This window comes from Pseudokineococcus lusitanus (assembly GCF_003751265.1).
In the GTDB taxonomy this organism is placed as follows: domain Bacteria; phylum Actinomycetota; class Actinomycetes; order Actinomycetales; family Quadrisphaeraceae; genus Pseudokineococcus; species Pseudokineococcus lusitanus.
Window position 1 is genome coordinate 1 of sequence record NZ_RJKN01000007.1, and the last position, 223,524, is coordinate 223,524.

Below are 223,524 nucleotides of genomic sequence, written 5' to 3' on the forward strand. Positions count from 1 at the left end.
CACACCGGGCCGTGCAATGGCCCCGCGCTCAACGTGTCGCTGCCCACGCTGCTCGGCCTCGACGACGAACAGGCGTGGCTCGCCGGCCACGGCGCCGTCCCCGCCGACGTCGCCCGCGAGCTCCTCGCCGCCGGCCACTCCTACCGCCGGATCCTCGCCGACCGCTGGACCGGGAAGGTCCTCGGCGTCGACGGCCACCTCCACCACCTCGACACCGGCAAGACCCGCACGACGACGCCGTCGTCGGCCGGCACCGACGCGACGACCTGGACCACCCAGACCACCCGGAGCACCGGTCTGCCCATCCCCGGCGTCACCGACGACGGTCCGGCGGCTGCACCGCCCACCACCGCTCCACCGACCATCCCGCCTGCTCCGGTGCCTGACGCAGACCCGGTCTCCGACGTGGTCCCCTACCCGCCCGGTGACCAAAGGACCGGCATGCCACCCGCGCCCCCACCGACACCCAGCACGCGACAGGTGCCAGCCGGCCTCGCCGACAAGCTCACCCGCATCGCCGATGCCGTTACGCCCGACGCCGTCACGCCCGGCACCACCACGCCCGGCGCCACCACACCCGGCGCCACCACGCCCGGCGCCACCACGCCCGGCGCCACCACGCCCGGCACGGACGCGCCCGGCACCACCGCGCCTCCCTGGGCCCGGACAGGAGCTGACGCGTCCGACGCGGCGACGCCGCCCTCGTCGACCTGCCCTCTCGCCGGCCTACCCACCGACTACGTCCCGACCGCCGAGCAGTCCCGCTACATCCGCGCCGCCCTGCCCGAGTGCACCCACCCCGGCTGCACCCAGCCCTCGGTCCGCTGCGACCTCGACCACCAGGTCCCCCACAGCGCCGGCGGACCGACCTGCGAGTGCAACCTCCGACCCCGCTGCCGCAAGCACCACCAGTGCCGCACGCACTACGACTGGCAGGTCGAGGCCATCACCGACGACCCGACCGACCCGTACGGCCTCGGCACCCGGTGGACCTCACCGCTCGGGCTCGTCCACGACGACCCCGCACCGCCCTTCCTGCCCAGACCCATCACCAGTCGCGACGGCGACGGCACGCCGCTGCCCGCCGGCTGGGGCGACCTCGGTGAGTCCCTCGACTGCCACTACCCGAGCGTCGACATGGCCTGGCCCGGCGCCCTCGCCCTCGAGACCGCCGCCACCGCGACCGACCATCGCCGCGCAGCCCCGCCGGCCCCGCCGGCGCCGCCCACCGACGAGGACGGCCCCCCGCCCTTCTGATCCGGAGGGGGCGACGGTGGGTGGCCGCGCCCTCCGACCGGCCGCCGTAGGGGAGCGGGCCGGTCCGTCGCCGTCGGTGGGGACCCGGCCGGGCGACGACTGCGGCGTACGACCCGGCGTCGCGCACCCGCTCGTGCGTCCTCGACGCCGAGGCGTCGCGCACCCGCCCGTCCGCCGTCACCCCCACCCGGCGTCCTCACCCGCCGTCGCGTCGACATCCCGAACCTGACCCGGACCCGGACCCGGACCCGGACCCGGACCCGGACCCGGACCCGGACCCCGACCCCGACCGCGACCCCGACCGCGACCCCGACCGCGACCCGGACCCCGCCCGCACCCGCCGTCGCTGCCCCGTCCGGGGGACCTCGGACGGACGCCGGACGGCCTCCTCGCCGCCCGTCGTGAAGGTGCCGGAGGCACGCGCCGACGGAGAGGACGTGAGAGGTCTCCCCGTGGCGCCCGAGGCGCGTCGTCCGCTGCTCGCCGCCCTGCTCGTGGCCGCGGCGACGCTGCTGTGGGCGCTCCTGCCGACCGGGGAGCATGCGAGCCCCGAGGCCGGGGCGGGGAGCCATCCGCACCCCCCGACCACGGCGCCGTCCCTCGGCGCCGTCCAGCTCGTCGGCGGCTTCCTCGACTTCACGCCGCCCGCCCGGCCGTCCGGCGTCACCGTCACGACGAAGGACAGCGCCCTCGAGGTGAGCTGGACCGCCAACACCGAGAGCGACATGCGCGACTACCGCGTCTACGTCGACGGCACTCTCACGGCGACGGTCCTCAAGGGCACGACGACGACCCTCGTCACCGGCCTCGTCAACGACCGCCGCTACGCCATCACGGTCAGCGCGCGCGACACCCGCCTCAACGAGTCGACGAAGTCGCCGCCCGTCAACGGCACGCCCCGCGACCTCACGCCGCCGGCGGTGCCGACCGGGCTCATGGCGGCCCGCGGGGACGGCCGCGTCGACCTCACGTGGGAGCCCGGCGCCGACGCGGACCTGCAGACCGTGCGCGTCCTGCGCGACGGCGCCCGCGTCGCCGACCTCCCGGCGGGCACCACCCGGTGGACGGACACGGGCGTCGTCAACGACCGGACGTACGCCTACTCGCTCATGGCCCTCGACCGGGTCGGCAACGCCTCCCTCGCGTCCGCCGAGGTGCACGCCACCCCCACCGACCTCACCCCGCCCGCCGTGCCCACCGGGCTGCGCGGCACCGCCGGCGACGCCAGCGCGTCGCTGACGTGGGACCGCGGCACCGACGCCGACCTCGCGACCGTCCGGGTGCTGCAGGACGGCGTCGTCGTCGCCCAGCTCCCGGCGGGCACGACGTCGTGGACGGGCCGCGGCCTCCAGGCCGGCCGCGACTACGCCTTCCGCCTCCAGGCGGTCGACGGCCACGGCAACGCCTCCGCCACGACGGCCGCGGTGGTGGTCCGCCCGGTCGACCTCACCGCCCCGGACGCGCCGGTGGGCGTGCGCGCCGTCGCTGGCGACACCTGGGTCGACGTCTCGTGGGACGCCGTCGCGGCGACCGACGTCGCCCGGTACGAGGTCCGTGGGCCGGGCGGCCGCGTCGTCACCGTCACGGCCCCGACGACCCGCGGCAGGGTCACCGGCCTGCCCAACGACGTGGAGGCGACGTTCACCGTCGTCGCCGTCGACGGCGCGGGCAACGTGTCCGCGTCGAGCGCCGTCGTGCGGGCCACGCCCACCGACACGACCCCGCCGGCCGTCCCCACGGGCCTGCGCGGGTACGCCCGCGACGCCGGCGCGGCGCTGACGTGGGACCCCGGCACCGACGCCGACCTCGCGTCGGTGCGGGTGCTGCAGGACGGTGTCGTCGTCGCGCAGCTGCCGGCCGGGACGACGTCGTGGGAGACCCGCGGGCTCGTCGTCGGCCGTTCGTACGCCTTCCGGCTCGTCGCCGTGGACGGGCACGGCAACGCCTCGGCGGCCTCGGCGCCGGTCATGGTCGTCCCCGTCGACCTCACGCCGCCGGCCGTGCCGACCGGCCTCGCCGCGGAGCGCGGCGACACCCGGGTCGACCTCACGTGGGCCCCCGGCACCGACGCCGACCTCGACCGCGTGCGGGTCCTGCGCGACGGCCTGCCCGTCGCCGAGCTGCCCGCGGGCACGACCCGCTGGACCGACACCGGCGTCGTCAACGACCGCACCTACTCCTACGCCCTCGTGGCCCTCGACGGTGCCGGCAACAGCTCGGCGGCCTCGCCGGCCGTCCGGGCGACGCCGACCGACCTCACGGCGCCCGGGGTCCCCACGGGCCTGCGCGGCACCGCGGTCGACGGCGGCGCGACCCTCACCTGGGACGCCGGGACGGACCCGGACCTCGCCGCCGTGCGCGTCCTGCGGGACGGCGTCGCCGTCGCCGAGGTCCCGGCCGGGACGACGACCTGGACGACGACGGGCCTCGAGGCCGGTCGCCCCTACGCCTTCCGCCTCGTGGCCGTCGACGGCCACGGCAACGCCTCCGCGCCCTCGGCGCCCGTCACGGTCGTCCCCGTCGACCTCACCGCCCCCGGCGCCCCCACGGGCGTCCGCGCGGTCGCCGGCGACGGTGTCGTGGACGTCTCGTGGGACGCGGCCGGCCCCGACGTGGTCGCGCACGAGGTCCGCACCGCCGACGGCACCGTCGTCGCCGTCGTGCCCGCCCCGCGCCGCGCCACCCGGGTCTCGGGCCTCCCGAACGACGTGGAGGTCACGTACGTCGTCGTGGCGCTCGACGCCGCGGGCAACGTCTCGGGGCCGTCCTCCCCGGTCAGCGCCACGCCGCGCGACCTCACCGCGCCCGACGTCGTGACCGGCGTCGTCGCGACGCCGGTCGACCGCGGCCTCGACGTCCGGTGGGCGCCCGTCACGGCCGAGGACGTGGCCTCCTACCGCGTCCTCCTCGACGGCGCCGTCGTCGGCGAGGTGCCCGCGTCGTCGTCGGGGCTGCAGCTCTCCGGCCTCGAGCCCGGGGAGCCGCACGAGGTCGTCGTCGTCGCGGTGGACCGGGCCGGCAACGAGTCGGCGGCGTCCTCGCCCGTCGTCGCGGCGGCCGTCGACGCGCCGCCGTCCGCGCCCACGGGCGTCACCGCGGAGCCGCGGCCCGAGGCCCTGCGGGTGACGTGGACGTCGGCGCCGGAGGCGGACGTCGTCGCGCACCGGGTCACCGTGGACGGTGTCGTCCGCGCGGTCGTGCCGGCGGGCACCTCGGAGGCGGTCGTCACCGGGCTGACCGCCGGCGTCGAGGTCGTCGTCGTCGTCGAGGCCGTGGACGGCGCGGGCTGGGCCACGGCCGCCGCGGCCGTGCGCGCCGTGCCGGGTGCCGTGCTGCCGACGCCCTTCTCGTCCGGCGTCCCGCCGCTGGCGGGGACGGGGACGGCCACGGGTGCCGGCCTCGCGGCCAGCCGCAGCGGACGCTGGGTCGTCGTCAGCACGGCGGCGTCGCTCGAGCCCTCGGACACCAACACGGCCGTCGAGCTGTACGTCGTCGACCGCCGCGCCGGCACGTCGCGCCGGGTCGCGCCGCTGCCGGCGTCGGTGCGCGGCGCCACGAGCGACGCGACCAACACGAGCGCCGTCGCCCTCTCCGAGGACGGCCGCTACCTCGTCCTGTCCACGACGGCGAAGCTGCTGCCCGCCGACACGAACACGCTCCTCGACGTCTACCGTCTCGACCTGCGAGCCCCGGCGGGGACGCCGGGCGGCGGGTGGGACCTCGTCAGCGTGCCGGTCTCCGGGACGGTGCAGCCGAAGGTCGCCGGCGCGATGGTGCCCACCGGGGCGTCGGTCTTCGCCAAGAGCCCCGGCGTGGCCGTCAGCGCCGACGGCCGCCGGGTCGCCTTCCTCACGCCGCGGGCCGACATGGTCGACGGCGACCGGAACGGCGCGCCCGACGTCGTCGTCAAGGACATGGTCACCGGGCTCGTGGAGCGGGCCTCCGCGCTCGCGGGCGGCGTCGAGACGCCGCTGCGCGCCACCGGCCCGGCCCTGGAGATGACGCCCGACGGCCGCTACGTGCTCTTCCCCGCCCAGGCGGCCGGCAAGCCCCTCGTCGCGGTGCGGAAGGACATGCTGACCGGCGAGCTGCGCGTCGTGTCGACGATGCCGACGACCGGCGGCGCGTCGCGCGAGGTCGCCGTCTTCCGCGACACCGGCGACCTGGCGATCTCCGACGACGGCCGCTACGTCGCCTTCTCCTCGGCGGCCAAGCCGACCGCCCCGGCCTCGAGCTGGACGACGGGCCTGGCGTACCGGGTCGACACCGTCACGGGGGCCCTGCGCCCGCTCGGCTCCGGCCAGACGGCGTCGTGGGAGCACCAGCTCGGGCTCGACCCGACCGGCCGCTACGCGTTCTTCTCGACGGCGGCGGCGCTGCTGCCGGCGGACACCAACCGCCGGACCGACCACTACCGCCGCGACCTCGGGACGGGCGAGCTCCTGCTCGTCACCTCGCGGGCCGACGGCTCCGTCGCCCCGTCGCCGGCGGGCACGATCACGCCGGCGGAGTACGGCTCGGTGCTCGTGCTGTCGGCGGACCGGGTCCTCGTGGGGTCCGTCCTGCCGATGGTGGCCGGCGACGCCAACAAGAAGCTCGACGTCTACGGGCGCGACCTCGCCCTCGGCGTGGCCGGGTCGGTCCTCGGCTGACCACCGGGCCGACCGCGGTGCCCACCACGGGCCGGCCTCCTCCCGACCCACGGGGGGCGGGAGGAGGCGGCCGCGGCGTCAGGGCGTCAGGGCGTCGGGGCGTCAGGGCGTCAGGGCGTCGGGTCGCCGCCGGTGACGGACAGCGTCGCGCCGGTCGTGTAGCTCGACTCGGCGCAGGCGAGGTGCACGTAGGCGCCGGCGATCTCGGCGGGCTGCCCGGCGCGGCCGAGCGGGGCCTGCGCGCCGAACTCGGGACGCGCCTCGGGCGGCTGGCCGCCGGAGACCTGCAGCGCCGTCCAGAAGGGCCCCGGGGCCACGACGTTGACGCGGATGCCCTTCGGCGCGAGCTGCTGCGCCAGCGCCTTGGAGTAGGTGTTGATGGCCGACTTCGTCGTCGCGTAGTCGAGGAGGTTCGGCGACGGCGTGTACGCCTGGACCGACGACGTCGTGATGATGCTGGCGCCCGGCTGCATGTGCGGCACGGCGGCCTTCGTGACCCAGAAGAGCGCGTAGACGTTGGTCCTGAACGTCTGGTCGAACTGCTCCGTCGTCAGCTCGGCGATGTCCTCCACCGCCGTCTGCTTGCCGGCGTTGACGACGAGGACGTCGACGCGGCCGAAGGCGTCGACGGTCTTCTGCACGAGGTCGAGGTTCGCCTGCTCCTGCGACAGGTCGCCCGGCACGGCGAGCGCGCGGCGGCCGGCCTGCTCGACGAGGGCGACGACCTCCTGGGCGTCGGCCTCCTCGCTGGGCAGGTAGGACAGCACGACGTCGGCGCCCTCGCGGGCGAAGGCGATCGCCGCGGCCCGGCCGATGCCCGAGTCGGCGCCGGTCACGACGGCGACGCGGTCGGGCAGGCGGTTCGCGCCGACGTAGGTGTCCTCGCCGTGGTCGGGCTTGGGGTCCATCTCCTGCGCCAGGCCGGGGGCGCTCTGGTCCTGCGGCGGCTGCTCCGGCTGGGGGTAGGCCGTGACGGGGTTGCGAGGCGTGTTCTGGGTGACCGTGCCGGTGTCGTCGCTCATGCCTCCACCCTGCGGGCGAGGGTGCGCGGGGGCGACCCGGGAGCCGAGGAGCGGGGCGCGGTCGGGGCGTCAGGACCAGGCGGCCCAGCCGAGCAGGCCGGGCAGGGCCCCGACCGCGACGGCGAGCAGGAGGCCGGTGAGGCCGCCGCGCCGCCGGCGCCGGGCACGGGGGAGGGGCGGGAGCGGGCCCGACAGGAGGAGCGCGGCGACGGCGCCGACCGGCGGGACCATCAGCAGGAGCCAGCCCCAGCCCCAGCCGTTCAACCGCCACGTGTACGGGCTGCCGAGGAGGGACGCCACGGCGCCGACCCAGACGAGGAGGAGCGGCACGGCGAGCCATCGCGGACCCTCGAAGGAGCCCACCCCGCTCCACGACGTCGGCAGCGGCCCGCGCGTGACCTGGACCCCGGCGCCGGCGAGGCCGAGGTCGGCCGCGACGTCGCCCACGACGACCGCGTCGCCGACGACGACGGCGTCAGGGGCCGGCGCGTCCGTCCCCGGCGCCAGCACGGTCACCTCCGCGGCGCGCAGCAGCAGCCCGTCCCGCCAGCGGACCTCCTGGGTGCGGAAGCCCTGGTCGCCCTCGGCGACGGGCTCGCCGAGCACCTCGACCGCGGTGACCCGCCCGGCGGTCACGTCTCCCCGCAGGCGGTCGAAGGAGCCGGGGACCGCGGCGAGCGCCAGCACGGTCGGGACCAGCGCCACGACCACGACCAGCAGCACCACCCGCACCCGCCACCACCAGCGGGTCCGCGACAGCGTCCCCAGCCGCCGCCGTCGGGTCCTCGTGCCGTCGCGTCCCCCGCTCATCGCCCGACCGTACGGGCGGCACCCCAGCGGTGGCGGCAGGACGGCCGACCACCACGGCACGGCAGGATGGCCGCGTGGCGACGACGACGAGCACCCCCGCCGGGCACGACGCCGTGGGCGGTGGTCGGCCCCGCCTGGTCGCGTCGGACCTCGACGGCACCCTGCTCGGGCCGGGCGGCGTCGCCTCGCCCCGGACGCTGGCGATGATCGCGGCGTGCCGGGCCGCCGGCGTCCACGTCGTCTTCGTCACCGGCCGTCCCGTCGTGTGGCTGGACCCGGTGGCCGAGCAGACCGGCCACACGGGCGCCGCCATCTGCGCCAACGGCGCCCTCGTCTACGACGCCGGCCGCCGCGAGGTGCTCTCCGCGACGACGGTCGCGCCCGCCGACGTCCTCGAGGCGGCCGCCCGGCTGCGGCGCCGCCTCGACGGCATCACCGTCGCCCTCGAGACGTTGGAGGGCTTCCGCAAGGAGCCCGACTACGTCGCCCGCTACGACTGGGGCCGCGACCGTGACCGCGGCGACCTCGCCACGCTGCTCGACCCCGACCCGGGCGTCGTGAAGATGCTCGTGCGGCGGGAGACCGGGACGGTCGAGGAGCTGCTGGCCGTGGCCCGCGAGGAGCTCGAGGGGCTCGTGCACCCGACGCACTCCGGGCCGGAGAGCCCCATGGTCGAGATCAGCGCCCTCGGCGTCAGCAAGGCCGCGGCGCTCGCCGCGCACGCGGCCTCGCTGGGCGTCGCGCAGGAGGACGTCGTCGCCTTCGGCGACATGCCCAACGACGTCGAGATGCTCCGCTGGGCCGGTCGCGGCTTCGCCATGACGGGCGGGCACCCCGAGGCCGTCGCGGCCGCGGACGCCGCCGCCCCGCCGAGCGCCGAGGACGGCGTCGCCCAGGTGGTCGAGGCGCTGCTCGCGCGCTGAGGGCGCCGGCAGGGACGGCGCCGGACGACCGGACCGCAGGGCCGGTGGCGTCGCGCCCCGGGCCTCGTCGCCGGTCGGCGGCTCGGGCCTCCGCGGAGGCGACCTCGGTCCTGCACGGGGTCGGCTCAGCGCCAGTGGTCCGGTCGCTCGTGGACGGCCGGGACGGTGGTGCGGGCGTCCCCGCGGGCCGCGGCGAGCTGGGGCCGGGTCAGGAAGAGGGCGGCCGCCAGGCGCGCGCCGCGGACGTCGGCGCCGCGGAGGTCCGCCCCGAGGAGATCGGCACGGTCGAGGTCCGCCCCGCGCAGGTCGGCGCCGACGAGCAGGGCGCCCCGCAGATCTGCCCCGCGCATGTCGGCGCCCGTCAGGTCGGCCCCGGCGAGGTCGGCGTACGGGCCGGTCCCGCGGGGCGGGCGCCCACGGGGGACCCCGCCGCGCACCGCCGCGCTCACCCGCCCGAGCAGCGGGCCGACCCGACGGCGGAGCCCGTCGACGTCGACGGCCGTCAGGCGCTCGACCGGCAGGTCGAGCAGGGCCCGGACGCGGTCGCGCTCGGCCCTGACCTCGGCCGCCAGCCCGCCCGTGGCGGGGTCGCCGGAGGTGTCGGAGGTGTCGGAGGCGTCGGCGGTGACGAGCGCGGCGCACTCCTCGAGGTGGTGGAGCACCTCCATGACCGCCCGGGCGGGGTCCAGGGCGGCGTGCAGCGTCCGGCGCTGGGCCGAGGAGGGGACGACGTCGGCACCCCCGAGGGTGAGGGCGACGACGTGCTGCCCGGCGCCGAAGCAGTCGAAGACCGCGCAGCCGGGGAAGCCGCTGCGTCGCAGCCGGTCGTGGATGCCGCAGCGGTGGTCCGCGCCGAGGTTCGGGCACGGCGTGCCCGCCGGCTTGGTGAGCGCGAAGTCCGCGGAGGCCACGAAGGCAGGCGCGACGCAGCACAGCCCCACGCAGCGCGAGCAGTCCGCCCGCAGCGCCGTCCGTGCGTCCACCGGTCCTCCTCCGCCCCGGACGCCGACGCTACGGAAGCTCGCCGACCCGGAGGCCGGCGGGTCAGCCGGCCGGCGGTGGCTCGGCCAGCCACCGGCGGACCTCGGCGAAGGCCGCCGACCGGTCCTCGTGCGCGCTCGCCAGGGCGTCGACCGCCCCCGCCACCGCGGCCGCGTCGTCGGGGCCGGCTGCCTCGCGGACCGCGTCCACGGCCGCGGCCTCCGGCGGGACGGGCGCCCAGGAGCGCGGTCGGCCCGGGGGGTCCACCAGCTCGACCTCGATCTCGACGTGGCCACCCGGCTCCTGGTCGAGGAGCCGGTCGAGGACCGAGCCCACGTCGTGCCAGAGGTCGGGCAGCGGCTCCCTGCGGGACGCGCGGGCGAGGGCGTCCTCCACCCAGCCGCGGTCGGCCACCTCGGCGAGCTCGCAGGTCAGACGAGCCGCACGGACGGCGACCGCGCGCTGCCGCGTGGGTGCCAGGGCGGCGAGGAGCCGCGCCAGCTCCGCGTCGGCGTCGGCCAGCTGGTCCGCCCGCTGCCCCACGGCCGGCCAGGTCGTCGCCGAGACCGTGGCCGCGGCCTCGACCTGCCACCCGACGGGCGCAGCCGCCTGCGCCAGCAGCGCGGCGTGGATCTCGGCCGCCCTCACCTCCTCTGCGTTCCGGGGGCGAGGCGGCCCGGGCGGCGGCGTCTCGGCGGCGACGTCGTGCCAGTACGCCGCCTGCTCGCTGCCCTGCCGGAGGATGTCGTCAGGTGCGGGCGGGGCGGGCCATACCTGCAGCAGGTAGCGGTCGGGTGCCGGCTCACCGTCGAGCCGCGTGTCCTGCCGGTGGCCGGCGTCCATCCCCACCGCCGACCAGCGCGCCCGGCAGCTGCCGAGGGGCAGGCCCGTCACCGCCGCGCCCCCGTCGAACCCGACGAGGGCGTACTCGTCGTCGGCCACGTCGAACGACACCTCGACGACGTCCTCCCACCGGTCGTCGAGCACCGGGGCGCCGTCGTGGCGCTCGACGCGGACGGGCACGTCACCCGTGTGCAGCCCGGTCTTCATGACCAGGTGGTGGGGGAAGCGGGCGCCGCACACGCCGTTCGACTGCCCTCCGCGCGCGGCGAGGAGGTCCTCCAGGACGCGGTCGTCGCGGTCGCCGCGCTCGAGGACGAGGAAGCCGTAGTGGACGTGGATGTCGCCGTCGAAGAGGACCTGACCCGTCGGGCTGCTCACCCGGCCATCGTCACCGGCGGCCGCCCGCCCCGCGGGCACGACGGCGCGTCGTCACCCGGACGGTCCGCGCTCCGGCAGCCTCCTCCCGTGGAGCGCACGCGGGTCGGCAGCGGGGCCGGGTGGGAGGAGGCCGTCGGGTACTCCCGGGCGGTGCGGGTGGGCCCGTGGGTGAGCGTCGCCGGGACGACGGCCGCGCTCCCCGGCGGCGGCGTCGTCGGGCCGGGGGACCCCGGCGAGCAGGCCCGGGAGGCGCTGCGACGCATCGCGGCCGCGCTGGAGCAGGTGGGCGCCGGGCTGGGCGACGTCGTCCGCACGCGGGTCTACGTCACCGACGTCGACCGCTGGGAGGAGGTCGGGCGCGCCCACCGCGAGGTGCTCGGCGAGGTGCGTCCCGCCTGCACCCTCGTCGAGGTCTCGCGGCTCGTGGCGCCGGAGCTGCTCGTCGAGGTCGAGGCGGACGCGGTGGTGGGCTGACCCGGGCCGCCGGCCCCGGGGGCCGGTGCGCTCACCCCTCGTGCGCCGCCCGCACCTCGGCGGCCAGCGCGACCAGCTCGTCGAGCACCAGCCGGACGAGCGGGCGCTCCGCCTTGTCCGCGCGCACGAGGGCCTCGACGAGCCGGCCGGCGCGGACGCCGCGCAGCGGCACGAGCCGCACCCCCGGGTGGTGGCCGCACGTGTACCGCGGCAGCAGCGAGAGGCCGTGGCCCGCGGCGACGAGGGCGAGGACGACGTGGAAGTCGTTGACGCGGTGGGTCACCCGGGGCGGTCCGTCCGCCCCGGCGACGGCGTGGAGGACCGCGGCCACGGGGAAGCCCTCGCGCACGCCCACCCACGGCTCGCCGACGACGTCGGCGGGCGTCACCGCCTCGCGGTCGGCGAGGGGGTGGTCCAGCGGGACCGCCACGTCCAGCGGCTCCCGCAGGAGCGGCGTCGTCAGCACCTCGGCGGGGCGGGCCGTCCAGGCCGGCACCCCCTCGGGACGGTGCGCGACGACGACGTCGAGCCGGTCGGTGAGCGGGGCGAAGGCGTCGAGGGCGACGTCCTCGTCGGAGCAGCGGACCTCGACGCCGGGCCGACCGGCCAGGCGCGTGAGCAGCCCGGGCAGCAGGAGCTCGCCGCCGCTGGCGAAGGCGGACACGTGGACGACGCCGGTGGGGCTCGCGAGAGCGCCGGCGGCGGCGGCGCGGGCCCGCTCCAGGGCCGCCGCGACGTCGACGGCGGCGTCCGCGAGCGCCTCGCCGGCCGCCGTGAGGCGCAGGCGCCGGCCCTCGCGCTCGGTGAGCGGGGTGCCGGCGGCGCGGGCGAGCGCCGCCAGCCGCTGGGAGACCGCAGAGGGGCTGACGTGGAGGACGGCGGCCGCCCGCGTCACCCCGCCCTGGCTGCGCACCGCGGCGAGCGCGGCCAACGCCTCGACGTCCATGCGCGGCAGCCTGCCAGCGGGACGGGTCGACCGTGAAGCCCTGCTGAACGGTCGGTGCCGAGATGGTCGATGGACCGCACGGTCGGCGCCCGCCAGGCTCGGGACGTGCCTCCCCGCGACCGCGCCCTCGCCTGCCTCGTGGCGGTGCTCTGGGGCGTCAACTTCCCGGCCACCGAGCTGGCCCTCGCCCAGTTCCCGCCGCTCCTCCTCGTGGCCCTGCGCTTCGCCCTCGTCGCCGTGCCGACCGTCCTCCTCGTGCCGCGGCCGCAGGTGCCGGTGCGCTGGCTGGTCGGCTACGGCGTGGGCTTCGGGGTCCTGCAGTTCCTCTTCCTCTACACGGCGATGGACGTCGGCATGCCGCCCGGCCTCGCGTCGCTCGTCCTGCAGTCCTCGGCCCCCTTCACCGTCCTGCTCGGGGCGCTCCTCCTGCGCGAGCGGCTGACGCCGCGCCGCGCCGTCGGGGTCGGCGTCGCGGTGGCGGGCCTCGCCGGCATCGCCGTCCACCGGGCGGCCGACGACGGGGGCGCGCCCGTGGCCGCCGTGCTGCTGACCCTCGCCGGCGGGCTCGGCTGGGCCCTCGGCAACCTGTCGAGCCGGCTCGCCGCCCCGCCGCGTCCGCTGCACCTCGTGCTGTGGATGAGCGTCGTACCGCCGGTCCCCATGGCCGCCGCGTCGCTGCTCGTCGAGGGGCCCGACCGCGTGGTCACGGCGCTCACGACGGCGACGGCGTCGTCGACGGGCCTGCTGGCCCTCCTCGGGCTGGCGTACGTCGTGCTGCTCGCGACCCTCGTCGGGTCGGGCCTGTGGACCGCTCTCCTGGCGCGGCACCCGTCGGGCGTCGTGGCGCCGTTCTCGATGCTCGTGCCCGTCGCGGGGATCTCCTCGTCCTGGCTCCTCCTCGGGGACCGCACGCCGCTCGTCGAGGTGGTGCTGGGGGGCCTGGTCGTCGCGGGCGTCCTCGTGGGGAGCACCACACCGCGGGCGGGCGGGCACCGGTGGCGGCGGGGCCCCCGCGGTGCTGCCATGGAGGTCTGGCCAAGCCCCCGCCGGGTTCGTCGCGCCGACCGGCACCGCGACGTCCTACCCGCCCGCCGGACGCGAGAGGAGCACGTCATGGCCACGACCCAGCCCAGGCCGCCGCTCAAGGAGAGGGCGCTGTCCGCCCTCACCTTCTTCTACGGCCCGGCCGACGTCCGCGACCTCCCGGCGGACAAGCCGACGACGACCGGTCGCCCCGGCGAGGACGTCGGCGACGGCTACCGCCGGCACGGCGAGCAGGGCCGCCAGTACGTCACGCGCGAGCAGCAGGCCGCCGACGACCGCGGCTGACCGCCGCACCACCCGCAGCAGCCCGGCCGCCCCCCGCGGGGGCCGCCGGGCTGCTGCGCGTCCGGGCGGCCGGGCCTGGCCGGGCCGCTCAGCCCTCGAGCCCGGGCCGGTCAGCCCTCGAGCCCGGCCGCCCGCAGCAGCAGCCCCTTGACGTCGGTGGCGTGGACCGCGTCCACCCCCGCGAGCAGCGCGGCGTCGCTGCACACCAGCAGCGGACCGTCGACGCGCGAGGCCGGCGAGCCGTCCGGCACCCGCCCGTGCGACCCGCGCACCGGCGACGGGTCCAGCGGCACGGTGCGCATGGCGTAGCGCAGCCCGACCTTCTTGCGGACGAGGTTGAGGCCCGCCTTCAGCTTCGCCGTCGGGTCCGCCGGGTCGAAGAACAGCTCGGCGGGGTCGTAGCCCGGCTTGCGGTGGATCTCGACGCCCCGCGCGTAGTCGGGCGCCCGCTCGTCGTCCAGCCAGTAGTAGTAGGTGAACCAGGCGTCCGGCTCCGCGACGAGGACGAGCTCGCCGGCCCGCTCGTGGTCGAGCCCGTGGGCCCGCTTGCCCTCCTCGTCGAGGACCGCGTCGACGCCCGCGAGGCCCGCCAGCAGCCGTCGCACCGCCGGGACGTCGGCCTCCTCGCGCACGTAGACGTGCGCCACCTGGTGGTCCGCCACGGCGAACGCCCGCGAGGTCCACGGGTCGAGGTACTCCATCCCCGCCTGCGTGTAGACCTCGAGCAGCCCGGCCTCGCGGAGCACCCGGTTGACGTCGACCGGCCGGGAGGCGCGCGTGATGCCGTACTCCGACAGCGCGACGACGGCGGTCCCGCTCGCCTCGGCGTCGTCGAGCAGCGGCGCGAGGGCCCGGTCCAGCTCCAGGGCCGCCGCGCGCGCCTGGCGCGAGTCCGGCCCGAAGCGCTGCAGGTCGTAGTCGAGGTGCGGCAGGTAGGCCATCGTGAGGTCGGCGCCCGGCAGCAGCCGGCGCGTGGCCCCGATGATCCACTCGCTGGAGCGGATCGACGCCGTCGGCCCCCAGTACTGGAAGAGGGGGAACTCCCCGAGCGCCCCCACGAGCTCGTCGTGGAGCGCCGGCGGGCGCACGTAGGCGTCGGGGCTCTTGCGGCCGTCCGCGTGGTAGATCGGCCGCGGCGTCACCGTGACGTCGGTCGACATGCCCATCGCGTACCACCAGCAGACGTTGACGGTCCGGAAGTCCGGCACCTGCTGCTTGGCGGCCTCCCACACCGGCTCCGCCTGCACGAGGCGGTTGTGCTGGCGCCAGAGGAAGACCTCGCCGAGGTCGCGGAAGTACCAGCCGTTGCCGACGACGCCGTGCTCGGCGGGCATCGCCCCGGTGAGGAAGGTCGCCTGGACGCTGCACGTGACGGCGGGCAGGACGGTGTCCACCGGCGCGGAGGCTCCCGAGGCGGCCACCCGGCCGAGGCGCGGCATGTCCTCCAGCGCCCGCGGGGTCAGCCCGACGACGTCGAGGAGCAGGACGGGGCGGCGGCTCACGCGCCCGCCCCCGTCCCGACCGGGCTGCCCGCCAGCCGGTCCCGGGTCCACGCCAGCTCCGCGGCGATGCCGCCCGCGAGGTCGGCGGCCGCGGTGCCGGTGCCGCCGGAGCGCTCCCGGTGCGCGGCGGGCAGGACGGACCACGTGTAGGTCTCGACCTCGACGACGTCGACCCGCACCGCGGGCGGGGCGTCGCGCACGAGGTCGTGCAGGGCGGTGGTGAGCGGTGCGGTCACGGGGCGCACGGGTCCTTCCCAGTCGGCGTGCAGCGGTGCGTGGACGTGGCAGCGCCACGGGCCGCGGCGGGGCAGCCCGCCGTCGGCGTGGTCGCGCAGGGCGCGGGGCAGGTCGTCGGCCGTCGCGAGGGCGCCGTCGGCGCCCCGCTCGCGGACCTGGTGGAGGAAGCGCGGCTCGTCGAAGACGGCCAGCGCGGCGCGGTCGGCGTCGTCGGCCGGGTCGTCGAGGTGCAGCGCCGCGGAGGCCTGCAGCTTGACGACGGGGACCGCGGGGACGGCGTCGGGCCCGGTGCCCGCCGTGAGCCGCCCGACGACGCCGTCGAGGTCGTCGAAGCCGACGGCGCTGTGGCACGTGTCGAGGCAGACGCCGACGAGGGCGGCGTCGTCGGCGGTCGGCGGCGCGTCGTCCGGCCCGCCGGCGAGGAGGGTCGGCAGCGCGTCGGGGCCGGCGAGGGCGTCGTCGAGGACCTCCCACACGCAGCCGGGCTCCGGCTCGAGGCCCACGCGGACGCGCCGGCCGGTCGTGCGGGCCACCTCGCCCAGCCCCGTGGCCAGCGCGCGGAGCGCCCGCCCGGCGGCCGCACGGCGGGCGTCGTCCCACGGGCGGTACCAGGCGAGGGGCAGCGTGCTCACGGCGCCGCCGTCGACGTCGTCCGGCAGGAGCGCCGCGAGGACCCGGGCGCACGCGAGGGTGTGCTCGAGGCGGGCGGGCTCGGTCCAGTCGGGGGAGTAGACGGCGTGCTTGACCACCGGCGCGTGGAAGTCGCCGTAGGGGAACGCGTTCAGCGTGACGACCTCGAGCCCGAGGCGGTCGAGCTCGGCCCGCAGCCGCCGCACCGGGCCGCCCGCCGGGGCACCGTCGGCGAGGTCGGCGTCGAGGACCGCGGCCGCGCCGGCGGGGAACCACAGGCCCACGCCGAGCCGCTCGCCGTCCGCGGGCAGCCCGAGGCGCTCCGCGACCGGGACGGCGACGGTGCGGAGCTGCTCCACGATGCCGTCGAGCGCCGTGGCCGGGTGGACGTTGGTGCAGTAGGCGACGTGGACCGTGCTGCCGTCGGGACGGGCGACCCTCACGGCCGGGGGCTGCGGGGGCCGCGCAGCACGGAGCTGCCCTCGAACTCGGCCCCCAGCTCGGTGCGGACGTCGTCGAGGAGCAGACGGCCGCTGCGGCCGAAGAACTCGACGGGGTTGCGCCACAGGACGCGGTCGACGTCGTCCTCGGAGAAGCCCGCGACGAGCATCGCCTCGCCGACCTTCCGGGTCTTCAGCGGGTCGCTGCGGCCCCAGTCGGCGGCGGAGTTGACGAGCACCCGCTCCGGGCCGCGCTCGAGGAGGATCCGCACCATCCGGTGCTCGTCCATCTTCGTCTCGGGGTAGACGGAGAAGCCCATCCAGCAGCCGGCCGCGTCGACGTCCGCGAGGGTCGTCTCGTTGAGGTGGTCGACGACGACGGCGTCCGCGGCGATCCCCGAGGCCTCGACGAGCTCGAGCGTGCGCCGGGTGCCCGCCGCCTTGTCGCGGTGGGGGGTGTGGACCATGGCGGGCAGCCCGTGCTCGACGGCCATCGCCAGCTGGCGCGCGAAGGCGTCCTCCTCCGCGGCCGTCATCGAGTCGAAGCCGATCTCGCCGACGGCCACGACGCCGTCCTTCTCGAGGTAGCGCGGCAGCTCGTCGAGGACGGGCGTGCAGCGGGGGTCGTTGGCCTCCTTGGGGTTCAGCGCGATCGTGCAGTGGTGCGCCACGCCGAACTGCGAGGCGCGGAAGCGCTCCCAGCCCAGCAGCCCGTCGAAGTAGTCGAGGAAGGAGCCGACGTTCGTGCGCGGCTGGCCGAGCCAGAAGGCCGGCTCGACGAGCGCGGCGACGCCGGCGGCGGCCATCGCCTCGTAGTCGTCGGTCGTGCGCGACGTCATGTGGATGTGCGGGTCGAAGATCCTCATCAGCGGGCCTCCTCGGCGGCGGTGGGGTGGGCGGGGGGCGCGACGCCGAGCAGCGCGCGGGCGGCGGCCGCGGCGGCGAGCCGGTCCGGGGCGCCGTGCTGGGCGGCGTCGTCGAGGCCGGCCTGCGCCAGCGCGGGCGAGCCGGCGGGCAGGACGGCCGGCACGTCGACGGGCACGGGCCGCCCGGCGGCGACGCGCTCGGCGACGTAGCGGGCCGCCATCTCGGCGAGGCGCTCGTCCGCACGGTCGGCGAGCCGGTGGACGCAGGACAGCGGCACGCCGACGAAGAGGCACTTGAGCACCGCCTGGCGCCACACCTCGTCGTCCAGCACGTCGGCGCACGGGCCGACGGCGGCGGCGACGAGCCGGGTGTCGTTGGCGCGCAGCGCGTCCTCGACGAGCGCGGCGGGGACGGCGCCGCCGGGCAGCGCGGCGGCCGACCGCAGGAGGCCGCGGCGCTCCGTGGCGTCGGCGCGCTCGTGGAGCGAGGGGACCCCGGTGGTGCCGACCCGGCCCGCCGTGACGGCGTCGGTGACGAGCAGGGCGCGGGCGAGGTCGTCGACCGTCCCGAGCAGGCCCTCGGGGCCCAGCGGGTCCGCGCCGGGGACGAGCGGGCCGCGGCCCACCGACCGACCGACGGCGGGCAGCAGCACGTCGACGGGGGTGCCGGCGTCGGCCCGGTCGAGCAGCCGCTGCCACCGCGCGCGGACGTCGCCCGCGCCGTCGCCCGCCCCGGAGCCGTCACCGAGCCGCGCGGCCAGCGCCCGCCGCCAGGCGTCGGCGCCGTCTCCGGGCTCGGCCCAGCGGGCCAGCGACCAGCCGTGGGCGTCGTCGGGCCTGGTGCTGCTCACGGGGTGGCCTCCACGGGGTCTCGGGGGATGGCGGTGGTCGCGAGGGCCGCCGCGAGGGCCGCGGCGAGGGCGTCCCGGCTGCGGCGGGCGACGACGGGCGCGGCGTGGCCGTGCCGGGGGAGCTCGACGGCGGCCAGGCCGGTGTACCCGACCTCGACGAGGGCGGCGAGCACGTCCGGCAGGTCCACCTCGCCCTCGCCGAAGGGCAGGTGCTCGTGGACGCCGGGGCGCATGTCGTCGAGCTGGACGTTGGCCAGCGCCCCGGGGGCCAGCGCGTGCGCGCGGCGGACGGTGGCGCCGGGGCTGCGCGGCTCGTTGGCGACGGCGTGGCCGACGTCCAGCGTGAGGCCCAGCCCCGCAGGGCGTCCCAGGGCGTCGAGGACGGCGAGGGCGTCGTCGAGGACGGCCACGTGGTGGCCGGGCTCGGGCTCGAGGGCCAGCCGGACGCCGGCCTCCTCGGCGACGGGGACGAGCTCGGCGAGGGAGCGCAGCAGCCGGTCGGTGCCCTCCTCGGGGGTCGAGCCCGCCGGCAGCGGCCCGCTCCAGAAGGAGACGACCGGGGCGCCGAGCGCGGCGGCGGCCAGCACGGCGCGGTGCAGGAGGTCGACCCGGGCCTCGCGGCCGGGCTCGGAGTCGGTGCCGTCCGGCCCGACGAGCACGGGCCAGTGCTTGCGCCACGGGTCGAGGACGTAGCGGCCGCCGGTCTCGACGACGGCCACGAGGTCGCGGGCGCGGAGCTCGTCGCCCACCGCCGCGGCGCGGCGTCGCAGGTCGTCGGTGCTGCCCGACGGGTCGAGGTGGTGGTGGTCGAGCGTGAGGCCGACGCCGCCGTAGCCCAGCCCCGCGACGAGGTCGAGCGCCTCGGGCAGCCGGTGGTCGGCCAGGCCGTTGGTGCCGTAGCCGACGACGAAGGGGGTCGCCGGCAGGGCGGGGGCCGCGGCGGGTGCGCTCACGTGGCGGAGCCCCAGCGGCGCAGGGCCTTGCCGCCCGCGCCGAGGGCGAGGACGCCGGCGGCCGTGACCGGCTGCCGCAGACCGGCGAGCAGCGAGGCCTGGAGCGTGACGAGGGCCTTGAGGCCCGCGACGGTCGCCGACCGGGCGTCGCCCCCGGAGCCGGTGCCGGCGGCGGCCTGCACGGGCACGAGCCGCGCGACGTGCGCGGCGGAGGCGGCGACGCCGAGCGCCGCGCCGGCCACGGCGGACGTCCGGCCGGTGCCCCGCCGGACGGCGCCGACGGCGGCGGCCACGCCCGCGGCGGCGGAGGCGACGCCGGCGGCGGCCGACACCGCGGCGGCCCGCCGGGCGGTCGCGGGCGACGCGCCGTGGACCTCGCCCCGGGCGAGGTCGGTGACGGCGAGCGTGTGCAGCCCGACCGACAGCGCCGGCAGCGCCGCCGGGCGGAGCGCGGCGCCGAGGGGGAGGCCCGGTGCGGCCGCCGTCGCCCCGAGGACGACGTCGAGCAGCCGCGTGACGGCCATGCTGGCCGGCGCGAGCGGGCTGCTCTTGCCGACGAGGTCGTAGGTCCAGACGCCCGCGGCGAGGAGCGCGGCGCACCCGGCGGACCGGCGACCGCCGGTGAGGCCCGCGACGCCGACCCCCGCCGCGGTGAGCCCGGCCGCGGCGGCGAGCGCGGCCCGCGGGTCCACGCGGCCGCTGGGCAGCGGCCGCTCGGGCCGCTCGACGGCGTCGAGCTCCCGGTCGGCCCAGTCGTTGAGCACCATCCCGCCCCAGTAGAGGCAGACGGACGCGAGCGGCGTCGCGGCGGCGCGGGCCGCGGCGCCGCGGCCTCCGGGCCCGCCGGCGGCGGCGAGGCCCACGAGGGCGTCGCCGGGCACGGAGACGACGGCGGGCAGCCGGACGAGCTCGGCCCACTCGCGCCACGTGCCGAGCCCGCCGGCGGGCACGGTGCTCATCGGCGGCCGAGCTCCTCGGCGAGACCGAGGAGGGCGCGCCACTGCTCGCCCAGCGCGTGCTCGTCGCTGCCGGAGGGGTTCTTGAAGAAGAAGCCCAGCTCCGTCACCGCGCCGGTGCGGCCGGCCTCGGCGGCGGCCGCGACGAGGCGGACGAGGTCGAGCACGAGCGGCGCCGCGAGGGCCGAGTCGCACCCGGCCCACGTGAACTGCAGCGTCATCCGCGTCCCGAGGAAGCCCGTGAAGCCGATGTGGTCCCAGGCCGTCTTCCAGTCGCCGAAGTCCGGCACGTTGTCGATGTGCAGGGGGCCCGGGACGGGCCGCCCGACCATCGCCGCGAGGCCGGCGGCCTTCGTCGCGGTCTTGCTGCGCACCGCCTCGGGGTCGGCGAGGGTCTGCCCGTCGCCGCCGCCGAGGAGGTTGAAGGAGGCCCACGAGTCCACGTGCAGCGCCCGCTGGACGAACATCGGCGCGAGGACCGACTTCATCAGGGTCTCGCCCGTCTTGCCGTCGCTGCCCGCCCAGGTCGCGCCGGCGCGGCGGCCCTGCTCGGCCACGGCCGGCAGGTCGACGCCGGGGCTCGGGGTGAAGGCGACGAAGGAGGCGCCGACCTCGAAGGCGGCCCAGGCGTACGTCGCCGAGAGGGGCAGCGGCGAGCGGCCGGCCTCCCACGCGGAGCGGACCGACTCCGGCGTCGCGAGGTCCGCGGCCAGGGTCTCGTCCGACGGGTCGAGGGGCGGCTGCGTGCTCGAGACGTCGACGACGACGAGCCGGGCGAGGTCGTGGCGGCGGACGAAGTCGCGCAGGTCGCGGACGAGCGCGTCGACGACGGCGGCCTGGCCCCCCTCGCCCACGGTGGCGGCGGTGGCGGGAACGAGGACCTCCGCGTCCGCGGCGTCGAGCGCGTCGCCGAGGGCGTCGACGAGCTCGCGCGGCACGACGCGCTGGCTCGCGAGGAGCTCGGCGCGCTTGCGGTAGGGGACCTCCGAGAGGTCGTGCCCGCCGGTGACGAGGTCGTCGAGGCCGACGAGGTGCGCGCCCTCGAGCGCGGGCAGCTCGGTGACCATGCCGGTGGGCCCGGCCAGGCGGGCGCGCAGGGCGTGCGCGCCGAGCAGGGCGGTGGTGGCCACCGACCCCTTGGCGCCCACGAACCAGACGCCCACCCCTCCCGTGCCGCCGGCGGTCCCGGTCGTGAGGTCGCTGTCGTCCGTCATCGGTGATCGCTCCCAGCGGTCGTCGTGCGTGGTGTGCGTGGCGTGGGCCCGGGGCCCCGACGCGGGGGGACGGGGGTCCGGGGTGCCGGGCCGGCGCCCGAGGTCCGGCGCCGCAGGTGGCGCCGCGACGTCGCGACGGCGTCGTCCCGACAGGCCGCCCGAGGGCGGTCACGAGTTCTGTCTAGCACCCGGCACATGTGCTCCACCAGGCAGGTGAGCCGCCGGACCGTCCGCCGCGGGCGGGGGTCCGACGGCGGGTCAGGCCGCCGTCGCGCGGCGCCCGGACGGCGAGCCCTGCGGCAGCCAGCGGCGCAGCTGCTCCCGCCCGAAGAGCTCGTCGAGGACCATCGCGGCGGCGCCGGCGAGGCCGGGGTCGTCGCCCGCGGCGGCGCTCTCCACGCGGAGGTCGCGCGTCGCCAGCGGCAGCGAGCGCTGGTAGACGCCCTGCCGCACCGAGGCGAGCAGCAGGTCGGAGCCGGCGCCGAGCCGCCCGCCGAGGACGAGCAGGCCCGGGTCGAAGAAGTTGACGAGCGTGGCGAGGACCTGGCCGACGAGGTGCCCCGAGGCCTGGACCATCTCGACGCTCGTGCGGTCGCCCTCCTGGGCGGCGCGCACGACCTCCTCCACGCCGAGCCCGCCCGGCGCCGCCGCGGCGAGCCGGGCCAGCGCCGGGCTCGTGCCGTCGGCGGCCATCTCGGCCGCCCGGCGGACGAGGGCGGCCCCGCCCGCGACCGCCTCGAGGCAGCCGGTGTTGCCGCAGCGGCAGACGACGTCGGCGCCCCCCGGTGCCTCGACGTGCCCGATGTCGCCGGCGCAGCCGTGCGCGCCGCGCAGCAGCCGCCCGCGGGCGACGAGGCCGGCGCCGATGCCGGTGCCGACCTTGACGAAGAGCATGTCCTCGGGCTGGTCCGGGCGGTCGCCGAGCGGCGCGCGGCCCTGGCGGGCGTGCCGCCGGGCGACGACCTCGCCGAGCGCCATGAGGTTCACGTCGTTGTCGACCCACGTGGGGGCGTCCCACCGCTCGGACAGGCGGGCGCGGACGTCGGCGTCGTCCCAGCCGGGCATGATCGGCGGCCGGTTGGGCCGGCCGGAGAGGAACTCCACCGGCCCGGGCAGCCCGACGCCGACGCCCCAGACGGGGACGGGGCCGCGCTCGGCCGCCAGGCCGTCGAGCAGCCGGGCGAAGAGCTCGTCGACGCGGTCGAGGACGGGCCCCGGTCCGTCGGCGATGCTCGCGGGCTCGTCGAGCGAGGCCAGCAGCGTCCCGGCCAGGTCGGTGACGCCCACGGTGAGGCGGCTGGCGCCGAGCGGGGCGACGAGGACGACGCCGGCGTCGTGCCGCAGCGCGAGCTCGCGGGGGGCGCGGCCGCCGCTGGACGGGGCCGTGCCGTGCTCGTCGAGGACGCCCAGCTCGAGCAGCCGGGCGACGCGGCCGGCGACGACGCTGCGGCCGAGGCCGGAGGCGCGGACGACCTCGGGGCGGGTGCGGGCGACGCCCCGGCGGACGAGGTCGAGGACGGCGACGAGGCCGTCGACGAGGTCGTCGGGGAGGTCGGCCGGGCCGACCGGGCCGACCGGTCCCTCGGCGCGCGGGGGGATCGTCGGCACCGTCGCGGGGGCCGTGCCGGCGTCCGGCGTCGCTGCCGGACGCGCACGGGTCGGTGCGGTCATGGGGACGGACAGTAGTCGGCTGACTTCTGCTGTCCAGACGTTGACTTCTGCACGCCGACGGCATTAGATCGTCGGTGACGGGCGGCCATCAGGCCGTACGAGCACTGAAGCACTGTCACGACGCGGTGACCAGACCTCTCGCCGAACATCTCGGCAGCGATCGGTCACCGCACCCGGCACGACGACGCGCCGGGCGTCACGGGGCGTCACCGACGACACGGACCGCGTCTCCCACGACGCGACCGACAGCCACACGAGGGGGTGTGATGCGGGACGAGCTGCTCCGCATGACCGGGATCGTCAAGCACTTCCCCGGCGCCAAGGCCCTGGACGGCGTGGACCTCGTGGTCCGTGCCGGCGAGGTGCACTGCGTGCTCGGCCAGAACGGCGCCGGCAAGTCGACGCTCATCAAGGTCCTCGCGGGGGCGCACGCGCCCACCGCCGGCGAGATCACCTGGCAGGGGCAGCCGCTCACGCTGGCCAACCCTGTCGCGGCCATCAAGGCCGGCATCGCGACGATGTACCAGGAGCTCGACGTCGTCGACGGCCTCACGGTGGCCGACAACATCTACCTGGGCCACGAGATGTCGACGGCCGGGGTGACGAAGCGGCGCGAGGTCGAGCGGCACACGAAGGAGCTGCTCGCGCGCCTCGGCCACAGCGAGATCAAGCCGGGCACCGAGGTCGGCTCCCTCTCGGCGGCGGGCAAGCAGATCGTCAGCATGGCCCGCGCCCTCTCGCACGACGCGAAGCTCATCATCATGGACGAGCCGTCCGCGGTGCTGGACTCCGAGGAGGTCGACAACCTCTTCCGCACCGTCCGCGACCTCACCGCGGCGGGCGTCGGCATCGTCTACATCTCCCACCGCCTCGAGGAGATCCGCGAGATCGGCGACCGGATCACGGTCATCAAGGACGGCCGCTCCGTCGCCACCGACCTCGCCGTGGCCGACGTCCCCACCCCCGAGCTCATCCGGCTCATGACCGGCCGCACCGTCGAGGGCTTCCCCCAGCGCCCGGCCCTGCCGGCCGACGCCGCGGAGCTGCTCGTCGTCGACGGGCTCGCCGCGGACGGCGTCTTCGAGGACGTCTCCTTCACCGTCCGCGCCGGCGAGGTCGTCGGCCTCGCGGGGCTCGTGGGCGCCGGCCGCTCGGAGATCCTCGAGACGGTCTACGGCGCGCGGAAGGCGACCGCCGGCAGCGTGCGCGTGGGTGACAAGAAGCTGCGCGCCGGGTCCGTCGCCGCCGCGGTCGGCGCGGGCGTCGGTCTGGCGCCCGAGGAGCGCAAGAGCCAGGGCCTGCTCCTCGGCGAGCCGATCTACCGCAACATCACGCTGACGTCCTTCGCCCGCTTCGCCAAGGGCGGCCTGCTCGACGAGAAGGCCGAGCGGGCCGCGGCCACCGAGCAGATCAAGGCCATGGAGCTGCGGCCGGCCGACCCGGACCGGGTCATCGGCACGCTGTCGGGCGGCAACCAGCAGAAGGCGATGCTCGCCCGCTGGCTCGTCCACGGCTGCCGCGTCCTGCTCCTCGACGAGCCCACCCGCGGCGTCGACGTCGGCGCCCGGGCCGAGATCTACGCCCTCATCAACCAGCTGGCCGCCTCCGGCGCGGCCGTCGTCGTGGTCTCCAGCGAGATCCCCGAGGTCCTCGGGCTCGCCGACCGCGTGCTGGTCATCTCCGACGGGCGGGTCGTCCACACCGGCCCCGCCGACCAGATCGACGAGCACGGGGTCCTCGACCTCGTCATGGAAGGACGCGCGGCATGAGCCAGAACACGCCCGACCTGGCGACGGCGGGGTCCGTCCCGCCGGACGACAAGAACGGCGGGAGCCCGACGCCGCTGGAGCGCCGCGGTGCGACGCCGGGCGCCGGTCCCATGCCCCCGGGGGCCGAGGGCAACGCGGTGACCCGCCTCCTGGGCAGCGACACCGGGCGCACGCTCGGTCTCGTGGCCGTGCTCGTGCTCATCGTCGTCGCCGGCATCGCGACGGCGGGCGGCCAGTTCGCCAGCGTGCCGACCCTCATCACGATCCTCAACCTGGCCGCGGTCATCGGCGTCGTCAGCATCGGCATGACCTTCGTCATCACCGGTGGCGGGATCGACCTGTCGGTCGGCTCGCTCGTGGGGCTGTCCTCCATCTGGGCCTCCACGGTGGCCACGCAGACCATCGCGGCCAACAGCCACTGGTCCGTCATGGTCTTCACGGCGGTCGCCGTCGGCGCGGTGGCCGGTCTCGTGACCGGGGCGGTCATCGCCTACGGCAAGGTCGTCGCCTTCATCGCGACGCTCGCCATGCTCATCGCGGCCCGGGGCCTCGCCGAGCTGATCGCCCAGAACCGCACGCAGATCGTCACGGTCGACGGCTACTCCGACGCCCTGACGGGTCGGGTGCTCGGCGTCCCGGTGCTCGTGTGGATCTTCGCGCTGGTCTCCCTCGCCGGCTGGTTCCTCCTCAACCGGACGACCTTCGGCCGCCGCACCATCGCGGTCGGTGGTAACCCCGAGGCCGCGCGCCTCGCCGGCATCAAGGTGCAGCGGCACACGATGTACCTCTACGCCCTCTCGGGCGTCTGCTCCGGGCTCGGCGGCGCCATGATCCTGGCGCGCGTCAACTCCGGCTCGTCGACGAACGGCACCCTCTACGAGCTCGACGCCATCGCGGCCGTCGTCATCGGCGGCACCCTCCTCGCCGGTGGCCGCGGCACGATCATGGGCACCGTCCTCGGCGTCCTCATCTTCGCGACGCTGACCAACGTCTTCGTCCAGAACAACCTGTCGATCTCCACGCAGTCCATCGCCAAGGGCGCCATCATCGTCGTGGCCGTCCTCCTGCAGCAGCGCCTCGCGGCGCGCCGGACACCCCGCAAGGCCGGGTAGTGGCCCCGACCCTCCCGCCCTTGCCCGGGGCTCCTGACCAGACCTCCCCCCACGACCGCCCGACCATCTCAACGAGGAGAACCATGTCCACCACCACGACCCGCCGCCGCCCCTGGATGCTCGCGGCGAGCTCGCTGGCCGTCGGCTCGCTCCTGCTCACCGGCTGCGTCTCCAACGAGCCGGCGGGCACGACCGACGACGCGGCCGGCGAGGCCGTCCAGGCGGCGACCGCCAACAACGAGCCCGGTGACACGGTCACCATCGGCTTCACGGCGCCGGCCGCCGACCACGGCTGGATGTCGGCCATCACGCGGGCCGCCCAGGACCGCGCCGAGCAGTTCGAGGACGTCGACCTGCAGGTCGCCGAGGGCACCAACGACGTCAACCTGCAGATCGCCGCCGTCGAGACCTTCATCAACAACGGCGTCGACGCCATCGTCATCCTCCCCTTCGACGGCGCCGCCCTCACCGACGTGGCCACGCAGGCCATGGAGCAGGGCATCACGGTCATCAACGTCGACCGCGAGTTCACCTCCCCCTTCGCCGCCCGCGCCACGGTGCTCGGCGACAACTACGGCATGGGCGTCTCGGCCGGCACGTACATGTGCGAGCAGCTGGGCGACAACCCCGACGCCGTCATCGCCGAGATCGCCGGCATCGACTCCCTCCCGCTGACGCAGGACCGCAGCCAGGGCTTCGCCGACGCGCTGGCCGACTGCGGTCTCGAGGTCAGCAACCGCGTCGCCGCGGACTTCACCGTCCAGGGCGGCCAGACGCAGGCGGCCAACCTCCTCTCGGCCGCCCCGCAGATCGACGCCATCTGGAACCACGACGACGACCAGGGCGTCGGCGTCCTCGCGGCCATCGAGCAGGCCGGGCGCGACGAGTTCTTCATGGTCGGCGGCGCCGGCTCCGCCAACGTCATGCGCGAGATCCAGGAGGGCGACTCCGTCCTCCAGGCCACCGTCGTCTACCCGTCCACGCAGGCGGCCGACGGCGTCAGCCTGGCCCGCCTCGTCGAGCAGGAGAAGGACATGGACGACCTGGTCTCCAGCCAGGTCCCGCGCCAGGTCCAGCTCTTCGCGCCCGTCGTGACGGCCGACAACGTGGACCAGTACCTGGACACCGCGTTCGAGTCCTGACGACCCCCGGCGGCGGTGCGGGCACGCAGGTGCCCGCGCCGCCGCCCGTCGCGTCCCCGGCCCGCCCCGCGGGCGGCCCGGCGGCGCACAGGTGAGGAGCACCAGACATGGCAGACAGCACGGCGAAGCAGGGGGCGCCCGCCCTCGGCGTGGCGATGGTGGGCTACTCCTTCATGGGGGCCGCCCACTCCCAGGCGTGGTCGGTGGCGCCGCGGTTCTTCGACCTCCCGCTCCACCCGCGGATGCTCGTGGTGGCCGGCCGGCAGGCCGGCCCGGTCGAGGCCGCGGCCCGCAGGCTCGGCTGGGAGGGGAGCACGACCGACTGGCGGTCGCTGCTGGAGCGTGACGACGTCGACCTCGTCGACGTCTGCACCCCGGGCGACACGCACGCCGAGATCGCGGTCGCGGCGCTCGAGGCCGGCAAGCACGTCCTCTGCGAGAAGCCGCTGGCCAACTCGGTCGCGGAGGCGCAGGTCATGGTCGACGCCGCCGAGAAGGCGGCCGTGGCCGGCGTCCGCGCGACGGTGGGCTTCACGTACCGGCGCGTGCCGGCGATCGCGCTGGCGCGCCAGCTCGTCGCCGAGGGCCGGGTCGGCACCGTCCGCCACGTGCGGGCCCAGTACCTCCAGGACTGGATCGCCGACGAGCAGGCGCCGATGTCCTGGCGCCTGGAGAAGGAGAAGGCCGGCTCGGGGGCGCTGGGGGACATCGGCGCCCACGTCGTCGACCTCGCCCAGCACGTCACGGGCGAGCTGCTCACGGGCGTCTCCGGCCTCCTGCGGACCTTCGTCGAGGAGCGCCCGCTCCCCGGCGCGGGCGGCGGGGCGCTCGGCGGCACCGCCGGCGAGGGCACCGGCGTCGTCACGGTCGACGACGCCGCGGTCTTCAGCGGCCGGCTGTCCGGGGGCGGGCTCGCGACCTTCGAGGCGACCCGCTTCGCCTGGGGCCGCAAGAACGCCATCCGGCTGGAGATCAACGGGTCGAAGGGCTCGCTGGCCTTCGACTTCGAGGACATGAACGTCCTGCACTACTACGACGCCACCGAGGACGCCCGGGTCGCCGGCTTCCGGCGCATCTACGTCACCGAGCCCGAGCACCCCTACGTGGGCGCCTGGTGGCCGGCCGGGCACGGCCTCGGCTACGAGCACGGCTTCGTCCACCAGGTCGTCGACCTCGTCGGCGCCCTGGCCGCGCAGGAGGACCCGGCGCCGACCTTCGCGGACGGCCTCCAGGTCCAGAAGGTGCTCGCGGCGGTCGAGCGCTCCTCTGCGGAAGGCTGTGCCTGGCAGCAGCTCTGAGGTGAACCGGACGGACGGCCCGTCCCGTGACAAGCGTCACGGGACGGGCCGTCCCGACGTTCTCGACACTTTTGCCGCTCATCGTGCTAAAAACGGTCGACCCCCCGGAGACCACGGCGGGGCAGCAGCACCCGCACGACCGTGACGCGACGACGCGTCACCGGCACGCCGCCGCGAGGCGGCCCGCGAGGACGGACGATCGACGATGATCCCTGGTGTCCCCCTGTCCCCACCACGACCACCCGGTCGACGCCGGCGGCGGCGCAGCGCCCTCGCCGTCGCCCTCGGCCTCGCCGTCCCGGCGTCCCTGCTGGCGGGCGTGCCCGCGGCCGTGGCCGCGCCGGCCCCCGCCCCGGTGAGCGCCGCCGCGGCGCCCGCCCCGGCCCCCGAGGCCGCGCCGGGGGAGGCCCCCGGCACGACCTCCGAGGCCCTCGTCGGCGACAGCCTCCTGGCCCCGCCCGCCACGGGCGAGGGCCGCTTCGACGTCCTCGTCTTCTCGAAGACCGCGGCCTTCCGCCACGGCAGCATCGAGGAGGGCGTCGCCGCCATCGAGCTCCTCGGCGAGGAGAACGACTTCGGCGTCACGGCGACCGAGGACTCCTCCGTCTTCACCGCCGAGGGCCTGGCGCCCTACGACGCCGTCGTGTGGCTGTCGACCACCGGTGACGTCCTCGACGACGCGCAGCAGGCGGCGTTCGAGGAGTACATCAAGGGCGGCGGCGGGTACGCGGGCATCCACGCGGCCTCGGACACCGAGTACGAGTGGGAGTTCTACGGCGACCTCGTGGGCGCCTACTTCTCCTCGCACCCGGCCAACCAGACGGCCGACGTCCTCGTCGAGGACCCGGTGCACCCGTCGACGGCGGACCTGCCGACGACGTGGACCCGGTACGACGAGTGGTACAACTTCCGGTCCAACCCCCGCGGCGACGTCCACGTCCTCGCCTCGCTCGACGAGACCTCCTACAACGCGGGTGGTGGCGCCATGGGCGACGACCACCCCATCGCCTGGTGCCAGGACGTCGAGGCCGGCCGCAGCTGGTACACGGCCATGGGCCACACCGAGGAGTCCTTCGTCGAGCCCGAGTTCCTCGACCACCTGCTCGGGGGCCTCGAGACCGCCGCGGGCGCGGTCGGCAGCGAGTGCGGCGCGACGTCGGACGAGAGCTTCTCCGAGGTCGCCCTCGACGAGAACACCTCCAACCCGATGGAGCTCGAGGTGGCCGACGACGGCCGCGTCTTCTACATCGAGCGCAACGGCCAGCTGCGCGTCATCGAGACGGGCGGCGCCGTCCGCACCGCCCTCGACCTCGACGTGACGACGGTCCAGGAGTTCGGCCTGCTGGGCATCACGCTCGACCCGCAGTTCGCCGACAACGGCTTCGTCTACCTCTACTGGTCGCCCGAGGGCGAGGACGCCGACCGCGTCTCCCGCTTCACGGTGACCGGCAGCACAGCGGACCCGGCCAGCGAGGTCGTCGTCCTCGAGGTGCCCGTCCAGCGCGACCAGTGCTGCCACGCCGGCGGCGCGCTCGAGTTCGACACGCAGGGCAACCTCTACATCGCCACGGGCGACAACACGAACCCGTTCGAGTCCCAGGGCTACACGCCCGTCGACGAGCGCGCGGGCCGCGCGGCCTTCGACGCCCAGCGGACCTCGGGCAACACGAACAGCCTCAGCGGCAAGGTGCTGCGCATCACGCCGCAGCCCGACGGCAGCTACCTCGTGCCGGACGGCAACCTCTTCGCCGAGGGCACCGAGAAGACCCGTCCCGAGATCTTCGGCATGGGCTTCCGCAATCCGTTCCGCATCGGGATCGACCCCGTCACCGACAAGCTCATGGTGGCGGACTACGGCCCCGACGCCGGCGCGACGAGCCCGACCCGTGGCCCCGACGGCCGGGTCGAGTGGCAGATCCTCAACGCGCCGGGCAACTACGGCTGGCCGTACTGCCACGGCGCCAACACCCCGTACGTCGACTGGGACTTCGCCAGCAACACCGGCAAGGGCCTCTACGACTGCGACGCGCCCGTCAACGACTCGCCCAACAACACCGGCCTCACCGAGCTGCCGCCGTCGATCCCGGCGCAGATCTGGTACGGCCGCGAGGCGACGTCCACCTACCCGGGCATCGGCACCGGCGGCGCGCCCATGGCGGGCCCGGCCTACGTCTACGACGCCGAGCTCGACTCCTCCGTCAAGTGGCCCGAGTACTTCTCGGACAAGGCGCTGCTCGGCGAGTGGAACACCGGCCAGATGTACACGGTGCAGCTGGACGACGAGCGCTCGCAGCCGCTCAAGGTCAACGAGCTCCTGCCGCGCGGCCAGATCATCAAGCCGATGGCCTGGGACTGGGGCCCCGACGGCGCGCTCTACGTCATCGACTGGGGCTCGGGCTTCGGCGGCAACAACGCCGACTCCGGCGTCTACCGCATCGAGTACGCCGACACGGGCGCCCCGGTGGCGCGCGCGACGGCCGACGTGACGAGCGGCCCCGTGCCGCTGGTCGTCCAGTTCTCCTCCGAGGGCACGACCGACCCCGACGGCACCGAGCTCACGTACGCGTGGGACCTCGACGGCGACGGGTCGACCGACTCGACCGAGGCGAACCCGACCTGGACCTACACCGAGCCGGGCGCGTACCAGGCCCTGCTCACGGTGACCAACGCCGCCGGCCGCTCGGCCACCGCCGCCGTCAACGTCGCGGCCGGCAACACGCGGCCGACGGTCGAGATCACCGGGCCGCCCGAGGGCGGCTTCACCGAGTTCGGCGACACCGTCGGCTACTCGGTCGAGGTCACCGACCCCGAGGACGACGCCGCCGGCGTCGACACCTGCGCCGGCGTCCTCGTCAAGCCCGCCCTGGGCCACAACGACCACGGGCACCCGGGCGAGCAGGTCCGCGGCTGCACGGGCGAGTTCACCGCGACGATCGACGACAGCCACGGCCCCGAGGCCGACGTCTTCGTCATCGTCGAGGCGGACTACACGGATGCGGGTGGCGGTGAGGGCACTGCCGGCGCCCCCGCCCTGACCGGCACCGACCTCATCACGCTCCAGCCCAAGACCAAGCAGGCGGAGTACTTCGAGGAGAGCGGCCGCGTCGCGGACGCCAACGGCGCCGGGGACCCGGGCGTCACCCGCGAGGCCACGTCCGACGTGGCCGGCGGCTTCCAGAACCTCGGCTACATCGAGGACGGCGACTACGTCGGGTACTCCCCGGTCAACCTCCAGGGCATCGACGGGCTCTCCGTCCGGGCGGCCAGCCCGGGCGAGGGCGGTCTCGTCGAGGTCCGCTGGGACGCGCCGGACGGCGACCTGCTGGGCACGATCGACGTGAGCGGCACCGGTGACTGGCAGCGCTACGGCGACTTCCGCACCGACCTCGCCGACGTGCCCGAGGGCACCGGGACGCTCTACCTCGTCTTCCGCTCGCGCACGGGCGGCGGCGAGAGCCTCTTCAACCTCAACTGGTTCCAGGCCGAGGGCAAGGGCGTCAGCGCCAACAGCGCCCCGACCCTGGGCGCGGTGACGGCGACGCCGTCGAGCGGCCCGGCGCCGCTCGAGGTCACCCTGTCCGCCGAGGTCTCCGACCTCGACGGCGACGAGGTCACGGGCAGCTGGACCACCGGCATCCCGGGCGACGCCCCCCGCGAGGGCCTCACGACGCAGGCCACGTACACGGAGGTGGGCGACTACACGGCCACCTTCCGCGCCACGGACAGCCGCGGTGCCTTCCGCACCACGACCGTCCGGATCACGGTCGACCCCGTGCGGCCCGCGCCGTGCGCCGACGGCCGCGACGACGAGTTCGACGGGACCGAGCTCAGCACCTGCCGCTGGGAGGTGCTGCGCCCCGAGCCCGAGGCCCTGACGGTCGCGGACGGGAAGGTCACGGTGCTCACCGGCAACGGGGACATCTACACGACCCCGAACGCCGCGAGCACGACGAACTTCCTCCTGCAGCCGGCGCCGAACGGCGACTGGTCGGTCACGACGAAGATGGACACGTCCGCCCTCGTCGAGCAGTACCAGCAGGGCGGGCTCATCGCCTACCTCGACGACGACAACTACGTGAAGCTCGACCACGTCGTCACGAGCGGCCGGGGCGCGGCGACGGTCGCGTCGTCGGTCGAGCTCCGCTCGGAGATCGGCTCCGTCATCCAGAACCCGCAGCCGAGCTCGGGGCAGATCGCCCCGGGCGACGTCTGGCTGCGGATGTCCCTCTCGGGCACCACCTTCACGGGCGAGTGGTCGACGGACGGCGTGACCTGGCAGGGCGGCACCTCCGCCCAGGTCGAGAACGCGGCCATCGCGCGGGCGGCGGACCTCAAGGTCGGCCTCTTCACCCTGGGCACCTCGCAGGCCGCCCGGGTGCCGGTGTCCTTCGACTCCTTCACCGCGGTGACGGACGAGGAGCCCCCCGCGGGCGAGGACACCACCGCGCCTACCGTCGAGGTCGCCCTCGACCCGGCCGAGCCCTCGGGCGAGGCCGGCTGGTACAGCGGCCCGGTGACCGTCACGGCCACCGCGGACGACGGCGAGGGCAGCGGTGTCGCCTCCGTCGAGTACCAGGTCGTGCCGGCCGCGCAGGCCGGCACGTGGGACGAGGACGCCACGGTCACCTACGAGGCGCCCGTGACGATCTCCGAGGACGGCGACTGGGCCCTGCACGTCCGGGCCACCGACGAGGCCGGCAACACGTCCGCCCCCGTCGTCGTGCCCTTCAAGATCGACGCCACGGCGCCGACCGCCACGCTCGGCGGCGCCGAGGACGGCGCGACCTACGGCTCCTCGGAGGTGCTGCCCCTGGTCGTCACGGCCGAGGACGCCACCTCGGGCGTCGCGTCGACGGGCGTGCTGCTCGACGGCGCGCCGGTGGACGTCGCCGACGGCCTCGGCCTCTGGACGCTGGAGCCGGGCGAGCACACGCTCACGGCGACGGCGACCGACGTCGCGGGCAACGTCACGGAGGTGAGCGTCACCGTCACGGTGGAGGTGACGACCGCGGACGTCACGGCCGTCGTCGGGATCCTCGAGGGCGACGAGCTGCTGGACGGCCGCACGGCCGACCGGGCGCTCGCCACCCTCGAGCGGGTCGAGCGCTTCGAGGCGCGCGGCCAGGTGCGGCAGGCGGTCCAGCAGCTCGAGACGCTGGAGCGCTCGCTCACCCGCACCACCCCGGCCGGCGAGGGGCGCGACGTGCTCCTCGACCAGGTCGTCTGGCTCGCCGAGGCCCTGCAGGCCCCGGCGGCGGCCCCCTCGGGCCGCCGGTGAGCAAGGGCACCAGCAGCAGCCGGGCGGCCGCCACCTCGCGTGGCGGCCGTCCGGCCGGTGCACCCGCCACCTCCCCGGCCCGGGCCCCGCGCCCGGGCCGGGGGGTGGTGGCGGGCCTGGCCGGCGGCGGTCTCGCCGTCGGCCTCGTCGTCGGCCTGCTCCTCGGCCCGGCGCTCGGCGGTGCCCTGGGCGCCGGCGCCGACGGGGCTGCGGGAGCCGCGCCGGTGCCGGCGTCCACGGGGACCGCCGAGAGCGGGTCCGCGAGCACGGACGGCGCGGGCACGGACGGCGCGGAGGGCGGCGACGACCTCGCCGCCCGCGTCGAGGCGCGGGCGGCCGAGCTCCGCGAGGAGTCCGCGGCTCGCGACGCCGAGGCCTTCGCCGTCCTCGTCGACGACGTCCAGGTGGTCGCCGAGGCCGTGACCCCGGTCGTCGAGGCCGCCGGCGCCCACGCCGAGCCGGGCGCGCCCGCGCCGACGCCCGCGGAGGCGCGGGAGTGGGGCGCCGCGGTCGAGGCCGCGGGCGCCGAGCTCTCCGACCTCGGCAGCGCCGGCACGGACGTCAACCTCGTCCGCACGTCCGTCGAGGCCTCGCTGCAGCAGCTGACCACGGCGACCGACGCGCTGGCGCAGGCCGCCGACCGGGCGGCGGCGGGGGAGGACCCCGCCGGCCCGCTGAGGACGGGCGTGGGCACGCTGCGTGCCGCCGTCCTCACGTGGTCGGTGGGCGCCACCCAGCTCGACGCGGTGAGCGTCGAGCGCGGCCTCGGCCACCTCCACGTCTACCTGCCCGGCGTGGCCGGGAGCGGCGCCATCACGGCCGACGAGGCCGAGGAGGGCGAGCTGGCGCACGACCACGCGGGCGACGACGCCCACGACCACGAGGGCGACGACGCCCACGACGACCACGACGAGGGGACCGCCCCGTGACCGCCTCCGCCCCCACCCGCCGCCCGGCGAGGGCGCTCGTCGTCCTCCTCGGCGTCCTCGCGGTGCTGCTCGGCGGTGCCATGCCCGCCTCGGCGCACGGCGGGCCGATCGACGTCGACGTGGCCGACGACGGCACGGGCGCCCTCACCCTCGTGGCCACCTGGCGCGAGGACGGGCACATGGTCGGGCCCGAGGTCGACTTCACCGGGACCGCGACGGGTCCCGACGGCCGCGTCGTCGAGGGCATCGACTTCGCGCTCCAGGCCGAGGGCGAGGGCTTCCGCGTCTCCACGACCCAGCTGGCGGCCGGCGACTGGGAGGTCGCGCTGCAGGCCGCCGGCGGGAGCGACCAGAGCTGGGACGTCCCCGTCACCTCGGGCGGGCCGCCCGAGCCGACGGCCTCGCCGACCCCGGCCGCCGCCGCGACGGCGACCCCGTCGCCGGGGGCCCCCACGGTCACCGACGAGACGACCCTCCGGGCCACCCGGACCGCCGAGCCCGCCGAGCCCGCCGCGGCCACCACCGACGGCACGTCCGCCGGCCCCGGTGCCGGCGTCGTCGCCCTCGTGGGCGGCATCGTGGTCATCGGCGTCGTGGCCCTGCTCCTCGTCCGCGCGCGCCGCCGCCGCACCCCCTGACCGCACCACCCGCACGACCCCCCGACGACCCCGACGACCGGAGGACCCCATGCCCCGCCCCATCACCCTCTTCACCGGCCAGTGGGCCGACCTGCCCCTCGAGGAGGTCGCGCGCCTGGCGTCGGGCTGGGGGTACGACGGCCTCGAGCTCGCCTGCTGGGGCGACCACCTCGACCCGTGGCGCTGGGACGACGAGGCCTACGTCCAGGGCCGCCTCGACCTGCTCGAGCGGCACGGGCTGAAGCTCTACGCCATCTCGAACCACCTCAAGGGCCAGGCGGTCTGCGACGACCCCATCGACCAGCGCCACCGCGACATGCTCCCCGACGTCGTCTGGGGCGACGGCGACCCGGAGGGCGTGCGGCAGCGGGCGGCCGAGGAGATGAAGAACACGGCACGGCTCGCGTCGCGGCTCGGCGTGAAGACCGTCGTCGGCTTCACCGGCTCGAGCATCTGGAAGTACGTGGCGATGTTCCCGCCGGCCACGGCGGAGATGGTCGACGCGGGCTACCAGGACTTCGCCGACCGCTGGAACCCGATCCTCGACGTCTTCGACGAGGAGGGGGTCCGCTTCGCCCACGAGGTGCACCCGAGCGAGATCGCCTACGACTACTGGACGACCGTCCGGACCCTCGAGGCCATCGGCCACCGCGAGGCCTTCGGCCTCAACTGGGACCCCAGCCACTTCGTGTGGCAGGACCTCGACCCCGTCGGTTTCCTGTGGGACTTCCGCGAGCGGATCTACCACGTGGACTGCAAGGACGCGAAGAAGAACATGACCAACGGCCGCAACGGCCGGATGGGCAGCCACCTGCCCTGGGCCGACGGCCGGCGCGGCTGGGACTTCGTCTCGACCGGCCACGGCGACGTGCCGTGGGAGGCGTCCTTCCGGATGCTCAACCAGATCGGTTACGAGGGCCCCATCAGCATCGAGTGGGAGGACGCCGGCATGGACCGCCTCGTCGGCGCGCCGGAGGCGCTGGAGATGGTCCGCCGGCTCGCTTTCGACCCGCCGGCCGCCGCCTTCGACGCGGCTTTCTCGACCCGCTGACCCGGCGGCGCCGTCCGGCGCCGCACCCGTGACGACGACCCCCGCACCGCCCGGTGCGGGGGTCGTCGTGCGTCAGCGGCCGGGGGGGTCCTCCGGCGCCCACTCGGTGCCGACCGGCGCGTAGAGCGTCCGCTGGACGCGGCCGACGGTCCGGCCGACGGCACGGGCCTGGCCGGAGGCGACGAGGCGGCGCAGCAGCGCCGCGGCGGCCTGCCACCGGGGCGCGACATGGGGCACGAGGGCGGCGGCCGTCACGGGGCCACGGGCCATCGTCGTGAGGCGGGCCAGCGCGTCGAGCGCCCGCTGGTCGGAGGCGGTGAGAGGGACCCGCGGGCGGGCGGTGACGTCCACCTGCGCCCCGGGGGACGGGTCGGTCCCGGGCAGCGCCGCCCAGGCCCCGTCGCTCACCCAGCCGGCCGCGACGAGCTCGCCGTCGGCCAGCTCCTCCAGCGCGGCGAGCGTCACCGCGACGGGCGGCGGGTGTTCGTCCGGCGCGGCACGCCGCACCGCCAGCTCGGAGCGGTAGGCCCCCCGGCCTCCCGCGTCCACGACCTCGAGCAGTGCCCGGTAGCCGTCCCGCTCCAGCACCAGGCGTGCGTGACCACCCATCGACGCCCCCGTCGCCGTCCCGCCGTCGGCCCCTCCGACGTGCGTGCCGTAGACCACTTTGATACCGCAGGCACGCACCCGGCGCACGACTTATGTCGAGGTCGGACGAAACTCGGGTGCGGTGAGAGTCGGTCCGCCGCGGGCCTGCTCGTCCACCGGCGTGGCGTCGGCGGTGTCAGCGCGGGGCGGTCCCGAGGTGCTCCCGGGCCGTGGCCACCGCGCGGGAGGCCGCACGGGCGCGGTCGAGGGCGACGTCGAGCGCGCCCGCCCGGGCGCTGACCCGGGCCATCGTCGCCGCCTCCGAGGCGGTGGCCGCGGCGGTGCCGGCGCGCGAGAGCCGGCGGTGGAGCTCGTCGGGCAGCCCCTGCTCCGCCGCGGCGGCCGGCGGGACGCGGGGGACGTCGAGGCCCGCGCTGGGCGCGACCGCCTGGGCGCGGACGCAGAGGACCTCCACCGTGCCGAGGAGGTCGACGAGGTCGGCGGCCACCGCCTCGAGCGCCGGGACGAGGCCGTCCCGGGCTCCCGGGGCGTCGTCGGCGACGACGCCGTCGAGCACCTGGTGGAACCGGTCGACGGACCGGTGGACCCGGTCGTGCGCTCGCCGCCAGACCCCCTCGCCGAGCGCGTCGGCGAGGGCGCGCTCCGCCCGACGGCGCCCCCGCCCCGGGACGACGCGGTCGGCGAGCCGGCCGAGCGCGCCGCCGCGGCCGCCCACGCTCAGAGGTACTGGCCGGTGCCCGGCTGGCCGGGCAGGCCCGGGGCGCCGGGATGGGGCCGGTCGCCCGGCTGCCCGGGCTGCCCGGGACGTCCCTGGCCCGCCGGGGCCTGGCCGCCCTGGCCTCCGGGCAGCGCCCGGCGCATCTGCTCGAGCTGCGCCCGCGCGGCCATCTGCTGGGCGAAGACCGCCGTCTGGATGCCGTGGAAGAGCCCCTCGAGCCAGCCGACGAGCTGGGCCTGCGCCACCCGGAGCTCGGCGTCGCTCGGCGCCTCGTCCGGGTCGAAGGGCAGCGCGATCCGCCGCAGCTCCTCGACGAGGTCGGGCGCCAGCCCTTCCTCGAGCTCGGCGACGGACCGGCGGTGCACCTCGGCGAGCCGGGCGCGGCCGCGCTCGTCGAGCGGGGCGCTGCGGACCTCGTCGAGCAGCTGCTTGACCATGCTGCCGATCCGCATGACCTTGTCGGGCCGCTCCACCTGCTCGGCGGGGTTGGGGGCGTCGCCCCCCGCCACGCCCATGCCCTGCTGGGTCATGACGACGACGGCCTGCTGCGGCTGCTGCCCCTCCGCCGCGTGCCCGCCCTGCTGGTGGCCGTCCTGCGGCTGCTGGCTCATGGGTCTCCCTGCGCTGTGCCGGTGCGGTGGTGGTGCCGGTGCGGTGGTGGTGCTGCGGCGGGTGGGTGCGTGGCTCACCGGCCGGTGAGCAGCAGCACCTTGCCGATGTGCGAGGACTCCTCGAGCGAGGCGTGCGCGCGCGCGACGTCGTCGAGCGGCACCCGGTCGTGGACGACCGGGCGGACGCGGCCGTCGGCCACGAGCGGCCAGACCTGCTCGCGGACGGCGGCGACGACGGCGGCCTTCTCGGCGCGCGGCCGCGCGCGCAGCGACGCGGCGAGCACCGTCCCGCGCCGGGCGAGGAGGCGCCCGAGGTCCAGCTCGCCGCGGGTGCCGCCCTGCATCCCGATGACGACGAGGCGGCCGCCGGTCGCGAGGACGTCGACGTTGCGCCCGAGGTAGGGCCCGCCGACGACGTCGAGCACGACGTCCGCGCCGTGCCCGTCGGTGCCCGTGCGGACCGCCTCGACGAAGTCCTCCGTGGAGTAGTCGACGAGCAGCTCGGCGCCGAGGTCGCGGCACGCGTCGAGCTTGCGGCGGCTGCCGGCCGTCACCGCGACGCGGGCGCCGCGGGCCACGGCGAGCTGGACGGCGAAGGTGCCGATCCCGCTGCCGCCGCCGTGCACGAGCAACCACTCGCCCGCGCGGAGCCCGCCGGACCCGCCGGAGGCGCCCGGGGCGGCGAAGACGGTCGAGACGACGGTGCAGGCGACCTCGGGCAGCGCGGCGGCGTCGACGAGGTCGACGCCGTCCGGCACCGGCAGCAGCTGGCCGGCCGGGACGACGACGCGCTCGGCGTAGCCGCCGCCCGCCAGGAGGGCGCAGACCTCGTCGCCGACGGCCCACCCGGTGACGCCCTCGCCGAGCTCCGCGACGCGCCCCGAGCACTCGAGCCCGAGCACCTCGCTCTCGCCGGGCGGCGGCGGGTAGTGCCCGCGCCGCTGCATCAGGTCGGCCCGGTTGACGCCGGCGGCGACGACCTCGACGACGACCTCGCCCGGCCCCGGCCGGGGGTCGGGCACCTCGCCGACGCCGAGGACCTCGGGGCCGCCTGGCTCGCGGACGGTGGCTGCGCGCACCTCGTCACCCTCGCACGGGGGTCCGACGGGGACGACCGGACGGCGACGACCTCCCCGCCGTCGGGCCCGGCCCCCTACCGTCGCGCGCGTGCCCGACGACGACCCGCAGCCCCCCGCCGACGCCCCCGCCGAGGCCCCCGACGACGCCCCCGACGACGCCCCCGACAACGCCCCGGGGGGCGCGCTGGGCGTCGACGACGTCCTCCACCACGCGAGCCTGCTGCCCGGCGTCGTCGTCGAGACGGCGGCCGAGGGCAGCGACGCCCCCGCGGCGGCGTGGGGCGACTCCTTCGTCACGTACGACCCGGACGGCACGGCCGACCGCAGCCGCTGGCAGCCCTTCGCCACGGTCGTCACCTCCGACTACCCGGGCTTCGACGAGTCGTCGCGGCTCGACCGCCCGGGCGTCTTCCGGGTGAACCTCGGGGTGGGTCGTGAGCTGTTCGCGGAGCTCCTCGGGTACCCGCCCGCGGCGGCCGCGGAGCACGCGGGCGAGGTCGACCCGGCGACGTCCGACGTCTGGCTGCCGCACCCCGCGTACGCCGCGCAGGGCTGGGTCGCCGTCGTCCGCCCGGGGGCGCGGACGGGCGAGCGGCTGCGCCGGCTGCTCGAGCAGACGCACGCCCGCGCCGCCGCGCGGTACCGGCGGGGCTGACGCCGGGAGGGCGGCCGGGGCGCGGGCGCCCCACCTGCGGCGTTGCCGGTGCTCGCGGCACCGGGTCTACCGTCGCGGACCGTGACCGCACCCGCCGACGCCCCCGGGACCACCGATCGCTCCTTCGTCGGCCACCCACGCGGGCTCGCGACGCTGTCCGGCCTCGAGGTCTGGGAGCGCTTCTCCTTCCTCGGGATGCAGGCGATCCTCGTCCTCTACTTCGTGGCGTCGGACGCGGACGGCGGCCTGGACCTGCCGGAGGGCCAGGCCGCCTCGGTCGGGGCGGCGTACGGCGTCCTCGTGTACCTCGTGTCCGTCGGCGGCGGGTGGATGGCGGACCGCGTCCTCGGGTCCTACCGCTGCGTCCTGGCCGGCGGCGTCCTCATCGCGGCCGGGCACTACGTCATGGCCGTCCCCGCCGACGCCGCCACGTGGCTCGGCCTCGTCCTCATCAGCGTCGGGACCGGCCTGCTCAAGCCCAACGTCTCGGCGATGGTCGGGGCGCTCTACGCGACCGCCGACGAGCGGCGGGACGCCGGCTTCTCGATCTACTACGCCGCCATCAACCTCGGCGCCTTCCTCGGCCCGCTCGTCACCGGGGCCCTCGGCGAGGGGGTCGGCTGGCACTGGGGCTTCTCCGCCGCGGCCGTCGGCATGACGCTCGGCCTCGTCCAGTACGTGCGCGGGCGCCGCCACCTGCCGGGCCACGGCGCCGGCCCCCGCCACCCGCTGCCGCCCGCCGCCCTGCGACGCACGGTGCTGGTGCTCGTCGGCGCGCTCGTCGCCCTCGTGGTCGTCGTCGCGGTGCTCGCCGCCGCGGGGGCGCTGGGCGTCGGCGGCGTCGTCGACGCGCTGACGGTCGTGGCCGTGGCGGCGCCGCTGGCCTACGCCGCGGTCCTCGCCCGCAGCCGCCGCGTCACCGCCGAGGAGCGCGGGCGGCTGCGGCCCTTCGCCGTGCTGTGGCTGGCGTCGGTGGCCTTCAACACCGTGCTCTTCCAGGCGTACACGGTGCTCATCCTCCTCGGCAGCCGCGACGTCGACCGCGGCGTCGGCGGGTGGGACTTCCCGGCCAGCTGGTTCTCGTCCGCCCTCGGGCTCGGCGAGGTCCTCGTGGCGCCGCTCGTGGCGGGCCTCTGGCTGCGGCTCGGCCCCCGGCAGCCGCACGCCTCGGTCAAGATCGCGACGGGGGTCGTCCTCGGCGGGCTGTCGTACCTGCTCCTCGTGCCGGCCCTGGCCGGTGACGCGGGCGAGGGTGCCCGGATCGCGCTGTGGACGATGCTCCTCGCGCTGCTGCTCCTCGGCACCGGCGACGTCCTGCTCCAGACGACAGGCCTGTCCGCGACGAGCAAGCTCGCGCCGGCCGCCTTCTCCAGCCAGGGCATGGCGCTGTGGTTCCTGTCCATCGCGGCCGCCAACGCCGTCGCCGCCCAGACGGTGCAGCTCTTCGGCGTGGTGCCGGACGCGGCCTACCTCGGCGTGACGGGGGGCGTGGCGGTCGTCGTCGGCGCCGTCGTCCTCCTGCTCCGGCCGTGGCTGGCCCGGACCATGCACCCCGTGCACTGACCCGCCCCGCGACCTCCGAGGAGCCCCCGTGCGCACCGCGACCGACCTTCCCCACGCCACCCGCGCCGACGACGTCCGCATCCCCGTCGGCGGCGGCGTCGAGCTGTACGCGCGGGTCTGGCGCCCGGTCGACGGCCCGCCGGTGCCGGCGCTCCTGGAGTACCTGCCGTACCGCCTCACCGACTGGACGTCGCCCCGCGACGCCCAGCGGCACCCCTGGTACGCCGGGCACGGCTACGCCTCGGTGCGGGTGGACGTCCGCGGGCACGGCTGCTCCGACGGCCGGGTCACCGACGAGTACTCCGAGGAGGAGACGGCGGACGGCGTCGCCGTCGTCGAGTGGCTGGCCGAGCAGCCGTGGTGCGACGGATCGGTGGGGATGTTCGGCATCTCGTGGGGCGGCTTCAACGGGCTGCAGGTGGCGGCCCGCGCGCCCGAGGCGCTGCGCGCCGTCGTCACCGTGTGCTCGGCGGACGACCGCTACGACAACGACGTCCACTACAAGGGCGGCTCGGTCCTCGCCGTGGACATGCACGCCTGGGCGGCGACGATGCTCGCCTTCGCGGCGCGCCCGCCGGACCCCGAGCACGTCGGCCCGGTCTGGCGCGAGCGGTGGCTGGACCGGCTCGAGCACCTCGAGCCCTTCGTCCACACGTGGCTGGACCACCAGGTCCGCGACGACTACTGGCGCCACGGGTCCGTCTGCGAGGACTACGGCGCGATCACCGCGCCCGTCCTCGCCGTCGGCGGGTGGGCCGACCCCTACCGCGACACGGTGCTGCGCCTCGTCGAGCACCTGGACGCCCCGGTCCGCGGCCTCCTCGGCCCGTGGTCGCACCAGTACCCCGACCGCGGGCTGCCGCCCGGCCCGGCCATCGGCTTCCTCCAGGAGACGCTCCGCTGGTGGGACCACTGGCTCAAGGGGGTCGACCGCGGCGTCGAGGACGACCCGGCCCTGCGGGCGTGGGTGAGCGAGTCCGTGCCGCCCGCGACGACCTACGACGTGCGGCCCGGCCGCTGGGTGGCCGCGGGGTCCTGGCCGACGCCCGACGTCGTCGCCCGGCCCTGGCCCCTGGGCGCCGTCGACGACCCGGCCGTCGAGGCCGCCCCGGTCGCCGGCGGCGAGCCGGCCCCCGGCCCGCGGCTGCGCACGACGGCGCCCGCCGACGGCGGCGTCCTCGTCGCGTCGCCGCAGCGCACGGGCGTCGACGCCGGCCGCTACTTCCCCTTCGGCGGGCCGGCGGACCTGCCGCCGGACCAGCGCGAGGAGGACGGCCGCTCCGTCTGCTTCGACGCGCTCCTCGACGAGCGGGTCGAGGTGCTCGGCCGGGCGCGGGTGCGGCTGCGCCTCGCCTGCGACGCGCCCCGCGGCCAGGTGGTCGCCCGGCTCTGCGACGTCGGGCCCGACGGCGCGTCGACGCTCGTCACCCGCGGCGTGCTCAACCTCTCCTCCCGGCACGGCCGGGACCGCGTCGTGCCCATGGAGCCGGGCGTGGCCGAGGACGTCGAGGTCGAGATGGACGCCGTGGGCCACGCCTTCCCGCCCGGGCACCGCCTGCGGGTGGCGCTCTCCTCGGCGTACTGGCCGTGGGTGTGGCCCCAGGCGGGGTCCGGCGCGCTGCGCGTCGACCCGGCGGGCAGCGCGCTGCTCCTCCCCGAGCGCGACCCGGCGGCCGACGCCGCCCACGCCCCCGTCACCTTCGAGGAGCCGGAGCAGACCCCGGCGCTCGCGGTCGTGCAGGGGACGAGCGGGCCGGAGCGCCCGGACCGCAGGGTCGAGCGGCAGCAGCCGGGCGACCGCTGGGTGGTCGAGGTCGACCCGCGCTACGGCGGGACGCGCACCTTCCCGGACGGGCTCGAGATGACCGAGGAGGCGCTGGAGCGCTACGAGGTCGCGGAGGGCGACCCGCTCTCCGCGCGCACCCGCTCCGACTGGCGGGTGCGGCTGCGCCGCCCGGCCACGGGGTGGGACGTCGAGGTCGTCACACGCTCGGAGATCCGCTGCGACGCCGAGGCCTTCACCACGACGGACCGCCTCGAGGCGCGCGAGGGCGGCGAGGTGGTCCACGCCCGCACGTGGGAGCGACGCATCCCGCGCACCGCGGGCTGAGCCCGCACGGGCTCAGCCGTCGAGCAGCCCGGCGTCGCGGGCGAGCACCGCCAGCTGCACGCGGCCCTCGAGGTCCAGCCGCGTCAGCAGGCGCGAGACGTGCGCCTTGACGGTCGCGGGGGAGAGGAAGAGCTCGGCACCGACCTCGGCGTTGGACAGGCCCCGCCCGACGCCGGCCACGACGTCGCGCTCGCGCGGGGACAGCCCGGCGACGACGGCCCGGGCACGGTCGTCGCCCGTCTCGCGGACGGCCCGGGCGATGAGCAGCCGGGTCACGGACGGCGAGAGGACCGGCGTGCCCGTCACGGCCGTCCGCAGGGCCTCGACGATGAGGGCGGGCGGGGTGTCCTTGAGGAGGAAGCCCGCCGCGCCCGCGCGCAGGGCCCGCAGGACGTGGTCGTCGGCGTCGAAGGTCGTCAGCACGACGACCGCCGGGCGGTGGGCGTCCCGCGGGCCACGGCCGAGGAGCTCCTCGGTGGCGGCGAGCCCGTCGGTGCCGGGCATGCGGATGTCCATGAGGACGACGTCCGGCTCCAGCGCGCGGGCGGCCGTGACCGCCTCCGCGCCGTCGGCGGCCTCGCCGACCACCTCGACGTCCTCGGCGCCGCCCAGGACCATCCGCAGGGCGGAGCGGACGAGGGCGTCGTCGTCGACGAGCAGCACGCGCAGGCTCACGCGGACGACCCTCCCAGCGCCGCCGCCGCGCCGCTGCCGGGGGCCGTGGCCGGCAGGTGGACGGCGAGACGGAAGCCGCCGTCGGCGGTGGCGCCGTGCTCGGCGCGGCCGCCCAGCAGGGCGGCCCGCTCGGCCACGCCGAGGAGCCCGCTGCCCGGGCCGTCCAGCGTCCTCGCGGGCGGGCCGCCGGGCGTGGGCGGCGGACGGTCGTTGCGCACCTCGACCTCGACGGCACCCCCGTCCCCGGGCACCACGCGGACCTCGACCACGACCGGGGCGCCCGGCGCGTGGCGGCGCGCGTTGGTGAGCCCCTCCTGGACCACCCGGTACGCCGCCCGGCCCGGGCCCGCGGGCACCGCGGCGAGGTCGCCGTCGACGACGAGGCGGACCGGGGTGCCGGTGGCGCGCGCGGCCTCGTCGGCGAGACCGGCGACGTCCGCGAGCGCCGGCTGCGGGCGCAGGCCGGGGGCGTCCGGGTCGCCGGCCTCGTCACGGCCGTCACGGCCGTCGGGGTCGTCGGAGGAGACGGCCCGCAGGACGCCGAGGACGTCGCGCAGCTCCTGCAGCGCCTGGTGGGCGCCCTCGCGGACGACGCCGGCGGCCTGCGCCACCTCGCCGCCGACGTCCCCGGCCCGGTACTCCAGCGCCCCCGCGTGCAGCGCGAGGACCGAGAGGCGGTGCGCCAGCACGTCGTGCATCTCGCGGGCGATCCGGGCGCGCTCCCGCTCCCGCGCCTGCTCGGCGTGGCGGGCGCGGTCGGCCTCGGCCCGCTCGGCGCGCTCGCGGGCCTCGACGAGCAGCTGGCGGCGGGCACCGACGTAGAGGCCTACGCCGGCCGTGGCCCCGAGGAGGAGCACCGCTGCCGTCACGAGGACGGAGGCGCTCTCGAGCCAGGCCCGCCACGAGCCGGCGTCCACCCGGAGGGCCAGCGCGGCCGTGTACCCGAGGAGGAGCAGGCCCGCGGCCAGCGCCGTCCGCCGCCAGCTGCTGCGGACGGCGACGGCGAGCAGCGCCACGAGCGCGGCCACCTGGACCGGCTGACCCGTGAGCAGGAGGAGCGCCGTCCCGGCCGTCACGAGCAGCGGCGCCCTGCGCCGCAGGAGCAGCAGCACGACGACCCCGGCCGCGGTGACCAGGCGGGGGGCGACCTCGTCGTCGGGCTCGATGCCGAGGGAGAAGGTCATCGACAGCACGGGGAGGCCCACGACGACGACCTCGCGGAGCACGCGCCGCCACCGCGGCAGGTCGGCGGCCGGGTCGGCCGTCGCGACGGGGGTGGCCGTCGGCGCGGCGGGCGTCGAGGGGGGCATGCCGCGACGGTAGGGCGGGCCGCGGCGCGCCCGCTGCGGCCGGGAGGCTGCGCCCCCGGTCCGGTCGGCCCCGCCGCCGGTCCGGTCGGACCGCCCGGCCGGGGACCCGGACCGACGCTCGTCCGGGCGGCCCGCGGCCGGCGCGGTCCGGCCCGCACGACCGGTGCCGACGGCCCGGCCGTCGTCGCCCCTCGGCCGACGACGCGGTCCGGGGCGGCGGCAGAGCGTCGGCGACATGAGCGAGACCGCCGCTGCCGCAGCCCCTCCTGCCCCGTCCGGCCGTCACCCGCGGCCCGCCTCCGTCGCCTCGCGCCCCACGTGCCCGGCCCCCGGCGCCGTGCGCCGTCGGGCGGCCGCGCTCACGGGCGCGCTCGCCGCGCTCGGGTCGCTGGCGACGCTGTGGGCGGCCCGCCTGCAGGTCACGGGCGAGGGGGTCTACGTCAGCCAGCTCGGCGCGGACGGGATGCCCACCGCGCCCGCCTTCAACGCCGCCCTGCTCGTCCTCGCCGCCGGGGGTGCGCTCGTCGGGTGGGCCCTGCGCGGCCACCGGGCGCGCGTCCGGGTGCTGGGGGCGTGGTCGACCGGCACGACGCTCCTCGTCGCGGGCCTCGCCTTCGCCGTCGCCTCGCAGGTCACGTGCACCGCCGGCTGCCCGGTCCCGCTGACGCCCGGCGCGGGCGCGCAGGACCTCGGTCACACGACGGCCGCCGTCGTCGGCTTCGGCGCGGCGGCCTGGGCGATGCTGCAGGTGGGGTGGTCGGGCTCCGCGCGCTCCCTGCGCCTCGTCTCGCGCGGGGCCGCGGCGGTGGTGGCGGGCGCCGCGGCGGCGGGCGGGCTGCTGTCCGTCGCCGGCCTCGGCACGGACGTCGGGGCCGGCCTCGAGCACCTGGCGACGACGGTGGCCGTCCTGTGGCTGGCCGTGCTCGCCGGGCACGCCGCCGTGCGCCGGACGAGCCCCATGCCCTGACGCCGGCTCAGCCGGGCGCGTCGTCGAGCAGCGCCCGCGCCCGCTCCAGGGCGGCGGGGTCGTCGACGTCGAGGGCGGTCCGGGCGTCCACCGGCACCGTCACGACGCGGCGCGCCCCGGCCAGGAGGGCCCGCGCGGGACCGTCGACGAGCGCCGCGGGGTCGAGCGCGGCGAGGAGCGGCGCGGCGACGGCGAGCAGGAGGTGCTGGCGGCGCCCGTCGGGCCCCTCGGCGACGGCGGCGTCGGCCCCCGCGAGGGCCGCGAGCAGCCGGGGGACCGCCGCGCCCGCCCACGGCGCGTCGCCCGGGACCACGGCGACCGCCCCGACGCCCGGGGTCCCGGCCAGGTGCCGTGCCCCGGCGAGGACGCCGGCGGCGGGCCCGCTCCCGGCGGGCTCCTCCTGCACGACGGCGACGCCCGCGGGCAGGGCGTCCGCGCGCCCGGGCGGGCCGACGACGACGACCACCGCGCCCGGCACGGCCGCGAGCACCCCGTCGACGGTGCGGCGGAGCACCTCCCGGCCGCCGAGGTCCGCGGCCAGCTTGTCGGCGCCGAAGCGGCGCGACCCGCCGCCCGCGAGGACGACGACGCCCGGCCCCGCTCCCTCGCCGTCCACGGCGGCACCCTCCCCGACGACGACGGGCGCCGCCCCACGAGGGGGAGCGGCGCCCGTGGTCACGGCCGTGCGGGGTGGTGCGAGGGATCAGTCCGGGACGTAGTCGAACGTGTCCGGGTTCGGGCCCGTGCGGCCCTCCTCGCCCTTGTCGAGGGCGGTGATGCGGCGGATGTCCTCGTCCGTGAGGCCGACGTCGAAGATGTCGGCGTTGGCCCGCACGCGCTCCGGCGTCACGGACTTGGGGAAGATGATGTCGCCGCGGGCGATGTGCCACGCGAGCGTCACCTGCGCCGTGCTCTTGCCGACGCGCTCCGCGATCTCCACGAGCGTCGGGTCGTCGAGCACCTTGCCCTGGGCGATGGGCGACCAGGCCTCGGTGGCGATGCCGTGCTCCGAGCCGTAGGCGCGGACCGTCTCGTTGGTGAAGTACGGGTGCACCTCGACCTGGTTGACGGCCGGGACGGTGCCGGTCTCGGCCGCGAGGCGGTCGAGGTGGGCCGGCTGGAAGTTCGAGACGCCGATCGAGGTGGCGCGGCCGTCGGCCTTGAGCTCCTCGAGGACCTTCCACGTGGAGACGAAGTCGCCGTCGTAGAGGGTCGGGAGCGGCCAGTGGATGAGGAAGAGGTCGACGTGCGAGCCGATCTTCTCGATCGTCTCGTCGAAGGCCCTCCGGGCGTCGTCGGGACGGTGGAAGCCGTTGTTGAGCTTGCTCGTGACGTAGACGTCCGCGCGGTCCAGGCCGGACGAACGGAGGGCGGCGCCCACGCCGGCCTCGTTCTGGTACATCTCCGCCGTGTCGATGTGCCGGTAGCCGGCCTCGAACGCGGTGAGCACGGCCTGCTCGGTCTCCGCGGGGTCGATCTGGAAGACCCCGAAGCCGAGCTGGGGGATCGTCGTGCCGTCGTTGAGGGTGATCGTGGGGATGGCCACGGGTGCTCCTTCGTCTCGTCCGTCGGGAGGCGCGTCGCGGGCCTTCCCGGCCGTCCTGCGACCGGGGGCCACGCTCGTCGCGCCGTCAGGAGCGTCCAGCACATCGGCGCGCCCGGCCATTCCGAGCGGGGGTGCCCCCGCCCAGCGTCTCGGCCCTCGACCGCCGGACGTCCACGGATGCGTCCCACCATGCAAGACGACTGGCCCGACCGGAAGCGTGCGGGGCCGTCGGTGCGTTGTGCTGCCCCGGACGACGCCGCGGCGCTCACCCCGTGGGTGGACGGGCGTCGGCACGCGACCGTCCACGGACCGAAGGAGAGCACCAGGTGCCCATCTACGACGACGTCACCCAGCTGGTGGGGCGCACGCCCCTCGTGCGGCTCAACCGCATCACCGACGGGGCGGGCGCCACGGTGGTCGCCAAGCTCGAGTTCTACAACCCGTCGAGCAGCGTGAAGGACCGCATCGGCGTGGCCATGGTCGACGCCGCCGAGCGCTCGGGGCAGCTGAAGCCGGGCGGTCGCATCGTCGAGGCGACGAGCGGCAACACCGGCATCGCCCTCGCCATGACCGGTGCCGCCCGTGGCTACAAGGTCACCCTCGCGATGCCCGAGACGATGTCGAAGGAGCGCCGCGCCCTGCTGCGCGCCTACGGCGCGGAGCTCGTCCTCACCCCGGGCAGCGAGGGCATGCGCGGGGCCGTCAGCAAGGCCGAGGAGATCGGCGCCCAGGACGGCGCGGTGCTCGTCCGGCAGTTCGCCAACGAGGCCAACCCGCAGATCCACCGGACGACGACGGCCGAGGAGATCTGGGAGGACACCGACGGGGCGGTCGACGTCGTCGTCGCGGGCATCGGCACCGGCGGCACGATCACCGGCATCGGCCAGGTGCTCAAGGAGCGCAAGCCCGGCCTGCGCGTCGTCGGCGTCGAGCCGGCGGAGTCCCCGATCCTCAACGGCGGCAAGCCCGGCCCGCACAAGATCCAGGGCATCGGCGCCAACTTCGTCCCCGAGATCCTCGACACCGAGGTCTACGACGAGGTGATCGACGTCGACGCCGAGACCTCGGTCACGTGGGCCCGGCGCGCCGCCTCCGAGGAGGGCATCCTCGCGGGCATCTCCTCGGGCTCCGCGCTGTACGCGGCCGTGCAGGTCGCCCGCCGCCCCGAGATGGACGGCAAGACGGTCGTCGTCGTCGTCCCGTCCTTCGGCGAGCGGTACCTGTCGACCATCCTCTACAGCGACCTGATGGAGTGACCGGCCCCGTGACGAGCACCTGGGCCGGACGTCGGCGCCGCTCCACCGCCGCCGGCGTCCAGCCCAGCCCGGTCCCGCCGGCGCACCCGGCGGCCGACGCGGACCTCACGTGGCGCGAGCGGCTGCGGGAGGACCTCGACACGGCGGCGCGCCGCGACCCCGCGGCGCGCAGCCGCGCCGAGCTGGTCCTCGCCTACCCGGGCCTGCACGCCGTGTGGGTCCACCGGTTCAGCCACCGCCTGTGGCGGCGGGGCGGGCGGCTGCCCGCGCGGGTGGTGTCGCACCTGGCCCGCGCGGCCACCGGCGTGGAGATCCACCCGGGCGCGACCATCGGCCGGCGCTTCTTCGTCGACCACGGCATGGGCGTCGTCATCGGCGAGACGGCCGTCGTCGGCGACGACGTGATGATGTACCACGGCGTCACGCTGGGCGGCCGCAGCCTCCAGGGCGGCAAGCGCCACCCCACCGTGGGCGACGGCGTCACCTTCGGCGCGGGCGCCCGCGTCCTCGGCGCCGTGAGCATCGGCGCGGGCGCGCAGGTGGGGGCCAACGCCGTCGTCGTGCGCGACGTGCCGGCGGGCGCCGTCGTCGTCGGCGTGCCCGGACGGGTCGTCGAGCGGGCCCCGGCCGCGGCGGCCGAGGACGACGTCGACCCGGCCATCTGGATCTGACCCACCTCCGCCGGCCCACGGGGCCGGGGACGGCAGCGGCCGCGCCCCCCGAGGGGACGCGGCCGCTGCGGCGTGCGGGGCGGTCGGCTGCCGGTCAGCCCGCCGCGCCGAGCACGTGCTCGACGACGAGCTGGTCGAGCAGGACCTGGCCGCCGTGGCGCGCGCCCGCGGCGTCGGCGTCGTAGTCCTCGAAGGCGGTCCGGTCGGCCTTGATGTCGGCCAGCGTCTCGCCCTCGGACAGCGTGGGCTGCGAGAGCTCGAGGACGCCGGCCTCCTCGAGGGCCTTCTGCACGCGCGGGTCGGCGCGGAACGCCAGCGCGCGCTCCTTGAGGAGCAGGTAGGTGGCCATGTTGGCCTCGGCCGAGGTCCACACGCCGGCCGTGCCCTCGGAGCGCAGCGGCTTGTAGTCGAAGTGGCGCGGGCCCTGGTAGCGGGGGCCGCCGCCCGGGAAGCCGTTCTCCAGCAGGTCGACCGTCGAGAAGGCGCTCAGCAGGTCGCCGTGGCCGAACACAAGGTCCTGGTCGAACTTGGGCCCGTGCTGGCCGTTGAGGTCGATGTGGAAGAGCTTGTCCGCGGCCAGCGCCTGGGCGATGCCGTGGGTGAAGTTGAGGTTGGACATCTGCTCGTGGCCGACCTCGGGGTTCACGCCGACGAGGTGCGGGTGCTCGAGGGTGTGCGTGAAGGCGATGGCGTGGCCGACCGTCGGCAGGAGGATGTCGCCGCGGGGCTCGTTCGGCTTCGGCTCGATGGCGATCCGCATGTCCCAGCCCTGCTCGACGATGTGCGTCGTCAGGAGGTCCACGACCTCCTTGTAGCGGGCGAGGGCGGCGTTGACGTCCTTGGCGACGTCGACCTCGCTGCCCTCGCGGCCGCCCCACATGACGAAGGTCTTGGCGCCGAGCTCGGCACCGAGCTCGAGCTGGCGCAGGGCCTTGCGGAGGGCGAACCGCCGCACGCCGCGGTCGTTGGCCGTGAAGCCGCCCTCCTTGAACACGGGGTGGCTGAAGAGGTTGGTCGTGACCATCGGCACCTGGAGGCCGGTCTCGTCCAGCGCCTTGCGGAGCTTGTCGAGGATCCGGTCCCGCTCGGCGGCGTCGCGCAGGCCCGTCTCGAAGGGGACGACGTCGTCGTCGTGGAAGGTGATGCCGTAGGCGCCCAGGTCCGAGAGGCGGTGCACGGCCTCGGCGGTGTCGAGCACGTCGCGCGTCGCGCCGCCGAAGGGGTCGACGCCCTGCCATCCGACGGTCCAGAGGCCGAAGGAGAACTGGTCGTCGCGGGTGGGCTGGGGGGCCATGAGGAGCTCCTCGTCGTCGAGCGGGCTTTCGTCCAGTGGCTGAACATAATCGGCGGTGCGACCTCGGTCAACGCCCGGCACGTCGTGCACCCACGGGCGCGCGGCGTGGGAGCCTCCCGCCCGTGGACATCACGCGCCAGGTCGACCTGCGGGAGCGCAACAGCGCCGCGCTCCTGGCCCGGGTCGCCGCCGCCGTCGATCCTCCCTCACGGGCGGCGCTGTCGGCGGCGACGGGCCTCACCCGCACGACCGTCTCGACCCTCGTCGACCAGATGGTCGGCGCCCGGCTCCTCGAGGAGACGGCGCCGCGCGTCGTGGCGCGAGGGCGTCCGGCGCAACGGCTCCGGCTCTCGGGCCGCCGGGTGGCCGGTCTCGGCGTCGAGGTCGGCGTGCGGCACCTGGCCGCGGGCGTGCGCGACCTCTCCGGGGCCACCCGCGTGCTGCGCGTGCGCCCGGGCGACCAGCGCGACGCCCCGCCGGCCGAGGTCCTCGGGCGCGCGGCCGACCTGGCCGACGAGGCGCTCGCGGAGGCGGCCGACCTGGGCCTCGAGGTCGTCGGCGCCGCCTGGGGGCTGCCCGGGCTCGTCGACGCGGCCGCCGGGCGCGTCCGCCTGGCCCCCAACCTCGGGTGGCGCGACGTCGACGTCGCCGCCCCCCTGCGGTCGCGGGGCGCCGGCGTCGGGCTGCTGCCCACGGGCTGGGAGAACGAGGCGGCGCTGGCCACGCTGGCCGAGGCGTGGGCGCCCGGCCGCACCGGCGGGCCGAGCACGGGCTTCCTCCTCGTCACCGGCGAGGTGGGCATCGGGGCCGGCGTGCTCGTGGGCGGCCAGCTCCTGCGCGGCGAGCACGGCTGGGGCGGCGAGCTCGGCCACGTGACCGTCGACCCGGCCGGTCCCGTCTGCGGGTGCGGCGCGACGGGCTGCCTCGAGGTCTTCGCCGGGCAGGACCCGCTCCTGGCCGCCGCCGGGCTCGACCCGGACGGCACCACCGCGGCCGAGGGCGGTGGGGTCGGCGCGGTGCTGGCCTCCGCCGCGGCCCGGGGGGAGCGGCGCGTCCTCCACGCCCTGCGCGACGCGGGGCGGGCCCTCGGCGTCGCCGCGTCGTCGGCGGTCAACGTCCTCGACGTCGGCGCCGTCGTGCTCGGCGGCGTCTACGCGCCGCTCGCGCCGTGGCTCGCGCCCGTCGTCGCGGAGGAGCTCGGCCGCCGCGTCCTGCGGGCGCGGCTGGCGCCCGTGGAGGTGCGCGCCGCGCGGCTGGGGGCGGACGCCGTCGTGCTCGGCGGGGCGGCCCGCGTGCTCCAGGAGGTCCTCGAGCGCCCGGGGCCGCTGCTGGCGCCGGTGGCCTGAGGGGGAGCCGTGGCGGACGACGGGACGACGGGCGGCGCGACCGGCGGGGACGGCGCACCGGCCCGCAGGGCGGCGTCGCGGCGGCGGCCCGAGCAGCCGGTGCTCGTCGTGGCCGACGCCGCCGCCTGGCGCGCGTGGCTCGACGAGCACGAGGGCACCTCGGACGGCGTCTGGCTGACGCTCGCGCGCAAGGACGCCGTGGACGCCGGGCGCGGCCCGACGACCCTGCGGTACGCCGCCGCGCTCGACGAGGCCCTCTGCAGCGGCTGGGTGGACGGCCAGGCGCGGGGCGGCGACGCCGACACCTACGGCCAGCGCTTCACGCCGCGGCGGGCACGCAGCCTGTGGTCGGCGCGCAACGTCACCTACGTGGCGCGCCTGCGGGACGAGGGGCGGATGCGCCCGCGCGGCGAGGCGGAGGTGACGCGGGCGCAGGCCGACGGCCGGTGGGACCGGGCCTACGCCGGCCCGGCCACCATGGCGGTGCCGGACGACCTGCGGGCGGCGCTCGACGCCGAGCCCGCGCTCGCGGACGCCTTCGCGGCGCTCGGCGGCCAGGACCGCTACGCCGCCTGCCACCGCGTCGTCACGGCGACGACGCCGGCCGTCCGGGCCCGGCGGGTGGCCGCGGTGCTCGACGGGCTGCGGGCCGGCACGTCGGACGGTGCGTGACGCGCCGCAGGCCCGCCCCCGGGGGGACGGGCCTGCGGCGAGCGGCGGGGGTCGTCAGCCGTCGAGGCGAGGTCTCCCTCAGCCGTCGAGGCGACGGCTCCCTCAGCCGTTCAGGCGACGGCTCACCGTGAGGGCGCGGGTGACCATGTGGTCGAGCGCGCCGTTGGTGACGTCGTCGACCGGCTGGTCGTTGCCGCCGCCGGTGACGTGGCCGACGCCGTAGGGGTTGCCGTCGACGAACTTCGAGCCGTCGGTGTAGCCGGGGCTCACGACGATGCCGCCGAAGTGGTGGATGGTCGTGTAGAGCGAGAGGAGCACGGCCTCCTGGCCGCCGTGGAGGGTCTGCGAGGCGGTGAAGCCCGCGTAGACCTTGTCCGCGAGCTGGCCCTGCGCCCACTGCGCGCCGAGGCTGTCGATGAAGACCTTGAGGCGGCCGGCCACGTTGCCGTAGCGCGACGGGGTGCCGAAGAGCACGACGTCGGCCCACACGACGTCGTCGGCGGTGGGCTGCTGGGGGCGCTCGTCCGAGCCGGGCTGGCCCTGCGCGTCCTCGCGGCCGACGGCCAGGAGGCGGACCTCGGCGCCCTGCGCCTCGGCGGTGGCGGCCAGGCGCCGGGCCATCGTGTCGATGGTGCCGGTGACGGAGTAGTAGATGATCGCGACCTTGGTCGCGGGGGCGTCGGCCATGGCTGCCTCCGGGGCGTCGAGGGCGGAAGTTGAGGGTTGTACTACCTCACTGTACGCGACGGCGGCGACGCCCGCGCGTCCTGCGCCCGGTCGTGCGCGAGACGTCCTCCGGACGGGCCGCGCCGACGTCGCCCGGCGTCGGGGCGGCGTCGCGGCGGCGGCTGAGCGCCACGCCCGCGCTCGCGGCGCTGACGAGCGCGAGCGCGACGACCTCCGTGGGGGCGAGGAGCTGCCCGAGCACGACGAGGCCGGCCAGGGCGGCGGCCAGCGGCTGCAGGCTCATGAGGACGGCGTAGACGCGCGTGGGCAGGCGGCGCAGGGCGGCGAGGTCGGCGCCGTAGGGGACGACGGACGACAGCAGCGCGACCGCGAGGACGGCGAGGAGGAGGCCCGGCCGCTCGACGACCCCGAGCGCGCCCCCGACGCCGAAGGGCGCCACGAGCACCGCGCCCACGAGGAGGGAGACGGCGAGCCCGCCGGTGCCCGGCACGAGCCGGCCGACCCGGGCGCTCGCGAGGATGTAGCCCGCCCAGCAGGCCCCGGCCGCGGCGGCGAGCACGAGGCCGAGGACGTCGAGGCCCTCGCCTGCGCCGGCGTCGCCGAGGGCCCGCGCGCCGAGGAGGACGACGCCCGCGAGGGCGAGCCCCGACCAGAGGACGTCCTGCGCCCGCCGCGCCTGCACGACCGACAGGACGAGCGGGCCGAGCAGCTCGACGGACACGGCGACGCCGAGCGGCAGCCGGTCGAGCGAGAGGTAGAAGAGGCCGTTCATCCCGGCCATCGCGAGGCCGAGGAGCGCGCACCCGCCCAGCGCGCCCGCCGACCAGCGGTGCACGGCCGGCCGCAGGACGGCGGCGAGCAGCAGGCCCGCCAGCAGCAGCCGCAGGAGCACGGTGCCCGGCGCGCCGAGGACGGGGAACAGCGTGCTCGCGACGGCGCTGCCGGTCTGGACGCTCCCGATGGACACCGCCATGAGCAGCGGGGCGGGCACCCGGTCGACAGGGCCGGGGGCGGGCGTCGTCGTCGCGCCCGGCGGGGAGGTCACGCGTGCTTCCTACCCCGCCGGCAGGCGCGACGTCGGACACGTCCGCGGGATGGCGTCACGGCGGACGTGGCTGTCGACGTCGGCTCCCGGAAGCCTTCCCGACGTCGCCCCGGGAGCCTCTGGGCGTCGACGTCGCTGCCGACGTCGTCGGGCGGAAGATCGTCAGGTCGACGTCGCTGCCGAGGTCGGGGAACGAGCGCCCCGGGGCCCGACTTCGCTGCCGACGTCGTCCCAGGGAGGACCCGGAAGCCGACTTCGGCAGCGAAGTGGGGAAGGGGTGGCGTGTCCCCGGTGGGTCAGGTGCGGGGGGCGGGGTCCCCGCCGTCGCCGTCGTCCGACGTCCCGTCGTCCGCCCGGTCCGCGGTCGGGTCCGGCGCCCCGACCGCGGGGCCGGGGTCCGGCGCCCAGGGGCGGTCGCGGTCGTCGCCGGACTCGTCGAGCCCGCGGAGGTAGGCCTCGAGGTCGGCGGCGAGCTCCTCGCCGTCGGGCATCTCGTCGTCGGGCAGCGACGGCGTCGCGAGGCCGGGGCCCTCGAGGGCGCGGCCGGCGAGGACGGCGTCGTAGGTGCGCTCCATCGCCGTGACGGCGGTGCGGGTGTCCTCGTCCGCCGCGACCTGGCGGTCGACCTCCTCGAGGACGGTCGCGCCCGCGGCCTGGAGGTCCGCCGTCGGCAGGGCGAGGTCGGCGGTCTCGGCGAGGGCGTCGAGGAGCGCGACCGCGGCCGGCGGGAACTCCGCCTGCGCGAGGTAGTGCGGCACGTGGGCGGTGAAGCCGACGGACGGCACGCCCGCCTGGCCGAAGCGCTGCTCGAGGAGCGCGCCGACGTGGCCCGGCACCTCGACCTCGCCGATCCAGCGCGGCCGGCCCGCGATGAGCGAGCGGTCCGACGCGTGCGGCGAGAGCCCGACGGGACGGGTGTGCGGCGAGGCCCACGGGATGCCGTGGAGGCCGACGGCCATGCGGACGTCGAAGCGCTCGGCGAGCAGGCGGACGGCCGCGGCGAAGCGCTCCCACTGCAGGTCGGGCTCCGGCCCGGTGAGGAGCAGGAAGGGCGCGCCCCGCTCGTCGCGGACGGCGTGCAGGAGGATCTCCGGCATCGCGACGGCGTCGAAGCGGTCGCTGCGGAAGGTCATGCGCGGCCGGCGGTCGCGGTAGTCCACGAGCTGGTCGGCGTCGATGCGCGCCACGACCTCGTTCTCCAGCCCGGACAGCAGGGCGCCGGTGGCGAGGGTGCCGGCCTGGCCGGCGTCGACGAAGCCGCGCAGCGCGTGCACGAGCACGGGTCGCTCGCCGGGGGTGAGGTCGGAGGTCTCGTAGACCTCCACGAGGTCGAGGGGATCGAGCATGCCCGCTGCAACACCGCGTCGGCCCCGGAGCATCCCGGCCCTCCCGCGGCCCGCCCCGCGCCCCGTCGCCGACCCCTCGGCCGGCCCCGTCCTCGGGCACGATGCGCGGATGGACGACGACGCCGCCGGCCGCCCGAGCACGCCCGACGCGGGCCCGGAGGTGCCGCACCTGCCCGCCCGCCGGGTGACGTCCCCGCTCGCCCACCACGGCGAGGGGCCCGTCTGGGACACCGCCGAGGCGACGCTGCGGTGGGTCGACATGCTCCGCGGCGACCTCCTGTCGTGGACGCCCCCGCCCGGGTGGGCGGGCGAGGAGGTCGCCGACGGCGCGGTGCGCCGCGACCACCTCGGCGACGTCCTCGCCGTCGTCCGCCCGCGCCGGGACGGCGGGCTCGTCGTGGCGCTCGAGCGCTGCCTGGCCCTCCTCGGCCCCGGCGACCTCGGCGCGGTGCCGCCCCGGCGGCTGCCCGAGGTCTGGTCCGACCCCGGCGTCCGCTTCAACGAGGGCGGCTGCGACCCACACGGCCGCTTCTTCGTCGGCTCCATGGCCTACGACCAGCGGCGGGGCGCGGCCTCGCTCTACCGCCTCGACCCGGACCTGTCCGTCCACGTCGTGCTCGAGGGCCTCACCATCTCCAACGGCCTCGGCTGGACCCCGGACGGGTCGGCGGCCTGGTACCACGACACGCAGACGCAGTCCCTCGACCGCCTCGTCCTCGACGACGCCGGGGAGGTCGTCTCGCGCACGCCCGTCCGGGAGACGCCCGACGAGCGCGGCGGCCCCGACGGGCTCGCCGTCGACGCGGAGGGCTGCGTGTGGGCCGCGCTCTTCGGCGGCTCGGCCCTCCACCGCATCTCGCCCGACGGCGAGCTGCTCGCCGTCGTCGACGTCGGCGCCCGGCAGGTGACGGCGTGCGCCTTCGGCGGGCCGGACCTCGCCGACCTCTTCGTCACGACGTCGGCGGACGGCCTCGACGAGGGGGAGGACCCGGCCGCGGGCGCCCTCTTCCACCTCCGGCCGGGCGTGCGCGGGCTCCCGCTGACGCCCTTCGCGGGCTGACCGCCGGCGCCGCCCCGGGCCGGCCCGGGACGGCGCGGGCAGGCGCCCGTCGTCGTCGCCCGTAGACTGGACGGGACGGCCGCAGGGTCGGCCCCCTCCCGCCCGCCGCCGCGCGGTCGGTCTCGACGGGGGGCCGAGGTCCCGGCCGGCGGGCGGCGACGTCGCCCGCAGCTCTTCTCGCAGCCGCCTCGGGCGCACCTCGGTGCGGACGGCGGCGGCCGCCGACCTGAGAGGCCGGGTGGCCGGATGACCGTCCTGATCGGCGCCCACGCCGTCGCCGCGCTCGTCGCGCCCACGCTCGTCCGGCTCCTGGGCCGTCGGGCCTTCCTCCTGCTGGCGCTCGTGCCGCTGGCGTCCTGCGCCTGGCTCGTCGCGCAGCTGCCGACCGTCCAGGCGGGCGGCGACCGGGTCGAGACCGTCGCCTGGGCGCCGCTGCTGCAGCTCGAGCTGGCCTTCCGGGTGGACGGCCTCGCGCTCGTCCTCGGGCTGCTCGTCGCCGGCGTCGGGGCCCTCGTCCTCGCCTACTGCGCGGCCTACTTCGACGACGGCGAGACGGGCCTCGGCCGCTTCGCCGGCGTCCTCGTGGCCTTCGCGGGCGCGATGCTCGCGCTCGTCCTCGCCGACGACCTGCTCCTGCTCTACGTCATGTGGGAGCTGACGACGGTCTTCTCCTACCTGCTCATCGGGCACCTCACCGAGCAGCGCAGCAGCCGCCTCGCCGCCATGCGCGCGCTCGTCGTGACGACCTTCGGCGGCCTGGCGATGCTCGTCGGGCTCGTCCTGCTCGGTGAGGCCGCGGGCACCTACCGGCTGTCCGAGCTCGTCGCCGCGCCGCCCGCTCCCAGCGGCGTGGTGACGGCCGGCCTCGTGCTCGTGCTCGTCGGCGCGCTGTCGAAGTCCGCGATCTGGCCGTTCTCGCTGTGGCTGCCGAGCGCCATGGCCGCGCCGACGCCGGTCAGCGCCTACCTCCACGCCGCGGCGATGGTGAAGGCCGGCGTCTACCTGCTGGCCCGCCTCGCGCCCGGCTTCGCCGACGTCCCCGTCTGGCGGCCGCTCGTCCTCACCCTCGGCGTCGTGACGATGCTCGTCGGCGGGTACCGGGCGCTGCGGCAGCACGACCTCAAGCTGCTCCTCGCCTACGGCACCGTCAGCCAGCTGGGCTTCATGACCGTGGTCGTGGGCCTCGGCGGCCCCGACGGCGCGCTCGCCGGCCTGGCGCTCGTCTGCGCCCACGCCCTCTTCAAGTCGACGCTCTTCCTCACGGTCGGCGCGATCGACCACGCCACCGGCACCCGCGACCTGCGGCGGCTCTCCGGGCTGCCGCGGCAGATGCCCGTGCTGACGGCCGCGGCCGTCCTCGCGGCCCTGTCGATGGCGGGGGTCACGCCGATGGCGGGCTTCGCCGCCAAGGAGTCGGCGTTCGACGCGCTGCTGCACGGCGGGTCGTCGCTCGCGACGGCCGCGCTCGTCGGCGTCGTGCTCGGCTCCTGCCTCACGGCCGGGTACACGGCGCGCTTCCTCTGGGGCGCCTTCGCCGCCAAGGGCCGGCAGCCCACCCCGGTGCACGCGCCGGGGCCCCTGCTGACCGGCGTGCCCGTCGTCCTCGCGGTGTCCGGCCTCGTGCTCGGCCTCGCCGGGCCGGCCTGGCAGCGCGTCCTGGAGCCGTACGTCCTCACGGTCGGCGAGCCCGAGGTGTACCTGCGTCCCTGGTACGGGCTGACGGCGTCCTTCGGCCTCTCGCTGCTCACCCTGGCCGTCGGCGCGCTGCTCTTCCTCGGGCGGCGCCGGGTCGTGCGGGCGCAGGCCCTGGCGCCGGTGCTCGTCGACACCGAGCGCGGCTACGGCCGCCTCGTCCGGCTCGTCGAGCGCCTCGCCGTCGAGGCGACGGGTGCCACGCAGCGCGGCTCCCTGCCCGCCTACCTCGCCGTGATCTTCGTCGTCCTCGTCGTCGGGCCCGGGACCGCCGCGGTCCTCGCCGGCCCGTGGGACGCCCCGGTCCGGCTGTGGGACACCCCCGCGCAGCTGGCCGCGGGCGTCGTCGTGGCCGTCGCCGCCGTGGCCACCGTCCGGGCCCGCCGCCGCCTCAAGGCGGCCGTGCTCCTCGGCGTCACGGGGTACGGCGTCGCGCTGCTCTTCCTCCTCCACGGCGCGCCCGACCTCGCGCTGACGCAGGTGCTCGTGGAGACGGTGAGCCTCGTCGTCTTCGTGCTCGTCCTGCGCCGGCTGCCGCTCTACTTCTCCGACCGGCCGCTGCGCCGCAGCCGGTTCCTGCGCGCCGGCCTCGCCGTGGCGGTGGGCGGCGTCGTCAGCCTCCTGGCGCTCGTGGCCGTGGCCGCGCGGACCGCCACGCCGATCTCCACGGTCTTCCCGGAGCAGGCCTACGACTTCGGCGGCGGCCGGAACGTCGTCAACGTCATCCTCGTCGACATCCGCGCGTGGGACACCGTCGGCGAGCTGTCGGTGCTCCTCGTCGCCGCCACCGGCGTCGCGAGCCTCGTCTTCCTCGGCCGCCGGTTCGGCCACCTCGACGTCAGCGCCGAGGCGGAGGAGGAGGCGGCCCGGCTGGCCTCGGCCGACCGCGGCCCCGGCGGCACCACCGGCAGCGTCGACGCCGCGGACGCCGCCCCGGCGAGCACCGCGGCCGGCGCCGACGGCCACCTCGGGGACGCCCCCGCCGAGGAGGTCCGCCCGGCCGGGCGGTGGCAGGGCCCGCCGGAGCTGCCCGCCGAGCGCCGCTCGGTCATCTTCGAGACGGTCACGCGGCTCACCTTCCACACCGTCGTGCTCTTCTCGCTCTACCTCGTCTTCGCCGGCCACAACCAGCCGGGCGGCGGCTTCGCCGGCGGGCTCGTCGCGGGCCTCGCCCTCATGGTCCGGTACCTGTCCGGCGGCCGCCGCGAGCTCGACCGCGCGGCCCCGGTGCCCGCGGGCCTGCTGCTCGGCAGCGGCCTGTTCCTCTCCGCCGGCGTCGGCCTGCTCGCCGCCCTCCTCGGCTTCACGCCGCTGCAGAGCGCGATCTTCGAGCCCACGGTGCCGGTGCTCGGCGAGGTCAAGCTCGTGACCGCCCTCTTCTTCGACATCGGGGTGTACCTGCTCGTGATCGGCCTCGTCCTCGACGTCCTCCGCAGCCTCGGGGGAGGGGTCGACGCGCACATCGAGGCGGACGCCGAGCGCGACCCCTCCTCGACGGCGGCCCTGTCGATCTCCGGCTCGGTGGGCGACCTCACCGAGGGGTCCGGGGAGGTCGAGCCCGAGCCCGAGCGCCCGGCGGCGGGCGCCGCCGCGACGCCGGCCGGCGGCACGGGGCACCCGGGCGGTGCGCGGTGACCGGCGTCACGACGGCGCCCCCCGCCGTCGTCCTCGTCGGCGTCGTCTTCGTCCTCGTCGCGACGGGCGTCTACCTCGTCCTCGAGCGCAGCCTCACCCGCGTGCTCGTCGGCGTCATCCTCCTCGGGAACGGCATCAACGTGCTGTTCCTCGTGGCCAGCGGCCGGGCCGGCAGCGCGCCGCTCGTCGGCAGCAGCGAGCCGGAGGACATGAGCGACAGCCTCCCGCAGGCCTTCGTGCTGACCGCCATCGTCATCACCCTCGGCCTCACGGCGTTCCTCCTCGCGATGGCCTACCGCAGCTGGCAGCTGCACGGCCACGACGAGGTCCAGGACGACGTCGAGGACCGCCAGGTCCGCGACCGCGCCGTCCGCGACGAGACGTCGGGCAGCTACGACCCTGACGACAGCAGCGACGACCGGTCCGACACCGGGGAGGACGCCGAGGGCGCCGACCGCACGGTCGGCGACACCGCGCTGCGGCACGTCCCCGGCAGCGGCAGCCGCCCCGCCGGGCGCCGGGACGGGGGCCCGGCGTGATCCCCCTCCTCGCGGCCGTCGCCGACCAGGGCCAGCGGGCCACCCAGGGCCAGGTGCTCGAGTGGCCGACGCTCGTCCCGCTGCCCGTCCTCGTGCCGCTCGTCGGCGCGGGCCTCGCCCTCGCCCTCGCGCGGCACCGCCGTGCGCAGGCCGCCGTGAGCATCACCGCGCTGACCGTCGTGGCCGTCACCGCGCTGGCCATGCTGCTGGCCGTCCAGGACGTCGGGACGCTCGTCGTCGCCGTCGGCGGCTGGGACTCCGGCGTCGGCATCAACCTCGTCGCGGACCAGCTCTCGACGCTCATGCTCAGCGTCTCGAGCGCGGTGACGCTCGCGGTGCTCGTCTACTCCGTGGCGCAGGGCGCCGCGGACGGGGACGACGGCGCGCCCGTCGCGATCTTCCACCCCACCTACCTCGTGCTGTCCGCGGGCGTCAGCAACGCCTTCCTCTCGGGCGACCTGTTCAACCTCTACGTCGGCTTCGAGATGCTGCTGGCGGCGAGCTTCGTGCTGCTGACGCTCGGCGGCACGAGCGCCCGCATCCGTGCCGGCTCGACGTACGTCGTCGTGAGCATCGCCAGCTCGCTCGTCTTCCTCACCGCCGTCGCGCTCGTCTACGCGGCCACGGGGACGGCGAACCTCGCCCAGCTGCCCGAGCGGCTCGACGCGCTCGACGACGGCGTCCGCCTGGCCCTCCAGCTCCTGCTGCTCGTCGCCTTCGGCATCAAGGCGGCCGTCTTCCCGCTGTCGGCGTGGCTGCCGGACTCCTACCCGACGGCGCCCGCGCCGGTCACCGCGGTGTTCGCCGGCCTGCTGACGAAGGTCGGCATCTACGCGATCATCCGGACGCAGACGCTGCTCTTCCCCGACGGGCGGCTCGACGACCTCCTCCTCGTCGTGGCGCTGGCGACGATGCTCGTCGGCATCCTCGGCGCCGTCGCGCAGACGGACATCAAGCGTCTGCTCTCCTTCACCCTCGTCAGCCACATCGGCTACCTCGTCATGGGCATCGCCCTGTCGTCGCAGCTCGGGCTGGCCGCGGCGGTCTACTACGTCATCCACCACATCACCGTGCAGACGACGCTCTTCCTCGTCACCGGCCTCGTCGAGCGGCGGGGCGGGACGACGTCGATGGACCGTCTCGGCGGGATGGCGGCCCTCTCGCCGCTGCTGGGCGTCCTCTTCTTCGTCCCGGCCATGAACCTCGCGGGCATCCCCCCGCTGTCCGGCTTCCTCGGCAAGGTCGGCCTCGTCCAGGCCGGCGTGGCCGACGGCGGGACGCTGCCGATGGTGCTCGTCGTCGCCGGCGTCCTCACGAGCCTGCTGACCCTCTACGCCGTCGCGAAGGCCTGGAACCGTGCCTTCTGGAGCCGTCCCTCGACGGTCGGGCGCGAGGAGGAGACGGCGGCGCGCGAGGAGGAGGTGCCGGCCGCGACGACGGCCGTGACCGGCGTCGGCGGCGTCGAGGTCCGGGAGGACGCCGCGCGCCAGGCTCGTGGCGGCTCGGTGCTCGGCGACGACGGGAGCCGGGTCACCGGTGCCCTCACCGGTGCGGCCGTGGACACCGCCGAGCTGCCCGTCGACGCGCGGCGGCTGCCCGCGTGGATGGTCGCGCCGACGGCCGGCCTCGTGGCGCTCGGCCTCCTGCTCACCGTCCTCGCCGGACCGCTGCTCGCCGTGTCCTCGAGCGCGGCCGAGGAGCTGCGCGGGCGCGCCCCCTACGTCGAGGCGGTGCTCGGCGACGGGACCGCCGCCGGGCTGGCCCCGGTCGGAGGTCGCGGCGGCGCCGAGGCCGTCGGCACCGCGGGCAGCGCCGCCGGTCCCGGCGGCGAGGGGGGCGACCGATGAGCCGCACCCGCCGCGCCGTCGTCCAGTGGCCCGTCCTCGTGTGGACGGCGCTCGTCTGGGTCCTCCTGTGGGGGGACCTGTCCGTGGCCAACGTGCTGTCCGGCGTCCTGCTGGGGCTGCTCGTCGTCCTCGTCTTCCCGCAGCCGCCGCTGCGCTTCCCGGGAGCGGTGCGGCCGGTGGCGGCCCTGCGCCTGCTCCTCGTCTTCGTCCGCGACGTCGTCGTGGCGTCCGTGCAGGTGGCGCTCGTCGTCCTCACCCGCCGGGCCCCCACGAGCTCGGTGCTCGAGGTCCACCTGCGGACGGCGAGCCTGTCCCACCTCACCGCGACGGCCGAGCTCATCTCGCTCGTCCCCGGCAGCGTCGTCGTCGAGGTCCGGCCGGGGACGCAGAGCCTCTTCGTGCACGCGCTCGACACCCCCGACCTCGAGGCCGCCGAGCGGGCCCGCCGCGACGTGCTCGCGGTCGAGGCTCGCGTCGTGCGCGCCTTCGGGACCGACGAGGAGGTCGGGGACCTCGAGCGGGGCGACCCGAGCGGCCACGGCCGCCACCCCCGGCCGCCCGTGCGCCGGCGCGTCGTCCACGGCGGCGGTCGGACCGCCCGGCAGGGGGAGCCGGCCCACGAGGTCGGCGCCCCCGCCTCTGCCGTCGCCCCCGCGGAGCCCACCCCCGCGGTGACCGCGCCCGCCGAGCAGCCCGCCGCGGGCCGGCCGCGCGGCCGCCACGCCGCCCCCCGAGAGGACCAGCCCTGATGCTCCCCACCGGCACCCTCGTCGTCGCGCTCGTGCTCGGCTCGGCCCTGCTCGTCGCGGCCCTCTGCGTCGTCGCCCGGGCCGTCATGGGCCCGACCATCCTCGACCGGGTCGTCGCCCTCGACGTCCTCGTCGTCGTGCTCGTCGCGTCCTTCGGCCTCTACGCCGTCCTCACCGACACGACGACGGCGCTGCCCGTCCTCGTCGTGCTCTCGCTCGTCGGCTTCGTGGGCTCGGTCTCGGTGGCCCGCTTCGCGGCCAAGGAGTCCCGGTGAGCGGCGGGGCGGCCCCCGTCCTCGCGGCGGTCGGGTCCGCGGCCGCCGAGGAGCGTGTCGTCGGGCCGGTCGGGGCGGTGCTCGACGTCCTCGCGCTCGTGTGCGTCGGCGCCGGGGTGGCGCTGGCCCTCGTGGCCGCGCTCGGCATGCTCCGGCTGCCCGACGTCCTCACGCGCCTGCACGCGGGCGCCAAGCCGCAGACCCTCGGCGTGGTCCTCGTCGCCATCGGGGTGGCCCTCGACGTCCGCACGGCGACGGCGGTGGGCATCAGCACGCTCGTCGTCGTCATCCAGCTCGTCACGGCGCCCGTGGCGGCGCACATGGTCGGCCGGGCGGCCTACCGGACGGGCAAGGTCCGCCGCGACCTCCTGCTCGTCGACGAGCTGAGCCGCCTCGAGGGGCACGACGAGCCCGAGGGCGGCCTGCCCGACGGGTGCGTGCGCGTGCCGGGCGGCGCCGCCGTCGACGACGGGCGCACCGACGACGACCGGCCGGCGGACGGCAGCACGAGCCCCGGCCGCTGACCCGTCGACCCCGCGGCGGGGCCCGCCTCAGCCCTCCGGGCCCTCGACGCCCGCCAGCAGGGCCCGCGCGGTGGGGACGTCGGTCACGAGGTGGTGGACGAGCCCGGCACGGACGACGGCGCGCACGGCCTCGACCTTCTCGGCGCCGGCGGCGACCGCCACGACGTCCCGGACGGCGCGGAGCCGGTCGGTGGTGACCGCGACGCAGTGGTCGGGCACGAGGCTCCCCGCGACGACCTGCCCCTCGGCGTCGAGGACGGTCGAGCAGGTCTCGGCGACGGCGCCGGCCTCCTCGCACGCGCGGACGACGTCCGGCGGCAGGAGGGGGCGCAGCGACGACCCGGTGGGGGCCCAGGCGCCGACGCCGACCACGGCGTGGGTGAGCCGCTCGTGCGCGGCGAGGGTCGCGCGCACGGGGTCGGTCGCCCGCAGGGCCGCCGCCAGCCCCGGCTCGGGCAGGACGGCCGGCACGTGCAGGGGGTGGACGCGGCCGCCGGTGCGGTGGCCCAGCCGACGCACGAGCTCGAGCGGTCCCACGTCGAGGTCGACGCCGGGGATGCTCCCCACGAGCTGGACGACGTCGGCCGGGGGGAGGGCGGGGGACTCGTCGGCCAGGGCCTGCAGCGTCCGCCCCCAGGAGACGCCGAGGACGTCGTCCTCCGTCAGCCGGTGCGCCAGCAGGGACCCGCACGCGGCGCCCAGCGCCCGCCGCAGCCCGGCCGGCCCGGGGTCCGCGGGCCGGACCGCCACGACCTGCCGCAGCGAGAAGAGCCGGGCGACCCGCTCGGACAGCGGGAGGTCGACGTGGGTGGGCGTGCGCACCTCGATCGTCACGACGCCGTCGCGCCGGGCCTGGTCGAGCAGCCGCGCCACCTTGAAGCGGGACACGCCCATCTCGTCGGCGATCTGCGACTTGCTGACCTCCTCGACGAAGTGGCGCCGGGCCACCGCGGCGACGAGGACGTCGTCGTCCATGGGCGTGCTCCCTTGCTTGACGTGCTCGCCGGACCCGCAGCAGACTACTCGCACATGAGCGTCGCGCGCTCGAACGAGCGGGCGCCGGACCGACGAAGGAGACGTGCCGTGGCCGTCCGACTGTTCCTCGACACCGCCGAGCGGGACGTCGCCGTCGACCTGCTGGGGACGGGCCTCTTCGAGGGCCTCACCACCAACCCGACGATCCTCCAGCGCGCCGGTCTCGGCGTGGCCGCGGCCGCGGACGTGCACCGGTGGGCCGTCGACGCCGGCGCCCGCGAGGTCTTCTTCCAGTCCTGGGGCCGCGAGGTCGACGTGCTCGTCGAGCGGGGCCTGCGGCTGCGCGAGCTGGGGGACGAGGTCGTCGTCAAGCTCGTGGCGTCGCGCGAGGGCACCGCCGCGTGCGCGCGGCTGGCGGCCCGCGGCGTCAGGACCCTCCTCACCGCGGTCTACGCCCCCGGGCAGGCGGTCCTCGCCGCCGGGGCCGGCGCCACCTACGTCGCCCCGTACCTCGGCCGGCTCGACTCCGCGGGCCGCGACGGCCACGCCGAGGTGGTCGCGATGCACGAGCTGCTGCGCGCCACCGGGTCCCCCACCGAGGTCCTCGTCGCGAGCCTGCGCGACGTCGCGAGCGTCGTGCGCCTGGCCCGGGCCGGGGTCGGCGCCTTCACCATGGCGCCCGCCGTCGCGGAGGCCTTCTTCACCGAGCAGCTGACGGCCACGGCCGTCACCGCGTTCGAGGACGCCGTCGCCGCCACGTCCTGACCCGGGACCCCTGCCCCGCGGGCGGCCCGTCGCCCCCGCACGCCCTCGAGGAGGAGGACGCCATGAGGACGTCGGTCCTGGCGGTCGGCGAGGCCCTCGTCGACGTCGTCGACGACGGCACGACCACCCGCGAGCACCCGGGCGGCTCGTCGTACAACGTCGCGGTGGGCCTGGCCCGCCTCGGGACGCCGGTCGAGCTGGCCACGTCCGTGGGGCCGGACGCCCGCGGCCGTCTCCTCCGCGAGCACCTCGCCGCCGCCGGGGTGCGCGTGACGGCCGGGTCGGCGCGGGCCACGCCCACCTCGACGTCCGTGGCGCGCCTGCGTCCCGACGGGTCGGCGGAGTACGACTTCGACGTCGAGTGGACCTTCACGCCCCCGCCTGCGGCCGAGCTGCCGGCCCTCGTGCACACCGGGTCCCTCGGGGCCTTCGTCGAGCCGGGCGGCGCGGCCGTGGAGGCCCTCGCCGACGCCCTTCCCGCCCGGTGCCTGCTGACGTTCGACCCCAACGTCCGCCCGGCGCTCATGGGGGGCCGCACGGCTGCGCTGCGTCGCGTCGGGGTCCTCGCCCGCCGGGCCGTCCTCGTGAAGACGAGCGACGAGGACGCCGCCTGGCTCTTCCCCGGACGCACGCCCGAGGAGGTCGTCGCGGCGCTGCTCGAGGAGGGGCCCGCCGTCGTCGTCGTCACCCGGGGCGCGGCCGGCGCCCTCCTGGCCTCGCGCGCGGCCACGGTGGCGGTGCCGCCGCACGTGGTGGACGTCGTCGACACCGTCGGGGCCGGCGACTCCTTCACGGCCGCGCTCCTCGCCGGGCTGGCCGACCTCCTCGACGCCGGCCGGACGCCCGACGAGCTCCGCGCGGGCCACCTCTTCACGGCCGAGCGGCTCACGGCGATGGGCATCATCGCCGCGCGGTGCGCCGCGCTCACGTGCTCGCGCCCCGGCGCGGACCCGCCCACCCGGGCAGACCTCGACGACCTCGCCGCGCCGCCGACCCCCACGACCACCTCCGCCGCCACGCCCACGCCCGGGAGCCCGTCATGACCGCACCGCAGGAGCCGCACGACGCCGCCGCCCCCACGACGGGTGCGGGCGGGCCGCAGGTGCGGGACCTGCGCGACGGCGTCGTCGTCGTCACGGGCGCGGGCTCCGGCATCGGCCGGGCCACGACGGAGCAGCTGCTGGCGGCCGGCGCCCGGGTGGTCGCCGCCGAGCTGCACCCGGGCCGGCTCGACGACCTCTTCGGGCGGTGGGGCCGCGAGCGGCTCGTCGTCGTCGGCGGCGACGTGGGCGACCCCGGCAACGCCGAGCGGCTCGTCGCGGCCGGGGCGGAGGCCTGGGGGCGGGTCGACAGCGTCGTCGCCAACGCCGGCGTGGGGTACTTCGGCGGGCTCCTCGACCAGGACGAGGACCAGGTCCTCGCCATGGTCGCCACGAACTTCACGGCCACGGTCTGGCTGGCCCGGGCCGCCCTGCGCCGCTTCCGCGCCCAGGGCGACGGCGGCGACGTCGTCGTCGTCGGCTCGGTGGCGGGGCTCGGGTCCGGCGGCGGCGAGGAGGCCGTCTACGCGGGCACGAAGGCCGCGCAGATGCAGCTGGCCACCTCGCTCGACCGCGAGACCCGGCACGAGGGCATCCGCGCGACCGTCGTCGCGCCCGCGGCCGTCAACACCTCCTTCGCCGCCGCGACGGGTCGGTTCGGCGACGCGGCGCCCGAGGACGGCGACTTCCTGCGCCCCGACGACGTCGCCGCGGCCGTCGTCACCGTCCTGCGCCAGCCCCGGCGGATGCGGACGGGCGTCTGGACGCTCTGGAGCCTCGCCGAGGCGGGCGGCTGAGCCGCCCGCCTCAGGCCCTGCGGCGCGCCGCGGCGACCTGCGGCCCGGCCGCCGCCAGCCAGGCGTCGAGCGGGCCCGGCTCGTCCCACGCCCGGTCCACGAGGTAGAGCCCGCGGGTCGGCGCCGTGGCGCCCAGCTCGACGAGGACGGGCTTGAGCAGCAGCTCGGGGGCCAGGGCGTGCGTCGGCCCGCCGCCGAGCATGAGCGGGACGGCCACGACGCCGGCGAGGTCGCCCGTGCCGACCCGGTCGAGGAACAGCTTGAGCAGCCCGGTGTAGGTGGCCTTGTACGTGGGGCTCGCCACGACCGCGACGTCGGCCGCGGCCAGCGCCGCGACGGCTCCGGCGGCGGCGGCGTCGGCCGGGTCCAACAGCCCCGCGCCGAGGTCGGCGACGTCGACGACGAGGTCCGGCGGCGCCCCGGTCAGGCGTTCGACGACGAGCTCGGCGGCCGCCCGGGTGCGCGAGCGCGGACGGGGGTTGCCGACGACGGCGACGGTGCTCATGCGCTCGCCGGCTGCGGCTCCGGTGCGTCCCGCCGGGCGGCCGCGGCGGCGTCGCGCTTCGCCACCCCCTCGCGGACGAGCGGGAGCACGTACCGGCCGACGTCGATCGCGTCGCCGAGGAGGTCGTACCCGCGCATCGAGATGATGTCGACGCCGAGGTCGACGTAGTCGAGCAGCGCCTGCGCGACCGTCTCGGGCGTGCCCACGAGGGCGTTCGAGTTGCCGGCGCCGCCGGTGGCCCGCGCCGTCGGCGTCCAGAGCGCGCGGTCGAAGCGCTCGCCGCGCTCGGCGATGGCCAGCAGCCGCTGGGAGCCGGTGTTCTCGGGCGCCGTGAGCGGGTGGCGGCGGGTGAGGGGCTGCCGCCCGCCGGCGGTGCGCGCCTCGATGCGCTCGACGGTGCGGTGCGCCTTCTCCCAGGCCAGCTCCTCGGTGGGCGCGATGATCGGCCGGAAGGCGACCTGGATGCGGGGCAGGTCGGTGCGCCCCGCGGCGCGGGCGGCGGCGTGCACCCGGTCGATCTGGGCGGCCGTCTCGGCCAGCGGCTCGCCCCACAGCGCGAAGACGTCGGCCTCCGCGCCGCCGGCGGCGTAGGCGGCGTCCGACGACCCGCCGAAGGAGACGTCCGGCCGGGGCTGCTGGACGGGGAAGGTGTCGCTGACGAAGTCGGCGAACCGGTAGAACTCCCCGTCCCAGTCGAAGGCCTCGTGGGAGGTCCAGGCCTTCTTCACCACCTGGATGTACTCGCGGGTGCGCCGGTAGCGCTCGTCCTTCGTGAGGTAGTCGCCCTCGCGCTGCTGCTCGGCGTCCGTGCCGCCGGTGATGAAGTGGACGGCGAGCCGCCCGTCGCCGATGCGGTCGAGGGTGGCGAAGGTCTTCGCCGCGAAGGTCGGGTAGCTGACGTTGGGGCGGTGCGCGAGCAGCACCTGCAGCCGCTCGGTGCGCGACAGCAGGAAGGCCGCCGCGGCCGAGGGCTCGGGGGAGCCGGACCCGTAGGCGAAGAGGACCCGGTCCCAGCCCCAGTCCTCGTGCGCCCGGCCCAGGCGCAGCGTGTAGTCCTTGTCGAAGCTCGGCCCCGAGCGGGGGGTCGTCTCGGAGCCGTCGTGGGTGGCGGCGATGCCCAGGAACTGGATCGGCACGGTCTCTCCTCGTCAGCGGTGCGGGTGGGGTGGTGGCGGGTTCAGGAGTCGACGGCGGGGTTGACCTCGGGGGCGTCGACGGCCTCCCCGGCCAGGCCCCAGCGCTCGAGGGTCCGCGCGTAGCTGCCGTCGTCGAAGGCGTGCTGCAGCCCGGCCTCGACGGCGTCGACGAGGCCGGTCCCCTTGAGGGTCGTCGCGGCGACGTACGTGGTGTTCGGCCAGCCCGCGTTGACCGTGCCGACGACCTCGAGGTCGCCCACCGACTCCTGGTAGACGGCCGTCGGGTTGGGCCCGAGGAAGGTGTCGACCCGCCCCGACTGCAGCGCCAGGAGCGTGTCGCCGGAGCTGGCGAAGTACTCCGGCTGCGCCGGCTCGAGCCCGGCGGCGACGTTCTGCGCGTCCCAGTCGAGGAGGATCCGCTCCTGGTTCGTGCCCGAGCCGACGGCCACGGTCAGCCCGGCGACGTCGGCCGGCTCGCTGATCTCCAGGTCGCTGCCCCGCGCGGCGCTGAAGGCCATGACGCCCTCGCGGTAGGTGGCGAAGTCGAAGAGCTCGAGGCGCTCGGCGTTGACGCCGACGTTGCTGAAGACCGCCTCGAGGTCCCCGCTCTGCAGCGCGAGCGGCCACTGCTCCCAGGAGACGTTGACGACCTCGAGCTCGAGGCCCAGCGTCTCGGCGACGAGCGAGGCGAGGTCGACCTCGCTGCCGACGACGGTCTGGTTGTCGTCGGCGAGGAAGCCGAGCGGCGGCTCGCCGGCGCCGGCGACGCCGACGGTGAGGCGGCCGTCCTCGGCGACGTCGGCGGGGACGAGCGCGACGGCGTCGGGGGCCGCGTCCGTGCTGACGCGGCCCGCCTGTTCGGGGCTGGTGTCCACCGCGAGGGGCTCGGCGGCCTCGTCGGCGGGGTCCCCGGCGGGGGCCTCGGCGGCCGCCTCGGCGCGCTGGTCGGCCTCGATCTCGGCGGCGCTCGTGCAGGCCGGCAGCAGGGCGGCGGCGGCGAGCGCCGCGACGGCGGCGCGGGCGGAGGTGCGGGCGGTGGTGCGGGTCATGGGGGCGTCTCCGGGGGTTGGGCGGGGTGCGCAGCAGGACGGCGGCGGGCACGCGTCAGGACGCGGGGAGGCCGGGCGGGTTCGTCTCGGAGCGCTCGACGGCCTCGCTCGTCAGCCCCCAGCGCTCGAGCACCTCGGCGTACGTGCCGTCCTCGACGGCCTGGTTCAGCGCGGGCGTGACGGCGTCGGCGAGCCCGTTGCCCTTGGCCGTGGCGACGGCGATCTGCGCGGTCTCGGGCCAGCCGCCGTTGACGGTGCCGACGACCTCGAACTCGTCGGGGGCGACAGCGGCCTTGTAGGCGGCGGTCGCGTTGGGGCCGAAGGTCAGGTCGAGCCGACCGGACTGCAGCGCCAGCGTGGTGTCGCCGTCGTTCTCGAAGTACTGGACGTCGACCGGCTCGAGGCCCGCGGCCCGGTTCTCGGCGTCCCAGGCCAGGAGGATCTTCTCCTGGTTGGTGCCGGAGCCGACGGCGATGCGGAGCCCGGCGACGTCGGCGGCGCCGTCGACGGTCAGGCCCGAGCCGGCCGGCGCCAGGAAGCCCAGCTCGTCGACGCGGTAGGACGAGAAGTCGAAGAGCTGCTTGCGCTCCTCGGTCACGGTGACGTTCGCGATGGTGACCTCGACGTCGCCGGACTGCGTCGCGAGCGGCCAGCTCGACCAGTCCGTCGTCACGAGCTCGAGCTCGAGGCCCAGCCCGTCGGCGACCAGCTGGGCGATGTCGGGCTCGTGGCCGATGACGGTCCGGTTGTCGTCGGCGAGGAAGCTCAGCGGGGCGGTGAAGGCGCCGACGGCGACGGTGAGCACGCCGTCCTCGGCGACGTCCGCCGGGAGCAGCGCGACGGCCTCGGCGCTCTCGGTGCCGCGGACGCGGTCCTGGTCCGGGCTCGTGCTGACGGCCAGGGCCTCGGTGCCGGCCTCGGCGGGCGCGCCGGCGGCCTGCTCCTGCTCGATCTCGGCGGAGCTGCTGCAGGACGCCAGCGCCAGCAGCGGCACCGCCAGGAGGGCGGGGGCGAGGCGGACGGTGGTGCGCGGGTGACGGCGGTGGCTGGTCATGGCGTGCTCGGCTCCAGGGACGCGGGTGTCGGCTGAGGAGGTGGTGGTGGCGTGGTGCGCGGGTGCGCGCCACCGACGGGCGGCGCGCGGCGCCGTCCGGTGGGTCGGGGAGGGGAGGGGTCAGAGGACCTTCGCGAGGAAGGCGCGGGTGCGGTCGTGGCGCGGGGCCTCGAGCACCTGCTCGGGGGGCCCGGCCTCGACGACCCGGCCCTCGTCCATGAACACGACCTGGTCGGCGGCCTCGCGGGCGAAGCCGATCTCGTGGGTGACGACGACCATGGTCGTGCCGTCGCGGGCCAGGTCCTCGATGACGCCGAGGACCTCGCCGACGAGCTCGGGGTCGAGCGCCGAGGTCGGCTCGTCGAAGAGCAGCACGGCCGGGCGCAGGGCCAGGGCGCGCGCGATGGCCACCCGTTGCTGCTGGCCGCCGGAGAGCTGGCGCGGGTAGGCGCCGGCCCGGTCGCCGAGGCCGACGCGCTCGAGCAGGACGCGGGCCTCCGCCTCGACCTCGGGACGCCCGCGGCGCTGCGCGGACAGCGGCGCCTCGACGACGTTCTCCAGGGCCGTGAGGTGCGGGAAGAGGTTGAAGGACTGGAAGACGAAGCCGAAGCGGGACCGCTGGCGCAGCAGGTCCTTCTCCTTCAGCTCGTGCAGCCGGTCGCCGCCGCGGTGCGGGCGGCGCCGGTAGCCCACGAGCTCGCCGTCGAGCGCGACGAAGCCGCGGTCGACCTTCTCGAGGTGGTTGATGCTGCGGAGCAGCGTCGACTTGCCCGAGCCGGACGGGCCGAGCACGACGGTGACGGTGCCCGGCTCGACGACGAGGTCGACGCCGTGCAGCACCTCCACGCCGCCGAAGGACTTTTGGACGCCGTGGACCTCGACCCGGCCGGCCCGCGGGCCGGCGCTCGGCGTCGCCGGGGCGTTCATCGCGTCGCCCCGCGGGGGGCGCCGAAGCGGGCGAGGACGTCGCCGAGCTCGCCGCGGACCCGCTGCCAGGGGGTCGGGGGCAGCGTGCGGACGGCGCCACGGGCGTAGTACCGCTCGACGTAGTACTGCAGGACGGTGACGACCGTCGTGAGCACGACGTACCAGACCGCCGCGACGAGCAGCATCGGCAGCACCCGCTGCGTGCGGCCGTAGATGACGCTCACCGTGTAGAAGAGCTCGCCGAGGGCCAGCACGTAGACGATGGACGTGCCCTTGAAGAGGCCGATGACCTCGTTGACCGCCGTCGGCACGATGGTGCGCATCGCCTGCGGGAGCACGATGCGGCTCGTCTGCCGGCGCTTCGGGATGCCGAGCGAGGCGGCCGCCTCGAGCTGCCCCTGGTCGACCGAGAGGATGCCGCCGCGCACGATCTCGGCGGAGTAGGCGGCCTGGTGCAGGCCCAGGCCGAGGACGGCCGCGCCGAACTTGTCGATGAGGGAGAGCGTCTCGACGCTGACGAAGGACGGCCCGAAGGGGATGCCGAGGTCGAGGGTCTGGTACAGGTACGCGAGGTTGTACCAGAGCAGCAGCTGGAGGATCAGCGGCACCGAGCGGAACACCCAGGTGTAGCCCCAGCTCACGGCCTGCAGCAGCGGCGAGGACGACAGGCGCATGAGCGCCAGCACCGTGCCGAGCGCGAAGCCGAGGACCGCGGTGACGAGCGTCAGCCGGATGGTCATCCAGACGCCGCGGACGATCGACTCCTCCGTGAGGTACGCGCCGACGACGTCCCACTCCCACCGCGGGTTCGTCACCAACGAGTTGAGGGCCATCGCGAGCAGCACGGCGACGGCGGCCGTCGCCACCCAGCGGCCGGGGTGCCGGGCCGGGACGACCCGCAGCTCGTCGTAGGGCGTGCCGGTGGGCGGCGGCGCGGCCGTCTCGGGGCGCGAGGCGAGCGAGGAGCTCATGAGGGGTCCCCCAGGGTCGTGGTGAAGGCGTAGAACCGCTGGTCCTCGGGCAGCCGGCGCAGGGCGTCGGCGTCGGTGGGGCGGGGCACGGCCGGGTCGAAGAGCGGCGTCCACCCGGCGGCGAGGTAGAGCCCCACCGCCTCCGGCTGGCGCGGTCCGGTGGTCAGGTACATCGAGGCGTAGCCGGCGGCCGCGGCCCGGGCCTGCAGCTCGGCGAGCACCCGCCGGGCCAGGCCTCGGCGGCGGTGCGACCCCGCCGTCCACATCCGCTTGACCTCGGCGGTGCCCGCCCGCTCGTGCCGGCGGTACGCCCCGCCGGCCACGGGGGCGCCGTCCTCGACGAGCAGGAGCAGCTCGCCGTCCGGCGGGAGGAAGTCCGTCGCGGGGTAGCGGGCCATCTCCTGCCCCGCCCCGCCGAAGAGGTCGCCGTACCGGGCGCCGTACTCGGCGGCCAGCTCGGTGAACAGCGGTGCGGCCAGCGGGTCGTCGGGGTGCACGCGCACGACCTCGAGCCCCGGGGCGGCGGTCACCGGGCCACCAGCCGTCGGTCGTCGGCGGGGGCCGTCGTCGGGCGGCGCGCGGGCCCGAGGCCGAGGTGGTCCCGGAGCGTCGGGCCCGCGTAGTCCGCGCGGAAGACGCCGCGCTCCTGCAGCAGCGGGACGACCCGGGCCGCGACGTCGTCGAGGCCGGTCGGGGTGAGGTGCGGCACGAGGATGTAGCCGTCGCAGGCGCGGCACTGCACCGCCTCGTCGACCTGCCGCGCGACCGACGACGGCGTCCCGACGAGGCCGCCGCGGTCGCCGACGGCGATGACGAGCTCGCGGATCGACCAGCGGTTCGCCGCGGCCTGCTCCCGCCACTGCCGGGCGAGGGCGGCGGGGTCCCGGTGGTGGCGGACGCGGCCACGGGTCACCGACACGTGCTCGGGCTCCGGGTCCTCGGCCGGCAGCGGGCCGTCGGGGTCGTACGCGGTGAGGTCGCGGCCCCAGAGCTGCTCGAGGAACGCGATCGCCGCCGGCCCGGTCACCTGCTGCTCCCGGACGTGGCGGGCCCGGTCCCGCGCCTCGGCCTCGGTGTCCCCGAGGACGACGGTGACCGCGGGCAGCACCTTGAGGTCGTCCTCCGTCCGCCCGTGCGCGGCGAGGCGGCCCTTGACGTCGGCGTAGAACGCCTGCCCGGCCTCGACCGTCGAGTGCGCCGTGAAGACGACGTCGGCCTCGCGGGCGGCGAGGTCGCGGCCCTCGGCGGAGTCGCCCGCCTGGAAGAGGACGGGGTGTCCCTGCGGGCCCCGGGGGGTGCCGGGCTCGCCGCGCACCGTGAACTGGCGTCCCCGGTGGTCGACGGGGCGGACGGCGCCGGGGCGCAGGAAGGTCTCCCCGGCCCCCGCCGCGGCGACGGCGTCGTCGTCCCAGGCGTCCCAGAGCTGCCGGGCGACGTCGAGCAGCTCGGCGGCCCGGGTGTAGCGCTCGGCGTGGGGCAGGAAGCCGCCGCGGCGGAAGTTGGCGCCGTGGAAGGCGTCCGAGCTCGTGACGACGTTCCAGCCGGCCCGCCCGCGGGACAGCAGGTCGAGCGTGGCCCACTGCCGTGCGAGCTCGTAGGGCTCGTTGAAGGTCGTCGTGATGGTGCCGACCAGCCCGAGGCGCTCGGTGACGGCGGCGAGCGCCGCCAGCACGGGCAGGGTGTCGGGGCGCCCGACGACGTCGAGGTCGAACAGCTCGCCCTTGTGCTCGCGCAGCCGCAGGCCCTCGGCGAGGAAGAAGAAGTCGAGGCGGGCCTCCTCGGCGGTCCGGGCCAGGTGCTCGAACGAGGAGAGGTCGACCTGGCTGCGCGACCGGGGGTCCGTCCACACGGTGGTGCTGTTGACGCCGGGGAAGTGGGCGCCGAGGTGCACCTGGCGGCGGCTCATCGCGCACCGCCCGCGGTGGCGGGGACCCGGGCGTACCGGGACGCCGGGCGGTCCAGGCCGAGCGTGCCCCGCAGGGTGCGGGCGGGGGGCCCGGTCGGCCGCAGGCCCCGGCGTCGCAGCAGCGGCACGACGTCGTCGACGAGCGCGTCGAGGTCGAGCGGCAGGACCGCGGGCCGGACGACGACGCCGTCGACGCCGGCCCCGCCGTCGCGGCCGCCGGTCCAGGCCCCGACGAGGTCGGCGAGCCCCGCCGCGTCGCCGACGTGCTCGACGGTCCCGGGGTTCGTGTTCGTGGGCGTCCACCGGTCCAGCGCGTCGCGGCGCTCGGCGGCGTCCGGCCCGAGCCAGGCGACGACCTCCACGAGGAGCGCGACCTCCTCGGGGTCCCGGCCCGCCTCCGCGACGAGCCGGTGGAGCGCCCGGCGGTGCGCGACGGCCGTCGCGAGGTCGTGGGCGGGCACGCGGACGACGTCCGCCCGCCGGGCGGCGAACCGCAGGGCGGCGGCGCTGTCGGCCCGGACGACGACCGGCGGCCGGCCCTGGGGCGAGCGCGGGGTGATCGAGGCGCCGGCCACGGAGAACGGGTCGCCCTCGAAGGCGACGGCGTGGATGCGGTCGCGGTCGACGAACCGCCCGGTGGCGACGTCGCGGACCTCCGCGTCGTCCTCCCAGCTGTCCTCCATCCGCGCCACGACCTCGGCGACGTCGTCGGCCTCCGCCCAGAGCTCCTCCTCCTCGAGGGCGCCGCCGGCGACGTCCTTGCGCCCGACGAGCGCGGCCTCCTCGGGGGACCTGCTGACGGCGACCTCCCAGCCCGCGCGGCCGCGGCTCACCCAGTCGAGGGTCTGCACCGCCTTGCCCACGTGGAAGGGCTCGGTGTGCGTCGTCGTCACGGTCGGGACGAGACCGACCCCCGTGGTGAGCGGCGCGACGAAGGAGGCGGTGAGCAGGGGGTCGAGACGGCCGCGGACCCCGCCGTCGACGTCCGCGGGGCCGAGGCCGCCGGGCAGGAGGACGAGGTCGAGCCCGCCGCGCTGCGCCGCCCGCACGAGGGAGACCCAGCGGGCCGGGTCGTGGAGGTGGCCGGGGTCGGCGGCGGGGAGCCGCCAGGCGGCGGGGTGGGCGCCGGCGTCGGACAGCTCGACGCCGAGGAGGGGGGTGGGGGGCATGGGTGCTCCTCGTGCGGGGCCCGGAGGGCCTGCGGACTTGCGGGCGCGTCGCGCCCGCCAGGTCGTCACCCGGGGCACCCCGTGTCGGCGGGGGGTTGCCGGCCAGCGAGCCGGGACTTCGCGCTGGCGCTCAGGACCTGGTCGGGACCGTAGGGCGCCGTCGCTGTTGACGTCAAACATGATCGACCTGGTAGACAATGTCGACGACGCACCGTCACCGCACCCCTTCCGGGAGCCCGCCATGCCCCTGCCCGCCCAGCGCCCCGCCCGACCTCCCACGCTCGTCGTCGTCGGCGCGGGCCCCACCGCCGTCGGTGTCCTCGAGCGCCTCCTGGCCAACGCCCCCGTGCTGTCCGGGGGGCGACGGGCCCGGGTCCACCTCGTCGACCCCTTCCCGCCCGGCGGCGGCCGGGTCTGGCGCTCCGAGCAGCCCGACCTGCTCCGCGCCAACTCGCTCGTGGGCGACGTGACCGTCCTGCCCGACGCCTCCGTGCACGTCGAGGGGCCGGTCGGCGCAGGCACGACGCTGGCGGAGTGGGTGCGGGAGGTCGCCGCCGCCCGCCCCGACGACGACCCCGTCGGCCGCGAGGCCCGGCGCCTGACGCCCGCGTCCTTCCCCTCCCGTCCGCTCGTCAGCGCCTACCTCGGCTGGGTGCTCGAGCAGGTGGTCGCCGACGCCGCGCCGTGGCTGGACGTCCGGCACCACGCCGCCCGCGCGGTCGACCTCGCGGACGGGCCCGACGGCGCCGTCGTCCGGCTGGCCGACGGCACCCTGCTCGCCGCCGACGTCGTGCTCCTCGCGCAGGGGCACCTCGACGCCCGCCCCACGGCCGCGGAGCGGGAGCTGGCCGCCGACGCCGCCCGCCACGGCCTCACCTACGTGCCCACCGCCTACACCGCCGACGCCGACCTGTCGGTCGTCCCGGCGGGCGAGGACGTCCTCGTGCGGGGCGCCGGGCTGGCGTTCGTCGACCTCGCGGTGCTGCTCACCGGCGGCCGCGGCGGCCGCTTCGAGCGGGGGGACGACGGCCGGCTGCGGTACCTGCCGTCGGGGCGCGAGCCGGTCCTCCACGTGGGGTCGCGCCGCGGCGTCCCCTACCGCTCCAAGCTGGGCTACCCGTGGGCGGGACCCCCTGTGCCGCTGCGCTTCTTCACCCCCGCCGCCGTCGACGAGGCCCTCGGCGACCGGCAGGTCGACCTCCGCGCCGACCTCGCCCCGCTCGTGGCGCGCGAGCTGGCGTGGGCGCACTACACCGAGCTCTTCCGGACCTCGCCCGGGCGGACCGCCGTCGGGTGGGACGACTTCGCCGAGGCCTTCGTGGCCGCCGGCGACCGCACGGCCGAGCGGGCCCTCGTCGAGCGGTCCGTCCCGGACCCGCGCGACCGGTTCGACCTCGCCGCCCTCGACCGGCCGCTGGCCGGACGCCGGCTCGACGACGCCGCGTCGCTGCAGGAGGCCGTCCGGGAGCACGTGCGCGCCGACCTGGAGCGGGCGGCCGACCCCGCCTTCTCCTCCGACGCCGCGGTGTTCACCGCGCTGCTGCGCTGCCACGGGACGGTCGCGGCGCTCGTCGCCGCCCGTCGGCTCACCCCCCGCTCGGAGGCCGAGGACGTCTCCGGCTGGTGGACGAACCTCTTCAGCTACCTCGCCAGCGGTCCGCCCGGGCCACGCCTGGAGGAGCTCCTCGCGCTGTCCGAGGCGGGCCTGCTGCACTTCCTCGGCGCCGAGACCGAGGTCGGGCTCGACGAGGCGGCCGGTGTCTTCACGGCCCGCTCGGCGAGCCGGCCCGGTACGACGACGGCGCGCGTCCTCGTCGACGCCCGGCTGCCGCAGCCGGACGTCACGGCGACGACCGACCCGCTCGTCGCGGGCCTGCTCGCCCGCGGCGCCGCCCGCGAGCGCACCAGCGCCGACCCGGGCGCCGAGGGCGGGGCCGGCGCACGGGCCGGCTCGACGTCGACACGGCGCTGCACGTCGTGACGGCGGACGGCACGCCGCACCCGCGCGTCCTCGCCGCCGGCTTCTGGACGGCGGGGGCGCAGGTCGCGGCCTTCGCCCGCCCCGGCACCGACGCCCCCTTCTTCCGGCAGAACGACGCGCTGGCGCGCCGGCTGTGGCGGGCGCTCGACGCCGGCCACGCCGGGGGCCCGGGTCGGCCGGACCACCTCGGGGACGCCGTCCTCGCCACCGCCGCCGGAGGAGCCCGATGACCACGACCGCCCTGCTGACGGACACCTTCCGCGAGGTGATGGCCGGCGTCTGCACGCCCGTGTCGGTCGTCACGACCCTGACCGGCGGGGCGCCGCACGGCACGACCGTGAGCGCCTTCGCGTCCCTGTCGCTCGACCCGCCCATGGTGCTGGTCTCCCTCGACCGCCGCTCCGACCTGCTGCGCCGGCTGCCGGAGGGCGGCCGCTTCGGCCTCAACGTCCTCGGCAGCGGGCAGGCGCCCCTCGCCGCGGCCTTCGCCCGCAAGGGCGACGACAAGTTCGCGGGCGTCGCCTGGGACGTCGAGGACGGGGCGCCCCGGCTGGCGGGCTGCCCCGGCTGGCTGGCCTGCACCGTGGCCGCCCGCGTCGACGGCGGTGACCACGTCGTCGTCCTCGGGCAGGTCCGCGCGGCCGCCGCGGACGGCGGCGCGCCGCTCACGTACTTCGCCCGGTCCTTCGGCACCCACCGGGCCCTCGTCGCCTGAGGCGGGCGGCCGAGCGGGAGGGCCGCGGCTCAGCGCAGCTCGCGCACCGGCCCGACGGCGGAGGTCGCCAGGCGCAGCCGCGTCGGCGCCCCGGCGGGGGCCCCGGGCACGCCGTCGCGGACCGAGACGGCCAGCGCCGCGACGTCGTAGGTGCCGGCGCCGTCGTCGCGCTGGTCGTTGACGACGAGCCGCACCGTCGTCCCCAGACCGCGCAGGGAGGTCCGCGTCGCCGTCGTGACGGCGGGGGCCGAGGCGCTGATCCCGCGGCCCAGGACGGACGCGACGCCGTCGGGCCCGAGGAGGCCGGCCTGGAGCCCGCCCGTCAGCACGCCCAGCAGCGGCCCCAGTTCGAGGCCGGCGAGCACCCGCACGGTCGCCGTGCCGGCCAGCACCTGCGTGAGCGTCCCGCGGACCGTGAGGACCTCGACGGGCAGGCCCAGGAGCCTCGCGCCGACGTCGACGCGGACCTGGGCCGCCCCCAGCGCGGTCGCGAGCGCCGTCTGCAGGTCGAGGGCGTACGCGCGCACGAGCGCGTCGACGCGGGCCTCGACGACGGCGACGAGCGCGGGGTCGAGCACGAGCTCGGTGCCGGGGGCCCGGCCGTCCAGGCCGCCCTGCACGAGGCGGGCGAGGTCGACGGTGACGGTGCCGGCCTGGAGGTCGACGACGACGTCCGTGCCCTCGCCGAGGCGGGTGCGGAGGACGGGGGCCAGGGCGCCGGCGACGTCGACGTCCACCGCGACGGCGACGCGGACGTCGGCCACGGGCCCCAGGAGCGCCAGCGTGCTCGTCAGGGTGGGGGCCAGGGCGCCGGCCAGCTGCTGCTCCAGCGCTCGGACGGCGGCCGTCGCCGAGGCCGTCGCCGAGGTCACGGTGGAGGCCACGACGGGCACCGCCGGGGTGGCGAGCCGTCCGCGCAGGCCGGCGACGCCGTAGTCGCGGCGCAGCCACGGACGGCCCTCGGCCAGCTCGCAGCCGTCGAGGGCCGCCGTGCTGGCCAGCGCCCCCACCTCGAGGCGGAGGCCGGCGAGGTCGGCGGCGCCGGGCGCGAGCGCGGCGAGGTCGAGCACCGCGGGGCCGGGCAGGGCGCCGGAGGGCACGCTGCCGGTGGTCCCCGACGTCCGGACGACGCCGGCGTCGGTGACGGCCCCCGTGGCCGCGGCGGCACGCCCGGTGCTCGAGGCGCGGGCCTGCTGCTCGAGCACCCCCGCGGCCTGGCCGGCGGCCGGGAGCAGCACGAGGTCGGTCGTCCCCGTCGACGCCGTCCGCAGCGCGGTGACGCCGAGGGTCGCCGCGTAGCCGTCGCCGCCGACGGACCGGGCCGAGGCCGGGTCGGGCACCGGGCTGCTGCCCGCCGTCCCGGCGTGCGTCGTCCGGACGCCGCGCAGCGCCACGACGTCGTCGAGCGGCGTGCCGAGCAGGGTGCCCTGGAGGAGACGGCTCTGCGCGGCCGTGCTCCAGCGGTACGGGGTGCGGCAGTCGCGCGCCACGCCGAGGCCCGGCAGGGCCCGCACGTGCTCGGTGTCGAGCCAGGCGGCGTCGCTGAGCGCGACGGGGGCGGCCGTCCCCGGGTCGTCGCCGAGGGCGGGCAGGACGCCGACGACGAGGGCCGCCGCCGCGGCCGCCGCGGTGACGAGGAGCAGCCGGGCCCTCACGCCGCGCCGTCCGTCCGGCGGCGGGCGGGGCGGGCGCGCAGCAGCAGGCCCGCGCCCAGCGCGCCGCCCGCGAGGAGGAGGGCGGGCAGCGCCTCGGCGCCCGTCCGGGCGAGGCGGGAGGGCAGCGAGGGGCGCGCCGGCGCGGCGGGGCCCGCGGACGGCGGGCCCGCGGGGACGGGGCGCGCGACGGGCACGGCGGCCACGGGCGCGGCGGTACCGGGCGTACCGACGGGGGCGGGCGTCGTCCCGGTCGTCGGCGTCGCCCCGGGGGCGGCCGACGGGGGAGGGGGCGTCGGGGAGGGCGAGGGCGCGGGACCGCCGGCGGGCGGGTCGAGCCGGTCGCCCACCGCGGTGATGCCGACGCCGACGTCCGACCGGGCGCCCTGCAGCTCGTCGGGGGCGTCGGCGGGCAGGCCGACCGTCAGGAGGAGGTGCTCGCCGTCCGTGCGGTCGAGGTGGCGCTCGACGAGCGCGACGGCCGGGTCGACGTCGGCGAGCCGCTGCGGCGGCACGGGCCGACGGTGCCCGGCGGCGCAGCGGGGACGGTCCGGGGCCGACGCCGCGTGCAGGCCCTGCTCCACCCCCTGCCAGGCGACGGCGCAGGACTCCAGCTCGACGACGAGGCCGCGCGGGTGCTCGACGAGGGGGCCGGCGGCCCACAGGCGCACCTGCAGGTCGCCCTCGGGGGCGCCGTCGAGGGCGGCCTCCACCGTCCAGTGCACCTGCTGGCCGGGCGCGATGCTCGACAGCGCCGTGGGGTCGACGGTGGAGCGCACGCGGAGGACGTCCGCCGGCTGCGCGGGGGCGGTGGTCGCGGCGGCGGCGGGGGCGAGGAGCAGGCCCCCGAGGGCGGCGGCCGCGACGCCGGCGAGGGCCGCGCCCGCGCTCACGCCCGCACCGGGCCGCGGGCGTCCTCGCGGCGCGGCCAGGAGGTCACGACGACGAGGGCGGCCGCCGCGAGCGTGAGCGCGCCCATGACCGGCGGGGTGCGCACGCGCTCGAGCCACGCGCCGACGGCGGGGGCGGACCACAGCACGCGGCCGACGCGGGTCACGGCGTAGGGCGCCGGGTCGTCCGAGGCGTTGGCGTCGCCCCGCAGGACGAGCTGCACGCCGCCGGCGACCGACGGGTCCGGCGTCGCCCGGACCACGCGGTGGGTGATGGGCAGCGAGCCGTCGCCGCGCTGCACGGTCACGACGTCCCCGGGCCCGACGTCGGCCGCGGCCACGTCCTGCACGACGGCGACGGCGCCCGTGGGCATCGTCGGGGCCATCGAGCCCGTCCGGAAGACGACGAGGGTCGAGCCGGTGACCTCGCCGAGCAGGAGCAGGGCGAGGCAGGCCACCCCCGCGACCGCGGCCAGGGTCAGCCCCAGCTCGCGGACGGTGCGCAGCGCGCGGCCCATGTCGTCGTCCCCTCGTGGTGCAGGTGCTGGTGCTGGTGCTCGGGCGTGCGGGTCAGACGGACTGGCTGTCGAAGGCCCAGACCGGGGAGGCCGCCGTGCCCTGCAGCGCGTCGGGGACGCCGGACGGGAGGGTGATGGCGAAGCACAGGTCCACGGGCGTGCCGGGCGCGGAGCTCGTCGCGGCGGGCAGCGCGAGGGCGCCGGTCGCGGAGCCGGTCGTCAGGGTGGCGCCGGCGGCGGTGAGGGGGGTGCCGAGCCCGGCGCCGGCGAAGGCCGCCGCGTCGCAGGCCTCGCGGGGCACGCCGGCGCGGACGCTGTAGCGCAGCGCGGAGAAGAGGCCGGCGTCGCTGCCCGCGGCGGCGACGGCGCCGCGGAGGGTCACGGTGCCGGCGACGCTGCCCGTCGTCGCGCGCAGCTGCATCGGGGCGTGGACGACGTCGCCGGGCGACAGGGTGCGGGCCTTCAGCGGGCTGAAGGTCAGGCCGCCCGCCGCCGCCTGGGTCTCGCGGTCGGCGAACTGCGCCGTGCCGCCCGCGCCGTCCCAGACGTTCTGCTGGACCTCGAAGACGGCCGCGGCGACACCGCCCGTGCCGCCCGCCCCGCCGTTGCCGAAGACCCACTCGGTGTCGGTCCACGACGCGAGGGTGGCCGCCGAGCCGACGCCGAGGACGAGACCGCCGGCGAGCAGGGCGCGCACACGACCGGGCCGACGACGCCGGGGGGCCGCGGCCGACCAGGTGTAGGCGGGGCTGGTGCGGCTCGCGGTCTGCGTGGACATCGGACTTCCCCCAGGTCGCGGCGGGGGAGGCGTGTCCTCCGGCGGGCGCCGCACGAGGGACGTCGGCCGCACCGAGCGCTCGGCCACGGTCGTCCACGCTTCAACCACCGGGCGGGACCGTCGGGGGGAGGGCCGGCGGCGGGAGCCGACGGGTGCCCGCGGCACCCGTCGACGTCAACGGTGGGGCGGGCGGCGGGAGCGCCGGAGAAGGGTGCGTGCTCCGCGGCCGTGGCGCGCGACCGGCCGGCCGGGACCTCCGGCGGGTCACCCGGCCGGACCAGCGGGTGGGCCCCCGCCGGGCGGGGCCGGGCGCCGGGCGGGCTCAGGTGAGGAGGCCGAGCAGCCGGTCGAGGACCGGAACGAGCGTGGGGATCAGCGCGGCCACGAGGCCGAGCACGAGGAGGACGGCGAGCAGCCGCGCCCCCGGCGAGAGGCCGCCGTCGGGGGAGCGGAAGGAGCGGAGGACCACGTCAGACCTCCTCGTCGCGGGTCGCGCCTACTCGGCGTCCTCGAGACCGGCCGGCAGGTGGCCGGTGCTCCTGCGGTAGTACCCGGCGGCGTTGCGCCGGAAGGCGAGGCGGGCGATGCCGACGACGGCGCCCGACAGGACGGCCCAGGCGACCGCCTCCGCCCACGAGGTCTCGTCCGACTCGGGGTTGAGCGGCGGGTCGTCGCCGTGACGGCTCTTGCGCCACACCGCGCTCAGCACCTTGTTGGCCAGCAGCCCGGTCGCCACGGAGCCGCCCGTGGCGACCGCCTTCCACATGAGTCCAGCCATGGCCCGACCCTGCCCCGGCCCTCCGGGCAGGGCAAGCGCTGCGCGGAGGCGCGGGCTCGTCCGGCCACCGGGAGGAGTGCCCGGGTCGTCACGCCCTGTCCGTCCAGCCACGGTGGGTAGCCAAGAGTGGTCCGTCCGGGTGATGATCTGGCGAGCACGGGCACGGGGGTGACCATCACGTCACCCGTCGTGCCCCGACGTACACGTCGCCGGCACCGGCGCTGGAGGCCACGGTGAAGCTGTTCCGCTGCGGGGACGTGGTCCCCGGCTGCGCCGCGACCTTCCGCGCCGTCGAGGAGGACGAGATCCTCGGCGCCGTCGGGGAGCACGCCGTCCGCGACCACGGCGTCCAGCCCGACGACGCGATGGTGGCCCGGGTCCGCCGGCTCGTCGTCGTGGAGCCGGAGCCGTGACGCCCGCCGCCGCCGCCGCGCTCGCCGCCTCGGCGCTCCCGGCGCCGCCCGCTGCCGCCCCCGTCCGCAGGGCACGGTCGCGCCCGTCGCGCGGCCGGGGTCCCGCCGCGGTCCGCGCGGTCCTGGGCGACCCGGCGCTGCTCGACCTGGCCGTGCAGCCCATCGTCGACGTCGCGCGCGGGGCGGTGGCCGGCTACGAGGTCCTCGCCCGTCCGGACGAGCGGCTCGGCGTCGGGCCGGCCGACCTCTTCGGCGCCGCCCGCCACGACCTCGCCTGCCTCGCCGAGCTGCACGTCGTCGCGCTGCGCGCCGCGCGCGAGCTCCGCGACTCCCTGCCCGCCGACACCTTCCTCACGGTCAACGTCGACCCGCGCGCGCTCGGGATGCCCCTCGTGCTGGAGGAGCTGCTCGGCTGGGGGCCGCTCGGCGGCGTCGTCGTCGAGCTCCTCGAGGGGGAGTGGCCCGAGGACCCCCGCCCGCTGCGCGCCGGGCTCGACGCCGTCACGTGCGCCGGGGCCCTCGTCGCCCTCGACGACGTGGGGTCGGCGTGGGCGGGGCTGGCCCACGTGCTGGAGGTCCGGCCCGCCCTCGTCAAGGTCGACCGCGGCCTCGCCGACGGCCTCGGGCGCGACCCCGCCGCCGAGGCCGCCGTGCGTGCCGTGGGCGAGCTGGCCGCCACCCTCGACGCCTGGGTGTGCCTCGAGGGCGTGGAGCGGCCCGAGCAGCTGGCCGCCGCGGCGCGGCTGCGGGTGCCGCTGGCCCAGGGCTACCTGCTCGGCCGTCCCGGCCGGGCCTGGCCGCAGCCGGACCTCGGCCCGCTGCTCGGCGCCGGACGGCAGCGGACGTCGTCCGGGCTGGGGGCGCTCGCCGTCGCCGAGGCCCCCGGCGAGCTGGAGCGGGACGCGCACGGGCGCCCGGTCGCCGTCGTCCAGCCGATGCCCGACGGCACGCCGTGGCGCCACCCGGCCATGACGCTGTCGGCGGCCACGCGGCCCCAGGACGCGCTGCACCGCGCCATGGCCCGGCTGCCCCGGCACCGCTTCGCGCCGCTCGTCGTCACGGGCCCCGACGGCCGCCCGGTGGGGCTCGTCCCCGTCGACGTCCTCGCCGCCGCGGTGGCGGGCCTCCCCCTGCAGGGCCCGGCCGCCTCCCACCCCGCCGCGGGCTGACGGGCCCGGGCCGGACGCCCCGACGTCGGCCCGACGCGCCGCAACCTGCGCGAAACACGACGTCACCGGCGCGCCACACGACCGGGGCACCGTGGTCCTCGTCACACCGGCCCACCCCAGGCGGCCGCCGGTCGACGGGTGCCCGAGCAGCGTGGACCCCGGCGGCCCGGCCCGCCCCCCGCGCCGCCGCGCCCGTCCCGCAGGAGTCCCCATGAGCGCCATGACGTCCGCCCGGACCGCCGCCCCCGCCGCCGGCCGCCCCCTCGCCACCGGCCACCGTGCCCTCGCCGAGGGGCACCCGGCCCTCGCCCGTGCCGCCCACCCCGCCGGCACCGGCCGCGCCCGTCGCAGCCGCGCCCTGCCCCGCCGCACGGCCCCGCCGCCCCTGCCCGTCGAGCGCGGCCTGGCCCTGGCCCGGCAGCCCTGGCACCTCGTGCCCGCGGGCCCGGGCCTCGGGGCCGTCGGCGTGGACGAGGACAGCCCGCTCGACGTGCGCGCCGGCCTCGGCGCGGCCCTCGAGGCCCGCGCCGCCGGCCCGCTGCTCGTCCGCGGCGCCGTCGCGGCCGACCTGCCCGCGCTCGCCGCGCTCCACGGGCGCTGCACCGGCACGACCCTGCTCCAGCGCTACCGGGCGGGGGGCCGGGCGCCGTCCCTCACCGCCCTCACGGCGATGCTCCACGAGCCGCTGCTCCTCGTCGTCCTCTCCGCCCCGCGCCACGTCGTCGCCGTCGCGACGGCGTCGGTCGGCGAGCGGCCCAGCAGCGACTTCACGACGGAGATGGGCGTCCTCGTCGAGGACGCCTGGCAGGCCCGCGGTGTCGGCGCGGCCCTGGCCCGCCACGTGGGCGCCTCGCTGCGCCGGCTCGGCTACGGCCAGGTCGTCACCCGCTCGGCGACGTCGTCGCTCCCGCTCTCGCGCGTCATGGAGCGGGTGGGCACCACGCGTCACGTGCTCGCGCCCGACGGCGGCTCCCAGCTCGTCACCCGCCTGGACGTCGAGGCCCTCGACGGCTTCGCGGGCGGCGCCGGCGTCCCCGGCGTCGCGGCGCTCACCGCCGCCCGCTGACCCGCCCCGCCCCCGCCCCGCCCCCCGACGTGCGACCTCGTCGGGCCGGGGGGAGGCCCTGTGCCGGTCGACACGTCAGGTGCCGGTCGACGCCTCAGGGGGCGGTGCGGGGGCGCAGCACCGCGGTGACCGCGCGGTGGTCGCTGCCGACGTCGTCGAGCGCCTGCCCGACGACGGACCAGGCCCCCGGGTCGGCGAGGACGTGGTCGATCGGCGAGGCGAGGGCCGGCGGCAGGTCCGTCGGCCAGGAGCCGCCGGTGACGGCGGCCGCGGGGTCGCACGCCGAGCCGCGCAGGACCGCGTGGTCGCGGGTGGCGTTGAGGTCGCCCGCGACGACGCCGCCGGGCAGCCGGGCGCACAGGGCCACGGCCATGGCCGTCTCGGCGCGCCACCGGTCCATGTCGAAGAGCACGGGGACCGCCGGCAGCGTGTGGACCGACGCGAGCGGCGGGCCGTCGCCGTCCGCGGGCCGCGCGACGACGGCGCCGCCGAGCAGCGGCGGCGCCGGCTCGGCGACGTAGGGGCCGAGCTCCTCGGCGACGAGCAGGTGCGTGTCCGCGCGCACGAGGGGCAGGAGCAGGCCGTCCGCCCACGAGCCGGGCAGGACGGGCCCGACCGGTTCCGCGGAGAGCAGCTGCACCGGGCGCCCCGCGGCGGCGAGCGCGTCGGCGACGGCGCGCGCGGCCTCGGGGCGGGTCTCGGAGAGCGCGAGGACCTGCGAGCCACGTCGCAGCGCGAGGGCGGCGACGTCGTCGGGCGTGGCGCCGTCCGGGCCCGCGTTGAGCGCGGTGACGACGAGGTCGCCCTCCCGCGCCGACGACGTCCCGGCCGCGGTCCCCGCCGGCACCTCGGGGCGCAGCGCGAGCGCCCCCGCGTGGCCGCCGGCGACGAGCACGAGGACGAGCGCGAGGGCGAGGGCCTGCGGCGGCGTGCGGCGGTGCGCCGCCCGGCGACGGGCGAGGCGCACGAGGCCCGCGACGACGAGCAGGACGACGGCGAGCGCCAGGCACCCGGCCGCGCTCGCGGCGCGGAGCTGGACGCCCTGGGCCCACGGCGTCGTCTCGGAGAGCCCGACGAGGCGGGGGGCCACGCCGACGACGGCCACCACGCCGACGAGACCGGCCGCGGCCCAGGCGATGCCGGTGGCGACCCGGTCCGCCCGGGGCCGCGGGGGCGTGGCGGCGGTCGCGCCGTGCGGCGTCCCCGGCGGTCCGACGCGGCGGCGCGGGGGGAGCAGCACCCGCCGAGCGTGCCCCACGGCACCGACGCCCGCGCGGGCGCCGGTGCCGGGGGGCACGCGGCGGACGGACGGTCAGGCGGCGGGCACCATGCCGTGGGGGTCGAGCACGAACTTCTGGGCCACGCCGCTGTCGAACTCGGCGTACCCGCGGGGGGCGTCCTCGAGCGGGATGACCGTGGCGTTGACGGCCTTCGCGATCTGCACCTTGTCGTGGAGGATCGCCGTCATGAGCTGCCGGTTGTAGCGCATGACGGGGCACTGGCCCGTGGTGAAGGACAGCGACTTCGCCCAGCCCGTGCCGAGGCTCAGCGAGAGGGCGCCCTTCTTGGCGGCCTCGTCGACGCCGCCCGGGTCCCCGGTGACGTAGAGACCGGGGATGCCCAGCGCGCCGCCGGCCGCGGTGATCTCCATGAGCGAGTTGAGGACCGTCGCCGGTGCCTCCTGGCCGGAGCCCTCGCCGTGGCCGCGCGCCTCGAAGCCGACGGCGTCGACGCCGCAGTCGACCTCCGGGACGCCGAGGAGCTGCTCGATCTGGTCCTTCGGGTCGCCCTTGCCGACGTCGACCGTCTCGCAGCCGAAGCTGCGCGCCTGGGCCAGCCGGCGCTCGTCGAGGTCGCCGACGACGACGACCGCGGCCCCCAGCAGCTGGGCGCCCACGGCGGCGGCGAGCCCCACCGGCCCGGCGCCGGCGATGTAGACGGTCGAGCCGGGGCCCACCCCGGCCGTCACCGCGCCGTGGAAGCCCGTGGGGAAGATGTCGGAGAGCATCGTGAGGTCGCGGATCTTCTCCAGCGCCTGGTCCCGGTCGGGGAAGGGCAGGAGGTTCCAGTCGGCGTAGGGGACGACGACGTAGTCGGCCTGGCCGCCGACCCACCCGCCCATGTCGACGTAGCCGTAGGCCGAGCCGGGGCGGTCGGGGTTGACGTTGAGGCAGATCCCCGTCTTGCCCTCCTTGCACATCCGGCAGCGGCCGCAGGCGATGTTGAAGGGCACCGAGCAGATGTCGCCCTTGGTGATGAACTCCACACCCGGGCCGGTCTCGACGACCTCGCCGGTGATCTCGTGCCCGAGGACCAGGCCCTCGGGCGCCGTCGTCCGGCCGCGGACCATGTGCTGGTCGCTGCCGCAGATGTTGCTCGTGACGACCTTGAGGATCGCCGCGTGCGGCAACGACCGGCCGACGTTGGCCGGGTTGACGCCCGGGCCGTCCTTGAGCTCGAAGGTGGGGTAGTCGATCTCGCCGACCTCGACCTTGCCGGGACCGACGTACTTGACCGCGCGGTTGCCTGCCACAGAGGACCTCCAGGGGAGGGGCCCCCGCACCGTCACGGGCGCCCGTGGTCGGACCCCACAACCGCCGGCGGGGGCTGTCAAGCGGGGGCGTCGTCGCTCCCGCCGGTGCCCGCCGGGAGGCCGCGCCAGGTGCCCGGCGGCGTGACGAGCGCCACATCCGCGGGCCCGAGGAGGGGCTCGGCGGGTGCTCCGGAGGGGGACGCCGTGGACCCCGGGAACACGGAGGGCGCCGGACGTGCTTGACTGTGCTGGTCGTCCAGTTCCGTGTGTCGTGTTTCACCACGTGCTCGGTATCAGTGCGGCGGTGGTTCGGCCTCGACAGGAGGGGCCGTTACGCCGTCGCGTGGGTCGGCCGGTCCCGCACGGTGCGGGACCGACACCCGTGAGGAGTGGTTCGCATGGCACAGGGAACCGTCAAGTGGTTCAACGCCGAGAAGGGCTTCGGCTTCATCGCCCCCGACGACGGCGGCGCTGACGTCTTCGTCCACCACAGCCAGATCGACATCCAGGGCTACCGCACCCTCGACGAGGGTCAGGCCGTGGAGTTCGAGGTCGGCCAGGGCCAGAAGGGCCCCCAGGCCCAGGGCGTCCGCCCCCTCTGATCCTGACGTGAGGCAGGCGCCGGTCCGCCGGTAGCCGCCCACCGCACCACCGGAGCCCGTCTCCCCCTCGGGGGAGGCGGGCTCCGTCGCGTCCGGGCCCGGCCGGTCTCAGGCCCCGGTGAGCACCACGCGGTTGCCGTCGGGGTCCGCGAGGACGAGCAGCCGGGCACCACCGCCCGGCTGCGGCCCGTCGTGCGCGACGCCGGCGGAGGTCAGCCGCGCGGCGAGGTCGTCGAGGTCGTCGACGGCGAGGACGCAGCCGGACCCGCCGGCCCGTGCCGGCTCGTGCCACACCTGCACGCCGCCGCCGGCGACGGGTCGCCACTCGAGCAGGCCGTCCATCGGCCGGGCCGCGGGCGGTCCTCCGAGCACGAGCGCGTACCAGCGCCCGGCCACCTCCGGGTCGCTCACGGGTAGGTTCGCCATCACGCCGGTCACGGCCACGTCGTCCTCCGGGGGTCGGGCCCGGTCGGTCCCGGGCCGCTGCGGTCGGTCGCAGGGCTGACCGTGCGGCGACCACCGGCTCATCGGCGCCCGGCGCCCTCAGGCGTCCCGTCGCCGTCGCCACCACGGCCGCCGCCGGGCGGGTGCCTCGGGCGGGACCGGCGGCGGCGGGGGCGGGTGCGCCTCCCGCCAGCGCTCGAGCTGCACCTCGAGGTCGAGCGGGCCTACCGCCAGGGGCGGCCCCGACGCCGGGCGGAGGTAGGCGTCGCGCAGCCGGGCGTTGAAGTCGGCGACGACCTCGCGCACCTCCGCCTCGGTCCGCAGGTCCGGGACGGACGCCCGCAGGTCCGAGCGCTCGCGGCGCAGGAGCAGCCCGACCGGCAGGGCGGCGGACAGGTCGGCGCCCTCGCGCTCGGCCCAGTCGAGCACCCACTGGTGCGCGGTGCGCTGCCGGTGCAGGTCCGGGATGGGCCTGCCCTCGCCCCGCAGGCCGGCGAAGGCGCCGCGGGCCTGCGCCTCGCGGATCTGCTGCTCCACCCGGTCGGCCGGGCGCGTGCCGCGCCCGGGCCGACGGGTCGCGCCGTCGTCCGCCCCGCCGTCCTGCGGCGTCCCCGCCTCGCCCACGTCCGCCTCCCGTCGTCGCCGTCCATCCTGCGACGGCGCCCCGGCCCCCGCCCGCCCCGCCCTCCCGCGACGTGCGGCCGCGTCGTGCCCCGGCACGTCGTGGTGGGGGAGGTCGGGCCCGGGTGCGGACGGCGTCCCGCGTGGCACCGTGGGTGCATGCCCCGGATGCCGATGCCCGACGACGTCGTCGCCCTGCTGCGCCGGCCGAACCCCGCGGTCATGGCGACCGTCGCCGCCGACGGCCGTCCGGTCACGGTGGCCACGTGGTACCTGCTCGAGGACGACGGGCGTCTCCTCCTCGGCCTCGACGCCGGGCGCGCCCGCCTGGAGCACCTGCGCCGCGACGGCCGCGTCTCGCTGACGGCGCTCGCCGAGGGCGACTGGTACACCCACGTCAGCGTCCAGGGCCGGGTCGTCTCCGTCGTCGTCGACGAGGGGCTCGCCGGGATCGACCGGCTCTCGCAGCACTACACCGGTCGCGACTACCCGGCGCGCGACCGGCCGCGCGTCCTCGTCCGCGTCGAGCTCGAGCGCTGGCACGGCTGGGGCGCGGCGGCGCAGCCCGAGGGGTAGGCGCACGAGAGCAGCGTCACGCCCCGACGACGCCCGCGGGGACCTCCGCGGTGCCGGGCGTCCGGGAGGATGCGCCCCGTGGTCAGCCCCGACGTCCCGCCGCCGTCCTTCGTCGTCGCTGCGGACGGCACCCGGCTCGCGACCTACCGCTGGCCGGCCGAGCAGCCCGAGGGCGACGGCGGGGAGGCCGCCCGTCGCCCCGTCGTCCTCCTCGTCCACGGCTTCGCCTCGAGCGCGACGGCCAACTTCGCGGTCACCGGCTGGGTGCGCGACCTCACCCGCGCGGGCTTCGACGTCGTCGCCCTCGACCAGCGCGGGCACGGCGCCAGCGACAGCCCCGACGACCCGTCGCGCTACGGCCTGCCGCTGCTGGTCGACGACGTCCTCGCGGTGCTCGACGCCCACGACCTCGACGCCGTCCACTACGTCGGCTACTCCCTCGGCGCGCGGGTGGGGTGGCAGACGGCGGTCCGCGCGCCGGAGCGCGTGCTCGCGGCCGTGCTCGGCGGCATCCCCGACGGCGAGCCGCTGGCCCGCTTCGACGTCCCCGCCGCGCGGGCGCACCTGGAGACGGGCGCGGAGGTGGCCGACCGCATCACCGCCGCCTACCTGACGATGGCGGACTCGGTGGCGGGCAACGACGTCCGCGCGCTCGTCAGCCTCGTCGAGGGCATGCGCGGCAGCGGCGAGCCCGACGCCGACCACCCGCCGCAGCAGCCCGTCCTCTTCGCGACGGGCAGCGAGGACCGGATCCTCGACCGCTCGCGGACGCTGGCCTCCGCCGTCCCCGCAGGGGCCTTCTTCGAGATCCCGGGCCGGCACCACTTCAACGCGCCCACCTCGCGGCACTTCCGGACCGCGGCGATCGACTTCCTCACCGACGCCGCCGACGACGCGCCCGCGCCGCGGCGGGACCTGCCGCCGGAGCTGGCGCGCTCGTGGCTGCTCGTGCCGGCGCTCGGCACCGACCTCGCGGCCGCGGCGGCGAGCGGCGCGGACGCGCTCGTCCTCGACCTCGAGGACTCCGTCGACGAGACCCGCAAGGACGCGGCCCGCGAGGCCGCCGTCGCGTGGCTCGCCGGGGGCGGCCGCGGCTGGGTGCGGGTCAACGGGCGGGCGACGTCGCACTGGCCGCGCGACGTCGACGCGCTGCGCGGCGTCGCCGGCCTCGTCGGCGTCGTGCTGTCGAAGACGGAGGCGGCGACGGAGGTCACCGAGACGAGCGACCGCCTCGGCGGCGACGTCCCCGTCGTCGCCCTCGTCGAGTCCGCCGTCGGCGTCGAGGAGGCCGTCGCGGTCGCCCGGGCCCGCGGCTGCGCCCGGCTGGCCTTCGGCAGCGCCGACTACCGGCTGGACACGGGCACCGGCGACACCGAGGTGGCGATGGGCTACCCGCGCTCGCGGCTCGTCGTCGCCAGCCGGGTGGGCGGCCTGCCCGGTCCGGTGGACGGGCCGACGACGAGCAGCAGCCGCCCCGCGCTGCGCGAGGACTGCGAGACCGCGGTCCAGCTCGGCCTCACCGGGAAGCTCTGCGCCGCACCGGAGCAGGTGGGTGTCGTCAACGAGGCGCTCAGCCCGACGCCCACCGACGTGGCGTGGGCGCGGACCTTCCTCGCCGACTTCGCCGCGCGCGACCGCGTCGTCCGCGACGCCGGCGACCTGCCGCGCCTGGGGCGCGCGGAGCGGATCGAGCGGCTCGCCGCGGCCTACGGCGTCGCGCCGGGCTGAGGCGGGTGGCGCGTCAGTCGTCGAGCCAGCGGCTGTGACGCACCTGCAGCGCCCGGTCCAGCCCGGCGACGAGGGCGGCGACGCCGAGCGCGGTGGTCACCCCGCCCGGGAGGTCGACGGCCGGCAGCGGCGACGTCGTCCCGAGCCACCCGGCGACGCGGGCGGCCCAGCCCGGCAGCTGCAGGAGGAGCCCGACGACGAGGACGAGCCACGAGAGGGCGCCGACGACGGCGCTCGCCCGCGGGTGGCGCCGGGCGACGCCGGCGCGCCACGCCTCGCCCGTCCCCGGCGTGGGGACGAGGAGCCGCTCGCCGTCGGGCGTGACGAGGTGCACCCGCCGCATCCCCAGCAGCGACAGGGCCGCCTCGACGCGGGCGCCGTCGGGCAGCGCGAAGCGGGCGGGCGAGGACCGCTCGTCGACGAGACGGCCGTCGCGGTAGAGGCCGAGGCGCTCGCCGAGGTCGAGGTAGTCGGCGTCGACGGTCCAGGTGGCGCCGTCGTGCTCGACCTCGAAGGTGCTGCGGTAGAGGGCCGACCACCCACCCACCGGGCGCAGGTCCGCCGGGCAGCGGCGGCTCACCGCCGTCCTCCCGCCAGGCGCTCGAGCCACGCGCGGACGACGGCCCGTGCCTCCTCGGGCCGGCGCCGGTGCGGCCACGTGACGAGGGCCAGGGCCAGGCCCTCGGTGAGCGCGTGCAGCTCTCGGGCCGCCCCGGCCCGGTCGTCCTCGTCGAGCCCGGCCGGGGCGACGTCGTCGACGACGCGGCGGGCCAGGCCGGCGAGGGCGTCGTCCACCTCGTCCGCGACGGCCCGCAGCGCCGGACGGCTGCGGGCCCGCTCGAGGTAGGAGTAGTAGACGCCCGCCTCCGCGGCGGAGACGGGGTCCAGCGGGAGGGTCTCGGCGAGGGCGGCCTCGGCGTCGACGACCGGGTCGCCGGTGCGCGTCCCGTCCGCGAGCCGTCCCCGGACCGCCCCGAGCACCTCGCGCAGGGCCTCGACGTGGAGGTCCTCCTGCGTGGGGGCGACGCGGGTGACGGCGCCGAGCGAGAGCCCTGCCTCGGCGGCGACGCCCCGTGCCGTCGCCGCCGCGAGGCCGTCGCGCGCCGCCACCCGCCAGAGCGCGGCCACGACCTCGCGGCGGCGGGCGGCGGCGTCGAGGGGTCTCGGCATGCCGCCGACCGTAGCGGAACAGGTGTTCCGCCACCAGGGTCAGCGTCCGGCCGTCACCTCCGGGCGGCGCGCGGGGCGGGCGGGGACGAGCTTGAGCCCGACGACCGCCGTGATGATCCCGGCGATGAAGACGAGCTTCCCCGCCGAGACGGCCTCGGTGCCCGTGGCCATGGCGTAGGCCACGGTGAGCACCGCGCCCAGCCCCACCCACACCGCGTAGGCGGTGCCCACGGGGATGTCGCGGGTGGCCCGGCCGAGCCCGAGCATGCTGAGGGCCAGCGCGACGAGGAAGACGACGGCGGGCGCCGGTCGCGAGAGGCCGTCGGAGAGACCGAGCGCCGTCGCCCAGACGGCCTCGAGCACGGCGCTGACGAGGAGCACGGCCCACGGCACGTCAGCTCACCGCCTTGAGGCCGACGACCGAGCCGACGAGGAGCAGCACGAGCAGCACCCGGGCCGTCGAGACGGCCTCGTGGCCGCGGGCCATGCCGTACGCGACGGTGAGGGAGGCGCCGATGCCGACCCAGACCGCGTACGCGGTGCCGGTGGGCAGCTCCCGCATGGCCACGGCGAGGCCGGCCATGCTGAGGACGAGCGCCACGGCGAAGACGGCGGTCGGCAGGCGGCGGGTGAAGCCCTCGGAGCGGCCGAGGGCCGTGGCCCACACCGCCTCGAGGACCCCTGAGACGACGAGCACGAGCCAGGACACGGCGGACCTCCGGTGAGGCCGTCGTGTCCGGGCGGGTACGGCTCCCTCGTCCGCGCCCCCGCCGTCGGGGGCAACCCCATGGGTAGCACGCGCCCCCGCCGACGACCAGCCCGCCGTCGCCCGGGGGCCTCGGGCGCGGGCGCGGTCGGGCGCGGGCCGCGGCCGCCCGGGCCTCCGCCGGGCCCCCGTAGTGTCGTCGCCGTGGACGACCTCCCCGCCGCCGCAGGACCTCTGCGGGACGCCTACGCCGCCGTCGACTGGGCGGCGACGGCGGTCGGCGACCCGTCGGGCTGGGACGAGGCGCTCCGCTCGACCCTCCGCGTCGCCCTCGGCACCCGCTTCCCCGTGGCGCTCTTCTGGGGCGAGGACCTCGTCCTGCTCTACAACGAGGCCTACGTCGGCCTCATCGCCGACAAGCACCCGTCGGCGCTCGGGCGGCCCGCGCGCGAGGTCTTCCCCGAGGCGTGGGACGTCGTCGGGCCGCTGTTCGAGGAGGTCCGGCGGACCGGCAGCGCCACGTGGTCGGAGGACCAGCGGCTCCTCCTGCAGCGTCACGGACCGGCGGAGGAGACCTTCTTCACCTTCTCCTACTCCGCGGTCCGCGGGCCGGACGGGGGCGTCGCCGGGGTCGTCGACATCGCGGTCGAGACGACGCACCAGGTCGTCGACCGCCGCCGCCTCGAGCTGCTGACCCAGCTCAACCTCGCGCTCGCCGACATCCTCGACCCGGGCGACCTCGCGGACCGTGCGCTGCCCGTCCTGCGGTCCGCCCCGCTGGACCTCGCGGCGGTCGACGTCGTCGACGACCCGTCGTGGTCCGCGGCCCTCCCGCCCGTCGGCGAGCCGGCCGAGCGGGCCGTCCCCCGCGACGAGCGGCTGCCGGCCCCGCCCGACGACGTCCCCCGCGCGGGGGTCGCGCTGCAGGAGACGGCGTCCGGCGCCGTCGTCTGGGTGCGGCTGCCGGCGAGCCGCCCCGGCATCCGCCGGCCGCTGCTCGGCGTCCTCCTCGGGCCGACGACCCGGCTCGACGAGGGCTACCGCGGCTTCCTCGGCCTCGTCGCGGCCTCGCTCGCCGCCGCGCTCGACCGGGCGCACGCGCACGCCGTGGAGCAGGCCGCGGCCGACGTGACGCGCCAGATGTCCGAGGCCCTGCAGCGCTCGATGCTCACCGAGCTGCCGCAGCCGGACCACCTCGAGCTCCACGCGCGGTACCTGCCCGCGGTCGACACCGCGCAGGTGGGCGGCGACTGGTACGACGCCGTGATCCTCCCGGACGGGGCCACGGCGCTCGTCATCGGCGACGTCGTCGGCCACGACTCCCGCGCCGCGGCGGCCATGGGCCAGGTGCGCGCCATGACGCGGACGCTCGCGTGGTCCACGCCGGAGCCGCCGTCGCACGTCCTCGCCCGGGTCGACAGGGCCATGGCCGACCTCCACGCCTCCACGCTGGCCACGGTGCTGCTGGCCCGGGTGGAGCAGTCCCCCGAGGACGAGGCCGAGGGGCTGCGCCGCCTCCGGTGGTCGAGCGCGGGCCACCTGCCGCCCGTCCTCCTGCTGGCCGACGGGACGACCGACCTCCTGCCGCAGCGCAGCGACCTCCTCCTCGGCGTCGACCCCGCGGCCCGGCGCGGGGACCAGGAGGTCGTCCTGCCGCCCGGGTCCACCGTGCTGCTCTACACGGACGGCCTCGTCGAGCGCCGCGACCAGCCGCTGACGGCGACGCTCGAGCTCATGCGCACCGCGGTGGCGCGGCTGGCGGACCTGCCGCTGGCCGAGCTCGTCGACGAGCTCATCCGGGTCATGACGGGCGCCGTCCGGCGCGGTCGCGCGGCCGACGAGCACGACGACGACGTGGCCGTGCTCGCCGTGCGCCTGCACCCCGAGGACCGGCCGCGGCCGCCCGAGGCGGGCCCGAACCGGCTCTGAGGCAGCGCCTCCGGCCGCCGGTCAGGCCACGGCGGGCGCCGGACGGCGGCGCGGTGCCCCGGCGGGGAGCCGGCGCACCGTGAGGGCGATGAGCGGCGAGCCGACGACGGTGGGGAGGACCCACGCGAGCGGGCTGTCCCAGACGGTGAGCAGGAAGGCCGTCGTGAAGGACAGGTAGCTGCTGAGCATGAGGACGACGTGCGGGCGCAGCCAGCCCGGGCGGTGACGGCGACGGACGACGAGGCCGGCCACGCACGCGGCGAGCGTGGCCGTCGCGATGACGGCGAGGTGCGCGTTCCCCGGCAGGCTCATGAGCGCGAGCGCCAGGGCGGTCGTCGTCATGACGACGGTGACGCCGACGAAGAGCCGGCCGACGACGGCGTGCCGCGCCCGCTTGGGCAGCACCATCGCCAGCGGGCCGAGCGCGAGGCCGAGGGTGCCGGCCGCCACGTGCGGCACGAGCAGGGCGGTGTGCACGTCCACGGGGCCTCCTCGGGTCGACGGTCCACAGTGGACCGTCGGTGCGCCGAGCGTGCACCATCTACAGTGGACGGTCAAGGGCGGGTGCGGAGGTGGCCATGGCGGAGCAGGGCGAGGGTGGGCCGTCGGTCAACCCGACCGCGGCGTCGCTCCTGGGCTTCCTCCACGAGGGCCCCCGGTCCGGGTACGACCTGCACCGCGCGGCCGTCGACCGCATCGGCCCCTTCTGGAGCGTGACCCGCAGCCAGGTGTACCGCGAGCTCGCCGCGATGGCGTCGACCGGCCTCGTCGAGGCGGGGGAGGCGGGCGCGCGCGACCGGCGGCCGTACGCCCTCACCGACGCGGGTCGGGAGGCCTTCGCGCGCTGGGTGGCCCGGACGGCGCCGCCCGAGCAGATCCGGCACCCGCTGCTCCTCCAGCTCGCCTTCGCCCGGCACCTGCCCCCGGAGCGGCTGGCCGCGGTCGTCGCCGAGCACCGGGCGGCGCACACGGCGCAGCTCGCGCGGTACCGGGCCGAGCGGGAGCAGGCGCTCGCCGCGGGGGCGCGGCCGGTGGACCTCGTCACCCTCGAGTTCGGCCTGCGCTACGAGGCCGCGGTCGTCGACTGGTTCGCCGCCCTCCCCGAGGAGTGGCGGCCGGACGACGTCGTCCCCGAGGAGGACGCGGCCGGGGCGTGACCGCTGCCACGCTGGCGCGGTGACGACCCCCGCCGCCACACGCGCCGCCCCGCTCCCCACGGCCGAGCGCTCGCCCGCGCCCGACGTCGCCCGTGGTGTCGCCCTGCTCGGGATCGCGCTGGCCAACAGCGTCGTCCACGTCGTTGGCCGGGACCTGGGGCCGTCCCTGCGCCCGGTGGACGGCACGACGGCCGACCGCGTCGTCGACGCCCTCGTCGGCCTGCTCGTCGACAACCGGTCCTTCCCGCTCTTCACCCTGCTCGTCGCCTACGGGACGGCCGTCGTGGTCCGGCGGCAGGCCGAGCGGGGAGCGCCCTGGCCGGAGGCACGGCGGCTGCTCGTGCGGCGCTCGCTCGCGCTGCTCCTCCTCGGCGTCGCCCACCTGGTCCTGCTCTTCGAGGGCGACATCCTCACCTCGTACGGGTTCCTCGGCCTCGGGCTCGTCCTCCTGGTCCGCGCGCCCGACCGCACGCTGGTCGTCGTGGGCCTGCTGGCGCTGCTGCCCCTGGCGGCGCTCAGCGGCCTCGACGGGCTCGACGGGGGCGGGGCGGCCGGGAGCGCCTCCGGGGTGCCGTGGGACACGACGTCGGCGGTCGGCGCGCTCGCCGAGAGGGCGTTCGGGGCCGTCTTCCTCGTGGTCGTCGGCCCGGTCTTCACCCTGCTCCTCGTCAGCTCCGCGGTCGTCGGGCTGCTGCTGGCCCGACGGCGGGTGCTGGAACGGCCCGCGGAGCACCTGCCCCTGCTGCGGCGCCTCGTCGTCGTCGGCCTGCCCGTCTCCCTCGTCGGTGCGGTACCGCTCGTCCTCACCTCGACGGGGGTCGTCGCGCTGGGCGGTCTCCCGGACTACGTGGTCGGCGCGCTCCACGGGGTCACCGGTGTCGCCGGTGCCGTGGCCTTCGCCGCGCTCGTCGCGCTGCTCGTCGGACGTCGTCAGCAGGCGGCGGCCCGGGCCGGGACGACGTGGCGCCCGGGCGGCGCCTGGTGGGCGGCGTCGGCCGTCGGGCGTCGGTCGCTGACGTGCTACCTGCTGCAGTCGGTCGTCATGGTGCCGCTGCTCGCGCCGTGGGGCGCCGGGCTCGGCGTGGGCGCCGGCACCGCGCGGGTCGCGGCCGTCGGGGTCGCGACGTACGCGCTGACCGTCGTCGTCGCGGTGCTGCTCGAGCGGGCCGGACGGCGCGGCCCCGCCGAGGTGCTCCTGCGGTGGATGGTCTACGGGCGACGCGAGCGCGCCGTCGCGGCGCCGGCGTGAGCGCCGGCCCGCCGCCGACGGCGCTGGTGGTCCCGCGGCTGCTGCACCCGCCGGTCCTCCTCCGGGCCTTCACGCCCGCGGACGTCGGGGCGGTGTGCGAGGCGGCGGCCGACCCGTACGTCGTCGCCACGACGACGGTCCCCGCCGACCCCGACGACGCCGCGCTCCTCGCCTTCGTCGCCCGGCAGCACGAGCGGTCGCGCCGGGGGAGCGGGTGGTCCCTCGCCGTCGCGGACGAGGCGACCGACCGGTGCGTCGGCCAGGTGGGGCTCTGGCCGGCGGGTGACGGCCGGGCGACCGTCGGCTACTGGACGGTGCCGTCCGCCCGCGGCCGCGGGTACGCGACGGCGGCGCTGCGCGCCGTCACCGGGTGGGCCGTGCTCGTCCCGGGCGTGGACCGGCTGGAGCTGGCCGTCGAGCCCTGGAACGCCGCCTCCCTCGCCGTGGGCGCGGCCGCCGGCTTCCGCCGGACGGCGCTCGTGCCCGGGTACCTCGAGGTCGACGGCGTGCGGCGCGACATGGTCGTGCTGGAACGGGCGCCCGGCTGACCCGGGCGCCCGCGACCGGTCCCCGTCAGCGGGAGCGCAGCCCCCGCAGCACCTTCCCGACGAGACCGGCGGTGCCGCCGCCGGCGGCGGCCCCGCGGGCGCCGGTCGTGCCGCGGGCACCCGCGCCGCCCCGGGTCGTCGGCCGGCCGGCAGCGCCGCCACGTCCGCCCGCCGCGGCCTGCTCGGCGGTCCCCAGCAGCTTGTTGACGATGCTCATGGCGTGTCCTCTCGTCGGTCCGCCCGGGGTGCCGGGAGGGCGACCGACGCTAGGGGCGTCCGGCGCCGGCCGCCCGTCGGCCGAGGCGGCGCGCCAGGTCGTCGAGCCCGGTGACGCGGAGGTCCGGTGCGGTGAGCGAGCGCGGGTACGGGCTCCCGGTCCGGTCGACCCAGACGGTGCCGAGCCCGGAGCGGGCGGCGCCGTCGACGTCCCACGGGTGGCAGGCGACGAGCGTGGCCCCGGCGAGGGGGACGCCGCAGGTGCGCGCCGCGTGCTCGTAGGCCGCGCGCGCCGGCTTCCAGACGCCCGCGTCCTCGACGGAGAGCACCGCCTCGAGGTCGTCGACGACGCCGCCGCGGGCGAGCAGCTGCTCGGCCTGCGCCGCGGCGCCGTTGGTGAGGGCGACCACCCGGTGGCCGGCGTCGCGCAGCGCCCGCAGGCCGGGCGCCACGTCGGGGTGCAACGGCAGCTCGGCGAGCCCGGCGAGGACGTGGTCGACGGCGGCGTCGAGGTCCCCGTCGAGGTCCTCGCCGTGCAGGACGGTGCGGAGGGCGTCGGCCGCGAGGTCGGCGAAGCGGGCGGAGGCGCCCGCGGCGGCGAGGCCGAACCCGTCGCGCAGGACCGTGGCGAACCACCGCGGCACGAGGTGCGCGGGGGCGCCGACGTCGACGAAGCGCCCTGCGAGGGGGCGCAGGTCGGTGAGCGTCTCGTTGACGTCGAGGACGAGGAGCGCGGTGGGCGGGGCGGCGGTCATGCCGGCCCCGGGTGGTGGTGTGTCACCGGCCTACCGTCGTGCCTCCTCCCGCCGCGGGCGCGCCGACGCGGGGACCGCGTCCCCGACGACCTCGGGGTACTCGCACGTGAAGGTCCCCTCGTAGCCGACGAGCGGGCCGAGGCGCGCGTTGCGGACGGTGACCGAGATCGTGAAGCGCTCGCGCTCGTCGTCGTAGCCCTCGACGAGGTCGGCGACGCCGGACAGCGCCAGGGGGAAGCGGAACGAGACCGGCCCCTCGTGGAAGCGCTGGGCGCCCGAGCGGAGCGAGAGCCGCCCGTCGGCCAGGACACGCGGGTGCAGGTCGACGGCGAGGTGCTGGTGGGTGCCGAGGTAGTCGAGGACGGTCGGGCGCCCGTCGGCGTCGGGGTCGCCGGCGACGAGGGTGGCGTCGAAGCGGTCGCGCCGGCCGGGGCCGGTCTCGAAGGTGCGCAGGACGCTGAGCGACTCGCGCCCGAGGCTGTCGACGTAGGCGTGGTTCTCGACGGTGAAGGGCACGTCCCGGCCGTCGTGCGGGACGAGGATGTTGCGCCACGCGCCGAGGTGCAGGAAGGGCAGGGTCCACGTCGGGCCGTGCCAGACCCGGTCCATGACGCCGCGCCCGACGCAGGAGTAGCCGGCGGCGGTCGACGCGCCGAAGCGGCGGCGCAGCTGCGGGTGGAGGCGCCCGGCGTCGGCGCCGAGCGCGTCGAGGACGACGCTCACCGGTCCGCCCCGGCCCGGGCGGCGGGGAGGCCCGCGAGGTCCCGCGGCGGGGTGGCGGCGAGCCGGTCGGGCGGTCGGCGACGGCAGCGCCGGGCCGAGGGGACGCCGGGCGGTGCCGGCGCGAGCACCGCGGCGGCCGCCACCAGCGCCGCGACGACGGCGGGGGCGCCCGACCGGTGGCGGGCGGCGCGGCGCGCCAGCGCGGCGGCACCCATGAGCGCGCCGACGCGGCCGGCCGCGAGGGCCAGGGCGGCGTCCCGGGCCCGCGCCGGGTCGAGGCCGCGCTCGGCCCAGAGGCGCAGGCGGTCGAAGCTCCACGCCGTCGCCCGCCCGACGAGGGGGCGGACGAGCCACGGGTCGAGCCACCGGCCGAGCCGTCCCCAGCCGGGCTCGTAGTCGTAGCCGGTGAGGAAGCGCACGTGGTCGCCGTCGGGCACGTAGCGCCAGTACCCGCTGCCCGCCCCGAGCGGCGACAGCGGGCCGGCGGCACCCCACCGGAGCGCGGAGGTGCCGCCCCCGTCGGCGCGCCGGCGCGACGCGGTGCTGACGCCCGTCCCGGTCACCGTCACGAGGGGCAGGCGCGGCGCGGGCAGCGTCAGGTCGTAGCGGAAGAGGCGGTGGCCCTCGTCGTCCGCCCCGGTCGGGGTGATGGCCGAGAAACGCAGGTCCCAGCGGGGGTGGAGGGCCGGGTCCTGGGTGAGGTGCCAGAGGTCGTCCACGGTGCCGGCGGCGCCGCCGCGGCCCACGCGGACGGAGGTCTCGACGTACAGCGCCCTCGCCATGCCGGGGACGCTAGCCGGGCCGGGGCTCCCGGGGCGGGCTTCGGGCGGGCCCCGGGGCACCGACGGCCCGGCACGGCAGGGCACGCGCCCGGTGGGGCGCGGCCCTACCGTGCGCCCGTGGCCGCCCTGCGACGTCGCCCCGACGGGGGCCTGCCCGTCCACCGCGCACGCGAGCGCGGGTCCGCCTTCGTCTACGGCAACATCACCGTGCTCGGCGCCGTCGTGGCGGTGGGGCAGGACGCCGTGCGGTCCGGCTCGGCGTCCGTCGTCGTGCTGGCGACGGCGGCGGCGACCTTCGTCGCGCACGTCATGGCCCACGTCGTGTCCGAGCGGATCGGGCCCGACGTGGACCCGCCGCGCCTGCGCCGCGAGGCCGGGGCGTCGCTGCGGGACGCGCTGCCCATCGCCAGCTCGGGCGTGTGGCCCGCGCTGCTCCTCCTCGCGGGGGCCCTCGAGGTCCTCCCGACGACGACGGCCTGGTCCGCGGCCGCCGCCGTCGTCGGCGTCCGGCTGGCGCTGACGGGCCTCGTGGTGGAGCGGGTCTCGGGCCGCCGTCCGTCCTCGACCGCGCTGTGGGGCGGCGTCGTCCTCGCCGCGCTGAGCGCCGTCGTGGCGGTCGCGAAGGCGGTGCTGACGCACTGACCCCCGGCCCGCCCCGCCCTGCCCGCCCGGGAGGCCCGGGAGGGAGGGAGGCGGCCCGTCAGGCCAGCGGCAGGGACGGCGCGAGCCGCCGCAGCGAGGTGTACGTCGGCACGAGGGCCTCGTACATCTCGGCGAAGACCGGGAGCAGCGAGGCGTAGACCGCCTGCTCGGCCGGCCGGGGGCGGACGACGTCGTCGATGGCGACGAGGTCCGCCGCGACGTCGACGGACGCGATGAGCCCCAGCGCCTCCATGCCGAGGAGGGCGGCCCCGAAGCCGGAGCCCTCGTCGGATGGCGCGAAGCCGATGGGCATGCCGAGCGCGTCGGCGAGCACCTGCCGCCACAGCGCGCTGCGGGCGAAGCCGCCCGTGGCGCGCAGCTCGCGGATCTCCAGGCCGGCGGCCCGCATCGAGTGCAGGACCGTCGCCAGCTGCAGGCACACGCCCTCGACCGCCGCCCGGACGAGGTGCTCGCGGCGGTGCGCCCGGGTCAGCCCGACGTACGCGCCGCGGGGCAACGAGCTCCAGTGGGGGGCCCGCTCGGACAGCAGGTACGGGAGCATGACGAGACCGCCCGAGCCGGCCGGCACCGTCGCGGCCAGGTCGAGCAGGGCCTCCTGCGAGTCCTCCCCGAGGTCGGGCGCCAGGCTGTCGCCGGCCCACTCGAGCACCGCGCCGCCGTTGTTGATGGCGCCGCCGACGACCCAGCGGTCCTCGGTGAGGGCGTAGCAGAACACCCGCCCCAACGGGTCGACGGCCGGGTGCTCGACCGAGACGCGCAGCGCCCCGCTCGTGCCGATGGAGATGGCCGCGACGCCGGGCCGCACCGCCCCGAGGCCGAGGTTGGCCAGGGGGCCGTCGCCGGCCCCGACGACGACGGGCACGTCCTCGGGCAGGCCGGTCGCCGCGGCGGCGGCGGCGGTGATGCCGTGCCGGACGTGCGTCGTCGCCACGAGCTCGGGCAGCTGCTCGGGCAGGAGGCCGGCGAGGGCCAGCGCCTCGTCGTCCCAGCGCAGCGTGGCGAGGTCCATGAGGCCGGTCGCTGACGCCGTCGAGTGGTCGGTGACGAGCGCCCCGCAGAGGTACCAGAGCACGTGCTCCTTGACGCCCACCCAGAAGCCCACCTGCTCGCAGAGCGCGGGCTCCTGCTCGCGGAACCAGACGAGCTTCGGCAGCGGCGACATCGGGTGCAGCGGGGTGCCGGTGCGGCGGTGCAGGGCCAGGCCGGTCGGGCTCGCCCGGAGCCGCTCCGCCTGGGCGCCGGCGCGGGTGTCGGCCCACGTGACGAGGGGCGTCAGCGGCTCCCCGGTGGGCGACAGGCCCACGAGGCTGTGCAGCGCCGTGCTGAAGGACAGGCCCGCCACGCGGTCGGCGCCGACCTCGGCCGTCACCTCGCGCAGGGCCTCGACGACGGCGGCCAGGACGGCGGCCGGGTCCTGGACCGCGTGGCCGGGGTGCGGCTCCTCGAGCGGGTAGCCCGAGGACGCCGAGGCCACGAGCGAGCCGTCGGTCGTGAAGGCGACGACCTTCGTGGCCGTCGTCCCCAGGTCGACGCCGAGGACGACCGGCGTGCCGCGCGTGGCCCGGGGGCCGGCCCCGGCGTCGTCGGGCGTCACAGCACGAGGCTCAGGACGAGGACGATGGCGAAGCCGACCACGCCGATGAGCGTCTCCATGACCGTCCAGGTGCGCAACGTGGTGGGAACATCCATGCCGAGGAAGCGGCCGACGAGCCAGAAGCCCGAGTCGTTGACGTGCGACAGCACGGTGGCGCCGCAGGCGATGGCGATGACGACGAAGCAGATGCCGAGGGCGCTGAGGTCCGCCGCCGCGACGGTGGGGGCGATGAGGCCGGCCGTCGTGGTCAGCGCCACGGTGGCCGAGCCCTGCGCGACGCGGAGCAGCGTCGAGACGATGAACGCGGCCACGATGACGGGCAGGCCGATGGCCTCGAGGCTGCCGGCCAGCGCGTCGCCGATGCCGCTGGCGCGCAGGACCCCGCCGAACATGCCGCCGGCGCCCGTGATGAGGACGACGGAGCAGATGGGGCCGAGGGAGTCGTTGACGAGCTTCTCGACCTCGCCGGCCGAGTAGCGGCCGCGGCCGAGGACGACCATCGCGACGAGCACGGTGATGAGGAGGGCGACGGGCGTGCTGCCGACGACCTGCAGCCAGCCGACCCACGACTGCTCGCCGTCGAGGTCGGTGGCGGAGGCCACGGCGCTGATGCCGGTGTTGAGGAAGATCAGCAGCAGCGGCAGCAGGAGCAGCGTGAGGACGATGCCGAAGCGGGGCGCGGGGGCGTCGGGGCCGTCGGTGCGGTCCTCCATGGCGCCCGACGCCCACTCCGCGGGCAGCGGGATGTCGTGCCGGCGCCCGGCGTACTGCCCGAAGAGGTAGGACGCGACGTACCAGGTGGGCAGGGCGACGGCGACGCCGACGAGCACCAGCAGGCCGACGTTGGCGCCGAGCAGCTCGGCCGCGGCGACCGGGCCGGGGTGCGGCGGGACGAACCCGTGCATGACGGCGAAGGCGCCGGCCGAGGGGAGCGCGTAGGTGAGCGTCGAGCCGCCGAAGCGGCGGGCCACCGAGAGGATGATCGGCAGGAAGACGACGAAGCCGGCGTCGAAGAAGATCGGGAAGCCGAAGAGCAGGGACGCGACGCCGAGGGCGAAGGGCGCCCGCTTCTCGCCGAAGCGGCCGACGAGGGTGTCGGCGAGCACCTGGGCGCCGCCGGTCACCTCGAGCAGCCGCCCGATCATGACGCCGAACCCGACGAGCAGGGCGACGCTGGCGAGCGTGCTGCCGAAGCCCGACGTCAGGGTGGCGACGAGGTCGGCCGGCGGTATGCGCGTCGCGATGGCCGTCAGCGCGCTGACGAGCACGAGCGCCACGAAGGCGTGCAGCTTGAAACGGATGATGAGCAGCAGCAGCAGGGCGACGGCGCCCGCGGCGATGCCGAGCAGTGGCCCGGCGCTGTAGGCCGGCTCGATGGTCTCCACGGTGGGGCTCCCCAGGTCGGTCGAGGCAGACGGCGGTGTCGTGCGGGCGGCACTGTAGAGATTGGTACTACTAATAAGCAACGAGACCGTCGAATGACGTACGCCTCGGCGTGCGGGAGGGTAAGTGCGTGAGCGAGGAGGCGGCGGGTCCCGCCGCGCGCGGTCTGCACGACGCCGTGCTGCACCGGGTGGGGCGCGACGTCGTCGAGGGTGCCGTGCCCGCGGGCAGCGTGCACTCGCTGGAGCGGTTGGCGGAGCGGTACGGCGTCTCGCGCACGGTGGTCCGCGAGGTCGTCAAGGTGCTCGAGGCGATGCACGTCGTCGACAGCCGTCGGCGGGTCGGCATCACGGTGCTGCCGGCGTCGCGGTGGAACGTCCTCGACCCGCTCATCGTCCGGTGGCGGCTCGCGGGCTCGCAGCGCGCCGCCCAGCTGCTGGCGTTGTCCGAGGTCCGTCTGGCCGTGGAGCCGGTGGCGGCGGGCCTGGCCGCGCGACGGGCCACCGCCGAGCAGTGCGGCGCCCTCACCGAGGCCGTCGTCGGGATGACGACGTCCGCGCGCGTCCCCGACCTCGAGGCCTACCTCGGCCACGACAGCGTCTTCCACCGGACGCTGCTCCTTGCGTCGGGCAACGAGGCGTTCGCGGCGATGGCCGAGATGGTGCAGGAGGTGCTGTCCGCGCGGACCCACCACCACCTCATGCCGGCGGTCCCCGAGGCCGAGGCGGTGCGGCACCACTGGCAGATCGCCGAGGCGGTCACCGCGGGCGACGCCGAGACCGCCGAGCGGGTCATGCGCGAGGTCGTCCGGGAGTCCATGGCCGCGATGACCGCGGCGTTCCCGACGACGGGCTGAGCGGCGCGCGGGGACGGGGTCGGTGCGTCGACCTGACGGTCTGCCGTCAGGTCGGCGCACCGACCTCCGCCGCCGGGCCCGTGGCGTCCACCGCGAGCAGGTGGCGGGCGCCGCGCTGGAACTCGTGGGCGACCTCCCGGACCTCCGTCGCCAGGCCGCGCGCGGCCAGGTCCCGGCGCAGCCGGGCGAGGAGCTCGTCGAGCGGGCGGCCGGCGACGTCGACGAGCGGGTACACGCGGACCTCGCGGCGGGCGACGCGCGCCATCTCGAGCAGCGCGGCGAGGTGGGCCGCCCGGTCGAGGCGGTCGGCGTACGTGAAGAGCAGGTGCGAGGACACGACGAGGTCCGCGCTCGCGGCCGCGAAGGGCAGGTGGGGCAGCGACGCCGCCACGTACCGCCCGGGCTCCGCGCGGCGGTGGGCCACGAAGCGGGCGGCGGAGGCGGCGCGACGGCGGGTCAGCGCGTCGGGGTCGCCGTGCAGGTCCCAGACGTAGGCGTCGGCGCGGCCCGCCGCCCAGGCCCGCCCACGCTCGAGCTCTGCGCCGAGCCGGGCCTCGAGCTCGTCCGCCGAGACGGCGTACACGGGGTCGACGGCGCGGGCGTCCGCCCCGAGGGCGCAGGCGGACGCGGTGAAGCTGGCCCCGCCGCCGGGGCAGTCGAGCACGCTGCCCGCGAGGTCGGCGTCGTCGAGGGCCAGCATCGCGCGGTACTCCTCGAGGTCGCGCGAGCTGACGAGGTAGTCGCCGAAGCCGCTCACGGCGTCGGCCTCCGGCACAGGAGCGCGGCCTGGTCGCGGCGCTCGCGGCCGAGCGGGCGGCGCTGCAGCCGGGTGTGGACCTCGAGGCCCGCGCCGACGGCGAGGTCGACGGCGTCCTCGAGCGTCATGTCCCACGCCTCGATGTCGACCGGCGGGCCGTAGGCGCCCGAGATGATGCGGTGGCCCCGGCCGACGTGGAAGCCCAGCAGCAGCAGGCCGCCCGGGCGCAGGACGCGCCCGAGCTCGCCCACCGCGCGGGGCAGATGGTCGGGCGGCAGGTGCAGCAGCGAGTACCAGGACGCGGCGCCGGCGCAGGAGGCGTCCGTGAGGTCGAGCGCCAGCACGTCGCCCACGGCGAACCGCAGGTGCGGGTGCGCGGCGCGGGCCTCGCGGAGCATCCCGGGGGAGAGGTCGACGCCCGAGGCGTCCAGCCCGCGGTCGTGCAGGTAGGCGGTGAGACGTCCCGTGCCGCAGCCGACGTCGACGACCGGGCCCGGGGTTCCGTCCGCGCGGAGCAGGTCGACGAAGAGTTCGAGAACCGCGCGCTCGGGCCCCTGCTCGGCGTCCACGCCGACGACGAGGCGTGCGTAGTCGGCCGCGACGGCGTCGTACCCGTCGCGGACGGCGGCGAGGTGCGTCGGCTCAGGCACCGAGCACCTCCGTGTAGTGGTCGGCCGGGACCGGCTCTTCGACGTGGTGCAGGAGCCGGCGCCACTCCTCGTAGCGGTCCGAGCCGCGGAACCCCTCGGTGTGGTCCTCGACCCGCTCCCACTCCACGAGCAGCAGGTGGGTGCCCGGTCGCTCGACGCCGCGCGACAGCTGCAGCCGGCGGAAGCCGGGCGTCGCGGCGATCAACGGCCTGGCCGCGGCGAAGGCGGCCTCGAAGGCCTCCTCCCGCCCGGCGACGACGGGCAGGAGCGCGTGCTCGAGGACCATGGGCCGAGGGTGGCAGCGGTGACGGCGTCCGCGGCGGACCCGGGCCGTCCGACGGCCCCGCCGGGGCGGCGCGGGCGTCATCCCCCGGCCATGGACCTCGCCGGCTCGCGCCTCGACCACCTCAACCTGCCGGTCCGCGACCTGCCGCGGGCCGTCGCCTTCTACGAGGCGGCCCTCGCGCCGCTCGACATCGTCACGCTCATCGCCGTCCCCGCGACGCCGGCGGCGCAGCAGAAGGCGATGCACGCCTTCGGCGTCCACCCCAAGCCCTTCTTCTGGCTCGTCGAGGGCGGCCGCGACGACTACGCCTACGACGAGGACACCCACGTCGCCTTCACGGCCGACGACTGGGCGACCGTCGACGCCTTCCACGCCGCCGCGCTCGCCGCGGGCGGGACGACGCTCCGCCCGCCGGGCGTCTGGGCCGAGTACCACGCCGAGTACCACGCCGACTACTACGGCGCCTTCGTCCGCGACCCCGAGGGCGTCAACGTCGAGGCGGTCTGCCACGCGCCGGTGGTGGACGGCGACGGCTGAGACCGTCGATGCCCCCCTGCGGCCCTGACCGCGGCGGGGCCCGTCCGACGGACGCCGCTCGCCTCGTCGCCCGTCGAGTCCGACGAACGGCAAGGTCCGGGCCGGCGGGATCATGTCGTGCGTCGGACTCGACCGAGCACCGTCGCGAGCGTCGTCGAGGATGGGGCCCATGGACGAGCAGTGGACCTGCCGGCACGTCAGCCTCAGCAACCCGGAGGGCGACGGCGCCACCGACCTCCCGCTCCTGCTGCGGCGGGTGGCGGACCTCATGGAGGAGGAGGGGATCGCGCCGATGGACGTCATGGACCTCACCGTCTCCTCCGACATGACCGCCGACGGGCCGTGGTGGACGGTGACCGTCTACTGGTCGCCCGGCAGCGGTGAGGACGACGACGCCGCGGACGAGCCCTCCCGCGGCACGGGGTCGTCCGGGTCGTCGGCGCGCGTCGCCTGATCTGCGGGAGCGGGGGCGCCGCGTCGCCGCCGCTGCCACCATCGCGCATGGCCCTCGAGCAGAGCACCCGCCCGGTCGCCCGCCGCCTGCCCGGCGGCGTGGCGGTGGCGGTCGGTGCGGCGTCCGTGGTGGTCGGCGTCCTCGCGCTCGTGACGGCGCCGGGCGTCACCCGCCTCGACCAGTACACCTACGACACGACCTTCGTCACGGCGTGGTGGTGGCTCGCCTACGTGCTCGTCGTCCCCGCCGCCGTCCTGCTGTGGCGCGCCCGCGCCGGGTACGCCGGCTACGTCGTCACCGGAGCGGCGCTCGTCGTGCCGCACGTCGTCGTCGCGGCCCTCGTCGTCGCCCGGTACCGCGCGACGGGGTGGGGCGACGGCCTGGAGGTCCTCGCCTTCCTCCACCCCTTCGGGCTCTTCGTCGTCACGGCGGCGGTCCTCGGCCTCACGGGCGCCGTCGACGCCGCCCGGCGCCGACGGGCCGCGACGCGGCCGGGCTGAGCCTCTGCACGAGAACCGCCGTGCACGGCGGTTCTCGTGCAGAGGCGCTCGACGGGGTGGTGGAACGCCGCCCGGGCGTCCCGTCGCGGTGCCCGGGTGGCCCGACCCGGGGTCAGACGGCGAGAACGCGTCGCAGCGCCGCCCGTCCGGCCGGCTCCCAGGTCGGCTTCCCGCCCGCGAGCCCGAGCCGGCCCGCGCGCCCGATCTGGAGCAGGCCGACCGCGCGGAGCACCGCCCACCCACGGGCGCGCGCCGAGGTAGCGCCGTCGGTAGCGCCGTAGGCATCGAGGAAGGGCTCCGCGGCCCCGTCGGGCAGGAGGAGCCAGGCCGCCGACAGGTCCGTCGCCGGGTCGCCGGCGCAGAGGTCGCCGAAGTCGAGCAGACCGACCAGGTCGCCGTGCTCGTCGCCCACGACGTTGGCGGGGTGCAGGTCGCCGTGCAGCCAGCGCGGCGCGCCGTCCCAGGCGGGCGCCGCCAGGGCGGCCCGCCACACCGCGTCGAGACGCGCTCTCGACGCGTCGTCGACGACCTCGTCGAGGACGTGCTCGGGCAGCAGGGCCCGTGCCAGCGGGACACCTCGGGAGTCGCTGCGCGGAGCGCCCTCGGGCGCCGGCACGTGCAGGCAGCGCAGGGCGCGGGCGAGCGTGCCCGCCGCCACCACGCCGAGGGGCGCGAGGTCGGCCGGCGTCCCGGTCACCCAGCGCGCCACGGTCCACGGCCGGTCGAGGAGCTCGGACGGACGGCCGACCCGCACGGGCGCCGGGACGGGCAGGGGGAGGAGCCCGGCCAGCACCGGCACCCAGGTCTGCTCGGCGAGCAGGAGGCCCGGTCCCCGGGAGGTCCGCGGCAGGCGGACGGCGAGGTCGTCGCCGAGCCGCCACACGTGGTTGTCCCAGCCGCCGTCGACCTCGCGCAGGGGGAGGTCGGCGAGGTCCGGGTGCTGGTCCCTCAGGAGCGCCCGGACGAGCGGCGCCTCGAAGCGGGGGATCACGGCGTCCGCGGCTCCGTCACGCCGGCGCGTCGACGACGACGTCCACCCGCGAGCCGTCGAAGCAGAGGTACCCGGCGGCCGCGGCGACGTCGTGGAGCGGGGTCTCGTAGCTCCACGCGGCCTCCTCGGCGACGGCGCCCGACGCCGTCCGCACCGTCCAGTACGACGCCCACCCCTTGTAGGGGCAGGCCGTCCGCGTGCCCGTGGGGTCGAGGTCCGCGACGACGTCGGCCCGCGGCAGGTAGAGGCGCGGGGGCAGCTGCGTCTCGAAGACCGCCAGCGGGCGCGTGCTCTCGGCGACCACCTCGCCGTCGAGCGTCACGCGGACGCGCCGCGAGCTCGGCAGCGTGTCGACGCGGTGGAAGGGGTCGCGCGGGTGGCCGACGTTCTCCTCGTCCTCGTGCCACCACGGGCCGAGGGCGTCGAAGTCCAGCAGGACGAGGCCGGCCAGGTCGGGGTCGTCCGGCCGGAAGGCCGCCCCGGGCCGGACGACACCGGCCGCGCTGAGGTCGAGCGACGTCCCCGGCGTCGTGTGGGCCGTGAAGGGCACGTCCGGCCCGAGCAGTCCGTCGCCGGGGACGTCGGCGCCGGCGTCGCGGGCGGGCGAGAGCTCGGCGCGGACGTCGCCCTCCGGGACGGCGTACTGGCAGAGGAACCGCCGCGGCTCCCAGACCGCGACGGACCCCGTCGTGTCCACGACGACACCGCCCGCCAGCGCCGCCCTGACCCGCTTGCCGAGGGGCTCGAACCGGAGGGTGCCGGTCGCGTCCGCCAGGACCTGCTGCTGCCTCGTCGCCATGCGCCCATGGTGCGGCGTGGGCGGCGCCCCCGCGCCCCGCCCCCTGTCAGCGCACGTCCACAGCCCCGACCCGGCCCTCACCCCACGGCGTCGACGGCTTCCCGGGCCCAGCCGGCCAGGTGAGCCAGAGCGGCACCGCGCTCGCGGTAGAGGTGCCGGGCCTCGGCCGGGCGGTGGTAGGCGCGGTGCTCGGCGGCCGCCGCGCGCGTCAGCAGCAGCGGCAGCAGCCACGTGTACTTCACCGCGGAGACGAGGACGCCGAGCCGGGCGTCCCCGTCGCTGCCCGCCCAGCCGCTCTCCCGGAGACCGGCCAGGTACGCCGGCAGGCACGCCGCCTCGGCCTCCGCGAGCCGGTCCGCCGGCCAGAACAGGTCGAAGACGTTGTCCGGCAACCAGTTGCCGAGGTCCTCTCCGACGGCGCCGTCGCCGGCGAACGCCCAGTCGAGGAGGACGACCTCGCCACCCGGACGTCGGACGGCGTTGCTCGCCCACGCGTCGAGGTGGCACAGCGTGCGCGGCAGCTCCTCGGCGGCGTCGAGCAGCCGCCCCCGGTGCGCGAGGAGGTGCCGCCAGCCGTCGCGGAGACCGTCCGGCCAGGTGTCCCGCACCAGCGGTCGGGCCCAGGCGGCGTCGTCGTCGACGACGGACAGGTCGGCCGGCCGGCTCGTCGAGTACTGCCGCAGCCACCGCCGCGACGCCCACCCGGGCCGTGGCGTCGGACGCCCCTGCCAGCGGCCGAGCGCGGCAGCGGTGGCGACGTGGTCGTCGAGCGTGAACTCCGGTCCGGGGGTGCCGACGACGTCCTCGAGCACGAGCGTGGCGCCGTCGGGGTGCTCGACGACGTCGGCCACCGGCATCGCCAGCCCGGTGCCGGCGAGGGACGCCCGCAACGCGGGGTCGCGGTAGGCGTCGGCCTCGCGGCGCCAGGAGTTCCAGTGCGCCGGGTCCTCGGACGACGCCCAGTGCGCGGGGGCCGTCGTCGTGACCCCTGCCCGGCGGAGCACCTTGCGCACCCGCGTCCCGGTCGCCGTGCGGACCCGCTCGACGACGACCGTCGTCGCGTTGTCGGGGTTGTGGCGCAGCACCTCGACGTCGTCCACGGGGGCAGTCTCGCCGAGCCTCGGCACGGGCGGCGGGACCGATGCCGCCGCCCGTGCGGAGGCTCAGGCGCTCATCGCGGGCAGCGGCCGCTCCGTCTGCGCCACCTCGGTCATCTTCGCCAAGAGCGGCCGCAGCGGTCCGGAGAAGAGGGCCTTGTCGGCGAGGCGCCGGGCGGCGAGGCCGAGCCGCGTCTCGGGGTAGGCGAAGTGCTGGATGCCGGGCGGCAGCTTCTGGACGTCGTCGACGAGCGGTCGCATCCACTCCTCGTAGGCGCGCAGGGCGTCCTCCGTCGTCGCGGCCGTCGACAGCGAGGCGGCGAGGACGTAGCCGCTCGTCAGCGCCAGGGAGGCCCCGCCGCCGCCCATCGGCGTCACGCACCAGCCGGCGTCGCCCGCGAGGACGACGTGGCCGCGGTGCCAGGTGCTCATGCGGACCTGCGCCAGGTCGTCGACGTAGACGTCGTCCGACGTCGCGAGCCCGTCGAGGACGCGGGGGGCCTCCCAGCCGACGCCGTCGAAGACGTCCCGCAGCCGGCGCACGGCCTCGTCGCGGTCGACGCCGACGAGCCCGCCGGAGCGCGCGACGGCGAGGATGGCGCGCGTCGTCCCGTGGGGGTCGGGCCGCAGGTGCACCTGCCGCCCACCGGTCGTCGTGAGCCAGCGCCAGCGGTCGTCGTCGGAGGCCGTGCGGGGGATGGTCCCGAAGGCCATGGTGATGCCGAGCTCGTGGGTGTCCACCTCCTCGCCCATGACGAGGTCACGCGTCGACGAGCGCACCCCCTCGGCGACGACGAGGAGGTCGGCGCGCAGCGCGTCGCCCGCGGTCGTCGTCACGGTGACGCCGTCCGCGTCGTCGTCCACGGCCGCGACGGTGAGGCCGTAGCGGACGTCGACGCCGTGGGGGAGGGCGTCGAGGAGGACGCGGGCGAGGTCGCCCCGCAGCACCTCGAGCTCCGCGGTCGCGCCGTCGGGGCCGTCGGACGGCAGGTCGGCGGTGACGCGACCGGTCTCGTCGACGAGGACGGTGCCCGTCTCGGTGGTGTTGCGGGCCTTCACGGCCGGGGTCAGGCCCATGCGGTCGAGCACGTCGTGGGCGACGCCGCGGACGTCGACGTTCTGCCCGCCGTCGCGAAACGCGTCGGCCCGCTCGAGGACGGTGACGTCCCACCCGGTGCGGCGGAGCCAGAAGGCGACGGACAGCCCCGCGATGCTGGCTCCCGAGACGACGGCCGTGCGCGGGCGACGCTGCTGCTCCATGGGTGGGCGCTCCTCTACGGTGGGATGATGACTGCACTGCCAAGTTACTTTATTGTGAAGGAGCCCGCCGGATGAGCGACGAGCGTCCGGGGCCGGCCGACCCGCTCACCGAGCGGTGGCGCCCGGAGGACCTGGCGGTGCTCGAGGCCCTGCGCGGCTGGACGGTGGGCCAGGCGGAGATGAACCACCACCTCGGGCGCTGGGCGGGCCTGCCGACGTCCGACGCGAACGCGCTCGGCCACGTCGTCTGGGCCGCCGAGGGCGGGGAACCGCTCTCGCCGCAGGCGCTCTCGCGCCGCCTCGGCATGACGACGGGCGCGACGACGGTGCTCCTCGACCGGCTGGAGCGCGCCGGCATGGTCGTCCGCAGCCGCGAGAGCGCCGACCGCCGGCGGGTGACCCTGCGTCCCAGCGACGAGGGGCGGGAGCGGGCCCGCGCCTTCACGGCCTTCGCCGGGCGGGAGATGGCCGCGACGGTGCAGGCCGCGTCGGCCGAGGACCTGCGCGTGGTCGCCGACTTCCTCGAGCGGCTGTCCGGGGCCGTGGCGGCGGGCAACGAGCGGCTGCGGCACCGGGAGGGCTGAGGTCTCGGGGTCTTGTCCGTGCGCGCCTGGCACGGCAGCCTGCGGGTCGTGCGCAGGCTCGTCGTCTCGGTGCTGACCTCGCTCGACGGCCGCTACGTCGGGGCGGGCGGCGACCTGTCGCGGATGCCCTTCGAGGACGCCTTCGACGACCACAACCTCGCCCTGCTGCAGCGGGCGGGGACGCTCGTCTACGGCGGCCGGTGGTTCCCCGACAACTGGTCCCACTGGTCCGCCGTCGCGGCCGACCCGTCCGCCGGCGGGCGTGACCGGGCCATCGCCGAGCGGGTCACCTCGCTCGACAACCTCGTCGTCAGCGACTCGCTCGCCGTGGACGACTGGGCGCCGTGGGCGCCGCGGACCCGCGTGGTGCGCCGCGACGACGGCCCGGCCGCGGTCGCCCGGCTCAAGGAGGGCGAGGGGGGCGACCTGCTGATGTTCGGCAGCGCGACGACGTGGAACCCCTTCCTGGCGCAGGGGCTCGTCGACGAGCTCGTCGTCCTCGTCGGTGCCTGCGTCGTGGGGGAGGGCGCCTCGCTGTACGCGGGCCCGCCCGCCGGCCTGCGCCTGCTCGACGCCGAGGTCCTGCCCGGCTCGCAGCTGGTGCGGCTGCGGTACGACGCGACGGGGGCTGCCCGCTGACGGCGAGTCCGACGTCCGGTCCCGGGTCCGACGTGAGGGCACGGTCGGCGCGCCGGGGGCGTGCGCGACGTCGGACTCGTGCCGCGCGGTCGCACTCGAGGAGGTGCCGGGGTGGACGACGTCGTCCTGAGGCCGGTGGCGGGCGTGGTCGCCCGGGACGCGGACGGGCGCGTGCTCCTCGTTCGCCGTCGCGACGACGGGACGTGGGGCCTGCCCGGCGGCGGCGTCGAGGCCGGCGAGACGTGGGCGCGGGCGGCCGTCCGCGAGTGCCGCGAGGAGTCGGGCTGGGAGGTGCGCGTCGACGGGCTGCTCGGCGTCTACAGCGACCCGGCCACCCAGGTGCACCGGTACCCCGACGGCGCGCGCCGGCACGTCGTCGGCGTCGTCGTCACCGCCGTCGCCCTCCGGCGGGTCGGCGCCCCCGACGACGAGGTGACCGAGGTGGGATTCTTCGCCCCGGACCGGCTGCCGTCGCCCCTCTTCGCCCCCGACGCGCCGGTCCTCGCGGACGTCGTGTCCGGGAGGCCGCCGCCTCACCTGCGTTGAGCCGAGGCCCCCGGCCAGGCGTAGGTGCAGTCCGGCTCCTGCTCCTCGGTGGCCGCGCCGTCGCCCGACCCGACCAGCACGAAGCCCGCGGCCTCGTAGAACGCCCGGGCCCGCTCGTTGCGCGTGAAGACGTGCAGCCGCAGGCCGTCGGGGTGCGCCGCGCACGCTGCGTCGAGGAGCGCCCGTCCCAGACCTCGGCCCTGGGCGTCGGGGTCGACGTACAGCTGCTCGAGCCACCCGTCCGCGACCGCGGACAGGCCCAGGACCCGGCCCTGCTCCTCGGCCACGGTGACGACCTGCGACCTCAGGACGACGTCGCCGAACCACGCCTCGGTCTCGACCGGCGTGTGCAGCACCGGCAGCCACGGCATGGCCGCCTCGCGGGACCGGTGGTGGACGGCGGCCAGCGCGGGGGCGTCCGCCGGCCTCGCCCGCCGCAGCGCCGGCCTGCTCACCGTTCCGGCTCCGGCCACTCGTGCGCCGGCAGCAGCTCGCGCAGCGGCGCCCACGCCCCGCGTGCGAGGACGACGACGGCGTCGAGGTTGTCGGGGTGCATCTGGCGCAGGAACTCCCGGCAGCGGCCGCAGGGCGGCAGGACGTGGAGGCGACCGTCGTCGTCCCGCCACACGGCGACGACGCCGGTGATGCGCTGCTGCCCGGCCGTCACCATCGCCGCGACCGCGGAGGCCTCGGCGCAGAAGCCGGTCCCACTGCCGGTGTCGATGCAGACGCCCGTGAAGTGGTCGCCCCGGTCCGTGACGACGACGGCGGCGACGTCGCCGACGAGGCGGTCGCCGAGCCGGCGGGGGGCGAGGGCCCGGGCGGCCTCGGCGACGAGGTCGGCGCGCTGGTCGACGTCCATGGCGCGCACCGTGGCACGGCGCCGGCCGGCGGGTCAGCCGGATATCGGGAGCTTGTAGCCCCGGTGCGTCGCGACGAAGCCGAGGCGCTCGTAGAAGCGGTGGGCGTCGGTGCGCGAGGCGTCCGTCGTCAGCTGGACGACGGCGCAGCCCCGGTCGCGTGCCTCGACGACGACCCACCGCAGCATCGCCGTCCCGAGACCGCTGCCGCGCAGGTCCTCCCGCACCCTGACCGCCTCGACCTGCGCCCGCCGCGCGCCCCGCCGGGACAGCCCGGGCAGGACGCCGAGCTGGAGCGTGGCGACGACCTCCCCGTCGCGCTCGGCGACGACGAGGGTCTGGGCTGGGTCGGCGTCGACGGCGGCGAAGGCGTCGAGGTAGACGGCGAGGTCGTCGTCGCCCTCGAGCCGCTCGCGGCCCGCACCGAGGTGGTCGTCGGCGAGCAGCCGCACCACGGCCCCGACGTCGTCCGCGGTGGCACGCCGCAGCACGACCGCGGGCCCGGGCAGCGTCAGCTCGGTGGGCAGCGTCATGCCGTCAGCGTCGCAGCGCCCGCGGTCAGCCGGCGGCGCTCACCTCGAGCAGGCTCTTCCATGGGTCCTCGAAGCGCAGCGTGCGGCCGTCGTGGCGGGCGGTGATGTCGTGACGCCGGAGCCGCTCGGCCAGGGCGTCGACGTCCTGCGCCGTCGGCACGACGATCGACACCTGGCCGAGGCCGATGGTCGCCGCACGGGCGCCGGCGCCACGGCTGCCCCAGCTGTTCATGGCCATGTGGTGGTGGTAGCCGCCGGCGGAGACGAAGAGCGCGCCGCTCCACTCGGCGGTGACCTCGAAGCCCAGCGCGTCGACGTAGAAGGCGCGGGCCGTGGGGACGTCGCCGACCTTGAGGTGGACGTGGCCGACCTCGGCGCCGCTGAGCGGCTGCTCGACGAGGTGGTCGCGGAGGAAGGCGTTCGGGTCGAGCGGCGCGTTGTCCATGAGGACGCGGCCGTCCTGCCACCCCCACTCCTCGCGCGGGCGGTCGCGGTAGAGCTCGATGCCGTTGCCCTCGGGGTCGGTGAAGTAGAAGGCCTCCGACACGAGGTGGTCGGCCGAGCCCACGTAGGCCGACCGCGGGTGGCGCGCGGCCCGGGCGACGACGTCCGCGAGCGCCGCGCGGTCGGGGAAGAGGAGCGCCGTGTGGAAGAGGCCCGCCTGGCCGGGCGCCGGCGCGGGGAGGCCGGGGGTGTGGACGAGGACGACGAGGGCGTCGCGGCCACGGCCGAGGACGCTGACGTCGGCGGCCGCCGCACCGGGGGCGCCGAGGTCCGTCGCGGTGCGGGCGGCGTCGCCGGCGAGCTCCTCGAGGCCGAGGGCGTCGCGGTAGTACGCCGTCATGCCGGGCAGGTCGGCGACGTGGAGGGTGACGGCGTCCATCGTCGTCGCGCCGGGGAGGAGCAGGGCGTCGTCGCGACCGGTGGCGGTCGTCGTGGGGGTCGTCATGGCGTCTCCACGGGCAGAGGTTGTTGCGTGAACTGTTGGGTCGACGGTAGCACCGTATGGTTGTGCCGACAACCAACGAGGAGGACGACGTGGCGACCGAGTGGCTGGACCGGCGTGAGCTGGCGGCGTGGATCCGCGTGGCCTCGGTGCTGGAGGTCCTGCCGGGCGTGCTGGACGGCCAGCTCCGCCGCGACGGCGGAGTCACGCTCTTCGAGTACTTCGTCCTCGCGATCCTCTCGGAGACACCGGGCCGCACGCTACGGATGAGCGCGCTGGCCCAGCAGACGAACGCGACGCTGCCCCGGCTGTCCAACGTCGTGCGCCGGATGGAGGGTCGGGGCCTCCTCGAGCGCCGGCAGGCCGACGACGACGCCCGCGCCACCGACGTGACCCTGACCGACGAGGGCATGGCGACGACCGAGCGGGCGGCGCCGGGCCACGTCGCCGCCGTCCGCCACCACGTCGTCGACGCGCTGACCCCCGAGCAGCTCGGGCAGCTCGTCGAGATCACCGACGCCCTGCTCGACCGGCTCGACCCCACCGGGGGGATGGCGGTGACGTACCGGCGGTACGACGGCTGAGGGCACCGGCGCGAGGCGTCAGCCGGCCGATCCCGCCGGTGCCTCGCGGGCAGCCGCTGCGCCGCCCGACCGCGCGTAGGACGCGGACAGCGCCCGGTACTGCGGGCTCGCGAGCGCCACGAGCGTCGCCAGCAGGCCCACCGCGCCGACGACGACGAAGACCAGGGCGATGGCCCGCGCCTGCCCGGTGCCGAACCAGCCGCCGATGGCCAGGGCGCCCGCGCCCGAGCCGGTCATGGAGGGCACGACGACGAACTGCGTCAGCGGCCCGATCAGGAAGGCGGTGAGCGGGGACGCCGCCTGCTCGACGCTGAGCGCGAAGCCGAAGACCCGCCCCTGGCGCTCGTAGGGCACGACGCGCTGGAGGACGGTCTGCTCGGCGGCCTCGGCGAAGGGCATGAGCAGCATGAAGACCGCCATGGCGACCGTCAGCGTGACGACCGACGCGGCCAGGGGGAAGAGCATCGTCGCGGTCCAGGCGGCCGCGTTGACGAGCAGCAGCAGGCGCACCGGCCTGCGCCCGAGGCCCACCCGCGCGACGAGGAGGCCTCCGACGATCATCAGCGCGCTGAGCCCTCCCCACAGGAGGCCCCACACCTGGACCGACACGAGCGAGAGCCCGTAGGCGTCCATGAGCGCCATGAAGGCGCCGCCGATGAAGTTGTTGAAGCAGCTGAAGGCGATGAGCGGCAGCAGCCCCGGGACGCCGCGGACGAGCCGCCAGGTGCCGCGGAGGTCGACGCCGTCGGACGACGTCGGGGTCGCCGCGGCGGCGGCCGCGCCGGGGCCCGTCCCGCCCTCCGCGCCGACGGCCGGTACCTCGGGCGCCGGGTCCGCCGTCGCCTCGGCCGTGGTGAGCACGCGGGTCTCGGGGACGTCGAGCCGGGCGAGGTGCGCCATCGACACGACGAGGACGAGCAGCGCGAGCAGGAGGACGTAGAGCATCCCGCCGGCGGCGACGAGCACGCCGCTGATGACCGAGGTGACGAGCATCGACGCGCCCGTGACCGTGCCGACGAGCCCGTTGGCGCGGTCGCGCCGGTCGGCGGGCACGAGCAGCGTCACGAGGGTCGGCAGGGCGATGGACCGGGGGTTGCCGGCCACGACGCCGACCATGAGCAGGACGACGAAGACCCACAGCTGCCAGGAGGCGACGTCGCGGAAGGCGGCGTCCGGCGTCAGCAGGTAGAGCGCCAGGCAGACGCCGTAGACGGCCGTCGACGCCAGCGCCGAGACCTGCATGACCGACCGCTTGTGGTGGCGGTCCACGAGGCTGCCGAACCAGATGCCCGTCCCGGCCGTGGCCACGAGGAAGATCCCGGCGATCATCCCGGTCGCGAAGACCGACTGCGTCTCGAGGAAGACCCAGAAGGTCACGGCGAACCAGACGGTGTAGTTCATGACGGCGACGACGGCATTGCTCACGAGCAGGTGGGCGAACACGCGCTGCGTGCCGGAGCGCAGGTCGAGCCGGGGCGACGGCTGGTCGGGGGTGCTCACGACGGGGTCCTCTCGGGCGGTGCGGGTCCGACGAGGGGTGGACCGGCGCTGCCGCCCGGACTGAGCGGTGGTCCGTCAGGCGCGGTCGGCGACGTCCTGCAGCCGCTGCCGGTGGGCGGCCCACCAGGCGGCGTCGCCCTGGGGGAGGTTCGAGTGCTCGCGCCGGTGGCCGGTGGAGCCGTCCACGAGCTCGCGCACGACGTCGGCGTGCCCGGCGTGCCGGTGGGTCTCCGCGACGAGGTGGGCGAGGACCCGGTGGAGGGTCACGGCGCGCGCCTCCGGGCGCCACCACGGGACGTCGCCGGGGGCGTCCAGCGGGAGCGCCGCGACGGTGGCGTCGCCGTGCGCCCACACCCGCCGGTAGAGGTCGACGACGTCGGCGCGGGACTCCCCGGCCGTCGCCCACATGTCGGCGTTCGGCTCGGCGTCCCCCTCCGCCCAGGGCAGCGGCTCCGGGAAGGGTCGGCCGAAGACGAGCCCGAGGTACCCGGACTCCACGCCGGCGAGGTGCTTGACGAGCCCGAGCAGGTTCGTGCCCGTCGGTGTCAGCGGACGGCGGAGGTCGCGCTCGTCGAGGCCGTCGAGCTTCCACAGCACCGCCTCGCGGCCCTGCTGCAGGTAGTGGTGGAGCTCGTCCTTCGCGGGGTCGTCCATCTCGGCAGCGTGGCACCGTCGAGGGCCGGTCGGGGTGGTCCGCCCCGCTACCAGCCCGCCGCCCCGTCGGCGTCGACGAGGCGGCCGCTGGGGCCGACGGTGTCGAGGGCCGCGGCGATGATCGGCGCGGCGCCCTCGGCCACGGTGTGCCCGGCCCCACCGGTGAAGTCGGTGGCGGTCAGGCCCGGGTCGACGGCCGTGACGAGCACCTGCGGCAGCGCCTTGGCGTACTGGACCACGAGCATGTCCAGCGCCGCCTTCGACGCCGGGTAGGGCAGGTGGGCGATGTCGGCGTAGACGGGGTCGCCGGTCTGGTGGGCGAAGGACCCCATGCCGGACGACACCATGACGAGCCGCGGTCGCTCCGCCCGGAGCAGCAGCGGCAGGAACGCGCGCGTCACGCGGACGGGGCCGAGGACGTTGACGTCGAGGACCTCGCGGAAGTCCTCGGGGCCGACGTCGCCCGGGCCCGCCCAGGTGCCGGCCACGCCCGCGTTGTTGACGACGACGTCCACAGCTCCCGCCGCCGCCTCGACCTCCTGGGCGGCCGAGGCCACCGAGGCGTCGTCGGTGACGTCGAGGGCGAGGGGGCGCAGGTCGCCGCCGACGGGCTCCTGACGGAGCTGCTCGGCGACCGCCGCGGGTCGGCGTGCGCCGGCGAAGACGGTGCACCCCTGCTCGGCGAGCCGGCGGGCGGTGAGGGTGCCCATGCCGCGGGACGCCCCGGTGACGACGACGACGGTCATCTCCCCACCGTGCCCGCGGGGCCGCTCGTCCGCCACGGCAGGGGCTGCGGCGCAGACCTACTGCGGCCCGCCGGCCGAGCCGAAGCCCTCGGCGCGCAGCTGCCGCTGCACGCGCTCCTCGTCGTCGCGCCAGCGCCGGCGGGCGTCGAGGGACCCGTGCCGGACGGCGAGGCGGATGATCCAGTAGGTGACGAAGAGGCCGAGGGCCAGCAGGACCAGGTAGGCGACGCCGAGGAGGAGCAGGACGACGATGCCGGTTCCGTCAGGTGCCATGCCGCGAGGCTAGGTGAGAGGTGCCGTCGCGACGGGCGCCGGGAGACCGCGCCGCCGCAGCTCCTCGACGACGAGCCGGGCGTTCTCCTCCGGTGGGGTGGTCGTCGTGTCGAGGTGCAGCACCTCGTCCTCCGGCGGCCGGTGCAGCCGCACGGTCTCCCGGAAGCGCCGGTACCCCTCCGGGTCCGAGCCCTTCCGGAGCGCGACCCGGTCAGGGGTGTCGGTGCGGCCCACCTGGACGTCGACGTCGCACGTGAGCAGGACGGCGAGGAAGAGGGAGCCGCGGCGGCCGGCCAGCGCCCGGAGCCGGTCGTACTCCGCGGCGCCGTGGTCGTCGTCCTCGAGGACGTTCGTCATGACGAAGCTCCGCGTCCGCGGCGCGAGGTGCTCGACGGCGTCGAGCACGGCCGCCCTGACGGGGGCGACCCGGTCCCACGTCCCCGGGGGCAGCGGCTCGACGCCGTCCCAGCGCAGCACCTCGAGGACGGGCCGGTTGACGAGCTGGTCGTCGACGAGGACGCCGTCGAGGAGCCGTGCGACGTGGCCGCCGACCGTCCGCTTGCCCGCTGCGGGGTAGCCGAGCAGGAGGACGACGGCGGCGGACGCGGTGGGCGGGTCGTCGCCGGGCACGGGTGTCCTCGGGCTGGTCGGCCGGACGGTGGCGGCGACCGTACGGCGCGACGCGCGGCGGCCGCGAGGGACTTCTCGTCGCTAGCGTGCGGGGCCGGACGTCCCGGACCCGCCGGGGCGCGGCCCGAGCAGGGGGCGAGCGCGTGGAGGACTTCGCGATCGGCGACACCGTGCAGGTGACCGTCCAGGGCGCGGCCATGACCGGGAGCGTGGGGACGGTCGTGCACCTCGACACCTCGCGCGGCCTGTACCTCGTGCGCGTCGGCGCCGCGGTGCAGGACTACTTCCCGCCCGAGCACCTCGAGCTCTTCGCGCCCTGAGCCGGGCGCCTCGCCGCGTCCGCGGAGGCCACCGGCGCCGTGCGACAGGCGTTGCTCGCCCGGCGGGGCGTCGCCGCCGCGTTGACCTGCGCCGACGCGTGGCCGGGCGGAGCAACGCCTGTCGCACGGTCAGAGGTCGGCCATCTGGCCGCGGAGCTCGCCGCGGACGCGGTTGGCCGTCCCCGTGGGCGCGGGCGCGTTGTCGTCGCCCGCGAGGTCGCCGCGGACGACGTTGCCGTCCAGCCGGACCTCGCCGTCCGTGCCCTCGACGACGACGTCACCGCCCCAGACGCCCTGGCCGTCGCACTCCGCGAAGGGACCGGTGCGGCCGAGCTGGACGCCGAGGTCGTTGTCGCCGAGGAGGGCGTCGCCGTGGACCTCCGACTCGCACACGAGGGCGCCGGCCGCGTTGCCGAGGACCTGGAGGCCGCCGCGGACGACCGAGTCGACGACGTCGGTGGAGCTGCCGGACTCGGTGACGACGTCGCCCGCGACCCGGGAGCCCTCGAGGACGACCTCCGCCCCGACGGCGCGGAGGTCGCCGCCGACCGTGCTCGCCTCGGCGACGAGGAGCGCGGGGCGCTCGACGTCGGCGGTCACGACCACCGCGCCGTCGAAGGTGCTGCCGGTCGCGGTCACGGAGTAGCCGCGGTGCACGAGACGACCCTCGACCGTGGAGCCGACGAGGTCGAGCGCGGCGTCGGGGCCGACGGCGACGCGGCCGCCGAGCGTGGAGCCGGTCAGCGAGAGCTCCGCCGCCTCGCCGAGCCGCGTCGCGCCGGTGACGACGACGTCGGCCAGCTCGCAGGCGGTGCCGGCGCGGACGACGAGGTCGCCCTCGACCGTGCTGCCGTCGGCGACGTCCGCGCAGGACGTCGCCGGGGCGGGCAGGCCCGCCGCGGCGGCCGAGGGGGCGAGGAGCGCCGGCGCGGCGAGCAGGGCGCCGGCGAGGACGGCGGTGGAGCGCTTCATCGGGTCCTCCGGGAGGTGGCGTGACGGGCGGCGGCCGGGGTCGGCGTCATCGCGGCAGGGGCAGCGGTCGGACCCGCAGGCTGCGCAGGTAGTCGTAGGAACGCCGGGCGGTCCGCGGCGGGTCGGGCTGCTCGTCGCGCTCGATGACGTAGTGGTGGGCGGCCGGGTGCCGCAGGTGCGCCAGGATCCCGGGGAAGTCGACGGAGCTGTCGCCGAGGTCGGTCTCCACGCCCTCGGTCGGGACACCGTCCTTGAGGTGCAGCAGGGGGAAGCGGCGCTCGTGGGCGTCGAGGTAGGGGCCGGGGTCTACGCCGGCGCGCAGGATCCAGTAGAGGTCCAGCTCGAAGTCGACGAGCCGCGGGTCGGTCTCCGCGAGCCAGATGTCGAAGAGGACCTGCCCCGTGCCCGGGGCCGTGCGGAACTCGTTGTCGTGCAGGTGCGCGTACCAGCGGAGGCCGTACGAGCGGGCGAGCTCGCCCCAGCCGTTCATCTCCTCCGCCATGCGGCGGTAGCCGTCCGGCGTCTCCTCGCCGTCCATGTAGGAGACGCCGACGTACCGCTGGCCGAGGACGGCCGCGCGCTCGAGGGTCGGTCCGGCGAGGTCGCCGCGGAAGTCGCCGGGGTTGTGGTGGCTGCCGACGACGCGCAGCCCGACGGCGTCGGTGGCGGCGCGGAAGGCGCTGGGGCTCAGGCCGCCGTAGTCGTAGGCCGGCTCGATCTCGGCGTAGCCGGCCTCCGCGAGGAGCTCGAGCACGGCCTCCGGCTGCTCCGCGAGCATCGAGCGGATCGAGTAGAGCCCGAAGCCGATGCGGTCCGGCGGGACCGGCCGGGCCCCGCGGCGGGCCGCGGCCGAGGCCGGACCGGCCGTCCCGGCGGTCCCGGCCAGGAGCGCGGCGGCGCCCAGGCCCTGCAGCAGGTGTCGTCGAGCCGGACCGGTCTGCGAGGCGCCCATGCCACGCTCCCTCCGTCGGAAGTGGGTTCTGACGGACAGTACGCAGAAGTGGGCAAAACGGACAAGGGTCGTCGAGGGGCGGCCGATCAGCCGGTGCGGCGCATCACCACCGTGGGCAGGCCCAGCACCACGGAGGTCGCCCCTGTCGGCCGGAAGCCGTGGCGGCGGTAGAACGCGACGGCGCGGGCGTTGTACGCCGCCACCTCGAGCGAGATCGGCTGCGGCCCGAGCCATCCGAGGGCAGCGGCCAGCATCCGGTCGGCGACCCCGGTGCCCTGGTGCGCCCGCAGGAGGTAGAGCGCCTCGAGGACCGCGTCCCCCTCCGCCGGCCGGGTGGCGTGGACGAGGCCGACGACGTCGCCGCCCCGGCGGGCGACGCGGTAGAAGGTGCGCGCCGGGTCCGACCGCTGGGCCGCGAAGAACCGCCGGCGGGCGGCGGCGGCCGCGGGGGAGTCCTTCGACCCCGCGTGGGCGTCCACCCACGCGGCGTCGACGCCGTGCTCGGCGCTCGGGTAGGTCTCGTGCCACGAGCGGAGGTGCATGCGCCCGAGCGCCTCGGCGTCCTCGTCGCGGGGGAGGTCGACGACCACCTCGCTCACGCGGCCGCTCCGTCGTCGAGGACGGAGCGGGCCCGGGCGCGTCGGACGACGACGGCGACGGCGCCGACGACGACCAGCACGCCGCCGCTCACGACGTCGGAGACGCGGTCGGGCGCCGTGGTCGGGAAGCGGCTCGGCGCCAGGCTGCCGGTGACGACGGGCTCCAGCACCGCCCCGACGGGCACGACCAGGCGGCAGAGGAGGCCCACCGGGCCGCGTCGCCGGGCGAGGGCGCCCACCAGGCCCAGCGGGCCGGCCGTCACCGCCGCGACGACGAACCAGGGGAGGTTGGACGTCCAGATGCCCGGGCCGAAGACCCCGAGCGCCGTGCCCACGGCGTAGTGCACGACGAGCGCACCGACCGCGGCCGCGACGCCGGCGGCGGCCGCGGGGCCCGGACGGCGGACGAGCCAGCCCGCGAGGACGGGCAGGCCGGCCCAGGCGACACCCGCGTTGAGCAGCTTGCTGACGGTCCATCGCGCGGTGAGCAGCCCGTCCGCGTCGCCCGAGAGCTGGGCCGACGTCGTCACGTTAGAGGCGAGCGACAGCAGGGCGAGGGCGACCGTGGCGGCGAGGGCGAGCCACCAGCCCCGCTGCGTGGCAGCCGTGCCCGTCGCCCGGGCGCTGCCGCTCACGGGGCGGCGCTCCCGGAATCCCGGCGGCCGAGGTGCTCGGCGAGGGCGCGCAGCCGGCGCCGGGTCTCCCACCGGAAGGCGGCGAGGGCGACCGGCTCCACGACCCGGCGCAGCGCGGCCGGTCGGGCCGTGAAGGTCAGGGTGTAGACGACCTCGCTGCGCGGGCGGCCGTCGAGCGGCTCGAGCGGTCGGTGGCGGATGGACGCCGCCCACGTCGCGAAGAAGGGCGGGCTGCTGACGAGGACGACCGCCGCGAGGTCCGGACGCCGGAAGGTCACGTAGCGGGTGCGGAAGGAGAGCCCGCCGAGGTGCCACCGGGCCCGGCAGACGGCCTCGACGTCCTTCGCCGGCGGGCGGTCGTCGACCGTGAAGGCCTCGCGCAGCAACGTGTCCCACGCCAGGCGGTGCGGGTAGTCGTGGACGAGGTCGAAGGTGTCCTCGACCGTGGCGGGCACGACCCGGGTGATGGTCGCGTGCGCCGTCATCGCCCCATGGTGGCAGCGCGGCGGGACGTGACGACGGACCTCGCGCCGCCCCCGTGCCAGGCTGCGGGCGTGGCGCAGCGGGGCGTGACCGTCGTGACGGGGGCCGGCCGGGGCATCGGCGCGGCCACGGCCCTCCACCTCGCCCGGGCCGGCCACGACCTCGCCCTCGGGTACCTCCGGGACGACGACGCGGCGGCCGAGGTCCTGGCCTCCGTCCGGGCCGAGGGGGTGCGGGCCGTGGCGGTGCGCGGCGACGTGGTCGACGCCGACGACGTGGACGCCCTCTTCGCCGCGGCCGCCGACCTGGGCCCCGTCACGGGCCTCGTGGCGAACGCCGGGCTGACGGCGCACCTCGGCGACCTCGCCTGCACCCCGGTCGACGTCGTCCGCCGGGTCCTCGACGTCAACCTGCTCGGCGTCGTCCTCTGCGCCCGCCGTGCGGCGCAGGTCATGTCGACGTCCTACGGTGGCGCCGGCGGCTCCGTCGTGGCGGTGTCCTCGGCCGCGGCGACGCTCGGCTCGGCGCACGAGTACGTGCACTACGCCGCCGCGAAGGCGGGCGTGGATGCCCTCGTCGTCGGGCTGGCGAAGGAGCTGGCCGACCAGGGCGTCCGGGTCAACGCCGTCGCCCCCGGCATGGTCCGCACGAGCATCCACGCCGCGGCCGGGGACCCCGGCCGGCTCGAGCGCGTCGTCGACCGGGTCCCGGCCGGCCGGGTGGGCGAACCGCCCGAGGTCGCCGCCGCCGTCGCGTGGCTGCTCGGCGACGAGGCGTCGTACGTCACGGGCGCGGTGCTGCGGGTGGCCGGGGGGCTGTGACGCCCGAGGGCTCGGCCGGGCCCGACGTCGGACTCGCGGTGGGCGGGAACACCCGTCCACCCGGGTGAGTTGAGTCAGGCAGGCTCAACCCCGAACGCTCCGGTTTGACACCCGCCGAAGCCCGTCGCAGAGTTGAGCGCAGTCGGCTCAAGACCGAGCACCGGTCGGGCCCTCGACTCATCCGCACCACGCAGGAGGACATCCCCATGGCACGAGCGGTCGGCATCGACCTCGGCACCACCAACTCCGTCGTCTCCGTCCTCGAGGGCGGTGAGCCCACCGTCATCGCGAACGCCGAGGGGGGTCGCACCACCCCGTCGGTCGTCGCCTTCGCCAAGTCCGGCGAGCCCCTGGTCGGCGAGATCGCCAAGCGCCAGGCCGTGACGAACGTCGACCGCACCATCGCGTCGGTCAAGCGCCACATGGGCACCTCGTGGTCGCAGGAGATCGACGGAAAGAAGTACAACGCGCAGGAGATCTCCGCGCGCGTGCTGCAGAAGCTCAAGCGGGACGCGGAGGCCTACCTCGGCGAGACCGTCACGGACGCCGTCATCACCGTCCCGGCGTACTTCAACGACGCCGAGCGCCAGGCCACCAAGGAGGCCGGCGAGATCGCGGGCCTCAAGGTCGGCCGCATCATCAACGAGCCCACCGCCGCCGCGCTGGCCTACGGCCTCGACCGCGGCAAGGAGGACGAGCTCATCCTCGTCTTCGACCTCGGCGGCGGCACGTTCGACGTCTCCCTGCTCGAGGTGGGCAAGGACGCCGAGGACGGCTTCTCCACCATCCAGGTGCGCGCGACGAGCGGTGACAACCGCCTCGGCGGCGACGACTGGGACGCCCGCGTCGTCCAGCACCTCGTCACCACGGTGAAGAACAGCTCCGGCGTGGACCTGTCCAAGGACAAGATCGCCATGCAGCGTCTGCGCGAGGCGGCCGAGCAGGCCAAGAAGGAGCTCTCGAGCGCGACGAGCACCAGCATCTCGCTGCAGTACCTGTCGATGACGGAGAACGGCCCCGTCCACCTGGACGAGAAGCTGACCCGCGCGCAGTTCGAGCAGATGACGAAGGACCTCCTCGACCGCACCAAGGAGCCCTTCAACCGGGTCATCGCGGACGCCGACGTCAAGGTCTCCGAGATCGACCACATCGTCCTCGTCGGCGGCTCCACCCGAATGCCGGCCGTCGCGGAGGTCGTCCGCAGCCTCACCGGCGGCAAGGAGCCCAACAAGGGCGTCAACCCGGACGAGGTCGTCGCCGTCGGCGCCGCGCTGCAGGCCGGCGTCCTCGCCGGCGAGCGCAAGGACGTCCTGCTCATCGACGTCACGCCGCTGTCGCTCGGCATCGAGACGAAGGGCGGGATCATGACCAAGCTCATCGAGCGCAACACGGCCATCCCGACCAAGCGCTCCGAGGTCTTCACGACGGCCGACGACAACCAGCCGTCCGTCCAGATCCAGGTCTTCCAGGGCGAGCGCGAGCTGGCGCAGCACAACAAGCCGCTCGGCAACTTCGAGCTCACCGGCATCGCGCCGGCGCCGCGGGGCATCCCGCAGATCGAGGTCACCTTCGACATCGACGCGAACGGCATCGTCCACGTGTCGGCGAAGGACCGCGGCACCGGCAAGGAGCAGTCCATGCAGATCACCGGGGGCAGCGCGCTGTCCAAGGAGGAGATCGAGCGCATGGTCCGCGACGCCGAGGCGCACGCCGACGAGGACAAGAAGCGCCGCGAGGAGGCCGAGACCCGCAACGGCGCCGAGCAGCTCCTGTACTCGACGGAGAAGTTCCTCGCCGACAACGACGACAAGCTGCCCGAGGACGGCAAGACCGAGGTCAAGGGCAAGGTCGACGCCCTCCGCACCGCGCTCGCGGGCGACGACGTCTCCGCCGTGACGACGGCGCAGGAGGAGCTGGCCACCGCGAGCCAGACCCTCGGCGCCGCGCTCTACGCGCAGCAGCAGTCCGAGCAGGCCGACGGCGCCCCCGCCGACGGCGCCGCCACGGGCGACGCCTCCACGGGCACGGCCGACGACGACGTCGTCGACGCCGAGATCGTGGACGAGGACGAGCGGAAGGGCGACAAGTGACGGCCGGCCCCTCGCAGCCCGCGGGCGGCACGCCCGAGCAGGAGCCCGTGGTCCGGGACCGCCGGCGGATCGACCCCGAGACCGGTCGGCTGCGCGAGCAGCCGGCCGGCGGGGCCGACGCCCCGGTGGACGCCGACCAGGCCCTGGGCGAGCCGGGGCCGGAGCCCGACGGCGCCCCGGCCGGTGGCCCCGACGCCTCGGCGTCGGACCTCACGGCCGAGGACGTCCTCGCCGCCGCGGGCGGCGGGGACGCCGTCCGGGACGCGCAGGCGCTCGCCGAGCAGCGTCTCGGCGACCTCCAGCGGCTCCAGGCGGAGTACGTCAACTACCGCAAACGGGTCGACCGCGACCGGGACGTGGCGGCCACCTCCGCCCGGTCCGGTGTCTTCGAGGCGCTCCTGCCGGTCCTCGACGACGTGGTGCTGGCGCGCACGCACGGCGGGCTGGCCGACGGCCCGGCGGCGTCCATCGCCGACAAGCTCGAGGCGACCCTCGAGCGGCTGGGCCTCGAGCGCTACGGCGAGGCGGGCGAGGAGTTCGACCCGTCCGTCCACGAGGCGCTCATGCACGGCCAGGACGCGGGGGTGACCGTCACCACGGTGACCCAGGTCCTGCAGCCGGGCTACAAGGTCGGGGGCCGTGTGCTCCGGGCGGCGCGCGTCGCCGTCGCCGGCCCGGCCTGACGGGCGCGACCCGCAGGCACCACGGCAGCACCACCCGCACGACGACGTGGGCCCCGCCGGCCGAGAGGCCGCGCGGGGCCCACGCGCACCACCCGCCGAGAAGGGGAGTACGCCGGTGTCCGGCCAGGACTGGATCGAGAAGGACTTCTACGCCGAGCTCGGCGTGCCCAAGGACGCCGACGCGGCCGCGATCAAGAAGAGCTACCGCAAGCTCGCCCGGACGCTGCACCCCGACGCCAACCCCGGCGACGCTGCCGCGGAGCGGCGCTTCAAGGAGGTCGGCGAGGCGTACTCCGTGCTCTCCGACCCCGAGAAGCGGCAGCAGTACGACGCGGTGCGGGCCATGGCCGGCGGGGCTCGCTTCAGCGCGGGCGGTGGCGGACGCGGGCAGGCCGGCGGGGCGGGTGGCTTCGAGGACCTGCTCGGCGGCATGTTCGGCGCCGCGGGCGGCGGGCAGCGTGCCCGCTACGGCCCGGGCCCCGGCGCCGGTGCGGGCCAGGGCGTCCCGCCCGGCTTCGAGGACCTGCTCGGCGGGCTCTTCGGCCAGGGCGGCGCGGGCGGCGGGCCGGCGGGCTTCGGCGCGCCGCAGCGCTCGCGGCAGGGCGCCGACGTCCAGGCGTCGACGACGCTCGACTTCCTCACCGCCGCACGGGGGTCCACGACGACGCTGCGCGCGGGGGACGGCACCACCGTCACGGCGCGCATCCCCGCCGGGGTGAAGGACGGCCAGAAGATCCGCCTGCGCGGCAAGGGCGCGTCCGGAGGGCCCGGCGTCCCGCCGGGCGACCTCGTCATCGCCGTCGCGGTGACGCCGCACCCGGTCTTCAGCCGGGACGGCGACGACCTGCGCGTCACCCTCCCCGTCACCTTCGCCGAGGCCGCGCTCGGCGCCGAGGTCGAGGCGCCCACCCCCGACGGCGGCACCGTCCGCCTGCGCGTGCCGGCCGGCTCGCCGTCCGGCCGGGTGCTCCGCGCCCGGGGCCGGGGCGTCACGACGGCGAAGGGCACCGGCGACCTGCTCGTCGCGCTGCAGGTCGTCGTCCCGCAGCGGCTCTCGGACGAGGCGCGGGCGGCCGTCGAGGCGCTCGCGGCCGCGACGGACGGCGTCGCCGGCGGGGCGGGCGTGCGCGCCGACCTGCTGGCGGCCGCGCGCGGCGGCGCCCCGGAGGGCGGCGGGTCCCGGTGACCCCGGCCGCCGACGGCACGGCGTCCGGCGGGCCGGCCGCGGGGTCGGGCCCGGCCTCGGGCGTGCCCGAGCTGGACGTCGACGCCGCCGTCCTGCCGATCTCGGTGGCGGCGGAGCTCGCCGGCATGCACCCGCAGACCCTCCGGCAGTACGACCGCCTCGGTCTCGTCGAGCCCCGGCGGTCCGCCGGCCGCGGACGGCGCTACAGCCTGCGCGACGTCGCCGACCTCCGGGAGGTGCAGCGGCTCTCGCAGGAGGACGGCGTCAACCTCGCGGGCATCCAGCGGATCCTCGACCTGCAGCGCCAGGTCGTGGCGCTCTCCGACGAGCTGGAGCGCCTGCGTGCCGCCGTCGCCGACCAGCGCCGGGTCTTCACCGCCGACCCCTCCGGCGCCGTCGTCGCGGGGACGCTCGGCCGCCGCGTCAGCCGGGTGCGCTCCGGCGCCCTCGTCCTCTGGGACCCGCGCCGCCGCTGACCGTCGCCGCGTGGCGACGTGCGCCCCGGCAGCACGACGCCCCCGCCGCTCGAGGAGCGACGGGGGCGACGTGCGAGCGGGGCGGTGCTGCTGCTCAGCGCTGCAGGAAGTCCAGCAGTGCCCGGTTGAACTGGTCGGCGTGGCTGACGTTGAAGCCGTGCGGGGCGTCGTCGACGACGACGAGCTCGCTGCCCGCGATCGCCTCGTGCGTCCGCTTCCCCGACCCCTCGAAGGGGACCGTGGCGTCGCCCGAGCCGTGGATGACGAGCGTGGGCACGGTCACCGACGGCAGGTCGCCGCGGAAGTCCGTCGTGGCGAAGGCCTGCATGCACTCGACGGCGGCCTTCTGGTCCGACTGGCGGGCCAAGGCCACGGCCTCCTGGCGCTGGGCCTCGGTGACCTTGATCTGGCCGTCCACGGAGAAGAACTGCGTCGTGAACTGGTCGAAGAAGGCGTCGCGGTCGTCCTTCAGCCCGTTCTCCATGCCCGACGCGGTCTCGTCGTCCAGCGGGCCCTCGGGGTTGTCGTCCGTCTTGGCGAGGTACGGCGGGACGGCCGCGGCGAAGACGACGCTGCGGACCCGCTCGAGGCCGTGGCGGGACGCGTAGCGCGCCACCTCGCCGCCGCCCATCGAGAAGCCGACGAGCGTGACGTCCCGCAGGTCGAGCTGCTCGAGGAGCGCGTCGAGGTCGTCGGAGAGCGTGTCGTAGTCGTAGCCGGACCGCGTCTTGTCGCTGCGGCCGAAGCCGCGTCGGTCGTAGGTGACCACGCGGTAGCCGGCGCCGGCGAGGGCCGGGACCTGCTCGGACCACGACTCGCCGGACAGCGGCCAGCCGTGGATGAGCACGACGGGCCGGCCGGTGCCGCCCGTGTCGTCGACGTGGAGGTTGGTGTCCTTGAAGAGCCCGTGGTGGGCGACGACCTCGGCCATGGGATGGCGTCCTCTCGCTCGGGAGCCCGGTGGGTCGCACCGGGTCTGACCCGTCGAACGTATGGCGCACGACAGGGTCGCGCACGACGGGGCGACGGCTGGTTGCCCGGGCATACCCTCGTCCGGGTGAGCGCCACCGAGACCGACGTCCCCGTGGACGAGCGGCTGTGCGTGGCCCTCTACCAGGCCGCCCACGCCATGGAGTCCGCGCACCGTCCGCTCCTGCGCGCCCACGGCCTCACCTACCCGCAATTCACCGTGCTCGCCGTCCTCGACCAGGAGGGCGCGGCCTCGGTGACGGCCGTCGGGCGCCGGCTCGGGCTCACCTCGAGCACGCTCTCCCCGCTCCTCCAGCGGCTGGAGCAGCAGGGCCGCGTGGAGCGGGCCCGCTCCACGCAGGACGAGCGCTCGGTCCTCGTCTCGCTCACCGCGGAGGGGCGGCGGGTCGCCGCGGCCGTGCGGGACGTCCCGGTCCGGATCACGGCGGCCGGGGGCCTCGCGGCCGACGAGCAGGCCGAGCTCGTGGCCACGCTGCGCCGGCTCGTGGAGCGGCTGCGCGACGCCGACGTCACGGCCGACCTCCCGTCGGGGACGCCGGCGGTCTGACGCCGTCCGCGGCGTCGGCGTCGCGGGCCGCCACGAGGCGCCGCGGGGCCCGGCACCGCCAGGCCTCCTCGACGAGCTCCGCGAGGAGGTCGGGCCGGACGCGGCGGAGCCGGACGAGCACGACGGGCGTCCCGTCCAGGTGGGGCACCGTGAGGACGGCGTCGGCCTCCTCGGCGGGGAGGGCGGCCTTCACGCCCTCGTCGGCCACCCGCACGCCCAGCAGCGGCTCGTCCTCGGGCGGCGCGTCCTCGCCGAGCTGCTCGCGGTCACGGGCGCCGAGCGGCCGGTCCCAGACGACCATGCCCCCGCCGGCCCGCCAGGACGGGCGGCCGCCGTAGGAGGGGCGCTCCTCCGTCCCCGGCAGCGCCGAGACCAGCCGTCGCACGTCCTCCCACGTCGCCACCCGTCCGAGTGTGCTCCCCGGCGGGCGGCGCGGCGCCGATCCGCCACGATGGGTGGACGCCCGGTGAACGGGAGGTGACCGTCCCGTCGAGAGGACCGCTCGTGGCCCGCAAGAGCCCGGACCGCCGGGGCGCCGCCCGCTCGTTCGTCGTCGGCGGCTCCTTCGAGCTGCCCGACCTGGCCGGGGCGGACGTCGTCGACGCCGTCGACGAGGCGGAGGAGCACCGGCTGCTGCTCGTGGACCACGACACCGCGGACCTGCGGCTCACCCGCGACGGCGTCTCCCTGCGGCGCCGCGCCCGCTCCGGCGGGACCGGCGAGGACGACGTGGACGACGCCGGCTGGCACCTCGTCGTGCCGCGCCGCGGCCGCTGGGCCGGCGTGCAGGTCGACCTGCCCGCCGAGGGGGACCCGCTGGCACCCGCCCCGGCCGAGCTCCTCGACCTCCTCACCGCGACCACGCGGCGGGCGGAGGTCGAGCCGGTGCTCGTCCTGCGCGTGGACCGCGCCCTGCACGTGCTGCGCGACGCCGCGGGGGCGGCCCTGGCGTCGGTGGCCCTGGACGAGGTCGCCGCCGTGGACCCCTCGGCGGCCGCGGGTGCCGAGGACGCCGTGGTGCTCCGCCGCTGGCGCGAGCTCCACCTCGGCCCCCCGCCGGGCGAGGCGCACCTGCCCCGGCTCCGGGGCGTCGTGGCCCGGCTGCGCGCCGCCGGCGCCCGCCGTCCCGAGGGCACCGCCGCCGAGCGCGTCCTGGGACGCCTGGCCTCCGCGCCGGCGGACGTCCCGCGCCCGGGCCGCGTCCGGGCCTCCGACCCGGCCGGCCGGCTCGTGCGCGCGCACCTGGCCACCCAGGTCCGGGCCCTCGTCGCGGCGGACGTGGCGGTGCGGCGGGGCGAGGACGACGCCGTCCACCAGGTGCGGGTCGCCGCCCGGCGGCTGCGCAGCGGCCTGCGCGCCTTCCGGCCCCTGCTCGACCGCGGCTGGGCCGACGACCTGCGGGCCGAGCTCGGCTGGCTGGCCGGGGAGCTGGGCCGTGCCCGGGACGCCGAGGTCCTCGCCGCCCGGCTCGAGGACGACCTCGCCGCGCTGCCCGGGCCGGTCGCCGGCGCGGCGCGGGAGGTCGTGGGCCCGCGGGTCGAGCAGCAGGCGGCGGACGGGGCCGAGGCGGCGCTCGCCGCCCTGCGGGGCCCGCGCTACGCCCTGCTCCTGGACCAGCTGGTGTCGGCCGTGGCCCTGCCCGCGCTGACGCCGAGGGCGCAGCGGGCCTGCGCCGACGTCCTCCCGCCGCTCGTGGGCGCCGCGTGGCGACGGCTGGAGGAGGACGTCCGCCGGCTCGACGCCGAGGACCCCCGCGGCGACGAGGCGTGGCACGAGGCGCGCAAGCGGGCCAAGCAGGTGCGGTACGCCGCGGAGGCCGTCCGCCCGGCGCTCGGCTCGCCGGCCAAGCGCCTCGGGAAGCAGGTGGCGCGCGTCACCGAGGTGCTGGGGCAGCACCAGGACGCGGCGGTCGCGGCGGAGGGCCTCGAGGAGGCGCTGCGCGCCGACCCGCCGCCCACGCCGGACGCGGCGTTCGCGCTGGGCGCCCTCTGGGCCCGCCAGCGGCAGGCCGTCCTGCAGACCCGCGGTGACCTGCTGGACCTGTGGCCCGACGTGGCCGACCGCCGGCACCGGCGGTGGACGCGGGGCTAGGGCGGGCCGGGCGGGCCGGGCGGGCCGGGACCGTCCCGGACCGCCGGGACCGGTGGTCCTAGGACGGAGGTCCACTGCCGCGGCGGCCGTCCGCCGCCGATGGTGGTGGCAGGCGGAGCACCGGGCTCCGCGCGCCACCAGGAGGCACCGCCGTGCGTCGCCAGACCCTCTCCCGCCCGACCCGCCCCGCCGCGCGGCTGGCCGCCCTCTCGCTCGCCGCGGCGTGCCTCGTGGGGGCCACCGCGACGACGCTCGCCGCCCCCGCCGGCGCCGCGACGTCGTCCGCCTGCTCGACGAGCGGCTTCACGGTGACCATGCCCGACGGCACGGTCGCCCCGAGCAAGGGAGCGAGGGCGAGCACGGCCGCGCTGCCCGCGGACGCCCGCATCAAGGTCCGCGGCACGTACGTCGAGTTCGACGTCGCCCCCGTCACCGGGGCCGTCTACGACTACGTCTACACGGGCGCGGCGAACCGGCTGAGCATGACGCCGGGCGTGCGGACGCCCGTCATGGCCGCCAAGACGCTCGACCTCGGCCCCGTGCTGCGCAGCGACGTCGACGTCCGCACCGACAAGGGCGACCTCGTGCTCATCAGCCGTGGCGGCGGCGCGAAGGTCAAGGTCCAGGCCAAGGACTGCGCGACCGGCGGGATCTTCCAGCAGGAGGTCGAGGCGGCCCGCGCGGTGACGGCGACGCACACGCTGGCGCCGGGCATGCACTACTACGTCAACCCGTACACCGGGAAGATCAACTTCGGCAACGACACCCTCTTCCGCGGCAAGGACAGCGCCCAGGTCGCCACGAAGCTCTCGCAGACGGAGACGACCACCACGTGGTCGATCGCCCCGGGCGGGCGCATGGGCCAGGTCCTCGGCGAGGACGCCGTGGAGCTCTCCGCCGGCCCGACGGTCTGCGTCAGCGACTGCCAGGCGCGCAACCGCGTCCGCGGCTCGCTGCCCGTCACGGACCCCGCCTTCTCCTGAGCCGCCCGGCCCGTCCGCCCCGCGCCACGGGCGGACGGGCCGCGCGGGTCGCCGACCGGGGCAGACTGCCTCGGCACGCAGCCGGAGAGGCTGTCCCGCAGCGCCCGTCGACGAGGAGGACCGTGGCCCGCACGGCAGGTGGAGCGCCCAGCACCCGACGGGTGCTCGTCCCCTTCCTCGCGACCGCGACGGTCGTCGTCGCCGCGCTCGCGGTGGTCCTCGTCCTCGGGCAGCACCGCGCGGCCGTCGCCGAGGCCGTGCGGGACGCCCGCACCCTCACCGAGGTGCAGGCGCGCGACGTCGTGGGCGGCGTGCTCACCGACGAGGCGCTCGCGGGCGGCGCGGCGGGCGAGGCGCTCGACGCGCGGGTCCGTGCGCACGTGCTCGGCGACCAGGTGGTCCGCGTCAAGGTGTGGGACGCCGACGGCCGCGTCGTCTGGTCCGACGACGCCGGCCTCGTCGGGCAGCGCTTCCCGCTGCCGGAGGACGAGCTGGCGGTCCTGCGCGGCGACGCCCCCTCGCTGTCGGAGGTGAGCGACCTCGACGAGCCGGAGAACGCCGGCGAGGCGGGCTTCGGCCGCCTCCTGCAGGTGTACGTCGGCGTCCGGACGCCGGAGGGCACGCCGCTGCTCTTCGAGGCCTACCACCGCTACGACAGCATCGACGCGGCGACGGGCCAGTCCCTGCGCAGCTCGCTGCCCCCGCTGCTGGGCGGCCTCCTCCTGCTCTGGCTGCTGCAGGCGCCGCTGGCCTGGACCCTGGCCCGACGGCTGCGCACGGCGCACGAGGAGCGGGAGGGCGCGCTGCTGCGGGCGCTCACGGCGTCGGACCGGGAACGACGGCGGATCGCCGCGGACCTCCACGACGGCGTCGTCCAGGGACTGTCCGGGACGGCGCTCAGCCTGTCGGCCGCCGCCTCGGCGACGGCGGCCCGCGGCGAGACGGCAGGGGCCGACGTCCTGCGCTCGACGGCCGCCGACCTGCGGCGGTGGGTGCGCGAGCTGCGGACGCTCGTCGTCACGGTGACGCCGCCGGCCCTCCACGAGCAGGGCCTGCGGGCCGCGCTCGTCGACCTCGCCGCCGTGCTCGAGCTGCGCGGGTGCGCCGTCGACGTCCGGGTCGAGGGAGACCTCGGTCCCGGCGCGCTGGACCTGCCGACCGAGTCGCTCGTCTTCCGCGCCGCGCAGGAGGCGGTGCGCAACACCGTCAAGCACGCCGGGGCCGACCGGGTCGACATCTCGCTCGTGCGGGCGGAGGACGACCTCGTGCTCGAGGTGACCGACGACGGGGCCGGCTACGACCCCGGGGCCGTGGCGCCCCGGCGGCGGGGGAGCGTGGGGCTCGAGCTGCTGGGCTCGCTCGCCCTCCAGCAGGACGGGCGCCTCACCACGCGGTCGTCGCCCGGCCGCGGGACGACCGTGGCCCTGCGGCTGCCCGTGCCCCGCCCCCGGGACGGGCGGACGACGACGACCGACGAGGAGGTCCGGCGCTGATGCGCGTGCTCGTGGTGGACGACCACCCGCTCCTGCGGCAGGGGCTGTCGGACCTGCTCGGGGCGCTGCCCGACGTCGAGGCGGTGACGACCGTCCCCGACGGGTCCGGCGCCGCCGCGGCGGCGGTCGACGGCGCGGTCGACGTCGTCCTCATGGACCTGTCGATGCCCGGCACGGACGGCCTCGTCGCCACCCGCGAGGTCGTGGCGGCGCGGCCCGGCGCGCGGGTCGTCGTCCTGACGACCTTCGCCGAGAACGACCGCATCCTCGCCGCGCTCGACGCCGGTGCGGTCGGCTACCTGCTCAAGGACGCCGAGCCGGAGGAGATCATCCGGGCCGTCCGCGACGCGGCCGCCGGGCACGCGCCCTTCTCGGCGCGCGCGGCCGCGGCGCTCGTCGCCGAGCGTCGCCCGCGGGCGGCGGCGCCGGAGACCGCCCCCGGCACGGGTCCCGTCGACCGGGTCGGCCCGGCCGACGTGCTGACGGCCCGCGAGCGGGAGGTCCTCGCGCTCGTCGCCACGGGGCTGCCCAACAAGAGCGTCGCCCGCCGCCTCGACATCAGCGAGAAGACGGTGAAGGCCCACCTGACGCGCGTCTTCACCGCCATCGGCGTGGGGGACCGGACGTCGGCGGCGCTGTGGGCGCAGCGGCACGGGCTCACGCACGACGCGGACCTCTGAGGCGCCGCGGCGCGCAGCCCCGGGCCGTCAGCCGCCGCAGTCCTCGAAGACGTACCCGTCGTCGGCGGGCGTCAGCAGGTCGTGGTCGCGCAGGACCATCGACGGCGGACGGTCCGGGTCCTCGCACGCCGCCGGGAAGGCCTCCTCGCCGAGCTCGTCGACGTACTCGACGTCGAGGACGACGTCGTAGTGCTCGAGGTAGTCGCCGCACTCGTCGAACTCGTAGCAGGACTCGGTGACCGCGAAGTCGTACCCGGCCGCGCGCACCCGCTCGGTCTCCTCGACGGTGTTCTTCTGGCCGATCGCGAGCCCCGCGTCGTGGGCCAGCCGGGCGTAGTCGGCGGCCAGCGCGACGTTGTCGTCGGCCGTCAGCAGCCCTCGGGAGCGGGTGAAGGAGTCGAGGTTGTCGATCTCGACGGCGTCGAAGCCGTCGTCGGCGCACCCCTCGACCCACGGGCGGACGAGGTCGACGAGCGCGGCGCGCTTCTCCGGCGTCGACGTGTCGTAGAGGTGCTCGTCGGGCCAGCCCGGGTCGACGAGCGGGGCGCCGTCGACCTGCAGGACGAGGTCCGGGTGCTCGCGGGCGAAGGTCTCCGAGTCGGCGGGCTGCGTCTGGAAGCCGTTGACGTAGCAGACGTCGTAGCCGAGCCCGGCCGGCGGCTCGGTGCGGTCGCGGGCGACCACGGTGACGCCGTCCGCCGGCGGGTAGGGGCCGGCGAGCTGGTAGTCGAAGGCGGCGCCGACCGCGGGCAGCCGCGGCCCGTCGCCCTCGTCCGCAGCGGGCGACGACGCCGGCGCGTCGTCCACCGGGGCGTCGTCCCCGCCCGTCGCGCACCCGGCGAGCAGGGCGAGCACGACGGCCCCGACGAGCAGGGGGGGTCGTGGCCGGGCGGGACGGCGGCGGGCACGGGTGGTCACGGGCGGCTCCGGGCGTCGAGGGGCCGGCGGGACGCGGGCCGGGGGTGATGGTGACCGGTCCCGCCCGTCCCGCACACCGCCGGTCGGGTCAGCCTTGCCCGCGCTCCGCGGCCGGGTTGAGCACCCGGTCGAGGAAGTCGCGGGTGCGCGCCTGCCGCGGCGCCCCGATGACCTGCGCGGGCGGGCCCTCCTCGACAACGACGCCGCCGTCCATGAAGACCAGGTCCGCTGGGCATTCCGATGATTGACAGTGACGGATGGGCGCTGTGTCCCCTCCGCCAGCTCGTCGCGCGGACGCTGACAGATGTATGCGATGTCGTAGCCAACTCCGGGAATAGCTACTTATCAAGAGCAGATGCGACGCGCGTTTGTGCTCTTCGCAGTTGCCATGCGCGCGTCCCAGAGGTTGACGACTCACGTGTGGGGCGTATGGTGTTTGAGTCCGAGTAGGCAATACCTGGAGGTTCTCATGCGCCGTTCAACCTTTGTCGCTGCTGCTGTGGCGGGCCTCATGGCCGCTGCTTCGCCAGCGTCGGCCGACCCGCGAGCTGGTGAGATTGATTGGGAGTGGGGCGGCGCGGGAGGTAGTGGAGTCACGTGCACGCTCGCTGCCAGCGTCTCTGCCGTCCCCGAGAGCGGTTACGTGATTGTTCGAGGCACGTGGAAGGGTTGCGATGGCGGCATCTCTGTGGGGGGAGGCGACGGGACACTCAACGTGGTGGGGCAAGACCCCAACGGTAAGCGTGTTGGAGGTAGCACGTCATTTGCCGACTGCAGTGATACGACCTGCGCGTTGAACGCCCGCATTCCGTACGTTGGTGCAGGCACATACTATGGTTTCGTCTCGGTCAATGACTCCTCGTATCTGCTCGCGAACGGCTCGGACCCGAGCATCAACCCAGCCAGTGCAGTGGGTTGACAGCGGTCTCGGGTCTATTGAGGCGCGCTTTTCGCCGGCGCGCTCGAGTCGGCGGCACGGAAATACTCTAAACGGCGGGGGAGATGTGCTGGTGTGGAAGGAGGCACTAGGGCGTCCCAGTCGTAGTCGGCATGCACCTCATTAGGCGAGGTTAATCCGGCATTGGGACTCCCAGCGTTGGGTGCGCTTGTCAGTGTGCTGGCCATAGGGCTTGTCCCGGAGCTCGCCCTGCCACCCCTCGGGCGAGGCCAGGCCGGCCCACGGCTCGAGGCACACGAAGTCTGCGCCCGTCGGCTTCGACCACACGCCGAGCTGGGGGAAGCCCTCGGTCGTGAGCCGCACCTGCGGCGTGCCCGGGCCGCCGTAAACGAGCGAGCGGCTGCGCAGCCCGTCCATGACGACGGCGTCCTCGGCGAAGAGTCCCTCGGACAGGCGCAGGGTGCGGCCGTCGACCGGCGTCGGCTGCGGGTCGGTGAGGAGCCCGCCGCGCACACCGCGCACGTCCGCGGGCTCCGGCTCGGCGAAGACGACCGTGTGGTCGTCCTTCGCGACGCCGTCGGCCAGCGGCCAGCGGAAGGCGGGGTGCCACCCGAGCGAGAAGGGGAGCGGCTCGTCGCCCGTGGCGCTCACCGCCCACCGCACGGTGAGCGCGGGCCCGTCGACCTCGTAGGTGAGGACGAGCGCGAAGCCGAAGGGGTAGTGCTCGCGGGTCGTGGCGTCGTCGCCGAGCCGCAGGACCGCGCGGGAGGTGGACGCCTCGAGGACGTCGAAGGGGAGGTCGCGGGCGAAGCCGTGCTGGCCCATCGGGTACCGGCGGCCGTCGACGACGACCTCGTCGTCCACGACCTTGCCGACGACCGGGAAGAGCGTCGGCGCCCGACGACGCCACTCCGGCCCGGCCTGCCACAGCAGCTCGACGCCCTCGGTGCCGTCGGGGTCGCCGCCGCGCCACCGCAGGGACTGCAGCTCCGCGCCCTGCCGGGCGACGACGACGGACAGCTCGCTGCTCTCGATGCGCACCTCGTCCACGCCGTGCATCCTGCCGCCCCCGTCCCCCGCCGCCACCCCTCCAGCCACCCCTCGCACCCGCCACCCCCGCATCGCGGGGACTGCCGTCCGTCGAGGAGCGTCATGGCCACACATCGCGGCGGAAGAGCGCGCGCGAGGTGCGGCGGGGTCGGGAGGGGGCAGGATCGGCGACGGCCCGGGGTGGGCACGCGCGCGACCGCGCCGTGGCGCCGGGCCGAGGAGGAGATCGCGGTGAGCGCTGGACTCGTGGCCCTGCTGGACGACGTGGCGGTGCTGGCGCGCGCCGCCGCCTCCTCGCTCGACGACGTCGGCGTCGCCGCGGCGCGGGCGGGCGCGAAGACGGCGGGCGTCGTCGTCGACGACGCGGCCGTCACCCCGCAGTACGTCCGCGGCCTCGCCGCCGCGCGCGAGCTGCCGGTCATCCGCCGCATCGCGGTCGGCTCGCTGCGCAACAAGGCGATCATCATCCCGGTCGTCCTGCTGCTCAGCTGGGCCCTGCCCTGGGTGCTGACGCCGCTGCTGATGCTCGGCGGCGGCTACCTCGCCTACGAGGGGGCGCACAAGGTGTGGGGCAAGCTGCGCGGCCACGGGCCGAAGGCCGAGGACGTCCACGAGATGCCCGACGAGGACACCGTCGTCCGCGGCGCGGTGCGGACGGACCTCGTGCTGTCGGCCGAGATCCTCGTCATCTCGCTCGACCAGCTCACCGAGGAGCCCTTCCTCACCCGGGCGGTGTCGCTCGTCCTCGTCGGCGTCCTCGTGACGGTCGCCGTCTACGGCGTCGTGGCGATCATCGTCAAGACCGACGACGTCGGGCTGCGGCTCGCGGAGTCGTCCTCGGGCGCCGTCGCCCGCCTGGGACGCGGGCTCGTCACCGGGCTCCCCAAGTTCCTCGCCGTCCTCACCGTCGTCGGCACCGCGGCGATGCTGTGGGTCGGCGGCCACATCCTCCTCGTGGGGACGGACGAGCTGGGCCTCCACGTGCTCTACGACGTCGTCCACCACGCCGAGGTCGCCGTCGCCGACGCCACGGGCGCGGCCGGCGGGGTCCTCGGCTGGCTCGTCAACACGCTCGGCAGCGCCGTGCTCGGCCTCGTCGTCGGGCTGCTCCTGCTCGCCGTGCTCCACGGCGTGCAGCGGCTCCGCGGGAAAAACGCCGCGGCGCACTGAGCGGCGCGGCATCACGGCCGGGCCGGGCCGCGCTCAGGCGTCCGGCTCGAGCCGTCCGTCGCTCATCCGCAGGACCCGGTCGGCGTGGGCGATGGTCGTCGTGTCGTGGGACGCGACGAGGGCCCCGGTGCCGGCGGTGGTGCACAGGTCCCGCAGGACGCCGAGGACCTGGGTGGTCGTGTCCTCGTCGAGGCGGCCGGTCGGCTCGTCGGCGACGAGGAAGGCCGGCCGGACGACGAGGGCGCGGGCCAGCGCCGTGCGCTGCGCCTGGCCGAGGGAGACCTCCGCGGGGGCGCGGTCGACGACGGCGGCCAGGCCCAGGGCCTCGAGCACGGCGACCGCGGCGGCCGCCGGGTCGTCGTGGCCGGCGAGGCGCGCGGGCAGGGCGACGTTGTCGAGCAGGCTCAGCTCCTCGAGCAGCCCGAAGCGCTGCGGGACGACGGCGACCTCCTCCCACGACGTCCGCGCCGCACCGCGGGCGGTGGCGCCGTGCGTCGTCGTGCCGGCGTCGGGCGCCTCCCACCCCAGCAGGCAGTTGAGCAGCGTGGTCTTGCCCGACCCGGACCGGCCGACGAGGGCGACGACCTCGCCGGGGCGCACCTCGAGGGTGACGCCGCGCAGGGCGCGCACCTCCTCGCGGCCGCGGCGGTAGGTCTTGACGAGGTCGTGGCACCCGAGCACCCCGCCGCGCGGGGGCGGCGCGGGCGAGGGGCCGGGCACGGGTGCGGCGTGGCGGCCGGTCACGTGGCCCTCCGCACGACGACGCCCTCGGGCGTCGTGTCCACGACCACCCGGGTGGTGCCGGTGGCGCCCAGGGCGGCGAGGGCGTCGTCGGGCAGCTGCAGGCGCCCGTCGGCGTCGACGACGGCCAGGCGGCGCCCGTCGAGCAGCTCGTGGGCGACGGTGCCCGAGCGCAGGTGCAGCGCGTGGTCGGCCGCCTCGACGGCGAGGGGGTCGTGCGTGGCCATGAGCACCGACGTGCCCGTGCGGGTGAGCGCGCGGACGGCGTCCAGCAGGTCGTGCGTCGTGGCGGTGTCGAGCTCGCCGGTGGGCTCGTCCGCGACCACGAGGGCGGGCCGGCCGACGACGGCCTGGGCGAAGGCCAGCCGCTGCTGCTCCCCGCCGGACATCTCCCCGGGCCGGTGGTGGGCGCGGGCGGTGAGGTGCAGGAGCTCGAGGAGGTGGTCGGCCTCCTCGCGCGCCTCGCCCCGGGGCACGCGGCGGAGGCGGCCGGCCGTCGCCAGGTGCTCGGCGGCGGTGAGGTGCCGCAGGAGGTTGTCGGTGGGGCGCGCGAAGACGTACCCGATGTGGCGGCGTCGCAGCGCGCGCAGGCCCCGGGCGGACAGCCCGGCGAGCGACCGGCCCGCCACCTCCGCGTGCCCGGCGGTGGGCCGGTCCTGGGCGGCGAGGATGCGCAGCAGCGACGACTTGCCCGACCCGGACGGCCCGGTGAGGGCGGTCGTCCGGCCGACGGGGACGGTGACGTCGACGCCCTTGAGGGCGTGGACCTCCCCGGTCGGCGACGAGTAGATGCGCACCACGCCCTCGCAGCGCGCCGCGGGCCCGGCGGCCCCGGCGGTCGGCAGGGTCTCAGCCGGCATCGCGCATCACCTGCCCGAGCGCGGCGGTGCGGACGGTGCGCGCCGCCAGCGCCCCGGCGGCGCCGGCGACGACCACCGCCCCGACGACGACGGCGGCGACCGTCGTCCACGGCACGGCGAGGACCGGGTCGGGCGGCAGCGTCGGGACGGGGTCGACGAGGCGCAGCACCAGCGCGGACGCGGGCAGGCCGACCGCCACGGCGACCGAAGCGGCCAGCAGGGCGAGCGCCCCCGTCTCCAGGGCGGCCGCGGCGGCGGTCGCCCGGGTCGTCATGCCCATCCGGGCGAGCAGGAGCGCCGCGACGGCGCGCTGCCGCGCCTGGGCCGCGGCGTGCAGCGCCAGGCCCACGAGGCCGAGCAGCCCGGCGGCCAGGGCGACCGCGCGGAGGTACCCCAGCGACCAGGTCTGGGCGACGAGCTCGGGGCGCGTGGCGAAGTCGGCGGCCGTCCGGACGGCGCCGTCCGCCGTCGGGCCCGCCGGGGCGATGCCCGCGGCGGCCAGCACGTCGAGCACGGGCCCGGGCTCCCCGCGCGCCCACACCCGGCGCTCGACGAGGGTGGCCGGGTCCCGGTCCGAGGCCTCGAGGGCGGCGGAGTAGGCGTCCCAGGGCGCCACGAGCAGCGGTCGCAGCGACGACTGCCCCGGGAAGGCGTCGGCCCGCCCGACGACCTGGACGGGCACCTGGTACCCGCCGAGGTCGACGGTGAGCTGCCCGTCGACCGCGTCGACGAGGGCCTCCGGGAGGTCTCCCGCGGCGACGACCGGGACGCGCCCCTCCACGCCCCCGGGGCCCGTCCGCAGCGCCGCCACGAGCCCGGCGAGGGGCACCGACGACAACCGCGTCTCCCACCGGACCACGTCGGCGAGGGAGCCGGGGTCGACGACGAGCACGTCCGCCTCCACGCCGGCGGGCAGCACCTCCGCCCGCTGGTCCTCGCCGACGACCGTCAGCGCCGGCACGCCGGCGCCGGGGTCGGCCAGCGCGGCGACGTCGCCCGCCGACGGCGGGTCGGTGCTGCGCGGGAGGTCGACGACGACGTCGCCGCCGGTGGCCACCGACGACTTCACCGCGACCGTCCGCGCGGCGGAGTCGGCGAGCGCGCCGGCGTAGGTCACCAGCCCCAGGGCCAGGGCCGTCGTCACCGTCACGAGCCGGGTGGCCCCCGGACCGGCGACGACGCGCCGCAGCGCCAGCAGCGCCGGCACGGGCAGCCGTCGGGCCCGCCCCAGCAGCCGCGGGGCGAGCCGCTGGAGCACCGCGACGACCGCCCCCGCGGCGACGACGACGACGAGCAGCGGCACGACGAGGGTGAGGACGTCCACCTCGCCGGGGGCGACCGTGCCGTCGTCCCGGACGGCGCGCGCGACGAGCGGGACCGTCGCGACGACGGTGACCGCGGCCAGCACGGGGAGCCACGGCACCCGGCCCACGAGCTGCGCCGCGGGGCCCAGGCCGACGCGCCCCAGCCGGGCGACGGCGGCGGCGGTGACCACGACGACGAGGCCGACGGCGACCACCCCGGCGACGGCCAGGACCGCCAGGGCCGTCGGCACCACCTCGACCGGCAGCCTCGGGGAGGGACCGAGGAGGACGACGGCGCCCCACCCGAGCCCGGCGCCGGCGACCAGGCCCACGAGGACCGGCAGGAGCGCCTCGGCCCCGGCCTGCGCCGCGCCCCGGGCCGGGGACAAGCCCCGGGCGACGAGCGCCCGCAGCTCGCCCTCGCGGCGACGGGCCCGGGCGCCGGCCCAGGCGCCGACGAGGGCCGCGGCCGCCAGCGCGCCGCCGACGCCGACCGCCCGCACCGGCGGCTCGAGCAGCGTCACGGTCCGGTCGACGTCGTCGACGACCGCCGGCAGGCCGGTGCGCACCTCGGGCACCGCCAGCCCCAGCGTGGCGGCGAGCGCGGCGACCGGCTGGTCGGGCGCGGACAGCTGCGCCTGCAGCGTGCGGGTGGCCGCGGAGACCTCCCGCACGCGCGGGACCAGCAGGCCCGGCGGCGTCGGGAAGTACCAGGTGGCGAAGACGTCCGATCCGGTCGCCTGCTCCAGCCGTCGGCTGGTCTCCGCCGACGCCAGCAGCGCCGGGGGCGGGACGCTCGGCTCCAGCTCGTCCGCGCTGACGGTCGGCACCACGAGGGAGCCGATGCCCTGCCAGAAGTCCGGGAGCGGGACGGTGACGTCCTCGTACACCCCGGTGAGGACGACGTCGACCCGCAGGAGCGACTCCTCCTCGGACGGGCGGTCGAGCGGCACGACGAGCTCGAGGGTGTCCCCGGCCCGCGCGCCGATGCGCCGCACCAGCTCCTCCGGCGCCACGACCCCGTCCTCGGTGACCTCCCCCTCGACGAGCGTGACGGCGTCGGCGTAGCCCGGGCGCGTCACCAGCTGGACCTCCGTCGTCGCGCCGTCGGGGGCCTCGGCGACGAGGTCGGTGGCGAGGGAGGTCGTCAGGCGGGGGGCGGCCAGGCCGACGCGCCCGCCGGCGGCCCGCACCCGCTCGTCGAGGTCGGCGACCGCCGTCCGGCGGAGCGACGCCGGCCCCGCCTGGGGCGCCACCGTGGTGGTCAGCGTCGTCCCCACGGCCTGGCCCACCTGCTCCTGCCGCTGCTCCCACGCACCCTGCGCGCTGGAGGCGACCACGAGCGGCGCCGAGACGGCGACCGCGGCGAGCACCGCGACGAGCACCGCCAGCGCCGCCGCCTGGCCGGTGAAGGGCAGCAGGGCCTGCCGCACCCGGCGGACCGCCCCTCGTGCCCGCGCCCGCCGTCCCGGCACGCCACGACCCCCCGGCCCGCTCGACCTCACCGCCCGGCGGACCGCCGGCCGGCAGCCGCTCCGCGGCGGAGCCGACGGCCCCGGCCCCACCACAGCGCACCGGCGACGTCCTGAGAAGGGCTCGGGCCGAGATCGTCACCGCACCGTGTCCTCGGGCACACGTCGCGCTCCCGTCGGCCGGTCGTCCTCACGCGGGGTCGGAGGGGACCGCGGCGCGCAGGCCCCGGAGCAGCCGGTGGCCGTCCGTCCCGCGCACCTCCGGCACCCGGGTGCCGTCGACGGTGCCGACCGCGGCGTCGCCCGCGGTCGCGGCGGCCCGTGGACCGACCTGCCGCAGCGCCACGGCCAGGACGTGCTGCGGGTGCTCGCGGGCGAAGTCGGCGTAGACCTCGGGGTCGTTCTCCCCGTCGTCGCCGACGAGGAGCCACCGCACCCCGGGGAAGTCGGCCCGCAGGCGCTGGAGGCTGCGCCGCTTGTGCGCCCGGCCGTCGCGGAAGACGCCGGCGTCCGACGGCCCCCAGTGGGTGAGGAGGAGGGGGCCCGCCGGGAAGCCGTGGCGGTCGAGGAAGCGGGCCAGCGGGCCGTTGAAGTTCCAGGGGCCGGTGCTGAGGTAGACGACCGGGCTGTGGTCGCTGCCGTGCTCGGCGTGGGCCGCGACGAGCAGGTCGGCCATGCCCTCGACGGGGGCCCGCAGGGCGAAGGCGCGGCTCATCGTCCGCCACGCGGCGCCGAGGGGGTGCTCGAGGCCGGTGACGAGGGCGGTGTCGTCGACGTCGCAGACGATCCCGGTGCGGGCCTCCGGGTCCGCGACGTGCACCGGCGCCTCGACGGGATCGCGGTCCCCGACGCGGAAAGTCACGGTGCGCTCGCCCGGCGCGAAGGACCACGGCAGGACGGCGTCGACGAAGCCGCCCGGGCCGCTGCGGACCTCGTGGACGGTGTCCTGGCCGGCGGCGGAGACCTCGACGGCGACGCGGGACCGCTGGAGGGTCACGAGGCGGCGCCAGCCGGCGACGCCGCGGACCGTGCTCGGCTCGCGCCCCGGGGCGGCGAGGACGACGCGGGCCAAGACGCGGGCGCTCCCGTCGACGCCGTAGCCCGGGTACGGCAGGACGGCGTAGGTCCAGCCCCGCCGCCGCAGCACGGCCGCGAGGACGTCGCGGCGGGCACGGCCGAGGCGGAAGAGGGCCGCACCCGCGCGCGAGCGGGGGAGCGGGTCGACCTCGTCGCCGTCGTCGCGGGCCCCGGTCGGGGGAGGTCCTCCGGCGCTGGTCATCCCGGGAGTCTGCCGGTCGGCCCGGCGGCGCCGGAGGGAGGTGGTTCGTCGAGGCACCGGTGAGCCCTCTCGCGCAGCCCCGCCCGTGGGGGCGGCGGACGGGTGCTCGTGCCGGGTCGCGCTGCGGCGCAGGCGTGACGGGCGTCAGGAGCCTCCCCGCGGTGCCGATGGGAGGTCGTCGGCGTGCGCGACGCCGGCTGACGGAGGGGGAGCGGTGGACGGTCCGAGCCGCAGGTTCCCGGCGCCCGCGGGCGCCGCGTCCGACCACGCCCTCATGGCGGCCGCCTTCGCCGGCAGCCGGGCGCTCCTGCTCGTCATCGGGCCGGACGGCCACGTCCTCGTCGCCAACCCGGCCATGACCGCCGCCACCGGCTGGACGCCCGAGGAGCTGGCCGCCCGTCCGTTCTGGGAGACCTTCGTCGTCCCCGAAGACCGCCCCCGCGCCCACGCCGACTTCACCCGGGCGATGGCCACGGGCGAGCACTTCACCGTCGAGGGCGACTGGACGGGCCGCGACGGCGGACGTCGACGCATCTCGATGCAGGTCGACGTGCTCCTCGACGAGGACGGGCGCCCCTGCGCGGAGTCGCTGGTGGGCGTGGACGTCACCGAGCAGCGCCGCGAGGAGGAGCGGCTGCGCCGTCGTGCGGAGACCGACGCGCTGACCGGCCTGGCCAACCGACGCCGCCTCGTGGCGCGGCTGCACGAGGCCCTGGCCGACGACGGCCCCGGAGCGGGGGTGCTCTTCTGCGACCTGGACGGCTTCAAGGCCGTCAACGACCGCGACGGGCACCACGCCGGCGACCAGCTCCTCGTCGAGGTCGCGCGCCGCCTGACCGCGGCCGCCGCGCCGGGCGAGCTGGTCGGTCGCCTCGGCGGCGACGAGTTCGTCGTCGTCAGCCCCGGCGCCGACCGCGGCCGCCTGGCGGCGCTCGCCGAGGACGTGCGGGTCGCGCTCTCGCGGCCCGTCGACCTCCGCGACGCCGCCGGCGGGGCCGCGCAGGTCGGGGCCGTCGAGGTCGGGGCCAGCACCGGCTGGGCGCTCGGCCCGCCGGGGAGCGACGCCGACGAGGTCCTGCGGGCCGCGGACCGGCGCATGTACCGGGCCAAGACCGCCCGCCGTCGGGTCCGGGCCCGCGGGCGGTGACCACACTGCGGGCATGGACCTCGCCCTGCACGTCGCCGACTTCACCGGCTTCGGCGCCCCCGAGCACCTCCCGGCCGGTCTCTCCGCCACCGCCCGCGCCGCGGAGGACGCCGGCTTCACGACGCTGACGCTGATGGACCACTGGTTCCAGATGGACGCGCTGGCCCCGGCCACCGACCCGATGCTCGAGGGGTACACGACCCTCGGCTACCTCGCCGGGCGGACCGAGCGCCTCCGGCTCGGGCTGCTGGTCACCGGGGTCACCTACCGCCACCCCGGGCTGCTCGCCAAGACCGTGGCCACCCTCGACGTGCTCTCCGGCGGTCGTGCGCTGCTCGGCATCGGCGCCGCCTGGTACGAGCGCGAGCACCTCGGCCTCGGCGTGCCGTTCCCGCCCGTCGCGGAGCGCTTCGAGCGGCTGGAGGAGGCGCTCGCGATCTGCGGGCAGATGTGGGGCGAGGAGGTCGGTCCCTTCGCCGGCCGTCACCACCGGCTCGCGGAGACCCTCTGCGTGCCGCGACCGCTGCAGGCGGCCGGGCGGCTCGCCGGGCCGCCGGTGCTCGTCGGGGGGATGGGGGAGCGGAAGACGCTGCGCCTGGTGGCCCGGTACGCGGACGCGTGCAACCTCTTCGACGCGGGTCCCGACGTCGTCGCCCACAAGCTGGCGGTGCTGGACCGGCACTGCGAGGACGTCGGGCGGGACCCGGCCGAGGTGACCCGGACCGTCGTCACCGGGACCGACCCGCTCGCCGACCCCGACGCCTTCGTGGCGGCGATGGGCGCCTACGCCGACCTCGGCGTCACGACGGTGTGGGTGGGCTCCGCCGGCCCCGACCTGCCCGCGTGGGTCACCCGGGTGGGCGGCGAGGTCGGGGCGCGGCTGGCCGGGCTCTGAGGCGCCGCGACCGCGACGCCCCGCCCGCGCGGTGGCGCGGCCCTCACGCGGACGCCGCGGCCGGCTCCTCGGTGGAGCGGGAGCTGGTCAGCGTCCTTGCGCCGAGCCCGGCGAGGAGACCGACGACGACGGCCAGGGCGGCGAAGGCGACCCGCTCGCCGTGGAAGAAGGCCGTCACCAGCTCGGTGCTCCACGTGCCGGCGGGCAGGGTGGCGGTGACCAGGGTGGCGATCAGCGTGCCGACCACGGCGGTGCCGACGCTCGTGCCGACCTCCTGCGCGGTGTCGTTGAGGGAGGCGGCCAGGGACGTGCGGTCGGCCGGTGCGGCGCTGACGAGGGCGACGGCGCAGATGGTCATCACCGTGCGCAGCCCGACGGTCATGACGACCAGGCAGGCGGCGATCACCGGGTAGCCGTGGTCGACGCCGACGGCCAGGCCCGCCAGGGAGGCGGTGAGGAGCCCGGCGCCGACGAGGCAGGCGACCCGGTGGCCGAGCCGCTGCGCGAGCCGCTCGGAGACCGGCGTCGCGGCGATCATCGTGAGGATGACCGGCAGGTTGGCCAGGCCGGCCCGGACGGGGGTCCAGCCGTAGGCGTACTGGAAGTGCAGGACGAGGCTGAACATCACCGCGGCCATGGCGATCGACGTGCCGACCTGGGCGACGGCCGCGCCGCGGACCGTGCCGTCGCGGAAGACGGCGAGGTCGAGCATCGGCTGCGGCGTCCGGCGCTCGTGGCGCACGAAGGCGGTGAGGGCGAGGACCGCTCCCAGGGCGGAGCCGGTGGTGGCCAGGGAGAGCCAGCCGTGCTCGACGCCGCTCGTCAGCGTCCAGCACGCCAGGCCGATCGTGGCGGTGGAGAGCAGGGCGCCGGGCAGGTCGAGGCGGTCGGTGGTGAGGTCCTCGGGGCGGTCGGCGGCGACGCCGCGGCGCACGCCGACCCAGGCGACGAGCGCGACCGGCGCGTTGACCACCAGCAGCCACTCCCAGCCGACGTGGGCGAGGGCCGTGCCCCCGAGCAGCGGGCCGAGGACGAACCCGCTCAGGCCGACGACGATCATCACGGTCATGGCGCGCATGCGCAGCGCCTCGTCGTCGAAGAGGCGGAACACCAGGGAGTTGGTGATCGGCGCCATCATCGCGGCGGCGACGCCGAGGGCGGCGCGCAGGGCGATGAGCTCGCCCGCGGTCGTCACGAGCGCGGCGAGCAGGCTGACGAGGCCGAAGGTGGCCAGGCCGACGAGGAGCACCCGCCGGCGGCCGAGCCGGTCGGCGGCCGAGCCGGCCGTCAGCAGCAGCCCGCCGAAGGTGAGCGAGTAGGCGCCCGTCACCCACTGCAGGGCGGTGGTGCCGCTTCCCAGGTCCCGGCCGATGGTCGGCAGGGCGATCGTCAGCAGCGTGTTGTCGACCATCTCCACGAAGAAGGCCAGGCACAGCGCGAGCAGCGGGACCCACGCCGCGCGCAGCGACGTGTACGTGGTGGGGGCCGTCGTCGCCGCGGCCGGCGTCAGGGGCATCGGGGGCGTCAGGGGCGTCTGGGCGGGCGGGGTGCTGGGGCTCACGGCGTCTCTCCTCTCGGTGGGGGCCGTCCGTACCGAACGACGTTCGAGACTGTAGAACGACGTTCGGTCCGGTGTCCAGGCTGTGGTGGGATGAGGGCCATGGCCGACCCGGAGAGCCCACGCAGGTCCCGGCCCGAGCGCCCCGGTGGCCGTGGCGGGACCGGCGGGCGCGCACCCCGGCGCCGCGCCTCGCACTCCCTGGAGGCCGTGGTCGCCGAGGCCGTCGCCCTGCTCGACGAGGCGGGGGAGCAGGCGCTGACCTTCCGCGCGCTCGCCGCCCGGCTGGGCGGCGGGGTCGGCAGCATCTACTGGTACGTCTCCGGCAAGGACGAGCTCGTCGACCGGGCCAGCGACCACGTGCTCGCCTCGGTCCTCGCGGCGACGGATCGCCGCACCGGCTCCGAGGACCCGGTCGACGACGTCCGGGCCATCGCCGTGTCCCTCTTCGACGCGCTGGTCACCCGCCCGTGGCTGGGTGCCTACTTCCTCCGCGACGCGGAGCTGCAGCCGAACGGCCTGCTGCTCTACGAGCGGCTCGGGCAGCAGGTGATGAGGCTGGGGATGGCGCCCCGCCCGACCTTCGAGGCCGTGTCGGCCGTGATGGGCTTCGTCATCGGCACCGCCGCCGACCTGGGGCGCACGCCCCGGGCCGACGCCGACGCGGACGGCCGCGACGCGGGACTCGGCGACGTCGTCGAGCGGTGGCGCGGCCTCGACGAGGCGGCGTTCCCCTTCGTGCACCTGGTGCTCGAGGAGTTCGCCACCCACGACGACGGGGAGCAGTTCCGCGCGGGGCTGGACCTCCTGCTCGCGGGGGTGCGCCTGCGCGCCTCCCGGGGCTGAGGGGCGCGGCCGGCGCTACGTCGCCGAGGTGGTGGGTGCGGCGGGGCGGCGCAGGGGCTGGGCCTGCCACCAGGTCGCCGTCCGCCACAGGTGCTCGAGCGGTCCCTGCGGGTAGCGGCGCAGCCAGAGGGTCGAGACGACCCACTGGAGGACGAGGACGCCGGCGGCGACGGCGAACAGCTGGGCCCACGGCTCGCCGGCCCGCCAGTCGAGCGCGCGCCCGGCGAGCAGCACGAGGGGCGTGGCGACGAGGTAGTTCGTCAGCGCCATCCGGCCCAGCGGGGCGAAGACGACCTCCAGCGCTCGCCGCGCCCGGGTGCGGAGGAGCAGCAGCACCGCGGTGGCGTAGACGCCGGCGAGGGCCAGCCCCGCGACGGCCGAGGAGGTCGAGAAGCCCGACTGCGCCACGGTGCCCGCCTGCTGCACGAGGGCCGGTGCCGCCACCGCGGCGAAGAGGACGAGCAGCACCGCCGGCCCGCGGGCGCTGGTGCCCCACCGGTCGACGACGCCGTACCGCACGAGGGCCGAGCCGAGCAGGAAGAGGCCAGGGACGAGCAGCAGCCCCCCGCTGGTGAGGCCGACCACGACGGGCAGCAGCACGGCGGCCCCCACGGCGACGGCCCAGCGGGGCAGCCACGTCGAGGGCAGGAGCACGAGCAGGCCCACGACCGCGTACGGGGTCAGCGCCTCGCCGGGGTGCACCAGCTGGTGCAGCAGCCCCAGCGGCAGCAGCACCAGCAGCCGTCGCAGCAGCACGAGACGGGCCGGGGCGCCGCGCCGCCGCGCCGACTCGAGCATGAGGGAGAACCCGATGCCGAAGAGCAGCGAGAAGAGGGGGAAGAAGCGTTGCTGCACGAGCAGCTGCAGCCAGCCGCTGGGGTCGTCGAGGGTCGCCGGCGACGGCGGGAGCTCCCGTCCGAAGCCGGTGACGGGGCCGATGTTGACGAGGAGGATCCCGCACAGGGCGACGCCGCGGAGCACGTCGAGGGCCACGATGCGCGGTCGGGCGCTGCCGCTCGGGACATGGACGCGGGCGGGGACGGGTGTCGGCACGTGGGGATTCGTCGTCACCCCGGGACCGTGTCATCGGGGGACGCACGGCCGCGTCCGACCCACGTCTGCTCTCGACGTCGGTGAGGGCGGGCGCCCTCATCCCTTGGTCCTACCCGCACGCGAACGCTCGGGAGCCGGCGGCGAGGCCGGTGCTAGCGTCGAGGTATGTGCTCTCCCGCGTGCGGCCCATGGTCGCAGAAGGTGCGCGTCGTCGCCTGACGGCGGCGCCCTCCTGACCCGACCCGCGCTCGCCGTCCCGGTTCCCCGCCGGGCGGCCCCTGCTGCGCTGCCCGGCTCGACGACGAGCTGTGGAGCACCCCCGTGCCTGACGTCCCCGCCACACCCCTGCCCCTGTCCGCCCGCACCGACGTCGGCCCCGCCGACGCCCTCTCGGCCGGCGGCAGCGCGCACCTGCGCGCCGAGTCCGTCGGCATCACCCGCGGCGCGCGCCGGGTCCTGACCGACGTCACCGTCACCGTCTCCGCCCGGTCACGACTCGCCGTCGTCGGGGAGAACGGCCGCGGGAAGACCACGCTGCTGCACGTCCTGGCGGGGCTGCTGACCCCCGACCACGGCACCGTGACCCGCTCCGGGACGGTCGGCCTGGCCCGCCAGGAGCTCGACGTCGATCCCGGGACCACCGTCGGGACCCTCACCTCGGCGGCGTTGAGCGCACCGATCGCGGCGCTGGGCGCGATGGACCGGGCCACCACCGGCCTCGTCGACGGCACGCCCGGCGCCGACGACCGCTACGCCGCCGCCCTCGAGGAGGCCACCCGCCTGGACGCCTGGGACGCCGAGCGGCGCCTGGACATCGCCCTGGACGCCCTCGGCGCCTGCACCGACCGCGACCGGCGCCTGGACACCCTCTCGGTCGGGCAGCGCTACCGGGTGCGCCTGGCCTGCCTGCTCGGCGCCCACCACGACCTGCTGCTGCTCGACGAGCCCACCAACCACCTCGACGCCACCGGCCTCGCGTTCCTGACCGACCGGCTGCGCGAGCACCACGGCGGGCTGGCCCTGGTCAGCCACGACCGGGCCCTGCTGGCCGACGTCGCCACCGAGTACCTCGACCTCGACCCCAGCCGCGACGGCACCCCCACCCTGTACGCCGGCGGCTACGACGCCTGGCAGGACGGCCGACGCCGCGACCGAGAGCGGTGGGCCGCCGAGCACGCCGCCCAGCAGGACGAGCACCGACGCCTGCGCGGGGCCGTCGCCCAGGCCCAGGACCGCCTGAGCACCGGGTGGCGCCCGGACAAGGGCACCGGCAAGCACCAGCGCCAGTCCCGCGCGCCCGGCGTCGTCCAAGCCCTGCACCGCCAGCAGGCCGCGCTCGACGCGCACGAGATCACCGTGCCCTCACCGCCGCTGCAGCTGCGGTGGCCCGACCTCGGCGCCCGCCCCGGCGCCCGGCTGCTCAGCGCCGAGGACGTCACCGTCACCGGCCGCCTCGACCACGCGGTCACCCTCGACCTGCACGCCGGCGACCGGCTCGTGGTCACCGGCGAGAACGGCGCCGGCAAGTCCACCCTCCTCGACGTCCTCGCCGCCCGCACCGAGCCCACGACCGGGCGCGTCACCCGCAGCCCCGCGACGAACCTGGGCTACCTGTCCCAGGAGGTCCCGGCGTGGGACCGCGACGCCGGCTCCCGCGCCACCGCCGGAGAGGTCTACGAGCGCCACGCCGCACAGCTGTCGCTCCCGCACGGGCACGTCGTCGGACCGGGCGCGCTCGGGCTGCTCGACCGGGAAGCCCTGCGCACCCCCGTCGCCCGCCTGTCCGAGGGCCAGCGCCGCCGCCTGCACCTGGCGCTGGAGCTGACCGCCCGCCCCAACGTCGTCCTGCTCGACGAACCGACCAACCACCTCTCGGCCGCCCTCGTCGACGAGCTCACCCGAGCCCTGCGCACCACCGGCGCCGCCGTCCTCGTCGCCACCCACGACCGCCAGGTGCTCCGCGACCTCACCGACTGGCCGCACCAGCACCTCACCGCCGCACCCGGGCCGACCCGGAGGTGACAGGGGCACGGCCACGTGGCACGGCGACGGCACCGCGGTGGCGGACCACGCCCGAGCCACCGGTCGAGGACGCCCCGCGTCGCCGCCGACCGGGCGGCCGGCTGTCGGGAACAGCGACGCGCCGAGCAAGGTTGAGCGACGTAGACTCAACTCTCGACCGTGAGGTCGACAGGCCACACCGCCGGGCCACCCGGCACGCACGAGGAGGCAGCGCTTGGACGCCGACTTCACCACCCGCACCCGCGAGGCCATCACCACCGCCGTCCAGGCGGCGGCGGGGGCCGGCAACCCCCAGGTCGAGACGTCGCACCTGCTCGACGCCCTGCTCGCCGACGCGAAGGGCGTCGTCGGCGGGCTGCTCGAGGCCGTCGGGGCGGCCCCGGCCGACGTCCGCCGGCAGGCGCAGGCGCTCGTCGCCGCGCTGCCGCGCACGTCCGGCAGCAGCGTCGCGCAGCCGCAGCTGTCGCGCGGCGCCCTCGCCGCCGTGCCGCTCGCGCAGCAGGAGATGCGGGCGCTCGGTGACTCCTACGTGTCCACCGAGCACCTGCTGCTCGCGCTCGCGGCCGGCACGGACGGCGTCGGCGAGCTCCTGCGCGGCGCCGGGGCGTCCCGCGACGCCCTGCTCGAGGCGCTGCCGCAGGTCCGCGGCGGCGCGAAGGTCACGACGCCGGACCCCGAGGGCACCTACCAGGCGCTCGAGAAGTACGGCGTGGACCTCACCCGCGCCGCCCGCGAGGGCAAGCTGGACCCCGTGGTCGGCCGTGACGCCGAGATCCGCCGTGTCGTCCAGGTGCTCTCGCGCCGCACGAAGAACAACCCCGTCCTCATCGGCGAGCCCGGCGTCGGCAAGACCGCCGTCGTCGAGGGCCTCGCGCAGCGCGTCGTCGACGGCGACGTGCCGGAGTCGTTGCGCGGCAAGCGGATCATCTCGCTCGACCTGGCGGCGATGGTCGCGGGCGCCAAGTACCGCGGCGAGTTCGAGGAGCGGCTCAAGGCCGTCCTCGCCGAGGTGCAGGGCTCGGGCGGCGAGGTCGTCACCTTCATCGACGAGCTCCACACCGTCGTCGGCGCGGGCGGCGGCGGGGACGGCTCGATGGACGCCGGCAACATGCTCAAGCCGATGCTCGCCCGCGGCGAGCTCCGGCTGGTGGGGGCGACGACGCTCGACGAGTACCGCGAGCGCATCGAGAAGGACCCGGCGCTCGAGCGCCGCTTCCAGCAGGTCTTCGTCGGCGAGCCCGACGTCGCCGACACCGTGACGATCCTGCGCGGCCTCAAGGAGCGGTACGAGGCGCACCACAAGGTCACCATCACCGACGGTGCGCTCGTCGCCGCGGCCACGCTGTCCGACCGCTACATCACCGGACGCCGCCTGCCCGACAAGGCGATCGACCTCGTCGACGAGGCGGCGTCGCGGCTGCGGATGGAGCTCGACTCCTCGCCCGTCGAGGTGGACGAGCTCGCCCGCTCCGTCGACCGGCTCGTCATGGAGGAGATGGCGCTCGGCAAGGCGGCCGAGGACGACCCCGGCGCGGCCGAGCGCCTCGAGCGGCTGCGTGCCGACCTCGCCGACCGCCGCGAGCGGCTCGCCGGGCTGTCCGCCCGGTGGGAGCGCGAGAAGAGCGGCGTCAACCGGGTCGGCGAGCTGCTCGCCCGGCTGGAGGCGCTGCGCTCGGACGCCGACCGCGCCGTGCGCGAGACCGACTGGGAGACGGCCTCGCGGCTGCGCTACCAGGACGTCCCCGCGCTCGAGCGCGAGCTCGAGGCGGCGCAGGCGCAGGAGGAGGAGATCGGCGCGAACGAGCCGATGGTCGCCCAGAAGGTGGGGGCGGACGACGTCGCCGACGTCGTCGCCATGTGGACCGGCATCCCCGCCGGCCGCCTGCTGGAGGGCGAGCGCGACAAGCTCCTGCGGATGGAGGAGGTGCTCGGCCGCCGGCTCGTCGGCCAGCGCCGCGCCGTCGAGGCCGTCAGCGACGCCGTCCGGCGCAGCCGCGCGGGCATCGGCGACCCCGACCGCCCCACGGGCTCCTTCCTCTTCCTCGGCCCCACCGGCGTCGGCAAGACCGAGCTGGCGAAGGCGCTCGCCGACTTCCTCTTCGACGACGAGCGGGCCATGGTCCGCATCGACATGAGCGAGTACGGCGAGAAGCACTCCGTCGCACGGCTCGTCGGTGCCCCTCCGGGCTACGTGGGGTACGACCAGGGCGGCCAGCTCACCGAGGCCGTCCGCCGGCGCCCGTACAGCGTCGTCCTCCTCGACGAGGTCGAGAAGGCGCACCCGGACGTCTTCGACGTGCTCCTGCAGGTGCTCGACGACGGCCGCCTCACCGACGGCCAGGGCCGGACGGTCGACTTCCGGACGACCCTGCTCGTCATGACGAGCAACCTCGGCTCGCAGCACCTCGTCGACCCGACCGCCTCCCGCGAGGCACGCCACGGCGCGGTGATGGCCGAGGTGGAGCGGGCCTTCAAGCCCGAGCTGCTCAACCGGCTCGACGAGGTCGTCGTCTTCGACCCGCTGGGCACCGAGGAGCTCGGCAGCATCGTGGGGCTCGCGGTCGAGCGGCTGGCCGCCCGGCTGGCCGACCGCCGTCTGGGGCTCGAGGTGACGCCGGCCGCGCGGGAGTGGCTGGCGCTCGAGGCCTACGACCCGGCGTACGGCGCGCGGCCGCTGCGCCGGCTCGTCCAGCGCGAGGTCGGGGACCGCCTGGCGCGGGCCCTGCTCGCGGGCGAGGTGGTCGACGGCGACACCGTCGTCGTGGACCTCGACGGCGGCACGGGGGTCGCCGCGGGCGGGGTCCTCGAGCTGACCGCGGCCGGGGCGACGGGCAATGGCACCGCGGGGGAGGTGCCCGCCACGCCCGCCGGCGAGGAGGTCCTCGGGGGCGCGACCGCGCGGGCGGGGGGCGGGCTCGTCCTGCGCCGGCGCCGCGCCTGACGCCCCGCCCCCGGGGCCGTCCGTCCGCCCGTGTCCTCACAAGTGGGGACACGGGCGGACGTCGATCGCGCCCGGCGGGGCCGGGTGGCCGACCTACGCTCGCCACGGCCGGCCGTGGCCCGCGGGGGGAGCCATGGCCGGCCCTGCTGCGCCCGGGCCGTCCTCCGCCGGGGTCAGCTGCGCGAGCTCACCAGCGCGCGCGACGCCCACCGGACCACGCCCCGCGGGGCGTGGCGCGCCAGCTGGGTGACGACGGCGTACCGCCGCGACGGCACCGAGAGCACGCGACCGCGGGCCAGGTCGTCGAGCGCGGTGACGACGACGTCGTCGGCGTCGAGCCAGCCGACGTCGGGCATGCTGCTCATCCGCAGGCCCGCCCGCTCGTGGAACTCGGTACGGACGAAGCCCGGGCAGACCGCGCTGACCGCGACGCCGGTGCCGCGCAGCTCGTTCGAGAGGCTCTCGGTGTACGTGGTCACCCACGACTTCACCGCCGAGTAGCCGCCCATCGTGGCGTAGCCGGCGACGCTGGAGACGTTGAGCACCCCGCCGTGGCCGCGGGCCCGCATGGCCCGCCCGGCGGCGCCGCCCAGCACGAGCACCGTGCGGCACATGACGTCGAGGGCGCGCTCGTGCACGGAGGTGTCCTCGTCGAGCAGCCGGGCGTGCACGCCGAAGCCGGCGTTGTTGACGAGGAGGTCGACCGGCCGCGCCGGGTCCTCGAGACGCTCGGCGACGCGGCGGACGTCGTCGCGGTCGGCGAGGTCCGCGGTCATCACCTCGACGTGGACCGCCCGCCGGCGCAGCTCCTCCGCGGTGCGCTCGAGGCGGGAGCGGTCCCGGGCCACGAGGACGAGGTCGTGGCCGCGGCGGGCCAGCTCGCGGGCGAAGGCCTCGCCGATGCCGGAGGAGCCGCCCGTGACCAGTGCCGTCGCCATGGGGCGACGGTAGCGACCGTCGCGCCCCGGGCCGTGCCGCCCCGGTGAGGTCCTCCTCGGGCCGCCCGGGACGGCCCGGGCACCGGGCGGCACCCCTGGGAGGCCGCCGGTAGCGTCGCCGTCCGTGCGCATCGCGACCTGGAACGTCAACTCCGTCCGCGCCCGTCTCGACCGGCTCGTCGCCTGGCTCGAGCGCAGCGACGTCGACGTCCTCGCGGTCCAGGAGACCAAGTGCAAGGACGAGCAGTTCCCCGAGGAGGCCCTGCGGGCCGCCGGGTACGAGAGCGCGCACCACGGCCTGAGCCAGTGGAACGGCGTCGCGGTGCTGTCCCGGGTCGGGCTGGAGGACGTGCGGGTCGGCTTCCCCGGGCAGCCGGGCTTCGGCGAGCCGGCGGCGGCCGAGGCCCGCGCGGTCGGCGCCCGCTGCGGCGGCGTGGACGTCTGGAGCCTCTACGTCCCCAACGGCCGCGCCCTCGACGACCCGCACTACGTCTACAAGCTCGAGTGGCTGGCACGGCTGCGCGACGCCGGCGCGCAGTGGCTCGCCGACGACCCCGAGGCCCAGGTGGCGCTGTGCGGCGACTGGAACGTCGCCCCGCTGGACGAGGACGTCTGGGACCCGGCGCTCTTCGCCACGAGCACGCACGTCTCCGAGCCCGAGCGCGAGGCCTTCCGGGCCGTCGTCGACGCCGGGTACGCCGACGTCGTGCGCCCGCACACGCCGGGGCCGGGCACCTACACGTACTGGGACTACACGCAGCTGCGCTTCCCGCGCCGCGAGGGCATGCGCATCGACTTCGCCCTCTGCTCGCCGGCGCTCGCCGCCCGCGTCACCGGCGCGTCGATCGACCGCCAGGAGCGCAAGGGCAAGGGCGCGAGCGACCACGCGCCCGTCGTCGTCGAGCTCGGGGACTGAGAGCCGGGGCCTCACCGCGGCGGGGTCGGCGGCGAGGTCGACCAGCCGCGGGCGGCGACGGCCGTCGCCCCGGCCAGGACCGCCGTGGCGGCGACCGTCCCCACGGCGGGGCCGGTCCCCAGGGCGAAGAGCTGCGCGAGGACGGCGGCGCCCGCGCCGGCGGCCACGGCCGGGGGCAGGGCCAGCGCGGCGCCCGCGGCCCTCCGCCCCGGTCGGCCACGGCGCCCGAGGACCGCGAGGGCGACGGCGGCGACCACCTGCGCGCCGAGCCCCAGCCCGGCGCCGACGACGGCGGCGACGAGGACGACGGCGAGCGTGATGTCCGTCGTGACGGTGCCCGGCGGCGTCGCCGGTGGCGGGCCGGTGGCGCCGGTGACGGCGGCCAGCAGCGCGGCGACCGCCGCCGCGAGCAGCCCGCCCGCGACGAGGCCCACGGCGAGGCCCCGGGCGGTGACCCGCAGCCGTGCCTCGACGGGGCCGGGCACGCCGTGCAGGCGGTGCCCGCCGGGGTAGCGCTGCCGCCCGTCGTCCACGGACCCACCTCACCACCCCCCGGGGGGCTGCGGGGGCGGGACGGGCGAGGCCGCCGCCGGCCGCCGCCCGCGCCGCAGCTCGTCGCGCCACACGAGGTGGTCGACCTCGCGCGGCGACGCGCCCACGGCCTCGCCGGCCTCCTCGAGCAGGCGTGCCGCGGCGAGGGGGTCGGGCGCCCGGGACCCGGTGGCGCCCCGCTCGCGCAGCGCCCGCCCCACCGCGCGGCGGACGTCCTCGTCGGGCACCACGTGCGCGGCGCCGGCGAGCACGAGGAGCCGGTGCCAGGACCGCCCGGACGCCTGGCCGGGGACCGCGCACCAGGCGCCCCGGACGGCGTCCCACCGCCCCCGCGCTGCCTCGTCGTCGGCCCGGACGGCCGCGAGGAGGCCGACCAGCGCCGCGGTCGACGCCAGCCCGTGCTCGACGAGGACGGCGGCCGCCGCCCGGGCCGCCTCGGCCTTGAGCGGGGCCTCCGGCGAGGGGAGGACGCGGTGCCGGGTCGCGGTCGCGGCCGCCCACGCCGCCGGCCCGCCCGCGGCGTCCACCGCGGCGACGAGGTCGCCCGCCCCGGCGTCCGGCGGCAGGACGCCCCGGCACCTCCCCACCACCCGCGCCGTCGTGCCCGCGTCCACCCGCGGGGCCCACACCGCCTCCACGACGCAGAGCGCGGCGGCCGACGAGGGCGCGGGCGGCTCCAGCGGCTCCCCGGCGGCCTGCAGGCGCCGCGCGGCCGCGACCACCGCGACGGCGAGCGCCCGCACGGGCGAGGGCGGCGCCGGCTCGGCGGCGGTGCCGCCGGCACCGGGCGGGGCGGCAGGGGGCGCGGGGTCGGCGACGGCCGGGGCGGTGTCCACCCGGGGACCGTGGCGCGACCGCCCCCGGGAGCGCCGTCGTGGCGCCGCGACGGGGGACGACGCGGCTAGCCTGACCGTCTGTGGACGCCCCGCAGACCCCCTCGCAGCCCGCCGGTGCCCTCGGGGGCCGCGCCGTCGCCGCCGCGGACGACCGGGAGCGCCTCCTCGCGCTCATCCGCGAGACCGCCGTCGTGCACGGCCGCGTCACGCTCTCCAGCGGCGCCGAGGCGGACTACTACGTCGACCTCCGCCGCATCACGCTGCACCACGAGGCGGCCCCGCTCGTGGGGCGGGTCATGCTCGACCTCGTCGACGGGCTCGGCCTCGCGCCCGACGCCGTCGGGGGCCTGACGATGGGCGCCGACCCCGTCGCCGGGGCGATGCTCCACGCCGCCGCGGCCGAGGGCCGCGCGCTCGACGCCTTCGTCGTCCGCAAGCAGGGCAAGGCGCACGGCCTGCAGCGCCAGGTCGAGGGGCCCGCGGTGGAGGGCCGCCGCGTCGTCGCCGTCGAGGACACGATGACGACGGGCGGATCCGTCATGACCGCCGTCGAGGCGCTCCGGGCCCACGGCGCCGAGGTGCTCGCCGTGGCCGTCCTCGTGGACCGGGACACGGGCGCCCGCGAGCGCATCGAGGCCGAGGGCCTCGACTACCTGGCCGTCTACGGCCTCGACGAGCTGGGCCTCGGGCAGTCGGGCGAGGCGGCCCGCCCCCTCCTCTGACGGGCGGTAAGGCGCCGCGCCCGGCCGGACATCCAGGGGCGAGCGGACGCCGCAGGGGCGCCGCCGTCCCCGACCGCGCAGGAGCACGCCATGACCACCCGGTGCCGCACCCACGCCCCCGCTCCCACCCCCACCTCCGGAGCCGCCGGCACCCGCCGCGCGGCGCGGACGGCCCCGGCCCTCGTCGCGGCCGTCGCGGCGGCCGTGCTCGCCGGGTGCGGGACGGGCGGGACGTCGCCCGCGGCGGCCCCGGCGGACGACCCCGCCGCGGCCCCCGTCGTCCTCGAGGCGCCGGCGGCCGACGGCCCCGCCGCGGCCTGCGCCCCGGTGGGGGAGCAGACCCTCGCGGGCGCCGACCTCGCGGTCGAGGGCGTCGTCGTGGGGGAGGAGGACGGCGTCGTCGTCCTCGACGTGACGCGCGACTTCCTCGGCGGTGCCGACGAGCAGGTCCGCGTCCGGCAGGGCGACGACGAGGTGCCGGGCGAGCTCTCGGCGGGCCGCCTCGAGGACGGCGCCACCTACCTCGTCGCGGCCCAGGGCGACCAGGTGCTCACGTGCGGCGCCACCGCGGCGAGCTCGCCGGAGCTGCTCGCCGTCTACGAGGCCGCGGCCGGCTGAGCCGGGGCGGCCGCCCGGGCCACCGGGACGGCCGTGCCGTCGGCGCCGAGGAGGCGGTCCTGGTGGTCGGCCACCGCCCACGCGAGCAGGACGGCGCCGACCATCTCGCACAGCTCCTCGAGCGACGAGACGAGGACGTAGGGCGCGCTGCCGACGGCCGTGGCGTCGACCACCGCCCCGCTGAGGACCTCGAGGCCCACGGCGCCGCCGACGTAGAAGGCCCCGGCGAGGAGCAGCGTGCCGGCGGTCCTCGGCGGCAGGCGGCGCAGGAAGGGCACCATCGCCGCCGCGAGGGCGACGACGAGCGGCAGCGCCACGACGACCCAGGAGAAGCGCAGCCCGGTGTCGACGCCGGCCCGGTCGAGCAGCGCGGAGCCGGCCTCGTGCAGCCGGCTGCCCTCGTCCGCGGAGAGGTAGGCGAAGGCGGCGGCGAGGACGGCCCAGGACCGCCAGGCCCGGTCGCCGAGGGCCCGGGCGGTGCGGGCGGCGTCGAGCAGGAGGAGCGCGCCGACGAGCAGCACGCCGGCGGAGAACCAGGTCGGCAGCGTCGTCTCCGCGTCGGCGTCGAGCACCTGGAGCAGCCGCTCGTACCCGTCGAAGGGCACGCCGCCCGGCGTGGCCAGGCCCCAGAGGTGCATCGCCGCGCTGACGCCCACGAGCAGGACGGCGACGGGCAGGAGGAGCAGCAGGGCGCGGGGCGGGACGGTGAGGCGCACGGGTCTCCTCGCACCGCCCCGTCGGCGGGTGGCCGGGAGGTGGACGGCGGGTGGACGTCAGGTGGACGCGCGACGGTAGCCCGCGCCGGGCCGCCCCGTCCGGCGTCCTCGGCGACCCGCCCCGGACGGGGCCGCCCGCCGCCCGGACGGGGCCGCGGCGGCCGTCAGACGAGGTCCACGACGTCCGCGATGGACTCGCACACCCGCGTCGGGCGGAAGGGGTAGTCCTCGACCTCCTCGCGGCGGGTCGAGCCCGTGAGCACGAGGGTCGTCTGCAGGCCCGCCTCGATGCCGGCGACGACGTCCGTGTCCATCCGGTCCCCGACCATCGCGGTCGTCTCGGAGTGCGCCTCGATCCGGTTCATCGCGCTGCGGAACATCATGGGGTTGGGCTTGCCGACGACGTACGGCTCGCGCCTGGTCGCCCGCGTGATGAGCGCGGCCACGGCGCCCGTCGCCGGCAGCGGCCCCTCGGCGGACGGGCCCGTGGGGTCGGGGTTCGTCGCGATGAAGCGGGCGCCGCCCTCGATGAGCCGGATGGCGGTCGTGATGGCGGTGAAGGAGTACGTGCGCGTCTCGCCGAGCACCACGTAGTCCGGCGACGACGTCGTCATCGTGTAGCCGACCTCGTGCACCGCCGTCGTGAGCCCGGCCTCGCCGACGACGTACGCGGACCCGCCGGGGACCTGCTGCGCGAGGAACTGCGCGGTCGCGAGCGCCGACGTCCAGATGTTCTCCTCCGGCACGTGCAGCCCAGACGCCGCGAGCCGCGCGCGCAGGTCCCGCGGCGTGAACATCGAGTTGTTCGTCAGCACGAGGAAGCGGCGCTCGCGGTCGACGAGCCGCTGGAGGAAGTCCGCCGCCCCCGGCAGCGCGTGCCCCTCGTGGACGAGCACGCCGTCCATGTCGGTCAGCCAGCACTCGATCTCCGGCCCGTCGCGTCCGTCGGCCGGCACGCCCTGCTCCTCGGTCATGCCCCCAGCGTCCTCCGCGGCCCCCGCCCGCACCAGGGCCCCGGGCGGTGCGCGAGGCTGGTGGCGTGCAGGACGGCCCGGCGGACGACGCCCCCGCGCCCGAGGTCGGCGTCGGCCCCTGGCCCGGCGGCCGCGACGCGTGGCCCGACGACGACCGGTACGACCCGGAGCTGCTCGCCGCCGGCGACCGCCGCAACGTCGTCGACCGCTACCGGTACTGGCGGACCGAGGCGGTCCGCGACGACCTCGACCGGAGCCGCGCCGGCGTCCACGTCGCGGTGGAGAACTGGCGTCACGACCTCAACATCGGCTCGGTGGTGCGGACGGCGAACGCCGTCAACGCCGCGGGCGTCCACGTCGTCGGGCTGCGGCGGTGGAACCGGCGGGGCGCGATGGTCACCGACCGCTACCTGCACGTGCACCACCACCCCGACGTGGCGGCGCTCGCCGCGTGGGCCGCGGCCGAGGGGCTGCCGCTGCTCGGCGTCGACAACGTGCCCGGCGCGGTCCCCCTCGAGACGACGGACCTGCCGGAGCGCCTCGTCCTGCTGCTCGGGCAGGAGGGCAGCGGCCTGACGCCGGAGGCGGTCGCGGCGTGCGAGCGGGTGCTCGCCATCCACCAGGCGGGGTCGACGCGGTCGGTGAACGCGGGCGCCGCCGCCGCCGTCGCGCTGCACGCCTGGGTGCGCCGGCACGTCTTCGGCCAGGTGCCGCCGCGGCAGCCGTAGGCCGCCCCGCCCCGCCGTGGAAGGATCCGCCCGACCGGGCCCGGTCGCGGCCGCCCGCCGCGGGGCCCGACCGTCGACCCGCCCGACGCCCCACCGACGACCCACCGACGACGAGGAGTCGCAGATGCCCATCGCCAGCCCCGAGGTCTACGCGCAGATGCTGCACCGCGCGAAGGAGGGCCGCTTCGCGTACCCGGCCATCAACGTCACGAGCAGCCAGACGCTCAACGCGGCCATCAAGGGCTTCGCCGACGCCGGCAGCGACGGCATCGTCCAGGTCAGCACCGGTGGGGCCGAGTACCTCTCGGGCCAGGGCGTCAAGGACATGGTCACGGGCTCGGTCGCGCTGGCCGAGTACGCGCACGTCGTCGCCGCTCGCTACGACGTCAACATCGCCCTGCACACCGACCACTGCCCGAAGGACAAGCTCGACGGCTTCGTGCGCCCGCTGCTCGACATCAGCGCCGAGCGCGTGGCCAAGGGGCAGGCGCCGCTCTTCCAGTCGCACATGTGGGACGGCTCGGCCGTGCTGCTCGACGAGAACCTCCGCATCGGCGCCGAGCTGCTCGAGAAGGCCGCCGCGGCCCACATCGTCCTCGAGGTCGAGATCGGCGTCGTCGGCGGCGAGGAGGACGGCGTCGCCAACGAAATCAACGAGCACCTCTACACGACCGAGGACGACGCCCTCGCCACCGCCGAGGCGCTGGGCCTGGGCGAGAAGGGCCTCTACATGGCGGCCCTCACCTTCGGCAACGTCCACGGCGTCTACAAGCCGGGCAACGTCAAGCTCCGCCCCGAGATCCTCGCCCAGGCGCAGAAGGCCGTGGCCGAGAAGTACCAGCCCGAGGGCGACGGCAAGCCGTTCCTCCTCGTCTTCCACGGCGGCTCCGGCTCGCTGCCCGAGGAGATCACCGCGGCCGTCGACCACGGCGTCGTGAAGATGAACATCGACACGGACACGCAGTACGCCTTCACGCGCCCCGTGGCCGACCACATGCTGAAGAACTACGACGGCGTCCTCAAGATCGACGGCGAGGTCGGCAACAAGAAGACCTACGACCCGCGCGTGTGGGGCAAGGCGGCCGAGGCCGGCCTCACCGCCCGCGTGGTCGACGCCTGCCAGGGCCTGCGCAGCGCCGGCACCCACCAGGCCTGACACGCCGACCGGCCGGGCCCGTCGCCCGGCCGGTCCGGTCCGGCGGGGCGACTCCGCGGCGGCCGGACGACGAGAGGCCCCCTCCACGAGCGCGTGGAGGGGGCCTCTCGTCGTGCGTGGGGGCCGGGCGACCGTCAGGCGGCGGTGTCGGGACCGTCGGGGTCGTCGTCGCCGGAGTGCTCCGGGACGGAGTCGTCCACGCCCGGGTCGTGGTCGACGACGTCGAGCAGGTCGTTGATCGAGGTCACCTCGATGAGGAAGCGGACGACCTCCGGCGGGCGGATGAGCACCAGCCGCGACGACGACCGCGACGCCAGGCGGGCGAGGAAGGCCACGCCCGTGGAGTCCATGAAGGTCACGTGGTGCGCGTCGACCTCGACGGGCCGTCCGGCGTCCTCCGCCTCGGCGGCGGCCTCGACGAGGTCGGGGCTGACGAGCGCGTCGATCTCGCCCGACAGGACGATGCGCGTCTTCGCGCGACCCATGATGACGTGCACGGACCCCGCGTCGACCTCGTCCTCGGAGGTCGTCGTCGTCCCCGCGCTGGGGGGTGCCCCGGTCTTACCGTCGCCCGACATCCAGGCCCTCCACCCGTTCTGCTCCGGTGCCCCGACGACGGCGCGTCGAGGACGCGACCACGCTAGACGATGCCGGGGGCGTGCGGAGCAGGCGGGGCGCGGCGGGCCGGGTCAGCCGCGGACGCGGGCCCAGGGGCTCGTGGCGTCGTCGTCCGCGCACCGGTGCGCCTCGTCGACGCGGAACATGTCGAGCGCGCCGCAGACCTCGAGGACGAAGAGGACGCGGTCGTCGCCGCCCCGCAGGACCGTGAGGCCTCCGCGCCGGCGCGAGGAGTCCGCGAGGGAGATGAGGAAGGCCGCGCCCGTCGAGTCGAGGAACGTGGTGCGGCACAGGTCGACGACGACGAGCTGGCGGCGCAGGCCGCTCACCCGCGCGACGAGGCCGGGGAACTCGTCCCGGGTCGACAGGTCCAGGTCCCCCGACACCACCACGACGGCGGAGGTGGGGGTGGCCGACAGCTCGATCACGGCCGCGTCACCGCCTGGGTCCCGGAGAAGGCGCTCACCGCAGGAGGTTACGTGCGGGCGGGGCGGTCCCGCCCGCGGGGAGCGGCACGGCGGCGGGTCCCGCCACCCGTCCGGCGGCGCGCACGGCACGGCAGGATGGGGCCATGAGCGCTCTGGGGACCCCCTCGCCCGACGGCCGCGACCTCCTGGGCGGCCCGCCGCCCACCCTCCTGCCGGGCGACCTCGAGGACCCCGTCCTCGCCGCGCTCGACCGGGGCGAGGACACGGCGACCATCGCGGCGCGGACCCCCGCCGCGAGCCTGGCCTGGGCGGTCCTCGCGGAGGACGCACTCTCCGACGGCGAGGTCGTCCCGGCCTACGCCTTCGCCCGCACCGGCTACCACCGCGGGCTCGACGCACTGCGCCGGGCCGGCTGGCGGGGCGCCGGGCCGGTGCCCTTCTCCCACCGCGCCAACCAGGGCTTCCTGCGCGCCCTCGCCGCGCTGGCCCGGGCCGCCGACCTCGTCGGCGAGGCGGACGAGGCCGACCGCTGCGCGCGCTTCCTCGCCGACTGCGACCCGTCGGCCCCGGCCGAGCTGCTCCCCGCCGGCTGAGCGGCGCGGGGGGCGCCGTCGGCCCCGCGCGGTAGCCTCGCCGCCGTCCCGGGGCGCCGTGCGCGGTCCGCGGAGGACCGCCGGACGTCGAGGAAGCAGGTGCTGCTCCATGCCCGCCATCGTGCTCGTGGGGGCCCAGTGGGGCGACGAGGGGAAGGGCAAGGCCACCGACCAGCTCGGTGACCGCCTCGACTACGTCGTGAAGTTCAACGGCGGCAACAACGCCGGCCACACCGTCGTCGTCGGCCAGGAGAAGTACGCGCTCCACCTGCTGCCGAGCGGCATCCTCACGCCCGGGGTCACCCCCGTCATCGGCAATGGCGTCGTGGTCGACCTGTCGGTCCTCTTCGAGGAGATCGACGGGCTGCAGGCCCGCGGCGTCGACACGAGCCGTCTCGTCGTCAGCAGCGCCGCGCACCTCATCCCGCCCTACAACCGGGTCCTCGACCGCGTCACCGAGCGGTTCCTCGGCTCGCGGAAGATCGGCACGACGGGCCGGGGCATCGGCCCCACCTACGCCGACAAGATGTCGCGCGTCGGCCTGCGGGTCCAGGACCTCTTCGACGCGAGCATCCTCCGCCAGAAGGTCGAGGCGGCCCTCGAGCTGAAGAACCACCTCCTCGTCAAGGTCTACAACCGCCGGGCGGTCGAGGTCGACGAGGTGCTCGACGAGCTGCTGTCGTCGGCCGAGCGCCTGCGGCCGATGGTCGCCGACACCGGCCTGCTCCTCCACGAGGCGCTCGACCGCGGCGAGACGGTGCTGCTCGAGGCCGGCCAGGCGACGATGCTCGACGTCGACCACGGCACCTACCCGTTCGTCACGTCCTCCAGCGCGACGGCGGGCGGCGCCTGCACCGGCTCCGGCATCCCCCCGACGCGCGTCTCGCGCGTCGTCGCCGTCGTCAAGGCGTACACGACCCGCGTCGGCGAGGGCCCGTTCCCCACCGAGCTGCTCGGCCCCGAGGGCGACGCCCTGCGCGAGGCGGGCGCGGAGTTCGGCACGACGACGGGGCGTCCCCGTCGGTGCGGCTGGTACGACGCCCCCGTCGCGCGCTACGCCGCCCGCGTCAACGGCGTCACCGACTTCGTGCTGACCAAGCTCGACGTCCTCGGCGGGCTCGAGCGCATCCCCGTCTGCACCGGCTACGAGGTGGACGGCCGTCGGCTCGACGAGCTGCCCGCGACGCAGACCGACCTCCACCACGCGCGACCCGTGCTCACCGAGCTCGAGGGCTGGCAGGAGGACATCTCCGGCGCCCGCACGTGGGAGGACCTCCCGCCGGCGGCGCAGCGCTACGTCGAGGCGCTCGAGGAGATGTCGGGGGCGCGGATCTCCGTCGTCGGCGTCGGGCCCGGCCGCGAGGAGTCCGTCGTCCGGCACGACCTCCTCGGCTGAGGCCGGCCCGGCCGCCGCGGCCGGCCGGAGGTGCCCCCGGACGCGGCGCACCTGGGGACCGATGCCCTCACCGGGCCCCAGGACCCCGCACACTGGACCGGTGCGCACCACCGCGCACCGGTCCGCCCCTCTCGGCGCGGGCCCCGGCACCTGCGAGAGAGGAGACCATGAGCGCCGTTCCATCCGACGCTCGGGACAGTACGACCGGGGAGGGCCCCCATGCGGTGCGCCGAGCGCGCGCCACGCCCTCCCCGCGGGACCGTGACCACCACCGGTCCCGCCCCTCCGGTCGCCCGACGGCCCGCCCCCTGACGTCCTCCGCCGCGCCCCGCACCGACGGGGCCGCCGCGTGATCGTCGACGTCCTCCTGCTCGTCCTCGCGGCCGGCCTGGTGCTCGCCTGCGGCGCCTTCGTGGCCGCCGAGTTCTCCCTCGTGACGATCAACCGCAGCGCCGTCGAGCGGGCGGCCCGCGAGGGCGAGCCCGGCGCCGAGGGCGTCCTGCGCTCCCTGCGCACGCTGTCCACGCAGCTGTCCGGCGCCCAGCTGGGCATCACCGTGACCAACCTCGCCATCGGCTTCCTCTCGCGGCCGGCCATCGCCGACCTCATCGAGGGGCCGCTCGAGAGCATCGGGCTCGGGGAGACCGCGACGGCCACGGTCTCGACGGTGCTCGCCCTGGCGATCGCGACGGTCCTCACCATGCTCTTCGGCGAGCTGGTGCCGAAGAACCTCGCCATCGCCGACCCGATGCGGACGGCCAAGCTCGTCAACGGCTTCCAGCGGGGCTTCACCAGGAGCACCGCCTACGTCATCCGCCTCTGCAACGGCTCCGCCAACCGCATCCTCCGGCTCCTCGGCTTCGAGCCGCAGGAGGAGCTCGCCTCCGCCCGCTCGCCCGAGGAGCTGGCCGGCCTCGTCCGCCACTCCGCGGACAAGGGGACGCTGGCGGCGGACACCGCGGAGCTCGTCCAGCGCTCGCTGGCCTTCGGCGACCGCCGCGCCCGCGACGTCATGACCCCCCGCGGCCTCATGACGACGGCCGAGGCGGGCGACCGCCTCGACGAGGTGCTGCGGGAGGCGGCGGCCACGGGCCACTCGCGTTTCCCCGTCCTCGACGCCGAGCACGACGAGGCCATCGGCACGGTGCACGTCCGGCACGTGCTCTCGGTGCCGTTCGAGCGCCGGGCGGCCACGACGGTGGCCGAGGTCATGGCCCCCGCGGTCCACGTGCCCGACACGGTCCCGCTGGACGCCCTCCTCGACCAGCTGCGCGAGGGCGGCCTGCAGATGGCCGTCGTCGTCGACGAGTTCGGCGACGTCGCGGGCCTCGTGACCCTCGAGGACCTCGTCGAGGAGCTCGTCGGCGAGGTCCGCGACGAGCACGACCCCGAGGAGGAGGCCGTGCCGCCGGACGCCGACGGGCGCTGGACCCTCGCGGGCAACCTCCGCCCGGACGAGGCCGGCGAGCTGCTCGGCGTCGTCGTCCCGGAGCACGAGGACTACGACACCCTCGGAGGGCTCGTGACCCTCCACCTGGAGCGCCTGCCCGTGCTCGGGGACACGGTCACCGTGCCCGCCGACGCCCCGCCCGGCTCGCCCGGATCGGACATCACGCTCGAGGTGGTGGCCCTGGACGGCCACCGGATCGAGACGGTGCGGGTCCGGGTGGAGGAGCACCACGAGGAGGACGACGACGCGGCCGACGAGGTCGGCCGCGAGGAGCGGCGGGAGCAGCCCGCCGCCAGCGCGCCCGTGGGTGCCGTCGACCGCGAGCAGGAGGGGACCCGATGAACGACTGGCTGGGCCTCGGCCTCACCGCGCTGCTGCTCGCCCTCAACGCCTTCTTCGTCGGGGCGGAGTTCGCGCTCATCTCGGCGCGCCGCACCCTCGTCGAGCCGAGGGCGGCGGAGGGCTCCCGGGCCGCCCGCACGACCCTGCGCGCCATGGAGAACGTGTCGCTCATGATGGCGGGCGCCCAGCTCGGCATCACGATCTGCTCGCTCCTGCTCGGCGCGCTGTCCGAGCCCGCCATCGCGCACCTGCTCGAGGTGCCGTTCGCGGCCGCGGGCGTGCCGGAGGCGCTGCTCCACCCGATCTCGTTCGTCATCGCGCTGGCGCTCGTCACGCTGCTCCACGTGGTCCTCGGCGAGATGGTGCCGAAGAACATCGCCATCGCCGGGCCGGAGCGCGCGGCGCTCGTCCTGGCGCCGCCCCTGGTCCTGACGGTCAAGGTCATGTACCCGCTGATCTGGACCCTCAACATCGCGGCGAACCGCATCCTGCGGCTCCTGGGCGTCACGCCCCGCGACGAGGTGGCCAGCGTGTTCACGCGGGACGAGGTGGCCGGCCTGGTCGCCGAGTCGCGCGAGGGCGGGCTGCTCGACGACCGCGAGGGCGAGCTCCTGCTCGAGGCCCTCGAGTTCGACGAGCACCACGTGTCGGGCGTGATGATCGACATCGACCGCGTCACCGTCCTGCCGCTCGGCGTCACCCCGGCGCAGGCCGAGGAGGTGGCGGTGCGGGGCTTCTCGCGCTTCCCCGTCCGGGGGGCCGACGGCGTGCTGCACGGGTACGTCCACATCAAGGACCTCCTCGAGGTCGACGCCGCCCGCCGCGAGGTGCCCGTGGGCGCCGACCGGCTGCGGCCGCTGCCGGAGGTGCCCGCCGACGCGGCGCTGCGCACCGTCCTCGCCCGCATGCAGAAGGACGGCGCCCACCTGGCCGCCGTGCGTGGCGGGACCGGCGGCGTCGTGGGCATCGTCACGCTGGAGGACGTGCTCTCCGAGCTCGTCGGCCAGATCCGCGACGACACCCGACGGGCGGCGGTGGCCGGGTCCCGCTGACCGGCAGGGGCGGCCCGGCGGAGGCCGGGGAGGGGCGGTGCGCGGGGCGACCCGGGTGCCGCCCCTCCGTCGTCCCCGGCCGGCTCGACATGCATAGCCAGGCTATGTACTGTCGACGTGTGCCCGAGCGAACCACCACCTCTGCCGCGCCACCGCCCGGCCCCATGGTGGACGGGCCGCACGACGGCGAGGAGCTCGGCGTGGCCCTGCTCGTCTCCGCCGCCCGCTTCACCCGGTGGGCCGGCCGGGCGGCCGACGCCCCCATGCCGCAGGCCCTGTGGCGCGCCCTGTCCCAGCTCGAGGAGCTGGGGCCGCTGCGCGTCAGCACCCTCGCCGCCCTCGACCGCACGTCCCAGCCGACGGCGACGGCGCTGGTCGCCCGTCTCGTCGAGCGCGGGTGGGCGGAGCGGGAGCCCGACCCCGAGGACGGCCGTGCCGTGCTCGTGGGCGTCAGCGAGGCGGGCCTGCGCCGGCTGGCGGAGCAGCGCCGCGCGGCCGCCCGGGCCCTCGCGCCGGGGCTGGGCGCGCTCACGCCCTCCGAGCGCGCCGACCTGGCGCGCGGGGTCGCCGTCCTCGACCGGCTCGTCGCCGGCGAGACGCCGGGCTGACCCCCCACCACCGACCTGCCGTCACGACCCACCACCGGGCGACGCCACGCCCGACCCGCACCGAGACCCCCGACGACCGCGGCCCCGCCGCGCCACCGCCGCCGGTCCCCGCACCGAGGGAGACCCATGGCCCTGCACCGCCCCGCCCGTCCCGCCGCCACCGGCGGGGGCGCCCCCGTCCCCACGCCGGCCGGCGACGCCCCGCCCGCCGCGGACGGCCCGCCCGCCGAGGGCTCGTCGAGCCTGCTCGACCAGCCGCGCGCCGTCTGGGCGGTCGCCTTCGCCTGCGTCATCGCGTTCATGGGGATCGGGCTCGTCGACCCCATCCTCAAGCCGATCGGCGAGGAGCTCGACGCCTCGCCGTCGCAGGTCTCGCTGCTCTTCACGAGCTACATGGCGGTGACCGGCGTCGCGATGCTCGTCACCGGCGTCATCTCCAGCCGGGTCGGGCCGAAGCGCACGCTGCTCGGCGGGCTCGCCGTCATCGTCGTCTTCAGCGCCCTCGCCGGGTCGTCCGGCTCGATCGGGGAGATCGTCGGCTTCCGGGCCGGCTGGGGGCTCGGCAACGCGCTCTTCATCGCGACCGCGCTCGCGACGATCGTCGGCGCGGCCAGCGGCGGCGTCGCCGGGGCGATCGTCCTCTACGAGGCCGCGCTCGGGGTCGGCATCGCCACGGGCCCCCTCCTGGGCGGGCTGCTCGGCGGCGTCTCGTGGCGGGGCCCGTTCTTCGGGGTCGCCGTCCTCATGGCCGTCGCCTTCGCGGCCATCGCCGTCTTCCTGCCCGAGGTGCCCCGCCCGGCCCGGGCGACGACGCCGCTCGACCCCTTCCGCGCCCTGCGCCACCGCGGCCTGCTGGCCATGGCCGTCACGGCCCTGCTGTACAACGTCGGGTTCTTCACCCTGCTCGCGTACACGCCCTTCCCGCTGGACCTCGGCATCTACGCCGTGGGCGGCGTCTTCTTCGGCTGGGGCGTCTGCCTGGCGCTGAGCTCGGTCTTCCTCGCCCCATGGCTGCAGCGCCGTGTCGGGACGCTGCCGGGCATCGTCCTCGCGCTCGTCCTCTTCGCCCTCGACCTCGCCGTCATGGCCCTCTTCACCGACTCGAAGGCGGTGCTGGCCACCTGCGTCGTCGTGGCCGGCGTCTTCCTCGGCGTCAACAACACGCTCGTCACCGAGGGGGTCATGCTCGTCTCCCCGGCCGAGCGCTCGACGGCGTCGGCCGCCTACAGCTTCGTCCGCTTCGGCGGCGGCGCCGTCGCCCCGTGGCTCGCCGGGCGCCTCGGCGAGAGCATCAGCCCGCACGTCCCCTTCTGGGTGGGGGCGGGCGCCGTCCTCCTCGGCGTCGTCGTCCTCACCGGCAGCCGCCGGCACCTGGGCCGGCTGTCCGGCGTCGGCCACGGTGCGACGCCCGCCGCCCACGGCCGGACCGAGGTCGCCGCCGTCAGCGCCGCCGAGGCGAGCTGAGCCCCCGGCCGCCCGCTCCGCGGACGCCCGCCGACCCGCCCGTGCCCCGGTCCTAGCCTGGGCGCGGGCGGCTGCCCGTCGCCCTCGCCCGCGCAGGAGGCACCCCATCGACGCTCCGACGCCCACGACGGCGGTCCCCGCGTCCTCGCGCGCCAGCGGCCCGGCCGCCGACGTCGGCGTCGTCACCGCCGACGTCGTCGAGGAGGCCGCGCGGCGGCTGGCCGGGGTCGTGCGCACGACGCCGCTGCAGCACTCGGCGCGCCTGTCCGCGGCCACGGGCGCGCACGTCTCCCTCAAGCGCGAGGACCTCACCTCGGTGCGGTCCTACAAGGTCCGTGGGGCCTACAACCTCATCGCCCAGCTGTCGGCGGACGAGCTCGCGCGCGGCGTCGTGTGCGCCAGCGCCGGCAACCACGGCCAGGGCGTCGCGGCGGCCTGCCGCGAGCTCGGCGTCCGGGGCCGCGTCATGGTGCCGCGGACGACGCCGCGCCAGAAGCGCGAGCGGATCGCCGCCCTCGGCGGGGACGTCTGCGAGGTCGTCGTCGTCGGCGACGTCTACGACGACGCCGTGACGGCCACCCGCGAGGAGGCCGGGCGCACGGGCGCCGTCGTCGTCCCCGCCTTCGACGACCCCCGCACCGTCGCGGGCCAGGGGACGGTGGCCTGCGAGGTCGCCGAGCAGCACCTGGCCCTGACGGGGCGGGTCCCCGACGTCGTCGTCGTGCCCGTCGGGGGCGGGGGGCTCCTCGCCGGCACCGGCACGTGGTTCGCCGCGCGCCACCCCGGCACCCGCCTCGTCGGCGTCGAGCCGGCCGGGGCCGCGTCCATGGCCGCGGCGCTCGCCGCCGGCCGGCCCGTGCCGCTCCGCGAGGTCGAGACCTTCGTCGACGGCGCCGCCGTCCGCACCGCCGGGCACGTCACGCTGCCGCTGGTCCGGGACAGCGGGGCCGAGCTCGTCGCGGTCGCCGAGGGGCGGGTCTGCACGGAGATGCTCGCGCTCTACCAGGTGGACGGCATCATCGCCGAGCCCGCGGGGGCCCTCGCCTCGGCGGCGCTGGGCGACGTCGTTCTCGTCGAGCCGGGCCAGGACGTCGTCTGCGTGCTCTCCGGCGGCAACAACGACGTGAGCCGCTACGGCGAGGTCGTCGAGCGCTCGCTCGTCCACGAGGGGCTCAAGCACTACTTCCTCGTGCAGTTCGCCCAGGAGCCCGGCGCCCTGCGCACCTTCCTCGACGAGGTCCTCGGCCCCGACGACGACATCACCCGCTTCGAGTACCTCAAGCGCAACAACCGCGAGACCGGGCCGGCCCTCATCGGCCTCGAGATCGCGCGCCCCGGGGACCTCGCGCCGCTGCTGGCGCGGATGACGGCCTCGGGCCTCGACGTCGAGCGGCTCGAGCCGGGCAGCCCCGCCTTCCAGTACCTGCTCTGAGCAGCCGGTCGTCCCCGCGGGCTCCGGCCGTGCGGGGCGGCGGGGGGCGACCTGGCGTCGGGTGATGAGCCGCACCGTGATCGTCACCGCCTCGGACCCCGGCATCGGCAAGGCCACCGCGGTGCGCCTCGCCCGCGACGGGTTCGACGTCGGCATCACCTGGCACGCCGACGCGGAGGGCGCGCTGGGCACGGCCGAGGAGGTGCGCGCCCTCGGCCGCCGCGCGGAGGTGCGGCGGCTCGACCTCGAGCAGCTGCCGGGGGCCGCCGACGTCGTCGACGAGCCGGCGGACGCCCTCGGCGGGGAGCTGCGCGTGCTCGTCGCCGACGCCGGGGGCGGCGGCGGCGGGCCGTTCCTCGACCTGCCCTCCGAGGAGTGGCGCACCCGCAGGCGGGTCGACCTCGACGGCGCCTTCCTCACCCTCCGGCGGGCGGCGCGACGCATGGTCGCCCAGGGGGGCGGCGGCCGCCTCGTCGCCGTCACGAGCGTCCACGAGCACGCGCCCCGGGTCGGCGCGAGCGACCACGTGGCCGCCGAGCACGGGCTCGGCGGGCTGGTGAGGACGGCGGCGGTCGAGCCGGCGCAGCACGGCACCACCGTCGACAGCGTCGGGCCGGGCGAGATCGCGACGCCGCTGACCGGCGCCGAGGACGTGGACCCGGCCTCGGAGCCCCGCCCCGGCGTGCCGGTCGGACGGGTCGGCTCGGCGCCCGAGACGGCCGCCGTCGTCGCCCTCCTCTGCGGCGACGACGCCTCCTGCGTCACCGGCTCCTCGTTCGTCGCCGACGGCGGATGCTGCAGAGGGGGCCCGTGGCCGGGTCCCGCATGACCGCCGACGACGGGCGGGAGGGCTGACCCGCCGCCGGCCTCAGCCGTCCAGCAGGGCGCGGAGGTCGGCGGCGAGGTCGACGGCCGCCTCGATCTCGGTGCGCCGGCTCGAGACGCTCTCGACGGCGAGGCCGACGGGGACGTCGAGCCGTCGGCAGTAGGCGACGACGTCCGCGGCGACCGCGGCGGCGTGCTCGGTCGACGCGACGAGGGTGTCCTGGGCGCGCAGGAGGTCCCCCCGCACCCAGCGGGGCACCTGGACGCCCAGCCACGTGAGGAAGTCGAGCGTCCGCGTCGAGCCGCACACCGAGACGGTGAAGACGAGCGGCCGCGGCGCGACCCCGCGGGCGTCGCACCCGTCGCGGTAGTCCGAGACGAGGGTCTTGGCCGCGTTGGCGTCGTAGAGCACCTGGCTCACGAAGAAGGCGCAGCCGCGCGCCTGCTTGTCGAGCATCCGCACGTGCTCGTCGCCGCGGTTCGTGTGCCGCTCGGGGATGACGACGCCGCCCGCGAGCAGCCCCGGGTGCTCCTCGCGCTGCACGTCGTACGCGCGGGCCAGCGACGTGAGGCCGACCGACGCGCTGGACGCGGCCCCGACGAGCGTCGAGACGACGCGGTCCGCGGGCTGGTCGCGCATCCAGCGCCGCAGCTCGGCCTCCGGGTACTTGCCCACGGACCGGTAGACGACCGCCGGCTTGTCCCACCCGCGCAGGTGGTCGGCGAGGAACTGCGCCGGGTCCACCGTCGGGAGGAAGGGGAAGGGCCGCTCGACGTCGTTGCGGTCGCCCTCGTCGGTGATGTCGTAGAGCACGACCCCGTCGGGGTCCGCCGTGCGCAGCCGCTCGAGCGTGAGGTCGGCGATGCGCGCGACGTCCTCGCCGGACGCGGACGCCTTCGGCGGGGTGAGGCCGAAGAGCAGGAAACCGCCGTCGCCCCGGCGCAGGGCCTCCACCAGGTCCACGCCCGGGACGCTAGCAACGCGTCCGGACGGCGGGGGCGCGCCGCCCGACGGGTGGACGGCGGGCGGCGGCGGGCTCAGGCGAGGCGGCGCAGGCGCCGCTCCTGGGCCTCGGCGGCGTCGCGCGCCCGGCGGTGGCCGCCGCGGCGCCGCGTCGTGGCCCCGAGCTCGACGACCACCGCGAGCAGGTGGTCGACGTCGGGGTCCCACCCCCGCCCCCGGCACTCGCGGACCCAGTCGGCCGCGCCGAGGTGGCCGCGGGCGCGGTTGCAGCGCGAGCAGGCGGCCACCTCGTTCTCCAGCCACGACGGTCCGCCGCGGACGCGGGGGACGAGGTGGTCGGTCGTCGGGACGACGAGCGGGGTGAAGGGCCGCCGGCACCAGGCGCAGGCGCCGCCCTCGCGCTCGACGGCCCGCGCCAGCCGCGCGGTGCGGGGGAGCGCGTCGTGCTCGCGGTCGTCGGGCCCGTCGACCGCGCCGTCGCCGGGCGGCGGGCGGCGGCGGCTCAGCGGGCGTCCCGGCCGACGAGGCGGACGACGCGCTCGGCGAGGTCCGCCAGCAGCGGGGCGGCGTCCGCGCGCAGCTCGTCGAGCGACGCCGGGCCCGGGGCGAGGCCGAAGGCCGCCGTCACGCCGGCCGCCGCCAGCACGGCCGGCGCCACGGCCACCCGTCCCGCGAGGACGACGACGGGCGCCCCGGCCGCGGCCGGCGCGGCCCGGACGGCCGCGGCGACGCCGTCGACGACCTTGCCCTGCACCGACTGCTCGTCGCACGAGCCCTCGCCCGTCAGCACGAGGTCGGCGCCGCCGGCCAGCGCGGCGGGCAGCCCGACCTCGCCGAGGACGAGCGGCGCCCCGGGCTCGAGGGTCGCCCCGAGCGCCGCGACGAGCGGGGCGGGCGCGCCGCCGGCGGCCCCGGCGCCGGGCAGGTCGGCGACGTCGACGCCCGTGGCCCCCCGCAGCGCGGCCGCGAGCCGGGCCAGCCCGGCGTCGAGCGCCGCGACGTCGTCCGGGCCGGCGCCCTTCTGCGGGCCGTAGACCGCCGCGGCGCCGCGCGGGCCGAGCAGCGGGTTGGTGACGTCGCACGCCAGCCGCCACCGGGCACCGCGGGCGCGCGGGTGCAGGGCGGACAGGTCGACCCGGTCGAGCGCGGTCAGGGCGCCGCCGCCGGGCGGGAGGTCGCGGCCGTCGGCGTCGAGGAGGCGGCCGCCGAGGGCGACGAGGAGGCCGGCGCCGCCGTCGGTCGTCGCGCTGCCGCCGAGGCAGAGGAGGACCTCCTCGGCCCCGGCGTCGAGCGCCTCGACGAGGAGGCGGCCGGTGCCGAGCGTCGAGGTGCCGCGGGGGTCGGCGGGGACGTCCGCGACGGCGGGCAGCCCGCTCGCGGCCGCCACCTCGACGACGGCGCGGGCGCCGTCCGCGGAGAGCGCCCACGTGGCGGTGGTCGGACGGCCCAGCGCGTCGGTCGTGACGCTCCGCCGCAGCGGGGTGCCCCACGCCGCGGCCAGGCAGTCGGTCGTGCCCTCGCCGCCGTCGGCCACGGGGAGGACGACGACGTCCGCGTCGGGCCGGGCGGCGAGGACGCCGGCCCGGACCGCGGCGCCGGCGTCGGTGGTCGTGAGGGACCCCTTGAAGGAGTCGACGGCGACCACGACGCGCACGGGACCACGCTAGGCGCGGGCGTCGGCGGCCGCCGGACGGGCCTCGTCCGGTGCGCGCGGCGGGGCGCACGCACCGGACGGGGCCTCAGGCCCGGGTGCGGGCCAGGTGCTCCTCGAGCGTGCGCCGCGCGCCGTGGGAGTGCAGCGACGCGAGGGACGCGCGGTACGGCGTCGTGAACGCCTCCTGCTCGGCGAGGTCGCCGAAGAGGTCCTCGTCCCGGAGGAACGCGAGGTCGTCGCCCTCGAGCTGTGCCTTCGCGGCGGCGACACGGCCCTCGGCGTCGGCGTCGACGACCTCGATCGGCTCGCCCTGCTCGTCGACGCCCTCGGCGTAGCGCGCCCACGCGGCGATGACGAGCGCCGCGTGCTCGACCGACCGGCCGGCGGCGAGGTTCTCGCGGGTGAGGGGCACGAGCCACGTGGGGATGCGGTTGCTGGAGTCCGCGCACAGCCGGGCCAGGGTGTCCCGCACCTCGGGGTTGGCGAAGCGCTCGACGAGGCCCGGCTTGTAGGCGTCGAGGTCGACGCCCGGCACCGGCTGCAGGGTCGGGGTCGCCTCGTCGTCCATGTAGGCGAGGAGGAAGTCGGCGAAGAGCTGCTCCGAGCAGACCTCGTGCGCGTAGCGGTGGCCGGCGAGGTAGCCCAGGTAGCAGAGCGCCTGGTGGCTCGCGTTGAGCAGCCGCAGCTTCATGAGCTCGTAGGGGTGGACGTCATCGACGACCTGGACCCCCACCTCCTCGAGCGGCGGGCGGCCGTCGCCGAAGCGGTCCTCGAGGACCCACTGGGCGAAGGGCTCGGCGACGACGGGCCACGCGTCCTCGACGCCGAAGCGCTCGCGGACGGCCTCGCGGTCGGCGTCGGCCGTGACGGGCGTGATGCGGTCGACCATCGAGTTGGGGAAGGTGACCTCCCGCTCGAGGTAGTCGGCCAGGTCGCCACCGGTGCGCTCGTCCCGGGCCCGCACGTACGCCGTCACCATCCGGTGGGCGACGTCGCCGTTGCCCTGGATGTTGTCGCAGGACATCACCGTGAACGCCGGCACGCCGCGGTCGCGGCGGCGGCGCAGCGCCTCGGTGATGAAGGCGAAGGCCGTGCGGGGCGTGGGGCTCTCGACGTCGTCCTCGAGGTCGGCGCGCAGCCGCTCGTCCCTCGTGTCCAGCTCCCCGGTGACGGGGTGCACGTGGTACCCGCCCTCGGTGACGGTCATGGAGACGATCCGGACCGCCGGGTCGGCCATCCTCTCGAGCACGGCCTCGGGGTCGTCCGGCGCGAAGAGGTACTCCACGAGCGAGCCGACCACCCGGGGCTCGTACGTGCCGTCCGGGTGCTTGAGGACGAGCGTGTAGAGGCAGTCCTGGGCGGCCATGACGTCGGCCATCCGGCGGTCGCCGGGCAGGACGCCGACGCCGCAGATGCCCCAGTCGAGGGCCTTGCCGTCCTCCATGAGGCGGTCGAGGTACATGGCCTCGTGGGCCCGGTGGAAGCCCCCGACGCCGAAGTGGACGATCCCGGCGGTCACGCGGGACCGGTCGTACGTGGGCACGGGCAGCCCGGCCGGCGGGTCGGCGAGCGTCGCGGCGGACAGCGGGCGGGCACCCGTCGTGGTGTCTGAGGTCATCGGAGGTCTCCGGTCTGGTCGCGCGGGAGCACGGGGCGGCCTGGCGGGCGGGTCCGGGAGGGGGCGGGCCTCACTTGACGGCGCCGAGCGACAGCCCCTGGACGAGCTTGTCCTGCGCCGCGAAGCCGGCGGCGAGGACGGGGAGGCTGACGACGACGGCGGCGGCGCAGACCTGGGCGAGGAAGAGGCCCTGGCTCGTGACGAAGCTCGTGAGGAAGACGGGCGCGGTGCCGGCGACGACGCCGGTCAGCGTCCGGGCCAGGAGGAGCTCCTGCCAGCTGAAGATGAAGCAGATGAGGGCGGTGGCCGCGATGCCGGGCATCGCGACGGGGGCGACGACGCTGCGCAGCGTCCGGATGAGCCCGGCGCCGTCGAGCTGGGCCGCCTCGAGCATCTCGACCGGCACCTCGGCGAGGAACGAGCGCATCATCCAGATCGCGATGGGCAGGTTCATCGTCGTGTAGAGGGCGATGAGCAGCCCGATCTGGTCGAGCGAGCCGGTGCGCACGGCGAAGAGGTACAGCGGCAGCAGCGCCGCGACGATCGGCAGGAAGCGCGTCGAGAGCAGGAAGAAGAGGACGTCCGACCACTTCTTCACCGGGCGGATCGACAGCGCGTACGCCGCGGGGATCGCCAGGGCGAGGACCAGGAGCGTCGAGACGACCGACGCCGTCGCGGAGTTGATGAGCGACGGAAACGCGTTCGCGTTGCCGAAGAAGCTCTTGTACCCGTCGAGCGTCAGCGGGGCGAGGAGCGACGGCGGGTTCGTGGCGGCGTCGACCTCGCTGTGGAACGAGGTGAGCAGCATCCACAGGACCGGGATGGCGAAGACCAGCCCGACCGCCCAGGCGGCCACGCCCCACAGCGGGTTGGGCCGGCTCAGGGGGGAGTGCTTGCGGTAGGTCTGCTGCGCGGGCCGGGGCTCCGACGCGTCGACGGCCGCCCGGGAGGCGGAGGGGCTGGGGACGTGGGCAGCCATCAGCTGTCCTCCTTGAGCAGCGACGAGACGGAGCGCAGCGCGAAGGTCGCCACGATGATCGTGCCGATGACGACGATGACGCCCTGGGCGGCGGCGAGGCCGTAGTCCTGCCGGACGAAGAAGGTCTGGTAGATCGTGTACGGCAGGTTGGCCGTGCCGAGCGCGCCCGAGGTCATCGTGAAGACGGCGTCGAAGTTCTGGACGATGTAGATGGCGCCGAGGGTGGCGCCCAGCTCGATGTAGCGGCGCAGGTGCGGCAGCGTGATGTAGCGGAACGCCTGCAGCGGGCTCGCTCCGTCCATCTTGGCCGCCTCGAAGGCGTCGGCCGGTCGGCTCTGCAGGCCGGCCAGGAGGATCAGCATCATGAACGGCGTCCACTGCCAGATGAGCGCCAGCTCGATCGACAGCAGCGGGAACTCCGTCAGCCACGCGATCTGCGGCGGGCGGGCGCCGAACAGGCCCCACACCCACGTGAGCGTGCCGTTGATGAGGCCGTAGCTGGGGTTGAGGATCGCGTGCTTCCACAGCAGCGCCGCGGCGACGGGCACCACGAGGAAGGGCGCGATCATCAACGTGCGGACGGCGCCGCGGCCGAAGAACTTGCGGTCGAGCAGCAGGGCGATGAGCAGCCCGAGCACCAGGCTGACGGCCACGACGACGACGGTCAGCACGATCGTCGTGATGACCGACGAGCGCAGGCCCGCGTCGGTGAAGACCTGGGCGTAGTTGCCGAGGCCGGCGAAGCCGCGCTCGTTCGGGCGCAGCGCCTGCCAGTCCATGAACGAGATGACGATGGTCGCCAGGAACGGCAGCTGCGTCATGACCACGACGAAGACGAGCGCGGGCATGAGCGGTGCGCGGCGCACCCACCCGGCCCTGCGCGAGGCGGTGCGCTGCTGCTGGGGCGCGGGGGACTGCAGCACGGTCCGCTGCCGCGCGGTGGTCTCGTCGACGCTCATGGGCTCTCCTGCCGTGGCGGGTGGTGCTCGGGGGGCGGGCCTGCCACCGCGCCCCGTCGGGGGCGGGGCGCGGCGGCGGGCCGACGTGCAGGGGCCGGCCCCGCCGCGGTGGCGGGGCCGGCCCGGTGCGTCACTCCTGGTAGTTCTCCGCGACGGCCTCGGCGTCGGTCTGGCCGGCGTCGAGCGTCTCCTGGACGGTGCCCTGCCCGGCGATGTTCGAGCTGATGCCCTCGGAGATGCCGGTGGCGAGGTCGGCGAACTCGGGGATGGCGACGAACTGGATGCCGGGGGCCGGGCGCGGCTGCACGCCCGGGTTGTTCGGGTCGGCCGAGGAGATGGCCGCCTCGGTGGCCTCGGCGAAGGCGCCCGCGACCTCGAGGTACTGGTCGTTCTCGTAGGTCGAGCTGCGCTTGCCGGCCGGCACGCGGGACCAGCCGAGCTCCTCGCCGACGAGCTCCTCGTACTCCTGGCTGGAGGCCCAGGAGACGAACTCCCACGCGGCGTCCTTCTTCTCGGACGCGGCCTGGACGCCCCACGCCCAGCTGTACAGCCAGCCGGAGGAGTCGGTCTCGACGACCGGCGCCGGCGCGTAGCCGATGTTGCCGGCGACGGGCGAGCCCTCGGCCTCGAGGGAGCCGGCGGCCGACGTCGCGTCGTACCACATGGCCGTGCCGCCCTGGGTCATGGCGTTGAGGCACTCGGTGAAGCCCGCCTGGGCCGCACCCGTCTCGCCGTGCTGCTGGACCAGGTCGACGTAGAACTGCGTCGCCTCGACGAACTCGGGCGAGTTGACCTGCGGGGTCCAGTCCTCGTCGAACCACGTGCCGCCGAAGGTGTTGACGACGGTCGTCAGCGGGGCGAAGACCTGGCCCCAGCCCGGGAGGCCGCGCAGGCAGATGCCGCGGGTGCCGCTCGGGTCGTCGATCTGCTCGGCGAGGGCCGCGACCTCCTGCCAGGTGGGGTTCTCCGGCATGGTGAGGCCGGCCTGGTCGAAGAGGTCGGTGCGGTACATGAGGAAGGAGGACTCGCCGTAGAAGGGCTCGGCGTAGATCTCGCCGTCGACGGTGAGGCCGTCGGCGATGGGCTGGAGGATGTCCGCCTGGTTGAACTCCGTGTCGCCCTCGGCGTACTCGGTGAGCGGTGCGAGCCACTCGTTCGTCGAGAAGAACGGCACCTCGTAGTTGCTGATCGTGGCGACGTCGTACTGGCCCGCCTGCGCGGCGAAGTCCTGCGCGATCTGGGCGCGGACCTCGTTCTCCGGCTGGACGACGAAGTTGACCGTGATGCCGGTCTCGGCGGTGAAGTTGTCCGCCGTGAGCTCCTGCAGGTCCTCCATCTGGGGGTTGTTCACCATGATCACGGAGATGCTCTGGGCGTCGCCGTCCTGGCCGCCGCCACCGCCGCCGGCGCCACCACCGGCGCCGCCGCACGCCGACGTGGCGAGGGCGACCGTCGTGAGGGTGGCGAGGGCGATCGGAGCACGTCGTCGTGCGCTCATGCAGGGAAGTCCTTCCGGGGGCCGCGGCGGGCCGCGGGCGTCGCTGGGGGCTGTGCCCGGCCGGGGTGCCGCGCGGGGGCGGGGCGGTGGCCGGGGTGCTCGTCGGTCTCGTCGGGGCCCGGTGGCCGTGCGCTGCACGTCGTCCGGGCCGAGGCGGTGTCGGGCGTCGGCGCCCGAGCAGATGACAACGGGCGGCGGGCGCCGCTGTCAAGGACTTCTCTCGATTGTGACCAACCAGCGCTCATCTGAGCGCGGCCGACGGACGTCCGGGAGGAGCCGCCGGGCCCGGCCCTACGCTGCGGGCCGTGCGCGTCCTCGTGGTCGGGTCCGGTGCTCGTGAGCACGCCCTCGCCGTCGCCCTCGGGGCCGACGACGACGTCGAGGAGGTGCTCGTGGCCCCCGGTGGCCCGGGCATGACCGACGTCGCCGAGGTCCTCGCGGTCGACCCGCTGGACGGGGCCGCCGTGGCGGCGCTCGCCACGGCCCGGGACGTCGACCTCGTCGTGGTGGGCCCGGAGGCACCGCTCGTCGCGGGGGTGGCGGACGCCGTGCGCGCGGCGGGCGTGGACTGCTTCGGCCCCTCGGCGGCGGCGGCGCGGCTCGAGGGCAGCAAGGCCTTCGCCAAGGAGGTCATGGCGGCCGCCGGCGTCCCGACGGCCATGGCGCACGTGTGCACCGACCTCGACCAGGTGGCGGCGGCCCTCGACGCCTTCGGCGCCCCCCACGTCGTCAAGGACGACGGCCTGGCCGCCGGCAAGGGCGTCGTCGTCACCGACGACCGCGACGCGGCGCTCGCCCACGCGCGCGCCTGCCTCGAGGGCGACGCCGCCGGCGCCGCGGGGGCCCGCGCCGTCGTCGTGGAGGACTTCCTCGACGGCCCCGAGGTCTCCCTCTTCGTCCTCTGCGACGGCACCGACGTCGTCCCGCTCGTCCCGGCGCAAGACTTCAAGCGCCTGCGCGACGGGGACGACGGTCCCAACACGGGGGGGATGGGTGCCTACTCGCCGCTGCCGTGGGCGCCGGAGGGTCTCGTCGACGAGGTGCTCGGGCGGGTCGCGCGGCCGGTCGTCGCCGAGATGGCCCGCCGCGGCACCCCTTTCGCCGGCGTCCTCTACTGCGGGCTCGCCCTCACCTCGCGCGGCGTGCGCGTCGTCGAGTTCAACGTCCGCTTCGGCGACCCGGAGACGCAGGTCGTGCTGCCGCGGCTGCGCACGCCCCTCGGCGGGGTGCTGCGGGCGGCCGCGCGCGGACGGCTCGCCGAGCTCGACCCGCTCGTGTGGTCCCCGGGCAGCGCCGTCGTCGTCGTCCTCGCGGCCGCCGGCTACCCGGACGCCCCCCGGCGGGGCGACGTCGTCGGCGGCCTCGCCGAGGCCTCCGCCGTCCCGGGCGCCGCGGTGCTGCACGCCGGCACGGCGGCCCGCGAGGACGGGGAGCTCGTGACGGCCGGGGGCCGGGTGCTCTCGCTCGTCGGCGTCGGGCCGGACGCGCACGAGGCCCGCGAGACCGCCTACGCCGCGCTCGCCGCCGTCTCGCTGGAGGGCGGGCAGGCCCGCACGGACATCGCCGCCGCGGTCGCGGGGGAGGGGGCGTGAGCGCCGCCGACGCCGCCGAGGCGCCCGTGGAGCTGCCGGGCTGGCGGCACGTGCGCTCCGGCAAGGTGCGCGACCTCTACGAGCCCGCCTCGGCCGCACCGGGGACCGGTGACCTGCTCGTCGTCGCCAGCGACCGGGTCTCGGCGTTCGACCACGTGCTCCCCTCGCCCGTGCCGGACAAGGGCGCCGTCCTCACCGCCCTGAGCCTCTGGTGGTTCGAGCGGCTCGCCGACGAGGGCCTCAGGGTGCCCGACCACGTGCTCTCCGCCGACGTCGGCCCGGACGACGCCTCCGCCGGGGTGCCCGCCGCGGTGGCCGGCCGGGCGGTCCGCTGCCGGCGGCTCGAGATGCTGCCGGTCGAGTGCGTGGCCCGGGGCTACCTCACCGGCTCGGGCCTGCTCGACTACCGCGCCACCGGCGCCGTGTGCGGCGTCGAGCTGCCGCCGGGGCTCGTGGACGGCTCGCGCCTGGAGGCGCCCGTCTTCACCCCCGCGACGAAGGCCGAGGTGGGGCACGACGAGAACGTCCCGTTCGCCGTCGTGGCGGACGAGCTCGGCGGGGCGCTCGCCGGGCGGGCCCGCGAGATCACCCTGGAGCTGTACGCGCTGGGGGAGCGCGTGGCCCGCGAGCGCGGGGTCCTGCTGGCGGACACCAAGATCGAGCTGGGCCTGCCGCCGGGCACCGACCTCGCGGACCCGGCGGCGGCGGACGCGCTCGTCCTCGCCGACGAGGTGCTGACGCCGGACTCGTCCAGGTTCTGGGACGCCGCGTCGTGGGAGCCGGGCCGCGCCCAGCCCAGCTTCGACAAGCAGTTCGTCCGCGACTGGCTCCTGTCGGACGCCTCGGGCTGGGACCGCGGCGCGGACGCGCCCCCGCCGCCGCTGCCGGACGACGTCGTCGCCGCCACGCGCGGCCGCTACGTCGAGGCGTACGAGCGCATCACCGGGCGGCGCTGGGGCTGAGGCGCTCCGGCGGCGCCGGGTCGCCGCGCCGGCGGCCCCGCCGCAGGGTGACCTCGTGACCGCCACCCCGTCCGGGCCCCGGCCCGTCCGCGACCCCGCCACCGCCCGGGCCACCACCGCCGCCGCCCGCGCCCTCCTCGCCGCGCTGGACGACGACGGACGGCGGCGGCTGGCCGAGCGGGCCGGCCCGGACCGCCGCTCGTGGACCTTCGTCGACGGGCGTCACCCGGGCCTCGTGCTCGGCGACCTCGCGGGCGGGGCGCTCGCGGCGGCGGAGGCGCTGCTGGCGAGCACGGGCGACGACCGCGAGGGCGGCAGCGGGCTCCTGCGCGGCGCCGTCGAGCTGGAGCGGGTCCGCCAGCACCTCGCGGCCGCGGCGGCCGGCGGGCCGCTCGAGCCCGCCTCGCTGGAGGGCCGCGACGACCCGGACCCCTACTCCCTCCGCCTCGAGGGCACGCCGGGCGACGGGCCCTGGGGCTGGCGGGTCAGCGGCCACCACCTGTCCGTGCACGTCGCCGTCGCCGACGAGCGGGTCACCGTGACGCCGCACTTCGTCGGCGCCCAGCCGGCGGTCGTCCCGCACGGGTCGCGGGCGGGCTGGCGGCTGCTCGCGCCCGAGGAGGACCTGGCCCGCGACGTCCTCGCGGCCCTGGACCCGGACCGGCTCGCCGTCGCCCGCCCGGACGACGTCGCCCCCGCCGACGTCCTCACGGGCACCGACCCCGTGGCCGACCCCTCCGTCATCCCCGCGGGGCTGGCGCACCGCGACATGCCGCCGGCGGCGCAGGCGTCGCTCGAGGCGCTGCTGCGGCACTACCTGCGGCGCGCCCCGGCCGCGTCCGCCGCGGCGTGCTGGGAGGACCTCGTCGCCGACGGCCTCGGCGGCGTGGAGATGACGTGGCTCGGCTCGCTCGAGCGGGGCGAGGGCCACTACTACGGCGTCCGCGCGCCGAGCATGCTCGTCGAGCTCGACAACACCCAGCACGGCGCCGACCACGTCCACACCGTCTGGCGGCACCTGCGCGACGACTTCGGCGGCGACGCCCTCCGTGACCACCTGCGCGACGCCCACCGCGACGAGGACCACCACCGCCACCGCTGACCGACCTCGCCGGCCGCCCACCACCACCGCGACGTGTGGCCATGACGCTGCGCGCGCCCGCCCCCCATCGCGACGTGTGGCCACGTGCTCCCCGTCGGGTGCGTGCTCGCCACCACGTGGCCACACGTCGCGGGATGACGGCACCGAGGGACGGCGACGTGGCCACACGTCGCGCTGAGGGGTCGGCGGCGTCGGGGTGCCGGGGGACCGGGGCTGGGGCATCGTCGCGACCATGAGCGAGAGCAGCGGCACGGGCACCGAGCGCGAGGTCGACGTCGTCGTGGTCGGCGGCGGGTCGACGGGCGAGAACGTCGCGGACCGTGCCCACCGGGGCGGGCTGGCGGACGTCGTGGTCGTCGAGAACGAGCTCGTCGGGGGCGAGTGCTCGTACTGGGCGTGCATGCCGAGCAAGGCGCTGCTGCGCCCGACGGCGGCGCTCGCGGCGGCGCGGCGGCTCCCCGGCGCGGCGGCGGCCGTCACCGGCGAGGTCGACGTGCAGGCGGTCCTCGACCGTCGCACCTCCTTCACGAGCGGGTACGACGACTCCTCCCAGGTCGAGTGGGTGGAGGGCGCCGGCCTCTCCCTCGTCCGCGGGACCGCGCGCCTCGACGGGGAGCGCCGCGTCGTCGTGACGGCCGAGGACGGGCAGGTCACCACGCTCGTCGCCCGCCACGCCGTCGTCGTCGCGTCCGGCTCCGAGCCGACGACGCCGCCGGTCGACGGCCTCGGCGACGTGCCGCACTGGGGAAGCCGCGAGGCGACGTCGGCCACCGAGGTCCCGCGGCGGCTGCTCGTCCTCGGGGCGGGCGTCGTCGGCCTCGAGATGGCGACGGCCTTCCGGCGCCTCGGCGCCGAGGTGACCGTCGTCGGCGGGTCCGCCGTCCTCGGCGCCTTCGAGCCGCGCGCGGGCGAGCTCGTCGCGGACGCGCTGCGCGAGGAGGGCGTCGAGGTCGTCGTCGGCGACCGCGCCGCCTCCGCCGCCCGCGACGACGGCGAGGTCCGGCTCACGCTGAGCAGCGGGCGCGAGCTCGTCGCCGACGAGCTCCTCGTCGCGACCGGCCGTCGGCCGCGGACCACCGACCTCGGGCTGGAGACGGTCGGGCTCGAGCCCGGCGCCGCGCTCGACATCGACGCCTCGGGCCGTGTCCGCGGCGTCGAGGGCACGTGGCTCTACGCGGCGGGCGACGTCACGGGGCTGGCCCCCCTGACGCACATGGGCAAGTACGCGGCCCGCGCCGTCGGCGACGTCGTCGCCGCCCGGGCTCGCGGGGAGGCGCAGGGCGAGCAGGCGCCGTGGTCGCCGTACGCGACGACGGCGCTGCGGCAGGCGGTCCCGCAGGTCGTCTTCACCGACCCGGAGGTGGCCTCGGTCGGGCTCACGGAGGAGCAGGCGCGGGAGGCCGGCGTCGACGTCCGCGTCGTCGCGCTCGACATCGCCGTTGCCGGGTCCTCGCTGCACGCGGACGGGTACACGGGCTGGGCCTGCCTCGTCCTCGACGACGCCCGCGGCGTCGTCGTCGGCGCCACCTTCGTGGGCCAGGACGTCGCCGAGCTGCTGCACTCCGCGACGGTCGCCGTCGTCGGGGAGGTGCCGCTGGACCGGCTCTGGCACGCGGTCCCCAGCTACCCGACGATCAGCGAGGTGTGGCTGCGCCTCCTCGAGGCCGCCGGCCTCTGACGCCGCCGGGGCGGCCCTCTCCTGGTCGACCTCGCGCGGTCGGCGCCCTTCCACCCCACGTCGCTGCCGACATCGGCCAGCGGGGCGCCTCCTGGCCCACTTCGCTGCCGACGTCGGTCAGCGGGGCGCCTCGTGGCCCACTTCGCTGCCGAAGTGGGCGCGAGGGGCGTCTCGTGACCGACTTCGCTGCCGACGTCGGTCAGCGGGGCGTCTCTCGGCCCACTTCGGCAGCGAAGTCCATCGGTGAGGTCGCTCCCCGCGGCCGAGGGTCAGCGCGCCAGCTGCCGCGCCGCGCGCAGGTAGCGGGTGACGGCGAGCCGCTGGGCGGCGCGGGCCGCGGGGGAGGCGAGGCGCGCCGGGGCCCAGACGAGGCGCGACCACGAGCGGACGCGGAACGCGACGTCCTCGCCGTCGAGCACGAGGGCGAAGCTCTCCCAGCCCTCCTCGGGGTGCGGCCGCAGCGTCTCGTACGTGAAGCCGGCCCGACCGGGCTCGTCGACGACGTCGCGGACCCGGCAGCGGGCCACGAGCAGGCCACCAGGCCCGGCGGTCTGGGTGACCTCCACGCCGTCGGCGACGGGCGGGGTCGCCACGTCGACGTGCACGCCCGCGAGCCGCTGCACGTCCCAGCCGAGGAGCCCGGCGCGGGCGCGCGCGAAGGCCCGGCCGCCCCGGCCCACGACCCGGCTGACGTCGGTCGTCGCGTACCCGGGCCCCCAGCCCGGCCAGCGGTCCCCGCGCTCGGCGTGGGCCGCGCCGACGTGGCGGCGGGCGGAGGCGGCCGCCGTGCTCACGCCGGGACCTCGCGGGCGCCGGTGCCCGCGAGGTCGAGCACCTCGGTGCCCTCGGGCCCGAGCGCGTCGACCTGCCGCAGGTACACCGCCCGGCCCGGCGCCGAGACGATCGCGTCGTGCACCGGTACGAGCAGCCGCGGCGCGACACGGCGGGCGAAGGACACGGTCTCCCGCAGCGACGTCCACGGGGCCGTCAGCGGCAGGGCCAGGACGTCGACGCCCTCGGGCGCCTCGGCGTAGGCGTCGCCGGGGTGGAAGAGCAGCGGCTCGCCGTCCCCGCCGAGCAGGACGCCGACGTTGCCGACGCGCGGCACGTCCTCGTGGATGAGCGCGTGCTCGCCGCCGACGGCGCGCAGCGGCAGCGCGCCGACGGACGTGACGTCGCCCGGCGCGAGGACCTCGGCGCCCCAGCGGGCGTCACCCGCGGTCTGCGGCTCGGCGAGGACGCGCGCGCCGGGGTTGGCCGAACGGAGGGCCTCGAAGCGGCCCTCGGCGGGGTCGAGGTGGTCGGGGTGGGCGTGCGTGACGACGACGGCGTCGAGGTCGCGCAGCTCCTCCCACCCGGGGGTGAAGGCACCGGGGTCGACGAGCACGCGGGCACCCCCGGCCTCGACGAGCAGGGTGGAGTGGCCGAGGTGGGTCAGGCGCATGGCGCCAGGGTCGCACCGGGCCCTCGCGCCGACGACCCGGCGGACGGTGAGACGATGGGCACGAGCCCGCCCGGCCGGACGCGCGTCCGGCGTGCAGACCCGAGGAGCCCCGTGGCCCAGCCCAGCAACCCCCGCGAGGAGCGCGCCGCCCGCGCCGCCGCCCTGCGCAAGCAGCAGCAGCGCAAGGAGCGTCGTCAGCGCAACCTCATCATCGGCGTGACGGGCGGCGTCGTCGTCGTGCTCGTCGCCGCGGTCGCGACCGTCCTCGTGACGACGCGCGAGGAGACGGCCGCCGAGCAGGCCGCGCTGGAGGCGCCCATCGACGGCGTCGTCGAGCTGCCGGACGAGGACCTCGGCCGCAACCACGTCGAGGGCACCGTCGAGTACGCGACGACGCCCCCCGCCGGCGGCGACCACAACGCCGTGTGGCTCAACTGCGGCGTCTACCCCGAGCCGGTGACGAACGAGAACGCCGTCCACTCCCTCGAGCACGGCGCGGTCTGGATCACCTACGACCCCGAGCTGCCGACGGAGCAGGTGGACCAGCTGCTCGCCGCGGCCGAGCCGTACGACTACACGCTCGTCAGCCCGTACGAGGGCATGGAGACGCCCATCACGTTGAGCGCGTGGGGCTCTCAGCTCGCGCTCGAGGACGCGTCGGACGAGCGCATCGCGCCGTTCCTCCACCAGTTCGTCCAGGGCGAGCAGACGCCCGAGCCGGGCGCCGCCTGCACGGGCGGCCTGTCCTGACGACGCCCCTGACGCCGGCGCTGCGCCGGGTGCTCGCCGCCGGCACGGTCGTGTCGGCGGCGCTGCTGCTCGTCCTCGGCGTGCTCCTCGGGACGCACTGGGGCTCCGCGGCGGGGACGCCCGCCGCGGACTCGGTCGAGGTCGGGTTCGCGCACGACATGCAGGCGCACCACCGCCAGGCCGTCGAGATGTCGACCCTCGTGCGCGACCGCACCGACGACCCCGACGTGCGCCAGCTCGCCCTCGACATCGCCCTCACCCAGCAGCAGCAGGCCGGCCAGATGTTCGCCTGGCTCGAGACCTGGGGCGTCGGCCAGGGCCGCACCGAGCCGGTCATGGCGTGGATGGACGAGGTCCCCGGCGGGCACGCCGGCCACGGCATGGACCTGCCCGAGGGGGGCCTCGGCTCGGTGGCCGAGATGCCCGGCATGGCGACGGCGGAGCAGATGGCCCGCCTCGAGGCCGCCGACGGGGTCGAGGCCGAGCGGATCTACCTGCAGCTCATGGCGACCCACCACGTCGCCGGCGTCGAGATGGCCGAGGCGGGCGCCGAGGGCTCCGAGCTGCCGGTGGTGCAGCGGCTGGCGACGGCCATGGCCACGGGCCAGCAGTCCGAGCTCCTCGTCCTCGACGACCTCCTCGCCGAGCGCGGCGGGCCGCTCGACGACCTCTGACGTCCGGCCCGCGGGCGCACGGCCGGTGAGGCGTCCGCCCGCCGGTACCGTCTGCGGCATGGGTCGCGTCGTCGTCGAGGTCATGCCGAAGCCCGAGATCCTGGACCCCCAGGGCAAGGCCGTCGCCACGGCGCTGCCCCGGCTGGGGCTGGGTCGCTTCACGGGGGTCCGCCAGGGCAAGCGCTTCGAGCTCGAGGTCGAGGGCGAGGTGACGGCGGAGGTCCTCGCCGACGCCGCCCGCGCCGCCGAGGTGCTGCTGTCCAACCCGGTCATCGAGGACGTCGTCCGCGTGGCGCCCGTCGAGGCCGACGCCGCCACGACCGGCGTCGCCGGCGGGACCGCCTGATGGCCCGCCGCGTCGGCGTCGTCACCTTCCCCGGCTCGCTGGACGACGGCGACGCCGCCCGTGCCGTCCGCCTCGCCGGCGGCGAGCCCGTCCGGCTCTGGCACGGCGACGCCGACCTGCACGGCGTGGACGCCGTCGTCCTGCCCGGCGGCTTCTCCTACGGCGACTACCTGCGCTGCGGCGCGATCGCCCGCTTCGCGCCCGTCATGGGGCCGCTCGTCGAGGCCGCCCACGAGGGCCTGCCGGTGCTCGGCATCTGCAACGGCTTCCAGGTGCTCTGCGAGGCGCACCTGCTGCCCGGCGCGCTGGTGCGCAACGACCACCGCACCTTCGTCTGCACCGACCAGCGGCTGCGCGTGGAGAACACCGGCACGGCCTGGACCTCGGCGTACGGCCGGGGCGAGGAGGTCGTCGTCCCGCTGAAGAACGGCGAGGGCGGCTACCTCGCCGACGAGCGCACGCTCGACGAGCTCGAGGCCGAGGGCCGCGTGGTCCTGCGCTACGTCGTCCCGGAGGGCGGCCGGAACCCCAACGGCAGCGCCCGCGACATCGCCGGCGTCACCAACGCGGCCGGCAACGTCGTCGGACTCATGCCCCACCCCGAGCACGCGGTCGAGGCCGGCTACGGCCCCGACCCCCGCTCCGGCACGGGCGGCACCGACGGCCTGCGCTTCTTCGCCTCGGCGATCGGGCAGCTCACCTCCGCCTGACCTCTCGGCCCCACGCTCACCGGCCCCCCCGGGGGGTCTTCGTGCCCTTTCACCGCTCCCTGGCCTTCCTGGAGGGGTGAAAGGGCACGAAGACCCGGGTCCGGGCGCCGCGGGGGCGGCGCGTCAGCCGACGGGCTCGGGCATGACCTCGACGTCGTAGCCCGCGGTGATGCGCAGGTCGGTCACCGGGTCGTGGAGCTCGACGTCCCACCGCGGCGCGAACTGGTCGACGCCGGGCACCATCGCCACCGTGCCGGAGGCGAGCACCGTGCCCGGCAGGTCCAGGCCCCGCTCGCGCAGGACGCCGAGCCAGTGGTCGGGCGTCAGCAGGTCGCCGAGGGTCGAGTCCTGGACGAGCGTGCGGACCCCGTCGGTGCCCGTGACCCAGCCGCGCAGGGCGATGTCGTCGAGGTGGTCGCGGACGTCCGCGAGCCGCCAGGCGGCGGTGCCGAGCACGTCGGGGCTCGCGTTCTTGCTCCACGCGACGCCGTGCACCTCGAGCGCCCGGTCGGTGTGGTCGCAGGCCACGGTGAGCAGCACGTCGTCCTCGGTGACGACGAGCGCCCACTCGGCCTCGCCCGACGTGCGCGCGTGCTGCACGGGGACGACGTCGGTCTGCGCCGCGAGGTAGGGCGCCACCGGGTAGAGGGCGGGCGTCGTCGTCGGCGCCGGCACGCCGAGCTCGGCTAGCTCGGCGATGTGGGCGCGGACCTCGTCCTGCTCGCGGCCCGCGTAGCCGGCGTTGAGCAGCCGGGCGACCTCGACCTCGCGGGTGCTGCCGTCGGGCAGCGCGAAGGTCAGGCGCGGGCGCAGGGGCCGCGGGGCGGGGGCGGTCTCGGCGGTCATGAGGGGTCTCCCGGGAGGTGGGCGACCGCCCGGGACGCCTGCGGGGAGGCGGCCGCGCGGTCGGTCGGAGGTGACGGACTTCGGCGACGGGCCTTCCGCCCGGGCGCCGGCAGTGCCAGCATGCCGCTCGTATACACGTCGTACAAGGGGCGGTCCCGACCTCGGGACCGCTGCCACGGCCGCCGGGCGAGACCTGCCCGGGGGCCGGCGCGGCCCCCGGGCCGCGCCCCCGCCCGCACCGCAGGAGGACACATGGACCGCTCCCCGGCACCGCCCGGCGGCACGGACGGGGGCACCGCCGCCCCCGCCGTCCCGCGCAAGAGCCTCGTCAAGGCGTTCACCGCCAGCCTCACGGGCACCTCGCTCGAGTGGTACGACTTCGCCGTCTACTCGGCCGCCTCGGCGATCGTCTTCCCGGCGGTCTTCTTCCCAGCGTCCGACCCGTACACCGCGACGGTGCTCGCCTTCTCGACGTACGCCGTCGGCTACGTCTCGCGCCCCGTCGGCGGGTTCGTCTTCGGCCGTCTCGGCGACCGGATCGGCCGCAAGCCCGTCCTCGTGGCGACGCTGCTGCTCATCGGCGTCGCGACGTTCCTCATCGGCCTGCTGCCGGGGTACGCGACGCTCGGCATCGCCGCGCCGATCATCCTCGTGCTGCTGCGCTTCGCCCAGGGCGTCGGCGTCGGCGGCGAGTGGGGCGGCGCCGTCCTGCTCTCGAGCGAGTTCGGGGACCCACGGCGTCGCGGGTTCTGGTCGTCGGCCGCCCAGGTCGGCCCGCCCGCCGGCAACCTGCTCGCCAACGGCGCGCTCGCGGCCCTGGCCGCGCTGCTCACCGAGGAGGCGTTCCTCTCCTGGGGCTGGCGCGTCGCGTTCCTGCTCTCGGCGCTCCTCGTGGCCTTCGGCCTGTGGATCCGCCTCAAGCTCGAGGACACGCCCGTCTTCCGGGCCGTCCAGGCGCGCGGCGAGAAGCCCAGCGCCCCCATCAGCGAGGTCTTCCGCGACCAGCGTCGCCCCCTGCTCGCCGCCATCCTCAGCCGCCTCGGCCCGGACGTCCTCTACGCGCTCTTCACCGTCTTCACCCTGACGTACGGCACGGTCGCGCTCGGCTTCGAGCGCAGCGAGGTGCTGGTCGCCGTCCTCGTGGGCTCGGCGTTCCAGCTCGTCGGCATCCCGCTGGCCGGAGCCGTCTCCGACCGCATCAGCCGCCGCGGCCTCTACGCCGTCGCCGCCGTGGGCGGGGCCGTGTGGGCCTTCGTCTTCTTCGGCATCACGGACGGCACGTCGCTCGGGCTGCTGGTCGTCGGCATCGCCCTCGGCCTGGTCTTCCACTCGTTCATGTACGGGCCCCAGGCCGCGTACATCATCGAGCAGTTCTCGCCGCGGCTGCGCTACACCGGCAGCTCGCTGGCCTACACGATCGCCGGCGTCTTCGGCGGGGCCATCGCGCCGCTGATGTTCACGGTCATCTACGAGGAGACCGGCAGCCCCTACTGGATCGCCGGCTACCTCGCCGTCGCCGCTGCGCTGACGTGCGTCGGGCTGGCGATCGGCCGCGACTCCGACGTCTCCGAGGACGAGGCGTACATCGCCTCCTTCGCCGAAGACGTCGCCCCGGCGGACGCCGCCGGCCCCTCGGGCCGCGCCTGACCCGCGGGCGGGGTCAGCTGCGCAGGAGGAGGTCGAGCGTCACCGCGAGGTGCCGCTCGATCGCCTCCTGCGCGGCGGCCCGGTCGCCCGCTCCGAGCGCGTCGAGGATCTCGCCGTGCTCGGTGCAGACCCGCTCCTGGCGGTCGACGCTGCGCAGCAGCGCCTCGACGCCGACCAGCACCTGCCGGGCCCGCAGGCCCGCGTAGGTGCGCGAGACGAGGGCGCTGCCGGCCGCGTCCACGAGCACCTGGTGGAACTCGCGGTCCAGCTCGATGAAGCGGCGCCCGGACGTGCGGGGGTCCTCGCCGGCCAGCGCCCGCTGCTGGTCGAGCACGGCGGTCATCGCCGCGACGGGCGTCCGGCCTGCCGCCACGACGACGTCGGCGGAGTGCACCTCCAGCAGCGTGCGCAGCTCCATCAGCTCGGTGATCTCCCGCCCGGTGACGACCGGGACGCGGGCGCCGCGGCGCGGGACGAGCTCCACGAGGCCCTCGGCCGCGAGCACCAGCAGGGCCTCGCGCACCGGCGTGCGGGAGACGCCGACGGCGTCGGCGACCTCCTGCTCGTTGAGGTAGACGCCCTGGGCGCGGGGGTCCACGAGCACCTCGCGCACGAGGTGCTCGTACACCCGCTCGCGCCCCGCGGACGCGCTCGATCGCATACTCGACGTATACACCACTGACCACCCCGGAGGCGGCCCGATGCGTGCAGCACTCGTCCAGATGACCAGCACCGACGACCCGGCGGCCAACCTGCGCCTCGTCGAGGAGCGTGTGACCGCGGCGGCCGAGCGGGGGGCGACGCTCGTCGTCCTCCCCGAGGCCGTGCTGCGGGCCTTCGGTGGCGGGTCCCTCGCCGAGGTGGCGGAGCCCCTCGACGGGCCCTGGGCCACGGCCGTCACCGCGCTGGCCCGGCGGCTCGGCGTGACCGTCGTCGTCGGGACCTTCACGCCGGCGGCCGGGGAGGGCGACGCACGGGTCCGCAACACCCTGCTCGTCACGGGGCCGGGCGGCACGACGTCGTACGACAAGACCCACCTCTTCGACGCCTTCGGCTACGCCGAGTCCGACGGGGTGCAGCCCGGGTCCGGCGTCGTCGTCGCGGACGTCGACGGCGAGCCCGTCGGCCTGGCCACCTGCTACGACGTCCGCTTCCCGGCCCTCTTCACCGCGGCGGCCGACCGCGGCGCCCGGCTCGTCGTCGTCTGCGCCTCCTGGGGCGCGGGCCCCGGGAAGGTCGAGCAGTGGGAGCTGCTCGTGCGGGCCCGGGCGCTGGACTCCACGAGCGTCGTCGTCGCCGTCGGGCAGGCCGACGCCGGCGGGCCGGTCGGCGCGGCCCCCACGGGCGTGGGCCACAGCCTCGTGGTCTCGCCGCTCGGCGAGGTGCTGCACCGGCTGGGCGCCGAGGAGGACACCCTCGTCGTCGACCTGGACCTCGACGCCGTCGACGACGCGCGCCGGGTCCTGCCCGTGCTCGCCAACCGTCGCCGGGACCTCGGCGTCTGAGCGGGGGAGGGGGCGGCGGGCGTCCGTCACCATGGGGGCATGAGCCGCCCCGCCCGCTCCCTCGCCGTCGTCCCGCTCGCCCTCGCCGCCGTCCTCGTGGCGTCGGGCTGCTCGACCCTCGAGGACTCCGCCCGTGACGTCGGCCGCAGCGCCGTCGACGCCGGGCGGGACGCCGCGGCGCGCGAGGCCGAGGAGCTCTTCGGCGGCTCGGCCGACGCGGCGCTGGGCACGGCGCTGGACCAGCTGCCCGGCACGTGCGCGGACTGGGCCGCCTCGCCCGTCGTCGCGCGGACGGCGGCGGCGGAGCTCGTGGCGCGCGCGGTGCTGCTGCGGTCCGGCGACACCGCCTCGCCGACGACCGAGCAGGTCAGCGGGACGTCGTCCGCCGTCGACAGCCGCTGCGAGGAGGCCGGCGGGGAGACCGCCGTGCGCGACGTGGCGCTCGACGCCGCCGCCGACGCGGGGCTGCCCGTGGAGGCGGCGCTGGAGGCGACGCCGACCGACGCCGCCACGGGGGACGGCGAGGGCTGAGGCCCGCGGGGCCCGGGGTCAGGCGGCGCGCGCGGGGCTGAAGCCCCAGTGCCACGGCTCGCCGCTGACGGTCTCGGCGAAGCCGAACCGCCCGGCGTTGTCGCGCATCCAGCCGAGCGCCTTCCCGTCGAGCTGGAGGTCGACCGCCAGCCCCCAGCCGTGGCTGCTCGTGCCCGGCGCCGCGGCGAGACCGCCCTGGCTGCGCAGCCCCTTGCGCTCGGCCATGTCGACCTGGTCGCCGTAGGAGCGGTAGCTGTCGTTGACGGAGAAGCGGACGCCGTCGGCCCGGGCGGCCGCGGACATCCGGTCGAAGGCCTCGGCGGCCGGCGCCCACATCCGCTCGCCGGAGCCGGCGCCGCCGATCTCGACGAGCTGCGCCTCCGGGACCTTGCCGTTGCCGTAGGCCTTGAGCTCGAGCGGGACGCCCTTGCCGTCGACCTTCCCGGACGTCGCCACGGCCGGGGCCGCGGCCCGGCCCGGCGCCTCGACGCCGCCCACGGCGGCCGTGCCACCGGCCCCGGGGGCGGTGCCCGTGGAGCGGCCCGCGGCGGTGAGGGACTCCAGCAGCTGCGAGAGGCCCTGCGAGGAGAGGGTCGTCGTCGTGGTGGTGAGCGCCGGCTCGGCGGCCGCCCCGCCCGCGGGGGTCGAGGACGTCAGGCCCGGGAGCATCTGCTGCGCGGTCGTCGTCCCGCCGCCGCCCACCTGCTGCGCCAGGGCCTGCGCGAAGGCGTCCGCCGACGCGGGGGCCGCCGTCGTGGCCGCGGCCGGCCGGCCCGTCGACAGCGCGTCGAGGTGGGCCTGCAGGGTGCTCATGCGCGCGGTGATGCTGCTCAACGCCTCCACGTCCTCCTCCTCGGCACGTCGGGCCGCCGACCTGAGCCCGCCGTCCCCGCCCCGGGGGCGGACGGCGGCCGGGACGGGCCGCCGCCGTCGCTAACCTGCGCAGCATGGCCTCGCAGACCGCCCCCGCCCGCCCGGAGGCGCCGGGCCTCGACACCGTCGCCCGCGCGGCGACGACGCCGGACGTCACCCAGCCGTGGCGCGAGCTCGGCCTCCGCGAGGAGGAGTACGGGCGCATCCGCGAGATCCTCGGCCGCCGCCCCACCTCCGCCGAGCTCGCCATGTACTCGGTCATGTGGAGCGAGCACTGCTCCTACAAGTCCTCGAAGGTGCACCTGCGCCAGTTCGGCGAGAAGACCACCGAGGCCATGCGCGAGCACCTCATGGTCGGCATCGGCGAGAACGCCGGCGTCGTCGACATCGGCGACGGCTGGGCCGTCACCTTCAAGGTCGAGAGCCACAACCACCCGAGCTTCGTCGAGCCGCACCAGGGCGCGGCCACGGGCGTCGGCGGCATCGTCCGCGACATCCTCGCGATGGGGGCCCGCCCGGTCGCGGTGATGGACCAGCTGCGCTTCGGCGCGATCGGCCACCCGGACACCGCGCGGGTCGTCCACGGCGTCGTCGCCGGGGTCGGCGGGTACGGCAACTGCCTCGGGCTGCCCAACATCGGCGGCGAGGTCGTCTTCGACGCCGTCTACCAGGGCAACCCCCTCGTCAACGCGCTCGCCGTCGGCGTCATGCGGCACGAGGACCTCCACCTCGCCAACGCCACCGGGGCCGGCAACAAGGTCGTCCTCTTCGGCGCCCGCACCGGCGGCGACGGCATCGGCGGCGTGTCCGTCCTGGCCTCGGAGACCTTCGACGCCACGGGCCCGGCCAAGCGCCCGAGCGTCCAGGTGGGCGACCCCTTCGCCGAGAAGGTGCTCATCGAGTGCTGCCTCGAGCTCTTCCGCGCGGGCGTCGTCGAGGGCATCCAGGACCTCGGCGGCGCCGGGCTGTCCTGCGCCACGAGCGAGCTCGCCAGCGCCGGCGACGGCGGCATGCACGTCGAGCTCGACACCGTGCTGCTGCGCGACCCCTCGCTCTCGCCCGAGGAGATCCTCATGAGCGAGAGCCAGGAGCGGATGATGGCCGTCGTCCGTCCCGAGCACCTCGACCGGTTCATGGAGGTCGTGCGGCGCTGGGACGTCGAGACGAGCGTCGTCGGCGAGGTCACCGAGACGGGCCGGCTCGTCATCACCTGGCGCGGCGAGGTCGTCGTCGACGTGCCGCCGCGCACCGTCGCCCACGACGGGCCCGTCTACGAGCGCCCCTACGCCCGCCCGTCGTGGCAGGACGCCCTGCAGGCGGACACGGCCGCCGGTCTCCCGCGGCCGGCGTCGGGGGAGGAGCTGCGCGCGACGCTGCTGCGCCTCGTCGGCTCGCCGAACCTCGCCGACAAGGGCTGGGTCACCGACCAGTACGACCGGTACGTGCTCGGCAACACGGCCCTCGCGATGCCCGACGACGCCGGCGTGGTCCGCGTCGACGAGGCCACCGGGCTCGGCGTCGCGGTGTCCACGGACGCCAACGGCCGCTACGGCTACCTCGACCCCTACGCAGGCGCCCAGCTGGCGCTCGCGGAGGCGTACCGCAACGTCGCGACGACGGGCGCCCGCCCCCTCGCCGTCACCGACTGCCTCAACTTCGGCAGCCCCGAGGACCCCGACGTCATGTGGCAGTTCCAGCAGGCCGTCACGGGCCTCGCGGACGCGTGCCGGGTCCTCGGCGTGCCCGTCACCGGCGGCAACGTCTCGCTCTACAACTCGACGGCGGACACGCCCATCCACCCGACGCCCGTCGTCGGCGTGCTCGGGGTGCTCGACGACGTCGCGCGCCGCACGCCGTCCGGCTGGCGGGAGCCCGGGCAGGCGCTGTACCTGCTCGGCACCACGCGGCTCGAGCTCGACGGCTCCGCGTGGGCCGAGGTCGAGCACGGCCACCTCGGCGGCCTCCCCCCGGTCGTGGACCTCGAGGCGGAGCGGCTCCTGGGCGACGTCCTCGTCAACGCGAGCCGCGACGGCCTCGTCGACGCCGCCCACGACCTCTCCGAGGGCGGGCTCGCGCAGGCCCTCGTCGAGGGGTGCCTGCGCTACGGCGTGGGCGCCCGCGTGTGGCTCGACGAGCTGCGCGAGCGCGACGGCGTCGACGCGGCGACGGCCCTGTTCTCCGAGTCGACGGCGCGCGTCCTCGTCTCCGTGCCGCGCTCGGAGGAGGTGCGCTTCACCGACGTCTGCAGCGCCCGCCGGCAGCCGGCGCTGCGCGTCGGCGTCGTCGACGCCGCGGGCGGGGACGCCGGCCGCGCGGTCCTCGACGTCCAGGGCCTCTTCGCCGTCCCCGTCGACGAGCTCCGCGCGGTGTCCACGGCGACGCTGCGCGAGGCGTTCGGCGGCTGAGGGTGCCGGCCCGGCGGCGCATCGGCGCCGAGGCCGCCCGGGACGCCGTCGCGGCCTGGGCGGCCGACCCCGCCGCGGCCGGCCGGCCCGCGACGGCGCTCGCGGTGCGCGGCTCGCTCGAGGAGCTGGCGGCGCGGCTGCCCGGGAACAGCGTCGAGGTGCGGGTGCCGCCCTTCGGCGTCGCGCAGTGCGTCGAGGGGCCGCGGCACACCCGCGGCACGCCGCCGAACGTCGTCGAGACCGACGCCGCCACGTGGCTCGAGCTCGTCACCGGCCGGCTGCGGTGGGCCGACGCCGTCGACGCGGGCCGGGTGAGGGCCAGCGGGCTGCGGGCCGTCCTGGGCGACGCGCTGCCGCTCTTCCCCCACCCCTGACCGCCGCCCACCCCTGACCGCCGCCCACCCCTGACCGCCGGTCCGCCCCCTCCACCCCGCCGCCTCGTCGCCCCTCACCCTCCCTCCCGACGTGGGACCTCGTCGGGCGTGGGAAGCGCTCACCACGCCCGACGAGGTCACACGTCGGCCCGGGTAGCGTCGTCCCCGTGAGCGACGAGCGGGAGGCCCCGACCCCCGAGGAGCTGGCCGGGGCGCAGCGGGTGGTGCGCCGGCGGGTGCCCCGCTACCGCGTGCTCATCGTGCTGGGCGTCCTCGTCGGCGTCGTCGTGGCCGTCGTCCTGTCGACGCAGGCGACGGCGACGCCCGAGTTCCCCCGCTCGTCCGTCCTCGGGTACCTCCTGGCCGGCCTCGGCATCGCCGGCGGGCTGCTCGGCGGGCTCGTCGGCGTCGTCCTCGAGCGGCTGGCGGGGCCGCGGGAGCGGTGACGGACGGGGAGGACGGCGGCGGGACGTGCGCCGTCTGCGGGGTTCCTCTCGACGACGACTCGTGGTGGGTCGAGCTCAACGGGCCCGACTGCGACGACGAGCTGCACACATGCAGCCAGGAGCACGCGGCGGCGGCGGTCGCCAGCTGGGTGCCGCCGCCGCCGCTCCCGGCCGACGGCCCTCCCCGCCTGGAGGTGGGGGAGGTCATCGGCTGCGGGACGGCCCTTCTCGTCGTGCTCGCCGTCCTCGGCCTGCTCGGACTCGGCGGCTACCAGCTGCTCCAGATGCTGGGCGTCGCCTGAGCCGACCTCACACCCGCGGCGGCGCCACCCCCGTCGCCGGGTCCTGCGGCGCGTCGGCCGGGTACCAGACCGTGCCGAGCGTCGGTGTCCACCCGACGGTCAGCGCGCGCGGCGAGTCGGCGGACGGTGACGTCGGCAGCAGGCCGGCGCGGTCGAGCCGGGTCCACCCGACGGTGAGGAAGCGGCCGCCCCCGTCGGTGCGGCCGTCGGCCCGCTCGGACGGCGTGCCGACGCCGCTCACCGGTCCGCCTCGGCGTTGACGAGCGGGTCGTTGGAGTACTCGGGCGGCACGACCTCGGGCGCCGCGGCGCGGCGGGCCTGCGGGGCGGGCGCGAAGACCGGGTCGGGCGGGGCCGCGCGGTGGTGCTCGGGGTAGCGGTCCTGGTAGTCGACGGCGGCCTGGACGATCGTCGCCTCGGAGAAGCGCGGGCCCCACAGCGCCGCGTTGACCGGCAGCCGCGTGAAGCGCCCGAGGCCGACGGGGAAGGTGACCATCGGCCACCCGAGGGCGTTGGGCAGCTGGAACCAGCGGCGGTAGTTGGGCAGCTGCGAGCCGCCGCCGAACCGGGGACCGACGTGGTCGCCGATCGGCAGCACGAGCATGACGTCGACGTCCGCCGCGTCGAGGGCGTCCTGGTAGTTGGCCTGCAGCCGGCGGCGCCGGCGCTCGCCCTCCGCGCGGACGGCGTTCGTGATGCCGCCGCCGAGCGCCGACGCCGCCTCCCACGTGCGCTCCGTCGTCCCGGGGCGGACCCGGCCGTACTGCGCGAGCAGTGCGGCGGCCTGGTCGGCGGGCCGCGTGGCGGCGAAGTCGCGGACGGCGTCCCAGTAGCGGATCTCGTAGCGGTTGGACTGCACGACGGCGGACAGCGCCGTGACGGCCGTGCCGTCGGAGACCCCCAGCACGTCGGGGGAGCGGAAGTACGGGTCCTGCGCGGGGTCGGTGACGTCGAGGCCGGGGAACTCGGTGACCGTGGCGCCCATGACGCGCAGCTGGCGGACCAGCCGGCGCCAGACGTCGGCGTGGTCGCGGCCGTAGGTCGACTGCGGCGGCGTCCCGATCGGTGCGGCCGTCATCCAGTCGGTCTGCGGCACCCCGATGCGCAGGCCGGCGAGCGGCCGGGCGCCGCCGCGGGGCGAGAGCGGCACCTCGGGGAAGGGCATCGGGGCGGAGAGCGTGAGCGGGTCACCGGACTGGTCGACACCCGCGATGGCGTTCATGACGAGGACGCTGTCGCGGACCGAGCGCGTGATGGGCCCGACGACGTCGACGCCCGGCGAGAGCGGCATGACGCCCGCGACGGAGGCGGCGCCCAGCGAGGGCTTGATGGCGCTCGCCCCGTTGGCGGCCGCCGGCATGATGATCGACCCGCCGGTCTCCTCGCCGATCGCCGCGGCGCACAGGCGGGCCACGGGGGCGACGCCGGAGCCCTGGCTCGACCCGCCGGGGACCCGCGCCGGGTCCCAGGCGTTGCCGGCGAAGGTCCCCGCGATACTGCCGGAGAACGCCGACGCGATGGTGTGGCCGAGCAGGACGGCGCCCTGCTCGCGGAGGCGGGCGACGACCGTCGCGTCGCGGAGGGCGACGTTGCCGGCAAAGGCGAGCGTGCCGTTGCGGGCCTCCCGCCCCTCGACGCCGACGGAGTCCTTGATGCCGAAGGGGATGCCGCACAGCGGGGGCACGACCTCCCCGCTCGTGCGGGCCGCGCGGAAGCGGGCGTCGGCGGCCTCGGCGGCCGCGCGGGCGCCGGTGCGGTCGACGCGGACGAAGGCGTTGTAGCCGCCGTTGTCGCCGTAGACCTCGAAGGGCCCGTTGAGGGCGTCGATGCGGGCCAGGTACGCGTCGAGCACCTGGACGGCGGTGACGTCGCCGCGGCGCAGGAGGACGGCGAGCTCGACGACCTCGTGGTCGACGAGGCGGTCGCGCCGCGCCGGGGCGGGCAGGTCGCGCAGCGCGCGGTCCAGCTCGGCGGTCGTGGCGGCGGCCGGGCGGGCACGCAGCGTGCTCGCGACGGCGACGCCGAGGGCGGCGCCGAGGCCGACCACGGTGCGCCGGGACGGGCCGGCAGAGGTCTCGGCGGACGCCGCGGTGGCGGCGCCGTGCGGGGCGGTGGTGGTCACCTGGGGCTCTCCTCGGAGGACGGTCGTTGCGGTGGGGGGAGCCTGCCCCGGGCACGCATCTCCTGGGTCGTCCGTGGACGAACTGGGGCACACCTGTTCTCGGACCCGGAAATGCAGGTGACGGCAGCGGCCGGGCTCGGCGAGGGTGGCCGCGGCCGCCGCCCCGGCGTGCCGTGCGCAGAGGTCCCGGTGACCTCGGCGACCCCACCACCACCACGAGAGAGCAGACCCATGCCCACCGACGGCCGGCCCGACCGGCTCTCCCCGCACCTGCTGAGCTGGGCGTCGATCCTCGACGACGCCACCCGCGAGCAGGCGCTCACGACGGCGACCATGCCGTTCGTCCACCCGCACGTGGCCCTCATGCCCGACGCGCACCTCGGCAAGGGGGCGACGGTCGGCTCCGTCATCCCCACCGACGGCGCGATCATCCCCGCCGCCGTCGGCGTCGACATCGGCTGCGGGATGCTCGCCGTCCGGACGCCGTACGACGTCGAGGCGCTGCGCCGCACCGACCTCCGGGCGCTGCACGCCGGCATCAGCCGCCGCGTGCCGCTGTCGGCGGGCGGGCGCAACCGCGGGGTGGAGGCGACCGCGGAGCCTCGTGTCGCGGAGCTGCGGGAGATGCCCGGCGCGGAGCAGGCGGACGAGGTCTCGCGGCGCTGGGAGCGGCAGCTGGGCACCCTCGGCTCGGGCAACCACTTCGTCGAGGTCTCCTCCGACGAGCTCGGCCGGGTGTGGCTGTTCCTCCACTCCGGCTCGCGCGGCGTGGGGAACCAGCTGGCGCAGCGGCACATCCGGGTGGCGCAGGAGCAGGCGGCACGGCGGTTCTACGACCTGCCGGACCGCGACCTCGCCTACCTCGTGGAGGGGGAGCCGGAGTTCGACGCCTACGTCGAGGCCCTCCTGTGGGCGCAGCGCTTCGCCGCCCTCAACCGCGAGGAGATGATGGACCGCGTCGTCGCCGCGCTCGCCGAGGCCCTCGGCCTGGGCGGGCCGGAGGACGTCGTCCGCGAGGAGACGATCGGCTGCCACCACAACTACACCGCCCGCGAGACCCACTACGGGCGTGAGGTGTGGTTGTCCCGCAAGGGCGCCATCAGCGCCCGCGAGGGCGAGCTCGGCCTCGTGCCGGGGTCGATGGGCGACGCGTCCTACGTCGTCGTGGGCCGGGGCGACCCCGTCGCCCTGCACTCGTCGCCGCACGGTGCCGGGCGGGCCTGGTCCCGCTCGGCGGCGCGCAAGCGCTTCTCGCGCAGCGACCTCGACGCCCGCATGGGCGACGTGGTCTGGGGCGAGTCCGACGCCTTCCTCGACGAGCACCCCGAGGCGTACAAGGCCATCGACGTCGTCATGGCCGACGCCGCCCGGCTCGTCGACGTCCGCCACACGCTGCGGCAGGTGGTGAACGTCAAGGGCGACTGAGGTCGCGCGTCGAGACCGACGAACGGCAGGTCCCCGGGGACGGGTCCCTGCCGTTCGTCAGTCTCGCGAGCCCTCGGGCTCGGCCCTCGCCTCGGACAGCGCGGCCGCGAGGCGGACGACGTCGTCGGGCGCCATGCCGCGCAGCTCGAGGACACGTCCGTCGACGAGCCGGGCGATACCCAGGTCCCGCCAGCGCCCAGGAGGTTCGACGGCGAGGACCTCGTCCCACGTCACCCAATGGCCACGCACCAGGCCGTTGCGCTTTCTGAGGGCGCGCTCCGCCACATCGATGCCCCGGGGATGCAAGGTGACCGACGGTAGAAGACCGGCCAGGCCGGGGAGCATCGTCCAGGTCGAGGTCACGGCCGCCGTGACGACGATGCCGGCGACGACGAGCGCGCTAATGAAGAGAAGGACGACAGCTGCGGCTCTCTTGCGACCGTCGCGCGGCAACCACCGTTCCCGGTAGGCGCGCCGCACGTCCCTCGGCACCGTCACGGCGGCTCGTGTCACGACGCCCCCTCCCTAGCGCCGTGCTCTCGCCGCCGCGCCTCCTCGATCGCCGCCCCCAGCCGCTCGACGTGCTCGGCCGGCACGTTCGGCAGCGGCACCGTGGTGCCGTCGGCGAGGTGGGCGCGGCCGCCGTCGCCGAAGGCGGTGGGCGGCACGAGCTCCCGCACGTCGTCCCACGGCACGACCCGACGCCGTCCCGCGGGGCGGACGTCGAGGTGGGTGGGGGAGACCCGCGTCGTCCGGTCGAGCGCGCGGGCCAGCATCTCCCCGCCGAGGCCGAAGACGGCCAGCGGCACGAGGTGGGCCAGCTGCCCGGGCCCGAAGACGGCGAAGAGACCGAGCGCGACGAGGCCTCCGACGACGAGCGTCCGCAGCGCTTGGCGACCGCCGGGGGTGAGCAGCGGCGGGAGGCCCTCGGAGTGGTACGTCGCGTCGAGCCCGGAGGTGTCGATGCGCAGGCCCTCGCCGCCGTCCGCCCCCGCCACGGACGAGACCCTGCCGTGGACGGCGTGCTCCCGCAGCCGCTCCGGAGGTCCTGCCACCCGATCGTGTCGGGGTACCGAGTGTCACGGAGCGCCCGCCGAGTGCTGCGAAGCGGTCGTCGGGGAGCCTGTCGGAGCGACCACGTCGCGGCACTCGCCGGCGTCAACCGTTCGCGGCGGCACGGGCCCGCTCCAGCGCCTCCGCGAGCCGGTCGACCTCGTCGGCCGGCATCCCGTGCAGCCGGAGGCGGCGCCCGTCACCGAGGACCGCGCGGCCAGGGACCGCCCGTCCCGGCCGGCAGGTGATCTCGCGGACGAACCACCACCGGTAGCGGTCACCGCGGCCGATCCCGCCGTCCTTGACCTCGGGCACCTCCGGCTCCAGGCGGGTCCGCGCGCACCACCGCGGGTGGTCGGTCATCCACCTCAGGAAGGCGACCAGGCCCACCACCCCGAGCACCCGGACGACGGCCTCTGCCCCGCCCCACCACGCGGCCACGCCGCACGCGACGGCGACGAGGCCCAGCGCCACGGCGCGGAACCCGAGCCGCGCCCGCTCGCGCAGCGGGCGCGGGTCCCGGACGTCGTACTCCGCCCGAAGACCGGTGAGGTCGACCGTCATCGGCGTCGGGACGAGCTCGTCGGGCCGACCGCGGTCCGGGCGCCGGGGCCGCGTCACCGGCCGTCCGCCGCCGCGGCCCGGGCGCGGTCGAGCGCCTCGGCGAGCCGGACCACGTCGTCGGCCGGCATCCCGACGAGCCGGAGCCGGCGCCCGTCCCGCAGGTGCACCTCGCCCGGCGCCCGCTTCTGCGCCCGGCGGGCGGTGACGACGAGCACGTCGGCCCACGGCAGCTCCTCCTTGGACCAGAGCTGCTCCCGGAGATGCAGCTCCGTGGGTGTCAGGCGCGTGTGCGGGTGACGCCCGGACCGACCGAGGTAGATGCCGAGGGCGAAGCAGAAGAGGGGCGTCGTGATGAGCGGGAGCAAGCGGAAGAGCGGCTCCCCGAGCACCCCGACGACGACCACGGCGTAGGCCACGACGAGGACGACGCCGGCACCGACCAGCGCGTAGACCCGCCGGCGGGGCATGGCCGGTACCTCCTGTCCGGCGTCGTAGCGCTCGCGCAGCCCTGTCAGGTCGACGCGGAGCGGGGGCACGCCCGTCAGCCTGCCGGGCTGCCCCTGCCGAGGACGGTCGTCGGACCGCGGGTCACCCGTCCGTGTCCTCCGCGGCGCGCCCCTCCTCGAGCCGCCGGGCGAGGACCTCGACGTCGCGCTCCGGCATCCCGACCAGCGGCAGGCGTCGTCCGTCGGACAACCAGACCTCGCCGGGCGGGCGCCCGCGGCCGGCGTCCGCCGTGACGCGGTAGACCGCCCGCCACGGCAACCACTCGGTCCTCGCGGCGGCCCCGGTCCGCAGGTGGAGACCGGTCGGCTCCAGGCGCGTGCGCGGCCGACGGTCCCCCGGTCCTCGGGTGGCCGCCGCGACGGCCAGGACAGCTGGCGTCAGCAGGGGCAGGAGCTGCAGGAGGTGGGAGTCGAGGACTCCCAGCACGAGCACCGCGGCGGCGACCGCCCAGGCGACGGCGGCCACCACGAGCAGCGCCCGCGTCCGCGTGCCCAGGACGCGGGGCGCGCGGCCCACGACGTACTCCTCGTGCAGCCCGCCGAGGTCGAGCCGCAGGGGAGCCACCCCGCCAGCCTGCCCGGGCGACGCGCCCGCCGGTCCCGGCGCGCCCGGCGTCACCCGTCCGTGGTCCCCGGGCCGGCGAGCGTGACGAAGGGCAGGTCACCGCGTCCCGGTGGCCTGCCCTCCGTCGCGCTCGCCGTCCCCGTCAGGGCGCGGGCACCACCACGAGGCCGGGGGCGTCGGCGACGAAGGTGTCGAGGACGCCGTCGGCGACCCGGACCGGGCCCTGCGGGCGGGTCGTCCCCGGGATCGTCTCGATCGCGGCGGCCCGGGCCGCCAGCGCCTCGGCCTGCGCGAAGCGGTCGGCCGCGCGGGCGTCACCGCGCAGCGCGAGCTGCAGCCCCTGCGTCGTGCGCTGCAGCGACCGGCCCCAGAGCGCCGTCGCGTCGAGCCACGGCCGCGACTGCTCGGCGAAGCGCGGGTCCACGACGCCGTCGCGGATCTGCTGCGGTGCGGCGGCGAGGTCCCCGGCGACGCCGGCGAGGTCGGCGAGGGCGGCACGGGCCTCGGCCCGCGAGCCGGAGGCGAGGGCGTCGCGGACGTCGGAGAGCTCCTCGTCGAGCCGCGGGGCCTGCGCCTGCCAGGGGATGTCGCCGAAGGTGGGCGCGAGGTGCTGGGTGTCGAAGAAGCGCAGCAGCGCCTCCGTCGTCGCGGTGTCGCCACCGGCGAGGTGGCGCGCCGCGCCGTGCCACGCCTCGGTGGCGTCGTAGTCGCGGTCGTTCCAGGCGAACGACGCCCCGCCGAGGAGGGCGACCTCGCTCGGCGAGCTCTGGTTCATGGGGTTGAGCACGATCCCCGCCAGCTGCTCCGAGAGCCCCGCCTGGCGGCGGTCGTAGGGCGCGAGGAGCAGCCGGCCCTCGGTCTGCCCGAAGTCGTTGACCGGGTAGTTGTCCCAGAGGAAGGTCGGGCGCCCGAAGACGTCGGCCGCGCGCTCGGCGTCGGCCACCCCGATCTGCGGCGGCACGACGTCGGTGCCCGTCCACTGGACGACGACGCGCGGGTCGAGCAGCGTCCGCAGCCGCTCCTTGTAGGGCGAGTCGACGTTGTTGTAGTACTCGGTCGGCACCATCTGCAGCGGCTGCGTGCCCTCCAGCCCGTCGAGGTGCTCCTGCACCGCGTTGAGCAGCTCGGCCTGCACCGTGCCGGCCACCGCCTCGCCCGGGTCGCCGTAGGCGGCCTGGTCCTCGGCGCAGTTCCACTCGGTGTAGCTGATGTCGTCGAGGGCGACGTAGAAGCTCCGGGCGCCGACCGCGTGGACGCTGTCGAGCTTGGCCACGAGGGCCTCGAGGTCGCCCGGGTCGGAGTAGCAGATCGAGTTGCCCGGCGAGAGCGCGTAGGTGAGCCGCACGTGGTTGTCGTCCGCGGCCGCGACGAGCTCGCCGAGCAGGACCAGGTCGTCGGCCGGGTGCGGCTCGCGCCACTCCTCCCGCAGGTACGGGTCGTCCTTCGGCGAGTAGATGTACGTGTTGGCCTTGACGTCACCGAGGAAGTCGAGGTGGTCCAGGCGCTCGCCGTGCGTCCACGGGGCCCCGTAGAAGCCCTCGATGCTGCCCCGCAGCGGCATGGACGGGAAGTCGCGCACCTCCACCGAGGCCACGGAGCCCCTCGACACGAGCTGCCGCAGCGTCTGCGCGGCGTAGAAGGTGCCGTCGGCGTCGTCGCCGGCGAGGACGACGAGCCCGGCGCCGTCGCGGGTGCCGCTGACGAGCGCGTAGCCCTCGGCGCGGGTCTCCTCGGGCACCTCCCCGCCGGCGGCGGCGAGGGCCTCCGCGACGGTCGGGTCGGCGGCGGGCCCGACGACGACGGTCGTCCCGCCCGCGGCGGGCGCGGCGCCGACCGGCTCGACGGCGACCCGCCGGGCGCCCGCCGCCTCCAGGGCGGCGGTGACGACGGCGACCGTGGCGTCGTCGACGCCCTCGGCGACGAGGACCCGCGCCTGCGGGCCGACCCGCACGGGCGTGCCCGTCAGCGAGATGTCCTGCGGGACGGGGTGGACCGAGGGGAGCGTCGGCAGCGCGGGGCCGGTGGCGGCGAGCGGGGCGGCGTCGGGCGCCGGCTCGGCGCCCGAGGCGGGCGCGAGCGTGACGGCCAGCGCGAGGGCCGCGGGGACGGCGACGAGGGCGCGGGACGGTCGGTGGGCCATGAGGACCTCCAGGGGGACGGCGGTGTCCTGCTCGTCCCTGGACCATAGGACTACGCCGACGGAACCGGGACGGACGGTGACGCACCGGGGCGATCAGCCCCCGGGCGGCCTCGACGGCGTCCGGCCTGCCCGGCCCGTTGTGCCACCATGACGACGTGCCCGGTGGCGACGGACGGCTGACCCACGACCTCATGCCCGGCGAGAAGGGCCCGCAGGACGCCTGCGGGGTCTTCGGCGTCTGGGCCCCCGACGAGGACGTCGCACGGCTGACGTACTTCGGCCTCTACGCGCTGCAGCACCGCGGCCAGGAGTCGGCGGGGATCGCCGTCAGCACCGGCTCGCAGCTGCTCGTCTACAAGGACATGGGCCTCGTCTCCCAGGTCTTCGACGAGCCGGCGCTCCGGGCCCTCCAGGGCACCCTGGCCATCGGCCACACGCGCTACTCGACGACGGGGGCGAGCCGCTGGGAGAACGCCCAGCCCACGCTCGGGGCCACGGCCTCCGGCACCGTCGCGCTCGGCCACAACGGCAACCTCACGAACAGCCACGCGCTGCGCGAGATGGTCGCCGAGATGTCCGGGGAGCAGCACGAGTCCGCCACGAGCGGCGAGCTCGCGCGGGGCAACACGACGGACACCGCCCTGGTCACCGCCCTGCTCGCGGGCCGCCCGGACCGCACGCTCGAGGCCACGGCCCTGGAGGTGCTGCCCCTGCTCGAGGGCGCCTTCAGCCTCGTCTTCATGGACGAGCGCACCCTCTACGCCGCGCGCGACCGCCACGGCATCCGCCCGCTCGTGCTGGGACGGCTCGAGCGCGGCTGGGTGGTCGCCAGCGAGACGGCGGCGCTCGACATCGTCGGCGCCAGCTACGTGCGCGAGGTCGAGCCGGGCGAGCTCGTCGCCGTCGACGCCGAGGGCCTTCGCAGCGTGCGCTTCGCCGAGGCCTCGCCGAAGGGCTGCGTCTTCGAGTACGTCTACCTGGCCCGCCCGGACACGACGATCTCCGGCCGCGTCGTCCACGCGGCGCGGGTCGAGATGGGCCGCCGGCTCGCCGCCGAGCACCCCGTCGAGGCCGACCTCGTCATCCCCACCCCGGAGTCGGGGACCCCGGCCGCCATCGGGTACGCCGAGGCGTCGGGCATCCCCTACGGCCAGGGGCTCGTCAAGAACAGCTACGTCGGGCGCACCTTCATCCAGCCGGACCAGACCATCCGTCAGCTGGGCATCAGGCTCAAGCTCAACCCGCTCCGCGAGGTCATCCGCGGCAAGCGGCTCGTCGTCGTCGACGACTCCGTCGTCCGCGGCAACACGCAGCGCGCGCTGGTCCGGATGCTCCGCGAGGCGGGCGCCGCGGAGGTGCACGTGCGCATCTCGTCCCCGCCGGTGACGTGGCCCTGCTTCTACGGCATCGACTTCGCCAGCCGCGCCGAGCTCATCGCCGCCGGCCTGGGCGTCGAGGAGATCCGCCGCAGCATCGGCGCGGACTCGCTCGGCTACATCTCGCAGGAGGCGATGGTCGAGGCGACCGAGCAGCCCGCCGACCGCCTCTGCAGCGCCTGCTTCACGGGGGAGTACCCCGTGCCGCTGCCGGACGCCCACCGGATCGGCAAGCACCAGCTCGAGCTCGGCCTCACGGAGCTGCGGCGCGACGCCGTGGCCGGGGCCGCGGCGGCCGTCGCCAGCGGCGGCGTGAAGGACCCCAGCGGCGCCGGCGTCGGGCAGGACCGGTGACCGGCGCGGGCGTCCCCGGCGGGGGCACCACCTACGCCGACGCCGGGGTCGACGTCGAGGCGGGCGACCGGGCGGTCGCGCTCATGAAGGAGGCCGTGGCCCGCACGCACGGCCCCGAGGTGCTCGGCGGTCTCGGCGGCTTCGCGGGCGTCTTCGACGCGTCGGCCCTGCTGGGCATGCGTCGGCCGCTGCTGACGACCTCGACCGACGGCGTCGGCACGAAGATCGCCGTGGCCCGGGCCATGGACGTCCACGACACGATCGGTGTCGACCTCGTGGCGATGGTCGTCGACGACCTCGTCGTGAGCGGCGCGCGGCCCCTCTTCATGACCGACTACATCGCCTGCGGCCGCGTCGTGCCCGAGCGTGTGGCGGACGTCGTCCGCGGCATCGCCCGGGGCTGCGCCGAGACTGGCACCGCGCTCGTCGGCGGCGAGACCGCGGAGCACCCCGGCCTCATGGCCCCGGACGAGTACGACGTCGCCGGCGCGGCGACGGGCGTCGTCGAGGCCGACGACGTCCTCGGCGCCCACCGGGTCGCGGCCGGGGACGTCGTCCTCGGCCTGGCGGCGTCCGGCCTCCACAGCAACGGCTACTCGCTCGTGCGCCGTGTCGTCGCGGACGCCGGCTGGGCGCTCGACCGTCACGTCGACGAGCTGGGGCGGACCCTCGGCGAGGAGCTGCTGGAGCCCACCCGGCTCTACACCCGGCCGTGCCTCGACCTCGCGGGCCGGCTCGGCGCCGACCTCCACGCGTTGAGCCACGTCACCGGCGGCGGGCTGGCGGCCAACCTCGCGCGGGTGCTGCCCGTCGGGCTGCAGGCCGTCGTCGACCGGGCGACGTGGACGCCGCCCGCCGTCGTGCAGCTCGTCGGCCGGCTCGGCGGGGTGCCGCGCGCCGACCTCGAGCGCACGCTCAACCTCGGTGTCGGCATGGTCGCCGTCGTGGCCCCCGACGTCGCCGACGAGGCGGTCCGCCTGCTCGCGGCGGCCGACCTGCCGACGTGGGTGCTCGGACGGGTCGCCGACGACGACGGCCTGCGCGACGAGAGCACGACCGCCGGGGCGAAGGGCGTGGACGGCGGGAGCGTGCGGACCACGGGGGAGCACCCCGCCGCCTGACCACCGGGTGGGCACCGCCGACCTGCCGGCACGACGCGCAGCAGCACGTCGGCCGTCCTGCCGGGGCAGGGGGCCGACGTGCTGTGCGGGTGGGGCCGGTGGCCCCGGCCGACGCCGGTCAGCCGGAGCCGGTGGCCCAACGGCTGTAGCCGTCGTCCTCCGCGTCGTCGTCGGGGCGCTCACGCTCCGGGGACTCGTACGACGCGCCGGGGTGCCCGAGCTCGCGCTCGAGGGACTTGTAGTCCGTCTCCGGGCTGTAGTACTTGAGCTGGCGAGCGACCTTGGTCTGCTTCGCCTTCTGACGGCCGCGCCCCATGGCGTCGACCCCCTCTGAACGTCGTGCCGGGCAGGCCGGCGAGCGGCGGTCCCGGGGCGTGGTCATCTCTGCGTGCCCTCAACGCTACAGCCTGGCCCGGGCATCCGGCACACCCGTCCGGCCGGACGGTCACGGGGGGCCGGCGACGGATCCCCTCACCCGTCCGGGTCGGCGCTGCGCCGACGGGGTGAGAACGGGACGACCCGGGCGGCGCGACGGGCCGTCGGGCTGCACACTGGGATGACGCACGGTGACCGGGCGGGAGCACTTCTGCGACAGATGGAGCAGAAGGGGGACCGGCCGGTCACGCTGGGTGCCCGTGACGCCGCAGGGCGACGAAATCACAGGACCTAGTCATTACGGACTATGGCGACTCCCAGGGAGGAGCGCCACACTCGCTGCACCAGCCGCCCACGGGGGGCACCAGCCCGGCGACGGGACGGCTTTTCAGACCTGGAGGACGCCATGACCGCTCGGACCGACGAGGTCGAGACCCTGCTCACGCCCGCCGAGGTGGCGGCGCTCTTCCGGGTGGACCCGAAGACCGTCACCCGCTGGGCGAAGGCGGGCAAGCTCTCCTCCATCCGCACCCTCGGCGGCCACCGCCGCTACCGCGAGGCCGAGGTCCGCTCGCTCCTCGCGGGCGTGCTGCCGCAGCAGCGCTCCGCCGACGCCTGACGCCGGCACCGACCCTCGACGGCCGGGGCGACGACCACTCTCCGTGGTCGTCGCCCCGGCCGTCCGCGTACCGGGGTGCGCCGCCTCCCGGGGCGCCGGGGCCCGGCCGGGCCGCGGACTACGATCGGGCCCGCGCACGGCGGGATCCGCCCACCGCTGCGCGGACCCGCGAGGAGGAGCCGTGCCGTCCGGCGAGATCGAGGACACGGCGGGCGCCCCGGCGCCCGCGCCGCGCGACGGCGACGGCCCGGTGGGCGTCGTGCACCCGGTCGTCCGCGACGGCGACCCCGTCCTGCACCGTCCGTGCGCGCCCGTCACCGTCTTCGACGACGCGCTCCGCCAGCTGGAGGCCGACATGGTCGCCAGCATGTACGCGGCGGACGGGGTCGGGCTGGCCGCCAACCAGATCGGCGTCGACGCCCGCATCTTCGTCATGGACTGCCCGGACGCCCGCGGCAACCGCGTCGTCGCGACGGTCGTCAACCCCGTCCTCAAGCTGCCCCTCCTCGCGCGGCGCGTGACCGAGGACGAGGGCTGCCTCTCCGTCCCGGGGGAGACGGCGCCGGTCGAGCGGGCGGCCACGGCCGTCGTCACGGGCGTCGACGTCTTCGGCGAGCCGGTCCGCGTCTCCACGGACGGGGTCGCGGCGGTCTGCCTGCAGCACGAGACCGACCACCTCGACGGCACGCTCTACGTCGACCGGCTCGACGCCCCGACGCGCGCCGCCGTCCTCACCGCCGCGGGGCTCGCCCCCCGCTGACCCCCGCGCCGCCCCCGGCCGGCGCCCCGGCGCCGGGACGGGCGGCGGATGCGCCAGGATGGGGACGGTCGGCGGTGGCGTGACGCACGTCACGTGCCGCGGGCCGCCCGGACCCCCCGGCCGAGACGACCCGCAGGAGGCGCCATGGCGCGCAGCGACGCCGACATCGACTTCGAGGTGCAGACGCTCGGGCCCCGCACGGTCCCGTCCCCCCTCGCCCCGCTCCTCGAGGCCCGGCGGACGAGCCACCACGCCGTCGAGGAGGGCGACCGCATCCTCTTCGACGACACGCTGTCGTCGTCCGAGCGCCGCGGGGACTCCCCGCAGCTCAGCCTCGAGGCCGCCGGCCCGCGGCGGAAGCTCTTCTTCGACCCCTCGAAGGTGCGCGTCGGCATCGTCACGTGCGGAGGGCTCTGCCCCGGCATCAACAACGTCATCCGCGGCCTCGTCTCGGAGCTGACGACGCACTACGGCGTCCGCCGGATCCACGGCTTCCGCAACGGGTACCAGGGCTTCGTGCCCGAGTACGGCCACGACGTCGTGGACCTGTCCGTCGAGTCCGTCGACGGCATCGCGGCGCTGGGCGGCACCATCCTCGGCAGCTCGCGCGGTCAGCAGGACATCGGCCAGATCGTCGACTGCCTCGAGCGGATGGGCATCAACATCCTCTTCGTCATCGGCGGCGACGGGTCGATGAAGGGCGCGCAGCGCATCTCGGCGGAGATCTCCCGCCGCGACCGCGCCATCGGCGTCGTCGGCGTCCCCAAGACGATCGACAACGACATCCCCTTCCTCGACCAGAGCTTCGGCTTCCAGACCGCCTTCTCGGAGGCCACGCGCTCCATCCGCAGCGCCAAGGTCGAGGCCCGGTCCGCGCCCGGCGGCGTCAGCGTCGTGAAGCTCATGGGGCGCCACAGCGGCTTCATCGCCTGCTACGCGGCGCTGGCGCAGAACGACGCCGACTTCGTGCTCATCCCCGAGGTCCCGTTCCACCTCGACGGGCCGGGCGGCTTCCTGGAGCACCTCCGCGAGCGGGTCGCCACGCAGGGCCACGCCCTCGTCGTGGCCGCCGAGGGGGCCGGCCAGGAGCTGTTCACCGAGGCCGACGCCGAGGGCGGCCTCGTCGACGCGTCGGGCAACAAGCGTCTGCAGGACGTGGGACGGCTGCTGCGGCAGCGCATCTCGGAGGACTTCTCCTCCCGCGGCCTCGAGCTGAACCTCCGCTACATCGACCCGAGCTACGTCATCCGCAGCGTGCCCGCCAACCCCTACGACTCCGTCTACTGCACGCGGCTGGCGCACGCCGCCGTCCACGCGGCGATGGCGGGGCGGACCAACATGGTCGTCGGGCGCTGGCGCCGCCGCTTCGTGCACATCCCGATCCAGCTCGCCGTCAGCACCCGCAACCGGGTGGACCCCAACGGCGACCTGTGGTGGTCGGTCCTCGAGGCCACGGGGCAGCCGGTCAGCTTCGGCGTGGGCGAGGAGAGCATCGAGGTGCCCGCCTTCGGGGGCCAGTGACCGCCCGGGAGCCCGGCGCCGCCCGTCGCGGGGCGGTGCGCGGGAACCGCGGCGGCCCCGGGGGTGTTGTGGTGGCGACGGCACCGGCCGCGGGCGACCCGCCCGTCGGCGCGGGCCACGCGAGAGGAGACCACCGTGGCGCTCAACATCGGCAGGCTCGTGGGGCAGGCGCGGCGCTTCGCGTCGCAGAACCCCGACAAGGTGACCTCGGGCCTCGACCGGCTCGGGGACGTCGTGGACCGGCGGACGGGTGGCAAGCACGCCTCGCAGATCGCCAAGGCGAAGGACGCGGCCTCGAAGGCCCTCGGCGGCTCGACGGGCCGTCGGCCGGAGGACGGCACCGACGGCCCGGTGGGGCGTCGGCCGCACCGCTGACGCCCGACCCGTCACGCCGCCCGGGGCGGGCGGCGTGACGGGTCACGTCCTCGTCCTCGGGGGCACCACGGAGGCGCGCGCGCTGGCCGTGGAGGTCGGTGACCTCCCCGACGTCCGGCTCACGACGTCGCTGCCCTCGACGCGCGCCGTGCCGGCCGACCTGCCGGGCGAGGTGCACCACGGCGGCTTCGGCGGACCGGACGGCCTCGCGGCCTTCCTGCGCGCCGAGGGGGTCCGCGTCGTCGTCGACGCGACGTCGCCCTTCGCCGCCCGGATCACCGAGACCGCCCTGCTGGCGTGCGCCGACGTCGGGGTGCCGCTGCTCGTGCTCGAGCGGCCGTCCTGGGTGGCGAGCTCGGGCGACGACTGGCGCCCGGTGCCCGACCTGGCCGCGGCGGCCGCCGCGCTCGCGGCCGGGCCGTGGGAGCGCGCCCTCGTGGCCGCGGGCGCGCGCGAGCTCGGGCCGCTGGCCCGCCTCGAGCGCCCCCGTCTCCTCCTGCGCGTCACCCGTCTGCCCGAGCCGCCGCTGCCCCGGGGCTGCGAGGTGCTGCTGCGCTCGTCGTCGGCCGGCGACGTCGACGTCGAGCGGCGCGTGCTCGTGGAGCGCGGGGTGGGCGTCGTCGTGACGACCGACAGCGGCGGTCCCGGGGCCGCCGCCGTCCTCGTCGCCGCGCGCGAGGTGGGGCTGCCGGTGCTGCTCGTGCAGCGACCGCTCGTGCTCGTGCCGGGCGGCGAGGAGCCCGAGCGCGTGGCCTCGCCCGCCGAGGCCGTCGAGCGGCTGCTCGCGCTGCTGGGCCCGGCTCAGAGGTCGGAGTAGCGCCGTGCCCCCGGGGCTCCCGGGGGCAGGTGGCGCCGGACGACGCGGGAGGCGTCGCGGGCGCCGCGCAGGACCACGCGCAACGCCTTGCGGCGGCGCGAGACGAGCACGGTGACGGGCGGGGCGGCGGGCGAGCCGTCGGGCCGCCGGCCGTGGGCGGCGTCGACCTCGGCGAGGGCGGCGAGGTAGGCGTCGACGTCGCCGCCGAGGTCCGGGTGCAGCTCCCGCGCGACGCGTCGGCGGGCGGCGCGCCAGGAGGCGTCGTCGTCGGGGGTCACGGGCCCAGTCTGCCGCTCCGCCGCCCGGCGCGTCGTGCCGGCCCGGGCTCCTGCCGACGGCCCCCGGGGACCGCGGCAGGACGCCCCCGCCGGTGCGGAGGTGTCACGAGCCGGTCACGGGGATGTCAAGAAGGGGTCAAGGTGTGCCATCATCCCGCCGACACCACATCCAAAGCCCCCGCCACGAGGCGGGGCAGCCGCGCGGACGCCGAGCCCTGCCGCCGCGCGCGCACCCGTGTGAGAAGGACGAGGACGGCAGGGGCGGAGGCACCAGCACGGCGGGCCGGGAGACCGGTCCTCGGGGTGAAGCCACACGACGTGTGGCCGGGCAGCTTCGGAGCCCGAACCCGACAGGTACACCCCCCGTAGGCGGTACCCGGAGACACACCCCTCATGCGTACTTCCGTCGCGCCCAGCCCTGCTCGCGCCGTCCTCCTGCTCGTCGCCGCCCTCGCCCTCGCGCTGGGCCTGGCGACCGCCCCGGCGCCCTCGGCGTCGGCCGCCACCACCGGCCAGACGGCCCTCAAGGCCGCCTCCACCCGCGCCGGCATGCCGTACGTGTACGGCGCCGCCGGCCCCACGAAGTTCGACTGCTCGGGCCTCACGCAGTGGTCCTTCAAGCAGGCCGGCAAGTCGCTGCCCCGCACCGCCGCCCAGCAGCGCGCGTCGATGAAGAAGATCTCCGGCAAGGCCCTGGCCCCGGGCGACCTCGTCTTCTTCCACAACTCCTCCGGCGGCGTCTACCACGTCGGCATCTACGCCGGCAGCTGGCAGATCTGGGACGCCCCCAAGCCGGGCAAGAACGTCAGCAAGCGCGCCATCTGGGCCAAGAGCGGCGTCACCTTCGGCCGCGCCTGACCCCTCCGCACGGCCGACGGCCGATCACCCTCCGGGGTGGTCGGCCGTCGTCGTCCCGGCGTCGTGACCCACGGCCGCGCTGGGGAGCGGCGGCGCCGCCGCAGGGGCGGGACGACGAAGGGCCGGTCACCGCGAGGTGACCGGCCCTTCGTCGTGCGTGGAGGTGGCCAGAGGCGGGGTCGAACCGCCGACCTTCCGATTTTCAGTCGGATGCTCTACCAGCTGAGCTATCTGGCCTCCGCAGCGCCCGCGCCCGAGAGGTGCGACGGACGTGCGGCACTGCTGGCGACCCCGACGGGACTCGAACCCGCGACCTCCGCCGTGACAGGGCGGCGCGCTAACCAACTGCGCTACGGGGCCTCGTGTGGTGCGACGAAGCCGTGGTGCTGTGGAACCGGTGGTACGTGCCCCCAACGGGATTCGAACCCGTGCTGCCGCTGTGAAAGAGCGGTGTCCTGGGCCGCTAGACGATGAGGGCGCCCCCGGAGGGCCGGACCACGCCCGGCGGACCCGGGGCGTCCGCGGGCGGCGGGCCGCTCGTGGACAGCAGGAAGCATAGGGGCTGCACCCGGTCATCTCCAAAGCGGGCCCCCGGTGACGCCGGTGGCAGGCTCGGGACCGTGCTGGAGATGAGCGACGAGGAGTTCGAGGGTGCGGTCGCGGACGGCCTCGACACCATCCCGCCGGAGCTCGCCGCGGCGATGCGCAACGTCGTCGTGCTCGTCGCGGACGAGCCCACGGAGGAGCAGCTGGCGTCGGTGCGGGAGCCGGGCGCCCCTGAGGCCGAGGGCGTCGGCGACGGGGACGACGACGGCGGGACCCTGCTCGGTCTCTACGAGGGCACGCCGCTCACCGAGCGGGACGGCTGGTGGGACGCCGGCTCGCTGCCGGACCGCATCACGCTCTTCAAGGGACCGCTGCTGCGGATGTGCGAGGACGCCGACGAGCTCGCGGAGGAGGTGGCCGTGACCGTCGTCCACGAGGTGGCGCACCACTTCGGGATCGACGACGACCGGCTCCACGAGCTCGGCTGGGGCTGACCGACGGCGGCCGCCCGGGCTCAGGCGGCTGTCGCCCCGGTGGCCCGACGCCGCCCCTCGGCGGGCTGCGGACGACGGCCCCTCGGCGCCCGCAGGTCCGAGACCGGCTCGTCGTGCAGGAGCGCGAGGACGGCGGCCTCGATCCGCCCGTGGGTGGCGGGCTCGCCGACCTCGACGTCGTCGCCCAGGAGGGCGAGGGCGTTCTCGACCGTGACGCCGTCCTCGAAGAGGTCGACGACCCGCGGGTCGACGTAGCTGGCCCGCGCGACGGTCGGCGTGTTGCCGAGGTACATCGAGACCTCCTGCATGGCGCGGGAGATCGCGCGCTTGCGGGCGGTCGCGGAGCCGGCGGCCTGCGTCGAGACCGCCAGCGCGACGGCGGCCAGCACCGTGGCGTGCCACGTGCGGAAGTCCTTGGCGGACACCTCGCCCCCGACGACGTCCTTGACGTAGGCGTTGATGTCGGTGCTGGACACGTCGTGCCAGCCGTCGGCGTCCTTCCAGGCGAGGAGGTCGTCGGTGCCCGGCCCGCGCCGCCGCTTGAGCGTGAGGACGGCGTCGACGACGGCCGCGTCGGCCACCGCGACGTGGCGGTCCTTGCCGGACTTGGCGACGTAGTCGAAGGCGATCGTGTCGCCCTCGACGCTGACGTGCTGCTTCTCGATCGTCGCGAGCCCGTAGCTGCCGTTCGCCTCGGTGTAGCTCTCCCCGCCGACGCGGAAGAAGCCGAGGTCGAGCAGCCGGAAGGCGGTGGCGAGCGCCCGCTCCCGCGGCATGCCCGGGAGGCCGAGGTGCTCGGCCACGGTCTCCCGTGCCGCGGGCAGCCGCTCCGCCACCTCGAGGACCCGGTCGTGCTTGCGCTTGTCCCGCTCCGCCCGCCACTGGTCGTGGTACCGGTACTGGCGCCGCCCCGCGACGTCGGTCCCCACCACCTGGATGTGCCCGTTGGCCCACGGGCAGATCCAGACGTCCGTCCACGCCGGCGGGATGACGAGCTCCTCGCACCGCCGCCGGTCCTCCTTCGAGATCGGCTCCCCGAGCGCGTCGAGGTACCGGAACCCCTTCCCGTGCTTGCGACGGGTCCACCCCGGGTCGTTGGGGGACGACGTGCGCAGCCTCGGCATGCCCCGATCGTCCGGCGGGGGCCCCGCCCCCGCGACCCGGCGCCGCCGACGACGCCGGACGGCACGAGGGCCGAGAGCCGGAGCGACGGGGCAGCGGGTGGAGCAGAAGGGGACCCGCGCGCAGAGCGGGAGGGGGCGGGCACGCGTCAGGCACGTCAGGCCGGCGCCCCGCCCTCCACGGGCAGCACCTCCGCGCGCCGAGGCAGTGCCAGAGCGTGCCCGGCCCCTCCCGCGGACCCGACCGCAGGCCGGCGCGCACGACCGACGCCCGGCGCAGCGCCCCGACGCAGCCGACGACCGAGGCGGTACCCCGGGCACCGAGGTGACCGGATGCTGGACCCGTAGTGAGTCGGTCGGAATGGTGCTTACGCTGGTCGGCGTTGTGCCGCCCGACCTCGAGCACCACCCCCGCGCCCGCCCGGAGGACCCATGACCGCCCCCACCGCGTCAGCCCGTCCGGCCCGCGCCGCGCGTCCGCAGGGCCAGTGGGCCGTCGACGGCACGGAGCCCCTCAACCACAACGAGGTCTTCAAGCAGCAGGACATGGCCCTCAACGTGCGCGAGCGCGTCGAGACGGTCTACGCGAAGGAGGGCTTCGCGAGCATCGACCCCGACGACCTGCGCGGTCGGCTGCGGTGGTGGGGGCTGTACACGCAGCGCAAGCCGGGGATCGACGGCGGCCGCACCGCCCAGCTGGAGCCGCACGAGCTCGAGGACGAGTTCTTCATGATGCGGGTGCGCATCGACGGCGGGGCGCTGACGACGGAGCAGCTGCGCGTCGTCGCGGACATCTCCGTGGAGTTCGCGCGGGGCACGGCGGACATCAGCGACCGGCAGAACATCCAGATGCACTGGGTGCGGATCGAGGACGTGCCGGAGATCTGGCGGCGTCTCGAGGCGGTCGGGCTGTGGACGACGGAGGCGTGCGGCGACTGCCCGCGCGTCGTCCTCGGCTCCCCGGTGGCCGGCGTCTCGGCCGAGGAGCTGCTGGACCCGACGCCGCAGATCGAGGAGATCCAGCGGCGCTTCATCGGGGACCCGGCGCTGGCCAACCTGCCGCGCAAGTTCAAGTCGGCGATCACGGGCCACCCGAGCCAGGACGTCGTGCACGAGATCAACGACGTGTCCTTCCTCGCCGTCGAGCACCCGGAGCTCGGCCTCGGCTACGACGTCTTCGTCGGCGGCGGCCTCTCGACGAGCGCGCGC

Annotated in this window: 225 protein-coding genes, 3 tRNA genes, 3 pseudogenes and 2 riboswitches (1 of these 233 only partly in view); of the genes and pseudogenes, 110 read left to right on the top strand and 121 right to left on the bottom strand. The window is 76.8% G+C overall.

Annotation, left to right across the window (positions count from 1 at the left end; all coding sequences use genetic code 11):
* Both EDC03_RS13085 and EDC03_RS17665 read left to right on the top strand, forming a co-directional pair.
* Positions 1-1,257: HNH endonuclease signature motif containing protein (locus EDC03_RS13085; protein ID WP_206749997.1), on the top strand; the 1,257-nt coding region annotated here is incomplete at its 5' end.
* Positions 1,258-1,694: 437 nt separating this feature from the next.
* A complete protein-coding gene (locus tag EDC03_RS17665; protein ID WP_158674305.1) occupies positions 1,695-5,909 on the top strand; it encodes a fibronectin type III domain-containing protein in 4,215 nt (1,404 codons plus the stop codon).
* Positions 5,910-6,019: 110 nt separating this feature from the next.
* On the opposite strand, the gene EDC03_RS13095 is transcribed toward EDC03_RS17665, so the two are convergent.
* Complete coding sequence (locus EDC03_RS13095) at positions 6,020-6,931, bottom strand: glucose 1-dehydrogenase (RefSeq protein WP_123380713.1); 912 nt, start codon at positions 6,929-6,931, stop codon at positions 6,020-6,022.
* A 69-nt stretch (positions 6,932-7,000) separates the two neighbouring features.
* Positions 7,001-7,741, bottom strand: a complete 741-nt coding sequence (locus EDC03_RS13100; protein WP_148058088.1) for a hypothetical protein — start codon at positions 7,739-7,741, stop codon at positions 7,001-7,003.
* Between the two features lie 74 nt (positions 7,742-7,815).
* Here EDC03_RS13100 and EDC03_RS13105 point away from each other — a divergent pair, with 74 nt between their 5' ends.
* A complete protein-coding gene (locus EDC03_RS13105) occupies positions 7,816-8,664 on the top strand; it encodes an HAD family hydrolase (RefSeq protein WP_158674306.1) in 849 nt (282 codons plus the stop codon).
* Between the two features lie 125 nt (positions 8,665-8,789).
* Here the strand turns inward: EDC03_RS13105 and EDC03_RS18270 are convergent, their stop codons facing one another.
* Positions 8,790-9,647 carry a pentapeptide repeat-containing protein gene (locus tag EDC03_RS18270; RefSeq protein ID WP_123380716.1) on the bottom strand — a complete coding sequence of 286 codons (858 nt, stop codon included), beginning with the start codon at positions 9,645-9,647 and terminating at the stop codon, positions 8,790-8,792.
* A gap of 61 nt (positions 9,648-9,708) precedes the next feature.
* Positions 9,709-10,866, bottom strand: a complete 1,158-nt coding sequence (locus EDC03_RS17670) for a hypothetical protein (RefSeq protein ID WP_158674307.1) — start codon at positions 10,864-10,866, stop codon at positions 9,709-9,711.
* Positions 10,867-10,953: 87 nt separating this feature from the next.
* On the opposite strand from EDC03_RS17670, the gene EDC03_RS13120 reads away from it, so the two are divergent.
* Entirely contained in the window at positions 10,954-11,340 is a 387-nt protein-coding gene (locus EDC03_RS13120) for a RidA family protein (RefSeq protein WP_123380717.1), read from the top strand.
* A 31-nt stretch (positions 11,341-11,371) separates the two neighbouring features.
* Here the strand turns inward: EDC03_RS13120 and EDC03_RS13125 are convergent, their stop codons facing one another.
* Positions 11,372-12,286: a LysR family transcriptional regulator gene (locus EDC03_RS13125; RefSeq protein WP_123380718.1), complete on the bottom strand. Its 915-nt coding sequence runs from the start codon at positions 12,284-12,286 to the stop codon at positions 11,372-11,374.
* Between the two features lie 105 nt (positions 12,287-12,391).
* Here EDC03_RS13125 and EDC03_RS13130 point away from each other — a divergent pair.
* Positions 12,392-13,267: pseudogene (locus tag EDC03_RS13130) on the top strand (EamA family transporter); the annotation flags it as partial.
* A 458-nt stretch (positions 13,268-13,725) separates the two neighbouring features.
* On the opposite strand, the gene EDC03_RS13135 reads toward EDC03_RS13130, so the two are convergent.
* The 8 genes from EDC03_RS13135 to EDC03_RS13170 all read right to left on the bottom strand — a co-directional run bounded on the left by EDC03_RS13135 (position 13,726) and on the right by EDC03_RS13170 (position 22,935).
* Positions 13,726-15,117, bottom strand: a complete 1,392-nt coding sequence (locus tag EDC03_RS13135) for an alkaline phosphatase family protein (protein WP_123380905.1) — start codon at positions 15,115-15,117, stop codon at positions 13,726-13,728.
* The gene (gene eboE / locus EDC03_RS13140) at positions 15,114-16,427 is read right to left on the bottom strand and encodes a metabolite traffic protein EboE (protein WP_123380719.1); all 1,314 of its coding nucleotides are present in this window, start codon (positions 16,425-16,427) and stop codon (positions 15,114-15,116) included. The genes EDC03_RS13135 and eboE overlap by 4 nt, the downstream gene beginning before the upstream one ends.
* Positions 16,424-17,290: a TatD family hydrolase gene (locus EDC03_RS13145; protein ID WP_123380720.1), complete on the bottom strand. Its 867-nt coding sequence runs from the start codon at positions 17,288-17,290 to the stop codon at positions 16,424-16,426. The genes eboE and EDC03_RS13145 overlap by 4 nt, the downstream gene beginning before the upstream one ends.
* A complete protein-coding gene (locus EDC03_RS13150) occupies positions 17,290-18,141 on the bottom strand; it encodes an EboA domain-containing protein (protein ID WP_123380721.1) in 852 nt (283 codons plus the stop codon). Before EDC03_RS13150 ends, EDC03_RS13145 begins: the two co-directional genes overlap by 1 nt.
* Positions 18,138-19,094 (bottom strand): sugar phosphate isomerase/epimerase family protein, encoded by a 957-nt coding sequence (locus EDC03_RS13155; RefSeq protein WP_199720242.1) that lies wholly within the window; start codon positions 19,092-19,094, stop codon positions 18,138-18,140. Before EDC03_RS13155 ends, EDC03_RS13150 begins: the two co-directional genes overlap by 4 nt.
* Positions 19,091-20,053: an SCO3242 family prenyltransferase gene (locus EDC03_RS13160; protein WP_123380722.1), complete on the bottom strand. Its 963-nt coding sequence runs from the start codon at positions 20,051-20,053 to the stop codon at positions 19,091-19,093. The genes EDC03_RS13155 and EDC03_RS13160 overlap by 4 nt, the downstream gene beginning before the upstream one ends.
* Positions 20,050-21,264: an inositol-3-phosphate synthase gene (locus tag EDC03_RS13165; protein ID WP_123380723.1), complete on the bottom strand. Its 1,215-nt coding sequence runs from the start codon at positions 21,262-21,264 to the stop codon at positions 20,050-20,052. Before EDC03_RS13165 ends, EDC03_RS13160 begins: the two co-directional genes overlap by 4 nt.
* Positions 21,265-21,522: 258 nt before the next feature.
* Positions 21,523-22,935: an ROK family protein gene (locus EDC03_RS13170; RefSeq protein WP_123380724.1), complete on the bottom strand. Its 1,413-nt coding sequence runs from the start codon at positions 22,933-22,935 to the stop codon at positions 21,523-21,525.
* 266 nt (positions 22,936-23,201) lie between these two features.
* Between EDC03_RS13170 and EDC03_RS13175 the strand changes: the two genes are divergently transcribed.
* The 8 genes from EDC03_RS13175 (at position 23,202) to EDC03_RS13210 (ending at position 36,152) form a co-directional block, all read left to right on the top strand.
* A complete protein-coding gene (locus EDC03_RS13175) occupies positions 23,202-24,704 on the top strand; it encodes a sugar ABC transporter ATP-binding protein (protein ID WP_123380907.1) in 1,503 nt (500 codons plus the stop codon).
* Positions 24,701-25,816 carry an ABC transporter permease gene (locus EDC03_RS13180; RefSeq protein ID WP_123380725.1) on the top strand — a complete coding sequence of 372 codons (1,116 nt, stop codon included), beginning with the start codon at positions 24,701-24,703 and terminating at the stop codon, positions 25,814-25,816. Before EDC03_RS13175 ends, EDC03_RS13180 begins: the two co-directional genes overlap by 4 nt.
* Positions 25,817-25,899: 83 nt before the next feature.
* Positions 25,900-26,958 (top strand): substrate-binding domain-containing protein, encoded by a 1,059-nt coding sequence (locus EDC03_RS13185; RefSeq protein WP_123380726.1) that lies wholly within the window; start codon positions 25,900-25,902, stop codon positions 26,956-26,958.
* A gap of 107 nt (positions 26,959-27,065) precedes the next feature.
* Positions 27,066-28,256: a Gfo/Idh/MocA family protein gene (locus EDC03_RS13190; protein WP_199720243.1), complete on the top strand. Its 1,191-nt coding sequence runs from the start codon at positions 27,066-27,068 to the stop codon at positions 28,254-28,256.
* 205 nt (positions 28,257-28,461) lie between these two features.
* Entirely contained in the window at positions 28,462-33,534 is a 5,073-nt protein-coding gene (locus tag EDC03_RS13195) for a ThuA domain-containing protein (RefSeq protein WP_148058089.1), read from the top strand.
* A 107-nt stretch (positions 33,535-33,641) separates the two neighbouring features.
* The gene (locus tag EDC03_RS13200; RefSeq protein ID WP_148058090.1) at positions 33,642-34,463 is read left to right on the top strand and encodes a hypothetical protein; all 822 of its coding nucleotides are present in this window, start codon (positions 33,642-33,644) and stop codon (positions 34,461-34,463) included.
* The gene (locus tag EDC03_RS13205) at positions 34,460-35,101 is read left to right on the top strand and encodes a hypothetical protein (protein ID WP_123380729.1); all 642 of its coding nucleotides are present in this window, start codon (positions 34,460-34,462) and stop codon (positions 35,099-35,101) included. Before EDC03_RS13200 ends, EDC03_RS13205 begins: the two co-directional genes overlap by 4 nt.
* A 49-nt stretch (positions 35,102-35,150) precedes the next feature.
* Positions 35,151-36,152: a sugar phosphate isomerase/epimerase family protein gene (locus EDC03_RS13210; RefSeq protein WP_123380730.1), complete on the top strand. Its 1,002-nt coding sequence runs from the start codon at positions 35,151-35,153 to the stop codon at positions 36,150-36,152.
* 72 nt (positions 36,153-36,224) lie between these two features.
* On the opposite strand, the gene EDC03_RS13215 is transcribed toward EDC03_RS13210, so the two are convergent.
* The 4 genes from EDC03_RS13215 to EDC03_RS13230 all read right to left on the bottom strand — a co-directional run bounded on the left by EDC03_RS13215 (position 36,225) and on the right by EDC03_RS13230 (position 39,169).
* A complete protein-coding gene (locus EDC03_RS13215) occupies positions 36,225-36,818 on the bottom strand; it encodes a hypothetical protein (RefSeq protein WP_123380731.1) in 594 nt (197 codons plus the stop codon).
* Positions 36,819-36,936: 118 nt separating this feature from the next.
* The gene (locus EDC03_RS13220) at positions 36,937-37,476 is read right to left on the bottom strand and encodes a hypothetical protein (protein ID WP_199720244.1); all 540 of its coding nucleotides are present in this window, start codon (positions 37,474-37,476) and stop codon (positions 36,937-36,939) included.
* 2 nt (positions 37,477-37,478) lie between these two features.
* Entirely contained in the window at positions 37,479-38,090 is a 612-nt protein-coding gene (locus tag EDC03_RS13225; RefSeq protein ID WP_123380732.1) for a bacterial proteasome activator family protein, read from the bottom strand.
* 74 nt (positions 38,091-38,164) lie between these two features.
* On the bottom strand, positions 38,165-39,169 hold the full coding sequence (locus EDC03_RS13230; RefSeq protein WP_123380733.1) for an NAD(P)H-quinone oxidoreductase: 1,005 nt from the start codon (positions 39,167-39,169) through the stop codon (positions 38,165-38,167).
* 88 nt (positions 39,170-39,257) lie between these two features.
* Here EDC03_RS13230 and EDC03_RS13240 point away from each other — a divergent pair, with 88 nt between their 5' ends.
* The 3 genes from EDC03_RS13240 (at position 39,258) to EDC03_RS13250 (ending at position 43,497) form a co-directional block, all read left to right on the top strand.
* Positions 39,258-39,824: a DUF6194 family protein gene (locus EDC03_RS13240; protein WP_199720245.1), complete on the top strand. Its 567-nt coding sequence runs from the start codon at positions 39,258-39,260 to the stop codon at positions 39,822-39,824.
* Positions 39,825-39,905: 81 nt separating this feature from the next.
* Positions 39,906-41,387 (top strand): peptide MFS transporter, encoded by a 1,482-nt coding sequence (locus EDC03_RS13245; protein WP_123380734.1) that lies wholly within the window; start codon positions 39,906-39,908, stop codon positions 41,385-41,387.
* 28 nt (positions 41,388-41,415) lie between these two features.
* A complete protein-coding gene (locus EDC03_RS13250; protein ID WP_123380735.1) occupies positions 41,416-43,497 on the top strand; it encodes a CocE/NonD family hydrolase in 2,082 nt (693 codons plus the stop codon).
* A gap of 12 nt (positions 43,498-43,509) precedes the next feature.
* Here EDC03_RS13250 and EDC03_RS13255 read toward each other — a convergent pair whose 3' ends face one another.
* Positions 43,510-44,115, bottom strand: a complete 606-nt coding sequence (locus EDC03_RS13255; protein ID WP_422393829.1) for a response regulator — start codon at positions 44,113-44,115, stop codon at positions 43,510-43,512.
* A 53-nt stretch (positions 44,116-44,168) separates the two neighbouring features.
* On the bottom strand, positions 44,169-45,482 hold the full coding sequence (locus EDC03_RS13260) for a sensor histidine kinase (RefSeq protein WP_148058091.1): 1,314 nt from the start codon (positions 45,480-45,482) through the stop codon (positions 44,169-44,171).
* 235 nt (positions 45,483-45,717) lie between these two features.
* Between EDC03_RS13260 and EDC03_RS13265 the strand changes: the two genes are divergently transcribed.
* Positions 45,718-46,449 (top strand): DUF998 domain-containing protein, encoded by a 732-nt coding sequence (locus tag EDC03_RS13265; protein WP_148058092.1) that lies wholly within the window; start codon positions 45,718-45,720, stop codon positions 46,447-46,449.
* 7 nt (positions 46,450-46,456) lie between these two features.
* Here the strand turns inward: EDC03_RS13265 and EDC03_RS13270 are convergent, their stop codons facing one another.
* Positions 46,457-47,065, bottom strand: a complete 609-nt coding sequence (locus EDC03_RS13270; protein ID WP_123380738.1) for an NTP transferase domain-containing protein — start codon at positions 47,063-47,065, stop codon at positions 46,457-46,459.
* Between the two features lie 87 nt (positions 47,066-47,152).
* On the bottom strand, positions 47,153-47,995 hold the full coding sequence (locus tag EDC03_RS13275) for an aldo/keto reductase (RefSeq protein ID WP_241967190.1): 843 nt from the start codon (positions 47,993-47,995) through the stop codon (positions 47,153-47,155).
* A 326-nt stretch (positions 47,996-48,321) separates the two neighbouring features.
* On the opposite strand from EDC03_RS13275, the gene cysK reads away from it, so the two are divergent.
* Positions 48,322-49,251, top strand: coding sequence for a cysteine synthase A (cysK, locus tag EDC03_RS13280; protein ID WP_123380740.1), 930 nt, complete (start codon positions 48,322-48,324; stop codon positions 49,249-49,251).
* Positions 49,252-49,373: 122 nt separating this feature from the next.
* On the top strand, positions 49,374-49,922 hold the full coding sequence (gene cysE / locus EDC03_RS13285; RefSeq protein ID WP_123380911.1) for a serine O-acetyltransferase: 549 nt from the start codon (positions 49,374-49,376) through the stop codon (positions 49,920-49,922).
* Positions 49,923-50,016: 94 nt separating this feature from the next.
* On the opposite strand, the gene xylA is transcribed toward cysE, so the two are convergent.
* Positions 50,017-51,216: a xylose isomerase gene (gene xylA / locus EDC03_RS13290; protein ID WP_123380741.1), complete on the bottom strand. Its 1,200-nt coding sequence runs from the start codon at positions 51,214-51,216 to the stop codon at positions 50,017-50,019.
* 122 nt (positions 51,217-51,338) lie between these two features.
* Between xylA and EDC03_RS13295 the strand changes: the two genes are divergently transcribed.
* Positions 51,339-52,562, top strand: a complete 1,224-nt coding sequence (locus tag EDC03_RS13295) for an ROK family protein (protein ID WP_123380742.1) — start codon at positions 51,339-51,341, stop codon at positions 52,560-52,562.
* Positions 52,563-52,571: 9 nt separating this feature from the next.
* Positions 52,572-53,234, top strand: a complete 663-nt coding sequence (locus tag EDC03_RS13300; protein WP_123380743.1) for a YdeI/OmpD-associated family protein — start codon at positions 52,572-52,574, stop codon at positions 53,232-53,234.
* A 102-nt stretch (positions 53,235-53,336) separates the two neighbouring features.
* On the opposite strand, the gene EDC03_RS13305 is transcribed toward EDC03_RS13300, so the two are convergent.
* The 3 genes from EDC03_RS13305 to EDC03_RS13315 form a co-directional block, all read right to left on the bottom strand.
* Positions 53,337-53,921: a flavodoxin family protein gene (locus EDC03_RS13305; RefSeq protein WP_123380744.1), complete on the bottom strand. Its 585-nt coding sequence runs from the start codon at positions 53,919-53,921 to the stop codon at positions 53,337-53,339.
* A 46-nt stretch (positions 53,922-53,967) separates the two neighbouring features.
* The gene (locus EDC03_RS13310; RefSeq protein WP_199720247.1) at positions 53,968-54,966 is read right to left on the bottom strand and encodes an EamA family transporter; all 999 of its coding nucleotides are present in this window, start codon (positions 54,964-54,966) and stop codon (positions 53,968-53,970) included.
* A gap of 296 nt (positions 54,967-55,262) precedes the next feature.
* Entirely contained in the window at positions 55,263-56,312 is a 1,050-nt protein-coding gene (locus EDC03_RS13315; RefSeq protein WP_123380745.1) for a PAC2 family protein, read from the bottom strand.
* A 109-nt stretch (positions 56,313-56,421) separates the two neighbouring features.
* Here EDC03_RS13315 and EDC03_RS13320 point away from each other — a divergent pair, with 109 nt between their 5' ends.
* From EDC03_RS13320 to mnhG, 7 genes are all read left to right on the top strand, one after another.
* Complete coding sequence (locus tag EDC03_RS13320; protein WP_123380746.1) at positions 56,422-57,372, top strand: SMP-30/gluconolactonase/LRE family protein; 951 nt, start codon at positions 56,422-56,424, stop codon at positions 57,370-57,372.
* Positions 57,373-57,618: 246 nt separating this feature from the next.
* On the top strand, positions 57,619-60,699 hold the full coding sequence (locus tag EDC03_RS13325) for a Na+/H+ antiporter subunit A (RefSeq protein WP_123380747.1): 3,081 nt from the start codon (positions 57,619-57,621) through the stop codon (positions 60,697-60,699).
* Positions 60,696-61,238 (top strand): Na(+)/H(+) antiporter subunit C, encoded by a 543-nt coding sequence (locus EDC03_RS13330; protein WP_123380748.1) that lies wholly within the window; start codon positions 60,696-60,698, stop codon positions 61,236-61,238. Before EDC03_RS13325 ends, EDC03_RS13330 begins: the two co-directional genes overlap by 4 nt.
* Positions 61,239-61,291: 53 nt before the next feature.
* Positions 61,292-63,085, top strand: a complete 1,794-nt coding sequence (locus tag EDC03_RS13335) for a Na+/H+ antiporter subunit D (protein WP_123380913.1) — start codon at positions 61,292-61,294, stop codon at positions 63,083-63,085.
* Complete coding sequence (locus tag EDC03_RS13340) at positions 63,082-63,834, top strand: Na+/H+ antiporter subunit E (protein WP_123380749.1); 753 nt, start codon at positions 63,082-63,084, stop codon at positions 63,832-63,834. The genes EDC03_RS13335 and EDC03_RS13340 overlap by 4 nt, the downstream gene beginning before the upstream one ends.
* The gene (locus EDC03_RS13345; protein WP_123380750.1) at positions 63,834-64,109 is read left to right on the top strand and encodes an MrpF/PhaF family protein; all 276 of its coding nucleotides are present in this window, start codon (positions 63,834-63,836) and stop codon (positions 64,107-64,109) included. Before EDC03_RS13340 ends, EDC03_RS13345 begins: the two co-directional genes overlap by 1 nt.
* Positions 64,106-64,633 carry a monovalent cation/H(+) antiporter subunit G gene (gene mnhG, locus EDC03_RS13350; protein WP_241967193.1) on the top strand — a complete coding sequence of 176 codons (528 nt, stop codon included), beginning with the start codon at positions 64,106-64,108 and terminating at the stop codon, positions 64,631-64,633. The genes EDC03_RS13345 and mnhG overlap by 4 nt, the downstream gene beginning before the upstream one ends.
* 27 nt (positions 64,634-64,660) lie before the next feature.
* Here the strand turns inward: mnhG and EDC03_RS13355 are convergent, their stop codons facing one another.
* The gene (locus EDC03_RS13355; RefSeq protein ID WP_123380751.1) at positions 64,661-65,608 is read right to left on the bottom strand and encodes a sugar-binding transcriptional regulator; all 948 of its coding nucleotides are present in this window, start codon (positions 65,606-65,608) and stop codon (positions 64,661-64,663) included.
* A gap of 108 nt (positions 65,609-65,716) precedes the next feature.
* On the opposite strand from EDC03_RS13355, the gene EDC03_RS13360 reads away from it, so the two are divergent.
* The 3 genes from EDC03_RS13360 (at position 65,717) to EDC03_RS13370 (ending at position 68,210) form a co-directional block, all read left to right on the top strand.
* Positions 65,717-66,373: a transaldolase family protein gene (locus tag EDC03_RS13360; protein WP_158674308.1), complete on the top strand. Its 657-nt coding sequence runs from the start codon at positions 65,717-65,719 to the stop codon at positions 66,371-66,373.
* Between the two features lie 62 nt (positions 66,374-66,435).
* The gene (locus EDC03_RS13365) at positions 66,436-67,416 is read left to right on the top strand and encodes a PfkB family carbohydrate kinase (RefSeq protein ID WP_123380753.1); all 981 of its coding nucleotides are present in this window, start codon (positions 66,436-66,438) and stop codon (positions 67,414-67,416) included.
* Positions 67,413-68,210: an SDR family oxidoreductase gene (locus EDC03_RS13370; protein WP_123380754.1), complete on the top strand. Its 798-nt coding sequence runs from the start codon at positions 67,413-67,415 to the stop codon at positions 68,208-68,210. Before EDC03_RS13365 ends, EDC03_RS13370 begins: the two co-directional genes overlap by 4 nt.
* 10 nt (positions 68,211-68,220) lie before the next feature.
* On the opposite strand, the gene EDC03_RS13375 is transcribed toward EDC03_RS13370, so the two are convergent.
* The 9 genes from EDC03_RS13375 to EDC03_RS13415 form a co-directional block, all read right to left on the bottom strand.
* Positions 68,221-68,715: an NAD(P)H-dependent oxidoreductase gene (locus EDC03_RS13375; protein ID WP_123380755.1), complete on the bottom strand. Its 495-nt coding sequence runs from the start codon at positions 68,713-68,715 to the stop codon at positions 68,221-68,223.
* Positions 68,712-69,851: an LLM class flavin-dependent oxidoreductase gene (locus tag EDC03_RS13380; protein ID WP_123380756.1), complete on the bottom strand. Its 1,140-nt coding sequence runs from the start codon at positions 69,849-69,851 to the stop codon at positions 68,712-68,714. Before EDC03_RS13380 ends, EDC03_RS13375 begins: the two co-directional genes overlap by 4 nt.
* Positions 69,852-69,892: 41 nt before the next feature.
* Complete coding sequence (locus EDC03_RS13385) at positions 69,893-70,900, bottom strand: ABC transporter substrate-binding protein (RefSeq protein ID WP_123380757.1); 1,008 nt, start codon at positions 70,898-70,900, stop codon at positions 69,893-69,895.
* Positions 70,901-70,955: 55 nt separating this feature from the next.
* Positions 70,956-71,954, bottom strand: a complete 999-nt coding sequence (locus tag EDC03_RS13390; RefSeq protein WP_123380758.1) for an ABC transporter substrate-binding protein — start codon at positions 71,952-71,954, stop codon at positions 70,956-70,958.
* Between the two features lie 120 nt (positions 71,955-72,074).
* Positions 72,075-72,881, bottom strand: a complete 807-nt coding sequence (locus EDC03_RS13395) for an amino acid ABC transporter ATP-binding protein (RefSeq protein ID WP_123380759.1) — start codon at positions 72,879-72,881, stop codon at positions 72,075-72,077.
* Complete coding sequence (locus EDC03_RS13400) at positions 72,878-73,852, bottom strand: amino acid ABC transporter permease (protein ID WP_123380760.1); 975 nt, start codon at positions 73,850-73,852, stop codon at positions 72,878-72,880. The genes EDC03_RS13395 and EDC03_RS13400 overlap by 4 nt, the downstream gene beginning before the upstream one ends.
* Positions 73,849-74,382, bottom strand: a complete 534-nt coding sequence (locus tag EDC03_RS13405) for a GNAT family N-acetyltransferase (protein WP_241967194.1) — start codon at positions 74,380-74,382, stop codon at positions 73,849-73,851. Before EDC03_RS13405 ends, EDC03_RS13400 begins: the two co-directional genes overlap by 4 nt.
* Positions 74,379-75,758: an NtaA/DmoA family FMN-dependent monooxygenase gene (locus tag EDC03_RS13410; protein ID WP_123380761.1), complete on the bottom strand. Its 1,380-nt coding sequence runs from the start codon at positions 75,756-75,758 to the stop codon at positions 74,379-74,381. The genes EDC03_RS13405 and EDC03_RS13410 overlap by 4 nt, the downstream gene beginning before the upstream one ends.
* Positions 75,755-76,927, bottom strand: a complete 1,173-nt coding sequence (locus EDC03_RS13415; RefSeq protein ID WP_123380762.1) for an LLM class flavin-dependent oxidoreductase — start codon at positions 76,925-76,927, stop codon at positions 75,755-75,757. Before EDC03_RS13415 ends, EDC03_RS13410 begins: the two co-directional genes overlap by 4 nt.
* Before the next feature lie 28 nt (positions 76,928-76,955).
* A riboswitch (SAM riboswitch) is annotated at positions 76,956-77,065 on the bottom strand.
* Positions 77,066-77,168: 103 nt separating this feature from the next.
* On the opposite strand from EDC03_RS13415, the gene EDC03_RS13420 reads away from it, so the two are divergent.
* The 3 genes from EDC03_RS13420 to EDC03_RS13425 are packed head-to-tail and all read left to right on the top strand — an operon-like array spanning position 77,169 to position 79,623.
* Positions 77,169-78,908, top strand: a complete 1,740-nt coding sequence (locus tag EDC03_RS13420; RefSeq protein ID WP_199720248.1) for an FAD/NAD(P)-binding protein — start codon at positions 77,169-77,171, stop codon at positions 78,906-78,908.
* A complete protein-coding gene (locus EDC03_RS17915) occupies positions 78,905-79,138 on the top strand; it encodes a hypothetical protein (RefSeq protein WP_199720249.1) in 234 nt (77 codons plus the stop codon). Before EDC03_RS13420 ends, EDC03_RS17915 begins: the two co-directional genes overlap by 4 nt.
* Complete coding sequence (locus EDC03_RS13425) at positions 79,135-79,623, top strand: flavin reductase family protein (protein ID WP_123380763.1); 489 nt, start codon at positions 79,135-79,137, stop codon at positions 79,621-79,623. The genes EDC03_RS17915 and EDC03_RS13425 overlap by 4 nt, the downstream gene beginning before the upstream one ends.
* 29 nt (positions 79,624-79,652) lie before the next feature.
* Here EDC03_RS13425 and EDC03_RS13430 read toward each other — a convergent pair whose 3' ends face one another.
* The 6 genes from EDC03_RS13430 to EDC03_RS13450 all read right to left on the bottom strand — a co-directional run bounded on the left by EDC03_RS13430 (position 79,653) and on the right by EDC03_RS13450 (position 84,239).
* Positions 79,653-81,278 (bottom strand): choice-of-anchor G family protein, encoded by a 1,626-nt coding sequence (locus EDC03_RS13430; RefSeq protein WP_123380764.1) that lies wholly within the window; start codon positions 81,276-81,278, stop codon positions 79,653-79,655.
* Positions 81,275-82,168, bottom strand: coding sequence for a hypothetical protein (locus EDC03_RS13435; RefSeq protein WP_123380765.1), 894 nt, complete (start codon positions 82,166-82,168; stop codon positions 81,275-81,277). The genes EDC03_RS13430 and EDC03_RS13435 overlap by 4 nt, the downstream gene beginning before the upstream one ends.
* The gene (locus EDC03_RS13440; protein ID WP_123380766.1) at positions 82,165-82,683 is read right to left on the bottom strand and encodes a signal peptidase I; all 519 of its coding nucleotides are present in this window, start codon (positions 82,681-82,683) and stop codon (positions 82,165-82,167) included. The genes EDC03_RS13435 and EDC03_RS13440 overlap by 4 nt, the downstream gene beginning before the upstream one ends.
* A gap of 52 nt (positions 82,684-82,735) precedes the next feature.
* A complete protein-coding gene (locus EDC03_RS13445; protein WP_123380767.1) occupies positions 82,736-83,461 on the bottom strand; it encodes a SipW-dependent-type signal peptide-containing protein in 726 nt (241 codons plus the stop codon).
* A 322-nt stretch (positions 83,462-83,783) separates the two neighbouring features.
* Positions 83,784-83,930, bottom strand: coding sequence for a hypothetical protein (locus tag EDC03_RS17675; protein WP_158674309.1), 147 nt, complete (start codon positions 83,928-83,930; stop codon positions 83,784-83,786).
* Between the two features lie 27 nt (positions 83,931-83,957).
* Positions 83,958-84,239, bottom strand: a complete 282-nt coding sequence (locus tag EDC03_RS13450) for a DUF4235 domain-containing protein (RefSeq protein ID WP_123380768.1) — start codon at positions 84,237-84,239, stop codon at positions 83,958-83,960.
* Positions 84,240-84,472: 233 nt separating this feature from the next.
* On the opposite strand from EDC03_RS13450, the gene EDC03_RS13455 reads away from it, so the two are divergent.
* The 3 genes from EDC03_RS13455 (at position 84,473) to EDC03_RS13465 (ending at position 86,887) form a co-directional block, all read left to right on the top strand.
* Positions 84,473-84,652 (top strand): DUF1059 domain-containing protein, encoded by a 180-nt coding sequence (locus tag EDC03_RS13455; RefSeq protein WP_123380769.1) that lies wholly within the window; start codon positions 84,473-84,475, stop codon positions 84,650-84,652.
* Positions 84,649-85,821 carry an EAL domain-containing protein gene (locus tag EDC03_RS13460; protein WP_123380770.1) on the top strand — a complete coding sequence of 391 codons (1,173 nt, stop codon included), beginning with the start codon at positions 84,649-84,651 and terminating at the stop codon, positions 85,819-85,821. The genes EDC03_RS13455 and EDC03_RS13460 overlap by 4 nt, the downstream gene beginning before the upstream one ends.
* A gap of 211 nt (positions 85,822-86,032) precedes the next feature.
* Positions 86,033-86,887 carry a hypothetical protein gene (locus tag EDC03_RS13465; protein ID WP_123380771.1) on the top strand — a complete coding sequence of 285 codons (855 nt, stop codon included), beginning with the start codon at positions 86,033-86,035 and terminating at the stop codon, positions 86,885-86,887.
* Positions 86,888-86,981: 94 nt separating this feature from the next.
* Here the strand turns inward: EDC03_RS13465 and EDC03_RS13470 are convergent, their stop codons facing one another.
* Positions 86,982-88,127: an endonuclease/exonuclease/phosphatase family protein gene (locus EDC03_RS13470; protein WP_148058093.1), complete on the bottom strand. Its 1,146-nt coding sequence runs from the start codon at positions 88,125-88,127 to the stop codon at positions 86,982-86,984.
* Between the two features lie 72 nt (positions 88,128-88,199).
* The gene (gene fdhA / locus EDC03_RS13475) at positions 88,200-89,420 is read right to left on the bottom strand and encodes a formaldehyde dehydrogenase, glutathione-independent (RefSeq protein WP_123380773.1); all 1,221 of its coding nucleotides are present in this window, start codon (positions 89,418-89,420) and stop codon (positions 88,200-88,202) included.
* Between the two features lie 398 nt (positions 89,421-89,818).
* Here fdhA and EDC03_RS13480 point away from each other — a divergent pair, with 398 nt between their 5' ends.
* On the top strand, positions 89,819-90,022 hold the full coding sequence (locus tag EDC03_RS13480; protein ID WP_123380774.1) for a cold-shock protein: 204 nt from the start codon (positions 89,819-89,821) through the stop codon (positions 90,020-90,022).
* Positions 90,023-90,130: 108 nt separating this feature from the next.
* Here EDC03_RS13480 and EDC03_RS13485 read toward each other — a convergent pair whose 3' ends face one another.
* Together EDC03_RS13485 and EDC03_RS13490 are read right to left on the bottom strand one after the other, a co-directional pair.
* A complete protein-coding gene (locus EDC03_RS13485; protein ID WP_241967195.1) occupies positions 90,131-90,433 on the bottom strand; it encodes a VOC family protein in 303 nt (100 codons plus the stop codon).
* Between the two features lie 132 nt (positions 90,434-90,565).
* A complete protein-coding gene (locus EDC03_RS13490; RefSeq protein WP_158674310.1) occupies positions 90,566-91,090 on the bottom strand; it encodes a DnaJ family domain-containing protein in 525 nt (174 codons plus the stop codon).
* Between the two features lie 156 nt (positions 91,091-91,246).
* Between EDC03_RS13490 and EDC03_RS13495 the strand changes: the two genes are divergently transcribed.
* The 3 genes and pseudogenes from EDC03_RS13495 to EDC03_RS18605 all read left to right on the top strand — a co-directional run bounded on the left by EDC03_RS13495 (position 91,247) and on the right by EDC03_RS18605 (position 93,391).
* Positions 91,247-91,663 carry a TIGR03618 family F420-dependent PPOX class oxidoreductase gene (locus tag EDC03_RS13495; RefSeq protein WP_123380917.1) on the top strand — a complete coding sequence of 139 codons (417 nt, stop codon included), beginning with the start codon at positions 91,247-91,249 and terminating at the stop codon, positions 91,661-91,663.
* Positions 91,664-91,732: 69 nt separating this feature from the next.
* Positions 91,733-92,164, top strand: a pseudogene (locus tag EDC03_RS18625) (alpha/beta fold hydrolase); the annotation flags it as partial.
* 363 nt (positions 92,165-92,527) lie between these two features.
* Entirely contained in the window at positions 92,528-93,391 is an 864-nt protein-coding gene (locus EDC03_RS18605; protein WP_422393830.1) for an HpcH/HpaI aldolase/citrate lyase family protein, read from the top strand.
* Positions 93,392-93,404: 13 nt separating this feature from the next.
* Here EDC03_RS18605 and EDC03_RS13505 read toward each other — a convergent pair whose 3' ends face one another.
* The 4 genes from EDC03_RS13505 to EDC03_RS13520 are packed head-to-tail and all read right to left on the bottom strand — an operon-like array spanning position 93,405 to position 95,270.
* Complete coding sequence (locus tag EDC03_RS13505; RefSeq protein WP_123380777.1) at positions 93,405-93,971, bottom strand: hypothetical protein; 567 nt, start codon at positions 93,969-93,971, stop codon at positions 93,405-93,407.
* Entirely contained in the window at positions 93,968-94,561 is a 594-nt protein-coding gene (locus EDC03_RS13510) for a TetR/AcrR family transcriptional regulator (RefSeq protein WP_123380778.1), read from the bottom strand. The genes EDC03_RS13505 and EDC03_RS13510 overlap by 4 nt, the downstream gene beginning before the upstream one ends.
* A 39-nt stretch (positions 94,562-94,600) precedes the next feature.
* Positions 94,601-94,954: a DMT family transporter gene (locus tag EDC03_RS13515; RefSeq protein ID WP_123380779.1), complete on the bottom strand. Its 354-nt coding sequence runs from the start codon at positions 94,952-94,954 to the stop codon at positions 94,601-94,603.
* Between the two features lies 1 nt (position 94,955).
* Positions 94,956-95,270 (bottom strand): DMT family transporter, encoded by a 315-nt coding sequence (locus tag EDC03_RS13520; RefSeq protein ID WP_123380780.1) that lies wholly within the window; start codon positions 95,268-95,270, stop codon positions 94,956-94,958.
* 12 nt (positions 95,271-95,282) lie between these two features.
* Positions 95,283-95,345, bottom strand: a riboswitch (guanidine-III (ykkC-III) riboswitch).
* 126 nt (positions 95,346-95,471) lie between these two features.
* On the opposite strand from EDC03_RS13520, the gene EDC03_RS13525 reads away from it, so the two are divergent.
* Positions 95,472-97,196 (top strand): SpoIIE family protein phosphatase, encoded by a 1,725-nt coding sequence (locus EDC03_RS13525; RefSeq protein ID WP_158674311.1) that lies wholly within the window; start codon positions 95,472-95,474, stop codon positions 97,194-97,196.
* Between the two features lie 21 nt (positions 97,197-97,217).
* Here the strand turns inward: EDC03_RS13525 and EDC03_RS13530 are convergent, their stop codons facing one another.
* Complete coding sequence (locus EDC03_RS13530; RefSeq protein WP_123380782.1) at positions 97,218-97,679, bottom strand: DUF2306 domain-containing protein; 462 nt, start codon at positions 97,677-97,679, stop codon at positions 97,218-97,220.
* A 95-nt stretch (positions 97,680-97,774) separates the two neighbouring features.
* Between EDC03_RS13530 and EDC03_RS13535 the strand changes: the two genes are divergently transcribed.
* From EDC03_RS13535 to EDC03_RS13545, 3 genes are read left to right on the top strand one after another with little or no spacing between them, the layout of a single operon-like run.
* Complete coding sequence (locus EDC03_RS13535) at positions 97,775-98,353, top strand: PadR family transcriptional regulator (RefSeq protein WP_123380783.1); 579 nt, start codon at positions 97,775-97,777, stop codon at positions 98,351-98,353.
* Positions 98,354-98,372: 19 nt separating this feature from the next.
* A complete protein-coding gene (locus EDC03_RS13540; RefSeq protein ID WP_123380784.1) occupies positions 98,373-99,602 on the top strand; it encodes a DUF418 domain-containing protein in 1,230 nt (409 codons plus the stop codon).
* Positions 99,599-100,150 carry a GNAT family N-acetyltransferase gene (locus EDC03_RS13545; protein WP_158674312.1) on the top strand — a complete coding sequence of 184 codons (552 nt, stop codon included), beginning with the start codon at positions 99,599-99,601 and terminating at the stop codon, positions 100,148-100,150. Before EDC03_RS13540 ends, EDC03_RS13545 begins: the two co-directional genes overlap by 4 nt.
* A 25-nt stretch (positions 100,151-100,175) precedes the next feature.
* Here EDC03_RS13545 and EDC03_RS13550 read toward each other — a convergent pair whose 3' ends face one another.
* The 4 genes from EDC03_RS13550 to EDC03_RS13565 are packed head-to-tail and all read right to left on the bottom strand — an operon-like array spanning position 100,176 to position 102,626.
* Positions 100,176-100,367 (bottom strand): hypothetical protein, encoded by a 192-nt coding sequence (locus tag EDC03_RS13550; protein WP_123380786.1) that lies wholly within the window; start codon positions 100,365-100,367, stop codon positions 100,176-100,178.
* Between the two features lie 49 nt (positions 100,368-100,416).
* The gene (locus EDC03_RS13555; protein WP_123380787.1) at positions 100,417-101,121 is read right to left on the bottom strand and encodes a haloacid dehalogenase type II; all 705 of its coding nucleotides are present in this window, start codon (positions 101,119-101,121) and stop codon (positions 100,417-100,419) included.
* 30 nt (positions 101,122-101,151) lie between these two features.
* A complete protein-coding gene (locus EDC03_RS13560) occupies positions 101,152-101,844 on the bottom strand; it encodes a DUF4166 domain-containing protein (protein WP_123380788.1) in 693 nt (230 codons plus the stop codon).
* A complete protein-coding gene (locus EDC03_RS13565; RefSeq protein ID WP_199720252.1) occupies positions 101,841-102,626 on the bottom strand; it encodes a hypothetical protein in 786 nt (261 codons plus the stop codon). Before EDC03_RS13565 ends, EDC03_RS13560 begins: the two co-directional genes overlap by 4 nt.
* Before the next feature lie 117 nt (positions 102,627-102,743).
* On the opposite strand from EDC03_RS13565, the gene EDC03_RS13570 reads away from it, so the two are divergent.
* A complete protein-coding gene (locus EDC03_RS13570; RefSeq protein ID WP_123380789.1) occupies positions 102,744-103,268 on the top strand; it encodes a hypothetical protein in 525 nt (174 codons plus the stop codon).
* Positions 103,269-103,326: 58 nt separating this feature from the next.
* On the opposite strand, the gene EDC03_RS13575 is transcribed toward EDC03_RS13570, so the two are convergent.
* Together EDC03_RS13575 and EDC03_RS13580 are read right to left on the bottom strand one after the other, a co-directional pair.
* Positions 103,327-104,883, bottom strand: coding sequence for a gluconokinase (locus tag EDC03_RS13575; protein WP_123380790.1), 1,557 nt, complete (start codon positions 104,881-104,883; stop codon positions 103,327-103,329).
* Entirely contained in the window at positions 104,880-106,268 is a 1,389-nt protein-coding gene (locus EDC03_RS13580; protein ID WP_123380791.1) for a GntP family permease, read from the bottom strand. The genes EDC03_RS13575 and EDC03_RS13580 overlap by 4 nt, the downstream gene beginning before the upstream one ends.
* 128 nt (positions 106,269-106,396) lie before the next feature.
* Here EDC03_RS13580 and EDC03_RS13585 point away from each other — a divergent pair, with 128 nt between their 5' ends.
* Positions 106,397-107,122 carry a FadR/GntR family transcriptional regulator gene (locus EDC03_RS13585; protein WP_123380792.1) on the top strand — a complete coding sequence of 242 codons (726 nt, stop codon included), beginning with the start codon at positions 106,397-106,399 and terminating at the stop codon, positions 107,120-107,122.
* Between the two features lie 46 nt (positions 107,123-107,168).
* On the opposite strand, the gene EDC03_RS13590 is transcribed toward EDC03_RS13585, so the two are convergent.
* The 3 genes from EDC03_RS13590 to EDC03_RS13600 are packed head-to-tail and all read right to left on the bottom strand — an operon-like array spanning position 107,169 to position 108,815.
* Positions 107,169-107,879: a methyltransferase domain-containing protein gene (locus EDC03_RS13590; protein WP_199720253.1), complete on the bottom strand. Its 711-nt coding sequence runs from the start codon at positions 107,877-107,879 to the stop codon at positions 107,169-107,171.
* On the bottom strand, positions 107,876-108,529 hold the full coding sequence (locus EDC03_RS13595; RefSeq protein ID WP_123380793.1) for a class I SAM-dependent methyltransferase: 654 nt from the start codon (positions 108,527-108,529) through the stop codon (positions 107,876-107,878). Before EDC03_RS13595 ends, EDC03_RS13590 begins: the two co-directional genes overlap by 4 nt.
* Positions 108,522-108,815, bottom strand: coding sequence for an antibiotic biosynthesis monooxygenase family protein (locus EDC03_RS13600; protein WP_123380794.1), 294 nt, complete (start codon positions 108,813-108,815; stop codon positions 108,522-108,524). Before EDC03_RS13600 ends, EDC03_RS13595 begins: the two co-directional genes overlap by 8 nt.
* A 90-nt stretch (positions 108,816-108,905) precedes the next feature.
* Here EDC03_RS13600 and EDC03_RS13605 point away from each other — a divergent pair, with 90 nt between their 5' ends.
* From EDC03_RS13605 to EDC03_RS13615, 3 genes are all read left to right on the top strand, one after another.
* Positions 108,906-109,352 carry a VOC family protein gene (locus EDC03_RS13605; protein WP_123380795.1) on the top strand — a complete coding sequence of 149 codons (447 nt, stop codon included), beginning with the start codon at positions 108,906-108,908 and terminating at the stop codon, positions 109,350-109,352.
* A gap of 169 nt (positions 109,353-109,521) precedes the next feature.
* Positions 109,522-109,806 (top strand): hypothetical protein, encoded by a 285-nt coding sequence (locus EDC03_RS13610; RefSeq protein ID WP_123380796.1) that lies wholly within the window; start codon positions 109,522-109,524, stop codon positions 109,804-109,806.
* 47 nt (positions 109,807-109,853) lie between these two features.
* The gene (locus tag EDC03_RS13615; protein ID WP_123380797.1) at positions 109,854-110,306 is read left to right on the top strand and encodes a hypothetical protein; all 453 of its coding nucleotides are present in this window, start codon (positions 109,854-109,856) and stop codon (positions 110,304-110,306) included.
* Positions 110,307-110,418: 112 nt separating this feature from the next.
* On the opposite strand, the gene EDC03_RS13620 is transcribed toward EDC03_RS13615, so the two are convergent.
* The 4 genes from EDC03_RS13620 to EDC03_RS13635 form a co-directional block, all read right to left on the bottom strand.
* Positions 110,419-111,297 (bottom strand): aminoglycoside phosphotransferase family protein, encoded by an 879-nt coding sequence (locus EDC03_RS13620; RefSeq protein ID WP_123380798.1) that lies wholly within the window; start codon positions 111,295-111,297, stop codon positions 110,419-110,421.
* A gap of 16 nt (positions 111,298-111,313) precedes the next feature.
* Positions 111,314-112,096, bottom strand: a complete 783-nt coding sequence (locus tag EDC03_RS13625) for a DUF427 domain-containing protein (protein ID WP_123380799.1) — start codon at positions 112,094-112,096, stop codon at positions 111,314-111,316.
* Positions 112,097-112,173: 77 nt separating this feature from the next.
* Positions 112,174-113,196, bottom strand: coding sequence for an aminoglycoside phosphotransferase family protein (locus tag EDC03_RS13630; RefSeq protein ID WP_123380800.1), 1,023 nt, complete (start codon positions 113,194-113,196; stop codon positions 112,174-112,176).
* Between the two features lie 63 nt (positions 113,197-113,259).
* Positions 113,260-114,453, bottom strand: coding sequence for an FAD-dependent monooxygenase (locus EDC03_RS13635; protein WP_123380801.1), 1,194 nt, complete (start codon positions 114,451-114,453; stop codon positions 113,260-113,262).
* 71 nt (positions 114,454-114,524) lie between these two features.
* Between EDC03_RS13635 and EDC03_RS13640 the strand changes: the two genes are divergently transcribed.
* The 3 genes from EDC03_RS13640 to EDC03_RS13650 all read left to right on the top strand — a co-directional run bounded on the left by EDC03_RS13640 (position 114,525) and on the right by EDC03_RS13650 (position 116,222).
* Complete coding sequence (locus EDC03_RS13640; protein WP_123380802.1) at positions 114,525-115,037, top strand: MarR family winged helix-turn-helix transcriptional regulator; 513 nt, start codon at positions 114,525-114,527, stop codon at positions 115,035-115,037.
* 48 nt (positions 115,038-115,085) lie between these two features.
* Positions 115,086-115,676, top strand: coding sequence for a dihydrofolate reductase family protein (locus EDC03_RS13645; protein WP_158674313.1), 591 nt, complete (start codon positions 115,086-115,088; stop codon positions 115,674-115,676).
* Between the two features lie 111 nt (positions 115,677-115,787).
* Positions 115,788-116,222, top strand: coding sequence for an NUDIX domain-containing protein (locus tag EDC03_RS13650; protein WP_123380804.1), 435 nt, complete (start codon positions 115,788-115,790; stop codon positions 116,220-116,222).
* Here the strand turns inward: EDC03_RS13650 and EDC03_RS13655 are convergent.
* Genes EDC03_RS13655 through EDC03_RS13670 form a run of 4 tightly spaced genes read right to left on the bottom strand, consistent with a single transcriptional unit; the run spans position 116,210 to position 118,564 of the window.
* A complete protein-coding gene (locus tag EDC03_RS13655) occupies positions 116,210-116,677 on the bottom strand; it encodes a GNAT family N-acetyltransferase (RefSeq protein WP_199720255.1) in 468 nt (155 codons plus the stop codon). The genes EDC03_RS13650 and EDC03_RS13655 overlap by 13 nt on opposite strands.
* Positions 116,674-117,084, bottom strand: coding sequence for a cytidine deaminase family protein (locus tag EDC03_RS13660; RefSeq protein ID WP_123380921.1), 411 nt, complete (start codon positions 117,082-117,084; stop codon positions 116,674-116,676). The genes EDC03_RS13655 and EDC03_RS13660 overlap by 4 nt, the downstream gene beginning before the upstream one ends.
* A 33-nt stretch (positions 117,085-117,117) precedes the next feature.
* On the bottom strand, positions 117,118-117,615 hold the full coding sequence (locus tag EDC03_RS13665) for a GNAT family N-acetyltransferase (RefSeq protein ID WP_123380805.1): 498 nt from the start codon (positions 117,613-117,615) through the stop codon (positions 117,118-117,120).
* A gap of 25 nt (positions 117,616-117,640) precedes the next feature.
* The gene (locus EDC03_RS13670) at positions 117,641-118,564 is read right to left on the bottom strand and encodes a VOC family protein (protein ID WP_123380806.1); all 924 of its coding nucleotides are present in this window, start codon (positions 118,562-118,564) and stop codon (positions 117,641-117,643) included.
* A 56-nt stretch (positions 118,565-118,620) separates the two neighbouring features.
* On the opposite strand from EDC03_RS13670, the gene EDC03_RS13675 reads away from it, so the two are divergent.
* Positions 118,621-119,145 (top strand): MarR family winged helix-turn-helix transcriptional regulator, encoded by a 525-nt coding sequence (locus tag EDC03_RS13675; protein WP_123380807.1) that lies wholly within the window; start codon positions 118,621-118,623, stop codon positions 119,143-119,145.
* A gap of 18 nt (positions 119,146-119,163) precedes the next feature.
* On the opposite strand, the gene EDC03_RS13680 is transcribed toward EDC03_RS13675, so the two are convergent.
* From EDC03_RS13680 to EDC03_RS13700, 5 genes are all read right to left on the bottom strand, one after another.
* Positions 119,164-120,645 (bottom strand): MFS transporter, encoded by a 1,482-nt coding sequence (locus EDC03_RS13680; RefSeq protein ID WP_123380808.1) that lies wholly within the window; start codon positions 120,643-120,645, stop codon positions 119,164-119,166.
* A gap of 75 nt (positions 120,646-120,720) precedes the next feature.
* A complete protein-coding gene (locus EDC03_RS13685) occupies positions 120,721-121,299 on the bottom strand; it encodes a DinB family protein (protein WP_123380809.1) in 579 nt (192 codons plus the stop codon).
* 47 nt (positions 121,300-121,346) lie between these two features.
* A complete protein-coding gene (locus EDC03_RS13690; protein WP_123380810.1) occupies positions 121,347-122,045 on the bottom strand; it encodes an SDR family NAD(P)-dependent oxidoreductase in 699 nt (232 codons plus the stop codon).
* Between the two features lie 57 nt (positions 122,046-122,102).
* On the bottom strand, positions 122,103-122,318 hold the full coding sequence (locus EDC03_RS13695) for a hypothetical protein (protein ID WP_123380811.1): 216 nt from the start codon (positions 122,316-122,318) through the stop codon (positions 122,103-122,105).
* A 9-nt stretch (positions 122,319-122,327) separates the two neighbouring features.
* Complete coding sequence (locus EDC03_RS13700) at positions 122,328-122,948, bottom strand: P-loop nucleotide/nucleoside kinase family protein (RefSeq protein ID WP_148058095.1); 621 nt, start codon at positions 122,946-122,948, stop codon at positions 122,328-122,330.
* A gap of 143 nt (positions 122,949-123,091) precedes the next feature.
* Between EDC03_RS13700 and EDC03_RS17920 the strand changes: the two genes are divergently transcribed.
* Positions 123,092-123,268 (top strand): hypothetical protein, encoded by a 177-nt coding sequence (locus tag EDC03_RS17920; RefSeq protein WP_199720256.1) that lies wholly within the window; start codon positions 123,092-123,094, stop codon positions 123,266-123,268.
* A gap of 129 nt (positions 123,269-123,397) precedes the next feature.
* Here the strand turns inward: EDC03_RS17920 and EDC03_RS13710 are convergent, their stop codons facing one another.
* From EDC03_RS13710 to EDC03_RS13730, 5 genes are all read right to left on the bottom strand, one after another.
* Complete coding sequence (locus EDC03_RS13710) at positions 123,398-124,240, bottom strand: hypothetical protein (protein WP_123380814.1); 843 nt, start codon at positions 124,238-124,240, stop codon at positions 123,398-123,400.
* Positions 124,241-124,286: 46 nt separating this feature from the next.
* Positions 124,287-125,192, bottom strand: coding sequence for a sugar phosphate isomerase/epimerase family protein (locus EDC03_RS13715; protein WP_123380815.1), 906 nt, complete (start codon positions 125,190-125,192; stop codon positions 124,287-124,289).
* Positions 125,193-125,278: 86 nt separating this feature from the next.
* The gene (locus EDC03_RS13720) at positions 125,279-125,791 is read right to left on the bottom strand and encodes a GNAT family N-acetyltransferase (RefSeq protein ID WP_123380816.1); all 513 of its coding nucleotides are present in this window, start codon (positions 125,789-125,791) and stop codon (positions 125,279-125,281) included.
* Positions 125,788-126,426 (bottom strand): hypothetical protein, encoded by a 639-nt coding sequence (locus EDC03_RS13725; RefSeq protein WP_199720257.1) that lies wholly within the window; start codon positions 126,424-126,426, stop codon positions 125,788-125,790. The genes EDC03_RS13720 and EDC03_RS13725 overlap by 4 nt, the downstream gene beginning before the upstream one ends.
* Positions 126,423-126,911: an SRPBCC family protein gene (locus EDC03_RS13730; protein WP_123380817.1), complete on the bottom strand. Its 489-nt coding sequence runs from the start codon at positions 126,909-126,911 to the stop codon at positions 126,423-126,425. Before EDC03_RS13730 ends, EDC03_RS13725 begins: the two co-directional genes overlap by 4 nt.
* A gap of 69 nt (positions 126,912-126,980) precedes the next feature.
* On the opposite strand from EDC03_RS13730, the gene EDC03_RS13735 reads away from it, so the two are divergent.
* The 5 genes from EDC03_RS13735 to EDC03_RS18460 all read left to right on the top strand — a co-directional run bounded on the left by EDC03_RS13735 (position 126,981) and on the right by EDC03_RS18460 (position 132,165).
* Entirely contained in the window at positions 126,981-127,730 is a 750-nt protein-coding gene (locus tag EDC03_RS13735) for an SDR family oxidoreductase (protein ID WP_199720258.1), read from the top strand.
* Positions 127,731-127,936: 206 nt separating this feature from the next.
* Positions 127,937-129,820, top strand: coding sequence for a molecular chaperone DnaK (gene dnaK, locus EDC03_RS13740; RefSeq protein ID WP_123380819.1), 1,884 nt, complete (start codon positions 127,937-127,939; stop codon positions 129,818-129,820).
* The gene (locus EDC03_RS13745) at positions 129,817-130,503 is read left to right on the top strand and encodes a nucleotide exchange factor GrpE (RefSeq protein WP_123380820.1); all 687 of its coding nucleotides are present in this window, start codon (positions 129,817-129,819) and stop codon (positions 130,501-130,503) included. Before dnaK ends, EDC03_RS13745 begins: the two co-directional genes overlap by 4 nt.
* Before the next feature lie 115 nt (positions 130,504-130,618).
* On the top strand, positions 130,619-131,689 hold the full coding sequence (locus tag EDC03_RS13750) for a DnaJ C-terminal domain-containing protein (protein ID WP_123380821.1): 1,071 nt from the start codon (positions 130,619-130,621) through the stop codon (positions 131,687-131,689).
* A 125-nt stretch (positions 131,690-131,814) separates the two neighbouring features.
* The gene (locus EDC03_RS18460) at positions 131,815-132,165 is read left to right on the top strand and encodes a heat shock protein transcriptional repressor HspR (protein WP_199720277.1); all 351 of its coding nucleotides are present in this window, start codon (positions 131,815-131,817) and stop codon (positions 132,163-132,165) included.
* Positions 132,166-132,259: 94 nt separating this feature from the next.
* Here EDC03_RS18460 and EDC03_RS13760 read toward each other — a convergent pair whose 3' ends face one another.
* Positions 132,260-133,096, bottom strand: a complete 837-nt coding sequence (locus EDC03_RS13760; protein ID WP_123380822.1) for an alpha/beta fold hydrolase — start codon at positions 133,094-133,096, stop codon at positions 132,260-132,262.
* Positions 133,097-133,222: 126 nt separating this feature from the next.
* On the opposite strand from EDC03_RS13760, the gene EDC03_RS13765 reads away from it, so the two are divergent.
* The gene (locus EDC03_RS13765) at positions 133,223-133,702 is read left to right on the top strand and encodes a MarR family winged helix-turn-helix transcriptional regulator (protein ID WP_199720259.1); all 480 of its coding nucleotides are present in this window, start codon (positions 133,223-133,225) and stop codon (positions 133,700-133,702) included.
* Here the strand turns inward: EDC03_RS13765 and EDC03_RS13770 are convergent.
* Positions 133,665-134,105 carry an MmcQ/YjbR family DNA-binding protein gene (locus EDC03_RS13770; RefSeq protein WP_123380824.1) on the bottom strand — a complete coding sequence of 147 codons (441 nt, stop codon included), beginning with the start codon at positions 134,103-134,105 and terminating at the stop codon, positions 133,665-133,667. The two genes, EDC03_RS13765 and EDC03_RS13770, sit on opposite strands and share 38 nt — an antisense overlap.
* A gap of 101 nt (positions 134,106-134,206) precedes the next feature.
* On the opposite strand from EDC03_RS13770, the gene EDC03_RS13775 reads away from it, so the two are divergent.
* The 4 genes from EDC03_RS13775 to EDC03_RS13790 all read left to right on the top strand — a co-directional run bounded on the left by EDC03_RS13775 (position 134,207) and on the right by EDC03_RS13790 (position 138,949).
* Positions 134,207-135,793 (top strand): CYTH and CHAD domain-containing protein, encoded by a 1,587-nt coding sequence (locus tag EDC03_RS13775; RefSeq protein WP_158674314.1) that lies wholly within the window; start codon positions 134,207-134,209, stop codon positions 135,791-135,793.
* A 152-nt stretch (positions 135,794-135,945) separates the two neighbouring features.
* A complete protein-coding gene (locus tag EDC03_RS13780) occupies positions 135,946-136,776 on the top strand; it encodes a hypothetical protein (protein ID WP_199720260.1) in 831 nt (276 codons plus the stop codon).
* A gap of 122 nt (positions 136,777-136,898) precedes the next feature.
* A complete protein-coding gene (locus EDC03_RS13785; protein ID WP_148058096.1) occupies positions 136,899-138,269 on the top strand; it encodes a sensor histidine kinase in 1,371 nt (456 codons plus the stop codon).
* Positions 138,269-138,949 (top strand): response regulator, encoded by a 681-nt coding sequence (locus EDC03_RS13790; protein ID WP_199720261.1) that lies wholly within the window; start codon positions 138,269-138,271, stop codon positions 138,947-138,949. Before EDC03_RS13785 ends, EDC03_RS13790 begins: the two co-directional genes overlap by 1 nt.
* A 27-nt stretch (positions 138,950-138,976) precedes the next feature.
* On the opposite strand, the gene EDC03_RS13795 is transcribed toward EDC03_RS13790, so the two are convergent.
* From EDC03_RS13795 to EDC03_RS13805, 3 genes and pseudogenes are all read right to left on the bottom strand, one after another.
* Complete coding sequence (locus EDC03_RS13795) at positions 138,977-139,867, bottom strand: endo alpha-1,4 polygalactosaminidase (RefSeq protein ID WP_199720262.1); 891 nt, start codon at positions 139,865-139,867, stop codon at positions 138,977-138,979.
* An 88-nt stretch (positions 139,868-139,955) separates the two neighbouring features.
* Positions 139,956-140,090: pseudogene (locus tag EDC03_RS18465) on the bottom strand (amino acid ABC transporter ATP-binding protein); the annotation flags it as partial.
* An 837-nt stretch (positions 140,091-140,927) separates the two neighbouring features.
* Entirely contained in the window at positions 140,928-141,815 is an 888-nt protein-coding gene (locus EDC03_RS13805) for an aldose 1-epimerase family protein (RefSeq protein WP_199720263.1), read from the bottom strand.
* A gap of 231 nt (positions 141,816-142,046) precedes the next feature.
* Between EDC03_RS13805 and EDC03_RS13810 the strand changes: the two genes are divergently transcribed.
* Complete coding sequence (locus EDC03_RS13810; protein ID WP_123380927.1) at positions 142,047-142,985, top strand: DUF808 domain-containing protein; 939 nt, start codon at positions 142,047-142,049, stop codon at positions 142,983-142,985.
* 33 nt (positions 142,986-143,018) lie between these two features.
* On the opposite strand, the gene EDC03_RS13815 is transcribed toward EDC03_RS13810, so the two are convergent.
* The 4 genes from EDC03_RS13815 to EDC03_RS13830 form a co-directional block, all read right to left on the bottom strand.
* Positions 143,019-143,729 carry an ABC transporter ATP-binding protein gene (locus EDC03_RS13815; RefSeq protein ID WP_123380828.1) on the bottom strand — a complete coding sequence of 237 codons (711 nt, stop codon included), beginning with the start codon at positions 143,727-143,729 and terminating at the stop codon, positions 143,019-143,021.
* Positions 143,726-144,586: an ABC transporter ATP-binding protein gene (locus EDC03_RS13820; protein ID WP_123380829.1), complete on the bottom strand. Its 861-nt coding sequence runs from the start codon at positions 144,584-144,586 to the stop codon at positions 143,726-143,728. Before EDC03_RS13820 ends, EDC03_RS13815 begins: the two co-directional genes overlap by 4 nt.
* Positions 144,576-147,323, bottom strand: coding sequence for an FtsX-like permease family protein (locus EDC03_RS13825; RefSeq protein ID WP_123380830.1), 2,748 nt, complete (start codon positions 147,321-147,323; stop codon positions 144,576-144,578). The genes EDC03_RS13820 and EDC03_RS13825 overlap by 11 nt, the downstream gene beginning before the upstream one ends.
* 229 nt (positions 147,324-147,552) lie before the next feature.
* Positions 147,553-148,641, bottom strand: a complete 1,089-nt coding sequence (locus EDC03_RS13830) for an App1 family protein (protein WP_123380831.1) — start codon at positions 148,639-148,641, stop codon at positions 147,553-147,555.
* A gap of 214 nt (positions 148,642-148,855) precedes the next feature.
* Here EDC03_RS13830 and EDC03_RS13835 point away from each other — a divergent pair, with 214 nt between their 5' ends.
* Together EDC03_RS13835 and EDC03_RS13840 are read left to right on the top strand one after the other, a co-directional pair.
* The gene (locus tag EDC03_RS13835) at positions 148,856-149,788 is read left to right on the top strand and encodes a GGDEF domain-containing protein (RefSeq protein WP_199720264.1); all 933 of its coding nucleotides are present in this window, start codon (positions 148,856-148,858) and stop codon (positions 149,786-149,788) included.
* Positions 149,789-149,801: 13 nt separating this feature from the next.
* A complete protein-coding gene (locus EDC03_RS13840) occupies positions 149,802-150,683 on the top strand; it encodes an LLM class F420-dependent oxidoreductase (RefSeq protein ID WP_123380832.1) in 882 nt (293 codons plus the stop codon).
* A gap of 43 nt (positions 150,684-150,726) precedes the next feature.
* Here EDC03_RS13840 and EDC03_RS13845 read toward each other — a convergent pair whose 3' ends face one another.
* Positions 150,727-152,199 (bottom strand): MFS transporter, encoded by a 1,473-nt coding sequence (locus EDC03_RS13845; protein WP_123380929.1) that lies wholly within the window; start codon positions 152,197-152,199, stop codon positions 150,727-150,729.
* Positions 152,200-152,334: 135 nt separating this feature from the next.
* Here EDC03_RS13845 and EDC03_RS13850 point away from each other — a divergent pair, with 135 nt between their 5' ends.
* Positions 152,335-153,087, top strand: coding sequence for a TetR/AcrR family transcriptional regulator (locus tag EDC03_RS13850; protein ID WP_422393828.1), 753 nt, complete (start codon positions 152,335-152,337; stop codon positions 153,085-153,087).
* Between the two features lie 15 nt (positions 153,088-153,102).
* Here the strand turns inward: EDC03_RS13850 and EDC03_RS13855 are convergent, their stop codons facing one another.
* The gene (locus tag EDC03_RS13855; protein WP_241967196.1) at positions 153,103-154,158 is read right to left on the bottom strand and encodes a DUF418 domain-containing protein; all 1,056 of its coding nucleotides are present in this window, start codon (positions 154,156-154,158) and stop codon (positions 153,103-153,105) included.
* A 333-nt stretch (positions 154,159-154,491) separates the two neighbouring features.
* On the opposite strand from EDC03_RS13855, the gene EDC03_RS13860 reads away from it, so the two are divergent.
* Both EDC03_RS13860 and clpB read left to right on the top strand, forming a co-directional pair.
* Entirely contained in the window at positions 154,492-156,162 is a 1,671-nt protein-coding gene (locus EDC03_RS13860; RefSeq protein ID WP_123380931.1) for an ABC-F family ATP-binding cassette domain-containing protein, read from the top strand.
* Positions 156,163-156,376: 214 nt separating this feature from the next.
* Complete coding sequence (gene clpB / locus EDC03_RS13865) at positions 156,377-159,103, top strand: ATP-dependent chaperone ClpB (RefSeq protein WP_123380834.1); 2,727 nt, start codon at positions 156,377-156,379, stop codon at positions 159,101-159,103.
* 173 nt (positions 159,104-159,276) lie between these two features.
* Here the strand turns inward: clpB and EDC03_RS13870 are convergent, their stop codons facing one another.
* Entirely contained in the window at positions 159,277-160,041 is a 765-nt protein-coding gene (locus EDC03_RS13870; RefSeq protein ID WP_123380835.1) for an SDR family NAD(P)-dependent oxidoreductase, read from the bottom strand.
* Between the two features lie 124 nt (positions 160,042-160,165).
* On the opposite strand from EDC03_RS13870, the gene EDC03_RS13875 reads away from it, so the two are divergent.
* On the top strand, positions 160,166-160,957 hold the full coding sequence (locus tag EDC03_RS13875) for an exodeoxyribonuclease III (protein WP_123380836.1): 792 nt from the start codon (positions 160,166-160,168) through the stop codon (positions 160,955-160,957).
* Positions 160,958-160,968: 11 nt separating this feature from the next.
* Here EDC03_RS13875 and EDC03_RS13880 read toward each other — a convergent pair whose 3' ends face one another.
* Positions 160,969-161,490, bottom strand: a complete 522-nt coding sequence (locus EDC03_RS13880; protein ID WP_123380837.1) for a hypothetical protein — start codon at positions 161,488-161,490, stop codon at positions 160,969-160,971.
* Between the two features lie 9 nt (positions 161,491-161,499).
* Positions 161,500-162,345 carry a hypothetical protein gene (locus EDC03_RS13885; protein ID WP_123380838.1) on the bottom strand — a complete coding sequence of 282 codons (846 nt, stop codon included), beginning with the start codon at positions 162,343-162,345 and terminating at the stop codon, positions 161,500-161,502.
* An 80-nt stretch (positions 162,346-162,425) separates the two neighbouring features.
* Here EDC03_RS13885 and pyrE point away from each other — a divergent pair, with 80 nt between their 5' ends.
* Positions 162,426-163,067, top strand: a complete 642-nt coding sequence (gene pyrE / locus EDC03_RS13890; RefSeq protein ID WP_123380839.1) for an orotate phosphoribosyltransferase — start codon at positions 162,426-162,428, stop codon at positions 163,065-163,067.
* Between the two features lie 90 nt (positions 163,068-163,157).
* Entirely contained in the window at positions 163,158-163,685 is a 528-nt protein-coding gene (locus EDC03_RS13895) for a hypothetical protein (RefSeq protein WP_123380840.1), read from the top strand.
* Here EDC03_RS13895 and EDC03_RS13900 read toward each other — a convergent pair.
* The gene (locus EDC03_RS13900) at positions 163,664-164,401 is read right to left on the bottom strand and encodes a hypothetical protein (protein WP_123380841.1); all 738 of its coding nucleotides are present in this window, start codon (positions 164,399-164,401) and stop codon (positions 163,664-163,666) included. The two genes, EDC03_RS13895 and EDC03_RS13900, sit on opposite strands and share 22 nt — an antisense overlap.
* A gap of 164 nt (positions 164,402-164,565) precedes the next feature.
* Complete coding sequence (locus EDC03_RS13905) at positions 164,566-165,375, bottom strand: HAD-IIA family hydrolase (RefSeq protein WP_123380842.1); 810 nt, start codon at positions 165,373-165,375, stop codon at positions 164,566-164,568.
* A gap of 65 nt (positions 165,376-165,440) precedes the next feature.
* On the opposite strand from EDC03_RS13905, the gene EDC03_RS13910 reads away from it, so the two are divergent.
* Together EDC03_RS13910 and fbaA are read left to right on the top strand one after the other, a co-directional pair.
* Positions 165,441-166,103, top strand: a complete 663-nt coding sequence (locus EDC03_RS13910; RefSeq protein ID WP_199720267.1) for a TrmH family RNA methyltransferase — start codon at positions 165,441-165,443, stop codon at positions 166,101-166,103.
* A 124-nt stretch (positions 166,104-166,227) separates the two neighbouring features.
* On the top strand, positions 166,228-167,259 hold the full coding sequence (gene fbaA / locus EDC03_RS13915; protein WP_123380844.1) for a class II fructose-bisphosphate aldolase: 1,032 nt from the start codon (positions 166,228-166,230) through the stop codon (positions 167,257-167,259).
* A gap of 134 nt (positions 167,260-167,393) precedes the next feature.
* Here the strand turns inward: fbaA and EDC03_RS13920 are convergent, their stop codons facing one another.
* Together EDC03_RS13920 and EDC03_RS13925 are read right to left on the bottom strand one after the other, a co-directional pair.
* The gene (locus EDC03_RS13920; protein ID WP_123380845.1) at positions 167,394-167,837 is read right to left on the bottom strand and encodes an STAS domain-containing protein; all 444 of its coding nucleotides are present in this window, start codon (positions 167,835-167,837) and stop codon (positions 167,394-167,396) included.
* Between the two features lie 111 nt (positions 167,838-167,948).
* Positions 167,949-168,305, bottom strand: a complete 357-nt coding sequence (locus EDC03_RS13925) for an STAS domain-containing protein (RefSeq protein ID WP_123380846.1) — start codon at positions 168,303-168,305, stop codon at positions 167,949-167,951.
* Positions 168,306-168,448: 143 nt separating this feature from the next.
* Between EDC03_RS13925 and EDC03_RS13930 the strand changes: the two genes are divergently transcribed.
* From EDC03_RS13930 to EDC03_RS13965, 8 genes are all read left to right on the top strand, one after another.
* Positions 168,449-168,898 carry a DUF3151 domain-containing protein gene (locus tag EDC03_RS13930; RefSeq protein WP_123380847.1) on the top strand — a complete coding sequence of 150 codons (450 nt, stop codon included), beginning with the start codon at positions 168,449-168,451 and terminating at the stop codon, positions 168,896-168,898.
* 109 nt (positions 168,899-169,007) lie between these two features.
* Positions 169,008-170,294, top strand: a complete 1,287-nt coding sequence (locus EDC03_RS13935) for an adenylosuccinate synthase (RefSeq protein ID WP_123380848.1) — start codon at positions 169,008-169,010, stop codon at positions 170,292-170,294.
* 349 nt (positions 170,295-170,643) lie between these two features.
* The gene (locus EDC03_RS13940) at positions 170,644-172,086 is read left to right on the top strand and encodes a hemolysin family protein (RefSeq protein WP_199720268.1); all 1,443 of its coding nucleotides are present in this window, start codon (positions 170,644-170,646) and stop codon (positions 172,084-172,086) included.
* Positions 172,083-173,138, top strand: a complete 1,056-nt coding sequence (locus EDC03_RS13945; protein WP_123380849.1) for a hemolysin family protein — start codon at positions 172,083-172,085, stop codon at positions 173,136-173,138. Before EDC03_RS13940 ends, EDC03_RS13945 begins: the two co-directional genes overlap by 4 nt.
* A gap of 119 nt (positions 173,139-173,257) precedes the next feature.
* Positions 173,258-173,746, top strand: coding sequence for a MarR family winged helix-turn-helix transcriptional regulator (locus EDC03_RS13950; RefSeq protein ID WP_158674315.1), 489 nt, complete (start codon positions 173,258-173,260; stop codon positions 173,744-173,746).
* Between the two features lie 126 nt (positions 173,747-173,872).
* Complete coding sequence (locus EDC03_RS13955) at positions 173,873-175,210, top strand: MFS transporter (protein ID WP_123380851.1); 1,338 nt, start codon at positions 173,873-173,875, stop codon at positions 175,208-175,210.
* A 106-nt stretch (positions 175,211-175,316) separates the two neighbouring features.
* On the top strand, positions 175,317-176,642 hold the full coding sequence (ilvA, locus tag EDC03_RS13960; protein ID WP_123380933.1) for a threonine ammonia-lyase IlvA: 1,326 nt from the start codon (positions 175,317-175,319) through the stop codon (positions 176,640-176,642).
* A gap of 64 nt (positions 176,643-176,706) precedes the next feature.
* Positions 176,707-177,471: an SDR family oxidoreductase gene (locus EDC03_RS13965; protein WP_123380934.1), complete on the top strand. Its 765-nt coding sequence runs from the start codon at positions 176,707-176,709 to the stop codon at positions 177,469-177,471.
* A gap of 39 nt (positions 177,472-177,510) precedes the next feature.
* On the opposite strand, the gene EDC03_RS13970 is transcribed toward EDC03_RS13965, so the two are convergent.
* The 7 genes from EDC03_RS13970 to EDC03_RS14000 all read right to left on the bottom strand — a co-directional run bounded on the left by EDC03_RS13970 (position 177,511) and on the right by EDC03_RS14000 (position 185,139).
* Positions 177,511-178,431, bottom strand: a complete 921-nt coding sequence (locus tag EDC03_RS13970; RefSeq protein ID WP_123380852.1) for a 5,10-methylenetetrahydrofolate reductase — start codon at positions 178,429-178,431, stop codon at positions 177,511-177,513.
* A 74-nt stretch (positions 178,432-178,505) separates the two neighbouring features.
* Positions 178,506-178,937 carry an HNH endonuclease gene (locus EDC03_RS18470; protein ID WP_123380935.1) on the bottom strand — a complete coding sequence of 144 codons (432 nt, stop codon included), beginning with the start codon at positions 178,935-178,937 and terminating at the stop codon, positions 178,506-178,508.
* Positions 178,934-180,085 carry a glycerate kinase family protein gene (locus EDC03_RS13980; RefSeq protein ID WP_123380853.1) on the bottom strand — a complete coding sequence of 384 codons (1,152 nt, stop codon included), beginning with the start codon at positions 180,083-180,085 and terminating at the stop codon, positions 178,934-178,936. Before EDC03_RS13980 ends, EDC03_RS18470 begins: the two co-directional genes overlap by 4 nt.
* 85 nt (positions 180,086-180,170) lie before the next feature.
* Positions 180,171-181,703, bottom strand: coding sequence for a mannitol dehydrogenase family protein (locus EDC03_RS13985; protein WP_123380854.1), 1,533 nt, complete (start codon positions 181,701-181,703; stop codon positions 180,171-180,173).
* A 70-nt stretch (positions 181,704-181,773) separates the two neighbouring features.
* Entirely contained in the window at positions 181,774-182,682 is a 909-nt protein-coding gene (locus EDC03_RS13990) for a carbohydrate ABC transporter permease (RefSeq protein ID WP_123380855.1), read from the bottom strand.
* Positions 182,682-183,641, bottom strand: a complete 960-nt coding sequence (locus tag EDC03_RS13995; protein WP_123380856.1) for a carbohydrate ABC transporter permease — start codon at positions 183,639-183,641, stop codon at positions 182,682-182,684. Before EDC03_RS13995 ends, EDC03_RS13990 begins: the two co-directional genes overlap by 1 nt.
* A gap of 130 nt (positions 183,642-183,771) precedes the next feature.
* Complete coding sequence (locus tag EDC03_RS14000) at positions 183,772-185,139, bottom strand: ABC transporter substrate-binding protein (RefSeq protein WP_123380857.1); 1,368 nt, start codon at positions 185,137-185,139, stop codon at positions 183,772-183,774.
* A gap of 305 nt (positions 185,140-185,444) precedes the next feature.
* Here EDC03_RS14000 and purD point away from each other — a divergent pair, with 305 nt between their 5' ends.
* The 4 genes from purD (at position 185,445) to EDC03_RS14020 (ending at position 190,473) form a co-directional block, all read left to right on the top strand.
* Positions 185,445-186,731, top strand: a complete 1,287-nt coding sequence (gene purD, locus EDC03_RS14005; protein ID WP_123380858.1) for a phosphoribosylamine--glycine ligase — start codon at positions 185,445-185,447, stop codon at positions 186,729-186,731.
* Positions 186,728-187,693 (top strand): phosphoribosylaminoimidazolesuccinocarboxamide synthase, encoded by a 966-nt coding sequence (locus EDC03_RS14010; protein ID WP_123380859.1) that lies wholly within the window; start codon positions 186,728-186,730, stop codon positions 187,691-187,693. The genes purD and EDC03_RS14010 overlap by 4 nt, the downstream gene beginning before the upstream one ends.
* Before the next feature lie 55 nt (positions 187,694-187,748).
* Positions 187,749-188,795 (top strand): DUF3500 domain-containing protein, encoded by a 1,047-nt coding sequence (locus EDC03_RS14015; protein WP_123380860.1) that lies wholly within the window; start codon positions 187,749-187,751, stop codon positions 188,793-188,795.
* 232 nt (positions 188,796-189,027) lie between these two features.
* On the top strand, positions 189,028-190,473 hold the full coding sequence (locus tag EDC03_RS14020; protein WP_123380936.1) for a dihydrolipoyl dehydrogenase family protein: 1,446 nt from the start codon (positions 189,028-189,030) through the stop codon (positions 190,471-190,473).
* Positions 190,474-190,742: 269 nt separating this feature from the next.
* Here EDC03_RS14020 and EDC03_RS14025 read toward each other — a convergent pair whose 3' ends face one another.
* Together EDC03_RS14025 and EDC03_RS14030 are read right to left on the bottom strand one after the other, a co-directional pair.
* On the bottom strand, positions 190,743-191,267 hold the full coding sequence (locus EDC03_RS14025) for a DUF1990 domain-containing protein (RefSeq protein WP_123380861.1): 525 nt from the start codon (positions 191,265-191,267) through the stop codon (positions 190,743-190,745).
* Positions 191,264-191,917: an MBL fold metallo-hydrolase gene (locus EDC03_RS14030; protein ID WP_123380862.1), complete on the bottom strand. Its 654-nt coding sequence runs from the start codon at positions 191,915-191,917 to the stop codon at positions 191,264-191,266. The genes EDC03_RS14025 and EDC03_RS14030 overlap by 4 nt, the downstream gene beginning before the upstream one ends.
* A 111-nt stretch (positions 191,918-192,028) precedes the next feature.
* On the opposite strand from EDC03_RS14030, the gene EDC03_RS14035 reads away from it, so the two are divergent.
* The 4 genes from EDC03_RS14035 to purQ are packed head-to-tail and all read left to right on the top strand — an operon-like array spanning position 192,029 to position 194,397.
* Positions 192,029-192,667 (top strand): DUF3105 domain-containing protein, encoded by a 639-nt coding sequence (locus EDC03_RS14035; protein WP_241967199.1) that lies wholly within the window; start codon positions 192,029-192,031, stop codon positions 192,665-192,667.
* A gap of 29 nt (positions 192,668-192,696) precedes the next feature.
* On the top strand, positions 192,697-193,341 hold the full coding sequence (locus EDC03_RS14040) for a DUF305 domain-containing protein (RefSeq protein WP_199720269.1): 645 nt from the start codon (positions 192,697-192,699) through the stop codon (positions 193,339-193,341).
* A 58-nt stretch (positions 193,342-193,399) separates the two neighbouring features.
* A complete protein-coding gene (gene purS, locus EDC03_RS14045; protein WP_123380864.1) occupies positions 193,400-193,687 on the top strand; it encodes a phosphoribosylformylglycinamidine synthase subunit PurS in 288 nt (95 codons plus the stop codon).
* Positions 193,687-194,397, top strand: a complete 711-nt coding sequence (gene purQ / locus EDC03_RS14050; RefSeq protein ID WP_123380865.1) for a phosphoribosylformylglycinamidine synthase subunit PurQ — start codon at positions 193,687-193,689, stop codon at positions 194,395-194,397. The genes purS and purQ overlap by 1 nt, the downstream gene beginning before the upstream one ends.
* 123 nt (positions 194,398-194,520) lie before the next feature.
* Here purQ and EDC03_RS14055 read toward each other — a convergent pair whose 3' ends face one another.
* Positions 194,521-195,243, bottom strand: coding sequence for a DUF2848 domain-containing protein (locus tag EDC03_RS14055; RefSeq protein WP_123380866.1), 723 nt, complete (start codon positions 195,241-195,243; stop codon positions 194,521-194,523).
* Between the two features lie 252 nt (positions 195,244-195,495).
* Between EDC03_RS14055 and EDC03_RS14060 the strand changes: the two genes are divergently transcribed.
* Positions 195,496-196,890 (top strand): MFS transporter, encoded by a 1,395-nt coding sequence (locus EDC03_RS14060; protein WP_123380867.1) that lies wholly within the window; start codon positions 195,496-195,498, stop codon positions 196,888-196,890.
* 13 nt (positions 196,891-196,903) lie between these two features.
* Here the strand turns inward: EDC03_RS14060 and EDC03_RS14065 are convergent, their stop codons facing one another.
* Positions 196,904-197,551, bottom strand: a complete 648-nt coding sequence (locus EDC03_RS14065) for a GntR family transcriptional regulator (RefSeq protein ID WP_123380868.1) — start codon at positions 197,549-197,551, stop codon at positions 196,904-196,906.
* Positions 197,552-197,591: 40 nt separating this feature from the next.
* On the opposite strand from EDC03_RS14065, the gene EDC03_RS14070 reads away from it, so the two are divergent.
* Together EDC03_RS14070 and EDC03_RS14075 are read left to right on the top strand one after the other, a co-directional pair.
* Entirely contained in the window at positions 197,592-198,395 is an 804-nt protein-coding gene (locus EDC03_RS14070) for a carbon-nitrogen hydrolase family protein (RefSeq protein ID WP_123380869.1), read from the top strand.
* Positions 198,396-198,434: 39 nt separating this feature from the next.
* Positions 198,435-198,926, top strand: a complete 492-nt coding sequence (locus tag EDC03_RS14075; RefSeq protein ID WP_123380870.1) for a hypothetical protein — start codon at positions 198,435-198,437, stop codon at positions 198,924-198,926.
* A gap of 18 nt (positions 198,927-198,944) precedes the next feature.
* Here EDC03_RS14075 and EDC03_RS17930 read toward each other — a convergent pair whose 3' ends face one another.
* Entirely contained in the window at positions 198,945-199,769 is an 825-nt protein-coding gene (locus EDC03_RS17930) for a M15 family metallopeptidase (protein ID WP_199720270.1), read from the bottom strand.
* Between the two features lie 104 nt (positions 199,770-199,873).
* Between EDC03_RS17930 and purL the strand changes: the two genes are divergently transcribed.
* The 4 genes from purL (at position 199,874) to EDC03_RS14100 (ending at position 203,326) form a co-directional block, all read left to right on the top strand.
* Entirely contained in the window at positions 199,874-202,204 is a 2,331-nt protein-coding gene (purL, locus tag EDC03_RS14085) for a phosphoribosylformylglycinamidine synthase subunit PurL (RefSeq protein WP_123380871.1), read from the top strand.
* Positions 202,205-202,206: 2 nt separating this feature from the next.
* A complete protein-coding gene (locus EDC03_RS14090) occupies positions 202,207-202,578 on the top strand; it encodes a sterol carrier family protein (protein WP_123380872.1) in 372 nt (123 codons plus the stop codon).
* Between the two features lie 167 nt (positions 202,579-202,745).
* Positions 202,746-203,024 (top strand): hypothetical protein, encoded by a 279-nt coding sequence (locus EDC03_RS14095; protein WP_123380873.1) that lies wholly within the window; start codon positions 202,746-202,748, stop codon positions 203,022-203,024.
* A complete protein-coding gene (locus tag EDC03_RS14100) occupies positions 203,021-203,326 on the top strand; it encodes a hypothetical protein (RefSeq protein ID WP_123380874.1) in 306 nt (101 codons plus the stop codon). Before EDC03_RS14095 ends, EDC03_RS14100 begins: the two co-directional genes overlap by 4 nt.
* Positions 203,327-203,333: 7 nt before the next feature.
* Here the strand turns inward: EDC03_RS14100 and EDC03_RS14105 are convergent, their stop codons facing one another.
* Positions 203,334-203,567 carry a hypothetical protein gene (locus EDC03_RS14105; RefSeq protein WP_123380875.1) on the bottom strand — a complete coding sequence of 78 codons (234 nt, stop codon included), beginning with the start codon at positions 203,565-203,567 and terminating at the stop codon, positions 203,334-203,336.
* Positions 203,564-205,447 (bottom strand): amidase, encoded by a 1,884-nt coding sequence (locus EDC03_RS14110; protein ID WP_123380876.1) that lies wholly within the window; start codon positions 205,445-205,447, stop codon positions 203,564-203,566. Before EDC03_RS14110 ends, EDC03_RS14105 begins: the two co-directional genes overlap by 4 nt.
* A gap of 231 nt (positions 205,448-205,678) precedes the next feature.
* Here EDC03_RS14110 and EDC03_RS14115 point away from each other — a divergent pair, with 231 nt between their 5' ends.
* A complete protein-coding gene (locus EDC03_RS14115) occupies positions 205,679-206,872 on the top strand; it encodes an RtcB family protein (RefSeq protein WP_123380877.1) in 1,194 nt (397 codons plus the stop codon).
* 57 nt (positions 206,873-206,929) lie between these two features.
* Here EDC03_RS14115 and EDC03_RS14120 read toward each other — a convergent pair whose 3' ends face one another.
* From EDC03_RS14120 to EDC03_RS14145, 6 genes are all read right to left on the bottom strand, one after another.
* Positions 206,930-207,370, bottom strand: coding sequence for a hypothetical protein (locus EDC03_RS14120; RefSeq protein WP_123380878.1), 441 nt, complete (start codon positions 207,368-207,370; stop codon positions 206,930-206,932).
* An 11-nt stretch (positions 207,371-207,381) separates the two neighbouring features.
* On the bottom strand, positions 207,382-207,927 hold the full coding sequence (locus tag EDC03_RS14125) for a PH domain-containing protein (protein ID WP_148058097.1): 546 nt from the start codon (positions 207,925-207,927) through the stop codon (positions 207,382-207,384).
* Positions 207,928-208,030: 103 nt separating this feature from the next.
* Complete coding sequence (locus EDC03_RS14130; RefSeq protein WP_123380880.1) at positions 208,031-208,546, bottom strand: hypothetical protein; 516 nt, start codon at positions 208,544-208,546, stop codon at positions 208,031-208,033.
* Complete coding sequence (locus EDC03_RS14135; RefSeq protein ID WP_123380881.1) at positions 208,543-209,025, bottom strand: hypothetical protein; 483 nt, start codon at positions 209,023-209,025, stop codon at positions 208,543-208,545. Before EDC03_RS14135 ends, EDC03_RS14130 begins: the two co-directional genes overlap by 4 nt.
* Positions 209,026-209,077: 52 nt before the next feature.
* On the bottom strand, positions 209,078-209,560 hold the full coding sequence (locus tag EDC03_RS14140) for a hypothetical protein (RefSeq protein ID WP_148058098.1): 483 nt from the start codon (positions 209,558-209,560) through the stop codon (positions 209,078-209,080).
* Between the two features lie 142 nt (positions 209,561-209,702).
* Positions 209,703-211,700, bottom strand: coding sequence for a glycoside hydrolase family 84 protein (locus tag EDC03_RS14145; protein ID WP_123380883.1), 1,998 nt, complete (start codon positions 211,698-211,700; stop codon positions 209,703-209,705).
* Between the two features lie 155 nt (positions 211,701-211,855).
* Here EDC03_RS14145 and purF point away from each other — a divergent pair, with 155 nt between their 5' ends.
* Positions 211,856-213,430, top strand: a complete 1,575-nt coding sequence (gene purF, locus EDC03_RS14150; protein ID WP_123380884.1) for an amidophosphoribosyltransferase — start codon at positions 211,856-211,858, stop codon at positions 213,428-213,430.
* Positions 213,427-214,551, top strand: a complete 1,125-nt coding sequence (gene purM, locus EDC03_RS14155) for a phosphoribosylformylglycinamidine cyclo-ligase (protein ID WP_123380885.1) — start codon at positions 213,427-213,429, stop codon at positions 214,549-214,551. The genes purF and purM overlap by 4 nt, the downstream gene beginning before the upstream one ends.
* Before the next feature lie 118 nt (positions 214,552-214,669).
* On the opposite strand, the gene EDC03_RS14160 is transcribed toward purM, so the two are convergent.
* Positions 214,670-214,933 carry a DUF3073 domain-containing protein gene (locus EDC03_RS14160; RefSeq protein ID WP_241967200.1) on the bottom strand — a complete coding sequence of 88 codons (264 nt, stop codon included), beginning with the start codon at positions 214,931-214,933 and terminating at the stop codon, positions 214,670-214,672.
* A gap of 399 nt (positions 214,934-215,332) precedes the next feature.
* On the opposite strand from EDC03_RS14160, the gene bldC reads away from it, so the two are divergent.
* From bldC to EDC03_RS14185, 5 genes are all read left to right on the top strand, one after another.
* Entirely contained in the window at positions 215,333-215,545 is a 213-nt protein-coding gene (gene bldC / locus EDC03_RS14165) for a developmental transcriptional regulator BldC (protein WP_123380887.1), read from the top strand.
* 250 nt (positions 215,546-215,795) lie between these two features.
* Positions 215,796-216,305, top strand: a complete 510-nt coding sequence (def, locus tag EDC03_RS14170) for a peptide deformylase (protein WP_123380939.1) — start codon at positions 215,796-215,798, stop codon at positions 216,303-216,305.
* A 144-nt stretch (positions 216,306-216,449) separates the two neighbouring features.
* Positions 216,450-217,826, top strand: coding sequence for an ATP-dependent 6-phosphofructokinase (locus EDC03_RS14175; RefSeq protein ID WP_123380888.1), 1,377 nt, complete (start codon positions 216,450-216,452; stop codon positions 217,824-217,826).
* 135 nt (positions 217,827-217,961) lie between these two features.
* Entirely contained in the window at positions 217,962-218,201 is a 240-nt protein-coding gene (locus tag EDC03_RS14180) for an antitoxin (RefSeq protein ID WP_123380889.1), read from the top strand.
* A 34-nt stretch (positions 218,202-218,235) separates the two neighbouring features.
* Positions 218,236-219,018, top strand: a complete 783-nt coding sequence (locus EDC03_RS14185; protein ID WP_158674316.1) for a precorrin-6A/cobalt-precorrin-6A reductase — start codon at positions 218,236-218,238, stop codon at positions 219,016-219,018.
* Here the strand turns inward: EDC03_RS14185 and EDC03_RS14190 are convergent.
* Positions 219,003-219,296, bottom strand: coding sequence for a hypothetical protein (locus tag EDC03_RS14190; protein WP_123380891.1), 294 nt, complete (start codon positions 219,294-219,296; stop codon positions 219,003-219,005). The two genes, EDC03_RS14185 and EDC03_RS14190, sit on opposite strands and share 16 nt — an antisense overlap.
* Positions 219,297-219,689: 393 nt before the next feature.
* Here EDC03_RS14190 and EDC03_RS14195 point away from each other — a divergent pair, with 393 nt between their 5' ends.
* A complete protein-coding gene (locus EDC03_RS14195; RefSeq protein ID WP_123380892.1) occupies positions 219,690-220,154 on the top strand; it encodes a C40 family peptidase in 465 nt (154 codons plus the stop codon).
* Positions 220,155-220,318: 164 nt separating this feature from the next.
* On the opposite strand, the gene EDC03_RS14200 is transcribed toward EDC03_RS14195, so the two are convergent.
* The 3 genes from EDC03_RS14200 to EDC03_RS14210 all read right to left on the bottom strand — a co-directional run bounded on the left by EDC03_RS14200 (position 220,319) and on the right by EDC03_RS14210 (position 220,632).
* A tRNA-Phe gene (locus EDC03_RS14200) sits at positions 220,319-220,391 on the bottom strand.
* A 46-nt stretch (positions 220,392-220,437) separates the two neighbouring features.
* Positions 220,438-220,514, bottom strand: a tRNA-Asp gene (locus EDC03_RS14205).
* Between the two features lie 45 nt (positions 220,515-220,559).
* Positions 220,560-220,632, bottom strand: a tRNA-Glu gene (locus tag EDC03_RS14210).
* Between the two features lie 151 nt (positions 220,633-220,783).
* Here EDC03_RS14210 and EDC03_RS14215 point away from each other — a divergent pair.
* Positions 220,784-221,194 carry a metallopeptidase family protein gene (locus EDC03_RS14215; protein ID WP_123380893.1) on the top strand — a complete coding sequence of 137 codons (411 nt, stop codon included), beginning with the start codon at positions 220,784-220,786 and terminating at the stop codon, positions 221,192-221,194.
* Between the two features lie 20 nt (positions 221,195-221,214).
* Here the strand turns inward: EDC03_RS14215 and EDC03_RS14220 are convergent, their stop codons facing one another.
* A complete protein-coding gene (locus EDC03_RS14220) occupies positions 221,215-222,318 on the bottom strand; it encodes a DNA topoisomerase IB (protein ID WP_123380894.1) in 1,104 nt (367 codons plus the stop codon).
* Positions 222,319-222,747: 429 nt separating this feature from the next.
* On the opposite strand from EDC03_RS14220, the gene EDC03_RS14225 reads away from it, so the two are divergent.
* A protein-coding gene (locus tag EDC03_RS14225; protein WP_123380895.1) for a nitrite/sulfite reductase crosses the window boundary here: on the top strand, positions 222,748-223,524 show its beginning. 924 nt of this gene lie beyond the right edge of the window; the window shows 777 of its 1,701 coding nt (coding positions 1-777); the start codon lies at positions 222,748-222,750; its stop codon lies beyond the right edge, outside the window.

Excerpts from the sequence above, each read along its gene's own strand:
- EDC03_RS14065 (WP_123380868.1), bottom strand. The coding sequence starts at position 197,551 with ATGCGATCGAGCGCGTCCGCGGGGCGCGAGCGGGTGTACGAGCACCTC.
- EDC03_RS13600 (WP_123380794.1), bottom strand. The coding sequence starts at position 108,815 with ATGGTCCTCGAGCACGCGCTCCTGCCCGTCGTCGCCGGGCGGGAGGAG.
- EDC03_RS13185 (WP_123380726.1), top strand. The coding sequence starts at position 25,900 with ATGTCCACCACCACGACCCGCCGCCGCCCCTGGATGCTCGCGGCGAGC.
- EDC03_RS13550 (WP_123380786.1), bottom strand. The coding sequence starts at position 100,367 with ATGAGCATCGTCAACAAGCTGCTGGGGACCGCCGAGCAGGCCGCGGCG.
- EDC03_RS13555 (WP_123380787.1), bottom strand. The coding sequence starts at position 101,121 with ATGACCGCCGCCCCGCCCACCGCGCTCCTCGTCCTCGACGTCAACGAG.
- EDC03_RS13320 (WP_123380746.1), top strand. The coding sequence starts at position 56,422 with ATGGACGACGACGCCGCCGGCCGCCCGAGCACGCCCGACGCGGGCCCG.
- EDC03_RS13400 (WP_123380760.1), bottom strand. The coding sequence starts at position 73,852 with ATGAGCTCCTCGCTCGCCTCGCGCCCCGAGACGGCCGCGCCGCCGCCC.
- EDC03_RS13710 (WP_123380814.1), bottom strand. The coding sequence starts at position 124,240 with ATGAAGCGCTCCACCGCCGTCCTCGCCGGCGCCCTGCTCGCCGCGCCG.
- EDC03_RS13905 (WP_123380842.1), bottom strand. The coding sequence starts at position 165,375 with ATGACCGAGGAGCAGGGCGTGCCGGCCGACGGACGCGACGGGCCGGAG.
- EDC03_RS13345 (WP_123380750.1), top strand. The coding sequence starts at position 63,834 with ATGCTCCCCACCGGCACCCTCGTCGTCGCGCTCGTGCTCGGCTCGGCC.
- EDC03_RS14070 (WP_123380869.1), top strand. The coding sequence starts at position 197,592 with ATGCGTGCAGCACTCGTCCAGATGACCAGCACCGACGACCCGGCGGCC.
- EDC03_RS13385 (WP_123380757.1), bottom strand. The coding sequence starts at position 70,900 with ATGACCCGCACCACCGCCCGCACCTCCGCCCGCGCCGCCGTCGCGGCG.
- EDC03_RS13440 (WP_123380766.1), bottom strand. The coding sequence starts at position 82,683 with ATGGGCCGCGCGCTGCGCACCGTCCGCGAGCTGGGGCTGACCCTGGCC.
- EDC03_RS13635 (WP_123380801.1), bottom strand. The coding sequence starts at position 114,453 with ATGGAGCAGCAGCGTCGCCCGCGCACGGCCGTCGTCTCGGGAGCCAGC.
- EDC03_RS13615 (WP_123380797.1), top strand. The coding sequence starts at position 109,854 with ATGGCCCTCGAGCAGAGCACCCGCCCGGTCGCCCGCCGCCTGCCCGGC.
- EDC03_RS13100 (WP_148058088.1), bottom strand. The coding sequence starts at position 7,741 with ATGAGCGGGGGACGCGACGGCACGAGGACCCGACGGCGGCGGCTGGGG.
- EDC03_RS13210 (WP_123380730.1), top strand. The coding sequence starts at position 35,151 with ATGCCCCGCCCCATCACCCTCTTCACCGGCCAGTGGGCCGACCTGCCC.
- EDC03_RS14195 (WP_123380892.1), top strand. The coding sequence starts at position 219,690 with ATGCGTACTTCCGTCGCGCCCAGCCCTGCTCGCGCCGTCCTCCTGCTC.
- EDC03_RS13315 (WP_123380745.1), bottom strand. The coding sequence starts at position 56,312 with ATGCTCGATCCCCTCGACCTCGTGGAGGTCTACGAGACCTCCGACCTC.
- EDC03_RS13990 (WP_123380855.1), bottom strand. The coding sequence starts at position 182,682 with ATGGCTGCCCACGTCCCCAGCCCCTCCGCCTCCCGGGCGGCCGTCGAC.
- EDC03_RS13325 (WP_123380747.1), top strand. The coding sequence starts at position 57,619 with ATGACCGTCCTGATCGGCGCCCACGCCGTCGCCGCGCTCGTCGCGCCC.
- EDC03_RS13690 (WP_123380810.1), bottom strand. The coding sequence starts at position 122,045 with ATGACCGTCGTCGTCGTCACCGGGGCGTCCCGCGGCATGGGCACCCTC.
- EDC03_RS13450 (WP_123380768.1), bottom strand. The coding sequence starts at position 84,239 with ATGGCTGGACTCATGTGGAAGGCGGTCGCCACGGGCGGCTCCGTGGCG.
- EDC03_RS13840 (WP_123380832.1), top strand. The coding sequence starts at position 149,802 with ATGGACCTCGCCCTGCACGTCGCCGACTTCACCGGCTTCGGCGCCCCC.
- EDC03_RS13850 (WP_422393828.1), top strand. The coding sequence starts at position 152,335 with ATGAGGGCCATGGCCGACCCGGAGAGCCCACGCAGGTCCCGGCCCGAG.
- EDC03_RS13605 (WP_123380795.1), top strand. The coding sequence starts at position 108,906 with ATGGACCTCGCCGGCTCGCGCCTCGACCACCTCAACCTGCCGGTCCGC.
- EDC03_RS13465 (WP_123380771.1), top strand. The coding sequence starts at position 86,033 with ATGAGCGCCATGACGTCCGCCCGGACCGCCGCCCCCGCCGCCGGCCGC.
- EDC03_RS13930 (WP_123380847.1), top strand. The coding sequence starts at position 168,449 with ATGAGCGCTCTGGGGACCCCCTCGCCCGACGGCCGCGACCTCCTGGGC.
- EDC03_RS14215 (WP_123380893.1), top strand. The coding sequence starts at position 220,784 with ATGAGCGACGAGGAGTTCGAGGGTGCGGTCGCGGACGGCCTCGACACC.
- bldC (WP_123380887.1), top strand. The coding sequence starts at position 215,333 with ATGACCGCTCGGACCGACGAGGTCGAGACCCTGCTCACGCCCGCCGAG.
- EDC03_RS13495 (WP_123380917.1), top strand. The coding sequence starts at position 91,247 with ATGCCCCGGATGCCGATGCCCGACGACGTCGTCGCCCTGCTGCGCCGG.
- EDC03_RS13415 (WP_123380762.1), bottom strand. The coding sequence starts at position 76,927 with ATGCCCCCCACCCCCCTCCTCGGCGTCGAGCTGTCCGACGCCGGCGCC.
- EDC03_RS13180 (WP_123380725.1), top strand. The coding sequence starts at position 24,701 with ATGAGCCAGAACACGCCCGACCTGGCGACGGCGGGGTCCGTCCCGCCG.
- EDC03_RS13610 (WP_123380796.1), top strand. The coding sequence starts at position 109,522 with ATGGACGAGCAGTGGACCTGCCGGCACGTCAGCCTCAGCAACCCGGAG.
- EDC03_RS13985 (WP_123380854.1), bottom strand. The coding sequence starts at position 181,703 with ATGACCTCAGACACCACGACGGGTGCCCGCCCGCTGTCCGCCGCGACG.
- EDC03_RS14030 (WP_123380862.1), bottom strand. The coding sequence starts at position 191,917 with ATGCGCCTGACCCACCTCGGCCACTCCACCCTGCTCGTCGAGGCCGGG.
- EDC03_RS13420 (WP_199720248.1), top strand. The coding sequence starts at position 77,169 with ATGCCCCTGCCCGCCCAGCGCCCCGCCCGACCTCCCACGCTCGTCGTC.
- EDC03_RS13955 (WP_123380851.1), top strand. The coding sequence starts at position 173,873 with ATGGCCCTGCACCGCCCCGCCCGTCCCGCCGCCACCGGCGGGGGCGCC.
- EDC03_RS13510 (WP_123380778.1), bottom strand. The coding sequence starts at position 94,561 with ATGCCGAGACCCCTCGACGCCGCCGCCCGCCGCCGCGAGGTCGTGGCC.
- EDC03_RS13355 (WP_123380751.1), bottom strand. The coding sequence starts at position 65,608 with ATGGACGACGACGTCCTCGTCGCCGCGGTGGCCCGGCGCCACTTCGTC.
- EDC03_RS13125 (WP_123380718.1), bottom strand. The coding sequence starts at position 12,286 with ATGGACGTCGAGGCGTTGGCCGCGCTCGCCGCGGTGCGCAGCCAGGGC.
- EDC03_RS13195 (WP_148058089.1), top strand. The coding sequence starts at position 28,462 with ATGATCCCTGGTGTCCCCCTGTCCCCACCACGACCACCCGGTCGACGC.
- EDC03_RS13730 (WP_123380817.1), bottom strand. The coding sequence starts at position 126,911 with ATGACGGCGCACGCGACCATCACCCGGGTCGTGCCCGCCACGGTCGAG.
- EDC03_RS13095 (WP_123380713.1), bottom strand. The coding sequence starts at position 6,931 with ATGAGCGACGACACCGGCACGGTCACCCAGAACACGCCTCGCAACCCC.
- EDC03_RS14175 (WP_123380888.1), top strand. The coding sequence starts at position 216,450 with ATGGCGCGCAGCGACGCCGACATCGACTTCGAGGTGCAGACGCTCGGG.
- EDC03_RS13260 (WP_148058091.1), bottom strand. The coding sequence starts at position 45,482 with ATGCCCCCCTCGACGCCCGCCGCGCCGACGGCCACCCCCGTCGCGACG.
- purL (WP_123380871.1), top strand. The coding sequence starts at position 199,874 with ATGGCCTCGCAGACCGCCCCCGCCCGCCCGGAGGCGCCGGGCCTCGAC.
- EDC03_RS13255 (WP_422393829.1), bottom strand. The coding sequence starts at position 44,115 with ATGGTCCTGGGCGGCGCCGAGGACGTCGAGGTGGTCGGCGAGGCCGCC.
- EDC03_RS13935 (WP_123380848.1), top strand. The coding sequence starts at position 169,008 with ATGCCCGCCATCGTGCTCGTGGGGGCCCAGTGGGGCGACGAGGGGAAG.
- EDC03_RS14160 (WP_241967200.1), bottom strand. The coding sequence starts at position 214,933 with ATGACCACGCCCCGGGACCGCCGCTCGCCGGCCTGCCCGGCACGACGT.
- EDC03_RS13845 (WP_123380929.1), bottom strand. The coding sequence starts at position 152,199 with ATGCCCCTGACGCCGGCCGCGGCGACGACGGCCCCCACCACGTACACG.
- EDC03_RS13425 (WP_123380763.1), top strand. The coding sequence starts at position 79,135 with ATGACCACGACCGCCCTGCTGACGGACACCTTCCGCGAGGTGATGGCC.
- EDC03_RS13480 (WP_123380774.1), top strand. The coding sequence starts at position 89,819 with ATGGCACAGGGAACCGTCAAGTGGTTCAACGCCGAGAAGGGCTTCGGC.
- EDC03_RS14075 (WP_123380870.1), top strand. The coding sequence starts at position 198,435 with ATGAGCCGCCCCGCCCGCTCCCTCGCCGTCGTCCCGCTCGCCCTCGCC.
- EDC03_RS13370 (WP_123380754.1), top strand. The coding sequence starts at position 67,413 with ATGACCGCACCGCAGGAGCCGCACGACGCCGCCGCCCCCACGACGGGT.
- EDC03_RS14020 (WP_123380936.1), top strand. The coding sequence starts at position 189,028 with ATGAGCGAGAGCAGCGGCACGGGCACCGAGCGCGAGGTCGACGTCGTC.
- purQ (WP_123380865.1), top strand. The coding sequence starts at position 193,687 with ATGGCCCGCCGCGTCGGCGTCGTCACCTTCCCCGGCTCGCTGGACGAC.
- EDC03_RS13190 (WP_199720243.1), top strand. The coding sequence starts at position 27,066 with ATGGCAGACAGCACGGCGAAGCAGGGGGCGCCCGCCCTCGGCGTGGCG.
- EDC03_RS14115 (WP_123380877.1), top strand. The coding sequence starts at position 205,679 with ATGCCCACCGACGGCCGGCCCGACCGGCTCTCCCCGCACCTGCTGAGC.
- EDC03_RS13175 (WP_123380907.1), top strand. The coding sequence starts at position 23,202 with ATGCGGGACGAGCTGCTCCGCATGACCGGGATCGTCAAGCACTTCCCC.
- EDC03_RS13920 (WP_123380845.1), bottom strand. The coding sequence starts at position 167,837 with ATGTCGGGCGACGGTAAGACCGGGGCACCCCCCAGCGCGGGGACGACG.
- EDC03_RS13170 (WP_123380724.1), bottom strand. The coding sequence starts at position 22,935 with ATGACCGCACCGACCCGTGCGCGTCCGGCAGCGACGCCGGACGCCGGC.
- EDC03_RS14000 (WP_123380857.1), bottom strand. The coding sequence starts at position 185,139 with ATGAGCGCACGACGACGTGCTCCGATCGCCCTCGCCACCCTCACGACG.
- EDC03_RS13225 (WP_123380732.1), bottom strand. The coding sequence starts at position 38,090 with ATGAGCCAGCAGCCGCAGGACGGCCACCAGCAGGGCGGGCACGCGGCG.
- EDC03_RS13820 (WP_123380829.1), bottom strand. The coding sequence starts at position 144,586 with ATGCCGGCTGAGACCCTGCCGACCGCCGGGGCCGCCGGGCCCGCGGCG.
- EDC03_RS13375 (WP_123380755.1), bottom strand. The coding sequence starts at position 68,715 with ATGAGCACCGTCGCCGTCGTCGGCAACCCCCGTCCGCGCTCGCGCACC.
- EDC03_RS13410 (WP_123380761.1), bottom strand. The coding sequence starts at position 75,758 with ATGAGCCGCCGCCAGGTGCACCTCGGCGCCCACTTCCCCGGCGTCAAC.
- EDC03_RS13760 (WP_123380822.1), bottom strand. The coding sequence starts at position 133,096 with ATGGCCGAGGTCGTCGCCCACCACGGGCTCTTCAAGGACACCAACCTC.
- EDC03_RS13535 (WP_123380783.1), top strand. The coding sequence starts at position 97,775 with ATGGCGGAGCAGGGCGAGGGTGGGCCGTCGGTCAACCCGACCGCGGCG.
- EDC03_RS14145 (WP_123380883.1), bottom strand. The coding sequence starts at position 211,700 with ATGGCCCACCGACCGTCCCGCGCCCTCGTCGCCGTCCCCGCGGCCCTC.
- EDC03_RS13895 (WP_123380840.1), top strand. The coding sequence starts at position 163,158 with ATGACCACCCGGTGCCGCACCCACGCCCCCGCTCCCACCCCCACCTCC.
- EDC03_RS13640 (WP_123380802.1), top strand. The coding sequence starts at position 114,525 with ATGAGCGACGAGCGTCCGGGGCCGGCCGACCCGCTCACCGAGCGGTGG.
- EDC03_RS13790 (WP_199720261.1), top strand. The coding sequence starts at position 138,269 with ATGCGCGTGCTCGTGGTGGACGACCACCCGCTCCTGCGGCAGGGGCTG.
- EDC03_RS13340 (WP_123380749.1), top strand. The coding sequence starts at position 63,082 with ATGAGCCGCACCCGCCGCGCCGTCGTCCAGTGGCCCGTCCTCGTGTGG.
- dnaK (WP_123380819.1), top strand. The coding sequence starts at position 127,937 with ATGGCACGAGCGGTCGGCATCGACCTCGGCACCACCAACTCCGTCGTC.
- EDC03_RS13685 (WP_123380809.1), bottom strand. The coding sequence starts at position 121,299 with ATGGACGACCCCGCGAAGGACGAGCTCCACCACTACCTGCAGCAGGGC.
- EDC03_RS13265 (WP_148058092.1), top strand. The coding sequence starts at position 45,718 with ATGAGCGAGACCGCCGCTGCCGCAGCCCCTCCTGCCCCGTCCGGCCGT.
- EDC03_RS13965 (WP_123380934.1), top strand. The coding sequence starts at position 176,707 with ATGAGCCGCACCGTGATCGTCACCGCCTCGGACCCCGGCATCGGCAAG.
- EDC03_RS13995 (WP_123380856.1), bottom strand. The coding sequence starts at position 183,641 with ATGAGCGTCGACGAGACCACCGCGCGGCAGCGGACCGTGCTGCAGTCC.
- EDC03_RS13160 (WP_123380722.1), bottom strand. The coding sequence starts at position 20,053 with ATGAGCACCGTGCCCGCCGGCGGGCTCGGCACGTGGCGCGAGTGGGCC.
- EDC03_RS14055 (WP_123380866.1), bottom strand. The coding sequence starts at position 195,243 with ATGACCGCCGAGACCGCCCCCGCCCCGCGGCCCCTGCGCCCGCGCCTG.
- EDC03_RS13660 (WP_123380921.1), bottom strand. The coding sequence starts at position 117,084 with ATGGACGTCGACCAGCGCGCCGACCTCGTCGCCGAGGCCGCCCGGGCC.
- EDC03_RS13165 (WP_123380723.1), bottom strand. The coding sequence starts at position 21,264 with ATGACGGACGACAGCGACCTCACGACCGGGACCGCCGGCGGCACGGGA.
- EDC03_RS13945 (WP_123380849.1), top strand. The coding sequence starts at position 172,083 with ATGAACGACTGGCTGGGCCTCGGCCTCACCGCGCTGCTGCTCGCCCTC.
- EDC03_RS18460 (WP_199720277.1), top strand. The coding sequence starts at position 131,815 with ATGCACCCGCAGACCCTCCGGCAGTACGACCGCCTCGGTCTCGTCGAG.
- EDC03_RS13365 (WP_123380753.1), top strand. The coding sequence starts at position 66,436 with ATGAGGACGTCGGTCCTGGCGGTCGGCGAGGCCCTCGTCGACGTCGTC.
- purS (WP_123380864.1), top strand. The coding sequence starts at position 193,400 with ATGGGTCGCGTCGTCGTCGAGGTCATGCCGAAGCCCGAGATCCTGGAC.
- EDC03_RS13625 (WP_123380799.1), bottom strand. The coding sequence starts at position 112,096 with ATGGCGACGAGGCAGCAGCAGGTCCTGGCGGACGCGACCGGCACCCTC.
- EDC03_RS14220 (WP_123380894.1), bottom strand. The coding sequence starts at position 222,318 with ATGCCGAGGCTGCGCACGTCGTCCCCCAACGACCCGGGGTGGACCCGT.
- EDC03_RS13445 (WP_123380767.1), bottom strand. The coding sequence starts at position 83,461 with ATGTCCACGCAGACCGCGAGCCGCACCAGCCCCGCCTACACCTGGTCG.
- EDC03_RS13715 (WP_123380815.1), bottom strand. The coding sequence starts at position 125,192 with ATGGGCGCCTCGCAGACCGGTCCGGCTCGACGACACCTGCTGCAGGGC.
- EDC03_RS13695 (WP_123380811.1), bottom strand. The coding sequence starts at position 122,318 with ATGGCACCTGACGGAACCGGCATCGTCGTCCTGCTCCTCCTCGGCGTC.
- EDC03_RS14060 (WP_123380867.1), top strand. The coding sequence starts at position 195,496 with ATGGACCGCTCCCCGGCACCGCCCGGCGGCACGGACGGGGGCACCGCC.
- EDC03_RS13305 (WP_123380744.1), bottom strand. The coding sequence starts at position 53,921 with ATGGCCGACGCCCCCGCGACCAAGGTCGCGATCATCTACTACTCCGTC.
- EDC03_RS13565 (WP_199720252.1), bottom strand. The coding sequence starts at position 102,626 with ATGGCGAGGGCGCTGTACGTCGAGACCTCCGTCCGCGTGGGCCGCGGC.
- fbaA (WP_123380844.1), top strand. The coding sequence starts at position 166,228 with ATGCCCATCGCCAGCCCCGAGGTCTACGCGCAGATGCTGCACCGCGCG.
- EDC03_RS13675 (WP_123380807.1), top strand. The coding sequence starts at position 118,621 with ATGGTTGTGCCGACAACCAACGAGGAGGACGACGTGGCGACCGAGTGG.
- EDC03_RS13395 (WP_123380759.1), bottom strand. The coding sequence starts at position 72,881 with ATGAACGCCCCGGCGACGCCGAGCGCCGGCCCGCGGGCCGGCCGGGTC.
- xylA (WP_123380741.1), bottom strand. The coding sequence starts at position 51,216 with ATGGCCCCCCAGCCCACCCGCGACGACCAGTTCTCCTTCGGCCTCTGG.
- EDC03_RS13390 (WP_123380758.1), bottom strand. The coding sequence starts at position 71,954 with ATGACCAGCCACCGCCGTCACCCGCGCACCACCGTCCGCCTCGCCCCC.
- EDC03_RS13870 (WP_123380835.1), bottom strand. The coding sequence starts at position 160,041 with ATGGCGACGGCACTGGTCACGGGCGGCTCCTCCGGCATCGGCGAGGCC.
- EDC03_RS13670 (WP_123380806.1), bottom strand. The coding sequence starts at position 118,564 with ATGACGACCCCCACGACGACCGCCACCGGTCGCGACGACGCCCTGCTC.
- EDC03_RS13145 (WP_123380720.1), bottom strand. The coding sequence starts at position 17,290 with ATGAGGATCTTCGACCCGCACATCCACATGACGTCGCGCACGACCGAC.
- EDC03_RS13830 (WP_123380831.1), bottom strand. The coding sequence starts at position 148,641 with ATGACCAGCGCCGGAGGACCTCCCCCGACCGGGGCCCGCGACGACGGC.
- EDC03_RS13665 (WP_123380805.1), bottom strand. The coding sequence starts at position 117,615 with ATGACGCTGCCCACCGAGCTGACGCTGCCCGGGCCCGCGGTCGTGCTG.